Origin of the sequence: Ignatzschineria ureiclastica, from assembly GCF_003121845.1 — a bacterium.
In the GTDB taxonomy this organism is placed as follows: domain Bacteria; phylum Pseudomonadota; class Gammaproteobacteria; order Cardiobacteriales; family Wohlfahrtiimonadaceae; genus Ignatzschineria; species Ignatzschineria ureiclastica.
This window is the reverse complement of record NZ_QEWQ01000006.1, coordinates 1-230,686: the sequence shown is the minus strand read 5'-3', so window position 1 is coordinate 230,686 and position 230,686 is coordinate 1. Positions and strand designations below refer to the sequence as shown.

Sequence of the window (230,686 nt, the reverse complement as noted above, 5' to 3'; positions counted from 1 at the left end):
ATTTAATCAAATTTTTTGAGATAAATTTCCGCACTTCAGGATGACTGACAATAAGGCGGTTATCACAATAAATGGGTGATTTAAGACCCGATGCCCAAGTAAAAGGATCATTAGGCGATAATGAAACGGCATCGATAGAGAGCAGTGCTTCCGCAACCTTATGTTTTACGGTTTCATCATGTTGTAAATTCGCAGTATTATTGGTATTCATTATTCTGTTCTCTCCCATTCTTCTTTCACTGTGTAATATGCTTTTAACGGATCTTTCGCTTGTGTGATTGAACGACCTACAACGATATAGCTTGAACCATTTTTCTTTGCTTCAAAAGGAGTCATAATCCGGCGTTGATCATCTGCAGCATCAGAGGCTAGACGAATCCCCGGTGTGACACAAAGGAAGCTATCGCGCGTGTTCTCTTTGACCATCTTTGCTTCTAGCGCTGAGCAGACAACCCCATCTAATCCAGAATTATTGGTCATCTTGCTGTAGTGAATCACAGATTCAAGTAGACTTGTCTGAATATTTTGCTCTTCTTGCATCTCTTTTTCACTCATACTTGTCAGCTGAGTAACGGCAATAAGACGTGGACGTTTTGAATTGCCACTTCCAATCTCTAAGCCTTCTAACGCCTCTTCCATCATGCGTTTTCCACCGGCGGCATGGACATTCACCATATCAACGCCCATTTTAGCAAGACCGATCATAGCACTTTTTACGGTGTTTGGAATATCGTAGAGTTTGAGATCTAAAAAGACCTCATAACCTCTTGCTTTGAGGGTTTCAACTAGCATAGGTCCTTCGTTATAGAAGAGCTCCATCCCAATTTTGATATAGAGTTCTTCCCCTTTAGGCATCATCTCTAGAAAAGCTTTTGTTTCGAGATAATTGGGGAAGTCGAGGGCAATAATGGGTTTTGTCATAACAATCTACTTTTATTTTATTTTTCCAAAAAAAAACCGACTATTGTCGGCTATTCCTCTTATGAATGATTGATTTGTGAACAACGAGTTTGACGTGTTTGTTTCATCTGCAAATCTCCCTATTTCACTTTCATTCATTTAAATTGGACATATTCTAGCACCGTGGATAGGGAATGAAAAGCATTTAATTGAAGGATATGGCTTGTGGATAACTTTGTGGGTAATACTGTCTATATGTTGATAACAACCTTGAAAAAATCTATTAAGGCTCGCTTAAGGGAACTCTTTTATAGTCATCATTAATGCTCCTCGATAGAGAAATTGGAGAGGGAAGGTGAGGCATTAATAATAAGGTTAGTCCTTGGGAGGCTCAGAGGGAAAGGGAAAAAAGGGGGCAGTATTGGAACAATTTAAAATAATTTTTGAATATGAAAAGATAGTAATCATCAATCATCTCATTGATTTATTAAAAAAATATGAAAATTTTTGATAGAAAGAGTAGACAAGCAGATTATTTTCAATAATAATAAGAATCATTCTCAAAAGAGACAAATAGTCAATTGAGAATAAAAACGTAAACTTTAATGACGTGTTCTGTAACTATGAAGTTTAAATATATCTCGTTGATATATTTCTAAGATAGGCTTGCTAAACCTATCTACCCTATTCGTTGATTAAGGGTGGCTTATTAAAAGCATTTTACTCTTTGAAGAAGACATTCTTTAATAATTAATAAAATATATAAAAATACTCGGCAACCCATGATATTGCTGAATCAAAGGACAAAAATGAAAACTCTGTTAAAACGTAGTGTTTGGATGCTCCCTTTAATGACAGCACTCTCTGTTATCTCCCCTTCTATGGCTGTGGATAAAGGGATTGTCATGGATTTTGGTGCTGTAGATACCCTTAAAGCGCTAGGTAAAGAGGATAGTATCTCTGCGTTGCCAATACAGAATTTACCAACCTATCTTTCAGATTTAGATCTTAAAGATATTCAAAATAGTGGTGGAATGAAATCGCCTGATTTAGCGGTATTTGCAGAGTTAAAACCGCAGTTTATCGTGATCTCTCCTCGCTTAGGCGGTCGTGTTGATGAATTAAGCGAATATGGAAAAGTGCTTAATTTCACAGTAGATTCAGATAATTATGCCCAATCTGTTGCGACAAATATCTTGGCATTAGCTGAATTAGTCGATGCCGAATCAGAAGCAAAAGCGTCATTAGATGCATTGAATGGCAAATTAGATCAAGTGCGGGCTGAAATTGCGCAATCGCCTGAAACAGCGCTTGTGATGATCCATAATGATGGTCACTACATGGCAACGCCCACAAGTGGAACGGCAAAATTTATTCATCAATTTTTAGGGGTGAAGAATGCGGCTCCTGAAGCGGCACAACCCACAGAACAAGATAAAGATGCTCGCCCTGCGCGTCAAGCAGTGGATGAAGCTTATTTGAATAACATTCAACCCGATCTTATTTTTGTAGTAGATCGTAGTGGTGCGATTGGTCAAACGCCGATGGATCAATCTCTATTTGAAAGCAATGTTGTCAGTAAAGCAACGAATAAAGAGGGCAAAGCCATTAAAGTGGTCTATCTTGACCCAACACTTTGGTATCTTTCAGGTAATGGCTTAATCAGTATCGAAAAGCAAGCGAATGAGATTCTTTCAGCATTAAAAGCATCCTCATCTTCTACCCAATAATAGAATATTGAATAGGGAATTAAAAATAATCGACCCTATTTAAATCACTCTAATTTTTAGGATAGTAGCGAGATTTTTTGTAACTGCTATCCCTTGATAAAACTCAGTTTCTGCTCTTGACCCTGATCCTTAGAAATAGAATTTGTTGACTTCCTCCAAAAAACATGCAAATTATATCCTAAGACTTCTAAACGATCAGGGTTCTTTTTTTATCTTGAGATTATGAATGTCACGATAAAAAAGGAACCACTAGTTTCAAGTGAGAAATCCCCCATTTATAAGGAATTTAAAGATGACCTCAACTATTTTAACAACACTTCGCCGTTGGTGGCCTGTGATGAAATATCGCGGGACGTGGTGGCGTGTCAGTTAAAATAAGAGTCACCTAGAGATTTTAAGCCCGCAATATGCGGGCTTTTTTGATGCACTCATATTGTGGAATGAAGTCTTCGGTTTATCCCCGTAACCCTTCAATCAATGATGGATGATGAAAATATCCATATATAAAACAGTAAGTTAACCGCAATAAGAGGAATCAAATCATGCCTTACACTACTTTTAATCGTTCACAAATATTCACGCTTACAGAATCACTGACAAAATCAGCAGATCACTATTTTGATCCTTGCACACTCTTTACAGAGCTTGTGCATCAAAATCCACAAGCGCCTTACCTACTCTTTGAATCTGCTAGTACTGATGATCAACGAGCTCTTAAAAGTTTGATTATTACCCAATCAGCGCTTACGATCAGCGCATTAAAAAGTCATGTTACTGTCCGAGCAATCACAACTTTGGGAGAATATTTACTTGCGTATCTTCAAGAAATTTTTAAAGCTGAATTAATTCATTTTCAGGATCAAGAAGCAATATTTGATCTACCTTTTGAGGCAACCGTTCGCCCACGAGGTGTATTGACTATTTTAGATCCGCTATTAGCGCTTAAAAGTCCCGAATTTTCTCCCTTTATTGGGGGATTACTCGGATATGATCTTGTCGGGGATGTTTATCAAATCACCATTCCTGAGGAGGGTAGAGAACGAGATCTTTCTCTCTATCTTGCAGAAGGCTTGATTACAGTAGATCATCAAACAAAAGAGAGTCGCTATGAAGAACTCTTTTTGAGTGAAATTACGACGCGCCTTGAGAGTTATAAATCTTTTAATCAACATTTAAAGCATTATCAATCTATCCTCGATAGAATGAGTCATCACACTGATTTCCCCATAATATCCCCAGAGTTATCCACAGAAGATCATACGATTCAAGCAGTCCCTACGGACAGAAAAGCGAATCAAAATGGACTAGCTTCTTTATCCAGAGGTTCTACTCAGGGTTATACGCACTCTTATCATCAACAATATTCACAGAGTTATCCACAGGCTGATGGGGATATGCGGAGTGTGATGGACCCCAAAAAAGGTGTTCAAATCCCTGATAGAGAACCTTTTAAAGCTGTAGTCGAGTCTTATATTGAACAGATTCACGCGGGGAAATTAGCGCAAATTGTACCCTCCCGTACTTTTACAGTGCCATGTCCGGATCCTTTAAGTAGTTATCGAGCACTTAAAACAGCTTATCCAAGTCCTTATCTCTTCTATCTTCATGATCCTGAATTTACGCTTTTTGGTGCTTCGCCAGAATCTTCTCTTAAATATGATCCCAAAAGTCGAGAATTAGAGCTCTATCCGATTGCCGGTACTAAGTTACGGGGGATGATTAATGGGGAGATTGATGACGCGCTAGATCAGCTTGCTGAAGAGACCTTGATTAATGATCCTAAAGAGCGTTCAGAACACCTGATGTTAGTGGATCTGGCAGAAGAGGATTTAGCGCTTGTTTCTGATCCTGAGACCATTGCAGTTAAAGCTTTAATGAAAGTCGATCGTTATCGTTATGTGATGCATTTAGTTTCACAAGTTGTGGGTCGCTTGCGAGATGATCTTTCACCGATTGATGCCTATTTAGCGGTGATGAATATGGGGACTTTAACCGGCGCACCCAAGCGTTATGCAATGGAAGAGATCTATCGATATGAACAAGTAGCCCGAGGGAGTTTTGGCGGAGCTATTGGTTATATTCAAGCTACGATGGAAGGGGAATATTTCGATAGTGCAATTGTGATTCGTTCGGCTTATGTGGCTGATGGTATCGCAAAAGTACAAGCGGGTGCCGGTATCGTGGCAGAATCGAACCCCGATCGAGAAGCAGATGAGACAGAGAATAAAGCAAGTAGTGTCATTATGGCCATCTTGCAGACCTCATCTATGGCAAAAGTTGCGTAATAGACTTTATAGAATATGGCTTTTTAACGCGATACTTATACCTATTTATTGTAGAGCGTATTGACTACCGATTTTAATGGGGCGTCAATACGCTTTTTATATTATTTAAGACATTGAATAATCACAGCAATCATTATTGATTTAAATAACTTATAGTATTTCTATTTTACGATTAGAATCTAAATAGCGAGGGCAGTGTTTATGCGGGAAAACGTGGTAATATAGTGACTAGGGATCCATTATGGAATAAAAATTCGATATATTTAAATATAGAATTTGAAGGCATAATGAATAAATAAAAATGGCTATCTATCAACCACGATTGAATAGCGTTACTCATGTTTTTTCTACCATATATTTTCGTAAAAACATTACAAATACGATAATAGACGTTATAATCTGAGAAAATATGTTCTAAAATAGTGGAAGAAGGATATTTCTACTGGGGATTGAAATGGCCCTTATTGTTAGATAAAAAGCTATCCCAAGGATGAATAGGATAGCAAAGTGGCTACTATTTCAATCAGCCAAAAGCGTATTCTAGTCGGTTAATGCTCTATTTTATCGCGCTCTATGATAGAATTCGGCATCAATGAACGATAAACAGTAGAAAAGCATCTTGTTTTGAGGGAAAAGGCATGCATAAAAAAATTAAAGTCGCATGTGGGAACTGTAGTTTACAGCAACTCTGCTTGCCAGTTGGTTTAGAAAATAATGAGTTTGTAAAGTTAGAAAAGATCGTACAGCGCGGTAAACCTTTATCACGTGGGAAACATATCTACTATCCCGGTGATCCTTTCACATCACTCTATGCCGTACGTTCAGGAGCAGTAAAGACCTATAAAGTCGCCAATGATGGAACAGAGTATGTCACGAGTTTCTATCTTCCTGGGGAAATTATCGGTTTAGATGCTTTAAGTTCCGGTGTTCATACTTGTGGTGCTAAGACTTTAGAAACAACGAGCCTTTGCGAAATTCCTTATACTCAGCTTGATACGATTGCGGTGACGATTCCTAATATCTCTCGGCAATTACTCAAGATTATGAGTCATGAAATTAAGTGCGATGAACAGATGATGACCATGATTGGTTCTCAACCAGCAAAAGCACGTCTGATTGCGTTATTCTTAAGTCTTTCTGCGCGTTTAAAACGTCGTGGTTATTCTGCCACTGAATTTTCATTGAGTATGTCTCGTGCCGATATCGGTAGCTATTTAGGCTTAGCGGTGGAAACAGTGAGTCGATTATTGAAAAAGCTACAAGATCAGGGTTTAATCGAAGTAAACCATCGCCAAATTAAACTGCTTGATTTAGAAAAACTACGGGAATTAGTCAATTTAGAGATCCATTAATATTATTGTAATTATTGCAATGATTGTAATGTGACTCTAAAAATATCGTTTGTCTATCTAAATGGTCTAAGCTATTTAAGTGATAGATATATTAGATTGTAGGGATATGATTATAAAAGGGAAGTTCGATTGAACTTCCCTTTTTGTTGTATAGTAAATTTGGTTTAAGCAAGGTTTTAAGTAGCTCGTCTAGGATTTTAAAAGAACATCAAACCGTACTAAATAATACTTGCACGATGCCGGATAGAATGGCTTCCTTACCTCGATCAGCCGATGCGCCGGCATTTCAATGAGCTTATTTTGAACCGATATTACTATATAGAGTCAATGGTCGAAATTAGCCTACGACACTAGGGAGCTTTAAAAGCTCAGGGAATGAACCTACAACAATGATTACACCAGCGCAGATAAGCGCTAAAAGAAGCGCTACATTACCGCCTCGTACCGCTTTTCCTTGTGGATTGCGTTTACGTGCTTTGTAGACTAGCGCTACCGGTAAGATAACGCCGATAAAGGCGAAGATAACGCCGGCAAAGCTAAAGGCGCTTAAGAAGATATTGGGGTAGGTAAAGCCCACAATAATTGGCGGAATAAAGGTTACTGCGCCCACTAAGGTGTTATTCTTACTCATATTAAAGTGAGAGAGAAGATCTTTGACCGCATTCGATAATCCTAAAGAGACACCAATATAAGAAGTCGTTAAGGCAAAAAGCGAGAAGATACGCACCATTTCACTAATAGTTTTACTGCCGGTAGTCACTTCAAAGGCTTGAATTAAACCATTGAGGTTCGGCGTTTCATTGAGGATTGCAATCAATTCGGATTGTTTAAGCACCCCATGCGTTGCCATTTGCCAAATGATGTAGATGATAAAAATACCGGTTGAGCCGAAGAAACAGGCCATTCGTAATTTACGATTATCCCCTTTGAGATACTCATTAATGGTCGGCGTACAGATATGAAAACCAAAGGTCATAAAGAAGATTGGCAGTGCCGAGAAGAAGAGTAGATTATTCGTAGGCTTATATTGCAGATTTGTTACGTTAAATTTGCCAAAGAGAAGATAGAGCAGAATGATAAAGCTGATCACTTTCAAGGTAAAAAAGAGGCGATTAGTGATATCTGATAACGCGATACCGATTGTAACAATGATTCCGAAGAGAATTGCAAAAGAGAGCGAAGCAATTTTCTGTGCTTTTTCGGGAGCTAAATTGAAAGAATCAGGTATAAAGCTAAAGAGTAGATCGCCACTACCGGTAATATACGCGGTTAATACGGCATACATAAAGAAGAGTAGAACAAAGTTGACGATCAATTTACCCGTTAATCCAAAGTACTGCTCTGTAATGCCGGCAATGCCGTAATCATAAGGACTATATTGATGCACTTCGGCATAGAGCAGTGCCGTAAAGGTTAAGAGCACCCAGAGGAAAAAGAGTAGGGCAAAAGTCATTCCAAAGCCCATTTGTGCCGATGTCAGAGGCATGGCCAACATTCCTGCGCCCACCGCTGTTCCGGCGATGATGAGCGTACTTCCAAATACACGGTTTTTCACGTTGTTACTATCCTTATAGTGAAGACATTATGGTGAAGATAAAGACAATCAAAGTTTATGAACTCACGAAGATTGAGGGTCAATATTTGAGATCAATAGTTAATAAAATTTAGGCTACAAAATCAGTATGATCAGAGTTTTGTTTAACGCTCACCACTTATTGAGTCACGATTAAGTGGGTAAGAATATAACGGTTTCTTATCATTGGCATACAAATATTGATTGTTGAGCTCTGATTTTAACTATTTCTTTGATCATAGTAGAGAATCTATAGGTTGTCTAAGAAGATTTTGTAAAAAATAATAATTTTTTCTGACCCTCAATACTTTCGAATACCGAGGTAAATAATTGACAATGAAGAATGATTTTAAAAAGCGTGTTATTTAAGTCGGTGTTACTTTGAAAAAAATCAAAAAGAGTATTGACGATTCTGAAAATTTCTCTATAATGTCAATCCTTGTCGGGTCATTAGCTCAGTGGTAGAGCAGTTGGCTTTTAACCAATTGGTCGAAAGTTCGAATCTTTCATGACCCACCAGACTAAAAAAGCACCTATTAGGTGCTTTTTTCTTATCTCGCTGATTAAGTTCGATCAATATCATTGAATCTGTTTTCAAGATAATCAAGATAATTTTAAAAATAGGGTTGACGAATCGAATAAAAAGATTATAATAATCACTTCATTTGGGTCATTAGCTCAGTGGTAGAGCAGTTGGCTTTTAACCAATTGGTCGAAAGTTCGAATCTTTCATGACCCACCAAATTGAAAAAACCTCCCTTTGGGAGGTTTTTTTATGTCTATCTGTTGATGCCTAGCTCTATCTTTTTTGATTGCTTTTATGGTAATGATGGTAATAAGGTAATGAAGCAGAAGAGCAATGAAATAGAAGAGCGTAAGAAATATGATCCTGTTTTGGCAACAAGCATTGAGTCAATATATTCATCCGTTATCCCGGCAATTGTGGGTGATAGAATGTGCTGATAGTTTTGAAATGCTCGATTTCCCAGCGTTACTCTCCGCCTTTAAAGCCTACTACCCACAAGCGCTCCTCTTTTCAGATCAGCTACAGCTATCAGATGAACAGACGAAGATAACTATAGAGCCCCTCAGAGCGACACGGCACTATCTAGGTGCAACGACAGAGGCGGTACTACTCGATGTTAGGCAAGGGTTTCCCTTAGATTATTTCTTAGCGATTACAGCGACAATTAGGCAAGGGGGATTGCTCATTCTGTTACTCAACAGAGAGGATAAGAATAGGGATAAGGGGATAAACGGTACATTTGGAACGATTGAGAGTCTACGATTTCATTCCGAAGCGATTGCCACCCCTTTTTTTGATCGTTATTTACAGCAACAGCTCTCTTATTACGGGTATCGCTTTGTAGATCATCGGGTGATGATTCCCGACTATCTACAAAATCCACATTTGAATCTCCTCAATCAAACGGAAAAAGAATTAGACAGTGGAGAAGTCATTGAGATAACCCCTGAACAGCAGGTCATTATCCACGATTTTCAAGCACAATCCGCCGGTATTTATACGCTCTTTGCGCCTCGAGGGTGTGGGAAATCGTGGCTCTCCTCCCAGTTAGTAGCCCATAATGTGAGCGACTATATTGTGACTGCCCCGAATCAATCAGCGATTTCTCAATATCAACATATTGATGGATTACAATTTCGTGCCCCCGATGCGCTGTTTCTTGCACAGAAACCTGATCAATATGCTGAAACCTTGATTGTAGAAGAAGCTGGGAAAATGCCGTTGAATCATTTGGTGCGTCTATGTCAGCGTTTTCAGAAAATCCTCTTAATCTCTTCTACCGATAATTACGAAGGGACAGGACAAGGTTTACAGCAGAAATTGCCAGATCTGATTACAATCCATAAAAATTACCAGCTCAGCCAGATTCATCGATTTGATCCGCAAGATCCCCTACAGCAACTCTCTAATGCCTTAATGTTGCAAAATGGAGAGCGCTCTACAGCCTCTTTGACTTACTCAAAAGGGAACGAGGAAAAGGATTATATCTTACCTAAACTTATTTTTCGCTACTTTGATGATCATAATATAGCCGAGTTACGAAGCAATATTCCGGCGATGCGTGCGCTCTATCAATTACTCAATCGCACCCATTATCAAACTCATATTCAAGATCTACGTCGCCTTTTTGATCTGCCAGGTCAATGTTTTCTTCTAGCGTATTTACCTCAAGCTGAAAATGGGGAAGATATGGCGGAGAATCATCGATTGATAGGCGCTATTTGGGGCGTAGAAGAAGGGGGATTATCAGAGGATTTAATTGCCGGCGTGTTTAATGGTTATCGCCGGCCTAAAGGGAACCTTGTGGCGCAAATGCTTACAGGGCAGAGCTATTTCCCAGAAGCAATGAGGCAACATTCTATTCGAATTTCCCGAATCTCAGTTGACGAATCCTATCGGCGTTTAGGTATTGGGCAAGCGATGGTAAAGCAGTTAGAAGAGGCGATCAAAGGTCGACAACGACCTATTGATCGACCTATGGATTTTATCTCGGTCAGTTTTGGTTTAACGCAAAATCTGCGCGATTTTTGGCGTAGTTGCCATTATCAGATGATTCATTTGGGGTATCATTTAGATAAAAGTACCGGATTGTATTCAGCGGTTGTGATTAAAGCGCTCAATGCTGTGTCAAAAGCTTGGATTGCGGAATCGATCGGGAAATTTCAGGCAGATGCCTTTTTACATTTGCAAAATCGTACCTTTTTACCAGAAATTAAGAATATATTGGAAGAGTATGCGAAAAACGGAAAATTTGATCAACGAGATCAAATGGTTATAGAGGCTTGTGAGCAAGAAAAACGAGCTATTTATAGCGTGCAAAATGCCTTAATTCGGCGAGATGTAGAGAAAAGTAATGAAAATATTGATTAAAGATTAGACATCTGTTGACAGAAGTAAAACTCCTCTCTATAATCCTAATTCTGAAATGTAGTTCAGCCGGCGTAGCTCAGTTGGTAGAGCAACTGACTTGTAATCAGTAGGTCCCGCGTTCGATTCGTGGTGCCGGCACCATACAGTAAGAACCCAGTAATGAAAGTTACTGGGTTTTTTGCTTTTTCTCTATTATTAATTATCTATGTAGACGAATCATCTTCCTCAAAAGTAAGAGTGAGAATAAGAGCAATAAGAATGGGGCAATGTTTAAATGCTAAAAGCCCTAAGAAATCTGATCAGTAAGATGGATTTCTTAGGGCTCTGTTGTTATTGCTGAATACTCTCTAAGTAGAGAGTCTGCTCTTGTATAGTAAATTTGGTTTAAGAAAAATGATTTTAAACCACACTTGCAAGATGCCCGATAGAATGGCTTCCTTACCTATTACAGTCGATGCGCCAGCATTTAAATAAGCTTATTTTGAACCGACATTACTATAACTTGTAATTTGAAATTTGATCGGAACTTAGGTTAGGGAATTGAGGTTAATCTTCTAATATATCGGGATTCATCTTTTTAACGAGCGCTTCAATTTCTGGTGTTGGATAGGGTGCGCGATGCATTAAGAGTGAATAGAGCTCAGGATCTTGCATATCAAGCAGAGATAGATAGAGATCTTTCTCTTCAGTGGGTGCTGATTCAAAGTGTTGCTCTAAGTAACGATCGCATAATGCATCAAGTTCTCGCATTCCTCGGCGCGAGCGCCATTTAATTTTTCGAAGATCATATTGTTCGCTCATGGTAAACCTCCTGAAAGGGATAATTCTTTTAGTGATATTTTTAGATAATAGTTCTAGTTTATCGTTTTTATTACAAAATAGGGAATATCTTATAGCGCCTTATGGTATATGTTGAATTGATCTGTCGCACTGCAATATTCTTTTTTGATCTAGCCGGCTCAGGAATCTCTCACTTAAAACAGATGATTATCTGAAATTCGTAAAAAAAATGAGCAAATGATGCGCTATTTTTGATATGATCTATCCCTTGCTAAGAATTGACAGAGCGTGATCAAGATCACTTTTGCTTGATTATCTGCCATTTCTTAGCTAGTATTCTCCCCTTTAATTATTGTGACAGATGGTGTGAACTATGAACAGATGGTTTGAATTGACGCTCAAGGCAGACTCGCGTTTGACCGCAGAATTACTAGATGAAGCTTTGGTAGAATCAGGCGCAGTGGCTGTCACAATGAAAGATGGCGAAGATGAACCTATTTTTGAACCGCTTCCTGGCGAAACACCGCTTTGGCGTGAAACATTAGTGACAGGGCTCTATGAAGAGCCTTGTGATGTGGATGGGATTATTGCTTTCTTGAGTCAATATCTCGATGAACCGCATCTACCGATCGTGGAAACCCACGAATTAGAAGATAAGGATTGGGTGAAAGCGTGGCAAGATCACTATAAGCCTATTAAATTTGGGCCTAATCTTTGGATCTGCCCAACACATTTACCCTCACCAGAACCTGAAATTGCCACCGTACGCTTAGACCCAGGTTTAGCATTTGGTACAGGCACACATCCGACAACGGCGCTTTGTCTTGAGTGGCTTTCAGAAAATCAATCTCTCTTTATTGATCAAATCATCATTGATTATGGTTGCGGTTCAGGGATTTTAGGGATCGCCGGTCAATTATTAGGGGCAAAATCTTGTTATAGCACTGATATAGATCCTCAAGCAATTTACGCGACAGAGCAGAATGCCGAGCGCAATAATGTAGAGATTGTTGCCTCACTACCTGAAGGTTTTTCACCGCCTAAAGCGCGGGTTGTGCTCTCTAATATCCTCTCAGGACCATTAGTCGAATTAGCCCCTATTCTCGGAAATCTAGTAGAGCCGGGGGGCCATTTAGTCTTAGCCGGGCTTTTAGATCACGATGCGGAATTTGTAAAATTGGCCTATCGAGACCAGTTTGTCTTTGAGGCAGATAAGAGTTTAGATGGTTGGACACGACTCTACGGCATCAAAAAACAGTAAGCAATGAATATCGGTCAATATCAACTATCATCGCCTTACGTGTTAGCACCGATGGCGGGGGTAACGGATCTTCCTTTCCGTAAAATTTGTCGCTCAATGGGTGCCGGGCTTGCCGTATGTGAAATGGTCAATGCCAATGCAGAGTTGTGGGAGACAGAGAAGTCGCAATTGCGCTTTACCTATGAAGGAGAAGTCTCGCCGGTGAGTGCTCAGATCGTGGGTTACGATCCGGCAATGATGGCTGATGTGGCGCGTTATAGTGTGGAATGTGGGGCAGAGATTATCGATATTAATATGGGGTGTCCTGCTAAGAAAGTATGTAAAAAAGCGGCGGGATCGGCACTTCTACAAGATGAACCTTTAGTGCAGGCGATTTTAGAAGCCGTAGTTAATGCTGTAGATGTCCCTGTGACACTGAAAATTCGCACCGGTTGGAGTCGAGAGCATAAAAATGCAGTAAGAGTGGCAAAATTTGCTGAAGCTATTGGTATTCAGGCTTTAGCGATTCATGGTCGTACTCGGGAAGATCGCTTCAATGGAGAAGCAGAGTATGACACGATTGCAGAGGTAAAAGCTGCGATCAATATCCCAGTAATGGCAAATGGGGATATTGATTCGGTAGAGAAGGCGATCAAAATAAAGGCCTACACCGGTGTTGATGCCATTATGATTGGTCGCGCAGCGCTTGGAAATCCTTGGCTCTTTCGTTCATTGGTGGAAGGGAAGGTATATCAACCCTCGAATAGAGAGCGGTTAGAGGTCGTAATGACTCATATTCGTGAGTTACATGAATTTTATGGAATTGAAAAGGGCGTCCGTGTTGCGCGGAAGCACCTACTTTGGTATTTGCAAAATCGCACTATTGCGGAGGATTGGCGTAGCGCTATGTTACGGGAATTAGATCCCTCAAGGCAACTTGAATGGGTGACTCGAATCTTTGGTGAATAGTCGATGGATGGAATATCGCATTATTGAGTACTTATTTAAGTAGTTATTTAAGTCTCAATTGTTAGTTTCAGTGATTAGTTTAAATTATTAGTTTAACTTATTAAATTACAATTATTTTAGGAGTAACAACATGATTTCTCGTGAGCGTCTTAAAGATCACATTCCTTTACGTGAATCGGTCAAAGAAGCATTAGATGAAATTTCTAATTTATTAGATGGTAAATATCCACCTAATCTCTATCGTTTAGTGATTAATGAAGTAGAACGTCCACTTTTTGAGAAAGTTTTAGAATATACGGATGGTAATCAGTCAAAAGCCTCGGAAATTTTAGGGATTACCCGTTCAACGCTCAAAAAACGTTTAGATTACTTTGATATTGATCCTCGCGAGCATAAGTCATAAGATAAGCGCTATCTATTCTGCAATAGGGTGGTTATCTATGATTCAATATTGATTCATCCTATTTTGCAGTACCGAGTAGTTTAAATTATTCAATTAGAGGAGAGAATCATGAAAAAAGCAAATGATGTACGTCGTGGAGATGTGATTGCACATAACAATCTCTACTATTTAGTACGGGAAGTGGAAAAGTCAGCACCGACAGCTCGTGGTGGTAATACTACATTTAGAATTCAGATGTTCTCGATTCCTGATAGTCACAAAATTGATCTCTCTCTTCGTGCGGATGATGAACTAGAAGATGTGCAATTAAGTAAGCGTGCGGCGACATTCTCTTATAAAGATGGTGAAAGCTATGTCTTTATGGATAGTGAAGATTATAGTCAATACTATCTTAGCGAGAAATTAGTGGGTATTGATGCCGGTTTTATCATTGAAGGAATTGAAGGATATTATGTTTCTCTGATTGATGAAACACCAGTTGCGCTCTCTCTACCACAAACAGTGGTGTTAGAAGTGATCGATACTGCACCTGAAATGAAAGGGGCAAGTGCAACAAAACGCAATAAACCTGCGAAGCTCTCAACGGGGATTACCGTTTCTGTACCAGAATATATTGAAAATGGTACGAAAATTATCGTCAATACAGATACAAGAGAGTATTCAAGTCGCGCTTAAAGAAGTGGCTTAGTCACTTTTTATATAAGTATACTGAAAAGGTGAGGTTCTTTAGAATCTCACTTTTTTTGTGGGTTGAAATTAGAGAAATAACCCCCATTATGAGATGATGTAAAGAAACGTTAGCGGTTATTGTTGTTGATAATCGTAACGTATATTCATAAAGAATGTTGAATGATATAGAGGAGTAGAGAATGAAAAAATTGATGTTAGCCGGCGCTTTAATGGCAAGTTTAATGACGGGCGTAACGATGGCCGCTGATGAGGTTAAAGCACCGCCTCTCTATGTCGAAATGGATACAAACCTTGGCAATGTCGTCTTTGAATTAGATGAAGCTAAAGCTCCGGTAACCGTAGAAAATTTCAAAAACTATGTGGATGATGGTTTTTATGATGGCTTAATTTTTCATAGAGTGATTGATGGTTTTATGGTGCAAGGGGGCGGTTTTGATGCCGATATGAAGCAGAAGAAAACAGCCGCACCGATCAAGATTGAATCCGATAATGGACTTAAAAATGTTCGTGGATCAATTGCAATGGCGAGAACGATGGATCCTAATTCAGCCACAAGCCAATTCTTCATTAATACTCAAGACAATACGTTCTTAGATTACCCAGGACAAGATGGGTATGGTTATACTGTATTCGGAAAAGTGGTTGAGGGAATGGATGTGATCGACAAGATGGAGAAAGTCAAAACGACTTCAAAAGCGATGCATCAAGATGTCCCCGCTAAACCGATTGTGATTGAAAGTATGAAGTTTGTGGAGAAACCATAAGTTTCCACTGATTTAGAATTTATTCATCAAGTTCATTCAGCCTAGGAGTTTACTATGAAAAAGAAATTAATTTTAGCGCTCAGTGCTACATTATTACTCGCCGCTTGCGGTGATGATAAAGCGAAAGAGATCACACCTGCCGAGGTTGATGCCAATAGCGTTGAGTTTTCATCTGAGCATACCGCACAAAATTCATTAGATTATGCCGGTGTTTATAAAGGACAATATCCTTGCGCAGATTGTAGCGGGATCGATGTGGAATTAACCTTAGATTATAATGGAAATTATGATCTGAAACAGACCTACTTAGATGTGAAAGGAAAAAATGAAACCTTTAATGAATCAGGTCGTTTCACGTGGAACAAAGAAGGACAAGTTGTCACATTAGAAGGAACTGATGGCGGGCCAGATGGTCAACTACGCTTCTTCGTGGGAGAGAATATTCTTTTCCCAGCGAATAAAGAGGGTAAACGCATCGAAAATGAAGGACCATTTGATTACAACTTGCAGAAAGTATTACCGGAGGGTTAATACTATTTGAAGATACTTTTACAGTGCGAGGAATCAACTGCAATCATCAGAATTATTGTAATAATAATTATCTCAATACTGAAGGTGACACTCTTTCTACTGTAGAGTATTTAGTGATTAGTGAGTAGAGGTTTCAAAAGATTTTGGATTCACGTGAAACCTCTCTCTTTTAACCGTTTTGTGACATTCATATGTGACATTCATATGTGACAGTCAATATCGACATATCAATATATCAACATTAATATAGAAGGATATTCCTATGCTTAAGTTTCACACGACAATGGGTGAGTTTGTCATTACTTTAGATCATGAGAAAGCGCCAATTACAGCTGCTAACTTTGTGCAATATGCTAAAGAAGGTTATTTTGAAGGAACGCTTTTTCATCGTATTATCCCTGGATTTATGGTGCAAGGCGGCGGTTTAGAGCCAGGCATGCATAATAAGACGAAAGGTCATCATGAGCCAATTCAAAATGAAGCGGATAATGGTCTTAAAAATGTCCGAGGTTCAGTTGCGATGGCAAGAACGATGGACCCCCATTCTGCAACAAGCCAATTTTTTGTGAACTTAGTGGATAATGATTTCTTAGATCATAAATCACAAACACCACAAGGTTGGGGCTATGCTGTATTTGGTAAAGTTACCGAAGGGATGGATGTGATCGATGCGATGGCAAAAGTGAAAACTTCATCTAAAGCAGGTCATAGAGATGTGCCGGTTGAAGATATTATCATTGAGCGCGTTGAAGTGATTGGCGAGTAGTGAGTCAATTAAACTACGATATTAGTTGAGAGTCATTTGTGATTGATGATGGATTTCTTTGATTCTTAGACAGGAATGACGTGATAAAATAGTGATTCAATTAGATCGTAATCAGATCGCATTAAAATCACAATTAAATCGTAGTAGAGGAGTGAAATATGGAGAGGAGTTATCTCGGCGTGCAATCGGCGCATCATCCTATCTCACTCTTTATCAGTGATATTCATTTAAGTGAGAGTCGTAACGATATCGTTACGGCTTTCTTACAATTTGTGACAGAGGTTGCACCTAAAGCTGATCGTCTCTATATCCTCGGAGATCTTTTTGATTTTTGGGCAGGAGATGATATTGCAACACCTTTAACGGAAAAGGTTGCAGTGTATCTATCAAAGTTAGCGAAATCCGGTGTTGAGATCTTTTTTTTGCCAGGCAATCGAGATTTTGCATTAGGGAAACGCTATGCTCAACAAGCTCACTTTCAGATTCTGCCAACGGAATACCGACTTATAGTCGAGAAGGATAGTGAAGCGAAATCACTGAATTATCTTAATGATATATCGGATGATATAGATAAAAATATTGATGATTCAAGAGAAAGTGCTGACTGCCTTGATATTGATTCTCCTATTTTACTGATTCACGGGGATGAACTCTGTATTGATGATCTCGCTTATCAACGTTATAAAAGATGGATTCGTCAGCCCATGATTTTAGGTTTACTTCGGCGATTACCAAGAACTTATCGTTTGCGACTAGCCGATAAGATCCGGCAGAAAAGTCGAGATTTGCCTAATAAAGCAATCATTGATGTCAATGAAGATTTTACCGAGCGATTTTTTGCACAAAAGTCGGTATCCACTATTATTCATGGGCATACTCATCGTGCCGGTATTCATCGGTATCGCAAGGGACAGATTCGTGTTGTGTTAAGTGATTGGGATCGAACAGGAGATTATTTAGTACTTGAAAAGGGTCGACTCTGTCGCCATACATTTAAAATAACGAATCAGGGAATGGAAGCGATAAGGTAGCGCTTTGGCTGTATCATTTTACTCTAAAATAGCGTAAGATAACCGATGGTTATGTGAAACCTCTTCACCTCAAAGATTCAAAACAATTAAGAATAAAGAGTAAGTATATGAATTCGATTATGCCTTTTATCCAACAAAACTGGATGTTTGTGGCAGCATTTGTTGTTGTTGTCGTTCTTTTAATTGCCAATGAGATTAACGCTGCTCGTGGTAAAAAGTATCGTATGAGTATTACCGATGCTTTGAGGGAATATAATGATGATAATGCTGTATTTATTGATATTCGCCCGAAAAAGGATTTTAAAAAATTGCATATTCCTAATGCGGTTAACATTCCAACAGCCGAGCTTGAGAAACAATTAGAGAGTTTAACGCAATTTGGCGATAAGAAAATTATTGTATATAGCGATACTGATCCACGTGCTAATGAAGCGTGTATTAAATTACGTAAATTGCATCCGAATGCAGCACTTAATGTGCTTGTAGGCGGTATTGTCGGTTGGCAAGAGGCGAATTTACCTCTTTCTAAAGGTTAAAGGAGTAGAAAATGAAAAAAGTAGAAGTCTATTTTAAAACCACTTGTGGTTATTGCCGTCGTGCATTTGAAGTTTTAGCGCGTCACAATGTTGAGCCTGTCAAAATTGACGTGGATAGCGATCCAAAACTTTGGGAAGAGTGCCAAAAACGTTCTGGTCGTAATACTGTTCCTCAAATTTTCATCGGCGATTATCACGTCGGTGGTTGCGATGATCTGATGATGCTTGAGAAGAAAGGTGAGCTTGATGATTACCTTTCAGGTAAGTTACCTCAGTAATTGTCGTAATAGATAAGAGTGTCGATGCACTCTCACTAAGCAATTTTAAAACGAGGATCATCTATGATGATCCTCATTTATTAAGTTAAAAGGGTTAAAATCCATGAGCGAAACAAATCAAACTAACGAAGTAAACCAAGAGAACCAAGCATCATTTGATATCTTAAGAATCTATACTAAAAATGTCTCTCTTGAATCTCCTAGCACACCTGAAATCTTTAAAATGGAAGTGCAACCAGAAATTCAAATTCAATTGAGTAATGAAGAGCGTGAAATCGAGCCAGGTATTCACGAGGTGGCATTAAAAGTCACCGTTACTGCAAAAAGCGAAGATAAAATTATGTTTATCGCCGAAGTTGAGCAAGCGGGTCTTTTCCAATTAGTGAACTTCCCAGCAGAGCAACTACAGGCTATTCGCGGTGGTTATTGCCCTAATATCCTCTATCCTTATGCGCGTCAATCACTTGACAATCTCATCTCTAAAGGTGGGTTCCCGCCAGTGATTCTTTCACCTATCAATTTTGAAGCCGTCTATGCAGAGCGTCAAGCACAAATGCGTGCAGATGCTGAAAATATGGATGCGTAATAGATAATTAGACATTTCTAACATCGGATATTCAGTAGAATACTCTATCGAATATCTATTGAATAAAAAGAGAGCTGAATGACGATTGAATCATTCAGCTCTTTTGTATTATGGTAATGTCGGTTCAAAATAAGCATTATTTAAATGCCGGCGCATCAGCCAATCGAGGCAAGGAAGCCGTTCTATCCGGCATCTTGCAAGTGTTGTTTAGTACGGTTTTATGTTTTTTTAAACCCCACAATAGCTGTTGAAAAAACATTTTTCTTAAACCAAATTGGCTATATAATTATCTTTCTAAGGCTGATAAGTCTGAATTCGGTTTTTCCAGCCGGCAAGCCAGCGAGATTCCCCTTTTGTAGGATCTGCGTTATTCACTCGATTCGTTAATACCTGTACAGCTGAACGGCGAAAATCAGCGAGGATCGCTTGATCTTTCTCTGCTTTAGTCTGCCCATTATGAGTGAGTGCCATATTCTCTAATACCTGCATTAAGCCCCAGCCTTCCCCTTGATAGCGCTCATTGGTATTAATGCCCTCGCCTTTGAAATTAACATAATCAATGAGTGCATAGAGGCCATTTTGGGCATTGGCCACTTCGTAGAATTTAATCTCTATAAAATCAGGATATTGGGAGACTGCTTTCATTTTACCGAGGGCATTTTGTAATCGTTGGAAGATAAAGAGCGCCTGATAATCTTTGGTATTGGCCAAAAATTGGGTTAATTCTTGTAGCTCACCGCGGGCTTTTGCTTGATTAAAAGCTTCTCGATGAGGCCAAGGGGCTGTCGGATACTTTTGTAATATCGCCGGTAATGGCACGCCACTTTGTCGTAAAAATGCCACTAAAGCCGGGAAAGTCTCTTCATATTTATCCCGTTCCCCCGCTTTATACCAGATAAAGTGGCCAATCCCGAGTGATGGGAAATTTTCGCCGACATTCCACGAGACTAGATTTTCTAGCTTTCCCCCAGTCTCATTTTGATAGATCTGTTCCCCAACGCGCGCGAGAGCTTGTTGCGAAATATGGATGGGTTGGGCGGAGGCGGTGGAATTCGAACTTACCCTATTTTGAGCCGTCACCGGCACAAAGAGTAACGCACTGATCCCTACCGTCATACTCAATAATAGCTTCAGTGAAGTTCTTAATCTCAATCGATGATGAGAATTACGAAGCTCTTTACGATCTGAATGTTGCGATCTGAATGAGGATAAAAATCGAGTGTGTTGTGCCATATCCTACCTTGGTCTGTTTAAGATTAATTCGTGGGTTTATGGTCGTTATCTTACTTGATCTTGTTATTGCAATCTAGAAGATCACTCGAGAATGATGTAAGAGATCGTTTAAAAATTTAATCCATTGAACAAATAAAGCTTTCTTTTGGTATAAATGTTTTGTATATTAAACAAAATTAACTAAAACGAGACTAAAAGTTTAATAAGAGACGTAATTATGATGATACCCGTTGAGCATCTTAAGAAAGTAATCAAGGATCGTGGTTTGACGCTACAGCGCGTTGCGGAACAGTGCGATATGACGAAAGGTTACTTGAGCCAATTATTGAATGGCAAGATTCAAAACCCTAGTGCTGTAAAGATGAATGCGCTCTATCAATATCTCAATATTCAACAATCGGATACGCAAAAACAGAAAGTGGGACTTATTTTTGGAGCTTTCTATCCACTTCATACCGGGCATATCTACCTTATTCAGCGGGCGATTAGTCAGTTAGATGAATTGCATATTGTGCTTCGCTACAATGAGGCGAGAGATCTGCAAATCTTCGAAGATAGTGCAATGAGCCGGCAGCCTACACTGAAGGATCGTCTGCGATGGTTACTACAGACTTTCAAGTATCAGAAGAATATTCATATTCACTATATTGATGAAGATAATTTGACAGATTCTGCAAAAGATCAGGCTTTATGGGCTGAAAAGGTTGCTTATTTTCTCAAATCTCACAATATTCAACCGGATTTGATCTATACAAGCGAATTAGCAGATGAAGTTTTTTATCAAAAATATCTCAATATTCCGACCAAAATTATTGACCCGGATCGAGAATTTATGCCGATTCACGGGGAAGATATTCGCCGGTCGCCCCTTGCCCATTGGGAATATATTCCGACAGAAGTTCGCCCCTTTTTCGTGAAAACAATTGCGATTTTAGGCGGAGAATCGAGTGGAAAAAGTATGATGGTCAATAAGTTAGCCAATATGTTTAATACTACAAGTGCTTGGGAATATGGTCGGGAATATGTCTTTGAACATTTAGGGGGCGATGAGCGCGCACTGCAATATTCTGATTACGATCAGATTGCCCTCGGTCACGCGAAATATATCAATTTTGCAGTGAAACACGCCAATAAGATTGCCTTTATCGATACCGATTTTCTCACAACGCAGGCTTTCTGCATTCAATATGAGGGCAAACCGCATCCCTTTGTACAAGCGTTGATTGATAGCTACCGCTTCGATTTAGTGATTCTACTGGATAACAATACCCCTTGGGTGGCCGATGGTTTACGGCATTTAGGGGATAATCAGGTGCGTAAAGAATTTCAATTGCTTCTTAAAAAATTGCTGCGAGAAAATCAGATTGATTATGTGGAAGTCACAAGCGATCAATATGATGAACGATATCTTCAATGTATTGAATTAGTTGAAGAATTACTTAGAAATGCCCGTTAATGTATGAATTAAATTATCCAATGAGGACGTTACAATGACTTACAATACTCAAGAAGCACCGGTTACATTGACCTCTTCCCCGATAAAGATGAGTCCCTTTTCTCGGGCTGTATTGTCGATCGGCCGCCATAAATCTTATCCTTATATCTGTTTTATTTTGGTGGTTGCCGCCTATCTCTATACGGAACCTTTTGCCGAATTTGATTTGCGTTATGGAATCTCATTTTTTGGCGCGATTACCGGGTTAATTTGTGTGATTTTAATGACCCGAAGAAGTCAGATTGCCAATTACTTTGGTCTACTCTCTACATTTGGTGAGAGTATCGGGAATTTCTTAGGGGGGAATATTGGTGCAGGATTACCTCATATCTACAATTTTAGTACCCACGTTTACGGTGTTATTAATTGGCGCAAAAATCACGATGCTGATGATAAAGTGATTACCCGTTCATTAACACTCAAGCAGTATCTCTATGTAGCACTCGCCTTTATCCTGATCTTCCTCTTTAATATCGTGATAACTCGAATGTTAGGCGTGGAGAACACCTTTTGGCAATTGATACTCAATGGCTTTATCTTTGGCCTTGCGATCCCGGCGCAGACGCTCTTAATGATGCGTTATGATTTTAGTTGGTACCTTTGGGTATTGATGAATATCTTTATGGTGATTCTCAACTTCTTTGGTCCTGAACCGAATCCTGTTATTGGGGCGCAATATAGTGTTTACCTCTTCAATTCCCTCTATGGATTAGTGGAATGGCGCACTTTTGCAAGAAGTTATGAAGCTGAAAATAGCGCTGTTTAAGTCGATATTAATCAGACAGGAACTAGGGATGAAGTATCTATTAAGTGGCGAATGAAAAAGATAGATATTCACTGTTATAAGTGCAATAGTGCTATAATCATCTAAGAATATTGAAATAGATAGATAAAACTCAATATAAGATAGTTGTTTGATCCACTTAATGTAGGAGATAAGAAAATGACAAAAACTAAAGGCGATATCGTTAAAGAAAATATCACTCACGCGGCTGAAAAATTAGGCAATGTGGCTGCGAAGCTGACTGATGAAACGATCCTTAAAAGCCACGAAGCGAAAAGAGCATTAGATGATCAGATCGCAACGCTCAAAGAGAAGCGTGATGCGTTAGCGGATAATGCTGATGAAGCGAGAAGTTCTTTGAATGAGCAGATCGAAGCATTAAAAGCGAAAGCAAAAGAGCTATCTCAATTAGCGAATGATAAAATTCAAAAGATGTAATCAATATTATCAATATCATCGATTGCATTGAAACAATTATAAAAGCCCCGATAGAATTGATCCTATCGGGGCTTTTTTATGGTTATAGGTTGATGACCTTTGAATAATCTTGAACTACTCTATCTTCCGGATTAATTAAATCGTGCCATTGTAGCTTGGAATTGTTAATCCCCGTTTTTTCCAGTAGAGAATCAGTAGGAAACCGGCAACTGCACCGCCTAAATGGGCAAAGTGGGCAATGGGGTTCCAAGAGAGATTCATCAAACCTAGAATAATCTCTAAAATGATAATGCCGGGGATAAAGTATTTTGCTTTAATCGGATAAGGAATAAAGATAATCATCAAGCCGGCATTGGGGAAGAACATCCCAAAGGCGATTAATACGCCATAAATCGCGCCAGAGGCACCCATCATCGGCCGGAGATATTCACTGACTAATTCCATTAAAATAGGCACACGATTAATAATCTCACTGCCGGTAATATTGCCTAGCGCATCCATTCTAATTGAACCGGTAATTTGTGCCAATATTTCAGGGGAGATGCCGAGTGTTGTGATCACATTCTCTTCGAGATTATGGATAGAGAAATAACTCTGTGCATTGAAGAGGATAAATGAGCCAAATCCCGCTACAAAATAGAGGATTAAGAAGCGTTTCGTTCCCAAAATTCGCTCAATCATTCCGCCAAACATCAAGAGCGCCAACATATTAAAGAGCAGATGAGAGATACCCGCGTGTATAAAGAGATGAGTAAAAGGTTGCCAGAAATGAAAGAGTGGCGAACCGGGATAATAACTGCCGAGAATATAGCTTAAATCGGTAATCTCAAGGTAAGAGAGGAGCAGAGTGAGGATAAACACCCCGACATTAATGAAAATCAATGAACGGGTCGCTATGGGAAGCTCTTTTAGCATAAAAAATCCTTATATACGCTGAAAATAGGATGGCAAATCAAGTCGTTCAGTAGAGACGTAATTTTAGTGTCATTTTATCATAGAATCCCTTTGGGCAATGATTTGGGAATCGCTGATTCTCTGATAGACTAATGAATCGATTGAGGTCGATCTAGCCTAATCGCTAGGCGATACTATTTTTATAGTAAATTTGGTTTAAGAAAACATAAAACCGTACTAAACAACACTTGCAAGATGCCGGATAGAACAGCTTCCTTACTTGTTACAACTGATGCGCCGGCATTTAAATAAGCTTATTTTGAACCGACATTACTATATAATCTCTTTTCCCACTTTGTCGCAAAAGGTTCTATATTTATGACTCAGATTAAAGATAGCGCAACACAGCTTCCTTGGATTCGTTATGACCGTAATCCTTACGGTGTGCCGTTGTTAGATCTTCGTCCTATTACATTTCAATTGGCAAGTGATGTGGGGGAAATCGCGCTCAAACATTTGGACAGTTATAGTTTAGAAGATGGGGCGACCTTTAGCGGATTATTGCCGGGGGAATCGCCGGAGAATCGTGGCAATGATGAGAATAATGGTGATACTGACAAGAGCAATATGGATAAGCGCGATACAGATCAGGATGACGGGCATTTCGGAAGTCTTATCGAACCGGTATCTGTAGAGACAATTCGACGAGTTCCTTGTGAACTCTCTTATGAGACGGTTGAGAAGCTCTATCCAGGCTCACTCTTTGTGCCACAAACGCCGGAGGATCGTTGGGCGATCTTCTTCGATGGGGGTTATATCTACTTTGTGCGCAGTTGGTCTCGGCAATTAGTGGCAAGGGCAAAGGTGGAATTAACGCCTCATCAGCTCTTGATAACGGAGATTGAGGGGGCGATTTTAGAGGAGTTTGAAACAGAGAATCAGACCATTGCACTAGTAAATTTTCTAATGTTAAGCCACGTGTTAGGCGAGAGTGCGCCGGTGCCGTTGCTCAATGAACTTGAATCGGACCCTAATCGCGCGGCTGTTTGGGCATTTGCCTTTTGTGGCCATAAAGCCAAAGTTGGAGTCTTTGCCGAAGATGCTATTTTCCCGGCGCAAGGGGGCATTATTCGTTCAACAACCGCTTACCATATTGCCATTGCCAATGATGATAAGGAGAGCGTGAAGCTCATTCTCTCTCAAAATTGGGTTGATCCCAATGTGATCGCACAAGATGGCTTTACCCCGATTCATTGGGCACTCTATACCGATCATTTTGAGATGATGGAATTGCTTGCCGATAACGGTGTGGATATCAATGCTTATTCCTTGTCACAAACAACGCCCTTGATGGATGCGGTTGAATTACGTTCAGAGAAAGGGGTCCATACGTTATTAACACTCGGTGCTGATCCCCTATTAGAGGATCAATTGGGCTTTACGGCACTTCATCGTGCGAGCGCTATGGGTGAACTCAATATTGCTAAAGCGCTTCTGTTAGCGGGAAGTGATCCTTATCAAGCGAATAAAGCCGGCATTACCGCTATTGATTTAGCCAAAGAGAAAGGCAATAGTGCAATGGTTGCACTGCTTTCGGAGCAAGCTTAAGGCTTACTTAATCTTAAGTTAGGATCTTAAGATTGATCTAAAGGTCGATCGGATCAATTTCATCAGAAAGTGGTAAAAATAGTGCAAATATATTGCAAATAAATTAGATGAAGTAAAAAAGAGACTTGTCAATAAATTTATGGCTTTATTACCATAAATTTTGTCTTTTTTTGTCAAAATTTCTTGAAAAGTGAAAGTTAGCCCCCATTTTGTGATACGTAAGGGGAATAATCTAATGACTTAAGAAAGTGTGTAGGATAAGAATAGAGTATTAGGTTCCAACAATCCCCAGCTACGATCAATAAACTTATAGGGAGATTTTGGATGAACCAAGATAAATTTACACAAGCATTTTTAAATGCGTTAAGTGGTGCGCAAACATTAGCGTTAACCAATGATAATCAATATATTGAACCAGAACATATTTTAAGCACGATGATCAATCAGCGTGAGGGTTCAATTTTGCCACTTTTCCGGCAATGTCGCGCGAATATTGCGCTTTTAAACCAGAAAGTGAATGAAGAGATTGAAAAATTCCCGAAAATTTCGGGCAGTAATGATATTCATATTAGTCAAAATTTACAGCGTGTTTTAGTCGCCTCTGAAAAAGAGATGCATAAACGCGGTGATGGCTATCTCTCATCTGAGGTATTTGTATTAGGGGTATTAGATGAGAATAAGAAATTAGCCGAAATTCTCAAAGAGTGCGGTGTCAATAAAGAGGTTTTAAATCGTGCAATTGATGCGATTCGCGGAGGTGAAAGCGTGCAAGATCCTAATGCAGAAGAGAAACGTGAAGCATTGAATAAATATACGGTAGATTTAACTGAGCGTGCAGAGCTTGGTAAACTCGATCCTGTGATCGGGCGTGATGATGAGATTCGTCGTGCTATTCAAGTATTATCTCGCCGTACCAAAAATAATCCCGTATTAATCGGGGAACCTGGTGTGGGTAAAACTGCGATCGTGGAAGGGCTTGCCCAACGTATCGTGAATGGCGAAGTACCGGAAGGATTGAAAGGAAAACGTGTTTTATCATTAGATTTAGGCGCGTTAATTGCCGGTGCTAAATTCCGCGGTGAATTTGAAGAGCGCTTAAAAGCGGTTTTAAATGAGTTAGAAAAAGCCGATGGTCAAGTGATTCTCTTTATCGATGAGATTCATATGATGGTCGGAGCAGGTAAAACAGATGGCGCGATGGATGCCGGTAACTTACTCAAACCTGCGCTCTCTCGTGGTGAACTGCACTGTATCGGAGCAACCACACTGAATGAATATCGGGAATATATCGAAAAAGATGCCGCGCTTGAGCGCCGTTTCCAACAGGTATTAGTGGAAGAACCTACGGTGGAAGATACCATTGCGATTCTGCGTGGATTGAAAGAGCGGTATGAGATTCATCACGGTGTTGAGATTACCGACCCTGCGATTGTCGCAGCCGCAACGCTTTCTCATCGTTATATTACCGATCGACAATTGCCAGATAAAGCGATTGACCTGATTGATGAGGCGGGAAGCCAAATTCGTATGGAGATCGATTCTAAACCGGAAGCGATGGATAAACTCGATCGCCGCATTATCCAGCTCAAAATTGAGCGGGAAGCGATTAAGAAAGAGACCGATGATGCGTCTAAAAAACGCCTTGAAACCTTAGAAACAGAGCTCTCTAAATTAGAGAAAGAGTATGCCGACCTTGAAGAGGTTTGGAAAATTGAGAAGAGCTTAATGCAAGGGGCAACCTCTCTGAAAGAGGATCTCGATCAAGCGCGTATTGAGCTTGAAGCGGCGAAACGTAGCGGTGATCTTGCGAAAATGAGTGAGCTGCAATATGGTCGTATTCCTGAGCTTGAGCGTCAATTGAAAGAGTCACAAGCAGCCGAAAATCACGAAGAGCGGGAACATAAACTTGTTCGTACTAAAGTAACGGCGAATGAGATTGCTGACGTCGTTTCTAAATGGACCGGTATTCCTGTGAGTCGAATGATGGAAGGGGAGCGGGAAAAATTGCTTCGGATGGAAGAAGTTCTCGGTGAGAATGTCATCGGTCAGAAAGAGGCTATTACAGCAGTATCCGATGCGGTGCGCCGTTCTCGTGCGGGATTATCAGATCCTAATCGTCCAATCGGTTCATTCCTTTTCTTAGGCCCAACCGGTGTGGGTAAAACAGAATTAACAAAAACATTGGCCACATTCCTCTTTGATGATGAGAATGCAATGCTTCGTTTAGATATGTCTGAGTTTATGGAGAAACACTCGGTTGCGCGCTTAATCGGTGCGCCTCCAGGATATGTGGGTTATGAAGAGGGCGGTTACTTAACAGAAGCGGTTCGTCGTCGCCCTTACTCTGTCATTCTGCTTGATGAAGTGGAGAAAGCGCATCCTGATGTCTTTAATATCTTATTACAGGTATTAGATGATGGTCGCTTAACCGATGGTCAAGGTCGTACGGTAGATTTCAAAAATACCGTTATTATTATGACCTCGAACTTAGGCTCACATCTGATTCAAGAGCAAGCAAGTCGCCTAAGCGATTTGAGTGAAAAAGATCAATATCTAGCAATGCGCGAATCAGTGATGGATGTGGTCGGTCAACATTTCCGCCCAGAGTTTATCAACCGTATTGATGATATTGTCGTCTTCCATCCATTAGGAAAAGAACATATCCGCGCGATTGCTAAATTACAGGTGAATCGTGTTGTTAAACGTTTGCTTGAGCACGATGTGATCTTAACGGTGACAGAGGAAGGCCTCGATAAATTAGGTGAAATTGGTTACGACCCTGTCTTTGGTGCGCGTCCATTGAAACGTGCAATCCAAACGCATCTTGAAAATCCACTTGCGAAAGCATTCTTACGTGGAGAATTTAAAGGTGGCGATACAGTGATTATCGATGGCGATCTGAATATGGATATTATCGATGCCGAAATCATTGTTGAGTAATTGATATTACTTGATCTTGTATCATTTTGTATAATTGATAATCAACCTTGTCTATCTTAGGATAGGCAAGGTTTTTATTTATCATAAACTCGGTGCTAACATAGCATTTATGGGAAAAACCGATCATAATGGTGAATGAGATTCTAGTTTCAGATAAAAATTGAGAAACTTCTATAACCCGTAGTATTTGATGCCTTATTTATAGTGTGCATAATGCAAGGGGGAAGAGAGGTGAACGATGGAGAATAACAATGATGAGACGAAAAAGAGCGGGTATTTATCGCGCTAAATCTGTAATGCAACAGGGCTGTCAGGTAGAGATTACTGCTAGAGACCATACCATTATCGCTGATGAGCCGGCACCGATGGGGAAAGATAGTGGGATGATGCCGATTGAGTTATTACTCGCGGCATTAAGTAGTTGTAAAAGTATTGTCTTACAAGAAACGGCTAAAAATTTACAGATTCCTTTAAGTCATCTATCGGTTGAAGTAGAGGGCGATTTTGATCCTGCGGGGTTTATGGGCGATCCGACTGTTCCGATAGGCTTTAGTGCGCTTCGTACTCTCTATCATATTGAGAGCCCTGCAACATCAGAAGATATTGATACCTTGATTGCTTATGTGGAGAGCCATTGCCCGGTTGCAGCAACGCTTGCGAATACACCGGAATCGACGATTGAAATAGATTACCGCTGTACCAGCGCAAAATCTTAACATAACCATTCACAATGATAACCCTAGAAGCAGATTATAGTAAGATCGGCTTAAAATAAGCATTATTGAAATGCCGGCACATCAGCTGTAATAAGGGAGGATGCTGTTCTATTCGGCATCTTGCAAGGGTTGTTTAGTACAGTTTTATCTACTTTTAAAATTCCACACAAGCGATATAAAACATTTTTATTAAACCAAAGTTATGTTATTTCCAATAAAATCATAACGTTATATTTGACTTGTGTTTAGTTCTAGGCAATAAAATGGATTTGTCAGGAATGGATAGAGGGGTCTTGAATATAGTTTACATATATTTATTTATGATAAGGGGATATTAGCAAGGTGCTCTGTTGAGCGGTGGAGGTAAAATGGAGGTCATCAAGCATATTCTCTATAGCGCAAATGAATTATTGTGGTCCTATCCATTAGTACTGCTTTTAATTTTGGTGGGTGTTTTTTTTACAATCAAAACCGCTTGTATTCAATTACGCTGCTTTAAAGAGATGTGGCGACTATTGCGTGAGCGACCACATAATGGTCAAGGGATTTCCCCTTTTCAATCCTTTAGTTTAAGTTTAGCGAGCCGAATTGGTTCGAGTAATATCTTAGGGGTCGCCTTAGCGATTAGTATCGGCGGGCCGGGTGCTGTTTTTTGGATGTGGTGTGTGGCTTTCTTAGGGATGGCTACATCCTTTGCCGAAAATAGCCTTGGGCAACTCTATAAAGTGAAAGATGGTGATCTCTATCGAGGGGGCGCGGCCTATTATATTCATAACGCCTTGGGCTGGCGCGTATATGCGATTTTATTTGCGCTACTGCTCATTGTCAGTTTTGGAACGCTCTTTACTTTAGTGCAATCGAATATTATCGCTGAATCTTTCAGTATGGTCTTCTCACTTGATGAAGAGTGGGTGGTGATGTTTTTGGTATTAATCACCGGGATCATTATCCTCGGCGGCGTGCGCCGCATTGTCCACGTGACTGAGATTTTAGTACCTTTGATGCTTCTGATCTATCTGGGGATCAGTGGTTATATTCTATTACGGAATATCAATCTATTACCCGATATATTGTCCCTGATTATCAACAATGCACTTGGGGTAAAAGAGTTATTAGGAGGCGGTATTGGCATTGCCCTTGTACAAGGAACACGCCGAGGGATCTTTTCGAATGAAGCAGGTACGGGTTCGATTGCGAGTGCAGGTGCGAGTGCTAATGTTTCACATCCGGCAAAGCAGGGATTTGTTCAGAGTTTAGGGGTATTTGTCGATACGATGGTAGTCAGTACAATGACGGCATTTATCATCTTAATTTCAGGTTTATATGGTCAAGGTGTGCCGAATGGCATTCTACTCACACAAGCCTCAATGGCGATTCATATAGGAAGCCTTGCACCTTATTTAGTCTCTATTTCCCTTTTCCTTTTTGCCTTTACCTCGGTGATTAGTAATTACTATTACGGGGAAAGTAATCTCGTATTTCTGAGTAAAAAACGAGGAATGCTCTTTGGCTATCGCGTTTTATTTCTATTGATGTTGATGTTAGGTCCCTTTATTGAGGCCAGTTTTATTTGGGAATGTATCGACCTGATGATCGGGCTTATGATGTTGATGAATGCGATTGCATTACTTCGTTTAACGCCCACAGTGATGATTCTCTTTAAAGATTATGTGCTACAGCGAAAAGCAGGGCTTGATCCTGTATTCTACGTGGATGACTTCCCCACGATTACCGGCACCGAATGTTGGCAAAATGAAATGCCAGAGAATATCGATGCAGTAGATGATCCTTACTTTAAAGCAATGCCTCAGTAGGAGATTCAAAGCCTTTAGGTGATGAGTGATGATCAATCTCTCGGTATGAGGAAATGCCTCATTTGCCGGCGCACGATTACGGTAAGAACGGGATATTTCGCCCCGGCGATGGAATAGCTCTTCTTAGTTATTCCAAATAAAAGCTGATGCCCGGCGGGAGGGAATGCTTGCAAAGCCAGACAAATTCCGCGCCCGCGGAGGAACGAAGATCAATCTCTCGGTATGAGGAAATGCCACAACTGCCGGCGCACGATTGCGGTAAGAACGGGATCATTTGCCCCGGCGATGCGAGAGATTGTCTGAATGATTTTAAGTAAAAGCGGATGATTAAATCTTCTTAATCACTTCGTGATCAGACACCAAAATTTTCCGATCTTTAAAGAGCGCCCCTAATGCTTTTTTAAAGGCTGATTTACTGACACCGAATGCTTTATGAATCTCTTCAGGGCTACTCTTATCGCCTAAAGGCATCTTACCGCGATATTCGCTCAATTTCCGTAAAATCGCTTCCTCTAAACTCTCTCTTGCTTCAGCCGTTTTGATGATCGGACGTTGGATCACATCGAGCTTATCATCTTCCCGGACAAATTTAATAAAGCCCGGCACTTCATCGCCAATTTCAAGATCGCCAATGACATCGTTATGGTAGATTAAGCCCCAATGCGCGTGATCCACAATCACTTTCACTCCGAGATCGGTTTTCTCTGCCACGATTAATGAGACTTCGTGACCGTCCTGATACATATGCGGTTTTTGATCGAGGAATTTCTCGATTTTCATACTTGCAGTAATCCGTTCAGAGATAGGATCAATATAAGTATATACAAGGGCAAAGTCACCAGCGTGAAGAGTACCGATCTCTTCACTAAAGGGCATCATCAGATCTTTCGGTAAACCCCAATCGAAGAAGATCCCATAATCATTAATCTCGACCACTTGTAGATCGGCAAATTTCCCTACTTCCGTATAGGGACGGGTTGTGGTGGCGATATAATCATTCTTATGATCAAGATAGACAAAAACATCAAGCCATTTTCCTACTTGATGCGGTTGATTGTGGGGAATTTCTTTGGCAGGAAGTAAAACATCCCCCTCGAGGATCAGCCCCATTTTGTTTTTTTCAATAATGGTCAGACGATTCATCTGCCCTAATTTGGGTTCATTGTCGTGATAGTAAGACATACGGCCTTTAAATGTAGATAGAGAACAACAAGTTTGGCACTTAGATGTGCCGAACAATCTCTCTATTATAAGCACTTCCTACAAAAGCGATAGGATAATTGTAGAATTATCAAGCTGAATGGAAAATCTAAAATTTAATGTAACTAGCTATAGTTCGTTATCTTCAATGATTTTCAATGAGATTTAAATTTAAATTAGCAGTTGATGCGCTATTGTAAAGTATCGTTGTTATAGTTCTGTGATAATTTTTGATTACCTTATTTGTAGAGATTGATCTCTATGTGATAGTGAAGAGCTGTAAGAGCAGAAATCGAGAGAATAACTATTTTAATATCTTATTTAATATCAATAAGTTATATTGTGTTCTTCGGTGCTATTGAAAGTGCTGTTAATGACAATGGAAGAGGCGTTTATGAACTTTATCCCTCAGTTGCTACAATTTAAAATACAACAGGAAGAGAGTCTTGTTTGGAAATTATTACGCGCCGATAATGCACCTTATATTTTAGCTTTTATAAGTGCGCTTTTTTCGGAGGATAAAGAGATTCCCTATACGCAAGCGCGTTTAAAGTTAGATCATTATATCAAAGCAGGATTACAGCAAGATCTTTGGAATGCGGGTGAACAGAGTGCTAGCGATTATTTGCGAGCTTGGATCTATGAGGGATGGTTGAGAGAGTCGAATGATCATTTACTGACCACAGATGCGAGTGAAGTTGCGCTTCGTTTCATCTATTCCCTACAAGAACGGCGCCTAGGAACCACCGCTTCCCACTTTCGAATTGTACAAGAGGCTGTTCGGGATTTGACCATTACTTTGACGCAAAATGTCGAGGAACGAATTGCGTTGTTACAGGCGGAACAAATTGCATTGCAGCGAGAAATTGATGATCTACAGCAATATGGTATTGTGCCGTTAAAGGCAGAAGAGAAGCGTGAAAAAATATTAGAAGTCTTCTATCTAGCATCCCAATTAACGGATGATTTTCGAAAAATAGAGGAAGAGATACGTCAATTAGATCAATCTATTCGGATGAAGATGATTGAACAAAATCGCACTAAAGGGGAGATTTTGACGCAAATTTTAGAAGCTGAAGAAACCCTATTTAATGAGACAGAAGCGGGGAGCTCTTTTGAGAGCTTTTATAAGTTACTTTGTGATGCTCATCATTTTAATGAATTTCGATTGCAATTACGCCATTTAGTACAAAGTGAGCTAGGACAATATCTTAAACCCCCACAACAAAAATATCTCTATTCATTAGCGCAAGTATTAAGCCGAGAAGGGGAGAGGGTTCGGGCTATTCGGCGTAAGACGACCGAAAGTTTAAGAACCTTTATTGAACACGATCTCTATGAAGATAATCAAGCCGTAGCGAAGTTAATAATGCGATTAGAACGGCAATTATTGCAGTTGAAGAATGAAGGTATTGATGTTCGAAATTGTACCTTACCGCTCTCCCTGCCTACGGGTGTTCCCATGATAACAAGCCCTATGTCGATGCGTCTACGAGTGCCTGACGAAGAGATAGAAATAAGTCAGATTACGACTCAAAAGAATAGCCGTACGGTCAGCGCCACCATACTCAATTATTTAGAAACAGTGAATATTCTTGAGCTGGCTCAGAAAGTGAAGTCACTCTTAATAGCGCGAAATATGGCATTAAGTATTGGGCAAATTTTAGAATATTTACCGCCCCGCTTTGGTTTAGAAGAGGTCGTGGCGCATATCAGAATAGCAAGACGTATCGGTGCTCCCCAACTACCCTTGCAAGAATCGGTCATGGTTACCGATCAATATGGGGATATTGCCTTAAAGCTTCCTAAAATTGTATTAAGTGCCGCACAATTTCCCGATGACTTTAGTGAATGGATGGTTTAGTAATGACAATTGACGAGCAAAATCTTTTTAGACAATTAGTAGCAGATAAAGAATCTAGGCAGCGCAATGATCGGGAATTAGATGAAGGATCAGGTGAAGGATCAGAGGCCGCTATATTCGATCAAGAAGACTCAGAGATGCCAGATAATGGACAACCATCTCAGCGGCAAGGTTCCGATGAGGGGGACTTAGAGACCGCTGAAGATGATCTTCAATCAATGCTGCTTCCGTTAGAAGTTCGTCGTGCATTGGTCTACTTGATGCGTCATGGCGCCGTGTTTGATCAAGATAAACCTCATATTTACAAGATATTGACCCAATATGAGCAGGAAATACGACAACATTTAGCAAATTTTTGTCTACAGGTTATTCATGACTCTCAGCAGAAGTATCTTTTTCTTGCGGATTATGAAGGAGATACTGAAGAGGAAGAATTTCCCTCTTTGATCAGTAAAAGAACATTATCTCTCTATGACACGATTATTCTACTTATTTTACGTAAACATTATCAGGAACGGGATCGCGCTGGAGAAGCGGTAATTATGATCGATTTTGAGAAGCTCTTAGATGAGTTACAACCTTTTATTGGTCTCATCGCTAATGAAAATCTTGAGCGTAAAAAAGTCTCCGGGCGTTTAGAAGAATTTGCAAAGCGTCGATTGTTACAAAAGGCCAGTGGTACGGAGGGTCGTTATCAAATCACCCCGATTATCTGTTATGTGGTGAATAGCCACTTTTTGACAGAGTTATTATCTGCTTATGAAGCCATTGCTCAGCAAGCAGATCAAAAGCCTGGGGAGTTAGATATCGTAGATGTCGTAGATACCGTAGATACAAGAAATTTAGACAAAAGGCCTATAGCTTTAAAGCAGAGTATTTTTGATATACCAGAAGATATAGACAATGAAGAGGCTCTAATCGAGATTGCGCCCCTTAAAGAGGATTGAAACAGATGCAAAATTATGATCTTTTAGGCACCACTCAAGTATTACTGACTGAATTATCTGTTTGTAATTGGGGATCTTTTACAGGGATACATACTGCACATATCAATCCCGGCGGGACATTAATTACCGGAGATAATGGTGCGGGAAAGTCCACCTTAATTGATGGGTTAATGGCGCTTTTAGTTGCCCCAGGTAAAGCCGCTTTTAATATTGCGGCCGCGCAAGGAGATCGTACCGATCGGTCACTTTTAACTTATATGCGTGGAAGTTTCGGAGCCGATCACGATGGGAGTACAACGCGGACTAAAAATAAACGAAATCGTGGGGTGATCTCCGGTTTACGAGCGCTCTATCGTTTTACAGATGGTGCTGAAGTCACCATGGTGGCACTCTTTTGGACTTCAAGCGCGAGTAATGATATGAGTGATGTGAAGCGACTCTATATTGTCGCTCGGCAAAATATGACGTTAGAGGAGATATTAGCTGAATTTGAGAATGAGAATATTCGCAGATTAAAACAATTTTTAAAAAATCATCCTGCAATTTTATATGCCGATAATAAGTTTGGAGATTATCAAAATATCTACCGAAGCTGCTTGCATCTGGATAATCAAAATGCGCCGGGATTACTTTCTCGGGCCCTAGGGCTGAAGAAGGTGGATGATCTGACAACCTTGATTAGAGATCTTGTATTAGAACCGATTAATCTTCGAGAATCTGGTCAGAAAATTGTGGAGGACTTTGAGAATTTAAAAGCCTTATATGAGACGATTGTAGATATTGAAGCACAAATTAAACATCTTCAGCCATTAGTTGAATATGATCAGCGGTTGCAAACCGGGAAGATACGAAAAGAAGAATTACAACAATCTCTTACGATATTACCTATTGCCTATGCTAAAACTCAAGTGAGTATTTTGCAGACAGATATCGGCCAATTAATTGTTGAAGAGAAGGCCGTAGAGAGGGCTCTAAAGGCATGTATCGATCAGTTAGATCAACAACGTTTAGCCTTAGAATCACTCAATCTGAAATATCATCATGCCGGTGGCGGGCAACTTGCAGCGCTTAAGCAGAAACTAACACAGACCCATGAGACCTTGCAAATGCAGCAAGCTCAGGCAGCCCGTTATCAAAAATGGTGTCAGAGCGTAGGAATTGATGATACCTTAACGTACTCTCAATTTGAACAGCATCAAGCCAAAGCGGCGGAGATGCTTGGTAATATATCGTCAATGATTGAAGTATTGCAAGATGCCGTGACGGAGATTGCAATTGAGTTACAAAATCATCAGCAATCGGCCGAAGCATTACAGCTAGAAATTACTCAGTTAGCAGCATCGCCTGATTCTAATATTGATAGTCGATATCAGACAATGCGTAGAGAGTTAGTGTCGGCATTATCGCTTTCGGTTGAGGATTATCCTTTTATTGGGGAACTGATAGACGTTAAGGAAGAAGAGAAAGAGTGGCAAGGGGCTATTGAGCGTGCTTTAGGTGGACTTCGTACCACACTATTAGTTCCTGAAAAAAATTATCAGCAGATTACTGCCTGGTTAAATCAACATCATTTAGGGTTACATGTTCGGGTGCAAGTAGTGCGTGAAGCGATAGAGCGTGATGATGATCCGATGAATGGATTTAACCCACAAGGATTCTTAGCGAAGTTGATCTGGAAGCAACACGGTTATCGAACTTGGTTACAACAATTTTTACAGCGTTTTGATTTAACATGTGTCGATTCAGTTGAGCAGTTAAACGTGACGATTCATTCAATGACACAACAGGGATTAATCCAACGGCAAAAAGGGCGATTTGAGAAGCAAGATCAACAAAAGGTGATGGATCAACGGTATTGGAATATTGGGTTTAATAATCAAACAAAGTTGACGCTTTTAAAGAAGACCCTTGATGAACAGATCGCCTTTATAAAGCAAGCAGAGACAGAGAAACAATCTCGGCAAAAAGCATTAAAAGAGGCACAAAATAATCATACTATTTGGCAAAAACTCTCGGAAATTCTCTGGGAGCAGATCGATATGGTTAAATCTCAAGCAGAGATCGCAGATTTAACTTCGTTGATTACAAAGTTAGAAAATACGGAAGGAAGCCTTGCGAGCATTCAGCGTGACATTGATAACGTGAAAAAAGAGATCCAAGGGCTAGAGCAGCGTCGAGAATCTTTTAATCGAAAAGGGGGAGAATTAGCACAACAAAAAAATGAGAAACAGAAGCGGTATCAGCTGTATCAGCAAGAGGCTGCAATAGAGATTGATCCTGATACATTGCAATTATTAACCCCCTATATAGAACGGTATTCATTAGAAGATAATATTGCTTTTAAGCAGATAAAATCAGAGCTTGAGCAACAGTTAGCACAGATGAATGAACAGATTCATAGTATGAATCGTAAGGTTGAGGGAATTATCACTAGTTTTATGTCCAAAGATCAATGGCGTTCTTTATCATTAGAGTGGCCAGTGGGATTAGAGGCACTGCCTAATGCCCTAATGTATTTAGAGGCATTAGAAAAGGAGGGATTACCTGCACATAAATTACGTTTTAAGGAGCGATTAAATCAACATACAACGCAATCCTTAGCGGATTTTAATAATATGATGCGAGGCTCTTTAGAAGAGATCGAGGATCGTATACAGGTGATTAATCGAGTATTAGCGAGAACCGAATTTCGGGAAGGAAGTTTTTTACGGTTAGGTTACAAACGGGAGCGAATCGCCTTATTACAAACATTTCAACAAAAAATAGATCGTACACTACATCTTATGTTGACAGCGGGAGAAGATGACCATGAAGCTCGTTTTATCGCACTGAATGATGTTATTACGATTTTAGATCGTGCTTGTAATATTGCGCCTAATACGCAAGAGAGTATTAAATTGCTAGATACCCGTTATCAGCTCTCTTTTTATGCTTCAGAAATTGATCGTGATAGTGGTGAAGAGCGTGATGTGTGGGAATCTTCAAGTGGTAAATCGGGCGGTGAAAAAGAGGCTTTTGCCGGCACGATTATCGCCGCAAGCTTAGCTTATGTCTTAACGCCAGAGGGAAGTGAGTTTCCTGTATATAGTACGGTGTTTCTTGATGAAGCTTTCTCTAATACGGCAGAAACGGTGAGTCGCCGGGTTTTGAAGGTATTTAAAGCATTACAATTGCATATTAATCTGATCACACCTTATAAAAATATTACGATTGCTCGAGAGTCTGCAAGTTCCTTATTGATTGTTGAGCGGGATAATCACCAACATGAGAGTCGTATTTTAGAGTTAACTTGGGAAGAGTTAGATGCACAGCGACGACAATTATTACAACAGAGGGTAAATGATGAGATAGCGGGCAATTAGGAGTATTCCACGAAAAAGGGGATTGTCGTATCTATTCTCTTATTATCCGATCATCAGTATCAATAGAATGATCAATAGAGCTCTCAATAGAAGTAGGAATTAGGTATGCAAAAAGCACGATCATGGGGAATTTTGCCTGAAGTATTAATTAAGCGATTATGGCAACGAGAGTGGCAAAATAGAGGACGCTTAAAATCGCGGTTGTTAGACTCCGGTTTTACACCTATTGAAGTGGGATTAAAGCCACCGACAGAACAGATTATTTTACAGGATATACCGGCATTTCAAGCATTTGTCGAGGCATGGCGGAAGTGGGATGGAAAGATTGAAGTGATTTGGAAAACATTTCATTATCCTCGTATTGGAAAACAATCTATCCCTATTAAAATCCGTATCTCTTCTCTCTTAGCGTTAGCGACTTTTCTCGGTGAGGAAGCGCTACAATTATGGGAAGATTGGCGTACTACGATCGAACGATTTCTCTATGGATTAACCCCGGGAGATCAAACGCCTTCTTTTACGCTTTTTAGTGCTATTGTCAATTCCATAGAAGCACTCACAGCGCTCTCTCCTTTAGATCAAGAGCGCATGTTAACGTTATTACCACAATTATCTTATCGCATGGGAAAAGGTTGTTATCTTCGAGCATTGAATGTGACCGGAATCGATACGAAATTCATTGAAAATAATGGGACATTAGTGGCAGCACTTTTAGCAGGGATCTATCCTTCAGCGCCGTTAGATCGTGAATGCGAAACTGAAATTTCTGGAACTGTGATAGAAGATATTACAAACATAGGGCTCTATCGTTGGTTAGATGTGAAACAGACGCCTAAAGATTGGCTGTTAGTACGTTTGCTCTGCCCACAATTACAACTTCAATATCAAGGATTAGAACTTCTAAGGTTACCGGCAGCGGTATTAATGACACACTCCTTTGAAGTGGAGAATATTTTGATTATTGAAAATGAACAATCGGCCTTCAGTCTTCCTGAATGGCCTAATTTATTAGTGATTGCCGGCACGGGGAAAAATCTGAATTGGTTAAGTGCACCATGGTTACAGGGTAAGCGCATTGCCTATTGGGGGGATATTGATCTTGATGGTTTAAGTATGCTCAGTCAGGCTCGAGCGCTTTTCCCTGAGATTTCCCCTTTAATGATGAATGTATCGACCCTTACTCAATATCGAGATTATATGGTGCAGGGAAGTCAACAATTGATCTATGATCCCCCTTTTTTAACTGCTGAAGAAGGTGCTTTATTTCAACAATTACGCACCCATTATTATGGTGCTTCTCGTTTAGAGCAGGAGCGGATCTCTCAAGATGAGGTTATTGCTACAATTCATGATTGGATGAATGAGCGAGCAAAATAACACTTGCAAAATGCGGGATAGAACGGCCTCCTTACATATTACAACCGATGTACCGGCATCTAAATACGCTTATTTTGAACCCATCCTACTATAAAATGATCGATAGAAACTCATAAATAGACTATTCATTTTCTTAATCTACGTGAAATCATCCTCACGATCCTTGAATATTAGGCCTTCTCAATCTCAATAATCGGCCATTGGCGCGCTTTGGCAATGGCCTCAAGCTCGGCATCCGGCTGAATAATATAGGGGAATTCTACTGCTTCTAAGAGGGCGATGTCATTAATGGAATCGGTATAGAAGTAACAATCTTCAAAAAATTCTGCATCTGATTGTCGATGCTCTTGGAAGAGGGTTAATTTTCCGCCTTGATAAGGGGAGGTGCCGATAACATCGGTAGTATAGAATCCATTGTTTTCCGCCACTGCCACCCCGAAACTTGTATCAATATTAAAACATTGCTTGGCAATGGCGCGTACGAGAAATTGAGGAGAAGAGGAGATAATAATCACTTCTCGATATTGCTGATGTTGCCGAACGCACTCTAACATCTGCGGAATAATAATCGGCGTGATCTGCTCTTCAATATAACGCGTGAGAAGTCGATCAATCTCGGTAATAGGCAGATGAACCACCGGCGATAATGAGAGTTTGATGTAATCTTCCACTTTAAGTTTTTTCTGCCGATAATGATCCATCAGTTCCGCTTCTCTTTTATAAAAGGCCGGTAAATCCTCGACAAAACCTTGATCGGCAATCCAATGACACCAACGAGTGGAGGAATCCCCATTAATGAGTGTTAAATCAAGATCAAATATAGCGGTCATAACGGTTCCTTTTACTGTTTTTAGATTGCAATATGAGTGCAGAATTTATTACCAATTTCTTACTGCAACATCTTATATTGTTTATTTTATATCAAGAGGATATGAAATATTGAGAATCTGAGTAAATACGGCGGAAAAGCGTAATTTGAACTACTCAAAATCCCAATCAGCTAATGCTTTACTAATCAGATTATTGGCGTGATCATCATATGCTTCATAGGTTTTGAGTAGTTCATAGGCTTTGGCTTTATCTACAGGAATCCCCCCTAATCCTTTGTAATAGATCTCGGCCATTTTATATTTTGCTAAAGCGTGATGCCGGCCCTCTTTTACCGATGTTTGTGCAAAATATTCGAGGGCTTTGGGGATATCTTGAGTAATACCGGCTTCTTCAAGATAGAGAATATCGCCGGCTTGATGGGCGCAGTTACTATCATTGAGCTTCGCACCTAAATCGAAATAGAAGAGCGCCTTATGGATATCTTGAGGAACCTTGTTATCCGCTTTGCGGTAGAGATTACCAAGGCGATTGTAGGCAAAAGCCACCCCTTTTGCGCCGGCTTCTTCATAATAAGCAATAGCTTTATCAATATTGGGTAAGACAATTTCGCCATTGATATAAGCATCACCGAGCGCCACCAAAGCCCGATCATTCCCCTCGGCAATACTCTGTTCTAGTTGACGTAGCTTGGGCAGATAATCGCGATAGGCAAAAGAGGCTTGTAGCGCTTGCCCTTTTAAGATTGCATCAAGTGCCTTGTCTGTAGGAAGAATCGCTTGTAACTGAGCAATCTGATCGGTGAAATCAAAGGCAACGCTATAGAGTAGCGCCGAATAATAATCCTGTATTTGTGAGAAATAATTGACTAAATAACTACCGGCAGCAAGAGATTGATAATGGGCTAGCTGTGTTAATGTCTCTAGGCCAAAATTTAGCGCTGCTTGATTATGGGAGAAGCCCTCTTTCCCTTCAATTGCATTGACGCCAATAGGGTAGAAGCGTTCGAAGAGGCTTTCAAAATCAAAGGCGATATCAAAAGAGATTAATTCATTAGCGTGTTCAAATGATAGGGGCAGGCTCTTTTGAAAATGAGCAATGGCTTTGACTTCATTTGCCGTAGATGAATGATCCCCTTTAAGTGAAAGTAGCCCAAGGTAAAACTCGAGATCGCTATCTTCTACATTACTCTTCTCTGCATTAGTCAAATATTGTGAGACTAATTGTTGAAGCTCGGCAAAAGAGATCGTATTTTGACCGAGTACTGCGCGTTGGATCAATTGTATAATGACCTGATCTCTATATTCTTGCTCGATCAATTGCGGGATCAGATTGAGTACGGCCTCATCTCTGCCCTGATACAGAGAATATTGCACAAGATATTTCTGCGTGATGGGCTGTGTAATAGATGATAAAGTTTTGACAATTTCAGCATCAATATCTTCAATATCGGGTGCATATTGATATTTCGTGAGTGTATCTACATAAAGCGTTGCGGCATCAGGATTACCAGCTTTAATCGCGGTTCGAAGTAATGAAATTGCTTGCGCGTAATAATCTTGGAATGCCGGATAATATAGTAGTCGTTCCGCTAAGGTCACATTAGCATCGATGCTACCTGCTCTGATTAGGGCTTTTAGTTCATTATTTCCCTCAAGATAGGAGCGGTTTTGCAACGTATACTCTTTAAAATAGTGGTGCTGCGCTTCAATATCGCCTTGTTCAGCGGCTTGTAGCGCTTCCCACTGTTTTAAAACGCGATCCCCGGCATAGTAATTATTGTGACGACTTATTTGAAACCAATGCGCAGCCAATGCGAGATCTGTATCTGCAAAAAGATAACCTAATTCTGCAGCTGAAGCGCCATCGCCCAGCATTGCTGCTTGTTCATAATAGGTTTGCATAGAGGAGGGATTGATCGGTGTCCCTTTTCCTTTATCGTAGGCGGTTGCCAACGATTTTAAATGGTGAATTTGAGCCTTTTGGTCGAGTAGGTTAAAGCGATCGGGATCATTGACTATGGCTAAGTTTTGTTGAAATTGGGTGATTTCATCGAGGAAATGTTGCGCATTTGGATAGTGGGTTACATTGGCTTTTAGCCACTGTGTGATCTCTATTTCAGTGAGTGGCGATTGGGGATACTGTGTATAGAGTTGATAGAGCTTCTCATCGACTTCCGGTGCTTGTTCTTCACCTGCGCTAAGATAGAGTGATTTGGCTTTTTGCAGATCTTCAGGTCTACCGGATTTGAGTAATCGATCGGCTTGATAGATTATTGCAGCAGTATCGCCCTTTTGTATTGCTGACTCTAGGAGTGCTGTCGCTTTAGTCTCTTCTTGCTGAGCTTCATAGATTTCCGCTAGGGAGATAATGGCTTCGCTATCATTAGCTTGAACGCCTTTCTCTAGAGCGGCGAGTAGCGCTAAACCCTCTTCATTTTGAGTTCGAACCCAAGCATCCTCATCTATCTCTGAGGCTTGTAAAATGGCTTTTGCCGCTTGGAAATCCTGCATTTTGTGGTAATCATCGATCAGATCCCGTTGATAAGCTTCTCTGTTATCCGTTGCTACCGCAATGAGTTGTTTCTCTAATTTGATCCGTTCTTGGCGCGTGTTATCTTCAAAAAAGGAATATTGCGATAACTTCTCACGAATCGCCGGCTCATAATTGTCGGCAACGAGCTTATCGAGCATTTCGTTGGCTTTTTCAGGTTCAATCGATTTAAGAATCTTGGCATAATTGAGTTGTTGCTGTGGGATTTTTGCCTGATCCCCGGCCTCGATTAAGGTAAAAGCCTCGATACTTTCAGGGAGAGATTGGCGCTGATAGATATCATATAGCCACATTTGGACATTCGTGAGGTCAGGGTGTGCAAATAGAGCCGTATGAATGTCGGCATCCTCTTTAAGCATTAGAGAATGGGTGAGGTAAAGCGACCCTTCATTTTGTGACTCTAGTGAATCTTGTGATAGAAGCAGCAACCCAAGCGGTTTTTCGGCTCTACTTCCTGCATTACGATAGAACTCAATTGCTTTATCTAAGTTAATCGCTGTGCCTATTCCATAGTGATATATTTCGGCTAATTCAAACGCAATTTTAGGGACATCTTCATAGCGAGCAGAAAGTTGCAACAGAATTTGTAAGGCAGCGATCGCATTAGCATCATTTTCAAGATCTGCTTGTGGCTGACCGGAGGGTGCAGTATCGGAGAGTGCGGTATCGGAGAGTCTATTATCAGATAGTTTGTTGGAAGCGATAGCGATCTTTTTCAGTAAACGAGCTTTTAAAAATAAGGTGTCGTCATAATCCTCATCTTCAGGGTCTTGCAAGGCTTGATCATAATATTGAAGTGCTTCTGTAAAATTTTGCTTTTCACCCTCTAATTCATAGAAATAGGCCGCCGCTCGTGCTGTTTGTGGTAGAAGTGGTGCAATTTGTAACAGTGTCTGAATGTAATATTCATAGAGATTATAGTTTTGTGTGAGAAGATCATTATCTTGCCATAAACGAATTATCTTGAAATAGGCTTCAGGATTAGATGGATTAAGAGTAATCGAACGCTTGGCCCATTCTAATGCTTTCGGTAGATCTTCTTTGATATTGTAATCATACCCATATTCTATGCCGGCATAGAGATTGATTAATTTGGTGAGTGATGGAAAATCACCTAATGTGGCCGCTTTAATAAGATAATCTTGCGCTTTTGCAAAATCTTCAGGAATCTCTTCGGCATAATATAGATCTCTTGCATAAAATTTCGCTAAAAGTCCAAGGCTCACTGGATCATTCTGCTCGGCAGCGGTCAAAAGATAGGGAATGACCCGTTGTAAGCCCTCGGGATTATAACGATTATGATCGATTAAAGATTGCATTCCGCGGAAATCACCTAATTGTATGGCTTTTTCAAACCACTCATTAGCTTTGTCATCGTCTTTTTTGCCCGTAAAGACCCCATTTTGGAAAATTTGAGCTAGACGATAGCTGGCTTCACCACTCTGATCCGCTGCTTTTCTTAATGTTGTGAGAATATGGGTGATTTTTTCAGGACCTAAGGATTGAAAGATCGGTGCTGGGCTACTTAATAATTCAGACTGATACTCTAACATTTGAAAAAAGAGATCTTCCGGTGAAGGTGACTCAATATCTGCAATCAGAGAGGGATCAAGTCCGATCTGTTTGCTGATATCGGCACTATAAAACTCCGTCAAAGGCATTGCCGCAATTTGATAACCTTGATGATAGAGCGCTACAAGGTCGTTGATACTTTGTGTGATATCTTCGGTTGTGAAGAGTGAATAAGCAATCTCTTCAGGTTCATTAATAAAAGTACCTAAGGTCAAAAATCCCAATAAAAGTTGGTGTTTATCAGAGGGATCGATCGCATAGAGCTCTTTGACCCGCGCAATCACCTCGGGCAATGTTAACATTCTCTGATAGCGCGATTCTAACTGATCGGGATGGGTTAGCTCAATTAGAAAGGCATCGGCATATTGAAGCGATTTCGCGCGATCGAGGGCGGCTTTAAAGTCTGTATAATCTCCCTTAAATGTACCATTTAGATAGTAGAGGGCAAGATTATAAGCCGCTGGCGCACTTCCTTGGTTCATTGCGGTGATTAACCACGATTGGCCGGCCTCGGGGTCGGCTGTACCTAATTCCCCTGTTAATAACATCATCCCGACAATATAAGCGGCATTGGAATCGCCGGCATTCGCCGATTGTAGAAACTCTTGATAACTGGTTTCTAGCCGGTTATCAAGATAAGCATCAAGCCCTTTATTGATATCCGCAAAGGTCAGCGAGGCATTAGTGAAGATCAAGGATAAGGTCAGGGCAAGAGCGTTTTTTTTCATTGGAGAGAACCTATAAGAGAGATTTGAACGATGAAGATGGGGGAAGTTCAATTTAATATGTATTTAATAGTTGTTATTAAAAAGCATCTTGATTAAAAATCAATATCTTACCAAATTAAAATGAGGGTTAATTGATATAATGCAGAAACTAATCTGTAGAAACTCATCTTTCAGAAAACATATTCAGATATGTAGATATATAGTGAAATCGGTAGTGAGATCGGTTCAAAATAAGCTTATTAAAATGCCGGCGCATCAGTTGTAAGAAGTGCGAAAGCTGTTCTATCCTGCATCTTGCAACTGTTGGGGAGTCAGGTTTTATGTTTTTTATATTAGGGAAAAGACCTGATCCTAATGGCTTATTTCGCTAAAATCCCTTTTGCAGCACAAACTGCTGAAGCCCAAGCCCATTGGAAGTTATAACCGCCGAGCCAACCGACCACATCGACCACTTCCCCGATACAGTAGAGATTTGGGCAGTATTGGCTCTCCATTGTTTTGGCATTGAGCTCTTTGGTATTGATACCGCCTCGTGTGGCTTCTGCAGTTTTATAACCATCGGTGCCACAAGGGGTAATGGTCCACTGATTAAGGCTCGTTGCGAGTGCTTGTAATATTTTATTGGGAATCTCAGGGAGGGGTGTCGTTTGATGCTCTGCAAATTCAGGGCGATTGAGCCAAAATTGAATAAGGCGTTTGGGCATTGCCGGAATGAGTTCGGTCAGTGCCCGTTCAAGCTGATATTTGACACTTGTTTTGAGGGCAATTAGTGCCGATTCTAAATCGACTTCAGGGGAGAAGTTGAGCGTAATAGTTTGACCGGGTTGCCAATAACTGGAGATCTGTAAAATAGCAGGTCCCGATAAGCCTTTATGGCGAAAGAGCAGGTCTTCTTGGAATGTGATCGTTTTTTTACCTTTTTGATCTTTTGCGGTTGAGACACTGACAGGCAATGAAATGCCGGCAAGGGCTACAAAATGATCCTGCTCCCAAAAATCAAAATGAAGTGGCACTAATGCCGGACGTGGTGGAATAATAGTATGACCAAAGGATTGGGCGATCTCATAACCAAAATCTGTTGCCCCAATTTTCGGAATGGCTAAGCCACCGGTAGCGATAATGAGATGATCAGCGGTAAAAAATCCCTCTGTTGTCTCGACTCTAAAACGTGGGCTGTGTGGGTTGTCAAGGTGCTCGCTATGAGGTGTTCCATTCTCTGTTGTGATGCTGTGAATGGCGTGAACTTTGCAAGGATAGCGCAGATCTACATTCCCTTTACGGCACTCATTGAGGAGCATTGCTACAATATCTTTAGAAGATGCCTTTTGTTCACGATCACAAAAGAGCTGTCCTCGATGTTTTTCGGTATAAGGAATCTGATATTGTTCGACTAAGGCGATAAAATCTTGCGCGGTAAAATTCGATAAGGCATAACGCACAAATTTAGGATTTTCTGAAACATAGTAATTTGAGGCATCAAAACCATCGATATGGGTATTGGTAAAGTTACAAAATCCCCCGCCGGCGATGCGAATCTTTTCCCCAATTTTAGGCGCTGCATCGAGCAGCAGCACAGAATGACCTGCTTGCCCTAAGCGACTCGCCGCCATTAAACCTGCGGCCCCTGCGCCAATAATGATTGTTTGAAAGTGATGCCCCGTTGTCATAATTATTCCAGTGACCTATAAGGTCGGTTTTATCTCAGTTCTATCTCAACGTTATCCGAATTTTATTCGAATTCTATTTTAACGCTATTTCAAGGTTGTTGAAACGAGGGGCATTATAACCTATAGGGGAATAACAATATTGTAAATCTCGGTGAGAAGCCACTATCAAATGAACGATAGAATCGGTGCTAGGAATCCGTAGATTGAGGGATATGGGATAAGTGGATTGTAAATTTCCGATCTGTCAGTAGTGAGGTTTGCTACACTGATTTCGATGCCCCATAGGGCAATCAAGGGTAGAACGATCAGGGATAGATTTATCAGTGATCACAATAACGATAAATAAAAACAGATAATTAAAAAGATAAGAGTCGAATCAAAAGGAGATAGGATGTCAGGGGAGATTATTGCCATATTAATATTGGTCGCTGTGGTTGCAGGCTTTATCGATGCGATCGCCGGCGGTGGCGGATTGATTACATTGCCGGCATTACTGCTGTCGGGGCTTACGCCGGTACAAGCGCTAGCCACGAATAAATTACAATCCTCAGCGGGTTCTTTTTCGGCGACAGTGGCCTTTTTTCGTAAGGGATTGATTAAATGGCATTTCTCAAAATGGGTCTTCTTTATGGCTTTTGCCGGTGGGACGATTGGTGCGCTATTAGCCACTAAATTACCGGCGACCTTTTTACAGGTGATTGTCCCGATTCTTCTACTCTGCGTTGCGATCTACTTTCTGCTTTCTCCCTCATTAGATGGGAAAGAGAAGCGAGCGAAGATCTCACGTACGCTATTTCTTCTCACTTTTGTCCCCTTGATCGGCTTTTATGATGGAATCTTCGGCCCGGGCACAGGCTCATTCTTTATGGTGGCATTTGTGCTGATGCTTGGCAGCACGCTTATCAATGCCATTGCCGAAACTAAATTGGCCAATTTTGCCTCTAACATTGGCTCACTCTTTATCTTTGCTTTTTCCGGTGAGATGCAGATTCTGCTCGGTTTATTAATGGCTTGCGGTGCTTTTATCGGCGCACAACTCGGCGCGCGTTTTGCTGTGAAATATGGTGGGCGCGTGATTCGGCCGTTACTGATCGTGATGAGTGTCGCAATGGCACTTAAATTACTCTTAGAACCGACCAATCCACTTTCACAATGGTTATTGCAGTTTTTCTGATTGGGCGTTTATTTATCTTAGGAAGGCATCCTGAGTAGGAGTTTTAGGGATAGCTATTCTGTATATAATATTTGATACTTATAAAAAACATGATAAATAACATTAAGTTAAATGATTAATTGAAAATAAATTTATCAAGCAAATCGTTTTTCAATTAAAATTTATTAATTTATCTTATTTATATAACTTATTAAAAGAGTATTAAGAATGTTATTAAAAAGCAGAATTGCCATGGCTCTATTGGCTACTATTTATTGTGTGCCCTCCGTTGCTGCCGAAATTTGGAATGAGCCTGATCCTATTCCTTCTGGACAGGGAAATTTAGAGATTATGGGGGGATTAACGATCAGAGCTGATGTAGAAGGTCAAGATCGTATTCCGCTTTATGGTATCTCTGTTTCATCATTTAATGCTCGAGATTATTATCGAGTAATACCTAATATAGAGAATGGTCAGACGGGTATTACGATCAATTTATCTGCTGCGATAGGAACAATCACAGGGGTCAATGTAAAGGGTTTATATGGTCCTGCTAGTGTTGATTTAGGGAGTGGTTCTACTATTCTGGTGACAAGCAAAGACGAGGGGCCAACGGAGATATATGGAATAAGATTGGCTCAGCAAGGAAATGTTCAAGGGGATAATCTTACTATTAATCTGACAGGAGGGCGCAGGACAAATGTTATTACTGGTATTTCTATTTCAGGTGTCAATGATCAGTCAAGCGTAACTCTAGGAGGAGAATGGAATAAGATTGTTATCGAGGGAAATTCGGGAGATGCAATATATCTAATAGGGCAAAGAGGAAGTACAGCTGAATTAAATGCGAATAATCTTACGATTGAAACTAAAGGATCGGGATCAAATCATGGTTTTAATGTTCAGAATAACTCTGTTGTCAATCTGACTGGTACAACGACGATTGCATCGGAGAGTACCGCCATTTGGACTGTAGGAAATAGCTTAAGCTATGGTCAATCTGCTGGTAAGGTATTCGCAGAGCAAGTGAAGATTACGACCACAGCTTCAACGGGTAATCCCAATATAGATAGTGAACGTGCAGGATTATTGGCAAGCGGGAAAGGGCAGATTAAAGTAGGGGCAGGAAGTGCTATTACCACGGCAAATATGCCCGGCGTGTATGCTATAGAAACTAACTCATTAATTCATTATAAAGGGACTCAAGAGCAGCGTAATACTATCACGGTAAGTGGTCAGACAGGTGCCACAGCAGCTAAACAAGGGAAGATCGTCCTAGAAAATGTAGATGTGATCGCTAAAGCTGAGAATTATGATGTAGTCGGCATTCGTGCAGTGGCTGGAATATTAGAGGCTGCGAATATCAATGTAAGCGTTGAGGATGGATTCAATAAGAAATATCAATCAGTCGCAGCTGTTCGTTCAAGAAATGGGATGATTGAGCTTACAGGCGATAATGTGATTGATGCTTCACGCGCCAAGAATCGGGTTGCATTATTAGCGGATTATGGCGGAGCGATCACTGTAGATGATCAAGCGATGATTACTGGTCATATTCATATTGGTAAGGGTTCTGGCTCCTCGATCCGATTAGATTTAGCGAATGGTTCAGTACTCACAGGTAATACTCATATAGAAGAGAATGGCACCATTAATATGAGGTTCAATGAGGGGAGCCGTTGGATTATGACAGAGGATAAGTCTAGTTTAACATCGGTGACTTTGAAGAGAGGCAGCGCTCTCTATTTACAATCGCCTGAGAACTTTAATAATAACAATACTTTTAAGCCTGTGGAGAGAACAATTACAGGTAACTTTATCGGTGGGGGAACGCTCTACTTTAATACGGTATTAGGGGATGATAATAGTGCAACTGATCGTTTGACCATTAAAGGGGATGTAGAAGGAAAAAGTCTGATTGTGGTGAATAATGTCGGAGGGCAAGGTGCAGAGACGATAGAGGGAATTAGATTGATTACCGTTGAGGGTAAGGTTGCTAAAAAAGATGAGGCTTTTCAGCAATCAGGGCGTATAGGTGCGGGCGCTTATGAATATGAACTGATCTCTAAGGATAATCAATGGTATCTCTCAAGTGCGTTTTGTGGCGATGATTGCCCCGTCGATTTACCACAACCTGAAACTCCCGAAAAACCAAACCCCGAAACACCGGAAGGATCAAACCCCGAGACACCGGAAGGATCAAACCCCGAGACACCAGAAGGATCGAACCCCGAGACACCAGAAGGATCGAACCCCGAGACACCGGAAGGATCAAACCCCGAGACACCGGAAGGATCAAATCCCGAGACACCGGAAGGATCAAATCCCGAGACACCAGAAGGATCAAACCCCGAGACACCAGAAGGATCGAACCCCGAGACACCAGAAGGATCGAACCCCGAGACACCGGAAGGATCAAACCCCGAGACACCAGAAGGATCAAATCCAGAAACACCAGAAGGATCTAGTCCCCCTGTTATGCCGCCGAGCCCAGAAAAAAATAGATTACGAGCAGAAGCTGGAAGCTATCTTCATAATCAGATGCTGGCGAATAATCTTTTTGTGATGAATTTAGCAGACCGAGAGATGGGGGAATTTGCCTATTTAGAAGGTTCGAATGAGCAGAATAATCTACATCAACTGTGGATTCGAATGGCGGGCGGGCATTTAAAGTTCAGGGATCAGAGTCAGCAATTAACCACGACTAGTGATTATTATGCCTTACAATTCGGTGGGCTACTTCAAGAGTGGGTGAATGATCGTAAAAATCATTATCGACTTGGTTTGATGGGTTCTATCGGAAATGCTTATGGTACAACTAATGGAAAATATCATACAAAAGGCGGGGTGAATCGTTCACAATCCCACCTAACAGGACAATCGATAGGGATCTATTTTACCTATTATGCTGATGAAGAGAGTCGACAAGGTGCGTATCTTGATACATGGGTACAACATAACTGGTTCCAAAATAGCGTAGAGCCTGATGGAAAGCCCACTGAGAAATATAACTCTCGAGGTTTTACGGCATCTCTTGAATCAGGGTTTTCACTGCGATTAAATGAGTTAACGGAAGCATTTCCTTATCAATGGTATATGCAACCCCATATTCAATTGACCTATATGGGTGTGAGAATGAAAGGGCACCGTGAAGTGAATGGTACTTATGTAAGATCAGCTAATGATGATAATGCCCAGGTAAAATTAGGTGTTCGATTTGCTTTGAGTCCTTATGCGACAGCACAACCTTATGACATTAAGGGATTCGCTGATCTTAGTTGGATCAGCAATAGTAAAGATTTTGGTGTCAGCCTCGATCAAACGGTAGTGGAATCAAAAGGTGCTAAAAATATTGGAGAGCTGAAGGTTGGTGTCGAAGGAACGGTCAATAATAATATTAATCTTTGGGGGAACATTGCGGTGTTAAAAGGTGGTAATAAATATCGTGATACCCGAGTTGTATTAGGGCTTAAATACTTTTTTAAGTATGATTAATCAATATCGCTTATTTTAAATTCTCTAGGTAGTGCTTAGATCCTTTTAAGATCTAAGCATTTTTATTTTCATTTTCATTTTTATTTAATATCAACATACGACACTAACAGGACTATAACAGCGGAATATCTGCGATTAAAGTATTATCCTACTAATACAATATTTCATAAAATCACATTCGATAGCTTGCATTTTAAATAAAATCAAGGTAATGATAAAAGGGTACAGAGGATTGATTTTCTCAATATCTTTTCGCTGAACGTCAACAATATATTCTATTTTGCCATATCACCCTAACACTCTAATTCATAATAAATAAAGGGAATTGGCAGGTAGGCATTTATTCATTATATAGGAGGAATTATGACGGATCGCTTCATAGGATCAAGGCTTATTGCGCCTTTTAAACGGGCACTATCAGCAGTAGCAATTATCGGTGCATTAACCGTTACAGGTGCGCAAGCGGCGACTTTAGTCTACTGTTCAGAAGCTTCGCCCGAGACATTTAATCCGCAGCTCTCATCTACCGGTACGACTTTTGATGCAAGTGGTATTCCACTTTATAACCGCTTAACAGAATTTAAACTGGGGACTACGGAATTTGAACCGAGTTTAGCAGAATCGTGGGATGTGAGTGAAGATGGGAAAGAGTTTACCTTTCATCTTCGTAAAGGGGTGAAATTCCATAGTAATAAGAGTTTTAAACCCTCTCGTGACTTTAATGCCGATGATGTGGTCTTTACCTTTGAACGGCAGATGAATCCAGATCATCCTTACCATAATGTATCGAGCCGACAATTTGAATATTTTGAAGCGATGGGTTTCCCGGATCTGATCGATTCGGTGGAAAAGATCGATGATTATACGGTTAAAATCAATCTCACTCGTCCTGAATCGCCATTTTTAGCGAACTTAGCGATGGCTTTTGCCTCTATTTTATCAGCAGAATATGGCGAGCAATTATTGGCACAAGGGAAACCTGAAGAGATTGATCTTAAACCGATCGGCACCGGTCCTTTCCAATTTAGAACCTATGAGCAAGATTCTCGGATTCTTTATACCAAGTTTAAAGATTACTTTGGTGAGCCGGCGAAGCTCGATCGTTTGATCTTCTCCATTACCCCTGATGCAGCGGTGCGTTATGCGAAGCTACAAAAAGGGGAGTGTCAGGTAATGCCTTATCCCAATCTTGCGGACCTTGAGCGGATGCGCCAAGATGAAGCGATTGATGTGAAAGAGCTAACGGGGCTGAATATCGGTTATATGGCCTTTAATATGGATAAACCGCCTTTAGATAAGTTAGAGGTGCGTCAAGCGCTCAGTATGGCAGTGAATAAGGGCGATATTATCGAGGCGATCTTCCAAGGTAATGCCGAAGAAGCGAAAAACTTCATTCCGCCAACAATGTGGGGCTATAACGATCAGATCGAAAATGATACGTACGATATCGAGGGTGCAAAAGCGCTCTTAGAGAAAGCAGGTCTTCCGGATGGCTTTGAGTTAACCCTTTGGGCAATGCCAGTGCAACGGCCTTATAACCCTAATGCTCGGCGGATGGCCGAGATGATTCAGGCGGATTGGGCGAAAATTGGGGTGAAAGCGAATATCGTGACTTATGAATGGGGCGAGTATCTGACCCGTATTCGTAATGGTGAGCACGACGCGGTCTTAATGGGCTGGACGGGCGATAATGGGGATCCTGATAACTTCTTCTCATTTCTTTTAAGCTGTGATGCGGTGAAATCGGGTTCGAACTATTCACATTGGTGTAATCCTGAGTTTGATGCGCTCTTAACAGAAGCTCGTTCAACCACAGATCACGACCGTCGTGTAGAGCTCTATCTACAAGCGCAAGAGATCTTAAAAGCAGATCAACCGGTACTCAATATTGCGCACTCAACTGTCTATATGCCTGTGCGTAAAGAGGTGGTGAATTACATTATCGATCCTCTTGGTACGCATAACTTTAATCAAGTAGATGTTGAAGATTAAGGTTAAAGATTAAGGCATTAGGCCATTCGTAGCCTTATCGGTTACGGGGTAGTCATAATGTAGTGTAGTGTCATCAAAAGGAGCGCCGGGGAATCTGGCGCTTCTTGTTGTTCGCTTACCCGGTTTGATCTTTTTCTATTTTTCTCAATATATTCCCAATATATTCAATAGGGTAATGCTCTTATGGTTCAATTCTTTTTTCGACGTTTAGGGATGATTATTCCTACCTTTATTGGAATTACACTCTTAACGTTTCTCTTTATTCATCTTATTCCTGGCGATCCGATCTTAATTCTCGCCGGTGAGCGCGGGATTACCCCCGAGAAATATGCCGAGCTTCGGGCGCAATTTGGCTATGATCAGCCTTTTATTGTGCAATATTGGGATTATCTCAAGGGCGTATTACAAGGGGATTTGGGCAATTCCTTGGTTACACAACGACCGGTTTGGAGCGAGTTTTTGCCGAGATTTAAGGCGACATTAGAGCTTGGAATCTGTGCGATGATCTTTGCGGTGGTTGTGGGTGTTCCTACAGGGGTGATTGCGGCAGTAAAGCGTGGTTCGATCTTTGATCATACGGCGGTTGGGCTCTCCTTAACCGGTTATTCGATGCCGATCTTCTGGTGGGGAATGATGCTCATTATGTTGGTATCGGTTAATCTCGATTTAACGCCGGTATCAGGACGCATTAGCGATATGGTCTTCTTAGATGATAGCGAACCGCTCACCGGATTTATGCTGATCGATACCTATTTTTATGGGGAAGAGGGCGATTTTTGGGATGCACTGCATCACTTGATTCTACCGGCCATTGTTTTAGGCACGATTCCCTTAGCGGTGATTGTTCGAATGACCCGCTCTTCAATGTTAGAAGTGTTGAGTGAAGATTATATTCTAACTGCTAGAGCAAAAGGTTTAGGGCGAGCACGCATTATTTTAATTCACGCTTTAAGAAATGCCTTAATTCCGGTGATTACGGTAATTGGCTTACAAGTGGGAACGATGTTAGGGGGCGCAATCTTAACGGAGACGATCTTCTCTTGGCCGGGGGTAGGTCGTTGGCTTATTGAGGCGCTACAACGGCGGGATTATCCCGTTGTACAAAGTGGCGTACTTTTAGTAGCCTCACTGATTATTATCGTCAACTTTTTAGTGGATCTGCTCTATGGTTTTGTAGATCCCCGTATTCGACATAAATAGGAGCGACAGATGACACATCATAATCGAGACTTAAATGTCCTATTAGAAGATGGGGAGATGCGGTTAGAGGAGAATCGACCGGTAGATCCTGAGCTTCTACTCTTAAAAGCACCGCAAGGTGCGTTTGCCCAATTTTGGCGCTATTTTAGTAAAAATCGGGGTGCCGTTGCAGGTTTGATCTTTATTCTATTCATTATTATCGTTGCACTTGCTGCACAATGGATTGCACCCCATTCGCCGGCAGAACAATTTCGAGGACATCTCTTAATGCCTCCGGTTTGGATGGAGGGCGGTTCGTGGCAATTTATCCTCGGCACCGATGATGTAGGTCGGGATATCTTAAGTCGGCTGATTTATGGCGCGCGTCTATCGCTACTGGTGGGCGTTGTTGTGGTGATTGTTTCTTTAATTTTAGGGATAACCCTTGGGCTATTAGCGGGCTATTTTGGCGGTATTTTAGAGACCATTATTATGCGCGTTGTGGATATTATGCTCGCGCTCCCTAGTCTTCTGCTTGCGTTAGTGTTAGTGGCGATCTTCGGACCCTCTATTGTCAATGCTTCTATTGCGCTCGCCTTTGTGGCGCTTCCTCACTATGTACGCTTAACCCGGGCAACGGTGATGAGCGAGATGGAGAAAGATTATGTGGTTGCCTCAAAAGTAGCCGGTGCGCGCCATACTCGGCAGATGTTTATCAATATTTTGCCCAACTGTTTAGCGCCCTTAATTGTGCAAGCAACATTAGGGTTTTCCAATGCGATTTTAGATATGGCTGCATTAGGATTTCTTGGGATGGGCGCACAACCGCCGACACCGGAGTGGGGCACGATGCTCTCAGATGTCTTGCAATATACTCAATCTGCTTGGTGGGTTGTGGCATTTCCGGGCATTGCGATTTTATTAACGGTATTAGCATTTAACCTGATGGGCGATGGTCTGCGGGATGCGCTTGATCCGAAGTTAAAGGTTTAAGGGGGAGAGAATGACACTATTAAGCGTAGACCAACTGACAGTGGAGTTTGGTGAAAAAGGGGATCGTTTCCGCGCGGTAGATCAGATCAGCTACTCTGTTGATGCCGGTGAAGTGGTCGGTATTGTTGGGGAATCTGGCTCGGGTAAATCGGTGAGCTCTTTAGCGATTATGGGCTTGATTGATTTCCCGGGAACGGTGACGGCAGAAGCACTTCGTTTCAATGATATTGATTTGCAGACCTTATCTCACAAAGCGCGCCGGAAGATTTTAGGGGCGGATGTGGCGATGATTTTCCAAGATCCGATGACGGCATTGAACCCTGCATTTACGGTGGGTTATCAGATTATGGAGACCTTAAAGGTGCATCAAGGCGGCAGTCGCCGAACACGTAAAGCGCGGGCGATTGAGTTGCTCACAGAAGTCGGCATTCCCGACGCCAAGAATCGACTGTCGCTCTACCCACATCAATTATCCGGAGGGATGAGTCAGCGGGTGATGATTGCAATGGCGATCGCTTGCCGGCCGAAATTACTCATTGCTGATGAGCCCACAACAGCGCTTGATGTCACGATTCAAGGACAGATTATGAATCTGTTATTGAAATTACAACAAGAGCAGAATATGGCACTGCTGCTGATTACCCACGATTTAGCGTTAGTGGCGGAAGCGGCGGATAAAATTGTCGTGATGTATGCCGGACAAGTGGTGGAAATTGCGAAAGCGGATGCGATTTTTACACACCCGCTACATCCTTATACTGAAGCCTTGTTGAAATCATTACCGGAATTTTCACAGGGGAAATCCCGTTTAGAATCGTTGCCAGGTGTGGTGCCGGGGAAATATGATCGCCCAAGTGGTTGTCTACTCAATCCTCGCTGCCCTTATTGTCAGCCTCGCTGTGTGGCAGAAGAACCTGCTTTAGTGGCGGTAGAGGATCATTGGGTGAAATGCCATTTTCCATTAATCACAGAAAGAGAGATGCCGGTTCAAAAAGATGATACGGCAAAGGGTGAGGAGGTGAATTATGTATAGAGAACATCAAGCAGATGCCACATTACAGATGGTAGGCGAAGCGCCAAAAACCATTGTAACCGAACCCTTAGAAGCGGCGACAGAAGCGGCGACAGATTCAGTAGAAAAGCCTAAAGCAGAGCGCAACGATACTCAAGCCTTGTTAGTGGCAGAGAATTTAACGAAATATTACACCGTTAATCGTGGGCTCTTTCGGGGAAAGGGGAGCGTAAAAGCACTCAATGGGATCTCATTTACCTTAGAAAAAGGACGAACATTAGCGGTTGTAGGAGAATCCGGCTGTGGTAAATCCACTTTGGCAAAAGTCTTAACGATGATCGAAACGCCAACCGGTGGCGCGCTTTTATATAAAGGGGAATCATTATTGGCGCGATCGGCTGAGGTGGAGTCGATTCGCCGGCAGAAGATTCAGATTATTTTCCAAAATCCATATGGTTCACTCAATCCTCGCAAGAAGATTGGTAAAATTCTTGAAGAGCCCTTATTGATTAATACCGATCTCTCGGCGGATGAGCGTAAAGCGAGAGTCTTAGCGATGATGGAAAAGGTGGGACTTCGTACCGAATTTTATGATCGCTATCCCCATATGTTCTCAGGGGGGCAGCGGCAAAGGATCGCCATTGCTCGAGGGTTAATGCTCAATCCTGATATCGTTATTGCCGATGAGCCAGTCTCAGCGCTCGATGTCTCGGTGCAAGCGCAGGTTCTTAATCTCATGATGGATCTACAGGAGGAGCTTGGGCTTTCGTATCTCTTTATCTCGCACGACTTATCGGTGGTGGAACATATTGCCGATGATGTGATGGTAATGTATCTCGGCAAGGCGGTGGAAAAAGCGAGTAATGAAGCGATTTTTGCTCATCCGATGCATCCTTATACTCAAGCGCTCTTATCAGCGACACCGCGCTTAAATAGCGAGAATAAACGGGAGAAAATTACATTACAAGGGGAGTTACCAAGTCCATTGAACCCGCCAGAGGGCTGCGCTTTTAATACCCGTTGCCCATTTGTGATGACAAAATGCCGGCAAGCGCAACCGGCATTGAAGCCGTATCTTGATCCCAATGGAGAGTCTCACGAAGTAGCGTGTTTTAAGCTAGATGATCTCTCTGAAGCGTAAGCAAATTAGCGCAATCAATGAGAATGATTGAATGAGGATTATTGAATCAGTTCGATCACTTCAATGTTGTAGTGTGACTGTACACGATAGTAATATCGGTTCAAAAGACGCTTATTAAAATGCCGGCGCATCGGCTGATTTAGGCAAGGAAGCTGTTCTATCCGGCATCTTGCAAGTATTGGTGAGTCAGGTTTTATCTTCTTTTAAAACCTCACAATAGCTGTTTAACAGCCATTTTTCTTAAATCAAATTTACTATATTTTATAAAACAAAAAGAAAAGGTGTCACAGCGGACAGTTGTGACACCTTAATACTGTTATCTAGTCAAAGGTATGGAGACATGAAAAGATAACGTGATAAAAGAAATTATAATCTTAATTTGATGTCGACATTATAGACCGAAAGAGGCGTGATTTTAAGGATAAACTAATCTTTTTTGTAGATTTTTTGTAGTATGTTTTTGAAAATGCGCATTCTTATGAGGTTAACGATCTCTTACCAAAAATCGCTTTTTGACAAAAAAGGGTAAGTTTTTCCAAAATAATTTAGAAAATTACACTAATTCATTGAAATAGTATGTAAATAGCTTACAAAAAAGCTATTTATTCGTAATGATATCGATACAAAAAGGGGATGAAATTAATCCCCAAATAAGCAAATCATGCCTATTTGAGGATTGTGCTGTCACGACAGGGTTGATCGTAAATGATGAATTATAAAATGCTACTGATCATGAAAGATATTTTTCAAGAAGTTTTGCGCGCGAGTGCTCGGCGTACCATTGAAGAAAGCCTCTTTAGAGAGATCGTCATAGATCTCACCGCTATCGATAAAGATCACCCGATCGGCCACGCGTTTGGCAAAACCCATTTCATGAGTCACGCACATCATCGTCATCCCCTCTTGTGCGAGTTCTGTCATCACATTTAAGACTTCGTGCACCATTTCAGGATCTAATGCCGAGGTAGGTTCATCAAAGAGCATTACTTTCGGGTCCATCGCTAAAGCGCGGGCAATGGCCACCCGTTGCTGTTGGCCGCCTGAGAGTTGCGTGGGGTATTTACCAAGATGGGCTTTTAAACCTACTCGATCTAATAGCGCAAGGGCTTTACTGTGCGCTTCCTCTTTAGAGCGTTTAAGTACCTTCATTTGCGCGAGCATCAGATTTTGCTCAATGGTCATATTAGGGAAGAGCTCAAAGTGTTGAAACACCATCCCTACTTCTGCGCGCACTTGATTGATATTGACCTTAGGATCCGCTAAAGAGTGACCATTGATAATGATATCCCCTTGCTGAAAAGGCTCAAGCCCATTAGCGCACTGAATTAAGGTGGATTTCCCTGAACCGGAGGGACCGCAGACCACAACCACTTCTTTTTCGGCAATTTGAGTTGAGCAGTTTTTCAAGACCTGAAATTGACCATAAAATTTACTGACATTTTGATAAGTGATCATGCGATTTGTCTCCTTTTTTGCAAATACTGCACAAGACGGGAAAGGGTGAAACAGATAATAAAGTAGGTAAAACCGGCAAAGAGAATCATCTCCATTTTGGCATTATTGTTGTAGCCGATAATATCCGTTGTTCTAAAGAAGTCATTCAGGCTCATAATGTACACCAGCGAAGTATCTTGAAAGAGGATAATTGCTTGCGTCAAAAGAAGCGGGACCATATTGCGAAGCGCTTGCGGTAGAATCACATAGTAGATGGCTTGTGCCCGATTCATTCCTAAGGCGAGGGAAGCACTCATCTGCTGTTTGCGTACGCTTTTAAAGCCGGCCCGAATAATTTCAGAATAGTAAGCCGCTTCAAAGAGAGAAAAGGCGATAATGGCCCACATTAAGCGCACGCTACTGCTATTGCCTAAGCCCAAATATTGCTGAACTGTCGGACCAATGGCGAGATAGAACCACATTAACACCATAATGAGCGGGATTGAGCGAAAGAGATTGACATAAGCGGTGGCTAAAAAAGCGATCGGGCGCGGTGCATAGAGCCGAAGAACTGCAAGAACAATTCCCCAAACCATTCCGACTAAAATCGCGATGATTGTGATCTGTAAACTCACCCCTAAACCTTGGAGTAGAAAATCGCTATTTTCCTGAAGAATATGCCATAGACTGCCAAAAGAGAAATTTCCCATATTAAGCCCCCTTAGCCGTAGGTAGTGCAGTCCAACGTTCAATCATTTTCATAATAAACATTAAGGCCACATTAATGATGATATAAGCGATGGTCACGAGGATAAAAGATTCATAGGCTTTAGCCGTATAATCATTAATTTGTGCCGCTTGTCGAGTAAGCTCCGCAAGACCAATTGTTTGTAGCACCGAAGAGTTTTTGAAGATGTTAAGGAGCTCAGAAGTCATCGGAGGCAGGATAATTCGTAATGCTTGCGGTAAGATGACATAACGATAGGCTTGCAATGTAGTCATCCCGGTAGCAAGGGCCGCACGTAGTTGACCTTTTGCGAGGGACTCGATACTTGAGCGCACCTGTTCAGCGACTCGCGCAGAGGTAAAGAGCCCAAGGCAGAGAATCCCGGCAGTCATAATTTGGACAATGGGATCTTGCATTTTGATCCATTGACTAAAGGGTTCCGGCATCAAATTCGGCCAGACGTAATACCAGAAGAAGAGTTGGACGATAAGCGGCACATTACGCAGACATTCCACATAGGTTGCGCCGAGAAAACGGAGGGTTTTACTAGGAAGTGTGCGCATTGTGCCGACAATAATGCCGAGGATGAGGGCGACAATCCAGCTACTACTTGCGGAGATGATCGTCCATTTTGCACCTTCTAGTAACCAATCAAGATAGGTTTCATTCATAACCGCTTCTTGAGAGAGCATTGAAAAATCTAAACCAAACATAGAAAACCTTTTTTATTGCTGACACAATTTGCTTACATAACAAAAGGGTTGTTGAATCAGATAGATAAGTCAGGATATATGCGCCAAGTAGATATACAGGATAGCTATACAGGTAGGGATACAAGATAGACACAAACTAACTACTGAGAGCATCTCAGTGATTCTCTCAGTAGCCTGTTTCTGTTATTTGTCATCGGCGCTATATTGAATCTGAGCGATTAACTGACCACTAAATAACCAGTAAATGACGACTGGTCATGATCGTGATCAGAGGCTTCTCTGATGACCAACATTCCCTATGATGATTGATTTACTCATAAGGTTGATCGGTAGGCGCGGCAAAAAGCGCTTTCATACTCTCTGAGAGTGGGAATTCAAGATTCACATTACTCGGTGGAATCGGCTGCGTAAACCAGCGATCATAGATTTTTTCTAGTTCGCCACTCGTCGCTAATTCAGCAATCACTTCATCAGCAAGGGCTTTAAATTGCGGATCATCTTTACGCATCATACAGGCATAAGCTTCTTGGCCTTGTGATTCCCCCGTTACAACCCAACGATCAGGTTGTGGGGACTTCGCTCGCTCGCCATAGAGTAGCGAATCATCCATGACAAAAGCCACACCACGATTATCGGCGAGCATCATAAACGCATCACCATGATCTTTCGCCGCTTGAATTCGAATATTAGCACCTTTTTCCGCATTCATATTGCGAAGCACTCGCTCAGAAGTGGTGCCTGCTGTGGTAATGACCACTTTATCTTTCAGATCATCAAAACTATGAATGCCCGATTTAGCATCGGTAATCATTCGAATATTGACGATAAAGATGGTATTTGTGAATCCTGCTTCTTGCGCCCTTGCGGTGTTATGGGTTGTGGAACCACACTCAAGGTCGATCGTGCCATTTTTCATTAAAGGAATACGATTTTGAGAGGTAATGGGCACTAGTTTTACATCGATTTTTTTCCCAAGCTTCTTCTCAATCCCTTCAACGATCTTGAGGCTGACTTCGTGGGAATAACCGATCACATTTTGTTGATTATCATAGTATGAATAAGGAATTGATGACTCTCGGTGTCCTAAAGTGATTGAACCTGAATCATTCACTTTTTTGAGAGTGCCGGTGAGTTCTTCGCCATTTGAGAGCGCAGGGAAAACGAGCAGGCTGCTAAGCGCAAGCCCAAGAAGGGTCTTTTTCATTGTATCTATCCTCTGATGGTTTACGGCTCCATTGTGTGAAACCGCGATTTTTAATATTTTGTTGTTATTGTGGTAATCGATCTTATGAGATTGAGATTACAGGCTGCTGCTTTATGGGGTAACACTACAGAATGTATTGCTACTCTTTTGAGTTGTATTATTGTTAGACAGCCTTACTTAGATATAAACTAGCTATATTTAAAAAGCAATGAAATAGAATAATTATTTTTTTAAATCAAAAACCTATTGTTAGTTTAAAATCCGTTAAAATGGGGTAAAAGTAATGCGTGTATGCGAAATAATACAGGGTAAAATAACCCTCAATTGAATGTTGCAATACGGATAGGATAGAGATCATGAAGAAAAAATTAATCGTGTTAGGTAGTAGTAATGTGGATTACATCTTAAAAGTGCCTCATTTTTTAGCGCCTGGAGAAACTCTTGCCGGCGATCATTACCAAGTAGCATTAGGGGGCAAAGGTGCCAATCAAGCGGTAGCGGCAGGCCGAGCAGGTGCGAACATTCACTTTATCTCTGCTGTCGGAGATGATGAAATGGGGACGGCTGCCATTGCCCAATTTGCCAACGATCAGATTCAAACTGAATTTATTAAAGCGATCCCTAATGAAAAAACCGGCGTTGCTATGATTTTTGTGAATCAAGAGGGGGAGAATATGATCGGCATTTATGCCGGCGCCAATGCCCATGTGAATGTGGATTTTATTACCCCATTAATGCCTCAAATTACCGAGAGTGATGCACTCTTAATGCAGCTAGAGACCCCGATTGAAGCGCTTGAGTTAGCCGCGCAGAAAGCCAAGGAAAAAGGGGTATTAACGGTACTCAATCCTGCACCTGCAAAAATGCTTTCAGATCAATTTTTAGCCAATATTGATCTGATTACGCCGAATGAAACCGAAGCTAAAATTTTGACGGGAATCGACGTCATTGATGATGCGAGTGCCGATAATGCGGCTCGTATTTTGCATCAAAAAGGGATTGAAACTGTCATCATTACTTTAGGAAAACGGGGCGCTTGGGTGAGTCGCAACGATCGAGATGCGCAGAGTATTACAGGGGAATTAGTGCCGGGATTTAAGGTGAAAGCGATTGATACTATTGCAGCCGGCGATACCTTTAATGGTGTGTTAGTAACTGCACTTTTAGAGGGCGAAACGCTCGAAAAAGCAGTGGTGATGGGGCATGCCGCAGCGGCTTTAGCTGTGATGAAAGAGGGGGCACAACCCGCTATTCCTTGGCGTACGGAGATTGATACTTTTCTGAAAGAGATGAGTAAAAATTAATCAGATTTCAGATAACGTATTTGCATCAAGCATTCTTCATCCTGAAAGTTTCATTAAGAAGTTTTTATCAATAGAATAGCTTTATGAAGAAAATATCAGTACTACGATTGGCGAGCATTTTTAATGGAAGATTGTGAGTAAAATGACGATCTTTTTTAATCGTTTCTCTCTTATTTGTGAAATATTTTTTAAAAAAAATCTACAAAGGTAATCTTAGGATTATCAATAGCTAGAGAGAATTTTCCTGATTAGAAATGGATAACCCTTTACAAAAATGTTTGCTTTTTGCAAAAGGCTGTGATTATTATAACGAACGCAAACGAAATGCGTACTTTATCAAGAGTGGTGGAGGGACAGGCCCTGTGAAACCCGGCAACCTGGATACGAAAAAGGTATCTAAGGTGCTAACTCCTACAGTAGAACCGCAAGGATTTACTGAGAGATAAAAGCGATTGGATTCTAACCAACACTGCTTGATAAGACAAAAGTGTTGGTTTTTTTATGCCTGCTCAATTGTCAAAGACTCAAATCTCATAAGGTCAATCAAGACGAGACCAAGGGAGAGTTTGAGGGAAATGAATGATGATGAATGATGATTTTATAGAGAATTTGTCATAGAGAACTCGTCATAGAGAACACGTCACAGAGAACATTTCCCAAATATTTTAAGAAGTTATTGTAATTATTTTCAATTGATAAGCACTCAAAAAAGGAGACAATCATGGCTGTAGCACACATTTTAGGATTCCCTCGTATTGGCGCGAAACGTGAATTAAAATTTGCATTAGAGAAGTATTGGCGCGGGGATATTTCCCAAGAGGCCCTATTAGACGTGGCTCGAACGGTTGAGGAAACTGCTTGGCAAGCACAACAAGGACTCGATCTATTAACCGTTGGCGATTTTACTTTCTATGATCATATTTTAGATACTTCAAGTCTTTTAGGGGTTATCCCTTCGAGATTTAATCATCCTCAAGGGGAAGAAGTAAGCCTTGATACCTATTTTCGAGTAGCGCGGGGTAGGGCGCCCACCGGCGAAGATGCGCCTGCCTCAGAGATGACAAAGTGGTTTGATACCAACTATCACTATATCGTACCGGAAATCAGCAAGAACCAAGCCTTTACCCTCTCTTCTCAAAAACTCTTTGATACCGTAAAACGGGCGACAGCGTATGTGGCGCGAAATGCCAAAGACAACAATGAACCTCAGGCGGTCAAAGCGGTATTAGTGGGTCCTTTAACGTGGCTTAAATTGAGTGCCATTAAAGGAGAGACTTTCTCTAAACTTACTTTAGTACCGGCCTTAATCGAGGCTTATCGTACAATTTTAGTGAAACTTGCCGAGAGTGGAGCGGATTGGATTCAGATCGATGAGCCGATTTTAGCCTTAGATCTCTCTGAGGAGTGGCGAGCGGCATTTACTACCGTTTATGAAGCTTTAGCAGCGGTGAGTGATCGCTTGATTCTCACAACCTATTTTGATGAGATTGGCGATAATCTTAATACGGTCAAAACATTGCCGGTCGCGGGTTTACATATTGATGCGGTACGAGGGGATCTTGATTCGGTAGCATCTGCCTGGCCGAATGATAAAATTTTGTCAGTGGGATTGGTGGATGGTCGTAATATTTGGGCGAATGATTTAGCGAAAAGCTTAACGATTTTAGAGCCCCTTGCAAAACAGTGGGGCGATCAATTATGGGTGGGTTCCTCTTCCTCCCTTCTGCATGTGCCAGTGGATCTCAATGCCGAGGAGAAGCTCGATGCGGAAATTCGCAGTTGGCTTGCATTTGGTATTCAGAAAATTGCCGAAATTGAAGTCTTAACTCAAGGGTTAAATCAAGGGCGAGAAGCGGTGAGTGATGCTCTAGCGAAAGCAAGTGCGATTCAAGTTTCACGTGAAACTTCTACTCGGATTCACAATAGTGCCGTCGCCAAACGAATTGCCGACATTCGCCCAGAAGATGCTAAGCGCAACGATCCTTTTACGGTGCGTGCAGCGCTACAAGCGGCTAAATTCCAATTGCCGCTCTTCCCAACAACGACAATTGGTTCATTCCCGCAAACAGGGGATATCCGCCAAACTCGATTACAGTACCGTTTAGGAGGGATTAGTGAGGCAGAATATAAAACAGCTATTCAAGCACAGATTCAATATGCTATTGAAGAGCAAGAGAAGCTAGGTTTAGATGTTTTAGTGCATGGTGAAGCTGAGCGGAATGACATGGTGGAGTATTTTGGTGAGAACTTAGATGGCTTTGCCTTTACCCAATTTGGTTGGGTACAGAGTTATGGTTCTCGCTGTGTTAAACCCCCGATTATTTATGGAGATGTTGCGCGTCCGAAAGCGATTACTGTTGAGTGGATTCAATATGCACAGAGCTTAACGAATCTTCCAGTAAAAGGAATGCTTACAGGTCCCGTTACCATTCTCTCCTGGTCATTCCCGCGGGATGATGAGTCTGATGAGACAACCGCTTATCAAATTGCTTTAGCCCTTCGTGATGAGGTACAAGATTTAGAAGCAGCCGGCGTTCATATTATTCAGATCGATGAGCCGGCGATTCGGGAGTTATTGCCACTTCGTAAAGCACGACAAGCCGCCTATCTTGAGTGGGCAGAGCGCGCCTTTAGATTGAGTAGTTCCGGCGTTGCGCCTACCACACAGATTCATACGCATATGTGCTATTCCAACTTTAATGAGATTATTCATTCGATTGCCAATCTCGATGCCGATGTGATTACGATTGAAACTTCCCGCTCTCACATGAAACTACTCGATGTTTTCAGGGAGTTCCAATATCCAAATGATATCGGTCCTGGGGTTTATGATATTCACTCCCCGCGTATTCCAACCACTCAAGAGATCGAAACTTTGATCGAACGGGCGACGGAATATCTACCGAAAGAGCGGATTTGGATCAATCCTGATTGCGGTCTTAAAACTCGGGGATGGGATGAGGTACGTGAAGCACTGAATCATCTTGTCGCTGCGACTAAATCGCTACGTCAAAAGTATCAAGCGCAGTAATATCATTGCCTTTATGGCCGTCATCATTCGTGACGACGAATCATTATATTGAATCAACCTCGTTGTGTGACTTATCCCTATCTATTGTTTATTACTAAACAGGATAGGGATTTTTTTGTCTATTCTGATTACAAGCGACAGGTCGGCATTTGGAACAGTCTATTTTGAACTGATCTTGCTTTTATTATCTCAAACTATTTTGCTTCTAAAGAGCGTAGCCATGCGATCTCATCTTTCCAAATTTCTGGCTCAATGGTTTCGAGAATTAATGGCATATTGCGAAAACGATCATCTTGCATAATATAGCGGAATGGTGTTTCTCCAATTTCCCCTTTTCCTAAACTATGATGCCGATCCACACGACTATCGAAAGCCCCTTTAGAGTCATTGAGATGGAGCGCCCGAAGATAATCAAATCCGACAACTTGATCAAATGTTTCAAAAGTTTGATCGCATCCCTCTTCAGTCCGAAGCTCATAGCCAGCCGCAAAGGCGTGGCAAGTATCGATACAAACACCCACACGACTCTTATCTTCTACATCTTCGATGATGCGCGCGAGATGTTCAAAATCAAAACCTAAGTTTGAACCTTGTCCTGCGGTATTTTCAATTACGGCGGTCACGCCTTTTGTTTGATCTAATACCATATTAATGGATTCTGCAATGGTGGCTAAGCAATCATTCACCGGCATCTTATTAAGATGGCTACCTGGATGGAAATTGATGAGTTCAATGCCGAGCTGTTCACAGCGTTGAAATTCATCTAACAGCGCATTACGAGATTTCGCTAATTGTTCAGGATCGTGGTGACCAGGATTAATCAGGTAACTCGCATGGGGCAGAATATGTTTCGGTGAGTATTGATAGACTTGTAAAAAGCGTTGATAGCTCTCAATATCAGCTTTTTTAAGAGGTGGTCCTTCCCAGCGACGATTATTCTTGGTGAAGAGGGCAAAAGCATTCGCGCCAATCTCATGGGCATTTTTTACACTATTTTGTACACCACCTGCGGCGCTCACATGCGCACCAATATAATATGTCATCATTGATCCCTTATTTTGTTCATTATTAGGATCTATTGTACTCAATTTGGCAAAAAAATCCTTTTTAAAGGATTGATCACGACTATTATAGTAAATTTGGTTTAAGAAAAATGGTTTTAAACAATACTTGCAAGATGCCGGATAGAACCGCTTCCTTACTTATTATAATCGATGCGCCGGCATTTGAATGAGCTTATTTTGAACCGATCTTGCTATAATACTGTAAAAAAGAGGCGATTCATTGCAGCCAGTTCAATGATATAAAAAAGGACCGCTTCTTATGAAACGATCCTTTTAGCTATTTTTTGTCTATGGTGAGTAATCTACCATTAATCATTCTACTGAGTATTTAAAGCATCATGATTTATTAGACTCTGTCTTATTAAAATCAGGGTGATTGACTTGACGATATTGTTGAATCGCCTCGGCAATCCCTTCACCGCCCACTTGCGAACGAACATATTGACCTGAGAAGAGCGCTTGTTCTGCTTTTGCCTCTTCAGATTTATCCGTTAAAGAGAAGATCATCGTTACGATAAAGGCAATCGGAATCGAGAAAAGCGCCGGGTTGTTATATGGCAGAATTCCCTCGCCATTCCCTAAGACTTTCCCCCATACTTCAGGGCCGAGAATAATCATAATCACTGCAGAGGCTAAACCGGCCGCACCGCCAATGACAGCACCCCGTGTGGAGAGCTTTTTCCAATACATTGAGAGGAAGAGTAGTGGGAAGTTCGCCGATGCTCCGATAGAGAACGCAAGCCCTACGACAAAGGCGACGTTTTGATTTTCAAACATCATCCCTAACAGAATCGCAATGACGCCCAATGCAATCGTTGTATAACGGGAGATTTTCAGCTCCGTTTGCATGTTCGGTTTTCCTTTCATGATCACATTGGCATAGATATCATGACTAATCGCAGAAGCCCCCGAGAGTGTTAAACCGGCGACAACGGCTACGAGTGTGGCAAAGGTCACCGCTGACATAAAGCCTAAGAAGAGATTACCACCGACAGCATGAGCAAGATGGATCGCCGCCATATTATTCCCACCAATGAGAGATTCACCGCTCATATATTCCGGTACACCCATTACATAGACAATAGCACCAAAGCCGATAATAAACATCAAGAGATAGAAGTAGCCAATAAAACTTGTGGCATAGAGTACAGATTTACGCGCTTCTTTGGCATCTTTAACGGTAAAGAATCGCATGAGAATATGGGGCAATCCTGCGGTTCCAAACATTAAGCCAACGCCAAGAGAGATCGCATCAATAGGATTTGGGAACTGTAAACCCGGTTTCATAATATCAATACCTTTCGGACTCTTCGCAATGGCATTACTAAAGAGCGTTTCCAGGCTAAAGCCAGACCAATAGAGCACAACCACAGACATTAATGTTGCACCAAAGAGAATCAAGACCGCTTTAATCATCTGTACCCAAGTGGTCGCTAACATTCCGCCAAAGAGAACGTAAAGGACCATTAAAACCCCGACAATCATCACTGCTAAACCATAATTGAGGCCAAAGAGTAGCTCAATCAGTTTTCCTGCACCCACCATTTGAGCAATCAAATAGAGCAGTACAATCGCCATTGTGGAGAATGCTGCTAAAATTCGAATAGGGCGCTGTTTTAAGCGATAAGCAGTCACATCGGCGAAGGTAAAACGACCGAGGTTACGGAAACGTTCTGCCATTAGGAAGAGAATCACAGGCCAGCCAATAAAGAAGCCGAAAGAGTAGATTAAACCATCATAGCCAGAGGTAAAGACCATCGCCGAGATCCCCAGGAATGAGGCAGAGGAGAGATAATCTCCGGCAATCGCTAAACCATTTTGAAAGCCGGATAAGCCACCGCCAGCGGTATAGAAATCAGAGGCTGACTTCGTCTTATTTGCCGCCCAGAAGGTGATATAGAGGGTTGCTAAGACAAAGACGAAGAACATCGCAATCGCCGTCCAATTCTTTCCTCCGGATGCATGTTGGGCAAAAGCGGTAGATAGTAGCGGTGAGCTGATAATCAGACCGGCAACGAGTGTTCCAAAGCGCATTCTATGGCTCTCTTGATTTTGCTTTATGGGTAGAGAGTGTGAGGATGCACTATTTAGGTATTGATTATTTGAGTGTTTATTATTTAAGCGTTTCATTAGCGGCCTCCTCAAGTAGCGCTTCATTCATAGGGTCGAAGACACGATTGGTTTTTTGAATGTAGTAAGCGGTTAAGAGAATGGTCCAGATAATCAGAAAGAATCCGGCGATAATTCCCCAAGTTGTAACACCGCCCTCTACAATCGGTTTGGCCACAAGATCAGGTGCAAAGGCTACTGCGAGCATGAGCAGAATATAAAATCCGAGCGTAAGCGCGAGAAGCGTTAAGCTAAAGAACTGTTTCTTTTTAACAATCTCATAAAATCGAGGGGATTGACCGACTGCGGTAATCATCTCATCATAATCGCGCTCTGCGCGTTCCTCCGTAAGATGTGTAGACATCTTGACCTCCTTTGTTGTTATAAAAATAGGTAATTAAAGCTTTAAATATCGTTATTGTTGTTCTTATCTGTTTTTATCTGGCCTTATGTAGATCTTATATAGATCCATATAGGCTTATGTCAGCTTATATCGGATATTGATATAAGGCTTTTTGTTCGCTAGATGAACGTTTGTTCTTATAATGTAATAATTTAAAGCTATCATAGCTATTTTTTTATAGCAATAGAGAGCGGGCTTCTTTATGATCAAATAAAGTGCTAGATGCTCGTTTAATGACTTGAAATTGATTGGAAATATTATCTTGATCGGAAATGGCTGCTTCGATTGACGGTTGTCGGTTATCGATTGAATGAGCGTGAGTTCGGAAGAGATTATAGGCATAAAAAAGCGCTCAAAGGAGATTCCCCATGAGCGCTTTATAGCGATTTTTTGCGTTGATTTTTAACGATTTTTATAGAAGTCGGTTAAGCCGATTCATCAAAGACTCGATATTGTGTAGATTTATATTGTGTAGATCTATTGCGACAAATATTAGATAACGCGAGAGAAGCGATTATCATTTTTTTGCAGATAAGCATCAAATACCATGCCGATATTACGGATTAAAAGCCGACCGGCATCTTGTACATAATATTTATCTTTATCCACAATGATTAAGCCATCATCTTGCATCGCTTCAAGCTCTGGAAGATCCGCTTTAAAATATTCTCGTGCATCGATATTGAAATCTCGGCTCACTTGATCAAGATCGAGTTTAAGATTACACATAATTTCTGTAATCACATGCCGGCGAATCACATCATCCCGCGTGAGTTTAACACCGCGCATAATAGCGAGTTGACCACTATCGATACGCTCTTCATATTGCGGCATCGTTTTGGCGTTTTGTGAGTAGATATCTCCAATTTGCGAGATTGAAGAGACGCCCATTCCCACAACATCACAATCCGCATGCGTACTATAACCTTGGAAATTACGGTAGAGTAAGCCCTCTTGCTGTGCAATCGCAAGTTGATCTGTCGGTTTCGCAAAGTGATCCATCCCAATATAGACATAGCCAGCCTCCGTTAAGCGTTCAATCACTAATTTAAGGATCAAGAGCTTCTCTTGTGGCGATGGCATATCGGCGGCATTCATCTGCTTTTGTGTTTTGAAGAGATGCGGCATATGAGCATAGTTAAAGACCGAGAGGCGATCTGGGGAGAGTGCAATCACTTCATCAAGGGTTTTATCAAAGGTTTCTACTGTTTGGAACGGTAAACCATAGATCAGATCCAGTGAGATAGAGTTAAAACCACAATCGCGTGCTGCAGTTAAGGTTTCAATCGTGATCTCTTTTGGCTGAATACGATTGACCGCTAATTGCACTTTGTCATCAAAATCTTGTACACCCATACTAAGACGATTAAAGCCGATAGAGCGAAGGAAGCGAACGGTATCGGCATTCGCCTCCCGAGGATCAACCTCGATAGAGACTTCCGCTTCATCATTTGGCAGTAGATTAAACTCTTCGCGAGTTTTATCCATTAGGGCTTTCATCTCATCATGCGAGAGAAATGTGGGTGTACCACCGCCCCAATGTAATTGTTTTGCCGGCGCGCGATTACTGAAGAGTGCTCCTTGCATCTCCATCTCTTTAAAGAGGCGCTCAAGATAAGGTTCAGAACGTTTACGATTTTTGGTGATAATTTTGTTACAACCGCAGTAGAAACAGATCGTGGCGCAGAAAGGAATATGAAAATAGAGCGAGAGTGGATTAAGCCTTTCATTAGAGGCTTTCGCCGCTTCGATATACTCTTTGTTGCCAAATTCGTCGGTAAATTGCACTGCCGTAGGGTAGGAAGTGTAGCGTGGGCCTGCTTTATCGTATTTCGCGATGAGGGCTTCATTAAATATTTTATTTGTCATATTACCTATATACTCTAATGATAAGCTTCTGCTCGAAGATTAAAAAATCACTTGAGATCAGTGATTGTCTGAATGATAAAAATCATGAGATTGTTATACTATTTATACTATCTTAAGTGAGACCGGTATAATTTTATTGTAATGATTTGATTGATTTTATGTTTCTCTTAATTATAGCGGAAACAATGATATTGTGACGGTTTTATCCTGATTTGTTAAGCTAAGAATATAAATTAGCGTTATACTTTACACTTATCACGAATCTTTCAATTTTCTAGAAATGATTTTTTAGAGTAGATTGAAATTTTTTTAGAGCAACAGAGGAGATACATTGATGCGTCGTACTAAAATTGTAGCAACATTAGGCCCTGCAACTGATAAACCTGGAGTATTAGAAGGCATTATCAAAGCCGGCGTGAATATCGTCCGTCTCAACTTCTCTCATGGTGAGCATGCTGAACATGAAGCGCGTGCAGCAGCCGTTCGAGAAATTGCTAATAAGTTAGGGGTTAGAGTCGGTATTCTCTCTGATTTACAAGGTCCTAAAATTCGTATTGAAAACTTTATCGATGGACGAGTAGAGTTAGAGGAAGGACAAACTTTCGTGCTCGATTCCGCACTGGATGAAGATGCCGGTACCAAAGAGCGTGTCGGGATTGCTTATAAAGAGCTCGTCAATGATGTAAATATCGGTGATATCCTCCTGCTTGATGATGGTAATATCGTCGCAGAAGTGACCGGTGTCACTGAAACTGAAATTCAAACTAAAGTATTAACCGCTGGTCCATTATCTAACCGTAAAGGTCTTAATCTTAAAGGGGGCGGTCTATCTGCCGCAGCATTAACCGATAAAGATAAAGAAGATCTGATCTGTGCTGCAAACTTTAATACCGATTTTATCGCTGTCTCTTTCCCTAAAACCGCCGCTGATATTGAAGAAGCACGTGAACTTCTCGTCAAAGCGGGTTCAAATGCCGGTATTGTGGCAAAAATTGAGCGTACAGAGGCCTTGGATAATATCGATGAAATTATTGAAGCCTCTGATGCGATTATGATTGCCCGTGGAGATCTCGGTGTTGAGATTGGTGATGCAAAATTAGTGGGTGTACAAAAACGTTTTATTAAACGTGCGCGTCAACTCGATAAAGCCGTTATTACCGCAACACAGATGATGGAATCGATGATTGAACACCAATCCCCAACCCGTGCAGAGGTCATGGACGTTGCGAACTCCGTACTTGATGGGACGGATGCAGTGATGCTTTCAGCAGAAACAGCCGTAGGTAAATATCCTGTGAAAACTGTCCAAGCGATGTCAGCGATCTGTCAAGGTGCGGAGAGTGAAGTGGATTACTCATTAGAAGGCTATTCACTCCGGGAAGAACCTTTCAAATTTGAGCGTACCGATGAAGCGATTGCAATGTCTTCAATCGTGCTTGCAAACCACTTTGATATTAAAGCGGTAGCTTGTTTAACAGAAACCGGAACCACAGCGCTCTTAATGAGCCGCGTGACTTCACAGCTTCCGATTTATGGTATTACGCGTAATGAAGCAACTTGTGGTCGCCTCACAATCTGCCAAGGTGTACAGCCCATTCTTTACGATTTCAAACCATCACCTGATGATGAAATTGTCCGTCAAGTCGTGGGTGTGTTAAAAGCACAAAATGCAGTAGAAACCGGTGATCGTATCTTAGTCACCTTTGGTTCATTTAACTTCCAACAAGGTGGTACAAACTGCCTTAGAATCGTAACAATTGACTAAAATTGACTAATTAGCGATCAAAGTAAGGAAATAGCGAAAAAATAGTTGCAGATGAAGATTTTTTCTCTATAATAACACTTCTTACATGGAGGCGTGGCCGAGTGGTTGAAGGCACCGGTCTTGAAAACCGGCAACGGGTTAAACCGTTCGTGAGTTCGAATCCCACCGCCTCCGCCATATATCAAAACCCTTAGCATTCGCTAAGGGTTTTTTCTTGTCTGGTGTTTTTAAATTATATTTAAATCAATTAGTTACGCTATTCCTAACATAGCGTGTTATCTTTTTTACAGTGTGAACCTATCCGTCAGCCAACTTAATGGTGGTAAGTTTGGTGGTAAATCAAGAGATGGAAAATTTTACCAACAAAATAGTTGAAATGGTAGTAATAATCAGGCTTAACTGCGATTGGTGTAGGATATGTAGTTTAGTATAGGGAATAAAACGTGGCATTAAATTATACGTAACTAAAGAATCTGAAGCCTAAGAATATTTGATTGAAAAAAACTGTTATCACTGCCAATATTGTATTGTTAAGCCATTATATTGTAATGAATAAAAGAGATTATTATCGATTGTTTTTAGCAGTCATAACATAAGGCAATAGAGAGCTATAGATTGTATATATGTCGAAGGCCATAGAAGAAACGTCGACATGGAAGAATGACAAAATCATATTTATTACAAAATTAATCGAAGAAACAGCACAATAATCTAAGAAAAAGAGCCAAAAATTTATAGCTATGAATTAGTAAATGTTTTGTTTGAGAAGCTATATCACCATATTGGTAACTTGGTTGAGAGTAATATGACTAAGCGTCAAACAGCATCGATATATCTACAAAAGCTATGTGGTATTGGTTGAGCACACAGCTGTCCAAGATAAGTTGTTTATTAATGAGGATTTGATTGAATCTCTAATATAACCCCTCCTGAAAATATCTAGATTTGACAAAATAGGTTAGATGCGACATGGAGCAATAATTTAATTAAATAAATTTATATTAGATATGACACAACCATGACACATTACCGGTTAAAATCTACAGAATGATAGTGGGGATAATATTATGGATAAAGAGTTTAATATAGCAATAGTAGCAACCATGAGCGCAGGCAAATCTACTCTAATTAATTGTTTGTTAGGAAAGGAATTATTACATTCAGCAAATGAAGCTACTACAGCAAAAGTTACCTGCATTGAACAGGATAATCATAAAGAATACTTTTCTGGAACAATAAGGAAAACTAGAGATATTAAGACATTTACTGATATTTATTCATGGGGGGGAGAACTATTAAAACCTTACGAAGATATAGCAGTAGATAATATATCTCTAGAAAATTTAAAATTATGGAATCAGGATTCTAATGTCCATTCTATAAACATATCAGGTCCTTTTAGAAATCTTCCCGATATGGGTAGCAAAATTAAAATTTTTGATACCCCAGGACCCAATAATAGTCAAGACCCAACACATGAAAAGTGTTTAATTGATTTTGTAGAGAATCAACAAGTAAACTTAATGATTTACGTTATAAATGCAACGCAAATTGGTACCAATGATGATCGAGTTTTGCTTGGTAGAATTATAAAAAATGTTGGGGATAATATCAAAGATATTCTTATTGTATTGAATAAAATAGATAAATTAGATGAAGAAAAAAATGAAAATTTAGGTGATATTCTTGGAAAAATGAAGGACTATTTAAATGATATTAAACCATCGTTTAAATTTAATATAACACCTGTTTCTTCGTTAAAAATATTATTGGCTTCAAAATACTTACATAATGAAAGTATGACAGCAAAAGAAAGAGCTCAATTGTTAGAAGAAATAGATCAATATGCTCTGGCTAATTTATCAGATATTGATATTCATCAGAAGGATTATATAGCAAAAAAAATGGTTTTTGATCAAGTTACTAAACAAGCAGGTTTGGGTGCTTTAATAGAAGTAATTGAAGGCTATATTGCAACTCGCACATCTTTACATTGAACACAACCCATTATCATTTGAAAACTCTCAAATTTAAAGAGACTTGCTTAGCTTTACCAGAATGATTGATTAATAAGTAAAAATTAAGAGGATAATATGATTAAAGTTGAAATAGAATATAACCCATTTATTGTACATACTACCTTCAAAATTGAAGATGTTGAGATTGCAGAGGATTCGTTCTTATCAAAGTATGCGTCATTAAGATTACAAGATTGGATCGATGATTTTGCAGAAATTCTATATAGTGTTTTCAATAAAAATAAACAATATGATATCACGTTTACAGGCACTAAAGAGGATTGTGATGATGTTGCTGAGGCAGTTGAATATGCAGTTAAAAATAATAGTTTTGATATAAAAATTAACTATAAAGTTATTAAGGGTGCTGAATCTCGATTAACTGAAATAGAAAACTTGGTTAAGGAAGCGGAGAAAAGTAAGCTTTTATCAAAATATATTAATGCTAGTGTTAGTAATAAGACAGCAATAAAAGAAGCTTTTAATAAAGATTTTGATGCCTTTGTTGTAGCAACCATGTCGTCAGGTAAATCTACATTTATTAATAGTTTGTTAGGATATGAATTATTACCTGCAGCTAATGAGGCGACGACTGCAACAATAGCGCAAATCAACAACACGAAGGATCAGCTATCAGGTGTATTTAATCTCCAACTGGCTTCAAGTCAACATGATAAAAGAAATAATTTAGTGGTTGATTTTAATGATAAGGACAATATTTCTAGTAACTTAAAGCAATTATCTGATTGGAATGCTCAAGGTACCTCAAGAATAAGAATAGATGGTAATTTGATCGGTATAGAGAATTATGAAAATTCTCGTTTAGTTTTAACAGATACTCCCGGACCTAATAATAGCCGAACTACTGAGCATAGAACAGTTACGATTGAACACATTCAAGATAGTAATAGAAATCCTTTAATTCTTTATATCATTAATGCAACACAAATTGGTACGGATGATGATATGAGCACATTAAATGATATAGCCAATGCTATGCAGAAAAAAGGTAAGCAAGGGAGAGATAGATTTTTATTTTTGCTCAATAAGGCTGATGAATTTGATTTAGAAAAAGAGAATATGGATAAAATTCTTTTGAATGTTAAAAACTATTTATCAGAGAATGGTATTGCACAGCCAAAAATTTATCCAATATCAGCACAACTAGCACTATTATTACGAAAACAGCAACTGTTAGAAGAATCTTTATCATCAAAAGAAAAAAGATTACTACAAGGTTTAATTGGATTGTTTGAAGATGAAAAAGTTTATGATTTTGTGCAATACATGCCATTAAATCGTTCAGAACTTGCGTTGATGAATCGCAATGTAGCATCAATGAGTCAGAGTGTTAATCCTTTAGTATTAGAGCGTAGTGGCATTCCTGCGATAGAAGCAGTAGTTTCTAATTATATTAATAAGTATAACTTACCAAATCGAGTTTATCGTATATATGGTTTATTAAGCAATATTCTTAAAGATAGCAATGCTGAGGCGCAAATTAATGCGAACCTAAATTTAGAGCAAAGTAAGTTAGACACTTTAAAAAAAGAGCTTGTAGCTTTAGAAAAGAAAAAGAGAGATGGTTTTGATGTTAAGCAATTTATCACAAGATTAGAGGAGCGAGAAGCTGCAATCCCTGACATTATTGTTGGTTTAATGCATGAGGAGCAATCTGATATTGACAACATATTAGAAAAATTAAAAAAACAATTTGTCACAAAAGAGAAAGTAAGTGTGGCATCAGCATATAAATCATTAGAAAAACTCGAAAAAATCTATACTGAATTTTTAGAAAGCTTTCATATCAAGTTAGAGAGCATAGAAAAATCAAGTCAACCTATTATTCAAAAGCAATTAATAGCAGAATATAATCAGTACTTAGAATCATTATTTGGAAGTATGATTGATGATAAAGATATTTTTCCTATTTTAGATGGATTGAAGATAAAGCTTAAGAATTCAATGAATGGTGCTTTTATAGAAACATTACAGAATAATGAAATAAAAATAAGAAACTATAAACAAAAAAGAGAACGCACAGTACAAGAAAGAAATCCTTGGACATTATGGATTACAAAAAGAGATAGAATTGAAGAATATGAAATAGATGTGAAAGAAGAATTTGTAGACTTAGAAAGCTTGTGGGCAGCAAGAGAGCATGATTTATACTCAAAATTTGAGAAGCAAATTAAAATTTTACAAGAAGTAATAGGTGAAAACTCTAAAGAAATGTCATCTATTTTCGCTGAGTATGCTGAAAAACATTTTAATCCAATTTTTGATAACGTGATGTCAGACTTGAATAGCAAGATGGAAAATGTAGCTGATAGAGAGCGAGCAATTCAAGAAGGTAGGAATAATTTGGATGAAATTAAACAATTTCAAGATAAATTATCACAAATAATTTCAATGAATCGATAGGTGACATTATGACGGTATCAAAAGCACAATTCTTAAATAATTTAAAAAATGGCTCTAGGCCTGTTGAATTGGATCAAAAAGACTTTAAATCATTAGATAGTAATTTATTTTCAGACAAATCATTAACGCCGGGTGCAATATTCTCCATTGTAGAAAATGAAGGTATAGAATGGATTAAGCCTAGGTATTTTGATGATTTAATAAGCAGTCTGAATTACGAAGTATTTAATGAAAAACGCTGTTTACATGCTTTAGATGTTAAAAAATATTTGCAAAATCGCAAGAATATTCAAGGATTTATCATTGATAATGATGAGCGTCAGGAGAGTAATTCAGCGGCACAAAAGCCTGAGGATAAAACTGAAGAGAATAACCAGCGAATAAAAGATATAGATGTTAATCAGTTGTTAAATGATAAAAAAAACCTTTTAGACACTTTTTTGGTAACAGATATATTAAGAGAGTCTATAGAAGATGCAAAAAATGGTAATGGTTTAAGTAAGTTAAAGTCATACATAAAATCTTGTGTTAGACATGATGATTTTTCAGTCCAAGATGTTTTATTGACTATCTTGTATAGTTATCAAAAAATCCCTGATTTATTTGAAGATTATTCGGTTTCAAAATTCAGTCCTGCAATTGATTTAAATGAATCATTATGGGATGAGCAATATTTAGGTTCTCAAATGAATTATATTACTGGGAATTTTTCTCTGGAGCGATTAATGCATTTGATTAATGTGCTTAATAAGTTAAATAAAAAAAGTACTGTATCTAAGCTTGTAAAAGAGAAAATATCTTCATCTTCTAATCAAGAGAAGAATTATGGAAAAAGTGATAGTAATACAAGTAACTTGCAATCTGATAGACAAAAGAATTTTATTAAAGTAGCAATTGCAGCAGGTGGAGTTGTGCTAGCAGTAATCATCGCTTTATTCATTATATAATTTAGAGAATTATTATGTCTGATATTGTGGAAATTGAGCGTAGTTTAGATAAAGCAAGTTATGCGCTTGAAAATGCTAGCTATATTATCAATAAAGGTTATTTGAATGATTTGATGCACTATTCTGTAGATACTTTTTTTAAAAAAAATGAATTAAGTTTATCTGCCGATATTAGATTATATAAGTTAGATCGAATTGTCTTTGATAGTAAGCTCTCAATACAAGAAAGTTTATCTGCTATTTACAGTGCAATAGGTACAGCTGGCTATACCGTTTTTATATATATTGATTCCAATGAATCAAAAACGGATCTTTATATCGGTATTCGTGGTCAAGCAAAGAAGGTACAAGGTTTAATAGCTGGAAAATTATTAGAAGAATGCTTCAACGGACATTTTGATGGTAGTTTATTATCGCCTGTAGAAAATGCAGATGTCAGTAATTTATTATCCAAAATTAAAGATGATAAAACAAAAGCGATTACTTCTGTTTCTGGTGTTCCATCTTTGGCATTAGAAAATGGTCATGATTACATGCAAGGTATTGAAAGACTCATTGATGCATCTGAAGGCAAAGATTATCAGGCTTTAATTTTGGCTGAACCTATTTCAAATAATGAATTGGAAGTGGTAAAACTTGGTTATGAATTAGTTGCTAATCAGTTATCTCCATTTTTAAAGCAGACTTTGACTTATGGCCAGAATGATAATGAATCTATTACTCATGCTTTGAGCACTAATATATCTGAATCATTGGGTAAGAGTGTTGCTCTTACAGAAACAACAGGTACTTCGATTACTTCAAGTTCCTCTGTAACAGAGGGTACTAATGAGTCTATAAGTAAAGGTACATTTACTTCTAAACTTGCTTCGGGCGCAGCAACTGCAATTGGTGCGGGAGGAGCTATTGCAGGGGGATTAAAGTTAGTTAATCCTCTTGTCGCTATGGCTATCGGTGCTGGAGCTGGGGCATTTGCGATGGCTTTTCAAGGCAATGAAACCAAAGGAAAAAGTGAATCTACAACTAAAGCAGAAACTACAGGGAGCAATCAGAGTTCTTCTAGAGGTACAACTGATACAAATACTTATACAGTAGGCACAACTACTACAGATACTACAGGAAAAACAACCGGTACAAGTAAAACAATGTCTATCGAAAGCCTTAATAAAGGAATTGATAATTTATTAAAACAAATAGATAAACAATTTGAAAGAATCGAGGAAGCTAGATGTTTTGGTGGATGGCACAGTGCGGCTTATTTTTTTGGTGAACACTTATCTACTTCAGAATCCTTAGCGAGTATGTATCTAGGATTAATACGTGGCCAAAACTCAAACTCAGAGTTTTCAGCTTTAACAACTTGGTCATTAGATCGAGATCAGAGCAAAACTAAAGAGGTGAAAAAATGGTTATGTAATTTCTCACATCCTAGACTGTATGCGGATTTTTTACAAAAAGAGAATATCAACTCTTTAACACCCGCAACTTTAATTTCAGGAAAAGAAATGAGTGTACAACTAGGTTTACCTCGTAAATCTACATCGGGTACTGTTGTGATTGAAGCTCAATCTTTTGGTCGACAAATACAATTACTAGATGGACAGAGAAAGACAAATAATGCTGATGATAAATCTATAGTATTGGGCGATATTTGGCATTTATGGAAAACTAGGAAGCAAAAAGTTGCTTTGAATGTTAATGAATTGACAAAGCATATGTTTATTACAGGATCTACAGGATCAGGAAAAAGTAATACTACATATGAAATTTTAGAGCAATTACAGCAGAATAATGTTCCTTTTTTAGTGATTGAGCCAGCTAAAGGGGAATATAAGCATGTATTTGGAAATTCAGATGATGTTACTGTTTATGGAACTAATCCAAGCTTAAGTAATTTATTGAGAATTAATCCTTTTGCTTTTCCTGAAAGTATTCATGTTCACGAGCATGTTGATCGTTTAGTTGAGATATTTAATGTATGTTGGCCAATGTATGCTGCTATGCCTGCTGTTCTAAAAGAAGCTATTTTAGATGCCTATGAAGACTGTGGTTGGTCATTGCAAACTTCTAAAAATAAATTTACCCCAACTATTTATCCTTCTTTTGTAGATGTTTTGGTTTCACTAGAAAAAGTGGTTAAAAACTCTGATTTTTCAGAGGAAGTAAAAGCTAATTATAATGGTTCATTGGTTACAAGAATAAGATCTTTGACTAATGGATTAAATGGTGAAATCTTCACATCAGATGAAATAAATCCTAAAAAGTTATTTGATAAAAGTTGTATTATTGACTTAAGCAGAGCGGGTGCATCTGATACTAAAGCATTAATTACAGGGATTTTGTTGGTTCGTTTAAATGAGCACAGAATGGATGAAGGTGGCATGAATTTACCTTTGAAGCATGTTACTGTTCTAGAAGAAGCTCACAATATTTTGAAAGCAACAACATCAGCAGGACAAGAAGGAGGGCAAAGTTTGGAGTCTAAGTCTGTTGAAATGCTTAGTAATTCAATTGCTGAAATGAGAACTTATGGGGAAGGATTTATTATTGTAGATCAATCACCAGGAGCTGTAGATATATCTGCGATTCGTAATACAAATACCAAGATTATTATGAGATTACCGGAAGAAAATGATCGAAGAGCTGCAGGAAAATCTATAGGTTTAAAAGATGAACAACTAGATGAATTATCAAAATTACCACCAGGTATTGCTGTGGTTAGTCAAAATGATTGGTTAGAACCGGTATTGTGCAAAATTAAACACTTTACTCAAAGTGAAAATAATATTTATGATCATAATGCAGTGTATTCAGAAATGGTTTCTGAGGCTGGATTTAGAATCACGATTTTGCAGATGTTATTTAATGAAACGCATGGCAATAATTCTTTGGTGATTCCGCAAAACATTAAAATTGGTCTTCAAAAATTAAAATTGAGAGGTTTTACCAGAGGGCATTTGATGAATGCATATATAGATTTTAAAAATGGGAAATCATTGGTGTTATTGGAAGATCGAAATAAACAAGTATTAATAGATGTATTATCTGATATTTTTGATATTAATTTTAATGAATTTGAAAGTAATAAAGAATTGTACTCAGTATTGCAGGAAAGAATTAATCATTCTGTTTATGCTTATAAATTACTAGATCAGATGATGGGATATGTGAAAGCAGAGGTGATTGAGTGTTAGAGAAAACAGTTAGTAATAATATGGAGCGTATTAAAGATCCTGTGAAGGATAAAAGGGATGTACAAGACGTGAAGAATGATGTCACTTGTTCTGCAGTGGAGAGTAATAAAGATGTAGAACAAGAAGAGCAAATATCAGAGGTTGGAGAACAACCAGTTAAAAGACATATTGAGTGTAGAAACTCATCTTTAGAGGGGGATGTTCATCCAGTAACAGGTGTGCCTTTTGAGAGAAAAAGTATAGAGCATGATGGTGAGATTATTGAAGGTGTTTTCCCTCAATTTGAAGTTACTTTTGAACATCAATTAGATACAGAGAAATATGAGGCAAGTAATAAAGAACAATTTAACGATGCAAACCAAGCATTAAAAGAAAAATGCGAAAAAGACCCTGAGTTTAGAAAACAATTTACGGAAGAGCAGTTAGTGCAAATAGCAAATGGTGATAGACCTGATGGCTATGTTTGGCATCATTCTGAAGACCCGGGGAAGCTACAATTAGTGGATAAAGATACGCATGACAAAACAGGACATACAGGTGGCCAGGTAATTTGGGGAGGCGGAAATGACAACAGATAAACAAGCAGTAGTTGGTTGGAAATACATAAAAAATAATGTGGATGTATCAAATATTAAAAATTTCGAGAAACTCACATCTTATATTTTAGATGAAAAACTCATTCCATTTATATTGTCCCATAATAATGGTAGGCCAATAAAAAATGAATTAATGGAGGAGAAATCCGGTAAAGAGTTTATATTTGATAAGTTATTGTCATTTAATGAAGATGATGTAGAAAATGTTTTTACAACATATAAAAGCTTACAGGGATCGATTGATGAGAATTTAATACCTTTAGCTATTGATCCATCAGGTAATTATTTCTGTCTAGCCAGAAATTCGAAAAATGTCATTTTTTATTGGCATGAGACAGGTTTAGAATATGATTTGAATCTACCTTTATTGAGTTTAATTGATAAGTTAGTATGAAATTTATGGGGCTTGTTCAAGGATATATTCTATAAGGTGTCTTATTATGTTTGATTAGGATGAAAGATCCAATTTACATATATTTGTAGATTCAAATACGGAGTGCAACAGATGCGTTTTTAGCTAAAAACTCATAAGGCGTTAAATATCTTAACGCTTTTCTAGGTTGATTACGTTCTTTGAATTAGCCCAATCAATTAATTTCTGACTGATATATTCGGGATCATTATCATATCGAATCGCTGCAGGCTTTCCTCTCCACTCAATAACTCTCTCTAAGGATCGAATCACTTTTTCTGTCGGTAAACTAAAATCAATATCCACACAAAGACCTTCCCGATAAACCCTTAAAACTCGCTTATGATTCCATTGGAACTTTTGAATATTTCTCAAATAATCAAAACATAAACCAAACCCCAACGCTTATGAGCTTAGCAACCAAGTTTCAATGAGTTTGTTTTCTGACGTAGCTTTGGCCTGATAGTGAAAAGCTGTTTTGCTAATTCCAAATATCTCACAAACCAAACGAATGGAGATATCTTGAGTCTTGCATTCTCCGCTTTTAGCTCTTTTAGCCGAGTAATCATCGATGCATCCATGCCACCATATTTTGAACGCCACTTATAAAATGTCGCCGAACTAATCCCATACTCTCGACATAAATCAGTCACTTTCACGCCTGATTCATTCTGCTTTAAGATCGACATGATTTGTGTGTCTGTGAATTTTGATTTTTTCATAGTTAATTTCTCCTAAGATAAATAATATGAGAAAATTCTACTTATAGTCGGTATTATTTTTAGGGGATTACAAGCCAACTTAATGGTGGTAAGTTTGGTGGTAAAGCGAGTTGAGCAGTCTTTCTGAAATTTTTGCATTCTTAATAAAGCAGATTCACGGCGGGAGGGAATGTTTGCAAGTCCAGCACAACCGCGCGCCCGCGGGAGAGCGATTCTCAATCTCTCGGCAATGAATCAGATCCCGGCATTCAAGATATTTCTCGGCACTCAAGATGCCAAACCTGCCGGCGCGGGATAGCTGGAAGAACGAGGTCATTCGCTCCGGCGATGAGATTAATTTTCTTAGTGATTCACCTTTTTATCTAATCGCTAATATTGGCTTGTAATAGATACCTTATCTTAGGGATAGTTCCTTTTAAAATGTGGAAAAATTATCTATTTCTAGAAGCATAATAAGTTTTCTTAGACCTAAATAATACTTAATGTTTCTAGAGATGCGTAGGTAGAAACAGTCATATTAATGTATAATTCGTCTTTTATTTGTTTTTACAAAGATGATACTTAAATGAAAGATGTTTTTTTGAATTTACTGCCAGATTTTTCATCGTTATTCCAGTTGCATGAAGATGGTTTAACAGCGCTTTTTATCTTAATTTTATTCGCTATATGTGTTTATTGTTGTAGCTATATCTTTGTAAAGAAAAGAAGCAGTATTCATAAAATTAATAGTTTAGTACAGTTATTTCAAAAGTATAAGGATCAAGATGTTTATCTACAAAAATATGAGTTTGAGCAAGATATTTCTGCTATTAGAGATCTAAAAACAGGGGAGTTGGCCAAAGATTATAAGGATACTTTAATTTTTAATTCTCAAGATGAAAAAGTCTATAGTAGTATCGATTCAGAATATTATTTTAATACTGAGACGTTAGCCTCTGCAATTACACATAATCGGTTACTATCTTCTATTCCTAGTTTATTGGTGGCTGCCGGTGTATTAGGAACGTTTGTGGGTCTTGTTACAGGGCTTCGCGGGCTAGATATTCATAGTGATGAAATTGAGGTATTAAAAAGTGGTATAGGTCAATTAGTTGCGGGAATCTCTTTTGCTTTTATGACTTCCATTTGGGGCGTTTTATTAAGCTTAATCTTAAATTTCGTTGAAAAATCCGTTGAGCGTAGCATTACGACAAAAATTGATAATCTGAATGGCTTAATACAAGAGATTTTCCCCGCGATTACTTCAGAGCAAAATTTGCAAAAAATTGCGAATAATACCGAAGAGAGTAAAGAGGCGTTGCAAGAGCTTCATGAGAAATTAGGCTCTACCATGCAAGAGGCCGTGAGAGGATTAAGTCAGGGATTAGAGGAAGCAATTACGGTCGCTCTTAACAATGTTATGAAGCCAGCGATTGACTCATTAATAACGACAACGCAAGATCATTCTACTGCAGCTTTAGAGGGACTTATTGATCGATTTACTGACGGCTTACATTCTGCGGGAAAGGCTCAAGAGATGCAATTAAGAGCTGCGGGAGATACTGTAAATCAGGCAGCACTTCAAATGGGAACAGAACTCAAATCATTCCTCGAAGTGCAACAACAACAAGCAACACAAATTTCAGAGCAAGAACAGGCGCGACAAGAGATTGTTAACCAGCAATTAGCGCAGATGCGCGAGCAATATGAATCTTTTTTACAATCGACTTCAGAATCTGAAAAAGCGCAACAAGAAGTTACCGCAAGATTATTATCTCAACATGAGGCTTTATTGACTCAACTTCAGAATGTAACAGAAACCATGCGGATAAATGGTCAACACCTCGATAATAGTAGTAATCAGCTAGGGCTATTATCAAATAATCTGAAACAGTTAGTGGATTCATTTAATGAAACCTTAGTTCATGTGGCCCAAAATGTCGAAAAAGCAAGTGAAAAGAATAATGAAGTTGCTACATTGCTTGATAGTCAGTTTGACGCATTAGCAGAAATCTCTATGTCATTAAAAGAGACCTGTAATGTTCTAGGGCGAAGCGCTGAGCTTGCTAATGATGGCTTTAAAAATTTAGAAGAGCATCAGACTAAATTTTTAGACGATCTTGGTAATGAATTTGCCGGCATAACAGATCTACTTGTGGGTGAAGTGGATAGGCTTAAAGAATCAGTACGCGAATCTTTGATCGACTACAATGAGCAGGTGACTAATCAAATAGCAGATCGATTCAAAGAGTGGAATACCCAGACGATTAGCTTTGCGAACAATATGAGTAAAATTGTCGCTACGATTGGTGATTTGGTGGATGAAATAGAAGTGAAATCTAAATATTCTGGCAAATTTTAAAAGGAAAAATAGGTTATGAGAAGAATTCCTTTTAAAAAAAATAAAAAGCGTGATGAGGAAAATCCTTATTGGATGTCTTTTTCTGACATGATGTCTGCGCTTTTGATGGTTTTTATTTTAGCTTCTATTGTTTTAATACTACAGTTAATGGAGCGACAAAAGGCTTTTGATAAACAGGTGCAAGAGTTTAATGAAGAGATCTTGCTATTAAAGAAAGCAGAAGAGGTTCGGAAAACGATCTTGATAGAGGTGGCTCAAGAATTAAAGCAAGAGGGCATCAATGTTGAGATTAGCGAGAATTATACTGTTTTACGGATTCCCAATGAATTACTAGGTTTTGATACCGGTGCCTATGAAATACTCCCGCGTTATGCCGATACAGCACAAAAAATAGGTGAAACCCTTTATCGAGTCATTAATAAAGAGGATCGTTTAGAGTATCTCGATACTATTTTTATAGAGGGGCATACCGATAAGCGTCCTCTTAGTGGATTGTCAGGTAAGGGGAATTGGGGGCTTTCAACATTTCGCTCAATATCATTATGGCAGTTTTGGAATCAGAAATTACCAGATAATATGGCATTAGATCGGATGCTGAATAAAGAGAATTCCCCATTGTTCTCTGTAAGTGGCTATGGCGAAACAAGACCTGTCATTATGGAGCAAATTACAGAAGAAGATTACAAGAAGAATCGGCGCATTGATATCCGCTTTACAATTAGGCGACCTGATAGTACTGATTATGAAGCGATTAAAGCAAAGCTGGGGGGATAGTATGAATCGACTCCCGAAAATTCGTTTTAATCTGCCAGAGTCTATTAATATTGAGGCATGGCAAAAGCTTAATGATGAATTAGAGACGATTGCTAATACGCTTAATAATACGGGGAAGAGTGTCAAATTAAAAATCGATCTACTGCGTGATTTGATAGATAAAGAGCGTTGGGATGAATTGGATGCAAAAATAGCGCAACGCTCTTTTGTCCGAGCTCTTTTTACCTTGTGGTCTGAATCAGAGGATTATCTGCAAAAAAGCATTACAATAGCGCGTTTAGAGCTGATAAGGGATCAACATCAGCATTTAACGACACTAGCGTTACAAACGTTGATCGGCCTTTATATTTATTATTATGATCGCTTAAATCAATATGTTTCTGAGGAAGAGAGAGGGCAACCTATTAATTTGTTTCAAAATATGATTCGTACTCAATTACGAAAGCGTTTTGAACACAGTAGAGATGATCAGATCAATCAACATCAGGATTTATTTCAGTTATACCGATCTTTTCACTATCTTTTTGATAAAAATGGAGTTGAAAATATTGTCCAAACCTCCGTGAAAGAGAATATTGCCTTACAAATATTACTAGAAGAGACCTCTATTTTTAAAATTGCACCTACCGGCCGTTATTACGATATTTGCTATCAACAATATTATTTGGAACAGTTAAAAGAAATCCCGTTAGGTCAATATCATAAGATTTTAACGGAACTGAGTGATGTAGAAGTCTATTCAACACCTCATTTATCTGGCCATACATTAGGATACGAGGCGATTTGTATTTTATTAGATCGTTCCGAAATGCCACCATCAGAAGAGTGGACAAACTGGATTATTAAGATTGCAGGAGATCCACGTTTAGGTCAAAAAACAGGTGCATCTTACCGCTATTGGAGTGTTTTGGGTGAAGCGCGTCGAGCGAAGGTTTTAGCGGCTTTAGCAGGGTTGGATCTGGGGCTCTTCTTAAAAGCAGTGGAAGCATATGGTGAAGAGCATCGTGATTCTGATTTATTACGAATGTTCCCTGCGCGTAAACGCTTTTTAGAGGGATTAATTCACTTAAAATTAGTGCGTAATGCTCGATTAATGATGGGTTCTACAGCAGAGCTGAGCATTAATAAATTTCTAGGAAAAGAGAGATTTAGCAAAACTCATATAAAGCTTGGTGATTTATCGCAACACTCCATTATCTATCTTGATTGTGGGGATTTCCATTTAATTGAGGGATCTCATAATTTTCGTTTATGGATTTATCTCAAGCGGCCTTCAGAAAGATTGATGAATTTTCATTTTAGAGGCCCATTAAATAGAGGGGATCTATTAGAGGATGGAATAGTTAAAGAGTATCAAAAACAGAACCCCAATCTTCCTTATAAAGGTATCACTCATAACTCCACATGGATTGTAACTACATTAGACTTTTTAGTCGATCAAGGAATTTCTCTGGATGTTACCTGTTTAACGGATGATCCTAATATTATTCATCGATATAAATATATGATGATTGAGAAGTCAGGGAGAGTTCCTGCTAATAAACCCATGATGAATCCTGGCAGATCTTCACTATCTTCAACGAATAGTGTAACAGTCCTTTTCAATGATAAATCTCGATCACTATTAGATCGAGAACGTAAAGTATTATTTTATTTGTATGAGCATTCGGGTGCCTCTATTCAAATGATTGAACAAACATTGGGATTGAAAAATGTGCTGATGCTGATGAGAGGTGCTTTATCCCCTTATTGTGAGAATTGGCATACGGACAGACAATCTTATTGGAGGCTGAATGCCACTGGTAAGGCATTGGTTGAGCAAATGAAAAAAGAGGGATAGTGTATGGCAACATTGTTAGATCGGATCAAAAAAATTTTTACAGGCAAAGATGATCCTCAAATCTTAACCACTTTCACACAGCGGCATTACTTTGAGTCATATCCCGTTAGTGATGGATTCGTTTTTAAACTTCCTCTACCAGAAATAGAGAAGTTACGGAATGGGGAACACTTAGGTGCAAAAACGCTCCAATTCTCTCTTTTAGAGATGCTTGCAGAAGAGGGATTAGCCGAAGTTACTGAAGATGGATTTTTGTTGCCCACTCAGACGGTAGGAATGTTAGTGGATGCGGAGAGATTAGATGTAGATAATGTGACCCATGAACTCTATCCTTATCGAGGATTGACAGACATTTTACAATTGCCCAAGCCTTATTATGGGGAATATGCCGCCAAAATTCGTAGTAATAGTGCTCGCGAAAATTTTCATGTAGAGTTGCAAGCGATAATGAATGGTGGAAGTTACCCTATCCACTATATCTCAGGAAGTGCCGAATTACAGCTCTCTCGGAGGGATCGATTTTCGATTGGTTGTGCTGAGATCGAGGCTTTAGAAGCTTGGACTCGTCATAAGAACCTGCATGAGTCGGAAAGAACAGAGAGTGAAAATCTTCGTCTACTTACTTACCTTCATGAAGCTAAAAATATGGGAATGCCGTTGGATTTAGGGCATTTAACAAACTTCACATTTAAGCGGCCTAAAAAAGTGGGGGTTTCCGTTACCCAGCATTCTCAAGGAGATTTATCGCTGATGCCGAATTGGGGCGATACTCATGATGTTGATGCCATAGAGCGCCGGTTACATCATTTAAGCGGTGTGAAAGATGAGGGCGTGCTTCGAATTGATAACGATGTGGTTCTTTTTGAGGGGAATGCTCTAAAGGCCGTTAGAAATATTATTGAAAATAATCGAATCCCCGCACATCAGGCCACGCAATTTTTTAAAACACCGAGTGCATTTTTAGATGGATCAATCGTTGATTTAGATAATGGCTTTTCAGCTCGTGTAGAAGGGATTGGAGTTTTAAAGCGTTTTGATTTTGGATTTGATGATTCTGAAAAAAATGATTGGTTTAATGTCAAAGGTCTCACTCTATCTTTTGGTGATATCAAGGGGCAGATTAGAGATGAAGAGTCACTAACGCAGGTGATTGATGCAATTGAAAAAGCGCAAAATGAGGGGTTAGACACTATACATTTTAATGACCATACTTATACGATTGATAACCCCGAAGAGATAGATACTACTATTAATCATATTAAAGCTCAGCTTGCTCAGGAAAACGCTGAAGCTCAATCTTTTGAGCAGGGTAAGAGTAGTACTATTTTAGAGGAATACGATACGCAGCAGTATGGTGTAATAGTCAAGGATGTTTATGAACAGAATCAAGCATTGCTACAAAGGGCCGCAGAAGCATTAGGCAAATCTGTAGACATTCATTGGCGAGAATATAAAAGATCCCCTTATCCGCATCAAAAAGAGGGGGTTGAGTGGATAGTTGGCTTATTACAGCAAGCAATAAAAGAAAATCCTGATGATTTAACGCGTGTACGAGGGGCTTTATTAGCGGATGATATGGGACTTGGTAAAACGTATATGTCATTGATTGCTATGGCAGAATATTACCGCATGCAAAAGCAACGAGGCGCGATTGAAAAACCGATATTAGTCGTTGCCCCTTTGAGTTTATTAGAGAATTGGGAAGAAGAGGTTGCGAAAACGTATCATCATTCGATTTTTGAAGATCTTGTTATTTTACAAACTCACCGTGATTTAAATACATTTCGTATTCATGGTTTAGCGCAGGAATCTAAGCAGTTAAAGACATTATCATCAGGTGATTTGATAAATCTTGAGTCAAAGATACGGTATGCGTTAAAAATTGGGAAAGAGCATGGGCGTGCACGCTTAGATAGGGATCGGCGTCTAGTATTAACAACTTATGATACACTTCGAAATTATCAGCTTTCACTCTGTAGTATTGATTGGGGCATGGTTATTTTTGATGAAGCACAGCATATTAAAAATGCTAATTCTTTACAGACTCAAGCCGCTAAAGCACTGAAGAGTGATTTTAATTTACTCGTTACAGGCACGCCGATTGAAAATAACTTAGCAGAATTCTGGTGTTTGATGGATACAGCTCAACCGGGTCTGTTAGGAGACTACCGTTATTTTAAAGAATCTTGGGTTGATCGTCTCAATGCAGAGAATGATGAGGATGCAACATCATTAAGAGAATCAGTCGGGCGGGATCTGCGTAGTGCAACCGGTGCTTTTATGTTGCGTAGAACAAAAGAGGATGAGTTGGAAAATCTTCCCGTGAAGCGAATTTTTAGTGGCACAAAATCTTTTATAGAGGGCGTTGAGTTTCTCCCCTCATTATCAGAAGAGATGGTTGGAGAGCAGTTATCTCTTTATGATGAGACATTAAAGCATTATCATTCATCCAAAAACGCACCGAATAATCAGCATGCACTTGCGACATTATGGCGACTAAGACAGATCTCTTTACATCCAGAACTTGTAAAATCTTCTAATCCTCATGCCATTTTAGAGAAGAGCCGAGGCCAAGAGGATCAATATTTAGAAGCATCGGGTAAGTTAAAAGCATTGACTTCGATCTTGAATAAGATTGCCGAGAAACAGGAGAAAGTGATTATCTTCTGTATTACAAAGAGCTATCAACTGTTTTTAAAACAGTGGTTAGAAGCCATTTCAGGTTTAAACATCGCTATTATTAATGGAGATACTAAGGCTGTGAGTAGTGGTGCGAATACGGAGACGAGAAAGTCTTTAATTAAAGCATTCGAAGCAGTTAATGGATTTAATATTATTATCATGTCACCGGTAGCCGCAGGGACGGGATTAACTGTCGTTGGCGCGAATCATGTTATTCACCTAGAGCGTCACTGGAATCCTGCTAAAGAAGCGCAAGCAACCGACCGAGTTTATCGAATTGGACAAGAGAAACCTGTTTCGGTCTATCTGCCAACCCTTACTCATCCAGATAAAATATCATTTGATGAGCATTTAGATGGATTGCTCCAACGAAAAATGTTAATTAAGGACGCCGTTGTGGTACCTGAGGTAGTGACTGAAACGGAATTTATGAAGAATTTCTTTAATTAAAGGTAAAGGGGATATTATCCATTTTACTGATTGTTGTGGGGAGCGATTCTCAATCTTTCGGCAATGAACCAGATCCCAGCATTCAAGATATTTTTCGGCACTCAAGATGCCACAACTGCCGGCGCGGGATTGATGGAAGAACGAGGTCATTCTACCGGCGGTGGGATAAATCCCCTTATAAAACATCTATAGTTATGAAGAAAATGTCTGTTTTTAGATGTAGTAAAAATATTAAAAAGTTTTATTTTTAATATCGTAAATAATAGTGTACTAACATATTTCTTTGGAATTCGGTTACAATTATCCCAATTTATTTAAAAATATATTATATAGTTTATGGCCGAATCCTATGGGATTAATCTGTGAGGTGCTCAAATGTTTAAGTCGTTTGATAATAAGAATATGTTGGTAGGTGATGATCTACGAGAAGAGTTACGCACGGGATCACGACTTAAGATTGCAGCATCCTGCTTCTCTATCTATGCTTATGAGGCGTTAAAGAAGGAGCTTGCTGATATTGAGGAATTGCAGTTTCTCTTTACCTCTCCAACATTTGTGGCCGAGCGGGATCTTGAAGGGGGCGGGAAGAAGGCGAAGCGGGAATTTTATATCCCGAAACTTGGGCGGGAGCGGAGCCTGTATGGTACGGAATTTGAGATTGCGCTCAAGAATCAATTAAGCCAAAAAGCGATTGCCAAAGAGTGTGCCGATTGGATTCGGAAAAAGGTGAAATTTAAATCGATCACATCCGCGCAGTTTATTCAACCTTTTATCTACCTTGATAATCAGGCTGAATCTTATGCCTATACGCCTGTGTCCGGTTTTACAACTTCCGATTTGGGGTTTCAATATAGTGATGCTATTAGCTTTATTACTCGTGCACAGGGCGCCGGCTTTACCGAGCAGTTTTTAACCACGTTCAGGCAACTCTGGGCAGATCCCGAGAAATCCACCGAGGTGACCGAGACGATCTGCCAACATATTGAATCAGTCTATGAGGAGAACTCACCGGAGCGGATCTACTTTATTATTCTCTATAATATCTTCCATGAATATCTACAAGAGATTGATGAGGGCTTTCTGCCGGATGAGAAGACCGGATTTACCAAAACGGTGATCTGGAGTAAGCTCTACGATTTTCAGCGGGATGCGGTGAAGAGTATTATTAATAAACTCGATACTTATAATGGCTGTATCTTAGCCGATAGCGTGGGGTTGGGGAAAACTTTTACGGCGCTGGCGGTGATTAAATATTACGAACTGCGTAATGCTCGAGTTTTAGTCCTCTGTCCTAAGCGCTTAGCGGCGAACTGGCAGGAATTTAATCAAAATTTAATTACGAATCCCATTAGTGAAGATCGGCTCCACTATACGATTTTAGCCCATACTGATCTTGATCGTACCGGGGGTGAATCTTTTGGGATTCAGTTAGATCGCTTTAATTGGGGGAATTATGATCTTGTTGTGATCGATGAATCTCATAATTTCCGCAATAATGAGGCGAATAGAGAGCGGGAAACCCGTTATCAGAAATTGATGCGCAAAGTGATTCAAGATGGCGTGGATACCAAAGTCTTGATGCTCTCTGCAACGCCGGTGAATAATCGATTTACGGATCTGCGTAATCAGTTAGCGCTCGCTTATGAGGGTAAATCGGAGCAACTTCGAGAGAAGCTCAATATTGATAAAGGGATTGAAACGATCTTCAGTCAAGCGCAAGCCGCCTTTAATCGCTGGAGTCAATTGCCAACGGCAGAGCGAACAGCCGATACCATTCAAGGGATGCTCGATAATGATTTCTTCCTACTACTCGATAGCGTCACTATTGCTCGTTCTCGGAAGCAGATTCAGAAATATTACGATATCTCTAAAATTGGTGCATTCCCAAAACGCCGTAAACCGCTCGCTTTCCGCGCACCTATCTCCACTGAATCTAATTGGCTCAATTTTGAAGAGATCTTCGAGATTCTCTCCTCCTTGCAATTGAGTATCTATCGTCCCTTAGCCTTTGTTTTTCCTAGTCGTTTGAAGAAATATGAAGCGATTTTCGATTCTGCTGTAGATGGTAAAGGAACTCTCAAACAGCTCGATCGTGAGAATGCATTAGTCGGATTGATGACCACAAATCTACTCAAACGGCTAGAGAGTTCGGTGCACTCTTTCCGCTTAACGTTGCAATCTTTAAAAGCGAAACACGATGCCACCTTAGCGACACTTCAGGCTTTTCGGGAGCGCTTTAGTAGCCGTAGTTCTAGCGATGCAACCATCGCAATTGAGGATTTTGCCGGCGTTGAGGAGGATGAGATTCTACCCGGTAGCGAGGAGGTATTCTTAGTAGGGAAAGGGGCGCAGATTAGCCTTGATGATATGGATATCGATAGTTGGGAACAGGAGCTCTCCGGGGATTTGGAGCAGATCCATATTTTGCTCAATTTCCTTAAAGATGTCACGCCGGAGAAAGATGCCAAGTTGCAACATCTCTTAGCGCATATTCGCCATAAAATCGAGAATCCCATTAATCCCGGCAATCACAAAATTCTGATCTTTAGCGCCTTTGCCGATACTGCTGAGTATCTCTATCAGCATATTTCCGAATTAGTACTTCGGGAATTTAATCGTCATTCTGCCTTGATTACCGGCGGAAGTAATAAGCCGGAGACCACGTTAAAACTCAATCGTCAAAAGTTAGGTTTACAAGAGGTACTCACTTTCTTTTCGCCGAAGTCGAAGGGAAAAGCGCTTATCTATCCCGATATTGATGCAGAGATTGACCTTATTGTGGCCACTGATTGTATCTCAGAGGGGCAGAATTTACAGGATTGTGATTATCTGATTAATTACGATATCCATTGGAATCCGGTGCGCATTATTCAGCGTTTTGGCCGAATTGATCGAATTGGTTCGCAAAATAGCGAAATTCAACTGGTTAATTATTGGCCCGATCTTAATTTGGATGAGTATATTAATCTTAAAGATCGCGTGGAAGGGCGGATGGTGATTACCGATATGGCTGCAACCGCCGATGATAATTTGCTGGGAAATAATAAGCATAATGTGGATTACCGGGAGGAGCAGCTCAAGCGAATGCAGGATGAAGTGGTGGATCTAGAGGATGTGAAAGCCGGCGTTTCTATTATGGATCTAGGGCTTAATGAGTATCGAATGGATCTTCATCAGTTGATCGAAAAATATGGTGAGCCGAGTAATACACCGTTAGGGTTACATGCTGTCGTGCCAACCCATTTAGAGATCGGGATTCGCCCAGGTATTATCTTTGCGCTAAAGAATATCAATTCTCCTAGTGATATGGATCGTAAAAATCGAATTCATCCTTATTACCTAGTTTATATCAGCAATGATGGAGAGTTGATTCTCGATCAATTTAAGGTGAAAGAGATCTTTGATATTTTGCGTCTAAGCTGTAATGGTATTGATCAACCCATTCTTGAAGTTTGTGATATCTTCAATCGCAGAACGCAAGATGGGCGAGATATGGAGTACTGCTCTTCGCTGTTAAGTCAAAGTATTCGCAGTATGGTGGAGATTAATGAAGAAGCCGATATCGAGAGCCTCTTCACAATGGGAAGTACCACCGCACTTGAAAACAGAGCGAAAGGTTTAGATGATTTTGAATTATTAGCCTTCATCGTGATTCAAGAAGCGTAGTATTCCCCAGTATTCAAGATACTTCCCGGCGCGAAAGCGCCTCAACTGCCGGCGCGGGATTGTCGGAAGAACGAGATCATTTTACCGGCGGTGGGATAAATCCTCTTATCTCTCGGCACTCAAGATGCCAAGCCTGCTGGCGCGGGATTGCCGGAAGAACGAGATCATTCGCTCCGGCGATGAGATAAATCTTCTTATGAAATATCTATAACTATAAAGATAGTATCTATTTTTTATATGTGGGAAAAAGATTAGAAATTTTTTCATTCTTATCAAAAGCTCATTCACGGCGGGAGGGAATGTTTGCAAGTCCAGCACAATCGCGCGCCCGCGGGAGAGCGATTCTCAATCTCTCGGCAATAAATCAGATCCCGGCATTCAAGATATTTCACAACGCGAGAGCGCCCAATTGCCGGCGCGGGATTGCCGGAAGAACGAGGTCATTCGCTCCGGCGATGCGGTCAATCTTCTTATTTCAGACAATAAAAAAGCCTTCATTATGAAGGCTTTCTTTTTATCTTAATCCCTTTTCAAACATGATCCCGACGTGATAAGTCGAAAGCTGTCAAGGAGAATTGGGAGTCTTAATCCCTTTTCAAACAGGGCATGATCCCGACGATGAGTCCTACTACCAAGAGGTAGAGGATACCTTGTCTTAATCCCTTTTCAAACAGGGCATGATCCCGACAAAACACGTAAAACGTTGCCTATGGGAATATGAGTCTTAATCCCTTTTCAAACAGGGCATGATCCCGACAACTCACGAAAGTAACATTGAAGATGTATCTGTTGTCTTAATCCCTTTTCAAACAGGGCATGATCCCGACACTATAGAAACCCTTGATTATATGAAAGGAGGTCGTCTTAATCCCTTTTCAAACAGGGCATGATCCCGACTATTAACTCTACTCTCAATGTAGTATCTAAGTGTCTTAATCCCTTTTCAAACAGGGCATGATCCCGACCGCTGCTGATACAGTAACTGGCGGTGTTATCACGTCTTAATCCCTTTTCAAACAGGGCATGATCCCGACGGAGGTTCACAATGGCTACATTCAAAACAACAGCGTCTTAATCCCTTTTCAAACAGGGCATGATCCCGACGAATTGGCGCAACAAAGATCACGTAGAGAACAAGTCTTAATCCCTTTTCAAACAGGGCATGATCCCGACTGCCACGTTGGCTCGATACCTGTGTGTGTTCGGTCTTAATCCCTTTTCAAACAGGGCATGATCCCGACCGCACCATTAAAATTTTATCTTTAATATCAACAGGTTACAACACCTGTTTTCAATCTTTACAAATTCACAATAGATGACATTGAATAACATATAATCACCGTTGTTTGTATGGATTTATCAAAAATAACATTTTAGTATCTGATCGTCGAGATTAGGGATCTTTAAAGTGTGTATTATAGCAATATTAACGGAAATTACTAAGGTTTCTGTGGATCTTATCAAAAGCTCATTCCATGCGGGAGGGAATAATCGCGCAACCAGCACAACCGCGCGCCCGCGGGAGAGAGATTCTCAATCTCTCGGCAATGAATCAGATCCCGGCATTTAAGATATTTCCCGGCGCGAAAGCGCCCAACTGCCGGCGCGGGATTGCCGGAAGAACGAGGTCATTTGCTCCGGCGGTGGGATCAATTCTTAAATTAGATGAACGGGTTTAGGTACTCCACGTTATTTATAAATATCTTTTCGATGTCCAATATTAATGACTTCAATTGTAATGGCCTTATCTGAAATATTACAGAGCAAGCGATAATCTCCTACTCTATAGCGCCAATCAGCTAATCCACCTTTGATCTCTTTTCCTTTCATTCTAGGATCGGCACAGCCTATTAAGTTTTTTTCAATCCAATTTAAAATAAATTGCGCCTGAGTTCTATCGATCCTTTTCAAAGATTTCACCGCTTTTGCGGTATAGATAACTTGGTACATTTATATCTTTAAGATTTTTTTAACTTCATCATGGGTATAGGTTTCGGGATGTTTTTCATTGTAAGCCATCGCTTCTTTGAGCAGTTTTAAATCGAGCTCATCTTCCATTTTTTCAATCACGCTACTTTTAAATAAGGATGACAAACTTTGACCATGAAAAGCGGCATATTCTTTAAAAATCCGCTCTTCTTCTTTATTTAATCTAACACTGACTACTGTCATAATGATTCCTCCAATACTAATTGTATTACATTGTAGTGCGATTGAATATTAAAGACAATGGAGAAAAAGAAGTCGGTGCCTAAGGAATTATAAAACCCTCTTAGAACCTCACTATAACCATAAAGATAGCACCCACTTTTGAGATGTGGGAAAAAGATTAGAAATTTTTCATTCTTATCAAAAGCTCATTCACGGCGGGAGGGAATGTTTGCAAGTCCAGCACAACCGCGCGCCCGCGGGGGAGCAGTTTCTCAACTTCTCAAACAACCCCGGCACTCAAGATGCCAAGCCTGCCGGCGCGGGATTGCCGGAAGGACGAGGTCATTCGCTCCGGCGGTGAGATAAATCCTCTTATGAAATATCTATAACTATAAAGGTAGTATCTATTTTTTATATGTGGGAAAAAGATTAGAAATTTTTTCATTCTTATCAAAAGCTCATTCACGGCGGGAGGGAATGTTTGCAAGTCCAGAACAAGCGCATGCCCGCGGGAGAGCAGTTTCTCAACTTCTCAAATAACCCCGGCACTCAAGATGCCAAGCCTGCCGGCGCGGGATTGCCGGAAGAACGAGGTCATTCGCTCCGGCGGTGGGATAAATCCTCTTATTTCAGACAATAAAAAAGCCTTCATATGAAGGCTTTCTCTTTATCTTAATCCCTTTTCAAACAGGGCATGATCCCGACACTGTAAATGCAGGTCTTACAACTATCTCTACCGTCTTAATCCCTTTTCAAACAGGGCATGATCCCGACTAATCTAATGTTAGGGATGACCACAAACAACCCTAAGTCTTAATCCCTTTTCAAACATGATCCCGACTCTTGAAATGAACCCAATAAAAGATTTGATTGGTCTTAATCCCTTTTCAAACAGGGCATGATCCCGACAACTTAAAACAACTCTCTAAAGCAACTATCGCGTCTTAATCCCTTTTCAAACAGGGCGTGACTATGAGTCATTATAGCAATATTAACGGAAATTACTAAGGTTTCTGTGGATCTTATCAAAAGTTCATTCCAGGCGGTGAAATAAACCCTCTTAGAATCTCACTATAACCATAAAGATAGTAGCCACTTTTGAGATGTGGGAAAATTATTTTAAATTCAGTTAAAATTATGACAATTTATTAAAAAATAGATTATATCGCCTATGCCCGAATCTTTGGGGATCAATTTGAGGGGAGTTCAGATGTTTAATCAGAGTAGGGTAAAAGTGGTAGATCATTTTAAATTATTCATGTGCATTGTGATGCCAAAGGAGTAGCAGATGGCCTATTTTCAATATCCTACAGATGCGCTCTATCAGAAGCCTTTAACCAAAGAAGCGTTACTGAAACATCTGACATTAACGCCGGAACTCAAGCGAGCGCTGACTGATGAGATTCAGAAGATTGTTTGGCTCTATAAATTAGCGCCGAGCACAACTCGGTTAGAGGCGGGCGAGCGTGTTCCTGAATTTCAGATATTTCAGATCACGCTTAAAGGCGAAACCCTTAATCCCGAGCTATTAAAAGCGATCGATACAGCGATTCCGCAGATTACAATTTTTGAGATCATCACGCCGAAAGAGTGCTATGTAACTGCCACCCATAAACGGTTAGATGCGACAAAGAAAAAAATTATTCAGGATTCCCCCTATTTCCAGAGTCCCTACTATCCTTTAGATAAGGAACGAAAACCGTTGCCCACCGCCATTACTTTAGAGCATCTTTATGAGGCGATTCTCAAATCCCTAATGCCGGCGGAGATTGTGCCGGAGGCGGAAGTTCCGATTGAGGTGCTTCTCACGCAGGCGGAAGAACGCCGGAAGTTAGAGGCGGAGATTGCCAAGCTCAATAAGCAGATTCGCAATGAGAAACAATTTAAGAAGCGGGTGGCGCTTAATGAACAATTAAAGCAGTTAAAAACGCAATTAAATGAATTAAAATCGGTAAATAAAATTGTTTGATAAGTAAATAAGATTACACAAAAAGTAAATAACCGTTAGACATAAATAATTAATTAACTCATAATATTTGATTTTTAATAATAACTTGAAAATCTATTGATAATTATGAATAAGTTGAAAATGATGTCTGCGGACTTAACGGCGCACAATATCGATAAAATTGCCGAGCTGTTCCCGATGTGTGTCACAGAAGTGAAAGATGCCGAGGGCAATATTACTCGCGCTATTGATTTTGATCTCTTAAAGCAGGAGCTCTCCGCTTCACTCGTAGAAGGTCCCGTAGAACGTTATCAGCTCGATTGGCCCGGCAAACGGGAATCGCTCCTAGCCGCCAATGCGCCCATTGCCAAAACCTTGCGCCCAGCGCCAAAAGAGAGTGTGGACTTTGAGGCCACAGAGAATCTCTTTATCGAAGGCGATAATCTCGAAGCCCTGAAATTACTGCAAGAATCGTATCTCGGTAAGTTTAAGTTGATTTACGCAGATCCGCCCTATAATACTGGCAACGACATTCTTTATAAAAATAACTTCCACGAGACTGCTAAAGAGCACTATCTATCCACCGGGCAGATTGATGCAGAGGGAAATCGCTATGTGACTAATTATAGTAGTAATGGGTTATTTCATAGTAATTGGCTAAATATGATCTACCCTAGATTGCGATTAACGAGAAATTTATTACAGGAAGATGGTTTTCTATGTTTAGCAATCGATCATAACGAATTGGCAAATTTTATTTCCATTATTGATGAAATATATGGAGAGCAAAATAGAGTTGGGATTATTTCTGTTGTGCATAAACCTGAGGGTAGAAATCAGGCGAAGTTCTTTGGGCCGAGCAATGAATTTATGTTGGTCTATGCAAAGAATATTGAACAAGCGAAGTTACGTAAAGTAGTATTAGATGCAGAGCTTGCAAAAGAGTATCAATTTAGTGATGAAAAGGGTCTCTATAAACGAAAGAACTTTATTCGATTGTCCGATGGCAAATACTCCCTAAGGGAGAATAAACCTTCCTTCTTTTATCCTATTTATGTAAATCGAACGAATTTAGTTATCTCAATGGGTGATGGAGAAGGTTTTGAGCCGATATATCCTATTACTCAATCAGGACAAGAACGCACGTGGAAAACAACACCAGAGACGTTCTGGCAACGTTACGAACAAAATGATATTGAGGCTGTAATTGAAGATGGGAAGATTATTATTTATGAAAAATTACGGGAAGATCAAGTAATTAAAACTCATTGGATTGATAAGAAATATCATGGATATCATTATGGCACGAAATTATTAGATCAACTATTAGGTGCAAAAACCTTTGATTTTCCTAAGTCGCTCTATTTGATTAAGGATATTCTTAAGCTGATGACAGATACTAATGATTTCATCCTCGACTTCTTCGCCGGCTCTTCTACAACTGCCCACGCCGTAATGCAACTCAATGCTGAAGATGGCGGGAATCGCAAATTTATTATGGTGCAATTGCCGGAAGCCACCGATGAGAAGTCGGAAGCTTATAAAGCCGGTTATCAAACGATTGCCGAAATCTCCAAAGAGCGCATTCGCCGCGCCGGTAAGCAGATTTTAGAATCGGAGAATATTCACGAGGATTGGAATCGGGATATCGGTTTCCGGGTCTTTAAAGTGGATAGTAGCAATATGAAAGAGGTTTACTATCATCCTGCCGAGTTATCGCAAGCGGATCTCCTTGAACAGGTGGATAATGTGAAGGCAGATCGCACGCCGGAAGATCTCCTCTTCCAAGTGATGCTTGATTGGGGCTTGGAACTCTCACTGCCGATTGCCACTGAAGAGATTGAGGGGAAAAAGGTCTTCTTTGTGGCGGGTGATGCGCTGATTGCTTGCTTTGATGCCGGCATTACCGAAAGCCTTGTGCAAACCTTAGCGGCGAAAGAACCGCTGCGCCTGCTCTTTCGGGATAATCATTACCTTGATAATGATACGAAGATCAATGCCGAACAGTTAGTGAAGCAGATTGCGCCGAATACAGAATTGAAATCGATCTAGGAGGGCATTGTGAAGATTAAATTTAAACAATATCCCTATCAATTAGCCGCTGTGAATGCGGTGGTCGATTGCTTTGAAGGGCAACCTTTTAGTACCGGCGTGCAGTATCGCGTTGATCCCGGCACAACGGCAAAAGGGCAGACACAGACTATTCAGCAAGAGGGCGCGTATGATGCGGGGTTTAGAAATGCGCCGTTACAACTGAAAGGCCAAGAGATATTAGCTAATATTCAAAAAGTACAACAGCAACAATATCTCAAAATCTCTGATAAATTGATCTCAACACCGCAAGCGCCGGTGAATCTCGATATTGAGATGGAGACAGGAACGGGGAAGACCTATGTCTATATTCGGACCATTTTTGAGCTCAATCGGCGTTACGGTTGGAACAAATTTATTATTATGGTGCCGAGCATTGCGATTCGGGAAGGGGTCTATAAATCCTTTCAGATGACGAAAGATCACTTTCTCGAAGCGTACCATAAACAGGCGCGTTTCTTTATCTATAACTCTAGTCGTTTGAATGAAGTGGAGGCCTTTTCAACAGATGCCGGCATCAATGTGATGATTATGAATATCCAAGCCTTTAACTCAAAAGGGAAGGATAATCGCCGGATTTATGATGTGTTAGATAGCTTCCAATCTCGCCGGCCGATTGATGTGATTAAGGCGAATAACCCTATTCTAATCCTCGATGAACCCCAGAAGATGGAAGGAAAGCGCACAATGGAAGCGCTTGAGGAGTTTAATGCGTTAGCGATCCTCCGTTATTCAGCGACTCATAAGACAGAGAATAACCTCATTCATCGCTTAGATGCCGTCGATGCTTATAATCAAAAATTGGTAAAGCGGATCTCTGTGCGGGGCATTACCCTTAATACCAACGAGGGAACGCATGGCTATCTTTATCTTGAGGGCATTGATCTTTCGAGCAAAAAACCGCCGGTGGCGCGTTTGATGATGGAGGTGAAAAGCAGCAGTGGCAACATTTCCCGCGTTGTGCGCAAAGTGGAGAAAGGGGATAATCTCTACGCGCTCTCCGGCGAGATGGAGCAATATAAGAGCGGTTATTTGGTCACCGATATTGAAGTCACCCCTGATTATCAGCGACTCTCTTTTGAAAATGGTGTGCAGTTAAGCGTTGGCGAAGCTACCGGCGATGTTTCTGAAGAGGATATCCGCCGGATTCAGATTCGTGAGACGATTCGTGCCCATTTTGAGAAAGAGCCATATCTCTTCAAAAAAGGTATTAAAACTCTCTCCCTCTTCTTTATTGATGAGGTAGTGAAATATCGGGATTACGAGCGAGAGGATACCAAAGGGCTCTATGCGCGGATGTTTGAAGAGGAGTATCAGCAGATTCGCGATCAATATCTCTCGGAGTTAGCGCTCACTGAGGAGGATGAAGCCTATCACGATTACCTAAAGCAAGCGGTTGTCGAGTCGGTGCATAAAGGCTACTTCTCCATTGATAAGCAGAATCGCTTAGTCGATCCTAGCGGTAAAGGGGAATCGACTGATGCGAATGATTATGACCTGATTTTGAAAGATAAAGAGCGCCTACTCTCCTTTAACGAGCCGACTCGTTTTATCTTCTCCCACTCGGCACTGCGGGAAGGTTGGGATAATCCGAATGTTTTTACCCTCTGTACGCTCAAACATAGCGATAATACGATTTCCCGCCGGCAAGAGATTGGGCGCGGATTACGAATTTCAGTGAATCAGCAAGGGGAGCGTCAAGATGATCCGGCGATGGTTCACGATATTAATGTGCTAGATGTGGTGGCTAATGAATCCTACGAGAGTTTTGCATCGAGCCTACAAAGTGAGCTGTTAGAAGAGTTGAAAGATCGTCCGAGAACGGCGAGCGTCAGTTTCTTCAAAGATCGTAGAATAAAGACAGAAGATGGGACGGAACTACTCATTACCGAAGATTTAGCGGAAGATATTATGGGGTATCTGCGGGAGAATGATTATATTCATCCGGCAGATCGTACGATTAGCGATCACTATCAAGAAGCAAGGAAAAATGACGCGCTTGCACCGATCAGCGGCACGCTTGCCGGTAAGGAAGAGGAGATTGCGAAACTCGTGGATCAAATTTTAGATCCGAATATCGCCAAGAAGTTCTTAGAAGATAGTGCTAAAGCGCGGAAAAACCGGATCAAGCAACATAATCTTGAGCGCAAAGAGTTCCAAGCACTTTGGAATCGGATTAATCGTAAGGCGATCTATCAGGTCAAAATCGATACGGAAAGCTTGATTAACCACAGTGTGACAGCCATAGACCAGGAACTGCGCGTGCGAAAATTGGAATATGTGATTCAGCGGGGAATGCAAAATGCATCGATTTCTGATGACGATATTGCGAAGGGAAGTTTAATCCAGTCAGGAAAGGTGAAGCGGGAATCCTATCAGCACGAATATAGCGCGTCGGTGAAGTATGATCTTTTAGGGAAAATAGCGCAAAATACCTATTTAACCCGAGAGACGATTGCCACGATTCTATCGAGCATTGAGTCGGCGGTATTTGCCCAATTTGCGCAAAACCCTGAGGATTTTATTACGCAAGCCTCGCGGATTATCAATCAGCAAAAAGCGCGGATTATTATCAATCAGGTGACCTATAATCCATTAGAAGCGCGTTATGAAACCGCGCTCTTTACCGATGCACAGGTGAAAATTGATTCTAAAAGCGCCAATGGTCCACTTGAGAAACACGTTCTAGAATATGCGGTCACAGATTCCCAAGTGGAGAAAAATTTTATCGCCGAGCTTGAGAAGAATGAGGAAGTGGTTGTGTATGCTAAATTGCCAAGTGGCTTTAAAATCCCAACACCGGTGGGTGATTACAACCCCGATTGGGCGATCACTTTCAAAGAGGGGAGCGTAAAGTATATCTATTTTGTGGCAGAAACCAAGGGAACCACTTCCACCATGGAGATTCGTGGCGTAGAAGCGGCCAAAATCGAATGCGCCCGCCGTTTCTTCAATACGATCAATCCCGGTGACCCTTCGATCTCTTATGGGGTTGTCAAAGATTATGCCACAATGCTCGATATTCTTCGTAAATAAGCGCCATTGATAAGTCTCTAACATTAGAGGAAGGGATTATCATTCCGTCAATGAAGAACGTTTTATCCACAACAAAATAAACCCACAAATCCCGCCCACCGCGGGATTTTTATTGCCCCGCACAAAGTAAACAACGCCGGCGGGATTGCCGGAAGAACGAGGTTATTTTACCGGCGGTGGGATAAATCCTCTTATCTCGGCACTCAAGATGCCAAACCTGCCGGCGCGGGATTGCGGGAAGAACGGGATCATTCGCTCCGGCGATGAGATAAATCTTCTTAGTGATTTTTAATAAAGCAGACTCACGGCGGGAGGGAATGTTTGCAAGTCCAGAACAACCGCGCGCCCGCGAGTGAGCAGTTTCTCAACTTCTCAAACAACCCCGGCATGCAAGATGCCAAACCTGCCGGCGCGGGATTGCGGGAAGAACGAGGTCATTCGCTCCGGCGGTGGGATAAATCCTCTTATTTCAGACAATAAAAAAGCCTTCATAATGAAGGCTTTCTCTTTATCTTAATCCCTTTTCAAACATGATCCCGACTTCTAAAGTTAAGAAGTCTACTTACAACTCAGTGTCTTAATCCCTTTTCAAACAGGGCATGATCCCGACCATAACTGCTGTAGAAACCACTACAGACTTATCTGTCTTAATCCCTTTTCAAACAGGGCATGATCCCGACCTCGTTGTATAACGCAACACATTGGATTGGGAAGTCTTAATCCCTTTTCAAACAGGGCATGATCCCGACCTCAAATCTTTGGCGAAATCCCGCAAGGATAAAGCGTCTTAATCCCTTTTCAAACAGGGCATGATCCCGACTATATAAAGATCTACCTACATTAGAGAATATTGTCTTAATCCCTTTTCAAACAGGGCATGATCCCGACATCTTCTTCTTTCCTTGAACGTATGAAGAAACGTGTCTTAATCCCTTTTCAAACAGGGCATGATCCCGACACTACGGTTGATCTGCGTTCGTAACCAGATCTCCGTCTTAATCCCTTTTCAAACAGGGCATGATCCCGACGGAAGAGTCTGCGGAAACCCGTAGAAGTAATAAGTCTTAATCCCTTTTCAAACAGGGCATGATCCCGACTTCAGCGGAAGCTGAGAGACGCGTGAAAATCTGTCTTAATCCCTTTTCAAACAGGGCATGATCCCGACCGCAGTGTACAAATCAGGTAAATGGCTTAAAGTCGTCTTAATCCCTTTTCAAACAGGGCATGATCCCGACGTGGCTAGCTCTGCCACTGTGGTAACTAAAGTGTCTTAATCCCTTTTCAAACAGGGCATGATCCCGACGTATACGAAGACTGTGATGATATGGGGTACCTGTCTTAATCCCTTTTCAAACAGGGCATGATCCCGACCGTTGTCTTTGGGAATATGAATTATCCCAAGGCGTCTTAATCCCTTTTCAAACAGGGCATGATCCCGACTTGCTCAGCAGCGTTCACGTAGAGAGCAAAAACTGTCTTAATCCCTTTTCAAACAGGGCATGATCCCGACCTGTTGGAGAAGTGGATGCACGCGTTGATGCGGTCTTAATCCCTTTTCAAACAGGGCATGATCCCGACGAGCAGAAACTTGCCACTGATGCACTTGCCACGTCTTAATCCCTTTTCAAACAGGGCATGATCCCGACCTGCACGCAACAGCAGGGTAGAAGTCGAAGAGGTCTTAATCCCTTTTCAAACAGGGCATGATCCCGACCGCACCACTAAAATTTTATCTTTAATATCAATAGGTTACAACACCTGTTTCCAATCTTTACAAATTCACAATAGATGACATTGGATAACATATAATCACCATTATTTGTATGGATTTATCAAAAATAACATTTCAGTATCTGATTGTCGAGATCAGGGATCTTTGAAGTGTTTATTATAGCAATAATAACGGAAATTACTAAGGTTTCTGTGGATCTTATCAAAAGTTCATCCCCGGCGGGAGGGAATGTTTGCAAGTCCAGAACAAGCGCGCGCCCGCGGGGGAGCAGTTTCTCAACTTCTCAAACAACCTCGGTATTCAAGATGCCAAACTTGCCGGCGCGGGATTGCCGGAAGAACGGGATTATTCGCTCCGGCGATGAGATAAATTCTCTTAGTGATTCTTAATAAAGCAGACTCACGGCGGGAGGGAATGTTTGCAAGTCCAGAACAACCGCTAACCGCGCGCCCGCGGGGGAGCAGTTTCTCAACTTCTCAAACATTTTCCCGGTATTCAAGATATTTCTCAGCGCGAAAGCGCCTCAACTGCCGGCGCGGGATTGATGGAAGAACGAGATCATTCGCTCCGGCGGTGAGATAAATTTTCTTATTTCTTGTGATGATATTTAATCATTCACATCTTATTATCCGCATTAAAAACAGACTCATAATGTCATATTACTGAAACAGAGCTTGTAATACGATCGCTTCTTTAATTCGTATCTAATATTTATCAAATGATAGTTATGATATTAATTTAATTAATTAATAAATTAAAATAAATATCATTGAAATAAAAACAATATAAATATATTATTAAAATAATAAATTTAAGTAATTTGACTTATATTTAGTTTTATCTACCTAATACAAAGTGTTAGAGAGTAATTATATTTCAGAGAAGGGGCGAGTATGAGTCAGCGTGGATTTTCTCGACGAGATTTTTTAAGAACAATGGTGATTGGGGGCGTAACGGTTTATATTGCCCCGCCTTTTAGCTTAGCTCATGCGGCATTATTTGATAATGGGATTTTGCAACCACCTGTGTGGGATAGTAAAACTCATACAGTGCAACATCGACTAGATGCTTTTGCAAAGGCAACGGGTGAGAAAGTATTTGCTTTTGATATTCGTGCGAAAGATATGCCAAATTGGCCTGAAAAGCAGGCATATGCTTTTGTGGTCCGAGTGACTCAAGCAGATAAACTGTATGAAGGATTAGATCTCTCTTTATTGCAAGAGAATGATTTGATGCCAGATAAACTCATAACTGCTGCAACGATGGAAGCAGATCAGGTTAAATTACCCTCCTTTTTCGGTGATGACCTTTTATTGCCGGAGGGGAAAACGCCTGCTTATTTAGGGCAAGCTGTTGCTATGCTGATTTATAATGATTTTGCGAGATATCGGTTTGCGAAAGAGACATTGCAATTTAAAGATGACATTATTCAATATGGCAAATATACAGGGTTTTTAGAGCGTGATCCTTGGTGTACTTATCGAGGAGTACGAATTGGTGCAGATAATCCCCTCTCGCCTGATATCTATTCTGCATTGGAATATTCTACGATTTCCCGTGAAGGATATCGGAAATATATCCCATTTTGGCCTGAAGCGGATAAGGGCGGGAATTTAGATGAAAAGGGGATGTATTATGCAGATCAATTAGCGAAGGAGATGCAAAATCCACCTGAAGATTGGTTGGTACTTGACCGGACATTCTACTCTCAATCTATTGATGCAAGTGCGATGGAACCTTGTAGCTCTAATGGTTGGTATGATGCAGAAACCAAGTCACTACATTTTGTGGTAGCAGATCAATCTGCAATGGATGTCAAAAAGCATATTATCGAGATGGTAAAAGCTTCTAAATATCCCTTAGAAAAACTCTATCTACATCCTTGTACAACCGTAGGTTATGGTACAAAAGGAGGTGCGATCGAACCGATGTTTGGAGTTGTCGCAAGCCTATATAGTGATTTACCCGTGAGATTTGCGAATAATCGTTATGAACAATTCCAAAGTGGTATTAAACGACATGCCTTTACTATGCGCTATCAATTAGCGGTAAATAAGAAAACGGCAAAGATCGAATCATTTATTGGTAATTTTATTGCGAATGGCGGAGGGCGTTGTAATTATACGCCGGGCGTTGTTACTGTAGGGGCAACCGGTGTTCAGGGGATTTACTATATCCCTAAAAGCGATATTATTGCCGAAGGAATCGCATCAAGAGCTGTAGATGCGGGTTCTGTAAGAGGATTTGGGACATTACAATCCATGACAGCATTCGATACGTTGTTAGATGAAACGGCTAAATTATTACAAAAAGATCCTGTGGAATTTAGGCTTAATAATCTGATGCAATCTGGTATGAAAAATACTCAAGGTGCAATTCCTGCAGGCATGATGCGTGGTGGTGAGGCACTTAAAGCCTGTGCAGAGCATCCTCTATGGAAAGAGAGAGAGGCACGAAAAAAAGTTTATGAAGCGAAACATCCGGGTAAAATTTTCACGACAGGTATCTCTTGTACTCAGAAAGACTTTGGAACGGGAAATGAAGCATCCTTTGCAAAAATAGAGATATCACCGGAAGGGGAAATTACTTTTTGGCATAGTGGATTAGAGATCGGTTCTGGAATGGAAACATCGCAAACGGTACTCTGCGCTAAATGGTTTGGTGTTCCGGCTCATCATTCCCATTTTGCATTGACAGAATGGCCTGATCTACCGATGAATACTAAAGATAAGCATCATTTAACACAAGAGAAGCAAGATAAGCTACAAGAGGATCCACTATGGACTCCTGAATTTAGCTCCTCAACGGGTGCGAGTAACTCCGCTTACTATTTCTCCCACGTAACCTCTGAAACGGGGAGAATCCTTTTTGATTATGGTATTTGGCCAGCGGCGCTTTCAATATGGACTGAGGGAATCGGCGGTGGGCAAGCACGACCTTTAACTGTGCGTAGGGAGGATGCAAGATGGACTGATGCAGGGCTTACGGCCGATGGTTTACAGCCTTTAACATTGCAACAATTAGCAAAACGCTTATATGAACTTAATGGATTAGTGGGGGTTGTAGCGCATGGTTATAATCGTTGGCAATGGGCGACTGCAGATTTTAAAATCAAGGATGAGGTCGTCACAGTGCCGCTGGATGGATTGTCATTGAAATGGGCTAATAATGCTCAGTATGAGATTAATAAGCGGTTAAAAGTTAACTATCCTGCTGTACAGCGCAATAATGCAGCCGTTACAAACTATACGGCGGTGGCTGCAGCAGTAGAATTAGCTATTGATCGTGCTTCGGGAGAAATTGAAGTGATTAATCATCACTCTGTACTTGAGTGTGGGAATATGATTGTGCCGGATCTTGTCTCAAGTCAGATGCAAGGCGGTGTAGCGATGGGAATTGGTCATGCGCTCTATGAGTATCTTCCTTTATATGAAGATGGTCCTGGCAATGGGACGTGGAACTTTAATCGTTATCATCTCCCGCTTGCAAGCGAAGTAGCGGTATGGGAACAAACTGCCGAGGTATTACTACCATTATCGGATACAGATCCTCCTAAAGGGATGGCTGAAGTTGCCATGATTCCGATAGTCTCTGCTATCACTAATGCGGTTGCTGCCGGCACAGGTCACTATTTCTATCATCATCCTATTCGCCCAAATGAAGTTTTGGAGGTTCTGAATGAAAATAATCTATAAACCCCTCACGATCACGATTAATGGGGAGAAAGTGGGCCCGATGGATGTCCCTGAAGGGCTTTCGATGCTCGATTTCCTCCATGAATATCTCAATATGACCGGCACTCGTATGGGTTGTAATCAAGGGATTTGCCATGCGTGCGTCATTATTGTCGATCATCCTGATGGTACGAGTGAAGAGATGCGAACCTGTATTACCGGCGCACATTTCTTCGATGGAAAATCGGTGCGCACGATTGAAGGTATTGCGCATAAAGAGGCTGATGGTGAAGCAGTGCCGTCGCCGGTGCAACAAGCCTTTATGGATCATTTTAGTTTCCAGTGTGGGTACTGTACGCCGGGATTTGTCAATGCAACCACCGTTTTTATGGAAGAGCTTGCGCGTAATCCTATTGAACGCGCGGATCTTGAACAAGCGATTATGGATGCACTGAATCCTCATATTTGTCGCTGTACGGGCTATGTTCGTTACTATGAAGCGGTACGGGATTTAGTGGAAAGTACACCGGGATTATTAAAGGGGTAAGCGATGACAGAGAATAAAAAAATCGAAGATCAAACCGTTGATCAAGGAATGAAACCTCATCAAAAGCGGGGGCGATTATTTAAATGGATCGTGACGCTGGTGATTATCATTATCTTGGTGATTCTCGTGATCGTAGGGTTTGATTTTTATGAGCGTTTACGACCCTCGGGTGCAAAACAGGTGCTTAATAGTCCGCCGGAGTTGATCGAAAAAGGGCGTTACTTAGCTGCAGCAGGAGATTGTGCTTCTTGTCATACTACAAAAGAGGGCGCAATGTATGCCGGCGGTTATAAGATCGATACGGCCTTTGGAACGATTTATAGTAGCAATATTACGCCCTCTGCAGATTACGGCATAGGACGTTGGACGGCTGATGATTTCTATCGTTCGATCTCTGAAGGGGTGTCACCGGTTCATCGGAATCTCTATCCGGCAATGCCGTATCCGTATTATGCGAATATTACTCGGGAAGATTCTGATGCCATGTACGCTTACTTTATGTCGGTTCCTGCAGTAGATGAACCGAGCCCGAGTAATGAGCTCTCATTTCCTTATAATCAGCGCGCAATGTTGATGGGATGGAATATGCTCTTCTTTGATAAATCGCCATTACCTGCTGTGTCAAAAGGTGATTCTGAAGCGTGGAAACGGGGGGAATACCTTGTCAATACGTTAGGTCACTGTGCGATGTGCCATACGCCGATGGGAGATTTTGGCGAAGTGGAGCGGGAGAAGATGTTTACCGGCAATGTGATGGGGCGGTTTTTAGCGCCTGATATTACACCGGAAGGCTTAGCCGCTCGTGGATGGACGCAGCAAGATCTTGAGCGCTACTTTGCCGAAGGGATTGCCCCCCAAGGTTCTGCCTTTAGTGATATGTATTTAGTGGTGCACAATAGTACAAGTCAATTAACGCCGAAAGATATCAGTGCGGTGGCGACATTCCTCTTGGGCGATCAAGCGCCGGCGCCGAAAGTGGTAGATGTGAAAACAGACGCACTACAGGGGGCTGGATATGATAGTTACCTCAATATGTGTTCCGGCTGTCATAACCTCGATGGTTCCGGTAAGCCGAATGTCTCTGTGCCACTGGTGGGTAATAGTACGGTGATGAATCCAGATAGTCGTAATTTAATCGTATCGATCCTAGATGGATTACCTTGGCAGAGTTTCCCGAATGACGAGCGTTTCCAATCCATGCCAGCATTTGCCACAGAGATGAGTGATGCTGAGATTGCTACATTAGTCAACTTCTTACGCTCTGCGTGGGGTGATTTACCCAGTGATGTGACGGCAGAGGAAGTGAAGGCCTTGCGGGAGTAATATGCAATAATTTCATCCCACTCATGAGGATACAAGGATCAAGAGATCGCTAGAAAAGGGCGATCTCTTTTTTATTGAGAGACGATAGGTTATATAAATATATTGTTAAATATATTGGTAATATACTCATCTGTAATAATATGGGTTTGAACCTATAGCGCATTGTTCAATATTCTACCGAATCAAGGAGTTACAATTGTTACTATTTTTAGGCAGTTATCTGATTATTATCAATTGCTTGGCCTATCTGCTCTATGGTATTGATAAACGACGTTCAATTAAGCAGCAATACCGTATTTCAGAGAAAACGCTTCTATTCGTTGCATTCTTAGGGGGCGGTGTTGGCGCATGGTTGGGGATGAAGCATTATCGACATAAAACTAAGCATCTTAAATTCACGATTTTAGTACCGCTCTCTATTGTAACAACGATCTTTTTGATTGCTGTTATTCTGTCGTTTAGAACGGTTCACTTGCCGGGGTAAGTCGTAAAAATATAGTGATGTAAGGGTATTGTGTAAAGAACGATGATGGTGAGATTTGTGGCGAAAAACAATTTCTTAATGTTGTCTAATTTATAATCAATTATCGATATTGGATAGAATTTATAGTTAAGTCATTTCTCTAGAGGGAAGTGACTTATTTTTTTATTGTTTTTTCAGAAGTTGAGTATTTTTATTCCGTAGATTCTGTTGAAAAAATAGCCAAATAAAATCAAAGGGATAGTTTGAAGTAAGAGAATATCACAATTTATCAAGATATCCTTTTTAAAATAGATAAAAATTGAAGAATAAAATTAAAAATTGATAACTGTTTGCGCTTCTGATAATTTTCTTATTCGTGAATGATTCCTATTTAGATTTGAGTAGACTATGTTATCGAAAACCACTTTTTCCTCTATTATGCTTTTTTCCGCTGTTTCAACTACTTCACTACTTTGGGCGCAATTGCCGGATGAGTTTGACAAGTCTGATGGAACGGACCCTATCCCTACGATCGATCTCGCGAAGATTGTCGTGCAAGGAACAGCTCTGCCTGCAACGCCTTTTCAATCGGTGCAGAGTAGTGATTTGATGCGGCAAAATATGGTGCAAGATGAGCGTGATCTACTACGTAATGAGGTGGGAGTAGGCGTAACAGAGAGCGGTCGGGCGGGGAGTAATGGTTTTGCTATTCGAGGGGTCGATAAAGATCGTGTGGCGGTATTAGTCGATGGATTACCGCAAGCGGAGAGTTTTATGCCCTCGATCTATAAAGGTTATGGTTATTTTAATGGTTCGATTAATAATACGGAGTATGAAAATATCAGCCAAGTAATGATCAATAAGGGCGCTAATTCCGTTACAGATGGAAGTGGAGCCATAGGCGGATCGGTACGTTTTACCACCAAAAATATCGAAGATTTTGTCCAAGAGGGACGTTCTTTAGGTGGATATTGGAAGAGTGGTTATAGCTCTAAAAACCGGGAATGGCGGCATGTTTTAGGCGCAGGTTTTCGTCATAATGGTCTCTTCGGCTTTGCACAGATCGCTAAGCGCCGGGGACATGAAACGATTAATAATGGGCATGGAGAAAATATCTATGGTTCTGCTCGCGGAAAACCGGATCCTTTGTTGCGTCATTCGACAGCTTGGCTCAGTAAAGTGGGCTATGAATGGGAGGATCATCGTTTAACAGCCTTTTATGAGCGCCGAGATCAGCGGCAAAAGATGGCAGAGAAGAGTTTTGATAGTTGGGGTACTTATCGTTTTGCCGAAGATACTTCCCCCTATCGTCGCTATGGCCTGGAATATGATTATGTGGAAACGGATTCGAATTGGCTCGATACAATCAATGTCATTGGGGCTGTGCAGAAGATCTGGATGCGCTCCGATACCTATAATGTGAAGCAGAGTGATCCCTCTATTGTCGATCAGCACTATTTTCGAGAGTTTCAGCAAAATCAAAAACTATTGAAAGGCGAGCTGTTTACGCAAGCTATTGAGATAGGTGCGCAGAGTCATTCTTTCCAAGCGAAAGCTGAATATCGGCATGGGCGATTACAGAATAGTAATCACGATATTCTCTATCTTGAGGGGGTTGCTCATCCATCTCGTTATAGCATTATGACGCCGGTAAAATCTCGGGTATTCTCGCTTGCTTTACGAGATGAGATTAACTTGAGTGAATCACTACAAGCAGTGGCAGGACTTCGCTATGATGATTATCGTTATGCACCGCAGTTAGATGGGAGTAATAAATTCCCGGTGAGTTTTGATGATCAACAGAAGCATTTCCGCAATCTCTCTTGGCAACTTGGTTTAACGTACCATCTCACGCCGGAGCATCAAGTGAGTTATCAGATCGGCACTGGCTTTCGCGCCCCTCGTATTGAGGAGATGTTCTTTGAGTTTGGCAAAGGCGGGATGAATCATTTTATGTCTAATCCTGATTTGAAGCCTGAAAAGGCGTTGAATCAAGAGGTGAGTTATCAGTTTCAAAATGATATTGCTCTTTTGCGCGTAGGTGCTTTCTATAGTCAATATCGAAATTTTATTGAAGAGCGCGTCAGCGAGGGACGATTGCCGAATCCTTGGTATGATCCGAATAGTTACTGGGGCGGTGAACCCTATCTTTCGATCAATCAGATTCAATTTGTGAATGTGGCAAAAGCCCATATTTCAGGACTTGAAATCTCGGGCAGTTTAAATGGGGAAGCTCTAGGATTATCGAATCAATGGAATTTTCATCTTAAAGGGCAGTATAGTAAAGGACGTAATCAAGATGGAGACCCTCTAAAATCCATTCAGCCTTGGAGTGTCATTGCCGGCATTGATTATCGTGCAGATAACGGGCGGTGGAATGTGTCATTAACAGGGCGCTATAGTGCTGCGAAAAAAGGGAAAGATACCTTAGAAACTTACTACTCTTGGCGCGGTGCGGAGGTGAAAGAGTGGCCCTATTTAAGTAATAGTTATTTTGTGGTGGATCTCACGAGTCAAATTAAGATCGATCGGGATATTACCATGAATATTGGCGTTTTTAATCTCTTCAATCGAAGTTACACCACTTGGGATAGTTTGCGAGATCTTCCCTCTTTTGGGACGACCAACCGCATTGATCGACAAGGAAAAGGCTTAGAGCGTTTTACCGCTCCTAAACGTAATTTTGCCATCTCTTTTGAGGCGAAATTCTAACAACGGTTGATTTTCCTACAATAGTCATTGTGATCGTCATCACTGCATCAGTGATCGATCAAGTTATTCATTTATCAAACCACTAGATCATACAAGATCAGTTGTTTATAGAGTTTATTAAATATATTTTTTGATATATTTAAGTAAATTATTAAAGTGTATTATCATGATGAAGAATAATTAAAACAGATGATATTGATCGTTATAGCGGTAAAGTCCTAGACTTTACCGTTATTGACTAAAGGAGAATCTATGATTGAATTAGGAAAAGCCGTATTTTTAGGTGTTGTATTACTTTTACCGCTTGCTAATCCATTAACGGCAGTGGCAATGTTCTTAGGGCTTGCCGGCAATATGCCAAAATCAGAACGGGATAAAACCGCTTTTCAGAGTGCTTTTTATACGCTTTTGATCCTATTAGCCACTTGGTATGCCGGGAACTATATTATGCATGCCCTGGGTATCTCAATTGCGGGGTTACGAATTTCAGGGGGAATGATTGTCGCCTTTATTGGCTTTACGATGTTATTTCCCTCGGCAAATGAGTCAGATGTGACGCCATCTAAAGCGGCAAGAACGAGCTCTAGTATCAGCTTCGTTCCTCTTGCAATGCCAGCAACAGCGGGGCCCGGAACGATTGCTCTAGTGGTCAGTACCGCTTCTACCTTACATGCCGATAAGCATGTTTCTGAATTTGTCTTTTTGTTAGCTCCCCCTTTAGTTGCCCTCATTATCGCCGGCGCTCTTTGGATGGGCCTCTATTTCTCGAATGCGATTATGCGATTTTTAGGAGAGAAGGGCATTAATGCCATCTCTCGACTGATGGGATTCTTATTAGTCTGTATTGGCGTGCAATTCGTGATCAATGGCGTACTTGAGATTATTCAGCAGTATCATGGGTAGTGTTAAAATATTTTATAATATTATGTTTGGTTATACTATAATTATTGGATTATATTTAAAATCCTATTAAAAATTAGTGGTGGTTATAAAATTATGGCAAATATTTATCAAGTTCAACATCACTCAATGCATACTGTAAAAGAGCATCCTTTTCAATTAGAGAAAGAGATGCAGCGTGTTTTTGAAGAGAATCTCACGTTATTCACAGGATTGACTTTGGTACGTTCAGAATTTTCTTTAAAGCAGTTCCGTTTTGATACAGTTGCTTTTGATAAAGATAGACAAGCATTCGTGATTATTGAATATAAGCGAGATCGTAGTCAGAGCGTTGTTGATCAAGGTGTGGCTTACCTCAATGCCATGCTTGAATATCGAGATAGTTTAATTATTGAATATAATGAGCAAAATCCTGATACACACTTGTTACGCAAAGATATAGATTGGAGTCAAAGTCGTGTGCTATTTGTGGCAAATAGCTTCACTGATTTTCAGAGAAATGCTACTAATTTTAAAAATTTAGGTATTGAATTAGTAGAGTTTAAACGATATGACAACGGTATCTTAACGGTGAATTTCCTAGAGCGATCTAAGAATGCTCCGACATTAGAAGCAAGCACTTTTGCTGAATCGAGCGGATCTTATAGTGGTGCATCTATTAAAACAAAAGTGATACCCGCAATTCCAAAAGAGATTATTGAGTATGACGAGGAGTATCTATTACAGGGAAAACCTGATGCGATTTGTGAATTGTTTCAAAAATTTAAAGATGCTATTTTAAATTTAGACGATAGTTTAGAGCTCAAATTTAATAAGTTATATGCCTCTTTTCGAAAGGATCGTTCTAGTATTGTCGATATTCATTTGCAAAAAAGTGCTCTGAAGCTTTGGATTAATGCTACTTGGGGAACACTTGATGATGCTAGAAATCTCTTTAGAGATGTTAGCCAATTGGGGCATTTTGGAAGTGGGGATTATGAGGCTGTTATTAAAGATACTAAAGATTTAGAGTATATCTTAAGTGTAATTAAGCAGAAGTTGCAATGATTGTGTGATTCATTTAATGTAGTAAACAAATAAAAATGCCTTACTTATCAATGATGAGTAAGGCATTTTCTAGGGGATTAAAAGCATTATGAGTTGAACGATTAGTGTTTGAGCTCTAATTTTTCCTCTACTTCATCTGTAATATCTGCCATATAATAATCATCGACTCTTTGTCGAATATGTGCCGGGATCTCACTTGGATCATCTATGATACGTTCACTAACCGTCTCTCGATATTGAGGTCGACCGAAGAGACCTCGGAAGAATTTACCAATTGATGTGTCATAAAGGGGCTCATAAAGCTTCACAACTTGTTTATAGAGTCCATTTCCTATTTTTTGAATTAAAATGAAGTAGCGTTCTATCTTATTACGAACGCTTGCCGGAAGTTTTTGATAGATCGTTTGGAAGAACTTAACAATCTGTTTCCAAAACTTTGAAATAAAAACACCAGCGGCAAAGGCAGCTGCGCCTACGAGTAAGAGAGGTACCATAGTGATGAATCCTTAGAATCTTGAAGCATTAAATTTTTGATAGGGAATGGAGTTAGCAATGAAGGTTGCCAAATAATGTCTGCTCACTGATCGAAAATGATTATGCAATATTACGCGCTTCATCTTCTTTCATAATGGTTTGTAGCAATGTCGCCGTCTCTTTACAGCATTTGGCAAAATCTTCTAAGGCCTTATCCATCTTGTCAATTTCAGCAGAGAGTTGATCGAACCACTCTTCATTGGTGGCGCTATTGTCGATGTCGAAAGTGGACACTGCGAGATGATTGATATATGGGGTAAAGGGTTTACTATGTTTATGTAGTAGCTGTTGAGCCTCATAGAGAATCGGCATATTGTCATCAATATAACGGCTAAAGGATTCCCGCACGAGATCGGCTTGAACCGCACAATTAGTCCGTTGTACTCGGATGGTGATTGCTTCTCCGGTTGCGGCGATTTTTTCCCAAATGCCGGTATCTAAGGCACCGAGATAGTAGGAGCAAGATGAAGCTTTGAGCAGAATTCGACTAGACTCTAATAATTTACCGCTCACTTCAAAATCGATATCGTCAAGTTGGGCGATGATAGGTTGATAAGCGTATTGCATAAAGGTCTCCTTAGAATGGATAAAATCAAAAGTCTAATGGTCAATGAATACAATGTTGCAGGATGAGACGGTTTAAAAGTACCTACAAGCGACATCTGTGTAAGAAATTATGAGCAGGGATCTTACTCAAACATCACTTGCAGGTGCATTTATGATTGCCTCTAAAAGGGGGCGGTTATTTGATTAATCAACTTGAATCACTTCAGAGATAATATTCATCTGTGCCTGAGGCATAAGCCCTTTATAAAGAACTTTATTCTCATTCAGCTTGATCTCTTGCACTAGCTTCTGTTGAACCATGATATCCATTAATGCTTTTAAAAGATCTTGATCTAATTCCCCTAGCGCCGTTTTTTGAGCGATTTGATCAATAGTCGCCATTCCTAATTTTGCTACTTCCTCGCTACCGGTCTTGGTGACTTTTTTTAACGATTTTCGTTGATCTTTGATCAAGCGTTCAAGGCGTGATTTCATATCAAATTTAATAAGTGCAGAGGAGAGGTAAACACTTGCTCCTACCGCGCCCAATACTGCTAGTGTAATCCACCACCAAGCGCTATCTTCTAAAAACTTATAAGCAAAATAACCAAATAGAGCTGCAATGGTTAGCATGAAAAAAGAGTAAATACCGGGTACTTTGTCAAAGTTTGTACTATCTTTTTCAAGTTCTTTTACAGCGATCCGATATTGCTCAATTTTTTCTTGTTGCTGTGTAACTTTCTCTATTGCTCTTGCAAATTCAGTATTCACAGACCCTCCTATGCTTTAGGGGCAGAAATTGGGTATTTAATAGGAGAGTTTTGTAATAGATCCGCTTTGGCTTCTTTCGTTAAAACTAGAAGTTGAGGAGAAATCGTTTTTTCTCGCAAGATATAGTTTTTCTGTTGATCGATAAAATAGAGCTTAATATCGACTTTAAAATGCCCCATACGCGCATCCTCTTTGATAAGGTAGAGTTCGCCTCCTAAAGCGGTAAGGTTCTGAGCCTTTGCTGTTTTGATCATATCTTGATCGACAGACGGGCTAAGTTTTTGAATCAGTTCATCGAGTGTTAATGATTCTGTTTCGAACTGTTTTGCAAATTGTTCAAACATATTGCCTAGTGCATCAAGCCCTTGTGCCATCTGATCAATCAGAGAAGGTCGTTGCTTCTGATTGCTTGCAGAAGCGTTGTTTTCAGCGGTTCGATTTTCAGCAGTTTCATTTCCTGAGGTTTGATTCCCTGAGGTTTGACTACCAGCATTGTCACTATGTACTCGGTTTTCTTCAGCGGCTTGACTGTCTGCACCTGAAGTTTGAGTGGTCATCTCTTCTTGAAGAGGCTGTTGATTGTTAGGGTTCTGAGTCATAATAGATTCCTTTATGATTTAGTTGGCAAGGGCAAGTTGTTCAGAAGTTTCATCAGAGATATCCACTTCTTGCTGTTTTTTCAGAGCATTTCTAATATGTTCGGGAACATCGTTTGCCTCGACTTTTTTCTCAACAATATGCTCTCTCCATTGATCCTCTTCAGGATTGTAAGAGTAATGTTTGATGATGTTTTTAAGTACCGTCCCCACTTTACGAACTAGTGTGACAGCTCCTTGAATTAAACGTTTATAACGATCGGGTAGTAGGTCATAAGCGCTTTTGAGAAAGCTGACAATTTGTTTCCAAAATTTTGAAACGATAACACCTGCAGCAAATGCAGCTGCGCCAATTAATAAGAGTGGGATCATACTTTTAATTCCTCTGTTTTTTCTGAGCCTAATTGAGAGACAACATACTCTTCGCTAACAACTCGCGAGGTTTCTGTTGTTTGGGATTTTGAATCACCTGCGTGATTCGATGAATGGGTGTGCGCGTTACCGCTATTGGCTTTTTTGCTCTTTTTAATTTCATCAATTGCTTTGATAAAATCATTTTGATCTACTTCAGTCGCGCCTCTGCGAGCTGCTGCCATAGCTGCTTTACGAACACTATTGGAGATATCACTGCCGGTAAGCGTTTCTGACATTTCGGCCAGTTTTTGCAGATCTGCATTGTGTGGTAATTTACGTGGAATATATTGTTGCCACAGCTTTAACCGGCACTCAGCATCGGGGAGGGCAAAATAGATATGTGCGAGGATTCTGCGCATAAATGCTGGATCGTAGTTCTCGATAAAGTTAGTGGTAAAGATAATTAAACCATCATGATTATTCATCTCGGTGAGTAAGACTGAACGAGTCTGATTGACACTGACATCTGTTGCATGAGACATGCCGGTGACGCGGCGACTGAGCATTGCATCGGCTTCATCGAAGAAGATAATGGCATTATGTTCTTTTGCTTGACGGAAGATCGAGGCGATATTTTTGGAGGTTTCACCGACATATTTCGATTCAAGACTTGCATAATCGATCATAATCAGCGGATGACCTAGTTCTTTGGCAATCCCGTAAGCAGCCATCGTTTTCCCGGTTCCGGGAGGCCCGTAGAGATTAATGGCGGTCTGTTTCTGATGTTGGTGAGTTTCATTTAATCCCCAATCTTCATAGAGTAATTCTTCATGGGCTTTATGGGCTAGAAAGTCCTGAATACTGGCTGCCGTATGTTGGGGCACAATCAGGTCATCGAGTGAATATTTAGGGGTAACAATATTGAGCTCAAGCTCTGATTTTTGAGCTTGCGCTTGTTTCTCAGCTTCAGCTTTAGCAGCTTGTGCTGCGATATTCGCTTCTTCTTCAGCGCTAAGACGCGGTCCTATCGGCATAGTGGCTCCATCATTAATACACAGGTTTAATCGGATTTTATAATTCGTTTTGGTTTATATAATCTCTCTAGCGTATTTGAACGCTAGAGAGGAGATAACTCGAGATGTTTCTGGAGATCGCGCTATCTATGTGTGTATCTTAATGGAGGGGTTTGACAGGATGTGTCATATATAAAAATATTTTCAATTATTTTTATCAAGTGATTTTTCTTGATAAGAGAGATGCGCTGAATATCGGTCTTTTTTAAGAGAATAGAAGAGGTAAATCATTCTTAATTAAGAAACAATAGGATACATTATTGATCACTTTGGGGATTACTATTAAGGGCATTATCTAGAGAGTTATTGAGAGAATTATAAAGGCTGTTGTAAGTAGTTATAAGTCGTTATAAGAGATTTTAAAAAGAACATAAAATCTTACTAAACAACACTTGCAAGGTGCCGGATAGAACAGCTTCCTTGTCTCTTACAACCAATGTGCCGGCATTTAAATAAGCTTATTTTGAACTGATTTCACTATAGTGTTCATTTTAATGTTTTATTAATGTTCGCTCTCTATTCTTACTTCTTAATGGTTTGTTACAGAAGTGAGAATTCCTGATGAAATCCTTTTTATTACTCAAAACTTATTTGGCCAAATGGCAGGTACCCTTACCGTTTTGGGGCGTGTTGTTGATCACATCCTTGTTATTTGCGACAGTAGAGAATATCGTTTTCTGGCGAGAGTTTTATTATTTAATGAGCTTTGATGGCTTTGGCAGTTACCTCTTTGCTTTTTCGGTATTCCTCGTACTTTGGTCAGCCAATTTAATCATTGTCTCCTGCTTATTGTGGAAACGTATCGGCGCTGGTATTTTGTTGATACTACTGCTTTTATGTACCATTTTTAATTACTACTCTTATCGTTATCAGATCTATATGGATCGCGATATGCTCATTAACATTATCGAAACCCACAGCGGAGAAGTGGTGAATCTTTTAAGTTTTCAGTTAGTGATTTGGATTTTATTGGGGGTATTAGTACCGTTTGCGCTCTATCTATTGATGAAGGTTAGGCCGATCAGCTGGTGGAAGAGCCTTTTACAGCGAGTATTATTAATAATCGGCGCCCTATTGTTGTCAGGGGCTATAGCGCTGATCTTCTATAAAGATTATGCCTCTTTTTTCCGTAATCATCGACAAGTACAGAAACTGATTATGCCGATTAGTTATGCCACAAGTGCTATCTCTTATCTTAAAAAACAGTATGAGGATCAATTGCCTTTTGAAAAAGTGGGTGAAGATGCGACCTTACAAAAGCCCGTAGGATCAGAGAAAACGCTCTTTGTGATTGTGGTTGGGGAAACGGCAAGAAGCAAGAATTTCTCTTTAAATGGATATCAGAAGGAGACAAATCCACTGTTAGCACAACAAGATGTAATTAGTTTTCGGGAATTCTATTCTTGTGGGACGGCAACCGCCATTTCTGTGCCTTGTATGTTTTCTCGATTAACGCGTGCTAATTTTGATAAGAGCCGAGCTCAGAATCAAGAGAATGCCCTCGATATCTTACAGCGCGTAGGTTACAAAGTATTATGGCGGGAGAATGATAATGGATGTAAAGGTGTGTGTGATCGAGTCCCTACGGAATTTGTGGAGGAGTATGTTAATCAGCCTAAATCGATCACCGGTTTTTATCATGATGAATATCTGCTTGAGAATCTTAAATCCTACATCGAATCCCAAGAGAACCAAGATGAGAATCTTGTGATTGTATTACACATGAATGGCAGTCATGGCCCCACTTATTATCAGCGTTATCCCGATGATTTCCGTCATTTCACGCCGAGTTGCGATACGAATAAGATTGAAAATTGTGATTTAACCGCACTTGAGAATGTGTACGATAATACAATTCGTTATACCGATTATGTATTGAATGAAACCATTGAACTGCTTAAAAGTTTTGACGGGGAATATGAGACATCGATGATCTATCTATCAGATCATGGCGAATCATTGGGTGAAAACCGTTTCTATCTTCATGGTGCACCTTATGCCATTGCACCGAAAGAGCAGAGACATGTGCCGTTTATCTTCTGGGCGAATCAGGATTTTTACCAAAACCGGCAATTAGATCAGAATTGTCTTTCAACAATAGCTAAAGCAGATCCCTTTTCACAGGATAATTTCTTCCATTCACTCTTAGGATTACTCTCCGTTAAGACAAAAGAGTATGATGAATCCTTGGATCTTTTCAAGGCTTGTAGTCGGGTTCCATAATACAGAGGCTGCTCACCTGTGGGATCGTAATCAAGATACTAGCATTTCACATTGGGAATCGCTTTTGGTTTGAACTTAGTAAGAAGTGTTATTGCATCGCCGGAGGGAATAATCTCGTTCTTACAACAAGTGAGCGCCGGCAGTTGTGGCAAATTCGTTGCTGAGAGATTGATGATCACTCACTTGCGGGCGCGGGATCGAGCTGGATTTGCAAGCATTCCGGCCCACCGGGAATCGGCTTTGATGGTAGTATTATCATAATGTTAAATAGATTAATTTTGTCAAGTAAGCTTGCAGAACCATAGGATTACAGAACTATAGGATTGCAGAAAAATAGGGGATAGAATGAAGATATTAGTCGTAGAAGATGATCTCTTATTGCGAAAGGGGTTAGAGAAAGCGCTGATCAAAGAGGGATATGCCGTTGATGTGGCGGAAAATAGAGAGGAAGCCGAGCGTTATCTCGATTCTCAAGAGGCCTTTTACAGTGCGATTTTGTTAGATTTAGGCTTACCTGATGGCCATGGCATCACTTTACTGCAAAAATTGCGTGGCCAAAAGAATCAGGTACCGGTGTTGATTATTACCGCCCGGGATACCCTCGATGATCGAGTGAAAGGATTAGATGCCGGCGCGGATGACTATCTGCTCAAACCTTTTGAATTAGCAGAACTCTACGCAAGATTGCGGGCGATTATCCGCCGGCATTGTGGTGTGGCGAATAATCAGGTGGTTATTGATGATTTTACGCTCGATTTGATGCAAAAAGAGATCCATTACCAAGGAGAGCTTTTAGAATTGACCTTACGAGAATACGCCATTTTATCACGTTTGCTCTTAAAATATGGACAAGTGGTTCCGAGAGAATTTTTGGTGCAAGATCTCTACTCATGGCAGGATTCCTTAGGATCCAATACGCTAGAAGTCTATATTCATCGCTTACGACAAAAACTCGGTAAAGCGCGTATTGAGACCGTACGGGGTTATGGTTATCAATTAGTCTCGGAGTCGAAGGCATGAGCTTAAAACGCCGTTTAATGTTGCTCTTTTCTCTGATTTTATTAGTTTCAGGTGTGATTATTATCGGTCTTGTCGGTTATGAAACGAGTGAGCAGATGGATATTCTGACAGATACGATTTTAACCGATAGTGAAAAGATTCAAGAAATGCAACATGAGATTCAAGAGATATTAGTGGCGATCTCTATCTTTGTCGGGGTTGTGCTATTGGGTGCGCTTTTGATGATTCGCTATGTGACAAATCAATTTTTAACGCCTTTTGTGAATCTTGTTGCGCAGTTATCAGAGCGTGGATCCCTCAATTTAACACCGATTATCATTGAGTCCCGTTCTAAGGAAGTTAATCTGATTGCTGGAAAAATCAATCATTTATTGTCGAACATTAGTCAGCGTATTGATCATGAAAAACAATTTACCGCCGATGTTGCTCACGAATTAAGAACGCCACTAGCGGGGATGCGATTAACGCTCGAGCTTATGGATGATCTACCGGAGAAACCACTACTGATTGCACGAATCGATGAGCTTTTAATTACGATTGAGCGGTTACTACAATTTGCGCGTGCAAGTCATGAGTTGCACTCAGATCAAGTGGCAGAATTATCGTTCTATCAAGAGGTGATTCAACCACTACAAAATGAGTATCGAGATAATTTTCCGCATCCTATTATTTGGAATATCCCGGCTGATCTTAAAGTTCGAGGAGATGCAAGTTTGCTCTACCTACTTCTGAAAAATCTATTAGATAATGTGCAGTTTTATGCAGGGCAAGGTGAGAATACTGAAGTATTGGCGCAAAAGACTGCGACAGGGATAGAACTTATTGTTGAAGATCGAGGGCCGGGCATGAGCGAAGTACAAAGGCTTGCCATGACAGAACGGTTTCAACGGGCTGATGAATCTCGGCAAGGATTTGGTCTAGGGCTGAATATCGTGCAAAAAATTGTCGAAGCCCATCAAGGTTCCTTGCGGTTTGACGCGCGATTAGATGGCCAGCCGGGGCTGCGAGTGGTTGTATTACTGAACGATTAAAGAGCATTGCAGTCATTAAGGGAGCGATATTTACCTTATACTTTTTTCACAAAAAATCTCAACTTTCTTTATGATAAAGCTTTATTATAAATAGATGTATTCATAGATAACGCTATGAATTTTCATAATAAGTATCAAAGGTTTTATGATAGGGAAGAGAGGACATCATGAATAAAAAAGAGGTCGTGGTATTAGGTGGTGGCGTTGCTGGTTTAGAATTTATCTATCGTTTGGCAAAGCAGGATAAAAATCAACGATTTAATCTCACTTTAATTGATCGTAATGCGCTTCATATCTGGAAACCGATGCTTCACACCTTTGCAGCAGGCAGTCAATCGGCCGATGAACAGAGCATTCTATTTTTAGCACAAGCTAAGCGACATGGTTTTCTCTATCAGCCGGGAACGGTAGAAAATATCGATCGAGAGGCAAGACAAATCACGTTAGCCGCTCATTATGATGAAACCAATGAAGAGATTTTACCTGTTAGATCAGTGCATTATGATTACTTAATTGTCGCTATGGGCAGTCAGAGTAATGACTTTGGCATCAAAGGGGTAAAAGAGTATGCGAGTAAAGTGGATGATCTTCGTAGTGCTTTAGAATTTCGTCGAGTCTTTACCGATCAATTAATGCGTTCAGCGCTGTTGAAGCAGAAATATCATCTCATTATTGTCGGTGCCGGCGCTACGGGTGTTGAGTTGAGTGGTGAGTTGATTGATCAGTTAAAAATCAGTTCGAGCTATAGCAATGAAGATTTAATGCAATATATGGATATTACCGTTATTCAGGCAGATGACCGGGTGCTTCCCACATTTAAACCCACCATTAGTGAATCGGTACGCCAATCGATGGAAAAGATTGGTGTAAAAGTATTGCTCTCTACTTCCGTATCAGAAGTCTTTGAAGATCATGTGGAGCTTAAAGATGGCGAAACGCTTCCGGCAGATCGCGTGGTATGGACTGCCGGTATTAAAGCACCGGATGTGCTTAAAACTCTGCAAGATGTAGAATTAACAAGAATCTCGCAGTTAGTGGTTGATCCCTATTTTCGAGTGTTGAATGATAATCGTATTTTTGCCATTGGGGATTGTTCTTATGTGAAAGAAGCACCTTTAGCCCCGACGGCGCAGTCAGCTTCTCAAGAAGCGCTCTATTTGAGCAAATATTTTGTGCAGATTATTGCCGGTAATGAATCAATGATTCCAGACTTTAAATATGTTGATCGAGGTTCGCTAGTGAGTATTGGTCAATATGCTTCTTTCGGAATGTTCGGTCGAAATACGGTATTCAAAGGTTTAGAATTTCGAGGGTTATCGGCAAAAGTGGCGCATATTACACTCTATCGCCGGCATCAGATGCGAATTTTAGGCATTTGGAGCGGTCTTTGTGCTTGGTGCGCCGATCAGTTCCGCCGTTGGGCTAAAACCCGTTAGTACCATACTTTAGGTATATAAAACTAGCTTAAAAGAAGCATCATTTAAAGGCCGGCAGATCGGTTGTAAGAAGTAAGGGACAGGTTCTAGCCGGCCTCTTGCAAGCGGTGTTGAATATGATTTAATGCTTTTTTAAATTCCTAAAAAAGACCCAGTTACATTATGCAACTGGGTAAAATGTGAACGTTTAAAAGGAGGAATAAACGGTTCTCTTTTAATATGGGGATGATTATTCTTTTTCAAAGAGCGGTGTTGAAAGATATTTTTCACCGCTATCAGGAAGAATGACGACGATATTTTTCCCTTTATTCTCTGCCCGTTTCGCCACTTCGACGGCCGCTTTAATGGCAGCACTTGAAGAGATCCCGACGAGTAATCCCTCTGTTGCGGCCACCTCTTTAGCCAATTCAAATGCCTCGCTATCAGAGATGGTAATCACTTCATCGTAGACTTTAGTATCGAGTGTCTCAGGAATGAAGCCTGCACCGATCCCTTGAATCTTATGGGGCCCTGCTGTGCCTTTTGATAGCACCGGAGAAGATTCAGGTTCAACGGCAATCACTTGAATCTTAGGATTTTGAGCTTTGAGATATTCCCCGATCCCGGTAATTGTACCGCCGGTACCGATACCCGCGATGACGATATCCACTTTCCCTTCGGTATCATTCCAAATTTCAGGACCTGTTGTTTCACGATGTGCTTTGGGATTTGCCGGATTAACAAACTGTCCAAGGATCACAGCATTGGGAATTTCCTTTGCTAATTCATCCGCACGACCAATAGCCCCTTTCATCCCTTTAGCCCCTTCCGTAAGGACTAATTCCGCACCGTAGGCTTTCAGGAGATTTCGGCGCTCAATACTCATTGTTTCAGGCATTGTCAGGATAATACGGTAACCTTTCGCTGCTGCAACGGAGGCTAAGCCAATGCCGGTATTACCGCTCGTGGGTTCGATAATCACTGATCCTTTTTTGAGAATGCCAGCTTTTTCTGCGGTATCAATCATCGCAAAGGCAATTCGATCTTTCACACTACCTGCGGGATTGAGGTATTCTAGCTTTCCTAATAATGGCGTAGAAAGGCCTTGCTCTCGGGAGAAGCGATTAAGCTGCAGTAAGGGCGTATTACCAATGAGTTCAGTTAAGCTTGCGTAAATTTTAGCCATAATATGGATTCCTCTCTAAAATGCGATAATCTTCGGATCATTTAAAAATGAGTTGACGGATATTAGTCATACCTATAATATATGTTTTGTGTGTATTAATCTAACAATATCAGGTTATTTCGCTGATTGTCAATGATATTCACAAGCAGTAAGTATCTTTTTACCGATTATCGTTTTTTGAGAATAGATCTTACTTCTTCAAATCTTATCTATTAGGAGATCTTATGAAATTATCTGCCAAATCTCGTTATGCTTTAGCCTCACTTGTGAAGATGGCGCTCGTGCATCAAGCCCAGCCAACGGTGACTGTACTCGAGATTGCTGAAACATTGGAAATCTCTAAGATCTACCTCGAGCGGATCTTCTCCGAATTACGTCGTGGCGAAGTCGTTGGTTCTATTAAAGGATCGCAAGGGGGCTACTATTTAACAAAAGCGCCCAATGAAACCACCTTGTATGAGATTCTCGCAAGCGTGGAACCGGCATTATTTGCCACTAATGATGCAACGGTAGAGACGACTGCGCCGAAAATTGAGCGTGCGCTGACAGCGGTTGTTTATGAACCGATGCACAATACATTAGAAACCTTACTGAAAGGCATTACCCTCTCAGACATCGCATTACAAGCGCAAGGGGAAGAGGGGAATTATATGTATTATCTGTAAGCGCAATCGTTAGTCAATTGTTAGCTGATTGTTAGCAGATTGCTATTCGTCATTGAAGAAAACCCGATATCTGTAGAAGATACCGGGTTTTTGTGTGAAATTGTTTGCGTTGACATTGCTTAACTCAAAATCACGTGGGGATAGAAGCGTGAAAGATCTTGCGTAATTCGAGAATGGTCTTCGCGAACGGAGAGTCCACAGGCGCTATCGCCGACAATCCAGCTACCGAGTACCACGTGGCTCCCATCGAACACTGGCAGTTTCACATATTCTTGGATAATAGAACCTTCTACGCCATAAGGGCCATCGGCACTTTCAAGGATTTCACCATTTTCCACAATCTCTACATTCGCCCCTTCTCGTGAGAAGAGCGGTTTTTTCACATAGTTCGTTAAGGTTTTAGCCTTAGGATCATTCGCAAAATAGGCCGGCAATAGATAATGGTGATTCGGGAACATCTCCCATAAAAGAGGTAACAAGGCTTTATTCGACAAAATTGCTTTCCACGCAGGCTCAAGCCACAGAGTGCGATTCATATCGAGATAATTCGCAAAATCTTCCCCAAGCATAAATTCCCAAGGATAGAGTTTGAAGATCGCTTGAATCACTTCATCTTGCAGATCGGTATATTCAAGTTCGCTATTAATGCCAATCTCTTCGATATAGAGAAACTCTGTCTCAAGGCCTGCTTCAATCGCACAATCTTGGAGATATTCTACCGTACCACGATCCTCTTCTGAATCTTCGCAGCAGCTAAAGAAGAGCTTCGTCACATTATGGTAAGCCCGTAAATCGCCAAAGCGGGAGATCAGTTTTTCTTGAATGCTATTAAACTGATCCGCAACCATCGGCAGCTTTTTCGCTTCGATCTGATCTTCTAGCCAGAGCCATTGAAAGAAAGCGCTCTCATAGAGTGATGTCGGAGTATCGGCGTTATATTCCAACATTTTGAGATGACCGGCACCATCATAAGCAAAATCAAATCGACCATAGAGTGACGGCGCGCCTTGTTCCCAGGTTTCACGAATATAGCGCCAATTTTGTGGAGGAATTTGAAATTGCTCCAATAGTCGCTCACTTTTCACAACACGATCAACCGCAGCCAGCGCCATTTGATGTAACTCTTCTGTAGCATCTTCAATCAGCTCAATCTCTTTGAGACCAAATTGATAGTAATAATCTTCGCACCAATAGCGTTCCCCATACATCGTATGGAAATTAAAACCATACTCCTCGGCTTGTGCTTGCCAATGAGGCCGCTCTTCAATTGCAACGCGTTTCATTGATTAACCACCTGAAGAGAAGCTACGGCGACTATTGCTAGAAGCACTTGAAGATCTACTATTCGTGGTCGATTTTGCTGAAGAAGCTGCCATATTCTGTTTAGACACCATCTGCCCAAAACCACCGCGACGAAGCGTTTGTCCAGGTTTACCTGGTTTAAGGTCATTTTGATTAACCTTCACTTTACTGCCCGGCGTAACATTACCGAAATTCTTACCACTTGCATCATAAAGATTGCCTTTGCCAGCGCCTGCTTGTGGTGCATAGAGCGGTTTATGTGCCCCAAAACCGCTCATCATACGACCAAAGAGGAATCCCGCCATTAATGGCATCCAGATACTACCGCTAGATTGTTGTGCAGTGGCATTTTCAGAATTGACCGGTGCAATTTGGCAGTTATTTTCACCAAATTCCGCAACGCAATCCTCTCTTGAAGTAAAACGAGGTGCAGTTTCTAAAGCTTCCTGTTGGGCTTTTGCAAAAGTGGTTTCACATAGCGCTTTATCATCAGGATTGTAGCGTACGCACTCTTCAACATTGCGATACATTGACACTTCTTCGGTTTTGGCATCGCTATTGTTACAGGCTGCCACAATAAATGCCGTAGCGACGATAGCCGCTAAAGGCTTTAAGCGTAATGATTTTGGCTTTTTACGAAATTTATCAAGATTAATAGTGGTCGTACGTTTACGCATTCTAGAACTCCATGATCAATAGGTTTGATTTACCATATAATGTATCACGTGATTATACAAGATTTACTAGTGATGATGCGGAATTTCAGTGAAATTTATTGAAATAAACAAATAGGTTAAATCAAAAAACCGATAGATAATTAAGTGGATAATGAAGCAGTCATGCGGAAAATAATTTGTAAATTTAGTCATCCGCTGCAAGCAATAAGATTGTCATGGGTAAAAGTGATATTGGAGGATTGGCAGTATTAGCAATCTTATCTGAAATACCCATCATTTGATTGAATGATAATATTGAGTTGTAACAAGCTCATAGGAGGCGATGATGCTACAAAAAGGGGAGCGCTTTAATACTTATACCCATCTTTTCGGGACACTATTAGCGATCGGAGGAATGGCTTTTTTGATTGTCTACTCAAGCTTATATGATGATGCTTGGAAAATTGTGAGTGCGGCGATTTATGGTTCGGCCTTAGTCTTACTCTATCTGACATCGACAATCTATCATCTCTTAAATCAAGGGCGAGCAAAGGCGGTATTTCAGGTATTAGATCACTGTGCCATCTATCTGTTGATCGCGGCTAGTTATACCCCTTATACCCTGGTAACCTTACGCGGCCCTTGGGGTTGGTCGCTCTTTGGTGTCTCTTGGGGGCTCTGTGTCATTGGAATCATCCAAGAGGTTTGGATTGGTCGGCGTACACAGATTTTATCGATGATCATCTATCTTGTAATGGGCTGGCTCATTGTTATTGCTGCAAAACCGCTTTCCATCGAGCTCTCAAATGCTGGCATTTTTTGGCTAACACTCGGCGGTATTATTTATACGCTCGGTGTGATCTTTTTTCTTTTAGATGAAAAGGTGAAACATGCCCATGGAATTTGGCATCTTTTTGTCTTGGGAGGCAGTATCTGTCAATACTTTAGTATTCTGTTTTATGTGCATTAGTGATAAAGCTAGAATGAGAATGTAAAAAAAACGAGGCTTTATCAGTATTGAGTTAATAACAAATCGATAACGAGTCGATGAGAACTCAAACACTTCATAATGCCTCGCTTCTGTTCCTTGTAACGATTAATTAGGGCTTATTCCAAGCTAAAGGTAGATCATAACCGGCAAAATTCTCGGCGATATATTTTTGAAAGCCTGCAGAATTCACAATCTCGGTAAAAAGTGTCGCCCACGGTGCAGTAACTTGATCTTCTCGGACAACAGCCCAATTGATAAAGTGTTTACTCGATTCAATGTAGAGGGCATCGGTGAGCGGAATACCGGCATCAACCGCATAATTACCATTAATAATGGCAAAATCTAGATCGTGACGTGCACGCACCATTTGTGCTCCGGCAATTTCGACGATTTGAAGTTGATAGGGATTACTTGCGATATCACTAGTAATGGCTCGGAAGCGGTTAGGAAGATCGGCACGTAATTGGATCCAGCCTAATTGCTCTAAAATCCAAAGTCCTCGCGCAAGATTAGTGATATTAGAGGGAATACCGATTTTTGCCCCTTTTTTGAGCTGATCGAGAGATGCTATTTTGCCGGAATAGAGTCCATAAGGCGCGGTGGGTACTTGTACAAGCGGCGTTAAAGTAGTTTTATAATTTTCATTAAATTCATCAAGATAGGGCTTATGTTGAAAGATATTAATATCGAGTGTGCCGTCATTTAAACTTACATTTTGAATAGTGCCATCAGAGATCTCGGCAAGGGTAAAAGGATACCCATTTTTAGCTAATTCAGGTCCAATATAATCCCGGACAAAATCGGCAAAATCCCCGGCAGTTGTAGCGATATGAATGGTTTTGCCACTTGGGTTTTGGTGATTTTGAGATTGAACATTAGGATTACTGCCACTATTTGTGGGATCACTACATGCAGACAATATTAGCAGTGTTGAGATAGCTAAGGGTTTATTCAGAGATTGTGCATGCGCGCTATAAAAGCGCAATAATGGTCGGATCAGGTAATTGAATAGGGTTAACATAAAAGGCTCCTTTGGGATTATTGTTATAAGTATCGAGTTTGATCATTTTGATTATTGTGATGATGTTTAATGCTTTTGATAACGCCTTGATACGAAATCGATAAGACGATTTTTGGGATTTAGAGTGGTAATTTAAGCAATATCTTCAATGCGAATATCTTGATAGAAACGTTTTGCAACATCAGGATGCGAACGTAAACGGCCTTTTAGAAAATTTTTACCCACTTCAGTAAAGAGCGGGTTTTTCGGGTCTTGCGTAACAGCAAAAGCCTTTCCTTGCAGCGCTTCGGGCAAGGTCACTAGCGGAACAGTGGTATCGAGTTGGGAGGTGAGGAAGTAAGCAATGGAGAAGCGTGATCGACCCACCGGGGTTGGTGCCACACGATGTAGTGTCGCTTTGAGATAGCCTTGTGTGGCTACTTCTAACAGCTCGCCAATATTGACCACAAACGTGCCTTCAATGGGTTCTGCTACAATCCATTCATCGTTGTAGAGCACCTCTAAACCGGGTGTTTCATCTTGTTGTACAAAGGTAATAAAATCCGAATCCTTGTGAGCACCGACACCTTGTAAGCCGCCAACGCCGGGATAATGAATCACTTTACTCATAGCTGAAGGCTGATGTGCATAAGTTTCGGCAAAGAAATCTTCCGGTTGGCCTAAAGCAAGTGCAAAGGCAGAGAGCATGGATTTGGCAAGTTCTGTTTGTGCTGCTTGTAGTTGTTGAAATACTGCCTTAAAACGAGGAAGAGTGGCCGGCCATTGATTCGGGCCTTGAAGGCGTAACCAGGGTTGATTTGCTGGAATTTTTTCAAGAGGAATAGCCTCATATTCGGCCATAAAATCAAACTGCTCTCGGCTATCGGGTTGCTCGCGCGTGATCTCGTCATGTAGACAAGTATAACCTCTAAAATGAGGAGAATGGATCATCTGAATGGCGCGTTTCTCTTCAATAGGCAATTGGAAGAATGCTTTTCCGAGCGCTTTCGCCTCTTTAATAAGGTCTTGAGAGATACCATGATTTTTGAGGTAGAAAAATCCAATTTCATGCGCGGTATAACGTAACTCATCGATAAATTGCTCTCGCGCTTTACCCCCTGCTTGAAAGAGAGAGTAATCGAGAATAGGTAGCGTAAAATCCGTGGTCGTTGTTGTAGTTGCAGTTATTGTAGTGGCTGCTTGAGTGGAAATCTGTGACATATAGGGCTCCTTCGATGAATAGAATTTGAAATTTGAGATAAATTCTTACGGATCTGAAAATCCATAAACCGATTGAGCATCTAAGGGGGAGGGTTTTTCTCTATTTTTGGAGAGAAAATAAACGCTTTAGCTGTTGTGCCCGCAAGCTGTGATCAAATCGGCAATCTATCAGTAAAATATTGTTACATACGTCTATATAATATTTATCACGATGTAAAACAATACATATATGTATATGTTATTTTTATGTGTCAGGTCAACTTTTAATCGTAAATAGCGGTGTAAATAATTGTAGAAGATTCTGATTTCGGGCAATAAAAAAGCCAAGCGGTTAGGCTTGGCTCTTGAGAATGATGATTTTTCTAGACTTCAAGAAAGGCACTTCTTTGAAGAGAATTTTATCATTTTGGATTCTTTTCCCAACTTGAAGGATAGAGGAACCCAGGGAATTTTTCATAACTGTAGGCTTTAAATTCCGCAGAATCAGCAATTTTCTGCATCAGTTTTACCCAAGGTAGTTCACGATTCTCTTGGTTGATGACAATCCAATTGATAAAATCGCGTCCAGGCTCTTGATAGAGCATCTCTGAAAGGGGAATTTTCGCATCATAAGCATAGGTGCCGGTAATGATTCGATAGTCATAGCTATTGGGTTTATTGGCAATGCGATGAGGACGAATTTTCTTGATGACGAGATCATATGGATTATCAATAATATCTCTGACATCCGCAGAATAAGGATCGGCAAGATCTGTGCGCAATTTAATCCAGCCTAAGTTTTCTAACATTCGTAAACCGCGTGCAAAGTCGATCGGCTCAGAGGGAATCGCAATGGTCGCGCCTTCTTTAATATCTGTTAAGCTCTTTAACTTGCCGGGATAGAGTCCATAAGGTGCGGTTGGAACCTGTGCTAAAGGATAGAGAATACTCTCTTGCTCCTCATTAAATTTTTCCATACTAGGTTTATGCTGCACAATATTGAAATCGAGCGTTTTCTGCTCAACACTCACATTGGCAATCCCTACATCAAGTACGGTTGTAAGATCAAGGCGATAAGTAGGATCTTCCTGTGCTTCAAAAGTCGGAATGAAAATATCGCGCGTCATATCAGCCAAATTACCGGGGGATGTACCGATTTTAAACCAGGTTTTCTCCTCATCTTCAGCTTTTTGTTGATGTGTGCGAGTATCTGCTGCATAAACTTGCGTTGTGAAAAGTAAGGCTGTCGCCGTGACTAAAATTGAACGTAATAGTCGAGGAGATCTTTGAGCATTCGACATAGGATAATCCTTTATAATTTTTGTGAAATATTGCTCAAATTATACGCTTAAGGCGGATTCTAGCAAGCATCTTTGAATAGTTAAACAATTGAAAGAGATAAATTAAAAAGTTTTGAAGAAGATTTGCAGAAAGTGATTATCTTTATACAATTTTCGGTAACTAGCTGGGGGATCTTCTTTAAATGTGACATGAGATACAATCGCCTCTATTCCCCTATAGAATGATTGTCATGCTTCTCATTCCGCAGTATAGTAAAAATCTGTGAATTCTTTACGACTGAGTAGATTCTCTATTCATTCAAAGAATTGTTTCGATTTACAATTCATTAGAGCTAGTAGATTATGACAACCATTACCAATATTGAAGATTTACGAATTTTAGCCAAACGCCGTGTACCGAAGATGTTCTACGATTATGTAGATTCGGGATCTTGGACAGAATCGACTTATCGCTCAAATGAATCGGATTTTCAAAAGATCAAGTTAGTGCAGAAAGTGGCACGCAATATGGAAAATCGTAATCTCAAACGAGAAATGCTCGGCATTGAGATGTCGATGCCATTATCTATTGCACCCACAGGTTTAGTGGGAATGGTGCACCCTGATGGAGAGATTTTAGCGGCACGTGCGGCAGCGGAATTTGGCATTCGCTATACTCTATCGACTATGAGTATTGCTTCCCTAGAAGATATTAAGCGAGAAGTGAATAAGCCGTTTTGGTTTCAGCTCTATGTGATGCGGGATCGTAAATTTATGCGTAGCCTCATTGAGCGTGCTAAAGAGGCCGGTTGTGATGCATTAGTGATTACCCTTGACCTACAGATGATTGGTCAGCGGCATAAAGATATTAAAAATGGCCTCTCAGTGCCGCCAAAGCCCACTTTGCGCAATTGGATTAATCTACTCACCAAACAGCGTTGGTGCTGGAGCATGCTTAAAACAAAACGCCGGCAGTTTGGTAATATCGTGGGTTATGTGGATGGTATTGATGATCCAAGTTCGCTCTCTTCCTGGACATCTCAACAATTTGACCCGTCGCTTAATTGGGAAGATATTGCCTGGATCAAAGAAGCATGGGGTGGCAAGATTATCCTTAAAGGGATTTTAGATGCAGAAGATGCCAAATTAGCCAATAGCGTCGGCGCTGATGCGATTGTCGTCAGTAATCATGGTGGTCGTCAGCTTGATGGCGCGCTCTCATCTATTGCGGTCTTGCCCTCTATTGTGGAAGCACTGAAAGGCACGTCGACAGAGGTCTTTATCGATAGCGGTATTCGTTCAGGCCAAGATCTGCTTAAAGCAGTGGCCTTAGGGGCAAAAGGCGGCATGATTGGTCGTGCTTATCTCTATGGCTTAGGCGCTATGGGGCAAGAGGGCGTGATGAAAGCATTAGAACTTATGCGCAATGAATTTGATGTCAGTATGGCCTTTTGTGGCGAAACAGATGTGAATAATGTCGGTCGCCATATCTTAGTACCCTCTACAATTCCCGATCCTTTTAAATAGCTCAAGACGCTGTAAACTTCTTATCTGCAGGCGCGGGATGTGTTTGGTTCTGTAACTAGTCTATCCGCGCCGGCAAGCTTGTAATCCGTTTTTAGTCTTGAGGTCTTAAGCCAAGCGTGTGACAAATGGCGTAAGTGAGCTCCGATCGGTTTAGGGTATAGAAGTGGAAATCTTTAATGCCCTCATTGCGTAGGACTCGAACCATATCGATAGCGATACTTGCACCGACTAAGTTACGGGTTTCGGGATCTTGCTCTAATCCCTCATAGCGTTTATGAAGCCACGAGGGGATTTTGACATTTAAGGGGCCTGCGAATTTCACTAAGGATTCATAGTTCGACACCGGTAAAATGCCCGGAACGATCTCGGCTTCAATGCCGACAGCGACACAACGATCCCGGAAGCGTAAAAAGGCATCAATATCAAAGAAAAACTGACTAATGGCAAGATTAGCACCAGCATCGATTTTGCGTTTTAGATGTAGAAGATCTGCCTGTGCATTTTTTGCATCAGGATGCACTTCAGGGTACGCGGCGACCGAGATATCAAAGTCGTGACGTTTTTTGAGCAGTGAAACGAGATGATCTGCGTAAATACCGGGATTATCCGCGCCTTTTGGCAGATCGCCACGAAGCGCTAAAATTTGACGAATCCCTAAATCCCAATAGTTATCGGCAATTTCATTAAGTTCTTCTTCCGAGGTATCAATACAGGTGAGATGTGGCACTGCAGTGAGATCTGTTTGGGTCACAATATCTTGAATGACTTTATGGGTACGATCACGAGTCGAAGCATTTGCACCGTAAGTCACTGATACAAATTGTGGTTTAAGGACTTTTAGGCGCTCGATGGAGTTCCATAAAGTCTTGACCATTTGCTCGCTATTCGGGGGGAAAAACTCAAAAGAGACATTCACATCCTTGGGTAATTCTGCCAAATTTTGATTTAATAGTTCTACATATTGTGCGCTCATTGCTAACCTCTTTACTTTTATCGTTGTTATTGTTGATCAAGTATCGATCTGTTTTTATGGGGTTACTGGCACAAAAAAAGCCAGCACTCTTTTCTCATCAAGTGTTGGCTTAGTAACTCAACTTATCTTTCAGTGGGAACTCGTTAAAGCTCAACCACTGAAGGAATTAGCACCTTAATTTTCATCAGGTTGCCGGGCATCATAGGGCCTTTCCCTCCACCGCTCTTGATAAGATATGATATTAAATGTGTTGTTTTATTAATATCAGACTTTAATCACTATAGAGGAAGATGACAGGCAAATGCAAATTTTTTGTTGTAAAGATTGTTGACCCTTTATCCGTTTTTGAATGATATAGTAAAAGTAAGACAGGATCATTATTGATCATTGTTTTAGAAGAAAGTGATTAAAAACTTGAAAGTGAGCCTATTAGCCTCATTATTATAAGTAAGCTCGTTATTGTATTAGTTGTAAATAAGTAATGGTTCAAACTCAATTTTGAAGCGGAAATCTCTAAGATTGAGAAGCAAACAGTTATCAGGAGAGTAGTTTTTCAGACGATTCAATCTGAATGGCAAGACGCTAAACATTCACATTTGTCACAATGAATAAGGAGTAACATTATGAAAAAACAGTTATTAGTGGTAGCACTCGCAGGATTATTCTTGGCCGGTTGTCAAACGACTACCGCATTAGTGCCGGAGAAAGTAGAAGCAACACCACAATTACAAAAAGCGATCCATAACTATACCAAAGATAATAAAACAGATTATAAAGTCGCTTATGCGGATCTCAATAATGATGGTATTCAAGATAGTATTGTTCTGCTTGAAGGGGCTGAATGGTGTGGTTCTGGGGGCTGTACAATGTTAGTGTATGAGGGCTTACCGAGTGGGGATTATAAATTAGCCTCTTCCTCAACGGTTGCAAGCGCACCGATCTATGTATTAGAGCAAACCTCGAATGGTTGGTCTGATCTATCCGTTTATAGTACCGGCAAAGGGCAGGTCGTGATGAAGTGGGGCGGTTCGGGTTACCCTTCTAATCCGTCGTTACAACCCACTTTGATTATCGATAATAAAACAGTCAAACCGGCTATTCCTGATATCAAAATTCCTTAATGGAAATAAGAAGTAATGCAATTAATCTCTAGCTAAGACTTTAGTCGTAATGCCTTTAGTGGTGATTAGTAGTAATAGTTTTAGTATTGATTGATAGTTTGCTCAATACAATAGAGAAAAGATGACAAACGCTACTGAGAGAAATCTTAGTGGCGTTTTTTCCGATTGGGATTCCCATTATTTTTGATAAAAAATGATAGACATTCCTATCGGCTTGCATAATGATAAGAAACAGTGTGGTTTTCACTTGAGTGAAAGAAGTAGAACGGATTTTTATCAACATATTCGCTCTAATAACAAATAGATAGTTTTAGGGAAATCTAGGGGAATTCGGTAAACTGATCGATTAAAATAATGTTCAATGTGATTACAAGATCATCATTATTGTAACGATTGATCAATAGTTCATCCCAATTTTAAATGATCTCATAGATGATCTAAGAGACTGTCTGATAGATAATAGAAGTCATCAATATTACACAATAATAGAAGATGTTAACGCGAGGAGCAGTAATGGATGTAGTAGCACAATTGAGATCTTTAGTCACCCAACGGATTTTAATTTTAGATGGCGCAATGGGAACGATGATCCAAAAGCACCGGTTAGAAGAAGCCGATTTTCGGGGGGAACGATTTGCTGATTGGCCACAAGATCTTAAGGGTAATAATGACCTACTTTCCATTACGCAGCCTGATATTATTCGCAATATTCATCGTGCTTATCTCGAAGCCGGCGCTGATCTATTAGAAACGAATACTTTTAATGCTACCCGAATGTCGATGGCCGATTATGGGATGGAAGCATTGGCCTATGAGCTCAATTTTGCCGGCGCGCAATTGGCCAAAGAGGCTTGCGCCGAATATTCAACGCCAGATAAACCTCGATTTGTGGTCGGGGTTTTAGGCCCAACGAGTAAAACAGCTTCGATCTCGCCTGATGTTAATGATCCTGGGTTTCGTAATACCAGTTTTGACGCATTAGTAGAGGGCTATCTTGAAGCACTCGCCGGCTTAATTGATGGTGGTTCCGATATTTTGATGGTGGAAACGATCTTCGATACACTCAATGCTAAAGCTGCACTCTTTGCGATTGAAACGATCTTTGAAACCCGTAATATTCGTTTGCCGGTAATGATTTCAGGGACGATTACTGATGCTTCAGGCAGAACACTTTCCGGTCAAACGACAGAAGCATTCTACAATGCGCTGCGACATATTCGTCCATTTTCAATAGGGCTGAACTGTGCGCTAGGTCCTGATATGCTACGGAACTATGTGGCTGAACTATCGCGGATATCAGAATTTTATCTCTCGGCACACGCTAATGCCGGCTTACCGAATGCCTTTGGCGAATATGATCTTGGGCCTGCGGAGATGGCGGCTGAAATGGCCGAGTGGGCAAAATCGGGATTTTTAAATATTGTCGGTGGTTGCTGTGGTACCACGCCGGAGCATATTGCCCAAATCGCAGAAAAAGTCGCAGGGATTGTTCCAAGAGTGCCGGAAGAGAAACCTAAATCACTACGTTTATCGGGATTAGAAGCTTGTAACCTGACGATCGGGCAATCGCTCTTTGCCAATGTGGGAGAGCGAACCAATATTACCGGCTCTCTTCGTTTTAAGAGATTGATTAAAGAGAAAAATTATACAGAAGCTTTAGAAGTTGCCCGGGATCAAGTAGAGAATGGTGCGCAAATCATCGATATCAATATGGATGAGGGAATGCTTGACTCTAAAGCGGAGATGGTGACTTTCTTAAATCTGATAGCCTCTGAGCCGGATATCTCAAAAGTACCGATTATGGTGGATTCTTCTAAATGGGAGATTATTGAGGCGGGGCTTAAATGTATTCAGGGTAAAGGGATTGTCAATTCAATCTCGATGAAAGAGGGGATTGAACCTTTTGTCGCCCAAGCGAAGTTAGCCAAAAAATATGGTGCCGCGATTGTTGTGATGGCATTTGATGAGGATGGGCAAGCGGATAATTATGCGCGCCGCGTAGAGATCTGTTCGAAAGCATACAATATTCTGATCAATGAAGTGGGTTTCCCGGCGGAAGATATCATCTTTGACCCCAATGTGTTTGCAGTGGCAACCGGCATTCCGGAGCATAATCGCTATGGCTTAGATTTCTTAGAAGCTACCCAATGGATTCGGCAAAATCTGCCTTATGCCCATATTTCAGGCGGGATATCTAATGTCTCTTTCTCTTTCCGCGGGAATAACTTTGTACGAGAAGCCATTCACGCGGTCTTTCTCTATCACGCCATTGCCCGCGGGCTTTCGATGGGGATTGTCAATGCCGGACAATTAGCGCTCTACGAGGATATCCCACAAGAATTACGAGATGGTATTGAAGATGTCTTATTTGATCGCGATCCTGAAGCGAGTGAGCGATTATTAGAGCTTGCACAAAAATATCAAGGTGAGGGGGCAGAGCGTAAAGAGGAGAATCTAGCTTGGCGAGAATTGCCGGTAGGTGAGCGTTTAACTCACGCCTTAGTGAATGGGATTGATAGTTATATTGAGGAAGATACAGAATTAGCGCGGCAGAGTTTTGCCCGACCGATTGAGGTAATCGAAGGGCCTTTAATGACCGGTATGAACGTGGTCGGCGATCTATTCGGCGATGGTAAGATGTTCTTGCCACAAGTGGTAAAATCGGCGCGCGTTATGAAGCGAGCAGTGGCTTACTTGATTCCTTTTATCGAGGAAGAGAAGAAAAAATTTGGCGATACGAGTCAATCAAATGGCAAAATTTTGATGGCAACGGTGAAGGGCGATGTGCATGATATCGGTAAAAATATTGTCGGTGTTGTGTTGCAATGTAATAACTTTGAAGTGATTGATATGGGCGTTATGGTGCCAACGCCGGCGATTATCGAAAAGGCCTTGGCCGAGAAAGTCGATGTCATCGGGCTTTCGGGGCTTATTACCCCGTCACTAGAAGAGATGGTGGGTTTTGCGAAAGAGATGGAACGTTTAGGGCTCGATATTCCGGTGATGATTGGTGGTGCGACCACTTCTATTGCCCATACGGCAGTGAGAATTGCCCCACAATATAGCCATACAGTGATACATGTCCGCGATGCTTCTCGTTCTGTGGGCGTGGCGCAATCGTTAATTAGTCCAGAATTACGGGATGAATTTAAGCGAAATGTGAAAGAGGATTATGAAAAGCGCCGAAAGGCCTATTTAGAGCGGCAGCGCGATATTAAGTTAATTCCTTTTAATCAGGCGGTTGAGAATAAATTAACACTCACTTTTGATGCTATTGTGAAGCCAAAGCAGTTGGGGATTTTTGAATTTGAAGTACCGCTCTCTGAATTAGTGGATACAATCGATTGGACACCCTTTTTTGCATCGTGGCAATTACGAGGAAAATTCCCTGATCTCTTGCAAGATGAGGTGATCGGTGAGGAGGCAACTAAGGTCTATCACGATGCGCAGAAGATGCTTACTCAAATTTTAGAGGGTAATTGGTTAACGGCAAAAGCGGTGGTTGGACTATTCCCAGCACAAAATGCCGGTGAAAGCACCATTTTATTTACAGATGAAAGTAGAACGGAAGAGCTAGCGCGCTTACATCATCTTCGTCAGCAAACAGAGCGCCCGAATGGGATGCCGAATCGTTCTCTAGCGGATTTTATTGGCGAGGAAGATTATATCGGTGCCTTTGCGTGTACTGCCGGCATTGGGATTGAGCCCTATATCGAAGCTTTTGAAGCAGAACACGATGATTATAGTGCCATTATGCTTAAAGCGCTTGCTGACCGTTTTGCTGAGAGTTTAGCGGAATATCTGCATAAAAAAGTGCGCCGAGAATATTGGGGATATGCAGCGGATGAAACCCTTGATAATGAGGCCTTGATTCGTGAAGAGTATCGTGGGATTCGCCCTGCACCCGGTTATCCCGCTTGCCCTGAACACACCGAAAAAGCTACCTTATGGGAGTTACTAACCCCTACAGAACGGATCGGCCTTGAGATTACCGATAGCTTTGCAATGTATCCACAAGCCGCCGTTTCAGGCTGGTATTTTGCTCACCCTGAAGCCAGCTACTTCGGCGTTGGTAAAATCGGCCGAGATCAAGTGAAAGACTATGCAAACCGCAAAGGCTGGGATCTCAAAGAAGCAGAAAAATGGCTTGCGCCCAATTTAGGGTATGAGCCGGAGGAGTAAGGACGCTTTTATTACGTCAAAATAAAAACCACAATTTATTTGTGGTTTTTTTATATTCATCTCTCTTCTATTTTACAGTAGGGATTATTCATAGCAATCAGTAATAATCCCTTAATTTCGCCTCAATATTCCAACTTATTCCAGATCTAACGCTATTTAATTTGCATAAATATTGATCAATCATCTTTAAAAGAGTCTCAGAGATCAACTTTTAGGACTCTCCAAGAAGATGATGATCGTCTTTTTGAAAAGAGCGAAGGATCGTAAAAATAGAAATTACTGCAACTCTTTAAGTTATAAGGGATTTGCCTGAGTTAAAGAAGGCAAAATGATAGGCATTTGAACACTTCGACTGTAACGAAATCAAATTCTATTTCAAATTAAAACTTTAAATCAGATTCCAATATTGTAGTAAAAATATTAATTACAAATCACAAAGTAGCCTCGCTATCCTATTTTGTAATCAAATGTTTACAAAAAATAGTTTAAATTAAAGTGTAATTAAGCTGAAGAATTATTGAAGCTAGTATTAGTTTTACAAATGATATCAGGGGCTTTTTTAGGGTTTGCGACTGATATTTCCAATAGATAGGTATTTTGATGAACTTCCCTAATGAGGAAGGAATTCCTTAGAAGCAATTCGAGGGTTCATTAAATCCACTTGTCTTACAGGGAGATTTATGACAAACACAAAAGAACATCAACCAATGGAGCTGAGTGATATTACAATCGTAAAAGGAGATCAATTCAAGAAAGCGATTACCGCAGCAGCACTAGGTAATGCGATTGAATGGTTCGACTTTGGGGTTTATGGCTTCTTAGCCTATGTGCTCGGGAAAGTCTTCTTCCCAGAAGCGTCCCCCGGCGTACAGCTCGTTGCATCATTAGCAACATTTTCCGTTCCCTTCTTAGTGAGACCGATCGGCGGGATCTTTTTCGGAATCCTAGGGGATAAATTTGGGCGGAAGAAGATACTGGCAGTGACCATTATCATTATGTCCGTTAGTACCTTTGCTATCGGTTTGATCCCCTCCTATGCCACTATTGGTATCTGGGCTCCGATTCTCTTACTAATTGCCAAGCTAGCACAAGGCTTCTCTGTAGGCGGGGAATATACTGGGGCAGCGATCTTTGTGGCGGAATATGCGCCCGATAGTCGCCGAGGATTTTTAAGTAGTTGGTTAGATTTTGGTTCTATTGCGGGATTCGTTTTAGGTGCCGGCGTAGTGGTTTTAATTACAGCGCTGTTAGGTGATGCTCGTTTTGAATCTTGGGGCTGGAGAATTCCTTTCTTTATCGCAGGACCTTTAGGCATTTTAGGGATGTATCTGCGCCATGCGTTAGATGAAACACCTACTTATCAAAAGCATGCAGATACGCTTGAAGAGCAATCTGAGCCTGTTGAGAAAGAATCGCTTATTACTATTATTCGTAATAATACTAAGAGTGTCTTTCTCTGTATCGGAATCGTGATTCTGACGAATGTTACCTATTATATGCTCTTAACGTATATGCCAAGTTATCTATCGCATAGTTTAGGTTACAATGCAGATCACGGTGTTCTAATCATTATTGCGATTATGATTGGTATCCTCTTTGTTCAGCCTATTGTAGGCTTGTTGAGTGACCGATTTGGGCGTAAAGTCTTTATTAAGATTGGTAGTATCGGGATGTTAATCGGGGCAATTCCAGCCTTTTATCTTATCAATACCGGCAATGTTGCTTTGATCTTCTTAGGACTTGTCTTCTTAGCGTTGATGTTAAGCTGTTTTACTGGGGTCATGGCATCAATTTTACCGGCGATTTTCCCAACAAAAGTACGTTATAGTGCAATGGCAACAGCCTTTAATATCTCCATTTTAATCGCTGGGTTTACACCTACAGTGACTGCGTGGTTAATCGAGTTAACCGGTAATCTCTATGTGCCGGCTTTCTATCTGATGGTTACGGCAGGTGTTGGAATCTTCTTAACCTTTAATATGAAAGAGACAGCTAACCGGCCACTTCGTGGGGAAACACCGATTGCTTCTGACCGTCGTGAAGCAAAAGAGATCTTACAGGCCCATTATGATCATATCGAGAGTCGTATTGAGAGTATTGATGAAGAGATTGCCCGCTTGCAAAAACGCCGGGAACGCTTAATTGATCAACATCCTGAGATTGATGGCTAAAGATTCGACTCTGAGTTTATAGCGTTTGGAGCAATACTTCGGACTCACTTCTATTTTTTAAGAGATGTTAGAAGTGAAGATATAAAACCTATTTATCGACCTGTATCAAGAGGGGGTAAATGGGTTTTTTATTATCTGCAGTAAAAGGGAAATCTAGAAAATAGCGATCGGAAATCGACATTAGTATAGTGAATTTGGTTTAAGAGAAATGGTTTTTCAACAGCTATTGTGGAGCTTTAAAAGAACATAAAACCCTCCTAAACAACACTTGCAAGATGCCGGATAGAACGGCTTTTTTGCCTCGATCAACTGATTCGCCGGCATTTGAATCAACTTATTTTGAATCTATATCACTATATATTAAACAGCTATAGAAAAACCGCCCTTGCGAGCGGTTAATAACGTTATTGTCGTATTATTTAATTCGGTGATAATTGATTATGCACCGAAGACGATAAAGCGTTCATCGGTTGGCATAAAATCTTTAGGTTCTGCCGGTGATTCGATCGAACCGAAAGGCATTTGTGCACGCATTGACCAACTGTCAGGGATATCCCAGCGTGCTTTTACATCCGCTTCAATGAGTTCATTATAATGTTGTACTGTGGCACCGATATTCACTTCTGCGAGCGCCATCCAGATACCATAAAGAGTAATACCATGCGCATGCTCTGACCAACGTGGGAAGTTATGAGCATACGCTGGGAATTGTTCTTGTAGACCTTTTACAACCGCTTCATCTTCATAGTAAAGAATAGAACCAAAGCCGGCGCGGAAAGAGTCGATTTTCGCTTTTGTGGGTGCAAAGTTCTCAGCAGGAACAACCTTGCTTAAGGCATTTTCTACGATATCCCAAAGCGCATTGTGTTCATCGCCAAAAAGAACGACAACACGAGAGCTTTGTGAGTTAAATGCTGAAGGTGCTTGTTTAGAGATTTCGCGGATAATGTCGCTAATCTCAGCGGGTGATTGTGTTACATTTTTGCCGATATGGTAGATCGAACGGCGTTTAGTGGCTAATGGTAATAATGTACTCATAATAAACTCCTTATAAAAGTCGTAATAGATTGATACATCTCTCTTTATTATAAATGAGTGATAAGAAAGTGTTTGAAAATCAATATACTATTGTAACTGGTTGTGATCACTAGTTGTGGTAACTGATGTTTGTGCGGTGACGGTAAAGTTTTTGATTGAATTAGTGAATATTCAATTGAAGCAATTTGTACCGAGCCCTAAATCATTTGAATGATCTCATCATAGCGATTTACGGGAGTGCTTACTACGGAAAAAAAGAAATTCTTTTATGCCTGCAAGGCATAAATAAAGCATCGTCTATTCGTTATATAGTAAATTTGGTTTAAGAAAAATGATTTTAAACAACACTTGCAAGATGCCGGATAGAATGGCTTTCTTACTTATTACAGCCGATGCGCCGGCATTTCAATAAGCTTATTTTGAACCGACATTACTATATTTTAGGGAAACGAGATCATTCTTATTTTAAATTAGACTTTTTAACAACAAATCATCTACAATAATAGTCATTAAAAAATAGCTGTGTTGAATATTTTATTAATGGTAAGGAGTGAGTCATGAAAAAAGTCGATGTAACGCCGGCAGAATGGGAGATTATGCGTGTCCTTTGGGCAAATGGGGAAGCGAGAAGTGCTGATATTATTAGGATCTTTCAAGAGAAACGACATTGGAAGCCTACCACTACTAAAACGTTATTATCTCGTTTAGTTGATAAAAATTGTGTAGGGACGATTCAAGAAGGCAATCGCTATCGTTATCGACCATTAGTGACGGAATTAGATGTTTGGCGCTCGGTGACGAATGAACTTTTCACCTTTGTTTGTGACAAAGATCGAGCATCTCGAATCGCTCAGATGATTGAAGCTTATCCATTATCGGAAGAAGATCTTGCTTTGATTTATCAGAGTCTAGAACGCGCTGAGGGGCGCAAAGTATCTCAAGTGGAATGTCACTGCTTTAAGGGGCAATGTCGTTGTCATTTAGCATAGAGCGAGGCTGAGAAAATGATGACTGGAGAAAAAGTGATGCAAAGAGAGCAAGAGGTAGAGAAAGAGGTAGGAAACGTATCGGTATCTACTGAGGAACAATCTAGGGCTTTTGCACGGTTAGCGATTACAGGCATGACTTGTGCGAACTGTTCGGGCAGAATTGAACGGGTGTTAGGGAAAAAGCCTGGTATCTATCGTGCAAATGTGAATCTAGCAAGTAAAAAAGGACGCTTTGAGTATGATCCTACTCTATTAACTGAGTCGGATATTATTGCGATGGTGGAAAAAGTAGGCTTTGGCGCGATTCCGGATGATGATGCACACCAAGCGGAATTATTAGCTTATGAGGCAAAAAATGCCAACAAGATGCGTCTACAGCTGATCATTAGCATGATATTGAGTCTGCCGATGTTACTAGGCATGATTGCGATGATGCTTGGGTTTCATGGCGGATGGGTGACATTTGTCCATAAACCCTGGGTGCAATTGTTATTGACCGCACCGATTCAATTCATTATCGGTTGGCGCTTCTATAAAGCCGCTTATGCTTCTGTTAAAGCAAAAGCACCGAGTATGGATCTACTAGTGGCACTTGGGACAACGGCGGCCTTTTGTTATAGCTTCTACAATGGCTTTTTAGGAGGCAATCCCGAACATCTCTATTTTGAGAGCAGTGCGGTGATTATTACACTGATTCTTTTAGGGAAATATCTCGAAGAACGGGCAAAAAATCGTACAGGTGCTGCAATTCGTGGATTGATGGCTTTACAGGCGAAAACAGCTTTGCGCCTAGAGCAACATGCTCGATCAAATGGGGAGATTGAAACTCGAATGATCGAAGTGCCCATTGATGCGGTGATGGTGGGTGATCAGTTACTCGTGCATCCCGGGCAGCATATTCCGGTGGATGGTGTTGTAATTTCAGGGAAATCAACTATTGATGAGAGTATGCTGACAGGGGAAAGTCTACCCATTGATAAGGTGGCAGGAGATCCTCTCTATAGTGGTACTGTGAATCAATCAGGATCGTTGACAATGCAAGCGACCAAGATGGATAGTGATAGCACTTTAGCGAAAATCATTGCGCTTGTGCAAGAGGCACAAGGGAGTAAAGCGCCGATTCAGAAAGTAGCAGATCGTATTTCGGCGATTTTTGTACCGGCGGTGTTAGTGATTGCGCTTGTCACACTATTGATGACTTGGTGGGTTACCGGAAGCGGAGAGTCGGCGCTCATTCATAGTGTGGCAGTATTAGTGATTGCGTGTCCTTGTGCATTAGGATTAGCCACACCGACAGCGATTATGGTGGGTACCGGCGTGGGCGCTCGTAATGGGATCTTGATTAAAAATGGGGAATCCCTTGAGCGAGCAGCAAAGATCAATACGATCGTTTTAGATAAAACCGGCACGATTACTGAAGGAATGCCGAAAGTCACCCATTTTGCTACGAAGATGGATTTGAAAGCCGAGATGGGCGGGAATGTAGAAGGATTAGTTGAAACAGAAGGCCGATCGACAGATATTGAGTATAAAACAGCGATCTTAACTCAATTAGTGGCACTAGAAGCGCATTCTGAGCATCCTCTTGCGAAAGCGATCTTACATTATGGGGATCACTGCGGAATTACGGTTCGGCCTGTAGTGGAGCATTTTAAGGCTTTAGTGGGAGCCGGCATTGAGGGAGAAATTGAGGGGAAATCCTATTTTGTAGGTTCGCCTCGATTAATGAAAGCACGAGGAATCGAGGATCGATTATTTGCTGATCTGATTGCTAAGCACGAATCGATGGGGGAAACTGTAGTATTGTTAGCCGGTGCTTCGAAAGGCGCTCTTGCGGGATCTCAAATCAGTCAATCTCAAAGATCTGAATCTGAGGAATCTGAAATTCTCGCGATGATTGCCATTGCTGACCCTGTGAAGCCCAATGCTAAATTAGCCATTGAAACACTACAAAATCGAAATATTGAGGTGTGGATGTTGACCGGCGATAATGCGCGCACTGCCGCGAAAATTGGTGCAGATGTGGGCTTAGATGAAGCCCATATTGTGGCCGAACTGAAGCCTGAAAATAAAGCAGATGTTATCGCACGTCTACAGAGCGAAGGACGAATTGTCGCGATGGTGGGTGATGGGATGAACGATGCACCGGCGCTTGCATTGGCAGATGCCGGAATTGCGATGGGAACCGGGACAGATATCGCCATTGAATCGAGTGATGTGACGATTATGAATGGGGATTTAGAGAGCTTGCCAAAGATGATTGAGCTTTCTGAGCAAACGATGCGTAAGATTAAGCAGAATCTCTTCTGGGCTTTTATCTACAATGCTATCGGGATTCCTTTTGCCGCATTTGGTTTCTTAAGTCCTATTTTGGCAGGTGGTGCGATGGCCTTTAGTTCAGTGAGTGTGTTGCTCAATTCTCTCAGTTTGAATCGTCTTCGATTAGGATCGATGCAGACAAAAAGAGAGGATTAGTAACAGTTGTATTTTAAAAATAAAAATGAATCCTCTCAATTGAGGTATTAAAAAAGCGTTTCAAGGAGACTTTCTTGAAACGCTTTTATTTTTATGATCAACCATTTATGTGATTTCTACATAAAGGAGAAGGCAAATACAATTAGAATCAATGCCGGAATCACATATTTAATATGGTAGAAGAGCAGCGTTGCTACTTTCTGATTGCAAGAGCCATCATTGGTGATCTCTTTGATCGCAAGCTCTTTACGAAGAACAAAACCGATAAAAATAGCGCAAAGTAGACTTGTGGTAATAAAGAGAATATTGGCGCTAATATAGTCAAAGGCATCAAAGATCGACATGCCGAAGATATGGACATCTTGCCATACGCTACTTGAGAGAATGCTCGGCACATTACCGAAGATAAAGACAACGGCTAAGGTCAAAAATGTGGCAACTGCACGTTTCATTTTGGTCTTTTCAATGAGTGTTGTGATGGCCACTTCATAGATGGTTAATGAGGTTGTCAGAGCGGCTAATAAGAGCAGTAAAAAGAAGAGTACCGCAAAGAAAGCGCCTAGAGGAATTGTGGAGAAAACTGCCGGTAATACCTGGAAGACCAAAGAGGGTCCTGATGCTGGTTCAATGCCTGCAGAGAAAAGGGCAGGGAAGATAATAAAGCCGATCGCAAGCGGAATGAGCGTGTTGATGATGCCGGCACTGACACTGATGCTCACGATATTCTCTTTTTTACTAAGATAGGAAGAGAGTGTAATCATGACGCCAAAGCCGATACTTAAGGCGAAGAAAACTTGTCCGAGTGCGAGCAGAATAACTCGTGAAGTGATCTTACTGAAATCAGGAATGATATAGAATTTAACCCCCTCCATAGCATTCGGCAGAAATAGTGCTCGAATCATCAAGGCGATGACGAGTAGTAAAAAGAGCGGCATGACCCAACGGATCACTTTCTCAATACCATCAATAATCCCTTTCACAAGAATATAGTAGTTTACAGCGACGAAGATAAAGGTATAAAGGATCATCTTCCAAGGATTGTGTGTCGAGCTTTCAAAGAAGTTTTTGGCTACTTCTGCGGAGAGTGGAGTTGAAAGATCAATTTCACCAAATGAGATCCCGCCAATATAGCTCATAACCCAACCACCTAACACCATGTAGTAAGCGAGAATACCGAACGCCCCTAAAAGCGCTAAAATCCCAACGCCTTTCCACCATTTTGAAATAGGGTGATCAATCTCTTTATTACTGAAAGAATCAATGACATTGGTATGTAGACGGCGACCAATAAGGTGCTCGGCGACCAACATCGGTACACCTAATACTAACATAGCGATAAAAAAGACGAGCAGATAGGCTCCACCACCATTTTCACCAACAAGGTAGGGGAAGCGCCACGTTGCGCCAAAACCAATCGTTGCGCCCGCAACGGTTGAAATATAAATCAGTTTGCTGCTCCAGCTTTCGCGAGCCATGAATAAGATCCTCCAAAACAGAACCATCTGCTATTACGTCATCTGATTTGAATAGATTATAACGAGCCTTGTTGCAAAGCGTGCTCGATTGCCTCTATTAGTAGAATAAGATTGTGCGTCAGCAGAACAAAATGTTCAAAAATGATAAAAGTTACTTTATTAGTAGCACAATGATCAAACTTGTGAAGTTTTATTTTTGCCTATCGGGTTTAAAGTGACCCTTAAAGAATAAAAAACCGGCACTATGCCGGTTTAATTTTATTCATTTATTTTGATATTACGATATTACAAATACAATTTCTTAATGATTAATTTTTATAATCATCTTTGGGTATCTAATAGATAACGTTTATCATTTGCGTATTGTTACTACATGTTATTACTATTTTTGTGCTTCTGCTTTCACCATATCTTGATCTAATAGCATAGTGCCATTTTTGGCAAGATTAGTATGCCAAGAGAATGCTTCTTCTAACAGATGAGGTGTATTACCACCGCGCTCTTTCTTCGCACGTTCAAAGTAATCGCGCGCTTGTTGCTTATATTTTGGATGCATACAGTTTTCGATAATCTTCTCAGCTGCTTCTACAGGGCAAAGACCGCGAATATCGGCATAACCTTGCTCGGTAACAATGACATCGACTTCATGATTAGTATGATCGACATGGGTCACAAATGGCACGATTGCAGAGATTTTGCCATCTTTTGCGGTTGATTGGGTTACGAAAATTGTGATACGAGCATTACGAGCAAAGTCGGCAGATCCACCAATTCCATTCATGACATGGGTGCCGCTCACGTGGGTTGAGTTGACATTACCGTAGATATCGACTTCAAGCGCAGTGTTGAACGCGATAACCCCTAAACGGCGCACAACTTCAGGGTGGTTTGTGATCTCTTGCGGACGGAATAGAATTTTATCTTTATATTTCGCGAGGTCTGAAGCGAGATTCTCAACACGTTTTTTGGAGAGTGAGAAAGCGGTTGCCACAGCAAAATCTACAACGCCGGCATCAATCAGGTCAAAGATCCCATCTTGTAATACCTCAGAGGAAACAGTGAGATTTTTGAAACGATCTGATTTAGCCATGCCACTCAATACGGCATTTGCAACAGATCCTACCCCGGATTGTAGTGGGGCAAGATTAGGACCGAGTCGACCATCTTCAACCTCTTTACCGAGGAAATGAAGGAGGTTGTCCGCAATGGCTTGCGTCTCTTCATTGGGCTCAAAAAGTGGTGATGGAATATCAGGGCGATCAGAAAGAATCACGCCTTTTACTTTTGCCGGATCCACCTTAATACCAATGGTACCAATACGTTTACTTAGATCATCATAAACAGGAATTGCCTGACGATTGTCCCCTTGATCTTTCGGGATATAGATATCATGAATTCCTTCGTAGCTATCAGGAGTTGAAGTATTGAGTTCAATAATAACGTGTTTCGCACGTTCAACAAAGATAGGAGAGTTACCGACAGATCCTGTGGGAATAATCATACCCTCTTCCGTAATCGCCGCCGCTTCAATGATGGCATAATCAATGTCACCTAGATTTCCTTGACGAAGGGTTTCTGCGGTATGAGAGAGATGTTGGTCGATATATTTGATTTCGCCGGCATTGATCTTTTTACGAAGAACAGGGTTACCTTGATAAGGCACGCGAAGATTGATAATATCTGCTTCTGCCATTGCTTGGTCGGCATCAGGGCCCAGTGAGGCACCCGTATAGAGATTGACTTTGAATTTCTCTTTTTTACCTCGTTCCGCAAGCGCTCTAGGGAAGACTTTAGGTTCCCCAAAGAGGGTAAAACCACTCATACCAAGTGTCATTCCATCTTCAATCCAAGAAGCCGCTTCTTCTGCCGTGACAATTTTATCTAGAAAATCTGCATGACGAATCTTTTTGCTTACATCTACTGTCATAATGTTCATCCTTTAAGGTTTAATATATCTATTATTACTTCAATTCTGAAAAATATACTTGTCATTAGGAGGTCTTCCCTCTATTTTATGACACTATTTTTATTTTTTTAGACGATGAAAAGTTTATTCATTAATATAGGCAGATAATGGGTAATACTTCAAGTATAAAAGTGTTTTTTTAGCGTGATAGCTGGGATAGTAAGAAGAAAGGAATAATGCCACTTCTTTTGCTATCATTATCTATTTACAAAAATTATTTTTGGATTTCGTTAAATATTTTCTTATAATTTAAGTGTTGATTTGTTAATATGTGTTACTAAGAAGATCTATTTTGGTATTATATATATCTAGTTGAATTAAAGAGTATTAAGAATTGAAAGACGCTGTTATATGACGGAGTGACGAAATAATCGTTTGGAATTTATTACAACCAATTAATGAAAGTGTAATTGCTTGAATTCTTTATTTGAGAGAGTCTATGTCAAAATTTTATATAACCTGTGCCCAAGGGCTCGCACCTTTTGTGAAAAGGGAGCTCACAGATCTTGGAATAGATGCCAAGGAAGAAGGGACAGGGGTTTCATTCACAGGGGAACCTAAGGATGCTTATCGGGCATGTTTGTGGGTTCGTTGTGGATCGCGCGTCTTATTAGAGCTTAAAACTGGGAAGTTTGCCTCGCTTGATCAACTGCATGAGGAGCTTTCGCTCTTCTCTTGGTCAACGCACATGAAAGAGACAGATACCTTTGCGACAAAGGTGACAACGCGAAAAGCGGGCAATATCCATACGCATTTTGCGGCACTTCGGGTCAAAGATGCAATTGTTGATTATTTTAATGAGTTAATGGGAACACGTCCAAATGTAGATTTAGACGCACCTGATCATCGTTTCTATCTGCATATTGATGAGAAACAGTATACGTTGTATCTCGATATGAGTGGTGAGCCACTGCATAAGCGCGGCTTTAGAAGTGAACAGGGTACAGCGCCTATTAAAGAGAATTTAGCAGCAGCATTACTCTACCGCTCTAATTGGCCGGAAAAAGCAGCGAACCATGAGCATTTTATCGATCCTTTATGTGGTGCCGGCACAATCTTGATTGAAGCTGCACTCATGGCACGAGATATTGCACCGGGTCTGTATCGTAACGATTTTGGTTTTATGCGTTGGCGCCGATTTAATGCCATAGATTGGGATGCTTGCTATCAAGAAGCTCAACGACGGGCTACCGAAGGGGAAGCACGTTATCAAGGGCAATTAGTGGGTGTTGAGCGTAGTTCGATGATGATCGGGATTACCAAGGCGAACGCCGATAGAGCACGAGTTCTTAAAAATATGTGCTTTAAACACATGCCCTTTCAAGATTATAGCCGTGATCCTGCATTGACTTCGGGGCTTATTGTCACGAATCCACCGTATGGTGAACGGTTAGGAGAGAAAGAGACGCTTGTTGAAACCTATCAAGATTTGGGTGATTTCTTAAAACGTTATGAAGGCTTTACCGCCGGCGTAATTACCTCTTCGCCGGAGCTTGGGCGTGTGATGGGGCTTCGAGCAAAGAAGATCAACAAGTTTTGGAACGGGGCGCTTGATTGTATTTATCTACAATTTGAGATTGCACCGGAATATTTTGTTGACCGAAAAAAGGCTGATGAAAATGATCGCCGTATCGCCTTAGATTCTCTGTTAGAAGGTGGGGGCGATGCTTTTATGAATCGTCTTTCTAAAAATTATAAACATTTAGCCAAATGGGCTACGCGGCAAAATATTGAGGCTTATCGTCTCTATGATGCCGATATTCCAGAATTTAATGTTGCGATTGATCTTTATAAAGATCAGATCGTGATTTATGAATATGAAGCGCCTTCAACAGTAGATAAGAAATTGGCTGAAGCGCGCTTTAATAAAGTTGTACAGCTAATTCCTCATGTGATTGATGGGATGACTCTTAAAGATATTCACATCAAGCAGCGGGCAAAACAACGAGGAAAATCGCAGTATGAGAAGTATTCTGACACAGAAGGAGACCTCTTCTCTGTGAAGGAAGGGGATGCAGAGTTACTTGTGAATCTCACTGATTATCTCGATACAGGACTCTTCCTAGATCATCGGGAAGTTCGAATGATGATTGGTAAGATGGCAAAGAGAAAACGTTTTTTAAATCTCTTCTGTTATACCGCAAGTGCGACTGTGCATGCCGCAAATGGGGGCGCGTCAAATACGCTCTCAGTGGATCTTTCCCGCACCTATTTAGCTTGGGCAGATCAAAACTTGGCACTCAATGGTCATTTCAATGGTCATGAGTTAATCCAAGCAGATGTGCTTAAATGGCTGAAAGAACGTGTAGAAAAGATGCGCGCAAAACCGTTATTGAAACGAAATGAGGATAAGTTTGATTTGATCTTTATGGATCCCCCGACATTCTCTAATTCTAAACGAATGGAGGATATATTGGATATCCAAAGAGATCATATTGCACTAATTAATGATGCAATGCGTCTATTAGCGCATGAAGGAACGCTTCTTTTTTCGACAAATCTACGGCGGTTTAAAATGGATAGTGAATTATTGGAAATATTTGATATTACGGATATTTCTAGTAAAACATTACCAGAGGATTTCAAACGAAATCCCAAAATTAGACAATGTTTTTTAATTAAACATAAAATAAATATTTAATGTTATTAATATAATTTATATAATGGTAATAACTAGTTTTTGCTGGTTATAATTAATAAAGATTATTGGAAATAGTCATTTTATTGAATGGAGACATGTAAGTGATGAAAGATTTAGATTTAGATGGATTAAGTATTGATAAGATGGAGACGCTTATTACTGAATTAAGTCAAGAGATTGAGAGTCGTCGTGCCGCTGAAGCGGAGCAAGTTCGTAAAGAGATCGAGAAGTTATTAGATCATTCAGGACTCTCATTCCACGATGTATTTAGAGATAAAGTGGGTCGTAAAGGACGTAAGGTACCAATGAAATATGGTAATCCTGATAATCCTGAGCAACTCTGGAGCGGTCGTGGCAAGATGCCTCTTTGGATGAAAGAGAAAGTAGAAGCTGGCGCAAGCAAAGAAGATTTTCTACTTGCTACTGAAGAGTAATTTTGTACCATTGCATCAAGCGATGTGTAATAACGTGTTCAATAGCTTAAGGCTAGCTCGAAAGATTGAGCAGCAGGAGTATCGAACAGTTATTAGTGCAAGGAAAGCAATTTTAGTGACTAACTAAAGTGCAGGTGTTTCATTGTGAGGGATTTCCCGCATGATGATCGGCCAAGAATGTGAGGAGAGTGTTGTGCGAATAGGCACAGCATGATCACAAGAGAGATCTGTGATACAGGTGGACTTAATCATTGAAGTAGGAAGGTAGAGAGCAAAAGCACTCTTTGTTTCACTCTTTTGATGCGTTAAAGTCTGAAGTAGAAGCGTTCCTTCTTGTAGATCGCCTTGCATTTTTTGATGCTTAGGATTTAAAAAAAGTGTGCGTAAGGCTTGTAGGCCTCGACCATCAGCTTTGAGATAGGCTTCTTTTGCGGACCACAGAAGAAAGAAACGTTCTATTGCGTCAAGCGATAGAATTAAATCCTTCTGGAGAGGGAGTGCCGGCTGTTCGGTTAACCCTAAAATCCATTGGATTTCGGTGATTGAGAAGGTTTTTTGTAGCAATCCGGCAAAGTTTCGTCGTTGCTTTATTGTTTCAATATCGATACCTAATGGATGATTACCTCTGGTAATCAGAAGTCCTAGAAAATGATCTGTATGGGTCAAGTTAAAGCTGATATTACAGGTTGGGAAGTATGGTTTCCCATGGGTAGAATAGGCGAGCTCGGGCAGCATGTCGAGATCGTAGTAATTTTGCAAAACATGTAGTAATAGTGCACGACTTAGAAGATAACTAATTTGCCGTTTCCCCCTCAATTTTTCATTGAAGAATTGGGGGTAATTTTTTTGTGCCCAATCAATACTGCTATCATCCACATTGAGTAGAAAGACCTGCGGTGTTTCCATTACTTGATGATTAATCATGATCGATGATTGGGTCATATGGCAACTTTAAGGGTTATAACTGGCTATAACTAGTTATAATTCAATTTCAGCATTCCAGAAGATCTCTTCTGTATGGGTGAGCTTTGCAATTGTTCTTGCCATAACAAAGAAATAGTCCGACAAGCGATTGAGTAGCTTGAGTGAGTACTCATTGACTTGTTCATCTTGGCTTTTAAGTGCCCAAAGCGCTCGCTCGCCCTTACGACTAATCGCGCGAATATAGTGCGTTTGTGCAACTAATAGTGAACCGCCTGGAAGAATAAATTCTTTTAGTGGTGCAAGACCATCATTATACTCTGTGAGCGCGATTTCTAATTTGGTCACATGATCTTCTTTGATCAGATCGATGCCGGGCATTGAGAGCTCTCCACCGATGTTAAAAAGCAGATGCTGAATAAAAGACCACTCTTTCTCAATGGTGCGAAGTTGCGTTGCCGATTGTGGCGCATTATTCCCTTCGTAGTGGGCAATTTCTTGATGAAGATGGGCAATACCCACACCGAGTAGAGAGTTGAGTTCATCAATTAAACCAATGGTTTCAATGCGTGGATGATACTTCTCAAGGCGAATATTGCCGGTAATCCCTGTTGTGCCGCTGTCGCCGGTTTTTGTCACAATCTTCGATAAACGATGTCCCATAATGTTCTCTACCCTTTTGTTTTTATTTGTAAAATCCGTACCATTTCGTAGTGCTTATTGAGATAGTTACGGTAAGTAATTGAGAAAAAGTCCAATAAATATCACTAATCCCACGTAATGATTGTGTAAAAAAGCTTGAAAGCAACGTATCTTGTCGTGTGTTTTAATGAGTGTAACTTGATAATAAAACAGAATGATGACAAAGAAAATGGCCCATAGGAAGTAGGTTGTTATTTGTAACTGTAGTGCGATGGTGATTAGGCATAAAACCATCAGTACTTGTAGCGCAATAATCAGATAATAATCTCGTTTACCTAGTAATGCTTCAAATAGCAGGGCGGAGGATTTGATATTGAGCGCTTTATCTTCTTCGCGATCACTCATTGCATATTCAGTATCATAAATCAGTGTCCATAGAATGTTGGTCACAAAAAGGAGATAACCCACCGCCGGAATTCTGCCTTGAATTTCCATAAAGGCCATTAATATCCCAAAGGCAAAGGCCACGCCTAAATGAGCTTGAGGCAGTGAATGAAATCGTTTCATAAAGGGGTAAGAGAGTGCAATTAAAAGCGCCGGAATAGAGAGTAGCAATGTCTTCCAAGAGAGAAAGAGTGCTAGAATGCCGGAGAGCACCACTAATAAAACAAGGAGTGAAATCGCCTCTTTTAAGCTGACTTTCCCGGCAGTTAAAGGACGATTTTTAGTTCGCTCAACATGTTTATCAATATCCCGATCGGCAATATCATTAATGACACATCCTGCAGAACGCATCAGAAATACGCCGAGCATAAAGATCACCACAATGTGTGCTTGTGGCGCTCCTTCACTTGCCATCCAAATGGCCCATAATGTCGGCCACATTAAAAGATAGCTACCAATAGGTTTTTCCACTCGCATGAGTTGTAGATAGTAAGGGATATGTTGAATTTGTAGCATCAGAATACTCAATATCGGTCTATTTATGGATGAATGTATGGATTGATGAAATATCGATCGCTGAAAAGCGGTATTTTAATTTCCCGAAATCTTCTATCAGGATATAGAGGTTGTCTCTAGCGAAATTTCGATCAAGAGAGAGTACCACCTTGTTACCATACCACATTATACAGCTTATAATATGCAGAATAGAATAGGCAGATAGTTAAAAGCGGATGATTAGAGATAGAGGGCTTAGGCAGAGATCTTAAATAGATAGCTCTAAGATATCGATATCTGAGATATAGGGTTGTAATAATCAGCGCTTAAAATGTGATACAGTAAGAGCTTCATTGAGCATCAGATAATATGTAAGGTAATGGCTATGATCGATACAGCACATCTCTCTCTTTCCCCCTCTTTTCAACCCTTTACCTTTAGTAGCGCTTCGTTAGCTCGTTTGGTTGAAAGTTCAGCCTATACTCTAATCGGTAAACGAGTACTCTTTGGGATTCGAGGGGCGACTTTAGTGACGGGAGAGTATGGGCAATTTAGCTCAGAGGTGACCTTAGTGGAATCGATTTTAGATGGCGAGAATCTTCGGTGCTTAATGGGGGTTTGGGATTTAACCAATGGTAAAATTGCACTTTTCCCCGCTTCTACGATCCCTCATCAATATTGGCAGCAAAAGCAGATCGATTCACCGAAAGAAGCAATTGCGAATTGTTTAGGAATGGGTGCATATGATTATCGTATTGGTGCGCATGAACCCCATAATCGACCATTTGAAGAGGGCGCTTTTCGCTTAAGTCGATTGCAACCAGTTTTTGCTTGGCGTTTTTATCAAGCAGATCATCAATATCGGCTTAAAAATGGCAAGGGAACACTCGGCATTGTGAATGATAATATCCATAGCGCACAAACAAGTTCTCAACCACAAGGAATCTCTTTTGCTTCTGCGGGTTGTCAAGTGATTGAAGGCGATCATTGTCCACCGGAGATGCCAAACGGATATTATCAACAATTTCGGATATTATCAGGACAATCTGCCATGCCATCCCCTTTAGAAGTAGGGCAATCGTATCGTTATCTACTGACCTCCGCCCGAAAATTAGAGAGCATCGTTGCTGGCGATAGTGCACCTGAATTATTACAAGGTTCCACCGGATATGCGGTACGTTTACTCCAAGAGGCTCTACTTAAAGAGGGCTTATTAGATGAAGAATATATTGATAAAGGTTATTTTAACGGTCATACCGCTTATGCACTCTACCAATTACAGCAAGCAAAAGGCATATTAGCCAATGGTATTATGACCACAAAATTATGGCGTATGCTGCAGTTGCCGGAAGTCTATTTTCATTAAACTCAAATTAACGCGGCACTTGGTGAACCTGTAAATTGAGCACTCCATCAATCCATCCATTAATTATGGGTTGATGGATCGATGATGAGAGTTCTATCGTCTGTGTCTGATGAGATCCGGTAGTGATAGAAGGATAGTCAATAAGGAGTAGGAGAAAAAGTTTCAATTTCCTCTTTAGTAGTAGATATCTCTTTGTTTATCAGTGGTATATTGGGTTAAGTTAGAGGTTTTGTCTTGGTTTGTAGGAGGGTGAGATGAAAAAAGATTCATTTGCGGCTATTTTTGCAGACATTAAAGCAGATCCGATGAATGCGACTTATGAACAGCAAGGAATTGATCCTTTATATAGTGTGAATAAACAAGCTAAAATTGTGATTGTGGGGCAAGCGCCGGGGAAACGGGCAGAAGAGAGTGGATTATATTGGAATGATCCTAGCGGTGATCATTTGCGGGAATGGCTCAATGTAAGTCGGGAGGATTTTTACCATCGTTCTGAATTTGCTATTTTGCCAATGGATTTCTATTTCCCGGGAAAGGGGAAATCAGGGGATCTTCCACCTCGTAAAGGGTTTGCAGAAAAATGGCATCCCCGTCTATTACAATTAATGCCGAATGTTGAATTAACACTGTTAGTGGGGAATTATGCCGTTCATCGCTATTTACAGCAACCAAGTAAAGTGTCATTAACAGAGATCGTGCAGCATTATCAGGATTATCTACCAGAATATTTTCCGTTGGTGCATCCATCGCCCCGTAATCGTATTTGGGAGCGTAAAAATCCTTGGTTTGAAGCAGAGGTGATTCCGGAATTACAACAGCGGGTAGCGAAGATTTTACAAGGATAGAAATAGGTAGGGTAAGCAAGAATATTTCATAGACATCTAGCGTATTTACTGAATAAGTAGAAACTATAGGGATATATAGTAATATCGGTTCAAAATAAGCTTGTTTAAATGCCGGCGCATCGGCTGTAATAAGTAAGGAAGCCGTTCATCCGGCATCTTGCAAGTGCTGTTTAAAACCATTTTTCTTAAACCCAATTTACTACACTATAAAATAACCCCGAGTCTAAGACTTGGGGTTATTGCTTGCGACTTTTAATAGGTTGTTACCTGACAAAGTCTTTAATGTATAAAGTTGTGACTTTTACAAATACTTTTTTACTTAGAGACCTTTGCAGGTAAAGTCATACCCTTTATCATCTGAAGTACCATCCCAGCCAGTTAAATCTTCTGCAAGAGGAATGCCCCGAGCTTTTTGACGTTTTGCTTGCCAGAAGAAGAGTGCTACCAAGATGACAGTAATAATCGCCGCGCCAATTTGTGAAGTGGTTGAAGGAAGATTAAAACCGATCGGCTGCTCAAGGATATAGGTTGTGGTGACCATCAACATAAAGACCCCAGGTAACAGTGAAACCCAATAGTTACGACCACCGATATAGAGGTAGATAGCACCTACGAAGAGAGCAATAACAGCAGTGGATTGGTTTGCCCAAGAGAAGTAACGCCATAAGATATCGAAGTTTAACTGTAAGAGTACGACGGCAATTAAGAAGAGCGGGATTGCGATGATTAAGCGATGAGACATCTTCTCTTGACCCATTTTAAGATAGTCTGCCACAATCATGCGGGCACTTCTGAAAGCAGTTGCCCCAGAGGTGATCGGTAAAATGATAACGCCGAGGACAACAATTGTACCACCTACGCTACCAAGAAGCATCGTTGCAATTTTGCTGACTACAACTGCTGGATCTTCCCCTGCTTGTGCGAGAATTGCACTTAAGCCAGTGCCATAAGGAGTTCCTGGTTCATAGAACATGGCCATTCCAGCGCCCGCCCAGATCATAGCAATAATTCCTTCAGCAACCATCATTCCGTAGAAAATCAGGCGACCATGACCTTCATTTTGCGCTGTACGAGAGATAATCGGTGATTGCGTTGCATGGAAGCCAGAAAGTGCCCCACAAGAGATTACTAAGAATAGAAGTGGGAAAATTGCGGTACCGCGAGGGTTTAAGTTTTCGAGAGTTAGTTCAGGGATATTGCCCACTTTACCTGAAAATAGAAGGCTTACACCAATTCCGATAGCACTAAGCACTAATAGGATTCCGAAGAATGGATAGAATTTACCGATAATTTTATCGATAGGAAGGAGGGTTGCCAAAATATTGTAGATGAAGATCGCAATGATAATAATTACGATACTGACATGACCGCCCATTAAATCGTAAAGTAATGTGCTCGGTGCAGTAATAAAGACGGTTCCCACTAATACCAGAAGCACTAAGGCAAATGCATTAACAATATGGCGCATGGATTTACCCAAGAATTTTTCGGTGAGCTCTGGTAAGTGCGCCCCGCGATTACGGATAGAGATCATTCCTGTAAGATAGTCATGAACACCGCCGGCAAGGATACAGCCGAAAACGATCCAAATAAAAGCGACAGGCCCATAAAGAGCCCCTAAAATAGGACCGAAAATAGGGCCAACACCGGCAATATTGAGGAGCTGAATAAGCGAGTTTTTGCGGTTAGTCATCGGGACATAATCAACGCCATCGCCTTTAGTGTAAGCCGGCGTTGGGCGTTTACTGACACCAAAAACCCGTTCGACAAATTTACCATAGGTAAAGTAGCCGACAATTAGTAATACAATGCCGCCAAGGAATGTAAACATATGTGTTTCCTCCGAATAATATGGAACAGATCACCTATTTTTAATCTCTTAATAAACTTAAGGGCCAAAAGGATATGATTAAAGGTATATGATTAAAAGCCTATGATTATGTATTGATGTGACTTTTAATGTGACTAAAGGGTGCTAAAATCCTTTCTACTTCATTAACCATTGGTGCAATTTTGCTTATCTCGAGATTAAATCGAACATTAAACTAAAATATATAATTTGTATTAATAGGGTATTTTCAATGAGCTGATTTTTCAATGAAATTTTTCGGGGAAAAGATGCTCAGAGTCAGGTTTTTAGTGCCTTTTAAAATTTCGGTATAAATCATACATTATGGAAAATAAGTAAAATGTACTAAAATAAAGGCTCGACCGGTTACGTGAATGGGTTGGTATTGATCCGTTATCCGTAAACCGACAATAGGCGCTAGCTGTGATGCATCTTGATGAATAGGGTGTTTTTAGCGATAAAGAAACGAATATAGAACGCTAAAGAGAATAGAGGGTAACTTGATTACGCAATAAAGCAGAAATCAAACAGCGAATCTAGTATCAAACTTTGAAGATGACATAGACTATGCGTGATTTATCATAGGAAATATCTATTATGGCTAAGAAAAAAGGTAACACGAATGGGCAGATTGCCGGTAATAAACGTGCTTATCATGATTATTTTATTGAAGAGAAAATCGAAGCAGGGATCTCGCTTCATGGTTGGGAAGTCAAGAGTTTACGTGACGGGCGTGGACAATTATCGGAAGCTTATGTCTATATTCGTGATGGTGAAGTTTATCTGATCGGTTCGCATATTCCGCCACTCAATTCTGCCTCAACGCATGTGTATGCAGATGATACAAGAACGCGTAAATTACTATTGCATCGCAAAGAGATCGATCGCTTAATGGGAGCGGTGGATCAAAAAGGTTATACATTAGTACCTTTGAGTCTCTATTGGAAACGAGGTTTAGTGAAGGTGGAGATCGGTTTAGCGAAGGGTAAGAAAGCTCACGATAAACGAGCAACCCTGAAAGAGCGTGATTGGAATCGTGAAAAACAACGGATTTTGCGTCATGATAATCGTTAATCGATAGAATTATTGACTAGAATGAATAGCAGACCCTCTATATTTAATATAGAGGGTTTTTCTTATTGAGAAAGGAAGCTAGAGCTTCACGTAGTAGAATGATAAGGTAGTGATAAAGTAGATATAAAATGATGAATAGGATAGAAGGAGATCACTATGAGCAAAAGTATTGTTTTTTTAGATCAAGGGACTTTAACGAGAGGGAAGCTACGTTTTAATTTTCCTTATACTTTGACGGAGATTGATAATTGTCCTGCTGATGAGGTTTCAAAAGCATTACAAGGTCATGAAATTGCCATTACTAATAAAATTCCGATTAATCGAGCGGCAATGGAGGCGAATCCTCAATTGAAACTGATCGCGGTTGCAGCGACAGGCTACAATATGATTGATATAGATGCTGCACGAGAATTAGGGGTCACTGTCTGTAATGTAGCAGGTTATAGTCAAGTGGCAGTAGCAGAGCATGCGTTTATGATGATGATTGCTTTGATGCACCGTTTACCACTCTATGAGGCGCAAGTTCGAGAGGGCGCATGGCAAAAGTCGCCTTTCTTTACGATTTTTGGCGCACCTATTTTTGAATTGAAAGGAAAAACATTAGGGATTGCGGGTAAAGGGAGTATCGGACAGCAACTAGCGCAATATGCAGAGAGTTTTGGTATGCAAGTGCTTTTTGCCGAGCATAAAGATGCAAAAGAGGTGCGCGCAGGTTATCAATCCTTTAAATCGGTATTAGCGCATAGTGATGTCTTCTCATTACACTTACCTTTAACAGAGAGTACACGTAATTTAATTGGCTATGAAGAATTAACGCAGATGAAGCCGGGGGCAATTTTACTCAATGTGAGTCGAGGCGGGTTAGTGGATGAAGAGGCGCTTGCAGAAGCTTTGAGAGAGAATAGAATTGGTGGCGCCGGCGTTGATGTACTGACGACAGAACCTCCTACAGCGAATCATCCTTTATTAGCTAAGGATTTAGGAAATTTTATTTTAACGCCACATACAGCCTTTGCGAGTGAAGAAGCATTAGCAACTTTAGTACATTTGTTAGAGAATAACATCAATCAATTTGTCGCAGGGAATCCCGTTAACGTTGTAAGTTAAATTGGGGAAGGCAAATTTTAATCTGATTGATCATAGGTCGAAATTTGTAATCGACCTTGATTGATCTACTTTTACATTTAAAAGGAATGATGATGTTAGCAACTTACTATATGGGCATTAAGCACACGCATATAATGCTTGCCTTTTTTTCGATTATCTTCTTCAACTTTCGTTTTTGGAAATACTTTTTAGTCTCTAGGCCGAAATGGGCGCGTATTATTCCCCATATTATTGATACCTTTTTACTACTGACCGGGGTATTGTTAGCCGTAATATTGCAGATTAATCCTTTTGCACCGGGCGGCGGTTGGTTGGCTCTGAAATTACTCTTTATGGTGCTCTATATTCTCTTTGCTATTTTTGCAATGCGCCAAAAATTAGTGCTATCAACTCGTCTTATTGCTTATTTAATCTCAAATAGTATGGCGATGGGTGTGGTCTATATGGCGATTGAGAAACCTTTTATCTATTAGTTTATTCCTGAATGAGGTTAATTCTCTGTTCGTTTAGATTAAATTATGCTTATTTAGTATGCAAACTAGAAAAAATAGGACTTATTTTTAGTTTTATGATGATATTCGATGCCGTATTTGCAAGCAAAAACAAGATAAATTTACCGTATCTTAAATGCTTTAAAAACAACAATTTGAGGTGATGGTTGCAAAAAGATGTAAAAAATATTGCGCAAAGAGTGATCAAATTGTTGAAGAAGGCAAATTCTGATGTATACTACACATCTTAGTTAAGCGCCCATAGCTCAGCTGGATAGAGTACCTGGCTACGAACCAGGCGGTCGGAGGTTCGACTCCTTCTGGGCGCGCCACATAGATAACCCGTAACAACAGACGTTGTTACGGGTTTTTCTTTATCTGCTTTTTAGAAGGGTATAGAGTGGTATTCATATCTTGGCTACAAGCACTGGGATATGGCTTGGTTTCTTTTATAGTATAGTTAAATCGGTTTTAAATTATTAAGTGAAGATGTTTGCAAGCTTGTAAGAATCTTCATCCTATAATGATTGTGAATTTTCACCAGCTATTGTAGGGTTTTAAAAGAAGATAAACCTGACTCACCAACACTTGCAAGATGCCGGATAGAACAGCTTCCTTTCCTCGATCAGCCGATGTGCCGGCATGTAAATAAGTCTATTTTGAACCGATCTTACTATATAAGGCTATAGCTTGTATTTTTGTGTCTTTATACAAAAAATCCTGCCGAGAAGGCAGGATTTGATAAAAGATTGAATGCTTCCCATAGCTATATTTTAAATATCGGCTACAGTCAATGAAAATGGCGCTTAGTCGCTATTTCTACTTTTCGAGAAGCGTATACTCATAGCGAGGACGATCACCTTCGCGATAGTATAGAAAATCCTTCTGATAGCTATCTAGGAATCGTTGGCGTTCAGCTTCGCTATTAAACCAACGCTCTGCACTAAAGTTTTCGCCAAGCAGGTTTTCACGACGAAAGGTTGCAAGTTGTGGAAGGGTCATTTTGACGCCGTACTGTTTACTCATTTCAGGATCCCTTTTAAAGTTTGTTGATATATCTTTGTTGATATATCCAATAGTACTAAAATTCGGTGTAAAAGCTCAAAAAATGTATGATTTGTACCATAGAACTAATGAGGTTAACCTCCTGTCATGGACATAATCCGTTTAATCTTGGTGGCATCGGTGCGGAACTCATGTTTTTGTGGTTTTAGGTCAATCGCTTTACGAATTGCTTGATGTAGCTCTTCATCGCTACAGCCATCTCGGAGCATTTCCCGAAGTGGATAGGCTTCTTCTTGGCCTAAACACATATAGAGTGTGCCATCAACAGCTAACCGAACACGATTACAAGTATCACAAAAATGTTGGCTCATCGGGGTGATGAGGCCCATTGTGAACTTGCCATCCGGTGATTCATAGTAACGAGCAGGACCTTGGCCTAAGGTTTTAGTTGAATCAATCAAACCATATTTTTGTCGTAAAGTCTCTAACAGCTTGGTGAGATTATCTCCTTGTGTCTGCTGCCCCGTAACTCCCATTGGCATCGCTTCAATAAGGCGGAGAATTAAACCATTATCCATACAAAATTGGATCATAGAGTCAATATCTTGGTCATTGACACCTATCATGGGCACCATATTGATTTTGATTGTTTCAAATCCCGCTTCTTTAGCAGCAAAGATTCCTTTTTGTACTTTTTCAATACAATCATTACCGGTAATTTGGTGCACAGTGAGCGGATTAATAGAGTCTAAGCTAATATTAAGCCTGTTAAGCCCGGCTTCTTTAAGTGCTTTGGCATGACGTTCAAGCTGCGTCGCATTCGTCGTCATAGATAGGTCTTTGATCGTGGGAATAGCCGCCATTCTAGCGATCAGTTCCGTCACATCTTTCCGTAGTAACGGCTCACCGCCGGTAATTCGGTAGTGATCAGTTCCCATTGCGGAAAACGCTGTGACAACTCGCATAATTTCATCAAATGTGAGCCAATTTTTATTGACCTCAAATCCTTTGAAGCCTTTGGGGATACAGTAAGTACATCTCAGGTCACAGCGATCTGTGACCGAGATTCGTACATAATCTATTTTCCGACCAAATTGATCGATTAACATCGAAAGCCTCCTACAACGGGGATGAAAAGGTAAAAATTACAGTTTGAGATCTAAAATACATTTAGCAATCATCTCTATTTTACGCATTTGAGTGAACTCTTTGCGATAAATAAGTGCTACTTTGCGGGTCGGAACTGGTTCTGTAAATGGGATATAGTGCAATAACTCACTTAAATGATCATCCATTAAAGCATATTTAGGTAATACAGAGATCTGATGACCTGCTGCCACGATATTGCGAATGGTTTCAAGCGAGTGATGATGGGAGTTTGTTGCATTGATCTCTTTACAGCTATCTAAGACCTGATCTCTAAAGCAGTGTCCGATATTGAGCAATAGAGGATCATATTCATGAATCTCTTCTGGCGAGATAATCTCTTTTTCTGCTAAAGGATGGCCTTTAGGGGTTACAACATAGAAAGGCTCTTCATAGAGTTCGATCACCTCAAAAGTTGGATCAGAGATTGGCAGCGCTAAAATTGCAGCATCAATCTCACCGGTTTTTAACATCGGAAGAAGGCTATCTGTCATATTTTCATAAATATGGAGCTGGATCTCTGGCGCATTTTTACGTAATACAGGAATCATTCTAGGAAGAAGATAAGGGGCGATTGTGAAGATCACGCCTAAATTAAAACGGCCTTCCATAGAGTTCGACTCATGGCTAAGCGTAAAGAGTTCGTCAACAAGTTCAAAGATTCTTCTGGCTTTAGGGAGTGCTTTTTCCCCCTCCGGCGTGAGTAATACTTCGTTGGTGGTTCTTTCAAAAAGAGAAACCTCCATTGAAGCTTCTAGGTTTTTGATGCCGATAGAAAGTGCGGGTTGGGAGATGAAGCACTTTTGAGCAGCACGTCCAAAATGTCGCTCTTCTGCGACGGCGATAAAGTAACGAAGTTCATTCAATTTCATGCAACAACCTCATAAAGAAAACTAATTGTGTTAATGATTTACATACTACCATATTTAGATTAAGGTAAATTTAAATAAGCAGGGGAATAATAAAAATTGTCTGGTAGGGAAGGTTGTAAAACGTTAGGCGCAAAAGGCTATAAAATGGGCTAAATGATGAAAGATAGGTTATAATAAAAATAATTTCTTTCTTTTTTAGTTCCTGTCAATTTTTTTTAATCCAAGGTAAATGTGAGCGATAATATGAAACTAATAGATAAGTTCAGAGAAACGTCGGCACTCAATGGTGCAAATCAGACCTATGTAGAAGAGTTATTCGAATCCTATCTGGAAGATCCTCAATCTGTGTCAGCAGAATGGCAACAATATTTTGCTGATTTCAAAAATGAGGATGGTCAAGATGTAGCGCAAGGTCCTGTGAAAAGAGCCTTTGAGCAGATGCGTCATCGAGGCGTTGTTGTGCAGGGTGGAAGCGTTGATGAAGCGCATCTTGCAAAACAGGTAGGTGTTTTACGTTTAATTGAAGAATATCGTCGAAGAGGGCATCAAGTTGCAGACTTATGCCCTCTTCATTTGCGTGAAGATAAAGTGGTTCCTGAATTAAATCCTGCATTCTTCGGTTTAACCGAAATGGATATGGATACCGTCTTCCAAACAGGTGGGCTTGCAGGTAAAGATGCTATGCCACTACGTGAGATCCTCGATACTGTAAAACGTACCTATACCGGTCATATCGGTGTTGAGATCGAACATATCACCAATGATGAAGAGCGTATTTGGCTTAGAAAGCGCTTAGAAGAAGTCAAAGATGGTTATCGCTTCTCAAATGAAGAGCGGATTGAAACGCTTAAGGAATTGGTGGCAGCAGATGGCTTAGAGCGCTATTTACATACGCGTTATGTTGGTCAAAAACGTTTCTCACTCGAAGGTGGTGATGCGTTAATTCCTATGCTTCATGAGATGGTTGTCGGTGCTTCAGACTTTGGTGCTGAAGAGATTGTGATCGGTATGGCGCATCGTGGTCGTTTAAATGTATTGATCAATATTTTAGGTAAAGCACCGAAACAACTCTTTGATGAGTTTGAAGGTCGTCCGACTTTCACTAAAGGTTCAGGTGATGTGAAATATCACATGGGTTTCTCTTCTTCTGTGAAAGCAACCCCTAATAACCCACCTGTTCATTTAGCGCTAGCATTTAACCCATCTCATTTAGAGATCGTGAATCCTGTGGTAGAAGGATCTGTTCGTGCTCGTCTTGAGCGCCGGGTTGGACCTGATACCCCAATGGGCCAATTACCATTTAATACGGTTTTACCTGTATTAATCCATGGTGATGCCGCATTTGCAGGGCAAGGAATTGGTTTAGAAACCTTACAATTGTCACAAGTGCGTGGTTATGCAACGGGAGGTACTTTCCATATTGTTGTCAATAACCAAGTTGGCTTTACCACATCAAACCTCTTAGATGCTCGCTCTTCTGAGTACTGTACAGATCCTGCGAAAATTGTCCAAGCTCCTGTTTTACATGTGAATGGGGATGATCCTGAAGCGGTTAAACATGCGACACAATTAGCATTAGGCTATCGTAATACATTCCATAAAGATGTTGTGGTAGATATCGTCTGTTATCGTCGTCTTGGTCATAACGAGGCTGATGAGCCAAGAGCAACACAACCGATGATGTATAAAAAAGTAGGTGCACATCAAACACCTGCGCGTGTTTATGCTGATAAACTCATTGCAGAAGGTGTCATTACGGAAGAAGATTTCAAAAAATTCACCCAAGAGTATAAAGAGAAAATGGATGCGGGTACGCCTGTGGGTTTCCCAACCATTGATTCAATCAATAGCTCTTATATGCAAAAATGGGAAAAAATCGCTAAGGCACATGACAAGTTTGATGAAGAAGGACCTGTCGTTCCTGATACAAGCGTTGTGAAATCGCGTATTACTGAAATTGCGCAGATCATGAATAAATTGCCTGAGAACTTCAAACTTCATAATCGCGTTGAGAAAATTCATGAGAATCGACTCAAAATGGGTGAAGGTGAGATCGAAATGGATTGGGGCTTTGCAGAAGTCATGGCTTATGCAACACTTCTTGAAGAAGGATATCCTGTGCGTATTTCTGGTGAAGATGCTGGCCGCGGTACATTCTTCCATCGTCATGCGGTTTATCATAACCAAGAAGATGGTAATACTTATATTCCGTTGCAACACCTTACTAAGGATCAAGCACGATTCTCAGTGATTGATTCCATTCTGTCAGAAGCGGGTGTTTTAGGTTTTGAATTCGGTTATGCCGCAACTGAACCTAATGCGCTTGTTATTTGGGAAGCGCAATTTGGTGACTTTGCCAATGGTGCGCAAGTCGTGATCGATCAATTTATCGCTGCGGGTGAAACGAAATGGCGCCGGTTCAATGGCCTTGTCATGTTGCTACCACATGGTTATGAAGGCCAAGGTCCTGAGCATTCATCAGCAAGACCTGAGCGTTTCTTACAAATGTGTGCTGAGAACAATATGAGCTTAGTGGTACCAACAACACCGGCACAGACATTCCATATGCTTCGTCGTCAAATGTTACAAGAGTATCGTAAACCGCTCGTGGTGATGACACCTAAGAGCTTGCTCCGCCATAAACAAGCGGTCAACGTATTAGATGATCTTGCAAATGGTAAATTCCAATCGGTATTACCTGAGATTGATGCGATTGATGCAAACAATGTTGAGCGTGTTGTGATCTCTGTGGGTAAAATTTTCTATGATGTAAGAGATCGTCGTGAAGCAGTGAAAGATAGCAAAACTGCGATTATTCGCCTCGAAGAAATCTATCCATTCCCAACAGCAGCTTTGAAAGCGGAATTGGCGAAATATCCAAAAGCAGCAGAAGTGATCTTTATCCAAGATGAGCCTGCAAACCAAGGTTATGCGACATTTGTTCGTCCATACTTAGAGAATGTGGTCACTGATGAGCAAGAATTAGTCTTTATCACAAGACCCGCTGCCGCTGCGCCTGCGGTTGGTTATAACAATGCCCATGTAAGACAAGAGAAAGCATTATTAGATGCAGTTTTCCCGCTTGCAGATGCCGAGTAAATAAAGTTTTATAACTAAAAACGTTGCGATTTTAAGACTCTATGGTGGTTTAAAGATCGCAACGATCTTCACAAATAAATTAAAGTTTTCTTAAGAGGGATATTCATATAGAGTTACATATAAATCACATATGAATTACATATAAATTTAATTATTAAATTAATATATAATGAGTTTATTAATAAAATAATGGTTGTACTGTATATTTATGAATTCTTAAGAAACTAAAAATATTTTTCAGAGTTATGTTTTAAAAATAGGAGAAATTACAATGAGTATTGAGATTAAAGTTCCAACGCTTCCTGAATCTGTTGCGGATGCGCTTCTTTCTACTTGGCACAAACAAGTGGGTGATCACGTTGAAGAGGGCGAAAACCTTGTTGACCTTGAAACTGACAAAGTGATGTTAGAGGTACCTGCAACGGCAAGCGGTACGATCAAAGAGATCAAAGTCACAGAAGGTACGGATGTAACCGCAGGTACTGTACTTGCAATTATTGAAGCAGGTAGTGCACCAGCAGCGAAAGCAGAAGAAGCCCCCAAAGCGGAAGCACAAGCAGCAGCGCCGGCAGCAAATGAAGATGATGAAGTAGGTATGTCACCTACTGTACGTCGTTTAGTGGAAGAGAATAAACTCGATATTACTAAAATTCCTGCAACAGGCAAAAATGGTCGTCATTTAAAAGAAGATATTGAAAACTTCTTGAAAAATGGTGGGGCTAAAGCAGCGCCTGCAGCTAAATCTGCATCAGTTGCAGCAATGCCGGTAGGTGAGCGTGTAGAGAAACGTGTTCCAATGACGCGTTTACGTGCGCGTATCGCTGAGCGTCTTTTAGATGCAACAAACACCACTGCGATGTTGACTACATTTAATGAGATCAACATGGAACCTGTGATCAGCATGCGTAAGAAATACCAAGATCGCTTTACTAAAGTGCATGGTGTGAAATTAGGCTTTATGTCTTTCTTCGTGAAAGCTGCTGTAGAAGCATTGAAAAAATACCCTGCAGTGAATGCCTCAATCGATGGTAATGATATTGTTTATCATGGTTATTTTGATATCGGTATTGCTGTATCATCACCACGTGGTTTAGTGGTACCTATTATCCGTAATGCGGATCAATTAAGTCTTGCAGATATCGAGAAACAAATTATCGAGTATGCAACTAAAGCGAAAGAGGGTACGCTCACAATTGATGAGATGACTGGCGGTACATTCACAATCACCAATGGTGGCGTATTTGGTTCAATGTTATCAACACCTATCATTAACCCACCACAAAGCGGTATCTTAGGAATGCATAACACTTATGAGCGTCCTATCGTCAAAGATGGTCAAATTATTGCAGCACCAATGATGTATGTTGCACATTCTTATGACCATAGAATTATCGATGGTGCAGAAGCGGTTGGTTTCTTAGTTTCTATTAAGAATGCCTTAGAAGATCCAGCAAGTATGATTCTTGAGCTCTAATATTCTCAATTATTTTGAGTCTATTAAATCATCATTAAGATGAGATGATTGCGATCGTTGTAAGCGATATATTAAGGTCATGAATTATAAGTTATTAATGACTTTACGTAATCTCTCAAGCTTGAATTAAAACTGAAGAATCCTTTATTGCATTAGTCGATAAAGGATTCTTTTTAAAGGAGAAATATAATAATGGCACAAAAAGAATTTGATGTAATCGTTATAGGTGGCGGTCCTGCGGGTTATGTCGCGGCGATTCGTGCAGCGCAATTAGGTTTAAAAACAGCTTGTGTTGAGAAGTGGATCGGTAAATCAGGCAAGCCTGCATTAGGTGGTACTTGCTTAAATGTCGGTTGTATCCCATCTAAAGCATTGCTGGAGTCTTCTGCGCTTTTTGAAGAAGCGAAAGATCATTCAGCGGTTCATGGTATTACAGTGGGTGATATCAAAATGGATCCTAAAGCAATGATTGAACGTAAAGATAAGATTGTTGCAGAATTAACCGGCGGTATCGCGATGTTATTCCAAGCGAATAAGGTGGAATGGCTACAAGGTACAGGTAAATTGCTCAAAGAAAATGTTGTTGAAGTGACAAGCCATGAAGGTAAAGCAGAAACTTATAAAGCGAAAGATATCATTCTCGCCACAGGTTCTGTGCCTATGGATATTCCGCCTGCAAAAGTGGATAACAAACGTATTATCGATTCAACCGGCGCACTTGATCTGACAGAAGTGCCAAAACGTTTAGGTGTAATTGGTGCAGGTGTTATCGGTCTTGAGATGGCAAGTGTTTGGTCACGTTTAGGGGCAGAAGTTGTGATTTTTGAAGCAATGGATCAGTTCCTTTCAGCGGCAGATCAAGCTATTGCGAAGGATGCAGCGAAACACTTCAAAAAACAAGGGTTAGATATTCGTTTAGGCGCAAAAGTAACGGGCTCTACAGCAACGGATAAAGATGTCACCGTTCAATATAGTGATAAATCAGGTGAACATGAAGAGACGTTTGATTACTTGCTTGTTGCTGTTGGTCGCCGGGCATTTACGGAAAATATCGTAGATCCTGCTGTTGGTCTTGAAATGGATGGCCGTATGGTGAAAGTAGATGACCAATGTAAAACAAATCTTCCACATGTTTGGGCTATTGGTGATTTAGTACGCGGTCCTATGCTCGCGCATAAAGGTTCTGCAGAAGGGATTGCGGTTGCACAGTGGATTGCTGGGCAATATGGTCGTGTGAATTATGATGTGATTCCTTGGGTCATCTATACGCATCCTGAAATTGCTTGGGCAGGTAAAACTGAAGAGCAGTGTAAAGCAGAAGGCATTGCTGTGATTACAAGCTCATTCCCATTTGCAGCATCAGGTCGCGCAAAAGCGATGGGAGCGACTGAAGGGATGATCAAAATGATCGCCGATGCGAAAACAGATAAGTTACTCGGAGTTCATATCGTAGGGCCTAATGCTTCTGAATTAATCCATGAAGCCGTGATCGTACTTGAATTTGGTGGTACTTCTGAAGATATCGCAAGCACTATTCATGCACATCCAACGTTAGCGGAAGGTGTGATGGAAGCAGCTCATGGTATTCATAAGAGTGCGATTCATATGATGAATCGTAAATAGATAGTGATAATATTGTAATTTTTACGATAGAGACGTTGTCAAGAGTGCTGTAAAGCATGAAGCAATACAAAATAGATGCCATTGATGAAAGTCAGTGGCATTTTTTATGATCATTGATGAGATATAAGCACATTTTTAATGAAATTGGTGAATAGAGCTGATAAAACTTGGTGATAAACTATGAAATAACAATATGATTTTTGAACTTTGGTTTGGCTTTAAAATTGTATTGATACAATATCCTTGCCTTGCTATAATTTTCGCGCCTCTTGATAGATTAAGGAGAGGTTATGTCATATCATATGAATGAAATTGACATACTCAAGCTATTATTTGGAAACTTTTCTGTACAGAATACACAAAGATTGCTTATCGAAATCTTTATATAAAAACAGGTCATTGTTCAAGTTATCCAATTTAAAAATCTCTTTTTATTGTCTGTATTGCCAATCTAAGTATTTTGTAGAAATACCGTGATGATCCCCATTTCACGAAATAATGATCAAGTCGGAACATTCAAGATCTGAATAACTATCTCATGTATCCTAATTTTGTGAATTTTGCCAAATGCACCCTAGAGAATATAGCAGTGACGTTGTTTCAATATCTGTAATATACTTTGCATAAGTCGTTTGAGAGGGATTAACAAATATCCTGATATTTTAATTTAAGGATTTTATATGTCGAATCGAAATACAAGTCAGAGTTTAAATAAAGCTAAAAATGAAAAGAATGATGAATTTTATACTCAATACTCTGATATCGAGAAAGAGATTCAGGCATATTTAGACTTTAATCCTAATGCTTTTAAAGACAAGACAGTTCTTTTACCTTGTGATGATCCTGAATGGAGTAATTTTACACGTTATTTTGTTCAAAATTTTATACATCTAGGTTTGAAAAAGTTAATCAGTACCAGCTATGCCTCTCCCCAAAATGAAGTGCAAATGCCTTATCAGTCAAGGTTATTTGAATTAGATGACCTTGAGTATGATAAACAGAAATTAGCTCAAAAAGGAAAAATTTTCACGCTTACTAGCGAGAGTAATGCTCATAGTAGGATTAACGTAGATGATTTAGAGTGGAAGTATTTACAAGGAGATGGTGATTTTAGAAGCGATGAAATCAAAGTCTTAAGAGACGAAGTGGATATGATTATCACGAATCCCCCTTTTTCTCTATTCCGTGAATTTTTAGCGTGGATTATGGAAGTAGATAAAGAGTTCGCTATTATTGGGAATATGAACGCTATCACTTATAAAGATGTCTTTCCACTTATTCAAGCGAATAAAATGTGGCTAGGAGCAACTATTAGTAGTGGAGATAGAGAATTTAGAGTTCCTGATAACTACCCTTTAAATGCTGTTGGGACAAGAATAGATGAACAAGGGAATAAATATATTCGTGTTAAAGGAGTACGTTGGTTTACCAACATAGAACATGGCCGAAGACATAAACCATTACAACTAATGACAATGTCAGATAATTTTAAATTCAATAAAAGCCTATCAAAAACAAGAGCTTATAAAGAATATGATAATTACAAGGCAATAGAGGTTCCTAGAACAAATGCAATCCCAAGTGATTATCAAGGGATTATGGGAGTCCCTATATCTTTCTTGGATAAATACAACCCTGAACAGTTTGAAATTCTAGGTATGGACTTTTACGTGAAAGATGGTTTTTTGAACAGTGTTATTTCAGAAAATTGGAATGGTAAGCTTGATCGGGCTTATTTGAATGGCGAACGATTATATTCAAGAGTATTGATTTCTCATAAGGGGATTTAAATGGATATTTATTACGTTGATTGCATAAATGGAGAGTTGATCCAAGATTCCAATGGAGAAGCATTATGCCATTCCTTCTCTAACTTACCATTTAGAATTCAAAAAATTGTTTTAACACCTACCAGTCACAGTAGCATTAACATCATTGAACAAGCTAAAAAAAGGTTGGAGTTGATTAGGTTTAATCCTGCTAATTCGTCAGGTGTTATTAGAGATAATACAGAAATTAGATTTAAATCATTTTGTGGTCTTATCATTGAGCAGTTGTGTTTTTCTATGCTCACTTATTACAATAAAAATCCTAACGTGAAAATTGAGCTAGATGATAATAATCATTCAATAAATCAAATTGACTTAAAAATTCAAAAGAGATGGACTGATCATCAATTGATTGAGAGGTCGATTACAAAAACAGTGGAAATTAGATCTTCCTTCCCATTCAAGCCCATAGAAAAAGTGGTTGCACAAGATTTCGATATTTTAGGTGGATATAGAAATGATGTAAAAAAAGGGGAAATTGAAAAGGATTTTTACCTTAGATTTTTATTTTCTTTAAATTACACGCCTGAATCGTATGTAAGAGAAAATCAAAAAATTGACTATAGCAAAACATCTACTAATGTTTTAAAAAATGTTTATTTTGATGAAAACCTAAATCTTAAAACAGATTTAACGATATATTTCATTGGTGGTGCGACAAATTCAATGATGTTAGATGAAAGTATCGCGTACAATGGGAACATGAGATCATCCAATTTTAATCAGTCTAATATAGCCCAATATAAAAAGATCAAAGCCAGAAATGCTCTTGATTGTATTGCGATCATGCAAATGATGTTAAATGTCATCACAACTGAAGCCATTAACGGCAAGTAAATAATAGCTCCAAGACAATTTTACAATAAAACCTCATTTGTAATAGTTTTTATATGTGTATCTTTTTGATATTATTGATATAAATGTAGTTGATCAAAAAACAAACAAAAAAATCTTTAAGAATGTTTGACATAGTAGGGTTCCTATACTATTATAGCCTCCTGTTCACGAGGAACACCTAGTAAACAGCGACGATAAGTCCCTATCGTCTAGTGGTTAGGACACTGCCCTTTCACGGCGGCAACCGGGGTTCGAATCCCCGTAGGGACGCCAAATTAAGAAGCCTACTGTTTCAAACAGTAGGCTTTTTTGCATAATCGACTTTTATTGTACAACCAAAATTTATAGCGGGTAAAAGGAGTATATTATGGCGAAAATCTTGATCTGTTCTATTTCTGATGTTGCGCCGGGCGAGATGCGTAAGTTTGAAACAGAAGTCGGCGATCTCCTGTTATTTAACAGAGAGGGGGAGTTTTATGTCACTGACGATCAATGTACCCATGCAACGGCATCACTCGCAGAAGGGGATTATTTTGATGATACCGTGAGCTGTCCTAAGCATTGGGGAGAGTTTAATATTATCACAGGAGAAGCGACCGCCGCGCCTTGTCGAAAACCCTTGAGAACTTATTTTGTGATGGTTGAAGATGATCAAATCTATGTAGATAGTGAGCGTGAAGCCGCGGGTGCTTTGAAGGCTTAAATGCGCTTATTTTAAATCGATCTTACTAGATATAAACGATATTAGATGCAGATGTTGTAGACTAAAAATCCCCGAAGGATAGAATTCCCTCGGGGATTTTGCTTATTAAGGCTTGGTGGTTTAACGTCACTTAATCGTGAAAGATTGTGTTTTAACGACTATTGAGTGACTTTTTTATTGACCAAATCTCAGAGATTGTTTGAATCATTGGCTTAATGATAATCGATGATCACTTTCATCGCTTTCTCATCCGCTGCATTTTTGAAGACTTTATAAGCATGCTCGAGATCTTCAAATTTGAAATGATGGGTAATCATTTTATCAAGGGGTAATTTACCTGAACAGCACGTTTTAAGGAGCATATCAGTTGTATTAGCATTCACTAAACCGGTAGTAATTTTTAAGTTTTTGATCCACAATTTTTCAAGTGCAAAATCGACAGATTGTCCATGTACACCTACGTTAGCGATGTTACCACCCTCTTTTACAACGTGCTGACAGACATTCCAAGTCGCCGGAATACCCACTGCTTCAATGGCACAATCAACGCCGCGACCATTCGTGAGCTCGCGAATCTTCGCAATGGCATCCTCTTTACCTGAATTCACCACTTTTGTTGCCCCCATTTCAAGCGCCATATTGAGACGGTTTTCATCCATATCAACAACGATAATTTCGCTAGGAGAGTAGAGCTGTGCCGTTAAGAGCGCCGCCATACCGATAGGGCCTGCACCGACAATCGCTACAGTATCACCAGGTTTAACATCACCATACTGTACACCAATCTCGTGAGATGTCGGGAGTGCGTCAGAGAGAAGCACCGCGATATCTTCATTGAGTTCTGTAGGAATATGATAGAGCGAAGTATCCGCAAATGGCGTACGCACATATTCGGCTTGGGTTCCATCAATCATATACCCCATAATCCAGCCGCCCTCATTCATACAATGGGCATTGAGCTGTTTTTGACAGTTTTCGCAAGTACCACAGCGGCTCACACAAGAGATAATGACTTTATCTCCTTTTTTGAATTTTTTAACGGCGCTACCGACTTCCTCAACGATGCCAATCCCTTCATGTCCCAAAATACGGCCATTGAATGTGCCATTTTTCTCGATTTCAGTCGCCTCAATTTCAGGATTTTTGCCCTTCATAATACCAAGGTCAGTACCACAAATAGTCGTTTTAGTCAGCTTGATAATCGCATCAGTGGGTTCGATGATCTTAGGGGTAGGGCGCTCTTCAAAGCGAAGATCATTTTCACCATAATAAACCATTGCTTTCATTGTATCTTTCATAGACAAACTCCTTGCTATCAAGTGGATAAATCAGTGTTGTCTATCTATATTAGTGGATAATATAAAAAATAACAATTTATTAAAATAATTTAAATAAATATATAATTATTGTATATATCTATATTTTTAATCAAATGGTTATTTCGATGGTTTTCAAAGGGTTCTGATGGTTTTGAAAATTTTTATTTCAAAAAAACATTCTAACTCAAAGTGTTATTAAGGCTACTTCAAATGTGCTAGATAAAAAATATCCTCAGTCGCTAATTTATATCAAATAAGATCAGTGCTGAGGATCATTATCGTAACGGTTTTTATTTTTAAAGTGTTTAAGCTTTTTTCATAAATTCTGATTTCAACTGTAGGCTAGTACCATTCACTTTGCAGTCTAGGTTATGATCGCCTTCAGTGATACGAATGCCTTTAATCATCGTGCCTTGTTTGATCACCATAGAAGACCCTCGAACTTTGAGATCTTTAATCACAGTGACCGAATCACCATCTTTAAGGATAGTACCGTGCGCATCACGTGCTGTGAGTCCTTCCTCTTCAACGGCTTCTTCTGAAACAGACCATTCATAGCCACAATCCGGGCAGAAATAGAATTCAGTATCACTATAAGTGTGATCCATTCCACATTGTGGGCAAGTTGGCATATTTGTCATAGTTTTATCTCCAAAAAATTCATAATCGGCTATCGACTAGTGTTTGATTTGATCTTGAGCGATCTTAATATAAAGGGGCTATCCTTAATATGAAAGCGCAATATTAATAATCTCATGAGCGTAAAGCTTAATATTGTTAAATATTGCTTACATTATTCTATTTAATCTTATCTAATCGACTTATGCGGGCAATATACCGAAATAAAATCAAAAAATCGAGGAGTTTTGCCTTTTATCCTCAGAGAATAAGCCTTGAGATTCGGGGGGAGAGTGGATTAAGATGAAGGTAAATATCCTGTTTTCACATTTTCAGAGAGGTTAATATGATGAAGTCAACTGTAAGTAGCGCTCCTCAAACAATGATTAAAGGAATTGCATTTGATCTTGATGGCACGTTGATTAATAGTGCGGCAGGCCTTGCTGAAGCTGTGGATATGATGCTGGCTCGCCTAGGCTACCCTGCGGCCGGTGTTGATAAGGTATCGCTCTGGATTGGTCACGGGGCGATTAGCTTAGTAGAAACTGCGTTGAAATCTGCCGGCGGAGAAGTCGCTATGCAGCAATTCCCGCAAGCATTTTCGCTATTTAATCAATTTTATAAGGCAGTCTTAGAGAAAGGAAGCGAACTCTATCCTGATGTGCGAGAGACACTGTGGACCTTAAAAGAAGCGGGATTACGATTAGGGATCGTGACCAATAAACCGACTCAATTTTTACCTGATCTGCTTGATGAGTTGCATTTAACTACGCTCTTTGATCTTGTGTTAGGGGCAGATGATGTAGTGATGAAAAAACCGCATCCTGCGCCACTTTTTAAAGTTTTAGGGGAATGGGGATTATTGCAATCAGAGTTACTCTTTGTGGGGGATTCTCGCAATGATATCCAAGCGGCAAAAGCTGCCGGCATTGCCTCAGTGGGATTAACGTATGGCTATAATTTTGGCGTTCCGCTTGCAGATTCAAATCCAACCTATCTGATTCGAGATTTTAAATCCTTATTGCAGATTGAGCCACTTAAAGCCTTAGTTGCACCCTTCGTTAAATCAGAATAGAGGTCATATTTAGTATTTAGTAAGTTCAGGAAGATCAGTAACAGTAGCAAAATTGAGTATCGTAATATCGGTGCAAAATAAGCTTTAAAATAATCCTTATTGAAATGCTGGCACATCGCTTGTCAGAAGCAAGGAAACCATTCTATTCGGCATCTTGTTGCTATGGTTTAGATAAAGTTTTATCTTTTTTAAGTCTCATAAAATAGGCAATAAAAAATCCGTAATCGTTGAGGTTTTAAATGATCTCAATATTACGGATTTTTATGCTGTCGATGATTCAATCTACCGCTAAGAGTAGTAGATTACAGCGCTTTATAGCAGATTGATTATGCGCCAATTGCCGGGAAGATAGGAAGCATCAAGAAGACCTTAATGACAATCACATTCACTAAGTCAATAAAGAATGCCCCTACCATCGGGACGACTAAGAAGGCTTTTTTCGAGGGGCCAAAGCGTTCTGTAACAGCCTGCATGTTGGCAATCGCCGTAGGGGTTGCGCCTAAACCAAATCCACAGTGCCCCGCTGCAAATACTGCCCCATCTAAATTACGTCCCATCACATTGTAGGTTACGAAAATCGCATAGAGCGCCATAAAGCAAGCTTGAACTGCGAGAATAATAATCATCGGGATTGCCAGTGATTTGAGTTCCCACAATTTAAGGCTCATTAAAGCAAGCGCAAGGAAAAGGGAGAGACTGACGTTACCCACGAGAGAGACAGATCGTTCAAAGATAATCTGATCACTAATCAGAGAGAGTACATTATTAATAATGACGGCGACAAATAGCACACAAACGAAAGTGGGAAGGGCAAATTTCGTGCCATCTAGTGCATCTGAAATAATAATCCCGAGGGTAATGGAGATCAGAATCATCGTAATAGTTTCAAGCAGGGCACGTGAAGTGATCCGGCGACTTGCTCTAGGCTGTTCAAACGCTGTACTGTCGTCTGAAGCTTCTTCTGGTTTGGGATCATCTAAAATAGAGCTATCAAGTTTCGGTTGACGTTTACGAAGTAGGAATCGAGCAACTGGTCCACCGACAAGTCCGCCTAATACTAATCCGAAGGTTGCACAAGCCATTGCTAATTCAGTGGCATTGGTGAAACCATATTTTTGGGCAAAAGTCGTTCCCCAAGCGGCACCTGTTCCGTGACCACCGGCAAGAGTAATGGATCCTGCTAAAAGCCCCATTAATGGATCTAAGCCTAAAAGCGAAGCCAAGCCAACCCCCACACTATTTTGGATAATAAGGAATACAACAACGACAACGAGAAAGATGACGAGCGAAAGACCGCCGGAAAGAAGGCTTTTGAAGTTTGCATTAAGGCCGATAGTTGCGAAGAACATCAGCATCAATGGCGTTTGTAAAACTGTATCGAATTTAATTTCAAAATCGAAGAAGCTTTTGAGAATCAAAATGGTGAACGCGACAATTAAACCGCCGGCAACGGGGCTCGGGATTGTAAATTTATCAAGGGCAGGGATCTTTGCGACCACTACGCGTCCTAGTAGTAATGTCAGACACGCCATAACCATCGTGCCATAGACATCAAACGAGATCATACTTGAACTGATCATATTGTGACTCCTATGTTTGCAATATTATTAGAATAATTTTTGCCATAAAATCTAGCATACTTCTTGACTAATTTATAACTAAATTTAAATTCACTTACAAATTACGGGAATTATTCTCGCCTTTAACTCATCTATTTTTGAGGTTTTGAAAGGTGTCGCTGGCGGGTAGGGCGATTAATGAAGGGAAAATGCCAAGTAACGTTGGGCAGAGAAAGTATTCCTCGAATGCGATCGGATAGATGATCGAGGAATCTGTTATAATGATTCAATCTTTGCGGATTAAAATATTGGACTATTTCAGCGAGTTATTGATGAGGATAAGTCAGAAATAGGGAGAAAATCCCGAACCGAACTTTTAATCATGGCATTAAAGAAGAGGAATTTAATTGAATTTTTCAGCCACTGAAAAGGTGAGAATCTATGTATAGAAGAATTTCGCAACAAGCTAAGAAGCGCTGTTTATTAGCGCTATCATGCTTGACATTCATGACATTAACTTCGCAGTTGAGCTTGGCTGATGAGCGTTTCATTGTGGATTATTTTAAGAATTTCCAAACGCTCGAGGCGAATTTTACGCAGGAAATTACCACTAAAGAGAAAACCGATAAGACAGCAGGGCATCTTATCATTGAAAAATCAGCAGATAAGAATACCGAAACTGTGACAAAAGCAGCTGATCAACCGCGCTTTATCTTTGACTACACAGAACCTTATCATCAAATTTTAGTGAGCAATGGTCAGAAATTTTGGTTCTATGATGTTGATCTAATGCAGGTGATTATTAAACCGGTGAAGAGTGTCTTAGAGAATCCTGTTTTGCAAATTCTATTAAGCGATCAACCTTTAACGGCGAACTTTAATATTAAAACAGTACGTGATCGCCGGGAATATCTCTTAACGCCGAAGCAGACCTATAATGATCTTCAAATCAATGATATCCAAGTCGTATTTGCCAATCGTAAGATCTATTCTTTTAAAGTAGAAGATGTGACCGGGCAAACGATCTCATTTGTGATGAAAAAAGTGGTTGAGAATAAGCCTGTGGACGCAAGTCTGTTTGATTTTAAAGTTCCACAAGATGTGGATATCATCGATGAGAGCAAGTAATAATGGCGGATCTATTTGATGCGTTACAAGAATCAACGCAACAACAATTTGCACCATTAGCTGATTTAGCGCGCCCCAAAGATCTCTCTGAAGTGGTGGGACAACGGCATCTACTCGCCGAAGGAAAGCCTCTCTTTGAAGCTTTTAAAAGCGATATTCCACATTCAATGATCTTTTGGGGACCACCGGGTGTTGGTAAGACAACGCTTGCGCGTTTGGTGGCCAAGGCTTTCGATGCTGAATTTATCGATCTTTCCGCGGTATTTTCAGGTGTGAAAGAGATTCGAGAAGCGATCAAAGAGGCCGAAGTGTATCGCCTACAAGGTCGGCGCACGATTCTTTTTATCGATGAAATTCATCGGTTTAACAAAGGGCAACAGGATGCGTTGTTACCTTTTGTGGAATCAGGATTAGTGACCTTTATTGGAGCAACCACTGAGAACCCCTCTTTTGAAATTAATCAGGCACTCTTATCTCGGGCTTTTGTTTATGTCTTGCAACCACTTGATGAAACCGCGGTTACCACGCTTTTGAATAGAGCTTTAACGACCTATTATCCCGATTATCAATTGACAGATGAGGCGATGGCGTTGTTAGTGAATTATGCCGGCGGTGATGGTCGGCGGTCACTCAATCTATTGCAACAGCTCTTGATTGTCGCGCAGAGTAATGATTTAACAACCATTGAGAAGTCGCTTGTAGAGCAGATTCTAACGAGTCAGCCGAAGAAGTTTGATAAGGGCGGCGATTACTTCTATGATCAGATTTCGGCATTACATAAATCCATTCGGGGCTCAGATCCTGATGCGGCTCTCTATTGGTTCTGTTTGATGATGGAAGGTGGCGTTGATCCACGCTATCTAGGTCGGCGAATCTTAATGATGGCTTGGGAAGATGTGGGACTGGCTGATCCACGTGGAACACAAATTGCTACCGATGCTTTAACTACTTATGAGCGTCTAGGAAGCCCTGAGGGCGATTTAGCATTAGCACAAGCTGCGATCTATCTCGCTTGTGCCGCGAAATCAAATGCCGGTTATATGGCCTTTAAAAATGCCCGAAAATTTGTCGCTGAAGATCAAACAAGGCCAGTTCCTTTTCATCTACGCAATGCCCCCACGAAGCTTATGGCAGAGATGGGACATGGTAAAAATTACCGTTATGCCCACGATGAACCCGGTGCATACGCTGCCGGCGAATACTATTTCCCTGATGGCATGGAAGAGATGCAGTGGTATCATCCCACCGATCGCGGCATTGAGAAGCAGATTGGCGAAAAGCTAAAGTATCTTAAATCGCTAGATGAAGAGGCTCGGCGGGGAAAATAGCCGTTGTTGATGTTTACAATTCATTTCAATTAAAAGAGTGCTTTGCTATATAAAAACACCCCAAAGTTATATTCAACTTTTGGGGTGCAGTTTGCTTTTCGATGCTTCTTTTATTCTATTAGAAAGATGACTGTTGAGAGTAAAACTTCATTAAGAGAATAAACGATCTCACTAACCCTCAATCATGGCGATGGCTTTACCAAGACGATCAAGCGTTCGCTCTTTGCCCACTAAGAAGAGGGTTTCATCGAGATTAGGGGAGTTGGTACGACCCACGATTGCGGTGCGAAGTGGCATACCCACTTTCCCCATACCTACTTCAAGGACTTGCGTTACTTCCTTCACCGCTGCATCGAGATTCGCTGGCGTCCATTCAGCGACATTCCCGAGGATTTCCACGAGTTTCTCAAGTACAGGTTTTGACACCGGTATGAGCTGTTTTGCTTTCGCTGCTTCATCCATCTCAATGGTATCTGTGAAGAGGTAGAGTACCATTTCGGCTAGCTCAACCAGCGTTTCACAGCGTTTTACATGGGCTTCCACCACTTGAGTGAGATAGTTATCAAACTCAGGGGATGTTTCTGTTTGAACGCCGAGTTTCTCTAAGAAAGGTTTGAGTAACATCGCAAGCTCGGTAGGGTTTTTCTCAATCATATAGTGCTGATTGAGCCAACGAAGCTTAGAAGTATTAAAGGCACTTGCTGATTTATTAACATTATTTAAATCAAAATATTGCACCATCTCTTCAAAGGAGAAGATCTCTTGGTCGCCATGTGACCAGCCGAGGCGAACAAGATAGTTAAGGACTGCTTCAGGTAGATAACCTTGATGATAATACTCCATCACGCCAACTGCGCCATGACGTTTTGAGAGTTTTTGACCATCATCGCCGAGAATCATTGCTAAATGGGCAAATTTAGGAACTGGTTTATTCATCGCTTTGAAGATATTGACTTGGCGATAAGTATTATTGATATGATCATCCCCGCGAATAACGTGGGTAATTTCCATATCGACATCATCGACAACGACACAGAAGTTATAAGTTGGAGAGCCATCTCCACGAGCGATAATCAGATCATCAAGCTCACTATTTTGTACGCTCAAGTTACCATGAACAAGATCCACGAAGGTGGTCGCGCCTACTTGGGGTTGTTTAAAGCGCACCACCGGTTGAATCCCCTCAGGAATCGCCGGCAATGTCTTACCTGGCTCAGGGCGCCAAGTGCCATCGTAACGGGGCTTCTCTTTTTTCGCTTCTGCTTTCGCGCGCATTTCGGCAAGCTCTTCTTGTGTGCAGTAGCAGTAATAGGCATGACCTGATTCGAGGAGTTCCGCAATCACTTCTTTGTAACGGTCAAAACGCTTTGTTTGATAGTAAGGACCCTCATCATAATGTAATCCTAACCATTCAAGACTCTCAATAATCGCCGCAACGGCTTCCGGCGTTGAACGCTCAAGATCCGTATCTTCGATTCGAAGTACCGTTGTCCCTTTATTGTGAAGGGCATAGAGGTGAGAGAAAAGGGCAGTTCTAGCACCGCCGATATGAAGATAGCCCGTTGGAGATGGGGCAAAGCGAGTTTTAACCATCATAATTGTTTTATATTTCCAATAATTAAATAGTAGGTAAAAATAACGAATATGTCTCTAATTGTAACACTGATAGTGACAAATCGCTGATTAATCCCTTGATTCTGCTCTTGATAAGGGGTTGATCGTGTGTTGTTGTAATCGATTATTATTTTAGGGGGGATTCAACGTGTTAAGTCACGAGAATCCCTATTATGCCTTATAGTCGGTTATGACTCTTTTTCTGTCGTTTCCGCCGGAGTATTCGAGTTCCCATTTTCGTTCTCATTCTCGAGCTCTTCCGCTTCTTTTAAGGCACGTTTCTTCTCAATGCGCTTGCCGATATAGAGACCTAATTCAAAGAGTAGAATCGCAGCACTTGCGAAGATAATCATCGAAAATGGATCCGGTGGTGTTGCGATTGCCGATACGGTAAAAATCCCGACAATAATGTAAGGACGTTTACTCATTAGGCTCTCTGTTTTTAAGATTCGTAGAGAAACGAGGATAATGAGAATAATCGGAATCTCAAAGACCACACCGAAGAAGAAGAAAAGGCGAAGAACCGTCGAGAGATATTTATTGATATCGGTGGCAATCTCAACACCAGCAGGAGCTGAGCCTGAGAGGAATTTGAACATCACCGGCATCACTGCATAATAGGCAAAAAACATCCCAAGATAGAAGAGGCAAACACTGGTAAAGATAATCGGGAATGCAACCCGTTTTTCGTGCTGATAAAGCCCCGGTGCGACAAAAGCCCACACTTGATAGAGCACCCAAGGAATGGCGATAAAGAAAGAGACCCAAAGCGTCAATTTAATCGGGGCAAGAAACGGTGCAACCACATCCGTTGCAATCATCTTTCCGCCCTCTGGCATCACTTTTAATAGTGGTGTTGCCACAAAGTTATAGATATCATTCGAGAAGTAAACCAGACAGACAAAGACGAGTAATACGCCAATGCCGGCACGAATGAGACGATCTCGAAGTTCGATCAGATGATGAATAAAGGTCTGTTCTTTTGTGGGGTTCGTGGTCATAGTTGTAATCAATATTCGTAATATAAGATGAATCGAGATAGGGTAACTTGAAACTATCAATTGTATAACAGTCGCAAGGTCACTTTAAGTTATTATCTGCTTTGAATGTGACAAGGATACGATTTTAGAGATTAACTTGTTGATTGTATTGTGCTTGACAGCGCCGATATCTCAATCGTTGTTTCAGGCGTAAAGAGAAACTCTTGAATTAATCTTGTACCTGTAATCCCTAACAGTAAGATGACAGCTGTAATTAAAATATATTTGGCTGCCGCTTGACCCCGTAAGCCAAATTGGTAGCGAGCAAAGAGAATCGCACCGTAAAGTAGCCAAGCAAAGCCAGTGAGAATTGTTTTATGGATAAAGTGCGCTGTAAACCATTGATCAAAAAAGGCAAGGCTCGTGAGTAGGCTAATGGTGAGCATAATAAAGCCGATCAAAAGCAGCTGAAAAAGGAGATGTTCCATTCGCATAATCGGTGGCAATCGATGAGCAATCGAGCGCTTTTGTTTGAGAGAGCGATCTCTAAAGTAGACTAATAGCGCTTGAATCGAGGCTAATAGTAAGATTGCATAGGCGACAATTGAGGTTAGTATATGAATACTGAGCCAAGCAGATGGGGTACCAAAGCTCACATCATTGGTATCAAAGAGCGATAAAACTTGTGTTACCGCCGCAAAGAGGGTGATGATAATCGCCGTGTTTAAATGGCGCTTAAGGTAAGGGAGGACGAGTAATACCATAATTAATGAGGCCAGTGACAGTGCTTCAAAGGCACTAATCTCATCAAAATTACCGAGCGTTAATTGGAAGCTTAAATTATAAGCTTGTAGAATCAATCCGGCGACAATGGTTATACAACCAAGGGGCCAGCACCATTTGGGGCCTTTTCTTAACAGCGTTCCAATGAGAAAGAGCGTTGCGAGAAGATAGAGTCCGATATTGAGTGATATTAACGTCATAGTCTTACAAATCATCCCTTTTTATATCTAGAAGTGAGCCTTTAAAGAACTCCCTATTTCAAGTAAACTATACAGTGATTTTACTAGAAATTTTATAAGAATTATAAATAAAAGCTAAAAAGGGTTTTTATGTTTGAGAATTTAAGCGGTCGTTTACGACAAACGATGCGTTCACTGCGTGGACAAGCAAGATTAACCGAGAGCAATATTCAAGATGCATTGCGTGAAGTGCGGATGGCGCTCTTAGAAGCGGATGTCGCCTTACCGGTTGTACGGGAATTTATTAATCAAGTCAAAGAGCGCGCGGTTGGACGTGAGGTCATTGAGAGCCTCAATCCTGGGCAAGTTTTTGTGAAAGTGGTACACGAAGAGCTTATTAAGATTATGGGGGAGGGCAATGAGTCCCTTGATCTTCGTACCCAGCCACCGGCAATTATCTTGATGGCCGGTCTCCAAGGGGCGGGTAAAACGACGAGTGTTGGTAAATTAGCGCGTTTCTTACACGAAAAAGAGAAGAAGAAAGTGGCGGTGGTGAGTGCGGATGTCTATCGTCCTGCGGCAATTGAGCAGCTTCGTACCGTTGCGAGTAAGGTAGGCGCGGAATTTATCCCCTCAACGGTAGATCAAAAGCCGGCAGATATTGCGCGAGATGCCATTGAGAAAGCAAAATTGATGAATGCCGATGTATTGATTGTCGATACTGCCGGTCGTTTACATATTGATGAAGTCTTGATGGAAGAGATTAAGGAAGTTCATTCGGTGCTCAATCCGATTGAAACACTCTTTGTGGTCGATAGTATGACGGGGCAAGATGCGGCGAATACCGCGAAAGCTTTTAATGATGCCTTGCCTTTGACGGGGGTTATTTTAACGAAGATCGACGGGGATGCCCGTGGTGGTGCGGCGCTGTCAATTCGTCATATTACACAAAAACCGATCAAATTCTTAGGTGTGGGGGAGAAGCTCGAAGCGCTTGAGCCATTCCACCCTGATCGTTTAGCTTCTCGTATTTTGGATATGGGCGATGTATTGTCGCTTGTGGAAGAGATGGAAGCGAAGGTTGACCGAGGAGAGGCGGAGCGTTTAACGAATAAGTTTAAGAAAGGGGAAGGCCTCGATCTCAATGACTTTAAAGCACAGATGGAACAGATGCTCAATATGGGCGGTATTAATACCTTATTGACCAAACTTCCGGGAATGGGCGATATTGCCGAAAAGGCGAAAGGTAAAGTAGATGATAAAATCTTCGTTCAAAAAATTGCGATGATCAACTCAATGACACCGGCGGAGCGCGCAGATCATAAAATTATTAAAGCCCCACGTCGGAAACGGATAGCAGATGGCGCTGGTGTGAATATTCAAGAAGTGCATAAACTGCTGAAAGAGTTTGATCAGATGCAACGGATGATGAAACAATTTAAAGGCGGTGGCGTACGTAAAATGATGCGCTCTCTGAAAGGTAAATTGCCAAAACGATAGAATCTATTATCGTTCCTATATTAACGGCTTAACAACCATTTTTCTTCAATCAAATTGACTATCCCTTTATGAGTGAAAGAGGCGAACGATCACCTTATGAGCGACCAAAATCCCCCACCTTTAGATAGCGGTGCATTGAATCATCAGCGTTCAGCGAATCAAAATAATTCCTCACAAGCGGAATTATCGCAGGCGCTTTTAGCACAAACTTTAGCGGCCGCGCTCAATAGTGCCACTGTTGAAGCGCGCCGGAAGCGTCGTTGGGGGATCTTTTTTAAGCTCCTATTTGGCTTCTTCTTTCTACTCTTTTTAGTGATCTTTATTGGACTTAAATCTTTAAGTAGTAGCGATCTCTACTTGGATAGTAATGGAAATGTGGTGGATCGTTATAGCGCTGTGATTGATGTTAAAGGGGTGATTGCCGATAATAGTGAAGCAAGTGCAACTCGTATTATCAAAGGCTTACAGCGGGCTTATCAAGATCCGAAAGTGGCCGGCATTATTCTTCGGATCAATTCAGGTGGCGGTTCGCCGGTACAGAGTGGTTATGTCTATGATGAGATTCAGCGTTTACAAAAACTCTATCCTGAGAAGAGAGTGATCGCCGTCATAGAAGATATTGGCGCATCCGGTGCTTACTATATTGCCGCTGCAAGTGATGAGATCTATGCGGATAAGGCGAGTTTAGTTGGCTCTATTGGTGTCACGGCGGCAGGCTTTGGCTTTACACAGTTGATAGATAAAGTGGGAATTGAACGCCGGCTCTATACTTCCGGCGAATATAAAGCCTTTTTAGATCCATTCTCTCCTCAAAATGCAGTGGAAACAGAGTTTTGGCAAGGGGTGCTTGATGGGGTACATCAGCAATTTATCAAAGCAGTAGAAACAGGCCGGGGAGATCGTTTACAGCGCAATTATCCTAATCTCTATAGCGGTTTAATTTGGAATGGGGAACAAGCATTATCAATTGGTCTGATTGATGGTTTAGCCTCGCCGCAGTCGATTGCGAGAGAAAAATTCGCCGCGCCTTTTATGGTGGACTTTACCGAGAAAGAGGATCCTTTTGTTAAACTGATGCAAGCAATGGGAATGGGGATTGCAACAGGTGTCAAAACCGCTTTCCCGGATGTGGGTTGGCAGTAGCTGATATTATCGTATTCAAATGCCGGCGCATCGGTTGATCGAGGCAAGGAAGCCGTTCTATCCGGCATCTTGCAACTGTCATTTAGTATGCGGCTTTATGTTTTTTTAATCCTACACGAGCTACTTAAAACCATTTTTCTTAAACCAAATTTACTATATTTTTCTTCATTTATTTTGTGGAATGTGTTGATTTCATATCTTGATCTCGGGTAGTGAGATATTGCCGAAGTCCCTCTTCCAGCTCAATTTGCAGATGTTGGGGAGAAAGAATTTCGACATTGGGAATCCAATAACGCATCAGCGCTAGAATTTCTTGTGCGGCCACATTTTGACTAACCACGATAAGATCTCCCTCATCGTTCTCTTCTTGAATGATTTGATTGGGGAGTAATTTTCGCCGAATAAAATAATTAGCAACCGAAGCATCAACTTTGATAATCACTTCATCGATCTGATTACCATAATAGATGCTATCGTTCTGTTTGATCTCTGCAAGAAGATGGGGATCGATGGTAAAAGTCTCTTTTAACACACTAATTTGACTAATTTTGGCAAAACTAAAGGTTTTCACCTGCCCCGAGTCAATCGCGATTAAATACCAAATGCCAGAGCGGTTGAGGAGTAGGTAAGGGCTGACACGATAGTTTTTAACTTCGCTCTTATTTTTATGATAGGAGAAGTCGAGATATTGATGGGCTTCAATCGCCGCTTTGATGAGTTCAAAATCAGCGCTTTTATGAGAAATATCCTCATAATTATGGCCTTTCACATAGATACTCTGTGTTAATTGCTTTTGGAAAAACTCCCGATCGATTTTAGGGAAGAGATTCTGAATACTCGCAAAATGGGCAAAACGCTCGATATCTTCTTGATAAAGCTGGCCAAGCGTTGACTTTGATAGACTATAATATTTCGGCCCACACTCTTCCCACTGTAGAAAGACAAGTCGATCTTTGAGATCACGCATAATAGTGCGTGGTGTCACATTAAACTCTTCGGCAAGTGCATTCACTTCAAGGCGTTCCCCTTGATTGAGTTTTGCGAGAATATCAGCTAGGCGACAGGCTAAATTAAGATTTTTACTGGACATACAATACCTTAAGAGAAGCGGGGTTAAGAAATAGGCGTGAGTGTTTGTTTAAGATTTGAAGAGATTTTTAATTTTATTGAGTAGGTTATCGGTGCTTGGTTGCCCTGAGTGATCGCCAAAAGGGTTTCCCTTTGCAAAAGAAATTTCTAATGCTTCGCTGCCACATTTAGGGCAGCTGCCGAAAGATTCAATGACATCACTACTTTGTTTGTGTGACCAACCACATTTTTTGCAACGGGTGATCATCGGATTGGGTGGGGCAAAGGCCATAGTAAACTCCTTAGGAAATGTAATATGGGTTGGTCAATAGGGATTGGTTAATAGGGATATCGATCTCTTATCTATAAACGCATCGCATAAATGCGTAGTAATAATGATCGTGTTGATGAATCTACTGTAACTAACTGATATTTATATTCAATGCATTGCTCTGTTAATGTTAGTTGAGGGATGTTTGATTCCTATCATTCGATTACTCGATCATCCGACCATGAGCGGGTAGATAAGCAATTAACCATAACAAATACATTATAAAAAAGTACAACGACAGGTTATGTCATTTGGGTCAACTATTTGATCCCTTTCATCTAATTGTGCTTATGGTTCTCACACATCAGCAGTATCGGGAGCCGTCATTATTCAAATAGAGCCATAGCAACAATAATTAATGATACGGTTATCTTTGTTTTATTTTTGGAATGCTTTTAGTTTATTTTAAATAATTTAATTTTACACTGTTTTGTATTTAAATTTTAAACTTTGCTTGTGAATATACTTAAATATAATGATTTGTAGTTTATATTAGATATATTTTAAATATCTGTTATCTTAAATAAAGATAGATCTATCAAATAGATTTTTTGTATATTTTAGGTTAATGAACATCTTCTTTGATTGATATAAGTAATCATTTTTTAGATGGTTTCTCAATAAAAAATTTTAAAAACAAATTTTAAAACAAATTTTATTTAAATAAACAGAGATTCACCTTCTTGAAATGCAAAGCGTGATCTTCCAAATTCGGCTATTTTCAAAGGGATTAATAAGATAATGGGTTATTTTTTGATTATTTTTAATGATTTGCCAAATATTGATAAAGCATTTTAAGTGAGATTGTTACCCTTTAGCCTATATAGATTTTAAAAGCGAGACAGACTATGAGTAAGCAATTAGTGACAGCAGAAGTAGTTCGTGAATATAAGCAGCAAGGAGAGGTGCAGATTGCCTATGATCCTAAGCTCTGTATTGTAACGCCGGAGGCTCGAGTGGTAGCAGAAGAGCTGGGTATCGAGATTATTCTATTAAGTGATGCGAAACAGGATATGGGAACTTGTAGTGTACCTAATCCTAAGGTTGCTCAAGCACAACGAGTCGAAAGCCAAGCGCAATCTCGTAAAAATATGGCTAACGCGTATAGCCCAAATGCGGATGTTGCAACTCAAAAGAGAGCACAACCTGCCGGGCGAGCGTTATCTGATCGCGATTTTAAATTGATTCGTGAAGCTGTACTACAGAAGATGCCACAAGGGGCTAAAATCAGTGATGAACTATTAGCACAATTAGTGGAGAGAGCAATTAAAGAGGATGCACTCTCAAGCGCTTCGCAATCACATACTTCTCAGCCCCATACAGCTGATGAGAGTAGTCAAACTTTAAAAAGTGGTATCAAGTTAGTGAAAGGAAATTTGGCTAAGACAACACTCTTCGATGGCGCAGGACCAAATAATCGGGTATCGATTGCCGATGTGATTACTGGTGATGATAACAGCAGTATGTCTGCCGGTTATATGAGCTGGGAGAAAGGCGCCTTCCCTTGGACGCTTAATTATGACGAGGTTCAGGTGATTTTAGAGGGTGAACTTCATATTACTTCTCAAGGTGAAACAGTGATCGGTCGTCCTGGCGATATTATCTTTGTGCCGAAATCTTCCGCTATTGAATTTAAAACCCCTACTAAGGTTCGGTTTGTCTATATTGCTTGGCCTGCTAATTGGCAAGCACAGTAGTGAGCGATTTATCACAGTTCTGTAGAGTAGAGTGAGGTTCAATATGGGCTTATTTGTAACAGAAGATTGGCTAAGAGCGAATTATAGTTTGAGTGATGGCACGGAGATTCATCTTCCCGCAGATTGTCGCTTAACACCGGCAGCACGTACGCTGATTTCAGATCATCACCTTGTGATTAAGTATTTAGATGAGCAAGGGCGACTCTTTGTGGAGAAAAGTGCAGAGGAGCGCATTAATGAACCTGATGAATTATTAGTGCAATCTGGAGAAGGGGTGATTTTAAAACCCGTTCATGGTTTAACAAGCCAAGATCACTATGAGGAAGCTTCTTGTCAGCTCTGTCAGCAAGGGGTTCATAAAAAGCCCGACACAATGACCCATTTAAATGCCCATACGCTAGTGTCTAAGGCCGATCCTCGTTTAGCTTTTCGTGCAAAATTAGATAGTACAATTGCCGTTGCGGTTTGGTTGCAAGGAGAGATTTCAACAGAAGCACAAGGTTGGCTCAGTGATATTCGTTCTGTCCTTGGCAATATTATGCGTGCCGATGCAATGGATGAACCTTTACCTCACTTTGTGATTGGGGGGTTAGACGAAAAAGCAATTCATCGACTCTCGCATTCCCCCTTGCCCTATTTAGAACACGATCATATTGTGCCCTCGGTGGAGCATGGACGAGATGTGCGATTATTGAATCTACTACGCACCTCTATTCGAGAATGTGAAATTGCAGCTGCACAGATCTTCATTGATCGGGATTTTCGAGTGATTCGCCCTGATCTGATGCAAGGATTGAATCGGCTTTCAAGTGCAGTGTATGTCTTGATGTTGCTCTGCCTTCGCTTGACTCAAAATAAGCCTTGGTTGACGAAAGAAGCCTTACTGCAAGCATTAACCTTGAAAGATGAGCGTTAAGGGATAGAAGATAATGAAAAAAGAGAAGATGACATTAATCGAACGTTGCCAGGTAAGCGCGAAAGGTGCGCCGGGTTGGGTTGTATTTCCCGATGCGGTTGATGAGCGTGCTATTCGCGCTGCGATTGCAATTCAGGAAGCAGGGTTTGGATACCCTTGGCTATTGGGAGATTTTGCTGAAATTAAGGCATTGTGCCAAAAGAGTAATCTCTCTTTTGACAAACTTAATATCATCGATCCTCAAGCATCCCCTTGGTGTGAAGAGTTTGCACATCGTTTAGAGGGAAAAGTACGCAATAAAAGTTTTGATGAGTTATTAACGATGGTGCAAGATCCGCTCTGGTTTGGCGCTTCAATGTTAGCTACCGGTCGTTGTGACTTCTGTATCGCTGGTAATCTCTCTTCGACAGCGGATGTATTGCGGGCGGGATTACGGGTTTTAGGATTAACGCCGGGAAATAAAACGCTCTCATCATTAATGATTATGATCTCACCGAATGGTGAGGAGATTTATGGATTTTCAGATTGTGGTGTGATTCCTGTTCCTACCACAGAACAATTAGCAGATATCGCGCTCACTTCGGCATATAACTTTGCCGCAATTACGGGGGAAGATCCCTCAGTTGCCATGCTCTCTTTCTCAACAAAAGGCAGTGCAAAGCATGAAGTTGTTACAAAAGTGATGGAAGCAACCGAATTAGTGCGAGCCCGAGATTCATCACTCAAGGTCGATGGTGAATTGCAGTTTGATGCGGCGATTGTGCCGAGTGTCGGTGCAAAAAAAGCCCCAAATAGCGATGTGGCCGGACGGGCGAATGTCTTAATTTTCCCCTCATTAGAGGCAGGCAATATCGGTTATAAAATTGCACAACGGCTTGGAGGATATGAGGCGATTGGTCCTTTAATTCAAGGCTTAAATGGTCAAATGCATGATCTCTCTCGAGGCTGTAGTTGGCAAGATATGGTGCAAGTATTGTTGATTTCCACAAAGATGAAAGCAAGTACAAATTGAATAGTCATAGTTGGAAATTAACAGATTTAAAAATTCAGAGCTTTACCGTTAGGAAATAGTGAGCTCTTAGGTCGGTGATCGCAATCACCATTGTTCAACGTCCCATATCGGGATTTCAATAAGTAGAGGTAGTTATGGAAGCATTAGGAATGATTGAAACGAAAGGGCTTGTTGCTTTGATTGAAGCATCAGATGCAATGGTTAAAGCGGCTCGCGTAACACTCGTAGGCTATAAACAAATTGGTGGTGGTCTTGTCACAGCTATGGTTCGTGGTGATGTGGCTGCGTGTAAAGCGGCAACTGATGCAGGTGCAGCCGCGGCACAGCGCGTGGGTGGTGAAGTGATTGCTGTTCATGTCATCCCACGTCCTCATGGGGATTTAGAGCATCTTTTCCCAATCAAAATGTCTCATGAGAACCAATTAGACTAATTGATCGATAGATGATGTTCGATTAAGGTGCGTGCTGATTGGGGAGTGATAACTTTATCGATCAGCTCACCTTAATCTCTTTTAATGAAGAAAGGATCAACTCATGAAATTAGGAATTGTTGTCGGACAAGTGGTGAGTACAGTGAAGCAACCTGGGTTTGAACAGGAGCGTTTATTAGTGATTGATGTCATTGATAAGGCAGGTTCAGCCTCCGGTGAGCGCATTGTCGCAACAGACTCTTTAGGCGCTGGCAATGGTGAGTGGGTTCTAGTTGCAAGTGGTAGTGCTGCGCGAAAAACAGTGCGTAACGCCAGCAATATTGAAGCACCGGTAGATGCCAGTGTCGTCGGCATTGTCGATGAAGCAGTGGTAGATGGTGAAGTCTTTTACCATAAATGAGTGACCATAAGTGAGGTAGGACGTGGATATTAATTCAAAAGCAATTGAAGAAGTTGTCAAAGCTGTGCTCAGCTCAATGGGACAGCTATCAAATGGGGCAACCAATAATAGTAATGGAACCGCTACTTCAGGTTCATCACAGTCGCTTACCGTGGCGGCAGGTGTTTTTAATGAATTAGATGATGCAGTTACTGCAGCAAGAGTGGCTGCAAAATCATTAAAGCTCGTAGCGATGCGTGATAAAGCCATTGCGGCGATTCGAGAAGCGGGCGAAAAACATGCTAAGGAATTGGCAGAGTTAGCGGTCAAAGAGACCGGTATGGGGCGCGTTGATGATAAAACCGCTAAAAATAAGCTTCAAGCAAAAGGAACGCCGGGTACTGAGTGTCTACGTCCTGAAGTAGTGACTGGTGATACCGGTTTAACCCTGATTGAAAATGCACCTTGGGGCGTGATTGCTTCGGTCACACCCTCTACGAATCCAGCTGCGACCGTGATTAATAATGCCATTAGCATGATCGCCGCCGGTAGTGCCGTAGTTTTTGCGCCTCACCCGGCAGCGAAACAGGTGTCGCAACGAACTATTTCTATCTTAAATGAGGCAATTGTTGCAGCAGGTGGTCCTGCGAACTTATTAGTCACCGTTGCAAATCCCAATATCGAAACGGCACAACGTCTCTTTAAATATCCTGGGATTGGACTATTAGTGGTAACTGGCGGCGATGCCGTTGTGGAATCAGCGCGTAAACATACCGATAAACGTCTGATCGCAGCCGGAGCCGGTAATCCGCCTGTGGTGGTAGATGAGACTGCTAATATTGAGAATGCTGCGAAATCAATCGTTTTTGGCGCCTCATTTGATAACAATATTATCTGTGCAGATGAGAAAGTCTTAATCGTGGTGGATTCTGTGGCGGATCAGTTGATTGCTGCTATGCAACGGCATAAAGCATACTTATTAACGGCAGAGCAAGCAAAAGCCTTAGAACCTGTTCTTTTAACAAAGATTGATGAAACAGGTCATGGGGTTGTGAGTCGTGATTGGGTAGGTAGAGATGCTACGAAGATTGCCGCAAAAATTGGTATCAATACACCGGCAGATACTCGATTACTGATTGTAGAAACAGGGAAAAATCATCCCTTTGCAGTGACTGAATTAATGATGCCGGTTTTACCGATTATTCGAGTGAAAAATGTGGATGAAGCGATAGCGCTGGCGGTGGAATTAGAGGCAGGTTGTCATCATACGGCGGCAATGCACTCTACTAACTTAGATAATCTTGACAAGATGGTACAAGCAATGGATACCAGTATTTTTGTCAAAAATGGCCCTTGTATTGCGGGCTTAGGTTTCGGCGGAGAAGGTTGGACCACAATGACTATTACAACGCCAACAGGGGAAGGTGTGACAAATGCCCGTACCTTTGTGCGGTTGCGTCGTTGTGTTTTAGCAGGGAATTTCCGCATTGTGTAATTGATAGTGTAGTTAAATCTTAAGGTTGAGGGAGAAATGATGAAATTAGGCGATGTGAGTCAAATCATTTATCGAGCAATGGATGTGATGAATGCTCGAAATGTTCGTAAATTTAGCGTTCCCCCTCGTACCTATATGGGACCTGGGTCACTCACCTGTTGCGGTGAAGCAATGGTCGCAGAAGGGCATCATCATGCCTTTGTGATGGTGGATGCACTCATTCACAATATGCATATTGTCGATGGACTCTATCGTTCTTTAGAAGCTGCGGGAATGGGTTATCAGCTTTTTCTCTACGAAGGCGGTGAACCTGCTTCAGATGTGGTAGAAGTAGCTGCGAAAGCCTTAGTAGACGCCGACTGTGATAGCGTCATTGCCATTGGTGGTGGCTCTGTGCTTGATGCGGCTAAAGTGACTGCAATGTTAGCAGTTAATATGCAGCTTCCCCTTGAGCAGCTATTGAGTCCTGAAGTGACGTTACAAAAGCGGTTGCCGTTAGTTGCGATTCCAACGACTTCTGGAACCGGGTCTGAGGCAACGGATATTGCGGTGATTACCAATGTTCAAACGGGTATGAAGCAGGTTCTTATTCATGATCAGTTGATTCCTGATTTGGCGATTATTGATGCTTGTTTGACATTAGCGGTTCCCCCTTATATTACCGCCATAACCGGTTTTGATGCCCTAACGCATGCAGTTGAGACTTATGTGGGACTGAAGGGCACAGCGCTTACTAAAGGTTTTGCCTATCGGGCTATTTCGATGATTGGGGAGTCATTACCGTTAGCGGTAGGACAAGGGCAAAACATTGAAGCAAGAGAAGCCTTAATGCTGGCCTCTTATATGGCAGGAATGGCTTTTTCAAATGCAGGCTTAGGATTATCCCATGCGACAGCGCATCAAATTGGTAGTAAGTACCATATTCCGCATGGGCAGTGTAATGCCATTATGTTGCCGGCAGTGATGCGGTTTAACAGTTTAGTGTGCAAAAAAGAGTATGCCGAAATTGGTCATGCTTTAACCGGACGGCATATTAATGGGGATGAGACGATCGTAGCTGTTGAAGCACTGATCTCTGAACTTGAATTAAATCAACTTAAACCTGAGTGGCAATTGGCAGAGGAAGATATTCCGGAGCTATCTGAAGTTGCGATTCAAGATATCTGTTTAACCACGAATCCTAGAACCACGACGGAGGCACAGATAGCACAAGTTTATCGAGATGCTTTTCAACAATACTCCTAAGAAGTTACCTATAGCGAAAGCATCTATAGAAAATAGCAATAGCAGGGAATCAGAATTTTATTGAGAGATTACAAAAGTGAGTGAGATGTTCACATTAATCAACGCAAAGCGCGGGTTATAAAGCCTGTAGAAGCGGATAGTTAGGTAAGGGGCAGACAATGGGTATTAATGAAATAATAATTTGGTTCATGATGATCTTTATGGTGATCGGGGCATTTGACCGCATCATGACACAGTTTGGTGGCTCAACTAAAATTCTTAGCAAAGTTGGATTGGGTCGCATCGGAAAGGGCATCGATGGGGCGGGACATCAATTTGATGAAGGTTTCCTGGCAATGGGCGCTCTAGGGTTAGCAATGGTGGGTATTACCGCGCTTGCGCCGGTGATTAAAGAGGTCTTAGGGCCTGTGATTATTCCGCTTTATGAGAGTGTAGGCGCGAATCCTGCGATGTTTGCAGGGACTATTCTTGCCATTGATATGGGGGGTTATCCGATTGCTGGTAGCTTAGCAAATGGCGATGTGGCCGCTGAACTCTATTCGGGGATTATTCTAGCCTCTATGATGGGGGCGACAGTGGTTTTCTCCATTCCTGTAGCACTTGGCATCATCAATAAACAAGATACTCGTTTTATGGCATTAGGGATGCTTGCCGGTATTATTGCGATTCCTGTCGGCTGTTTAGTGGGCGGTATTGTCGCAATGTATTCCAATATCGAGGTCAATGGGCAGTTAGTGGTATTTACCTTTAGCATGCTCTTAGTGAATCTGATTCCTGTTATGGTGGTTGCGATCCTCATAATTTTAGGCTTGAAATTAATACCTGAAAAGATGATTTCTGGCTTCCAAATTTTTGCCAAAATTTTAGTGGTGATTATTACGATTGGTTTAGGTGCTGCAGTCTTCGAATATTTGACGGGCTTCCAAATCATTCCGGGAATGGATCCTATTTTTAATACCGGCGATGGTGAGATGCGTGCCATTGAGGTCATTGGTTCGATCTCTTGTGTTCTTTTAGGGGCTTATCCGATGGTTTTCCTATTAACACGTTGGTTTGATAAGGCTTTTATGCGTGTTGGTAATCTCTTAAAAATGAATGATATGGCTGCCGGTGGCATGATTGCGACATTGGCGAATAATATTCCGATGTTCAGTATGATGAGCAAAATGGATAATCGCGGTAAGGTAATTAACTGTGCATTTGCTGTCTGTGCCTCATTTACGCTTGGGGATCATTTAGGTTATACCGCCGGTGTGATGAATCAGATGATCTTCCCGATGATTGCCGGAAAATTAGCCGGGGGCATCGTAGGTGTGGCCATTGCAATGCTCATTATGCCGAAAAATATCAATGAGATTATCAGTGAACCTGCGCTTGAGAGTGCGGGGGATGAGATCGAAGCGACTGATCCTGTAATGACATCTGAGAATGTACAAGAGAAGTCTTAATCAATAATCGTTAATAAGGCAAGGTCAATATGGCGGCAACAGTACTTCATAGTGTTGGTATTGATGTGGGAACTACCACAACACAAGTGATCTTTTCACGATTAGAGTTAGTGAATCGTGCAGCAGTATCGCAGGTGCCTCATTATGAATTTACCAAGCGGGAGATTCTCTATGAGAGTCCGGTGATCTTTACACCGATCAATTTTGAAGGACAGATTCGTGAAGAGGAGTTACTGAGCTTTATTTTGAGTCAATACCAAGCAGCCGGTGTTGCACTTGAGTCATTAGAATCTGGGGCAATTATCATTACGGGTGAGACTTCTAAAGCCCGTAACGCTCGGCCGACGATTATGAATCTCTCTGAAAAATTGGGTAACTTTGTGGTAGCAACGGCAGGCCCTTATTTGGAATCCATTATTGCGGGGCAAGGGGCGGGAGCTGCTGAAATTTCTCAGGATTTGAAAGGACGAGTGCTCAATATTGATATCGGTGGGGGAACTGCGAATTACGCCATATTTGATCATGGAGAACCTCAAGAGGCCGCTTGCTTAAATATTGGTGGGCGTCTGTTGGAGCTTGATGAAAATGGAGGTGTATTGCGAGCACATCAACCGGCACGGCTTATTTGCGCAGCATTATTTGGCGCGGATTTTGATCCTTTAATGCTCTCTATGGATCAAGTGCGGGAAGTGGCAAATACTATGGCGCAATTGGTCTATGAAGTCGCCATAGGAGAACCCTCAGATTTAGCCAAGCAATTGATGATGACCGATGATCTTCCCGCAAAGGGGAGATTTCAAGCGGTGACGATCTCAGGGGGAGTGGGGACTTGTCTTTATGAACCGGTTGCTAGTGAAGCGCTTTTTCAATATGGCGATATCGGTCCTTTATTGGCAGAAGCCCTGCGCAATAACAGCGGAATGAAAAGATTAGCATTGGTGCAACCGAAGCAGACAATTCGAGCAACAGTGATCGGTGCAGGTGCTCATACGCTCTCTCTTTCGGGAAGTACGATCTGGTTAAAAGAGGTGGCATTGCCATTGCGCAATATTCCGGTCATTCAGACACGATTATCCGGTATTGATCTACAACCTGAACAGTTAGTGGATGATTGGGAATTTGCAATTAAGCAGCATGACCTTGACCCGGCTTTAGATCTCTATGCAGTGAATCTGCCTAAGGATCTACCGGTGCTTTATAAGGATATTCAACAATGTGTAGAAGCCCTAATTCTCTTTGTAGAGCGGTATCAGAGTCAATTGCCGCTTATTTTAGTGGCAAAGCAGGATTTAGGGAAAGTTTTAGGAATGCTTTTACAGCCTTATATCGGGGCGAGAAAGCTAGCGGTAATAGATGAAGTTGTGACTCGAGAGGGTGATTATATTGATGTAGGCAAGCCACTTTTTGAGGGTGAGATTGTCCCTGTAACCATTAAATCACTAGCATTTCCGGCATAGTTAAGGAGTAGAAATAATGAAATTAAAAACGCAGTTATTTGGCCAAACGTACCAATTTAGGGATGTGAAAGAGGTTTTGGCAAAAGCCAATGAACTTCGTTCCGGCGATGTGTTAGCAGGCGTAGCCGCGCAAACCTCTCAAGAGCGAGTGGCCGCGAAACAAGTGCTATCTGAATTGACCGTTGCGGATATTCGTAACAACCCTGTCGTTCCTTATGAAGAGGATTGTGTTACTCGTTTAATTCAAGATAATCTCAATGAAACGGCTTACAACCGAGTCAAAAATTGGACGATCGGACAGCTTCGGGAATATATCCTCTCAGATGATACAACACTGACAGATTGGAATTTTATTAGTAAAGGGCTCACTTCAGAAGTGATCGCCGGTGTGGCGAAAATCTGTTCAAATGCAGACCTTATCTATGGGGCGAAAAAAGTTCCTGTTGTAAAACGCGCGAATAATACGATCGGTTTACCCGGGCACTTTGCTTGCCGTCTACAACCGAATGATACTCGCGATAATGTGAAAAGTATCGAGGCGCAAATTTATGAAGGTTTATCTTATGGCGCAGGAGATGCGGTCATTGGGGTAAATCCTGTGACAGATGATGTGGAAAATTTACGTCGGGTATTAGATACGATCTATGAAGTGATCGATAAATATCAGATTCCCACACAAGGTTGTGTATTAGGCCATGTTTCTACACAGATGGAAGCTATTCGTAAAGGTGCGCCAGGAGGACTTATTTTCCAAAGTATCTGTGGTAGTGAAAAAGGGCTTAAAGAGTTCGGTATCTCTCTTGAGATGCTCGATGAAGCGCAAGCGGTAGGACGCGAGTATAACCGTATTGCCGGCGAGAACTTCTTCTACTTTGAAACAGGACAAGGCTCAGCGCTTTCAGCAAATGCGCACAATGGTTCAGATCAGGTGACCTTAGAGGCGAGAAACTATGGGTTAGCGCGTCATTATGATCCTTTTATGGTGAATACCGTTGTGGGCTTTATTGGTCCTGAGTATCTCTACGATGACCGTCAAATTATGCGTGCAGGGTTAGAAGATCACTTTATGGGGAAATTACATGGTGTGGCAATGGGCGTTGATTGCTGTTATACCAACCATGCGAATGCGGATCAGAATGTGAATGAAACGCTCTCTATTTTATTAGCAACGGCAGGCTGTAACTTCATTATCGGGATGCCATTAGGGGATGACATTATGCTTAATTATCAAACCTCTGCATTCCACGATACTGCGACCATTCGTCAATTATTGAATTTACGTCCGTCACCTGAGTTTGATGCATGGCTTGAGAAAATGGGGATTATGCAAAATGGTCGCTTAACGAGCATTGCCGGTGATGCCTCACTATTTTTCTAAGGGGAGAATGAACAATGGATCAGAAACAAATTGAAGCGCTTGTACAGCAAGTGATTAGTAAATTAGCGGTGCAATCAAATGGTAATGGCCAACATTTTACACAAGGTCATTCTGTGGATAATGGCGGGTACAATGCCGGTCATTCTCAAGGGAGCGGCACTCATCATCAGGTGGAATCCTGCAGTCTTGATCTAGGCTCGGCCGAAGCTAAAGCTTGGATCGGTGTTGAACATCCACATAAGCCTGATGTTTTACAAGGGTTTAAAAATAATACAGCCGCACGGGTCGGTTCAGGTCGCGCCGGTGTTCGTCCTCGAACACTCTCCTTAATTCGTTTTTTAGCAGATCATTCTCGCTCAAAAGATACGGTTCTTAAAGAGATTCCGGTGGAATGGGTAGAACAACAAGGCTTATTAGAGGTGCAATCTGAGGTTAAAGATAAAGATCAATATCTGACCCGTCCTGATATGGGCCGTGTGTTAAATGCTGAATCGATCGCACTGATCAAAGAGAAGTGTGTACAACAACCTGATGTACAGGTCATTATTTCAGATGGTCTATCTACAGATGCGGTATTAGCAAACTATGAAGAGATTTTACCGCCATTGATGGCAGGCCTTAAAAATACCGGCCTTAAAGTGGGAACGCCTATTTTTGCCCGCTATGGTCGTGTGAAATTAGAAGATCATATTGGTGAAATCTTAGGGGCAAAAGCGGTAGTTATGTTAGTCGGTGAGCGTCCGGGATTAGGACAATCTGAATCGCTCTCTTGTTATGCGGTTTACAGCCCTACGATTCAAGATACGGTAGAAGCGGATCGTACTTGTATCTCTAATATTCACCGTGCAGGAACGCCACCAGTTGAAGCCGCTGCGGTGATCGTTGATTTGGTCAAACGTATGCTTGAGAAGAAAGCATCCGGTATTAATTTATTAAGATAGGAGGCAATCATTATGCCAGCATTAGATTTAATTCGCCCAAGTGTGAAAGCAGTGCGATTGATCGCTTCACTACATGAGGATTTTCGTAAAGAACTCAATTTACCTGATGATATTCGCAGTTTAGGTCTATTGACGGCCGACTCTGACGATGTTGCCTATATTGCAGCCGATGAAGCGACGAAACAATCGGTTGTTCAAGTCGTATATGGTCGTTCACTGTATGCCGGGGCTGCTCATTCACCCTCACCTACTTCAGGAGAGGTCTTGATTATGTTAGGGGGACCTAATCCTGCAGAAGTTCGAGCAGGGCTTAATGCTATGATTAGCGTGATTGAAGAGGGACCTGCATTCCAATGGGCTAATGATCAAGAAGATACTGCCTTTTTAGCGCACGTTGTATCGCGTACAGGTTCATATCTCTCGGAAATGGCGAATATTCGCCACGGGGATTCTATTGCCTATCTAGTTGCCCCCCCATTAGAAGCCACTTTTGGCATTGATGCTGCTTTAAAGGCGGCGGATGTTGAGATGGTCTCTTATACGCCACCTCCTTCAGAAACCAACTATTCAGCGGCCTTTTTACGGGGTAGTCAAGCTGCGTGTAAAGCTGCATGTGATGCGTTTACTGAGGCGGTCTTAGAAATTGGTCGGAATCCGATTCAATCAGCTTAAATAGCAAGCGATTCAAGATCCTCTTTTAAGATTGATTGAGGATCAGTTTCGCATCTATTGAAAACTGAAATTGGGGATATCTACGGTAGATTATCCCCCTATTATTCATGAAGTGTAGAAAGGAGTTACAGGATGATTAATACACTAGGGTTATTAGAAGTGTATGGCTTTGTAGCCGGCGTAGAGGCGATGGATGCAATGTTGAAATCAGCAAACGTACGATTATTGAGTCATTCTGTAACACCCTCTGCATTAGTTACGATTGTGATTGAGGGCGATCTTGCCGCTTGCCGAGCCGCGCTTGATGCAGGTTGTGCCGCAACGGAGTATATCGGTGGCAAAGTGCTCTGTCAGAAAGTATTAGGTCGACCGGAACGAGATACAGAACGAATGGTATTAAGTTTTTGTGGTAATGATTCCGAGTTACACCAGGAGATTTTACAATCTTACGGCGTTGCCTCAAAAGCGGTAGAAGTATCGGTGGATAGCGCACCCCAATTGACCGAAGTATTTGAGGAAGAACCCCCATTTGAAGCCGATAATGAGCCGGTCGAGAATGAGACAGTCGATCGCTATAATAGTCAAATGGATGAAGACGAAAATGAGCGCATATCTCAGCAACCGGAGTTAGAAATAGAGGTTTTAGACCTTGAAGAATCCACATTAGAAGCATTAACAGAAGAAGTAATTTATCATGATGAGGTAGAAGCTGTAGAAAGAGGCGATGTTTCACGTGAATCGTCTGAGCTTCCCGATGATGAGGAAGATTTATCGCAAGAGGAAGTAGCAGAGGCAATGATTGAGGCCGCTATCGCCGAAGCGAATTTAACAAATGAAGAATCATCGATTGCGCAAGAAGTGGCAGAGACTCGTAATAAATTAGCGATTACTGAACTTGAGCGAATGGCACATGCCTCTATCGAACACGAGCATAAAAATGCAACAGATGAGCTGGATCTCACCGATGAGTTACTTGCGGAGGACTCTGTTGTAGATGATGATACAGCAGATGATGAAATAGCAGAAGTGATGGGTGAGTTAGAGGTTGAAGAAGTTGTAGAAGAAGCTGAGGAGGCTGAGGCGCATGCCGAGCTTTCAGAAGTAATCATCGAAGAAGCGACTATTTGGCAAGCAGAACGCGATGAGCAAGCTAATGCTGTGAGCGAACACTCTGATGGGGTTGGTCAAGATGAGACTGAAGAACAGAATGAAGAACAGAATAACGAGTCAAATAAAGAACAAAATAAAGAACCAAATGAAGAGCTGAATATCGAAGAGAATCTTGAATCATTGGATCTAGATGAGACGAATTTAGAGACGTTAGATTTAGAGGAATTGTTAGAAGATATTGATATCGAGTTTGATCCTGAAATGGAAGAGATCTTCAAATTAGTGGCTTCTTTCCTACGAGATAAAGGGGAAAAGGGCTCTAATTTATTAGAGATGAGTAACCGGCTTGGTATCGATTTAGCAAATCTTAAACGTGTGTTGCACCGCAGTGTTCGCCAGAAATTATTGCGGAAAAATAGCAATCGCTATTTTATCAATCTATAGGATTCAACGGATAGAGCTCAACTTATAAAGCTTAAGATGTGAGACTCAATTTTTAAGGCTCAATTGATCGGGTACGCAGGTACTTTAAGAAAGGGAATGTAGGATGAACATTGATCGTGAAACTATTAGAGCGCGAGTACAACAAGCTGGAATCGTCGGAGCGGGCGGTGCCGGTTTTCCCACTTATGTCAAGTTTGGTGCAGAAGCTGAAATCTTTCTAGTGAATGGGGCTGAGTGTGAACCCTTGTTGAAAGTAGATCAACAATTAGCAGAATTCAATGCCGAGCTATTAGTGAAAGGGATTGAGTATGGAATGATCGCCACTGGTGCAAAAGAGGGGATTATTGCTCTGAAAGGGAAGTATAAAACTGCGATCAGTGCCTTAGAGGCGCAGTTGCAGGGTCATCCACATATTCGTATCCATATTTTAGACGATATCTATCCCGCAGGCGATGAAGTTATTACCATTTGGATGGCTACCGGTCGTCGTGTACCTCCGGCGGCTCTTCCGCTCTCTGTGGGGGTTGTGGTGAATAATGTACAAACATTAATTAATGTGGCAAAAGCGGTGGAGCATGAAGCACCTGTAATCGATAAAACCTTAACGATTAATGGAATGGTACAAAATCCTATTACAGTCACAGTCCCTATTGGTACAACTTATCGTCAAGTATTGGAGATGGCTGGTGGTGTAACAACACCGAATCCGGCTTATATCAATGGTGGTCCGATGATGGGTACTTTGGTGACAGATCTTGATGCGCCGATCACGAAGACCACCGGGGGCTTATTAGTACTACCACAGGATCATCTCTTGATTCGCCGGCGAACACAAAATATGGAGAGTATTATTGCGATGGCGCGTACCGTCTGTGAGCAATGTTGTCTCTGTACAGAGCTCTGTCCACGTCACCTAATCGGTCATGAATTACCGCCGCATCTGATTGTTCGAGCCGTGAATTATCGGAAAGCAGATCAAACGGAATCTTCCACGGTATTGTCAGCTTTAACCTGTTCAGAATGTGGGATCTGTGAGGCTTATGCCTGCCCTGTAGAGATTTCTCCCATGCGCCTGAATCAAGCCCTTAAAAAAGAGTTCCGCAGTGCCGGGGCTAAATATGAGGGTGCGCTACGACCTCTTAATCCCATGGCAGAGTTCCGTCTATTGCCGATTAACCGACTCTTAACGCGGATCAATCTCGATAAGATGAATCATAAAGCACCCTTGATTGATATTGATTGGCAACCTGATCGTGTTACTTTACCTTTTTCTCAACATATTGGTGCACCTGCCAGACCGATTGTGAATGTGGGGGATCGGGTAAATCGAGGAGATCTGATTGCAGTAATGGAACCCGGACAATTAGGTGTTCCCTTACATGCTTCGATCTCAGGGGTTGTGGAACAAATTAATGCAGATAATATAGTGATGACAAAGGAGTGATAGATGTTACATGCAATTGGATTAGTGGAATTAAATAGTATTGCCAAAGGTATTGAAGTCACCGATGTAATGTTGAAAACGGCGGATGTAACGCTTCTTACTTCTAAAACGATCTGTCCCGGAAAATATATCGTGATGGTTGGTGGGGAGATCGCTGCGGTTACGCAATCAGTGCAATCGGGTGCGGAAGCAGGTGGATTTCTGCTAGTGGATCAATTTATTCTTCCTAATATTCACCCAAGTATTTTGCCGGCTATTAGCGGCGTGACAGCCGTTGAACAACGACAAGCAATCGGTGTTGTGGAAACTTATAGCGTCGCTGCTTGTATTGAAGCGGCTGATGCTGCAGTGAAAGCTGCTAATGTGACATTAATTCGAGTACATATGGCCTTTGGTATTGGTGGCAAATGTTATTTTGTGGCCGCAGGCGATGTGGCTGATGTGCAAGCAGCGGTAAATGTTGGGCAGGAGAGTGCCGGTCAGAAAGGGCTATTAGTCTATAGTATGGTCGTTCCTCGTCCACATCCTGATCTTTGGGAACAATTGATTTAGGGGGATACACAAGAGGGAAAGGATCGAGAATTATCGTCAATTATTTCCGACATCATTCCAATATCACTCCAACATCAAAAGCGATCATAGAAGACTTCATCACATAATTGAGAGAAGTCGCTATGATCGCTTTTGATATGTGCAGAGTTACTATTGGGGCAGATATTATAGTAATATCGGTTCAAAAGAAGCTCATTTAAATGCCGGCGCATCGGTTGTAAGAGACAAGGAAGCTATTCTATCCGGCATCTTGCAACTGTTGGTAAGTCAGGTTTTATCTTCTTTTAAAACCCCACAATAGCTGTTTAAAAACCATTTTTCTTAAACCAAATTTATTAATATTTACTCCATTACTCCGTCATTCAATGACAGCCCCTAAAGATTCTAAATAGCTACGAAAGCGCGCGATATCCTCGGGGTTTTGTGTGTTCATCTCAAAATAAGGTTCCGGTAAGCCACATTCCCGTAGAATTTGTCGCACTTTAGGGAGATCAATGTTGGGAAGATCTACCTTTGTGATCACCGTAATAATCGTTTTATGATTATAGATCTCTAAAATGCCACGAGGAAGCCGGCAAACCTCATCATCTGCGGCGTGAACATAGATAATAATCTCAGCCTCAGTTGTCGTGCTTATCATCGCTTTATAGAGATGTGGATGGCTAAAGAATTCCCCGGGGGTATCGATACCCCCGGCGAGATTATAATCCACTGCTTGTGTCTTGCGAGCAAGTTCAAAATCGCCTTTGAGCGCATTAAAAATGGACGTTTTGCCGGCATCAACCGCACCGACAAAGACATATTTTTTAGTTTTAGGTATCGCCATAATGATGATTTATTTCCTTTTGTGCTTTCAGCTTCTGCAAAAACTTAAAACAATCATGCATAACAGTCTGTTTTCGGAATTTAACTTAGCTTCGGGTGAGCGGACAAACTGTATACCCTAAGGTATTTTCTAAATTACGAATCGTCTGTATGAGTGCTTCTTCAATAGCGCCTACAGATCCATAAAGTACTAATGCACCGGTGAAACGATCTAGAAAACCGATATTCACATCCGCAGCTTTAGTGGCATAATCGCCGGCAATCATGGCAGTTTCACTCGGTGTTAAGGTCATAATACCGATTGCTTCAGCGCCGGGAACGCCAATTTTAGTAGCAAGATCCGCGCCAGGATGCGCAATCAAATGGGCCAGTGTGACCTGTTTACCAGGCACAAACTCTTGAATAATGCGGGTAGGAACTTTTTCAAAATCCATAAAAATATCTCCTGATCTCAATGATTACTATGGGTTTAAGCCTGATAAGCGGCAATAGCATAGGGGGTAAAGAAAATCGCGTGCTCAGGTAGAATTACCGTAAGCTCAGGGAATTCTTTCTGAAAGAGTGGTTGAACGCCGGGAAGCATACAGCTACCGCCCGATAGATAGAGCCGATCTACAGGATAATGCTGTAAATGTTGTCGGGTGATATCTGCCATTTTTTCAAATACAGGACGAACAATAGGCCAAATCTCTTTGCCCTTGGTAATTTTCTCTGTTTCGGCATCTTCATAGCTTTTACGCAGACTACCTGCAATAGTTAAGGTCACGTGTCGGCCGCCTGTTGCCTCATCGCCGGAATAGATCACCTCACCGTCTTTAAGAATCGCAATTCCCGTTGTTCCGCCGCCGATATCTACGACAGCAGCTTGATTGAGTTTTAAGAGATTCGCTACTGCAGAGGGTTCATCAATCACAGCAGCCACATCTAACCCCGCAGCCTCAATGACATTTACCGAGATTTTGGGATCTGTTCCAGGAGGATAAGAGGTATTGGCCGCGGTGAATTCTGTTTTTAATAAGGCTTCTAGTTCGCTAATCTGCTTTTTAACAATGGTCATCGCTTCATAGAAATTGACGACCACACCGTCACGCACCACATCCGCCCAACTAAGACGAGCGGCAATGGGGTTATTATCAGCATCTAATACCACTGAGACGATGTCACTCGTTCCTAAATCGATTCCGAGTTTAAGGGGCAGTTTAGGATTGACGACTTTGTAGTCGCTATTCACAATTTTGGCTAATTGTTGCAGATTATCGCTAACCCAGCTTGGGAGAAGTTCTGTGGATTGTGTCATAACATGTCCTTAAGAGAGATCTATTGGGGAAGATAACGATTTAAAATCGGTTCAATGAGCGCCCGTAAGGTGGATTCATCCGTTTGATGATTGGGATATTGTTGCCGAAGTCGCTCGATGACGCGAAAGTAGATCAGTTCTCGATCAGAAATCGCAAAGTTAGGGCGAATCCCACAAAATTGAGGCTTGATTGTGGAGTGAGGACTTGATTGAGAGGGAGTATCCTCTGTTTTTGTGCGCGTGATGGTTTCTAAAGTGATGCCATATTCTTGCAAGAGATCCCTTGCTTCAGGTGTAATAAGATCACGGGTTTCACAGTAAGATAGCCTCTTATCCCCTTGGCGGATTAAAGTACGAACCGTATCGGCTGTAATGATTTTTTTCATATTATCTCGCTTATTCAATTCGGGATTATCGCTACATTAACAAAACACAGTAGCAATCAAAATGATCTCTTAATATCAATATTTGGCAAATTATGAAAAAAGCGTATAAATATTGATTCAAGTAGGAAAGACTGTTTATGAAGTGGCAGACGAATTGCAGATGCTATATAAATAATCCTTACTAAACGCATACCATAGACTTTTTAGGGATTTTTAGCATTATTGTAAGTTTTATCAGTTCTTTATTGTGATATATAAAATTCATTGACCAAATGTGTAATGAGTCATGTATTAATTATTGTATAGGGTAATATAGATAAAACAATTAAATAATATTTATTGATATTTTAGTTTGGATTTTAATTGAATTTTTAAAAAATAGTTAATCAAGAATAGTCATTTCCGAGTAGCCATTCAGAAAGAGCCATTCAAAAAAATGATTCAAGAATAATCGCTATGCAAAATGATCATCTAAATGATCTCTATTTTAAGATGTGTTTGTCCGATTAAATCAAACTTGCTTCGATCAAATCTGATCAAAGTAGAGTTTGAGTTGATAGTCCCTTTATTTCAGTAAGAATAGGGGAAGGTGAGGAATGTGATGGGTTACAAAGATAAAATTGATCTTCATCGATTTCATAAATACTCTACAAATCTTGTTGATTCAGCAGATAACTTGCGTCCTATCGCAACACTGAATCAGATTCAACTACGTCAATCGAATGATGTCTATGAACATGCGTGTAATATCACCGGTTGGCAACAGCTCTATAATCAGATTCAACCTGGGGAATTTTCTGGGTATGTTAAAGAGGGATGGATTGAGGGCATTCAATTCTTTAAAGAGTACACTAGTAAATTGGTTCAGCAAAAGTGTATGGTTTGGCCGGGTGCGATTTGGATCGGGATTCCTGTACCGAATAATAGCGAACATGGGATGATCGGTCATAATGAGCTTGCGGATAACTTGGTTGGTATTCAAATTGGTGGGCAGGAATTTGGTCTCAATACTCCGGATGACTATACGATCTTAGGATTAGTGGTCGATCTCTCACTATTAGAGAGTTATTTTGAAGTATTTCTACAGCGTCCATTACCGCTGAAACATTTAGCCAGTCAAATGACTATTGCAATGCAGCCAACAGATAAATTACGTCTCTGTAATACGATTGAGGTGTTGCTTGAGATGGCGCAACATACGCCGCATATTCTCAATAATGAAGCCACACTTAAAACATTGCGTTATGACTTGTTAGATTTGCTTGATCTGCTTTTTCATAATATCGATCAATCTCCCCGTATTGTACTTCCTAAATCCCGGCTGAATCATATCAATATTGTGCAAAAAGCCCATGAATTTATTCTTGATAATGCCCGATGCCGCGATGAGATGACGATTTTAGATATTTGTGAATATCTCCATATAAGCCGACGAACGTTACAAACGGCCTTTAATAATATTTGGCACGTTTCACCGGTTACTTACCTGAAAGCGATTAAACTCAATGCTGTGCGTAGGGAATTAAAAAGTCCCTATTCTGAATTTATAACCGTTCAAGATGCCGCAATGGCTTGGGGATTTTGGCATATGGGTCAATTCTCCCAAGATTATCAATCCCTCTTTAAAGAACGCCCCTCTCAAACACTGAATCAGCGGTTACGGTTTCATTAAAATTGATTCTTTCAATATAAGAAAGGGATCAGTGTGGATTGATCCCTTATAGAGTGATGCATGTTAACTTGATGTAAGCAATCCTTTATTATCTGCGTTGGCATGAAACAAAGCTCAGATCTCCATCATTGATCGTGAGCTTACCTTTATTGAGATGATAGCTTGTTTCTCTTTTGCCATAGGTTTGGGAATAATCCGGTGCAAATTGGAAAAACTCTGCTATTCCACCAAAGGCCTCAGGGGTATTAAAGTCTTCATTATCGCCAGCATTTAATCCAGGAAAGCTCTCGGTATAGGTGAACATCCAACCATTTAAACGAACAGTATCCCCAGAAATTGTGAGAATATATTGGCTATCATCTAAAATCTCCGGATTACTACAAAGAGATTTATCTGTCACCCAGGTACCGATAAAATTCCGATGAATGAGATCTGCTCCGGGAGCTGTTTTAATCGTCATTCGTGGTAATTTAGGATTGTCTACAGAAAAGAGGTAGAGCGGTAATTGCAACCAACGACCATCGGGTTGCCTCTCTTGAGCATCCACGATCTCAAATTCATGTAGTGCATCAATACATTCTGTTTCTAATAAGCCAAAAGTTGTACTTGTAGCATTAGAATCTCCAAAGCCCTCGATCTCTAGTTTTTGCTGATCAATAATTTGACCGAACATATCTTTCGCATTGAGTGAAAGTTTTAAATTCTTAAATTCCGAACCTGAACCACCATTATCGACTTTAAATAGATAAGAGCAGTAACCTTGACCAATATAGTCTGAAGTTATCGGCATAATACGCGCACTTCTCTCAGTTTGCCCAAATGCCAATGACATTGAAGAAGCCAACAAAGTGAGCGTAGCTATTTTGAGTAGTTGTTTCATTTTTCTCTCCGGTGGATGTTTAATAGGTTATTGATTTATAAATATAGTAGCATTGTTTTATGACAGGTTGTGTCTATAGAGTCATAATAAATTAATCTTATTATATAATTATAATAAGATATTGCTTTGTATCTTATAAGCTATTTAACATAATTTTTAAAACAATCGGTTATTGATTTATCTGTTATTTATCTAAAACCAGAAAACCCGCTTGCGCGGGTTTCTCTCTTCTTTCTTCTATCTCAAGCACTGTTTCTTACAATAGTTCCTACTCAGGCAGAATGGCTTCTCCTAAATTGAGCATTAAGCGATTTGCCCAGCCGAAGATTGAGACTGCTTGGATGAGGTCGAGGATTTCTAATTCATCAAGACCTGTGGCTTTGAGGTTTTCGATATATTGCGGGTTGAGTGTGCCGGGTTGTTCGGTTAGGGCAATGGCAAGGTCAATAATCGCAGCATCGCGAGCTGTTTCTGCGGCAGTCCTTGGATTCTCAAAGATCGGTTGCACCAGTTCCGGGCGTTTTGAGGCCATTACAAAACGTTGAGAATGAACAGAAGCACAGTAGACACAGCCATTAATTTGCGAGACAGTTAACGCGCCGAGCTCCCGTTCGGCTCTGCTTAATCCTTCGGGGGCATACATAATCTCATTATAGGTTTGCGAGCGATGATGTAGAATTTCAGGTTGATGTGCGAGTAGCAGATAGTAATCCATCGTTTTAGCTTTAGGGTGGCTCTCTTCTAAAACCGCGATCTGCTCCGACGTTGCTTGTTTGAGGTCGAGGACTTTGAGCCAAGCTTTCCAGCCGAGCACTTCATTGGTAAAGCCATTGGCTCTAATTGGGTTTTTCATTGGGTATCCTCCAAGGCTTGCATTGCTTTCAGACCGGTAACTAACCGAATTTGATAAGAGAGAAAGGCGATCAACTGTGCCAAAGCGATACAATCTGCCGTTGCAACACCGGCGCTTTCAAGGTCGAGTAGGGCGCTTTGATCCCCTTCAATCGGCTTGAGGGTTAAAGTGCGGGTAAAGTGTAAAATAGCGCGTAAAGTAGGCTCAGAAATGAGATCAAGATCATCCTGCAAAACCGCTTGTAAAGCCTCTTCAGTAACACCTGCATCCTCTGCTTCATTGAGATAATGACGGGTTAATTCGTGCGATTGTGTCAGTTGAGCGGCATAGAGTGCAACAAGCCAACGGGTTTGTAGGGGGAGATGTAGTTTGTTGCTAAAGAGCGCATCATAGCTGGCTTGTGTGCTGTGACAGATATTATCTCGAAAATGGCGCGCGCGATAGGTGCTTCCTGCGGGATTGAGTTTTAATAGCGTATCGATGAGATCCAATTGATGCGTCTGATTTTCGGCTTGATGCTCGGCGGGATTGTCCGCACCGATCTGCATCGTGGGATTCAATTGTGTCATAGAGATTCCTTGAGTAGATCTGTTAAAAAGGTTTGTACTGCCTGCCAACTCGCTTCATTTGCCTTGGCATTGGCTTGAGGGCAACCTCCATTACTATTAATGCGCCCTGAAACCGGATGCGTATGGGTAATTTGCGTTGTGGGTAGATAAGGGAAGAGAATGTTATGTCCGGCATTAGGCGTATCACACCAGCGGACAGCATAGGGAAAATCATATTGCGCCAATCGATCAATAATCATTCGGCAATAGCGGCTTGAGGGCCAAGCCCCATCATCAGTGCCGGAGATTAAGAGAATCGGCGATCGGATCTTCTCCACAGGAATCATCGCACGTTCAACGGCTTCCGGGTCATCAAGGGCTGTTAAGATTGCCCATTCGTGCCGATGAGGATTAGGACCTTCATCAAAAGGGGCCCAGCTCGCAGTGCGATTATTCTCCCAAAGGTGGGGGAGCGCTTTCCCTTGATAGTACCAAGTAGGCGCTTCTCGCCCAATTTTTGGATCGGCCGCATTTTGTCCGGAATGAATTACAGCGCCCGGAACATAGGCGATTACAGCGGAAACATCATCAGGAAAGAGGCTTGCTAATAGTAATACAAGTTCGCCCCCTCGAGATTGCCCGTTGAGTGCCACAAAGTTATGGAGAGGTGTATAACGGTGACGTAACCAATCGAGCCCAGTTTTAAAATATTCTAGATTCGTATTGGAAATATAGTCTGATAGTCCCGGTGCTTTGAAGTAGGCCAAGGCAAAGGCGATATATCCTCGACTTACATAGAGCGCTGCGCGGGGTTCATTCATTCCGCCGCCAGAACCATTGAGAATCATTATTGCCGGATGAGGCCCTTCTGTTTTCGGTTGATATATTACACCGACTAATCCCTTTTCTCGCACTTCAATACGGCGAATCCCTTGATCTGCAAGTTGTTGCCAGAGGGTTGCCTCTATAGTGCCTTGTACCCCAGTAACCCTTACTTGGGTCGCAATAGTTTCGAAGAGATCTTGAGAGAAAATCGGTGTATCTGTCGCGTGATCTTGTGCGATCTGATCCGGTGTTTGAGACCAGATCAGTCCCATAGGATCGATCGTTTGATAATCTTGATCTCTATCGGGCAAGGGGGCTTGTTGAGTGAGATCGACCATTCCCGTTACATCGGCTTTAAATCGTGCGTGACTGCGCCAAGGAATGCCCGCGCGGAGTGTTTCTGTGGATATTTCGATCGTTTCAAATGGTTGTAAACCACTGACTCGAATCTCTCGAGGAGTATCAATGGTCGCTTTAGTGGGCGTAATGATCAGTTCCATTAGATGAATGCTCCTTTTGGCTGTTTTGAAATTGTTTAAGATTTTGCAATCTTTGAGATTCGATGACAGTGATCTATTTACGACAATGGGATACTTGCCGTATTGTTTCTAGGGATGATTGCTATGAATTACTTTTGTGGCGTAACCATTTGCGGTACAGTTCGATCTGAACGAAGGGGTTTTACGATTAATCCTTTTTTTGCTGCCCAGATATTTTTGTAATGAAATAGCGGAATAATACCCACTTCCTCACTCACAGTAACCGCTGCCTCTTGCATTAAGGCTTCTCGTTTTGCACTATCAAATTCAGTAGTGACCGCTTTCAGGCTATTATCGAGTTTTTCACTACTATAGTGTCCCCAGTTAGATGCCCCTAAACCCGCTTCAGGATTCACCGTTGCGAGAATATTAACCATTGCATAAGAAGCCTCGCCGGTACCATTTCCCCAAGCAATGACAGATACGGCATACTCATTTTGACGAGCTGCAGAGGAGTAGACCGCCCAAGGCACCACTTCTACCTGTGTTTTAACACCAATGCGCGTCCAAAATTGTGCAACGGCTTGGACTGTTTCCGGCGCTAAAGGATAGCGATCGGTCGGCACGTGAATGGTAATTTGGAACCCATCAGGGTAACCCGCTTCCGCTAAGAGGGTTTTTGCCCTTGCCGCATCGAAGGGAATCGGTGCGATATCCGGGTTATAACCTGTACTATCTTTCGGCATCCACTGATTAGCAACGGTTACGCCATTTTGTAAAATACGATCGGCAATGGCTTCCCGATTAATAGCGATTGATAATGCTTCTCGCACTCTTTGATCGAGGAGGGGATTGGTTGGTAGAGGCTTCCCGTTATTATCGGTAATATATTGATTCACCGCAGAATTGAAGCTCGGTTGCAGTAGGAATACCCGTAAACCATCATAGGGGAAGACTTCTACTTTTGACTCTTTCTGTAAGCGGGCAAGATCTGAAACCGACACTTTATCGATTACATCAACACCGCCGGATAGGAGTGCCGCGGTACGGGAAGCGGCATTTGGCATATAGAGATATTCTACCGTATCCCAAACCGGTGCTTCTCCCCAATATTGCGGATTCTTCTCGGCTACGACTTTTTCCCCCGGTGTATAGCTCACCAGCTTATAAGCCCCTGTACTCACTAACGCTTTCCCCGAGTTAAAATCTTCGCTACTCGCTTGCTCAGTAACCGCTTTATTGACAATGTAGACGGAAGTGAGATTGAGCGGTAAGTCAGGATTGGGCACATTCGTTTTAATTTCGAGCGTTGTAGGATCTAGAATCGTCACCGTATCAATGGTGCGAACATAGCCGGTAAAGGGTGCAACAGAGCCGGGAACATTGCGAATACGTTCAATGGAATAGACCACATCTTCGGCAGTGACAGGCGTACCATTATTCCAAAGAATATCGCTGCGAAGCTTAATTTCCCAGGTCAAAGGATCGATATTGCGCCAACTTTCAGCGAGTGCGGGATAAAGTTGTCCGCCATTTTTATCTTCTACTAAAGTGTCAAAGAAGAAGATGCTTGCAGAGCGATCGCCGGCAAAATTATTGAGCTGTGGATCAAGTGATGAGAGGTTATCGGCAAATGCGATTTTGAGATGATTTTCTTGCGCTAGTGCCCCGGTGCCGAGTAGCCCTGAAAGTAGGGCGATAGTCAGTAATTTTTTCATAATATCTCCTTGGTGTTTATAGTTTGGTGTTATCTGGGGGTGATGTATTGTTGTTATCTTGTTCTTATTGCTACGAGTGATAATGATTTGAGTAGATGATCGGCATTAAGCATTGGGGTTTTACGCCTGATCATTGAGATGACAAGCGCTGAAATGTTGGGGGCTTACCTCTTTTAACAAGGGCGCGTCTACTCGGCACTGCTCTGTGGCAAGCGGACAACGTGGGTGGAAATGGCAACCTGCCGGGGGATTGAGGGGGCTTGGAATCTCTCCTTTAATGGCAACAAATTGTTTTTTACGATCGGTAATACGGGGAATTTCAGCTAATAGTGCTTGGGTGTAAGGATGATTAGGATGCGCATAGATCTCTTCGGTGGTAGCGGTTTCCACTATGCGGCCTAAATACATAATTGCCACGCGATCAGAGAAATGCTCAACAACGCCTAAATCGTGACTAATAAAGAGATAAGTGAGATCTAATTCATCTCGCAAATCCATAAAGAGATTTACGATCTGTGCTTGAATCGAAACATCGAGCGCCGCCACTGCTTCATCGCAGACCAACATATCCGGTTGTACGGCTAAAGCACGGGCAATACCAATTCTTTGTCGCTGTCCGCCACTAAATTGGTGCGGAAACCGCTGCCGGTAGCTTGCATTTAAGCCGGCGCGTTCAAGTTGTTCACTGACATAATGATCTACAGATTGGGTAGAGACTAAATGATGAATGAGCGGTGCTTCCCCGATACTATTCGCAACACGTTGCCGAGGATTAAGACTTGCATAAGGATCTTGAAAGATCATCTGAATGCGTAGTTGCGTCTCCTTCCATTCTTGACGATTCATCCCATCAATGGCTTTCCCCTCGACACGCATTGTGCCGGCAGTCGGTGGAAGAATTCCGGCGACAACACGACCTAAGGTGGATTTGCCACAACCTGATTCGCCCACTAATCCCACAACCTCACCTTTTTGAATCGTGAGATTGACATCATTGACGGCTGCCGTAATGGTAGGGGATTTCTGTAAACCTAAGTGGGTTAAATAGTGCCCAATCCAGCCCTGTTTTTTTGCACCAAAATATTTAGAGATGCCTTCTAATTGTACTAATGGAGAGTTCATAGTGTCGGCTCCTCTGCTATTGCGGTCGATGAAGTGGTCGATGATGTGATAGATTGCCTGATTTGTCTCTTTTCAACAGAATGACTTGGGAAGAAACAACTGACTTGATGAGGAATGTCGGAGTTATCCTCTGAAATGGGGGTTAGATGCGGTTGAGTGTGACACTGTTCGGTGGCGCGTTCACAGCGAGGGGCAAAGGCACAACCTGACGGGAGATCGGCTAAATTAGGGGTAATGCCATTAATCTGTGTTAAACGTTCTCCCCGAATATTATGGCTCGGTAAACTGTTGATTAAGCCCTGTGTATAAGGATGTTGTGGATGCGTTAAAACGGCTTCGCTGCTGCCTGATTCCACAATTTTACCGGCATACATTACGGCAATACGATCGGCTAACCCCGCAACAACAGAGAGATCGTGGGTAATCCAAATCAGCGCAGTACCATAATTATGCGCAAGCTTCTGTACTTCCGATAAGATCTGCGCTTGTATCGTGACATCGAGTGCTGTCGTCGGCTCATCGGCGATAATCAGATCCGGTTGCAGTAATAGAGCAATGGCAATGGCAACCCGCTGACGCATACCGCCGGAGAGCTGATAAGGATATGATTGCAGTCGCTCTTTAGGGCTAGGAACTCCCATTAGGGCTAAGGCCTCTTCGGCGCGTGCTCGAGCGGCTTTATAGCTGATCTTTTTGTGAGCTTGTAATGTCTCTATCATCTGCACATCAATGCGTAATACTGGATTGAGCGTCATCATTGGATCTTGAAAGATCATTGCAATTCGATTACCCCGAAGAGAACGCATTGCTTTTTCGGGTAGTGTTAGCAGATCTTGTCCTTTAAAATAGACGTTCCCATTCACCACTTTTCCCGGCTTATCAATGAGATTCATCAAGGAAAAACCAGTCACCGACTTCCCTGAACCTGATTCGCCGACAAGTCCTAAAATCTCCCCAGGTTGTAACTGTAAACTGACATCATTGACCGCAAATAGCTCCCCCTCTTTACTTGGGAAAGCGGTTTTGAGATGTTGCACATCTAAGAGTAATGATCGATCCATTAGCGTAACCTCGGATTAAACAGTGTCCGGCAACGATCGCCGATTAAGTTTAGAGAGACAATCGTTAAGAGCAATGCAATGCCGGGAAAGAGGCTAATCCAATATTGTCCTGATAGTAGATATTGATAGCCATTTGAAATTAAAAGACCTAATGAGGGCTCAGTAATCGGAACGCCAAGCCCTAAGAAACTCATCGTTGCCTCAAGGGTAATCGCTCTTGCAATTTGTAAGGCACCAATGACAATGAGTGCAGGTAAACAGTTGATGAGAATATGTTTGAGCATAATGCGGTATTTAGGAATCACAAGATTTTGCGCAGCTTCCACATACTCTTTTTGTCGCTCGATTAAGGCTTGACCGCGCGCAGTTCGAGCGTAGTAAGCCCATTCAAGGATCACCAAGGTTAAAATGACATTACTCACCCCTTTTCCGAGATAGGCGAGAATCATCATCGCAATTAAAATAGAGGGGAAAGAGAGCATCAAATCTACGGTTCGCATTAAAATTGCATCGATCCGGCCACCAAAGTAGGCAGAAGTGATGCCGATTGTGGTACCTAAAATACTCGCGATAATCGCCGAGCCAATGCCGACAATAAGACTAATACGAAGTCCATAGACAATTGCCGAGTAGAGATCCCGACCTTGTCCATCGGTGCCCAACCAATAGGTGTAACTGCCTAAACCATTTTCACTGCCGGGCGGTAAGCGGGAGTCGAGAATATCGAGTTGCAACAGATCGTAAGGATTTTGTGGCGTAATCCAAGGCGCTAAAATGGCAGCCAATAAGAGAATCAGCGCCATTACAAATCCGATAAGTGCGAGTTTTGAGGCAAAGAAAGCTTGCAAGTTTTCTCGAAAAAGAGAAGGTGCGCGTTGAGGGGACGGATGATTGGCAATATTTTGTGGGGTCATACTGTCGTCTCCTTACGGGCACGAGGATCAACAATGCGATAAGTGACATCGACAAGGAAGTTAATCGTGACAAAGAGACAGACAATAATAATGAGATAGGCCAAAATCACGGGGCGATCGAGTTGATTGATGCTATCTAAGATCAATTTACCCGCTCCCGGCCAAGCAAAAATACTCTCAGTCACTACAGCACCGGCAATCGTCGCGCCGAGCTCTAATCCCACAACGGTCACAAGAGGAATCAGCAGATTCCGAAAAATATGAACACGGATAATGCGTGCTGGCGATAAGCCTTTTGCCCTGGCAAATTTAATATAATCTTGTGGCACAATCTCTTGCACGCCGGCAAATGTGAGCCGAATGACCAGAGACATCTTGAAGAGTGCTAAATTAAAAGCCGGTAAAATAAGATGATAGAGGCCATCGCCGGTTAAAAAAGACCACTCTAAACCAAAGATAGTCACTGTATCGCCCCGACCGCCCGCAGGAAGCCAGCCGAGTGAAACACTAAAGGCCATAATGAGCATTAATCCAATCCAAAATGTAGGAAGCGAAAAGCCCAAGATGCTGCCGGTCATCACAATCTTCGAGAAGAGTGATTCAGGGTAGAGTCCGGCAATAAGCCCAAGTGGAATCCCGATCACAAGCGCAATAATCAAGGCAGCAAAAGCTAGCTCAATGGTAGCCGGCAGTCGTTGTAATACGAGTTCTAAGGCAGGTTGATTATAGACGAAGCTATTGCCAAGATCTCCGTGAAGTGCGCTCACTAAAAATCGCCAATATTGCTGCCAAATAGGGAGATCTAAACCAAGTTGAGAGATCAGCATTTCTCGATCTCGTTGATCCGTATCGGGACCGATTAAGATATCCGCCGGGTTGCCAATGAGATGCAATCCAATAAATACAATAATAGTCATTAACAGGACAATAATGCCCGCCTGTATTAAACGCCTTAATCCCCAGCCAATCATCGATTTCTCCACTCAATCCTTGTGTGATGAGAAATCGCAGCGTGATGAACTCAGTAGCACCCCATCATTCTCGGCGCATAAGTTTCCCCATCCTTGGTATTCCCATTACATACTTTGATAGTATTCTTTAACATACTTTTTTTATATGAATTATATGTATTGAAAGTACAAACTATTTGCCACAGTGTCAATATGTTTTTTGTGAAATGGGGAAATAGTGATTAAAAATAATCAGTTATGGTTTTTAAGAGGCGGTAATCTTGAGGAAGGGGATAGATAAAGAATAGAGATCAAATAAAAGTGATGAGAGGCTTGCTAAATGGGCAATATTAAAATAGAGGATCTCCTGCAATGAAAAATATCATTCTTTCTTCTATCATTCAGCTTTGCTCCTATTACTTAATTATTTATTTTCAGTAAATTGATCTAAGTAATAAATTTCTTATATTTTAATATATGACTTACTTTTTATATTAAAACTAATATATAGTTTATATATGTTTTATTAAGAATTATTTTGTTACAACAGATACAAAATTCTATGTAAGGTCATTATGAAATTTTATCGCGCTAAACTAATGTTCATCTCTTTCCTGACCTATATGATTATGGCGGGGCTCTTAACGCAAGTCGGGATTATTATCGATCCCATGGCGAAATATCTTGGAATTCCTATTACTGAGGCTGCCTCAATTTTCTCCTATTTAACAGGAGGGACATTGTTAGGAACCATTATTTCGATGTTTGCCTATTCTAGGTTAGAGATTCGAAAAGTTTTACGGCTCAATTATCTGCTTTTTTTAGTGATACTGGCATTGATCATCTTCTTCAATTTTCAAAGTGCGGTAATGGTTTCTCTCTATTTATTGGTCATAGGCGCTTGTTGTGGTATCGGTTTATCGGGTGGGGCGGTGATTATCTCTAAGATCTTCAATGAAGAGAAACGGGCTTCCGCCTTTATTGCGACGGATTGTGCTTTTAGTGCGGCAGGCTTTATCTTTCCTAGTTTAACTACACTCTTAATTGCTTCCGGTGTTACTTGGACTGGCGGATATGCCGTTGTAGGAGTCATCGTCCTCTTTGTCTTTTTAAGTACTTTTATCTTTCAATATCCAGAAGAAGCACCCACCGAGAAGATAGATGCTCCGACTCGACCGGCTCTCTATGCAAATTTCAAAAGTATTATCAATATTCGTGTGATTTTAGCCGGTATTGCTTTAGGTCTATATCTGCTAGCGCAAATAACCTTTTTAACTTGGGCACCTAATTATCTACAAGAAGTGTTTCAATTATCTTCTCAAGAATCGAGTTTAGCCGTTAGTAATTATTGGGGGCCTTCTATTTTTGGTCTGATTACTGCTGCTATTTTAGTGAATAAGTTTTCAGCGCGTTATATGCTAGTTATTATTCTTTTTGTTGCGATTTTTATTACCACATTTTTAAATCTTACAACGAGTGCAACCGCTTTTCTCTATGCAACAGTCATATTTGGTTTCTTCACCTCAGCGATCTACAAGATTGGTATTTCAATTGGCTCGCAACAAATTCAAAATGCACCGGCTATTCTGGTGACCTTTCTACTGACTTGTGGTGGCATCGGTAGTACTGCAGCACCGGCATTTTCTGCTTTTTTTGTGGGCAATTTTGGTATTCATAGTGCGATGATTATCACAACGACAGCATTTGTTGTAGTATGTGTACTCTTTATCATTTGTTTAATATTAGAAAAACAAGCGACAAAAAAGCTTTAACATCTATAAAGGTAAAATAACGATGACAGATATTAGAAAAAAAGTGATTTTTGATACCGATCCCGGCATTGATGACGCAATGGCGATTCTTTTTGCCGAAGCACATGAGTCGATTGATTTAATCGGTATTACAACAGTATTTGGCAATGCTACTATCGAGAATGGTACACGTAATGCGCTGTTTTTGAAGAAAAAGTTTGGTCTAAAAGCCGATGTGGCGCAAGGAGCGGATATTCCGCTTACAATTGAACCGGGTGAACCAACCACTTTTGTTCATGGTAATAATGGCCTTGGCGATATTGATATTCCCGATGAAGATTTTGGGGAAGTTGATCCACGCCCGGCGCATGATTATATTATCGATCAGGTGAAAGCAAATCCTCATGAGATCACGATTATTGCGGTTGGTCGTTTAACTAATCTTGCTTTGGCAATGCAGAAAGATCCGTCTATTATCCCATTAGTGAAAGAGATCGTTGTAATGGGCGGTGCTTTTGGTTTCCACGGTCATACAGGTAATGTAACACCCTTTGCAGAGGCTAATATCTTAGGTGATCCGCATGCTGCTGATATCGTTTTCACAGCCGCTTGGCCGGTTGTCGTAGTAGGTCTAGATGTTACTCAGCAGAGTATTATGGATCCTCAATATTTAGAAACATTGCGTGATTCTTCAGAGAAATATGGTGATTTTATCTATCAAATTACCCGTTTCTATGCTGATTTCCATAAGAAATCAGTTAATCTAGATGGCTTCTTTGTCCATGATGCTTCAGCGGTTGCTTATGCCATTGATCCAAGCCTCTTTACCACTAAAAAGGGTAATATCCGCGTAGTGACTGAAGGCCCTGCCATCGGGCATACTATGTTCAAAGGAAATCCTCGCATTTTCCCTGTAGATGAGTGGAGTAATAAACCGCTTCAACATATCTGTGTCGATGTGAATAATGACGCATTTTTAGAGCTCTATATGAAAACATTAGTCGGTTAATATAGAACAGCATTGATAGGTCATAATTTGTAATAATAGATACAGATAGAAGCACCGCTAGAAGGGATTTTAGTGGTGTTTTTGTAATTGACGTTGGTAAAGTGGGCACTAGATTTAGTTGAATCCCGCCCAAATTCCCGCACAAATTTATTTTAAAAATCAAAAAGCCCGCTAAATAGCGGGCTTTCACAATCATGATTGGTGGAGGCGGCGGGATTTGAACCCGCGTCCGAAAACTATCCATTCTTGGTACTACATGTTTAGCCGTATCTTTAATTTAACTTCACATCGTCCGACCGGCAGGAGATGCAAAGCTGTTCTAAGTTAAGTTTCGCAAAATACCCCTTAGAAATGATATTTCACTATTTCGTTTAAGTTGACTGATGATAATACCGAACGAACACAGTATCATGATCAGTTAGCAGACTAAGCTGCTAAAGCGTAGTTGTTATCGTTTGCAACTATACAAATTGCCGCGTTTTTACAAGACTCTCGACCATCTTGACATGCACCTCAAACTTCAACATCCCCGTCGAATCCAAGAACGCCCCCGTTTAAGTTGATAGAGAATTATACCTCTTCTACAGGATTTACGCAATGTTTCCCTGATTTTGTAGGTTGATATTCAGGATAACGTTCATAGAGTTTCTGCAATTGAATCCGTGCAGGCGTGAAATCAGCTTCGGCAGCTTCTTTCAATAATGCGTAAGCTCGTGGGATATCTTTGGTAACGCCGGGGCGAGATTGCATTAAGAGTTTGGCAAGTTCCATCTTGGCATAAGGATGACCCTCATTCGCGGCTAACTCGTAAAATTGTAGCGCCTTAGGAACATTAAGACCCACAACAACATCATTGGCATACATATAGCCCACCTTGAACAATAGCTCTTGTTGCGCCTCACTAGCTGGCAAGGCAAGAATTCTCTCTTCTAGTTCGCGAATCTGCTGAAGTGCTTCAGGGCTCTCTTGCCGAGAAAGCAGAAAGTAACGCAAGGCAAGGGAGAGATCAATGAGCTTTTTCTCAGTTTTGAGTTCAATTAATCCAAGGTAAAAGAGCGCTTTGTAGTATTTCTTATTTGCGGCTTTCTGTAGATAGGCTTTTGCTTTTGCAAAATCTTGCGGAACATATTTCCCTTCATAATAAAACGTTCCCATCCGATAGAGATCGACTTTATTATTCAATGCTGCCGAGATACGTGTGAAGAGATATTCTAGAGAGAATGTCATGATTAATCCTGTGGTGATGTTAAAAATAGCTACTCAGCAGTATAACTTCTAAGATTAAGCTCGTAACGCTTACCTTTTTCATAATAAGCGATTAAGGCCGGAAGGTAGTAATCTTCTGGTGCAAGTCCAAGTTCCACACGATCATCGCCTTCACCACTAACATAGAGTTTAATTGTGGTATTTTTGCCATTAATTCTAGCTACTTGCGTGCCGGCTCCGGTAAAAGTGGGGCGCTCATAGATCTTCTTACCATTAGTTGTTTGAATTTTTTCGGTGAGAGGACCTTTATTGAGTGCTGATTGCCAAGCAGTTGTAAAGAAGTCTTGCGCTAATTTGGTCATTTCTGCGGAGAGTTGTTCGCTGGCGCGGCCATAAGTGATAGTTCTGTTTTGAGTATCAAAATCGGCATAAGCATAAGGTTTATTACTACGAATATCCCGGAATTTTTGCGTAATGAGGCGATTACCTTGCATCGTTCCCTCGCTCTCAAACACCATTTTTTTGAAAGGAATGTTGACGATCGTTTTAAGTTGATATTTGCCATTGCCATATTGGAAGTCCATTGTCGCCGGTACTTGAAAAGGGCCGACAAAATTAAGACGCATTTTATGGGGCATTTCTTGGGCTATGGCGATCATCGAACAAAAAATAAGTGAAAAAATGAAAATAAATCGTTGCATGAATTGTAGAAACCTCTAAAAATGTAGGAAGGGTTCTATAACCCTGATATGATGAAAATCCCATTTTAACATGGGGGATAAGTGGATAAAACTGAAGCTTTTGCATCTGAAGTCAAAGGTTAAGTGATCATCAATACCACGTTCTATATTATAACCATAACACAGCAAAGAGGAGCTGCGCATGCAACCTAATTTACGTCAAAGACATTTTTTAAAGTTACTTGATTTCTCAAAAGAGGAGATTCTCTATTTAGTAGGACTCGCTGAAGAGCTTAAAAGAGCGAAGAGAGCGGGGATCGAGCAACGACGACTAGCAGGGAAAAATATTGCGCTCATCTTTGAAAAATCTTCAACTAGAACCCGTTGTGCATCAGAGGTGGCGGCGGCAGATCAAGGTGCAACCACAAGTTACTTAGGGAGTGAAGGGACTCAAATTGGCCATAAAGAGTCAATGAAAGATACCGCTCGTGTTTTAGGAGATATGTACGATGCGATTCTCTATCGCGGATTTAGCCAAAAAGTGCTGGAAGAAGAGCTTGCGGCTTATGCAGGTGTACCGGTTTATAATGGTTTGACGGATGAATTTCATCCCACACAAATGCTCGCGGATCTTTTAACGATGAAAGAGAATAGTGATAAACCTATCACGGATTTGAGTTATGCCTATGTGGGAGATGCCCGAAATAATATGGGGAATTCCCATCTTGTGATGGCAGCGAAATTAGGAGTGGATTTCCGCGTTGCTGCACCGAAACATCTTTGGCCGGAAGAGGCTTTGATGAAACAATGTGAAGCCTTGGCGGCGGTGAGCGGCGCAAGATTAACCTTTACTGAAAGTGCAGAAGAAGCCGTCAAAGGTGTTGATTTTATCCATACAGATGTGTGGGTATCGATGGGAGAAACAGAAGAAGCATGGCGTGAAAGAATTGCCCTTTTGCAACCGTACCAGGTTAATGCCGCTTTAATGCGTGCGACAGGCAATAAGAATACGAAATTTATGCACTGCTTGCCGGCATTTCATAATCGTGAAACAACGGTCGGTGAATGGATCTATGACACATTTGGGTTAGATGGTGTTGAAGTGACAGAAGAGGTTTTTGAAAGCGCTCAAGGAGTCCAATTCCAACAGGCGGGTAATAGAATGCATACGATCAAAGCGGTGATGGTCGCAACCTTAGGATAAAGGATAAACTATAGATAGAATCTGACAATGATATGTTATATCCGATTGTTAAGTATGTTTATATAACACCTCTATCTCTTATTTATAAGTACAACCATTAGATTGAAAAAGCCACTTTTCTATATAAAAGTGGCTTTTTTGTTGCTGCTGATCTGTCTTAAATACCATTATTGAGGCGTTTTAATAATTCAATCGCTTGCTCTTGCGGGTAGTTTGTCATGATATTTAAGGCTCTAGGCGCAAAACGATCGCCTTTCATTGCTGCTTGTTGAAATAAGTTGTAGGCTTTAGCGTAATCGGCGGGGAAGTCCGGAGTATTTTGTGTGTAGAGTAATCCTAGACGATAAGCCGCATGCGGTTGTTCGTTAGCTGCGAGTTGATAGAACTGTGCAGCAACAGGAATATTAGCAACGGTGCCTTGTCCTGTTTCAAACATATTGCCGGCATTAAGTGCTGCACGAGTATTGCCTGCATTCGCCGCTTGTTGGAAGTAGGAGAGTGCTGTTTCTGGATTTTTTGCGCTACCTTGGCCACTGTAATAAGTCATACCAAGATTGTAGAGCGCATTGGCATTACCTTGCTTCGCTGCTAATTCCCAATAGCGTTTTGCTTGATTCATATCTTGAGGGACTTCGGCACCTTGAGCATATTTATTTCCAAGATAATATTGTGCGTATTGATCGCCTTTTTGTGCAAGCTCACTTAATTGGCTAGTGCCTAATGTCCGAACCATTTCGATATGTTCAGGGGAAATAACTGTAGGTTGTTGTGGCGTTGTTGATGTTGTTGCTAGACAACCTGTAAGAATGAGGGCGAGCGATGTTGCAAGAAATGTATGTTTTAACATAGTAAGAGCCTTTAGTATTTAATATTGATGTAAACCTTAGTTGTACCAGATATCTATAAAAAGGTTTAAAAATAGTGAGATAACTAGAAATAGGGTAAATGATGAGCTTCATTGTAGAAGATGAGTCTATATTTCCCAAATATTTAACCTGCACAAAGATGAATATAATTATAAATCAAATAGTTGTAAATGATTCAAGGCATGTTTAAGGGGAATATATTCGAACCTTAACCGAAAACGTCTAAAACTTTAGCAATAAAACCCCTTGCAAGATCTCAAAAAGAGTGTAGAATTCTCCTTCTTGATTCAGACGACACCTTTCGAGGTGACAGAGAAGAGAGTGGTTTTGGGAGTTGTGATCAACTTTTAAAACGGTCAGATTTAGAAGTGTTTAGTCTCAGTGTTGGTTTTAATGAGCTTTAAAAATCCATTTAGAACTAATTTCAAAAAGATTAAAAAACTTCAAAAATAAATTTGACAATAAGCATCTCGATCTGTAGTATAGTTCGTCTGCTTAGGGCGGTGAAAAACAAGTAAACGGGCCTTTAGGTGATGAATACTTTCACTAGTTTCTAAGCGTTCTTTAACAAATTAATCTTAAGTAAGTTTGTATGGGGGCTTGTATCGCTTTGCGAGAGCAAAAAGATAGAAGTCTAACCAAACAATTCCAGCACTATTTTTAATAATGGGAATAGTAGCAGTAATTGAGTAAATGGGTTAGATCGAGAGATTTAAAACATTATTAAGGATTTAAACTGAAGAGTTTGATCCTGGCTCAGATTGAACGCTGGCGGTATGCTTAACACATGCAAGTCGAACGGCAGCACGGAGAGTTTACTCTTTGGTGGCGAGTGGCGGACGGGTGAGTAATGCATAGGAATCTACCTTTTAGTCTAGGATAACTACCCGAAAGGGTAGCTAATACTGGATGTGGACTACGGTTTAAAG

177 protein-coding genes, 6 tRNA genes, 1 rRNA gene, 1 other RNA gene, 3 pseudogenes, 2 CRISPR repeat arrays and 2 riboswitches (1 of these 192 cut by a window edge) are annotated in these 230,686 nt (G+C 40.9%); of the genes and pseudogenes, 119 read left to right on the top strand and 69 right to left on the bottom strand.

Annotated features, from left to right (window positions below; all coding sequences use genetic code 11):
* Positions 1-211, bottom strand: partial view of an orotate phosphoribosyltransferase gene (gene pyrE / locus DC083_RS09295; RefSeq protein WP_109189925.1) — the 5' end (the start) only. The gene continues 455 nt to the left of window position 1, outside the view; only the first 211 of its 666 coding nucleotides appear in the window; it begins with the start codon at positions 209-211; its stop codon lies beyond the left edge, outside the window.
* Positions 211-921 carry an orotidine-5'-phosphate decarboxylase gene (gene pyrF, locus DC083_RS09290; RefSeq protein ID WP_109189924.1) on the bottom strand — a complete coding sequence of 237 codons (711 nt, stop codon included), beginning with the start codon at positions 919-921 and terminating at the stop codon, positions 211-213. Before pyrF ends, pyrE begins: the two co-directional genes overlap by 1 nt.
* Positions 922-1,709: 788 nt before the next feature.
* On the opposite strand from pyrF, the gene DC083_RS09285 reads away from it, so the two are divergent.
* The 3 genes from DC083_RS09285 to fnr all read left to right on the top strand — a co-directional run bounded on the left by DC083_RS09285 (position 1,710) and on the right by fnr (position 6,267).
* Positions 1,710-2,630, top strand: coding sequence for an ABC transporter substrate-binding protein (locus tag DC083_RS09285; RefSeq protein WP_157954923.1), 921 nt, complete (start codon positions 1,710-1,712; stop codon positions 2,628-2,630).
* Between the two features lie 542 nt (positions 2,631-3,172).
* Positions 3,173-4,915, top strand: coding sequence for a chorismate-binding protein (locus DC083_RS09280; protein WP_109189922.1), 1,743 nt, complete (start codon positions 3,173-3,175; stop codon positions 4,913-4,915).
* A 638-nt stretch (positions 4,916-5,553) separates the two neighbouring features.
* The gene (gene fnr / locus DC083_RS09275; RefSeq protein ID WP_109189921.1) at positions 5,554-6,267 is read left to right on the top strand and encodes a fumarate/nitrate reduction transcriptional regulator Fnr; all 714 of its coding nucleotides are present in this window, start codon (positions 5,554-5,556) and stop codon (positions 6,265-6,267) included.
* A 337-nt stretch (positions 6,268-6,604) separates the two neighbouring features.
* Here the strand turns inward: fnr and DC083_RS09270 are convergent, their stop codons facing one another.
* Positions 6,605-7,822, bottom strand: a complete 1,218-nt coding sequence (locus DC083_RS09270; RefSeq protein WP_109189920.1) for an aromatic amino acid transport family protein — start codon at positions 7,820-7,822, stop codon at positions 6,605-6,607.
* A gap of 462 nt (positions 7,823-8,284) precedes the next feature.
* Between DC083_RS09270 and DC083_RS09265 the strand changes: the two genes are divergently transcribed.
* The 4 genes from DC083_RS09265 to DC083_RS09250 all read left to right on the top strand — a co-directional run bounded on the left by DC083_RS09265 (position 8,285) and on the right by DC083_RS09250 (position 10,877).
* Positions 8,285-8,359 (top strand) — tRNA-Lys (locus tag DC083_RS09265).
* Between the two features lie 148 nt (positions 8,360-8,507).
* Positions 8,508-8,582 (top strand) — tRNA-Lys (locus DC083_RS09260).
* A gap of 141 nt (positions 8,583-8,723) precedes the next feature.
* Positions 8,724-10,736 carry a GNAT family N-acetyltransferase gene (locus DC083_RS09255; RefSeq protein ID WP_109189919.1) on the top strand — a complete coding sequence of 671 codons (2,013 nt, stop codon included), beginning with the start codon at positions 8,724-8,726 and terminating at the stop codon, positions 10,734-10,736.
* Positions 10,737-10,801: 65 nt separating this feature from the next.
* Positions 10,802-10,877, top strand: a tRNA-Thr gene (locus tag DC083_RS09250).
* Between the two features lie 405 nt (positions 10,878-11,282).
* Here the strand turns inward: DC083_RS09250 and DC083_RS09245 are convergent.
* Positions 11,283-11,537: an FAD assembly factor SdhE gene (locus DC083_RS09245; protein WP_109189918.1), complete on the bottom strand. Its 255-nt coding sequence runs from the start codon at positions 11,535-11,537 to the stop codon at positions 11,283-11,285.
* Positions 11,538-11,889: 352 nt separating this feature from the next.
* On the opposite strand from DC083_RS09245, the gene prmA reads away from it, so the two are divergent.
* The 11 genes from prmA (at position 11,890) to secB (ending at position 19,310) form a co-directional block, all read left to right on the top strand.
* Positions 11,890-12,777 (top strand): 50S ribosomal protein L11 methyltransferase, encoded by an 888-nt coding sequence (gene prmA / locus DC083_RS09240; RefSeq protein ID WP_109189917.1) that lies wholly within the window; start codon positions 11,890-11,892, stop codon positions 12,775-12,777.
* A gap of 3 nt (positions 12,778-12,780) precedes the next feature.
* Positions 12,781-13,725: a tRNA dihydrouridine synthase DusB gene (gene dusB / locus DC083_RS09235; RefSeq protein ID WP_109189916.1), complete on the top strand. Its 945-nt coding sequence runs from the start codon at positions 12,781-12,783 to the stop codon at positions 13,723-13,725.
* A 130-nt stretch (positions 13,726-13,855) separates the two neighbouring features.
* A complete protein-coding gene (locus DC083_RS09230; RefSeq protein ID WP_026879591.1) occupies positions 13,856-14,128 on the top strand; it encodes a helix-turn-helix domain-containing protein in 273 nt (90 codons plus the stop codon).
* Between the two features lie 108 nt (positions 14,129-14,236).
* Complete coding sequence (gene efpL, locus DC083_RS09225; RefSeq protein WP_109189915.1) at positions 14,237-14,803, top strand: elongation factor P-like protein EfpL; 567 nt, start codon at positions 14,237-14,239, stop codon at positions 14,801-14,803.
* A 194-nt stretch (positions 14,804-14,997) separates the two neighbouring features.
* Positions 14,998-15,582, top strand: a complete 585-nt coding sequence (locus DC083_RS09220) for a peptidylprolyl isomerase (protein ID WP_109189914.1) — start codon at positions 14,998-15,000, stop codon at positions 15,580-15,582.
* Between the two features lie 54 nt (positions 15,583-15,636).
* The gene (locus DC083_RS09215; protein ID WP_109189913.1) at positions 15,637-16,113 is read left to right on the top strand and encodes a copper resistance protein NlpE; all 477 of its coding nucleotides are present in this window, start codon (positions 15,637-15,639) and stop codon (positions 16,111-16,113) included.
* 262 nt (positions 16,114-16,375) lie between these two features.
* A complete protein-coding gene (locus DC083_RS09210) occupies positions 16,376-16,879 on the top strand; it encodes a peptidylprolyl isomerase (protein ID WP_026879595.1) in 504 nt (167 codons plus the stop codon).
* 158 nt (positions 16,880-17,037) lie between these two features.
* A complete protein-coding gene (lpxH, locus tag DC083_RS09205; protein WP_109189912.1) occupies positions 17,038-17,910 on the top strand; it encodes a UDP-2,3-diacylglucosamine diphosphatase in 873 nt (290 codons plus the stop codon).
* 107 nt (positions 17,911-18,017) lie between these two features.
* Entirely contained in the window at positions 18,018-18,446 is a 429-nt protein-coding gene (locus DC083_RS09200) for a rhodanese-like domain-containing protein (protein ID WP_109189911.1), read from the top strand.
* An 11-nt stretch (positions 18,447-18,457) separates the two neighbouring features.
* Entirely contained in the window at positions 18,458-18,724 is a 267-nt protein-coding gene (gene grxC / locus DC083_RS09195) for a glutaredoxin 3 (RefSeq protein WP_026879598.1), read from the top strand.
* 103 nt (positions 18,725-18,827) lie between these two features.
* On the top strand, positions 18,828-19,310 hold the full coding sequence (secB, locus tag DC083_RS09190; protein ID WP_026879599.1) for a protein-export chaperone SecB: 483 nt from the start codon (positions 18,828-18,830) through the stop codon (positions 19,308-19,310).
* 294 nt (positions 19,311-19,604) lie between these two features.
* Here secB and DC083_RS09185 read toward each other — a convergent pair whose 3' ends face one another.
* Positions 19,605-20,543: a hypothetical protein gene (locus DC083_RS09185; RefSeq protein ID WP_229822542.1), complete on the bottom strand. Its 939-nt coding sequence runs from the start codon at positions 20,541-20,543 to the stop codon at positions 19,605-19,607.
* Positions 20,544-20,763: 220 nt separating this feature from the next.
* On the opposite strand from DC083_RS09185, the gene nadR reads away from it, so the two are divergent.
* From nadR to DC083_RS09170, 3 genes are all read left to right on the top strand, one after another.
* Positions 20,764-21,999 (top strand): multifunctional transcriptional regulator/nicotinamide-nucleotide adenylyltransferase/ribosylnicotinamide kinase NadR, encoded by a 1,236-nt coding sequence (gene nadR, locus DC083_RS09180; protein ID WP_109189985.1) that lies wholly within the window; start codon positions 20,764-20,766, stop codon positions 21,997-21,999.
* Between the two features lie 34 nt (positions 22,000-22,033).
* Positions 22,034-22,804, top strand: a complete 771-nt coding sequence (gene pnuC, locus DC083_RS09175; RefSeq protein ID WP_229822549.1) for a nicotinamide riboside transporter PnuC — start codon at positions 22,034-22,036, stop codon at positions 22,802-22,804.
* Between the two features lie 177 nt (positions 22,805-22,981).
* The gene (locus DC083_RS09170) at positions 22,982-23,260 is read left to right on the top strand and encodes a hypothetical protein (RefSeq protein ID WP_026879603.1); all 279 of its coding nucleotides are present in this window, start codon (positions 22,982-22,984) and stop codon (positions 23,258-23,260) included.
* A gap of 135 nt (positions 23,261-23,395) precedes the next feature.
* Here DC083_RS09170 and DC083_RS09165 read toward each other — a convergent pair whose 3' ends face one another.
* A complete protein-coding gene (locus DC083_RS09165) occupies positions 23,396-24,175 on the bottom strand; it encodes a rhomboid family intramembrane serine protease (RefSeq protein ID WP_109189910.1) in 780 nt (259 codons plus the stop codon).
* 357 nt (positions 24,176-24,532) lie between these two features.
* Here DC083_RS09165 and DC083_RS09160 point away from each other — a divergent pair, with 357 nt between their 5' ends.
* The 4 genes from DC083_RS09160 (at position 24,533) to DC083_RS09145 (ending at position 31,232) form a co-directional block, all read left to right on the top strand.
* Complete coding sequence (locus DC083_RS09160) at positions 24,533-25,762, top strand: ankyrin repeat domain-containing protein (RefSeq protein ID WP_109189909.1); 1,230 nt, start codon at positions 24,533-24,535, stop codon at positions 25,760-25,762.
* 324 nt (positions 25,763-26,086) lie between these two features.
* Positions 26,087-28,702 carry an ATP-dependent chaperone ClpB gene (gene clpB, locus DC083_RS09155; RefSeq protein WP_109189908.1) on the top strand — a complete coding sequence of 872 codons (2,616 nt, stop codon included), beginning with the start codon at positions 26,087-26,089 and terminating at the stop codon, positions 28,700-28,702.
* Positions 28,703-28,953: 251 nt separating this feature from the next.
* Complete coding sequence (locus DC083_RS09150; RefSeq protein WP_229822554.1) at positions 28,954-29,418, top strand: OsmC family protein; 465 nt, start codon at positions 28,954-28,956, stop codon at positions 29,416-29,418.
* Between the two features lie 368 nt (positions 29,419-29,786).
* Positions 29,787-31,232 carry an alanine/glycine:cation symporter family protein gene (locus DC083_RS09145; protein ID WP_109189907.1) on the top strand — a complete coding sequence of 482 codons (1,446 nt, stop codon included), beginning with the start codon at positions 29,787-29,789 and terminating at the stop codon, positions 31,230-31,232.
* Positions 31,233-31,559: 327 nt separating this feature from the next.
* Here the strand turns inward: DC083_RS09145 and DC083_RS09140 are convergent, their stop codons facing one another.
* Positions 31,560-32,414, bottom strand: coding sequence for a CvfB family protein (locus DC083_RS09140; protein WP_109189906.1), 855 nt, complete (start codon positions 32,412-32,414; stop codon positions 31,560-31,562).
* A 412-nt stretch (positions 32,415-32,826) separates the two neighbouring features.
* Between DC083_RS09140 and DC083_RS09135 the strand changes: the two genes are divergently transcribed.
* From DC083_RS09135 to DC083_RS09120, 4 genes are all read left to right on the top strand, one after another.
* A complete protein-coding gene (locus DC083_RS09135) occupies positions 32,827-34,296 on the top strand; it encodes a DUF3375 domain-containing protein (RefSeq protein WP_157954922.1) in 1,470 nt (489 codons plus the stop codon).
* A 2-nt stretch (positions 34,297-34,298) separates the two neighbouring features.
* Positions 34,299-35,243 (top strand): DUF4194 domain-containing protein, encoded by a 945-nt coding sequence (locus DC083_RS09130; protein ID WP_157954921.1) that lies wholly within the window; start codon positions 34,299-34,301, stop codon positions 35,241-35,243.
* 5 nt (positions 35,244-35,248) lie between these two features.
* A complete protein-coding gene (locus DC083_RS09125) occupies positions 35,249-38,605 on the top strand; it encodes an ATP-binding protein (protein WP_109189903.1) in 3,357 nt (1,118 codons plus the stop codon).
* 105 nt (positions 38,606-38,710) lie between these two features.
* The gene (locus DC083_RS09120) at positions 38,711-39,982 is read left to right on the top strand and encodes a Wadjet anti-phage system protein JetD domain-containing protein (protein ID WP_109189902.1); all 1,272 of its coding nucleotides are present in this window, start codon (positions 38,711-38,713) and stop codon (positions 39,980-39,982) included.
* 170 nt (positions 39,983-40,152) lie between these two features.
* Here the strand turns inward: DC083_RS09120 and DC083_RS09115 are convergent, their stop codons facing one another.
* The 3 genes from DC083_RS09115 to DC083_RS09105 form a co-directional block, all read right to left on the bottom strand.
* Entirely contained in the window at positions 40,153-40,812 is a 660-nt protein-coding gene (locus tag DC083_RS09115) for an HAD family hydrolase (protein ID WP_109189901.1), read from the bottom strand.
* Positions 40,813-40,962: 150 nt separating this feature from the next.
* Positions 40,963-45,663: an SEL1-like repeat protein gene (locus DC083_RS09110; RefSeq protein WP_109189900.1), complete on the bottom strand. Its 4,701-nt coding sequence runs from the start codon at positions 45,661-45,663 to the stop codon at positions 40,963-40,965.
* 359 nt (positions 45,664-46,022) lie between these two features.
* Positions 46,023-47,330, bottom strand: a complete 1,308-nt coding sequence (locus DC083_RS09105; protein ID WP_109189899.1) for a BaiN/RdsA family NAD(P)/FAD-dependent oxidoreductase — start codon at positions 47,328-47,330, stop codon at positions 46,023-46,025.
* A 391-nt stretch (positions 47,331-47,721) separates the two neighbouring features.
* Between DC083_RS09105 and DC083_RS09100 the strand changes: the two genes are divergently transcribed.
* The 7 genes from DC083_RS09100 (at position 47,722) to DC083_RS09070 (ending at position 58,295) form a co-directional block, all read left to right on the top strand.
* The gene (locus DC083_RS09100) at positions 47,722-48,504 is read left to right on the top strand and encodes a TSUP family transporter (RefSeq protein WP_109189898.1); all 783 of its coding nucleotides are present in this window, start codon (positions 47,722-47,724) and stop codon (positions 48,502-48,504) included.
* A gap of 207 nt (positions 48,505-48,711) precedes the next feature.
* A complete protein-coding gene (locus DC083_RS10335; RefSeq protein ID WP_109189897.1) occupies positions 48,712-51,978 on the top strand; it encodes an autotransporter outer membrane beta-barrel domain-containing protein in 3,267 nt (1,088 codons plus the stop codon).
* A 363-nt stretch (positions 51,979-52,341) separates the two neighbouring features.
* On the top strand, positions 52,342-53,970 hold the full coding sequence (locus tag DC083_RS09090; RefSeq protein WP_109189896.1) for an ABC transporter substrate-binding protein: 1,629 nt from the start codon (positions 52,342-52,344) through the stop codon (positions 53,968-53,970).
* A 183-nt stretch (positions 53,971-54,153) separates the two neighbouring features.
* Entirely contained in the window at positions 54,154-55,170 is a 1,017-nt protein-coding gene (gene dppB / locus DC083_RS09085) for a dipeptide ABC transporter permease DppB (RefSeq protein WP_109189895.1), read from the top strand.
* A gap of 57 nt (positions 55,171-55,227) precedes the next feature.
* A complete protein-coding gene (gene dppC, locus DC083_RS09080) occupies positions 55,228-56,142 on the top strand; it encodes a dipeptide ABC transporter permease DppC (RefSeq protein ID WP_109189982.1) in 915 nt (304 codons plus the stop codon).
* A gap of 10 nt (positions 56,143-56,152) precedes the next feature.
* On the top strand, positions 56,153-57,175 hold the full coding sequence (gene dppD / locus DC083_RS09075; RefSeq protein ID WP_109189894.1) for a dipeptide ABC transporter ATP-binding protein: 1,023 nt from the start codon (positions 56,153-56,155) through the stop codon (positions 57,173-57,175).
* Positions 57,168-58,295 carry a peptide ABC transporter ATP-binding protein gene (locus DC083_RS09070; RefSeq protein ID WP_229822563.1) on the top strand — a complete coding sequence of 376 codons (1,128 nt, stop codon included), beginning with the start codon at positions 57,168-57,170 and terminating at the stop codon, positions 58,293-58,295. The genes dppD and DC083_RS09070 overlap by 8 nt, the downstream gene beginning before the upstream one ends.
* 723 nt (positions 58,296-59,018) lie before the next feature.
* On the opposite strand, the gene DC083_RS09065 is transcribed toward DC083_RS09070, so the two are convergent.
* From DC083_RS09065 to DC083_RS09050, 4 genes are all read right to left on the bottom strand, one after another.
* Positions 59,019-59,750, bottom strand: coding sequence for an amino acid ABC transporter ATP-binding protein (locus DC083_RS09065; protein ID WP_109189893.1), 732 nt, complete (start codon positions 59,748-59,750; stop codon positions 59,019-59,021).
* Positions 59,747-60,439: an ABC transporter permease subunit gene (locus DC083_RS09060; RefSeq protein WP_109189892.1), complete on the bottom strand. Its 693-nt coding sequence runs from the start codon at positions 60,437-60,439 to the stop codon at positions 59,747-59,749. Before DC083_RS09060 ends, DC083_RS09065 begins: the two co-directional genes overlap by 4 nt.
* A 1-nt stretch (position 60,440) precedes the next feature.
* Entirely contained in the window at positions 60,441-61,169 is a 729-nt protein-coding gene (locus tag DC083_RS09055; protein WP_109189891.1) for an amino acid ABC transporter permease, read from the bottom strand.
* Between the two features lie 310 nt (positions 61,170-61,479).
* Positions 61,480-62,373, bottom strand: a complete 894-nt coding sequence (locus DC083_RS09050) for a glutamate/aspartate ABC transporter substrate-binding protein (RefSeq protein ID WP_109189890.1) — start codon at positions 62,371-62,373, stop codon at positions 61,480-61,482.
* Between the two features lie 356 nt (positions 62,374-62,729).
* Between DC083_RS09050 and rbsK the strand changes: the two genes are divergently transcribed.
* Together rbsK and metE are read left to right on the top strand one after the other, a co-directional pair.
* The gene (rbsK, locus tag DC083_RS09045; RefSeq protein ID WP_275667399.1) at positions 62,730-63,677 is read left to right on the top strand and encodes a ribokinase; all 948 of its coding nucleotides are present in this window, start codon (positions 62,730-62,732) and stop codon (positions 63,675-63,677) included.
* Between the two features lie 330 nt (positions 63,678-64,007).
* A riboswitch (SAM riboswitch) is annotated at positions 64,008-64,126 on the top strand.
* A 272-nt stretch (positions 64,127-64,398) separates the two neighbouring features.
* Positions 64,399-66,708: a 5-methyltetrahydropteroyltriglutamate--homocysteine S-methyltransferase gene (gene metE, locus DC083_RS09040; protein ID WP_189364609.1), complete on the top strand. Its 2,310-nt coding sequence runs from the start codon at positions 64,399-64,401 to the stop codon at positions 66,706-66,708.
* A gap of 194 nt (positions 66,709-66,902) precedes the next feature.
* On the opposite strand, the gene nfo is transcribed toward metE, so the two are convergent.
* The 4 genes from nfo to hemN all read right to left on the bottom strand — a co-directional run bounded on the left by nfo (position 66,903) and on the right by hemN (position 72,153).
* The gene (nfo, locus tag DC083_RS09035; protein WP_109189887.1) at positions 66,903-67,751 is read right to left on the bottom strand and encodes a deoxyribonuclease IV; all 849 of its coding nucleotides are present in this window, start codon (positions 67,749-67,751) and stop codon (positions 66,903-66,905) included.
* 357 nt (positions 67,752-68,108) lie between these two features.
* Positions 68,109-69,806, bottom strand: coding sequence for a cation acetate symporter (locus DC083_RS09030; RefSeq protein WP_109189980.1), 1,698 nt, complete (start codon positions 69,804-69,806; stop codon positions 68,109-68,111).
* Between the two features lie 79 nt (positions 69,807-69,885).
* Positions 69,886-70,245: a DUF485 domain-containing protein gene (locus DC083_RS09025; RefSeq protein ID WP_034856201.1), complete on the bottom strand. Its 360-nt coding sequence runs from the start codon at positions 70,243-70,245 to the stop codon at positions 69,886-69,888.
* 531 nt (positions 70,246-70,776) lie between these two features.
* Entirely contained in the window at positions 70,777-72,153 is a 1,377-nt protein-coding gene (gene hemN / locus DC083_RS09020; protein ID WP_109189886.1) for an oxygen-independent coproporphyrinogen III oxidase, read from the bottom strand.
* 334 nt (positions 72,154-72,487) lie between these two features.
* On the opposite strand from hemN, the gene pyk reads away from it, so the two are divergent.
* From pyk to DC083_RS08980, 9 genes are all read left to right on the top strand, one after another.
* A complete protein-coding gene (pyk, locus tag DC083_RS09015) occupies positions 72,488-73,918 on the top strand; it encodes a pyruvate kinase (protein WP_189364611.1) in 1,431 nt (476 codons plus the stop codon).
* A gap of 87 nt (positions 73,919-74,005) precedes the next feature.
* Positions 74,006-74,095: transfer RNA gene (locus DC083_RS09010), tRNA-Ser, on the top strand.
* A 580-nt stretch (positions 74,096-74,675) separates the two neighbouring features.
* Positions 74,676-74,780: a hypothetical protein gene (locus DC083_RS10385; protein WP_373296752.1), complete on the top strand. Its 105-nt coding sequence runs from the start codon at positions 74,676-74,678 to the stop codon at positions 74,778-74,780.
* Positions 74,781-74,985: 205 nt separating this feature from the next.
* Complete coding sequence (locus DC083_RS09005; RefSeq protein ID WP_109189884.1) at positions 74,986-75,915, top strand: dynamin family protein; 930 nt, start codon at positions 74,986-74,988, stop codon at positions 75,913-75,915.
* A 96-nt stretch (positions 75,916-76,011) separates the two neighbouring features.
* A complete protein-coding gene (locus DC083_RS09000; RefSeq protein WP_109189883.1) occupies positions 76,012-78,360 on the top strand; it encodes a dynamin family protein in 2,349 nt (782 codons plus the stop codon).
* An 8-nt stretch (positions 78,361-78,368) separates the two neighbouring features.
* On the top strand, positions 78,369-79,307 hold the full coding sequence (locus tag DC083_RS08995; RefSeq protein ID WP_109189882.1) for a hypothetical protein: 939 nt from the start codon (positions 78,369-78,371) through the stop codon (positions 79,305-79,307).
* Between the two features lie 14 nt (positions 79,308-79,321).
* Positions 79,322-82,501 carry an ATP-binding protein gene (locus DC083_RS08990; protein WP_109189881.1) on the top strand — a complete coding sequence of 1,060 codons (3,180 nt, stop codon included), beginning with the start codon at positions 79,322-79,324 and terminating at the stop codon, positions 82,499-82,501.
* Positions 82,495-83,079 carry an HNH endonuclease gene (locus DC083_RS08985; RefSeq protein ID WP_229822583.1) on the top strand — a complete coding sequence of 195 codons (585 nt, stop codon included), beginning with the start codon at positions 82,495-82,497 and terminating at the stop codon, positions 83,077-83,079. Before DC083_RS08990 ends, DC083_RS08985 begins: the two co-directional genes overlap by 7 nt.
* Positions 83,066-83,491, top strand: coding sequence for an SMI1/KNR4 family protein (locus DC083_RS08980; protein ID WP_109189880.1), 426 nt, complete (start codon positions 83,066-83,068; stop codon positions 83,489-83,491). Before DC083_RS08985 ends, DC083_RS08980 begins: the two co-directional genes overlap by 14 nt.
* A gap of 171 nt (positions 83,492-83,662) precedes the next feature.
* Here the strand turns inward: DC083_RS08980 and DC083_RS10275 are convergent.
* Positions 83,663-84,231: pseudogene (locus DC083_RS10275) on the bottom strand (transposase); the annotation flags it as partial.
* Between the two features lie 169 nt (positions 84,232-84,400).
* On the opposite strand from DC083_RS10275, the gene DC083_RS10330 reads away from it, so the two are divergent.
* The 7 genes from DC083_RS10330 (at position 84,401) to DC083_RS08945 (ending at position 97,663) form a co-directional block, all read left to right on the top strand.
* A complete protein-coding gene (locus DC083_RS10330) occupies positions 84,401-84,529 on the top strand; it encodes a hypothetical protein (protein WP_268248492.1) in 129 nt (42 codons plus the stop codon).
* Between the two features lie 267 nt (positions 84,530-84,796).
* On the top strand, positions 84,797-86,572 hold the full coding sequence (gene zorA / locus DC083_RS08970; RefSeq protein ID WP_109189878.1) for an anti-phage ZorAB system protein ZorA: 1,776 nt from the start codon (positions 84,797-84,799) through the stop codon (positions 86,570-86,572).
* 15 nt (positions 86,573-86,587) lie between these two features.
* Positions 86,588-87,346 carry an OmpA/MotB family protein gene (locus DC083_RS08965; RefSeq protein WP_109189877.1) on the top strand — a complete coding sequence of 253 codons (759 nt, stop codon included), beginning with the start codon at positions 86,588-86,590 and terminating at the stop codon, positions 87,344-87,346.
* Complete coding sequence (locus tag DC083_RS10270) at positions 87,315-89,186, top strand: EH signature domain-containing protein (protein WP_109189876.1); 1,872 nt, start codon at positions 87,315-87,317, stop codon at positions 89,184-89,186. The genes DC083_RS08965 and DC083_RS10270 overlap by 32 nt, the downstream gene beginning before the upstream one ends.
* Before the next feature lie 3 nt (positions 89,187-89,189).
* Positions 89,190-92,318: a DEAD/DEAH box helicase gene (locus DC083_RS08955; protein ID WP_109189875.1), complete on the top strand. Its 3,129-nt coding sequence runs from the start codon at positions 89,190-89,192 to the stop codon at positions 92,316-92,318.
* A 375-nt stretch (positions 92,319-92,693) separates the two neighbouring features.
* Entirely contained in the window at positions 92,694-95,984 is a 3,291-nt protein-coding gene (locus tag DC083_RS08950; RefSeq protein ID WP_109189874.1) for a helicase-related protein, read from the top strand.
* Between the two features lie 581 nt (positions 95,985-96,565).
* Positions 96,566-97,225: a CRISPR direct-repeat array (repeat unit 36 nt; unit sequence GTCTTAATCCCTTTTCAAACAGGGCATGATCCCGAC).
* 234 nt (positions 97,226-97,459) lie between these two features.
* Positions 97,460-97,663 carry a hypothetical protein gene (locus tag DC083_RS08945; protein WP_109189873.1) on the top strand — a complete coding sequence of 68 codons (204 nt, stop codon included), beginning with the start codon at positions 97,460-97,462 and terminating at the stop codon, positions 97,661-97,663.
* Positions 97,664-97,673: 10 nt separating this feature from the next.
* Here DC083_RS08945 and DC083_RS08940 read toward each other — a convergent pair whose 3' ends face one another.
* Complete coding sequence (locus DC083_RS08940) at positions 97,674-97,934, bottom strand: type II toxin-antitoxin system RelE family toxin (protein WP_109189872.1); 261 nt, start codon at positions 97,932-97,934, stop codon at positions 97,674-97,676.
* A complete protein-coding gene (gene relB / locus DC083_RS08935; RefSeq protein ID WP_109189871.1) occupies positions 97,935-98,156 on the bottom strand; it encodes a type II toxin-antitoxin system RelB family antitoxin in 222 nt (73 codons plus the stop codon).
* 460 nt (positions 98,157-98,616) lie between these two features.
* Between relB and DC083_RS10205 the strand changes: the two genes are divergently transcribed.
* The 13 genes from DC083_RS10205 to DC083_RS08885 all read left to right on the top strand — a co-directional run bounded on the left by DC083_RS10205 (position 98,617) and on the right by DC083_RS08885 (position 117,608).
* On the top strand, positions 98,617-98,775 hold the full coding sequence (locus tag DC083_RS10205; RefSeq protein WP_157954919.1) for a hypothetical protein: 159 nt from the start codon (positions 98,617-98,619) through the stop codon (positions 98,773-98,775).
* A gap of 648 nt (positions 98,776-99,423) precedes the next feature.
* The gene (locus DC083_RS08930) at positions 99,424-100,104 is read left to right on the top strand and encodes a DUF4391 domain-containing protein (RefSeq protein WP_109189870.1); all 681 of its coding nucleotides are present in this window, start codon (positions 99,424-99,426) and stop codon (positions 100,102-100,104) included.
* A gap of 105 nt (positions 100,105-100,209) precedes the next feature.
* Positions 100,210-102,135, top strand: a complete 1,926-nt coding sequence (locus DC083_RS08925; RefSeq protein ID WP_109189869.1) for a site-specific DNA-methyltransferase — start codon at positions 100,210-100,212, stop codon at positions 102,133-102,135.
* A gap of 9 nt (positions 102,136-102,144) precedes the next feature.
* Positions 102,145-105,210: a type III restriction-modification system endonuclease gene (locus tag DC083_RS08920; protein WP_109189868.1), complete on the top strand. Its 3,066-nt coding sequence runs from the start codon at positions 102,145-102,147 to the stop codon at positions 105,208-105,210.
* A 321-nt stretch (positions 105,211-105,531) separates the two neighbouring features.
* The gene (locus DC083_RS10200; protein ID WP_157954918.1) at positions 105,532-105,690 is read left to right on the top strand and encodes a hypothetical protein; all 159 of its coding nucleotides are present in this window, start codon (positions 105,532-105,534) and stop codon (positions 105,688-105,690) included.
* A 94-nt stretch (positions 105,691-105,784) separates the two neighbouring features.
* A CRISPR array of direct repeats spans positions 105,785-106,924; the repeat unit is 36 nt; unit sequence GTCTTAATCCCTTTTCAAACAGGGCATGATCCCGAC.
* A 250-nt stretch (positions 106,925-107,174) separates the two neighbouring features.
* Complete coding sequence (locus DC083_RS10325; RefSeq protein WP_268248493.1) at positions 107,175-107,306, top strand: hypothetical protein; 132 nt, start codon at positions 107,175-107,177, stop codon at positions 107,304-107,306.
* Positions 107,307-107,835: 529 nt separating this feature from the next.
* Positions 107,836-110,637 carry a xanthine dehydrogenase family protein molybdopterin-binding subunit gene (locus DC083_RS08915; protein WP_109189867.1) on the top strand — a complete coding sequence of 934 codons (2,802 nt, stop codon included), beginning with the start codon at positions 107,836-107,838 and terminating at the stop codon, positions 110,635-110,637.
* Positions 110,621-111,163, top strand: coding sequence for a (2Fe-2S)-binding protein (locus DC083_RS08910; RefSeq protein WP_109189866.1), 543 nt, complete (start codon positions 110,621-110,623; stop codon positions 111,161-111,163). Before DC083_RS08915 ends, DC083_RS08910 begins: the two co-directional genes overlap by 17 nt.
* 48 nt (positions 111,164-111,211) lie before the next feature.
* Entirely contained in the window at positions 111,212-112,486 is a 1,275-nt protein-coding gene (locus DC083_RS08905) for a c-type cytochrome (RefSeq protein ID WP_109189978.1), read from the top strand.
* Positions 112,487-112,682: 196 nt separating this feature from the next.
* A complete protein-coding gene (locus tag DC083_RS08900; protein WP_109189865.1) occupies positions 112,683-112,970 on the top strand; it encodes a DUF1294 domain-containing protein in 288 nt (95 codons plus the stop codon).
* Positions 112,971-113,357: 387 nt separating this feature from the next.
* Complete coding sequence (locus DC083_RS08895; protein WP_229822591.1) at positions 113,358-115,661, top strand: TonB-dependent hemoglobin/transferrin/lactoferrin family receptor; 2,304 nt, start codon at positions 113,358-113,360, stop codon at positions 115,659-115,661.
* Between the two features lie 252 nt (positions 115,662-115,913).
* Positions 115,914-116,564, top strand: a complete 651-nt coding sequence (locus DC083_RS08890; RefSeq protein WP_109189864.1) for a MarC family NAAT transporter — start codon at positions 115,914-115,916, stop codon at positions 116,562-116,564.
* 93 nt (positions 116,565-116,657) lie between these two features.
* Entirely contained in the window at positions 116,658-117,608 is a 951-nt protein-coding gene (locus DC083_RS08885; protein ID WP_229822599.1) for a DUF5655 domain-containing protein, read from the top strand.
* Between the two features lie 101 nt (positions 117,609-117,709).
* Here DC083_RS08885 and DC083_RS08880 read toward each other — a convergent pair whose 3' ends face one another.
* The 6 genes from DC083_RS08880 to DC083_RS08855 form a co-directional block, all read right to left on the bottom strand.
* A complete protein-coding gene (locus DC083_RS08880) occupies positions 117,710-118,102 on the bottom strand; it encodes a hypothetical protein (protein WP_109189863.1) in 393 nt (130 codons plus the stop codon).
* Positions 118,103-118,202: 100 nt separating this feature from the next.
* The gene (locus tag DC083_RS08875; RefSeq protein WP_109189862.1) at positions 118,203-118,709 is read right to left on the bottom strand and encodes a hypothetical protein; all 507 of its coding nucleotides are present in this window, start codon (positions 118,707-118,709) and stop codon (positions 118,203-118,205) included.
* A gap of 183 nt (positions 118,710-118,892) precedes the next feature.
* Entirely contained in the window at positions 118,893-119,459 is a 567-nt protein-coding gene (locus DC083_RS08870) for a hypothetical protein (RefSeq protein ID WP_109189861.1), read from the bottom strand.
* Positions 119,460-119,467: 8 nt separating this feature from the next.
* The gene (locus tag DC083_RS08865; protein WP_109189860.1) at positions 119,468-120,058 is read right to left on the bottom strand and encodes a hypothetical protein; all 591 of its coding nucleotides are present in this window, start codon (positions 120,056-120,058) and stop codon (positions 119,468-119,470) included.
* A gap of 18 nt (positions 120,059-120,076) precedes the next feature.
* Positions 120,077-120,427, bottom strand: a complete 351-nt coding sequence (locus tag DC083_RS08860; protein ID WP_109189859.1) for a hypothetical protein — start codon at positions 120,425-120,427, stop codon at positions 120,077-120,079.
* A complete protein-coding gene (locus tag DC083_RS08855; protein WP_109189858.1) occupies positions 120,424-121,443 on the bottom strand; it encodes an ATP-binding protein in 1,020 nt (339 codons plus the stop codon). Before DC083_RS08855 ends, DC083_RS08860 begins: the two co-directional genes overlap by 4 nt.
* Positions 121,444-122,043: 600 nt before the next feature.
* Here DC083_RS08855 and DC083_RS08850 point away from each other — a divergent pair.
* The 4 genes from DC083_RS08850 to DC083_RS08835 all read left to right on the top strand — a co-directional run bounded on the left by DC083_RS08850 (position 122,044) and on the right by DC083_RS08835 (position 127,192).
* Positions 122,044-123,705, top strand: coding sequence for a phosphoethanolamine transferase (locus DC083_RS08850; protein ID WP_109189857.1), 1,662 nt, complete (start codon positions 122,044-122,046; stop codon positions 123,703-123,705).
* A gap of 345 nt (positions 123,706-124,050) precedes the next feature.
* A complete protein-coding gene (locus DC083_RS08845) occupies positions 124,051-124,725 on the top strand; it encodes a response regulator (protein WP_109189856.1) in 675 nt (224 codons plus the stop codon).
* Complete coding sequence (locus tag DC083_RS08840) at positions 124,722-125,756, top strand: ATP-binding protein (RefSeq protein ID WP_109189855.1); 1,035 nt, start codon at positions 124,722-124,724, stop codon at positions 125,754-125,756. The genes DC083_RS08845 and DC083_RS08840 overlap by 4 nt, the downstream gene beginning before the upstream one ends.
* 167 nt (positions 125,757-125,923) lie before the next feature.
* Positions 125,924-127,192, top strand: coding sequence for an NAD(P)/FAD-dependent oxidoreductase (locus DC083_RS08835; RefSeq protein ID WP_109189854.1), 1,269 nt, complete (start codon positions 125,924-125,926; stop codon positions 127,190-127,192).
* 229 nt (positions 127,193-127,421) lie between these two features.
* Here the strand turns inward: DC083_RS08835 and cysK are convergent, their stop codons facing one another.
* A complete protein-coding gene (gene cysK, locus DC083_RS08830) occupies positions 127,422-128,357 on the bottom strand; it encodes a cysteine synthase A (protein ID WP_026878898.1) in 936 nt (311 codons plus the stop codon).
* Between the two features lie 224 nt (positions 128,358-128,581).
* Here cysK and DC083_RS08825 point away from each other — a divergent pair, with 224 nt between their 5' ends.
* Positions 128,582-129,022 (top strand): RrF2 family transcriptional regulator, encoded by a 441-nt coding sequence (locus DC083_RS08825; protein ID WP_109189853.1) that lies wholly within the window; start codon positions 128,582-128,584, stop codon positions 129,020-129,022.
* Positions 129,023-129,141: 119 nt separating this feature from the next.
* On the opposite strand, the gene DC083_RS08820 is transcribed toward DC083_RS08825, so the two are convergent.
* Both DC083_RS08820 and DC083_RS08815 read right to left on the bottom strand, forming a co-directional pair.
* The gene (locus DC083_RS08820) at positions 129,142-130,305 is read right to left on the bottom strand and encodes a glutathionylspermidine synthase family protein (protein WP_109189852.1); all 1,164 of its coding nucleotides are present in this window, start codon (positions 130,303-130,305) and stop codon (positions 129,142-129,144) included.
* 3 nt (positions 130,306-130,308) lie between these two features.
* Positions 130,309-131,001 (bottom strand): DUF1190 domain-containing protein, encoded by a 693-nt coding sequence (locus DC083_RS08815; protein WP_109189851.1) that lies wholly within the window; start codon positions 130,999-131,001, stop codon positions 130,309-130,311.
* A gap of 322 nt (positions 131,002-131,323) precedes the next feature.
* Between DC083_RS08815 and trhA the strand changes: the two genes are divergently transcribed.
* A complete protein-coding gene (gene trhA / locus DC083_RS08810; RefSeq protein ID WP_109189850.1) occupies positions 131,324-131,950 on the top strand; it encodes a PAQR family membrane homeostasis protein TrhA in 627 nt (208 codons plus the stop codon).
* Between the two features lie 130 nt (positions 131,951-132,080).
* Here the strand turns inward: trhA and DC083_RS08805 are convergent, their stop codons facing one another.
* From DC083_RS08805 to DC083_RS08795, 3 genes are all read right to left on the bottom strand, one after another.
* On the bottom strand, positions 132,081-132,992 hold the full coding sequence (locus tag DC083_RS08805; protein WP_109189849.1) for a MetQ/NlpA family ABC transporter substrate-binding protein: 912 nt from the start codon (positions 132,990-132,992) through the stop codon (positions 132,081-132,083).
* Between the two features lie 132 nt (positions 132,993-133,124).
* On the bottom strand, positions 133,125-134,192 hold the full coding sequence (locus DC083_RS08800; RefSeq protein ID WP_109189848.1) for an isopenicillin N synthase family dioxygenase: 1,068 nt from the start codon (positions 134,190-134,192) through the stop codon (positions 133,125-133,127).
* A 401-nt stretch (positions 134,193-134,593) separates the two neighbouring features.
* Positions 134,594-135,472 (bottom strand): MetQ/NlpA family ABC transporter substrate-binding protein, encoded by an 879-nt coding sequence (locus tag DC083_RS08795; RefSeq protein WP_109189847.1) that lies wholly within the window; start codon positions 135,470-135,472, stop codon positions 134,594-134,596.
* 342 nt (positions 135,473-135,814) lie between these two features.
* Here DC083_RS08795 and DC083_RS08790 point away from each other — a divergent pair, with 342 nt between their 5' ends.
* Positions 135,815-136,978, top strand: a complete 1,164-nt coding sequence (locus DC083_RS08790) for an alpha-hydroxy acid oxidase (RefSeq protein ID WP_109189846.1) — start codon at positions 135,815-135,817, stop codon at positions 136,976-136,978.
* 91 nt (positions 136,979-137,069) lie between these two features.
* Here the strand turns inward: DC083_RS08790 and metF are convergent, their stop codons facing one another.
* The gene (metF, locus tag DC083_RS08785) at positions 137,070-137,951 is read right to left on the bottom strand and encodes a methylenetetrahydrofolate reductase (protein WP_109189845.1); all 882 of its coding nucleotides are present in this window, start codon (positions 137,949-137,951) and stop codon (positions 137,070-137,072) included.
* 119 nt (positions 137,952-138,070) lie between these two features.
* Positions 138,071-138,186, bottom strand: a riboswitch (SAM riboswitch).
* Between the two features lie 388 nt (positions 138,187-138,574).
* On the opposite strand from metF, the gene DC083_RS08780 reads away from it, so the two are divergent.
* The 3 genes from DC083_RS08780 to proP all read left to right on the top strand — a co-directional run bounded on the left by DC083_RS08780 (position 138,575) and on the right by proP (position 145,425).
* Positions 138,575-139,072 (top strand): hypothetical protein, encoded by a 498-nt coding sequence (locus DC083_RS08780; RefSeq protein WP_109189844.1) that lies wholly within the window; start codon positions 138,575-138,577, stop codon positions 139,070-139,072.
* Between the two features lie 513 nt (positions 139,073-139,585).
* Positions 139,586-143,254, top strand: coding sequence for a methionine synthase (gene metH, locus DC083_RS08775; protein WP_109189843.1), 3,669 nt, complete (start codon positions 139,586-139,588; stop codon positions 143,252-143,254).
* Between the two features lie 680 nt (positions 143,255-143,934).
* A complete protein-coding gene (gene proP / locus DC083_RS08770; protein ID WP_109189842.1) occupies positions 143,935-145,425 on the top strand; it encodes a glycine betaine/L-proline transporter ProP in 1,491 nt (496 codons plus the stop codon).
* A gap of 438 nt (positions 145,426-145,863) precedes the next feature.
* On the opposite strand, the gene DC083_RS08765 is transcribed toward proP, so the two are convergent.
* Entirely contained in the window at positions 145,864-146,463 is a 600-nt protein-coding gene (locus DC083_RS08765; protein ID WP_109189841.1) for a nitroreductase family protein, read from the bottom strand.
* 557 nt (positions 146,464-147,020) lie between these two features.
* Here DC083_RS08765 and DC083_RS08760 point away from each other — a divergent pair.
* Positions 147,021-147,452, top strand: a complete 432-nt coding sequence (locus DC083_RS08760) for a CopY/TcrY family copper transport repressor (RefSeq protein ID WP_109189840.1) — start codon at positions 147,021-147,023, stop codon at positions 147,450-147,452.
* 15 nt (positions 147,453-147,467) lie between these two features.
* On the top strand, positions 147,468-149,927 hold the full coding sequence (locus DC083_RS08755) for a heavy metal translocating P-type ATPase (RefSeq protein WP_268248494.1): 2,460 nt from the start codon (positions 147,468-147,470) through the stop codon (positions 149,925-149,927).
* A 116-nt stretch (positions 149,928-150,043) separates the two neighbouring features.
* On the opposite strand, the gene DC083_RS08750 is transcribed toward DC083_RS08755, so the two are convergent.
* Positions 150,044-151,402, bottom strand: a complete 1,359-nt coding sequence (locus DC083_RS08750) for a sodium-dependent transporter (RefSeq protein WP_109189839.1) — start codon at positions 151,400-151,402, stop codon at positions 150,044-150,046.
* Between the two features lie 382 nt (positions 151,403-151,784).
* A complete protein-coding gene (locus DC083_RS08745) occupies positions 151,785-153,329 on the bottom strand; it encodes a succinate CoA transferase (protein WP_109189838.1) in 1,545 nt (514 codons plus the stop codon).
* 478 nt (positions 153,330-153,807) lie between these two features.
* Between DC083_RS08745 and rlmKL the strand changes: the two genes are divergently transcribed.
* Positions 153,808-156,009: a bifunctional 23S rRNA (guanine(2069)-N(7))-methyltransferase RlmK/23S rRNA (guanine(2445)-N(2))-methyltransferase RlmL gene (gene rlmKL, locus DC083_RS08740; protein WP_109189837.1), complete on the top strand. Its 2,202-nt coding sequence runs from the start codon at positions 153,808-153,810 to the stop codon at positions 156,007-156,009.
* 104 nt (positions 156,010-156,113) lie between these two features.
* Positions 156,114-156,443, top strand: coding sequence for an H-NS histone family protein (locus tag DC083_RS08735; RefSeq protein WP_026879516.1), 330 nt, complete (start codon positions 156,114-156,116; stop codon positions 156,441-156,443).
* Positions 156,444-156,566: 123 nt separating this feature from the next.
* On the opposite strand, the gene DC083_RS08730 is transcribed toward DC083_RS08735, so the two are convergent.
* From DC083_RS08730 to ubiA, 3 genes are all read right to left on the bottom strand, one after another.
* Positions 156,567-157,385 carry a 4'-phosphopantetheinyl transferase family protein gene (locus DC083_RS08730; RefSeq protein WP_109189836.1) on the bottom strand — a complete coding sequence of 273 codons (819 nt, stop codon included), beginning with the start codon at positions 157,383-157,385 and terminating at the stop codon, positions 156,567-156,569.
* A gap of 36 nt (positions 157,386-157,421) precedes the next feature.
* The gene (locus DC083_RS08725; RefSeq protein WP_109189835.1) at positions 157,422-158,027 is read right to left on the bottom strand and encodes a cob(I)yrinic acid a,c-diamide adenosyltransferase; all 606 of its coding nucleotides are present in this window, start codon (positions 158,025-158,027) and stop codon (positions 157,422-157,424) included.
* 66 nt (positions 158,028-158,093) lie between these two features.
* Positions 158,094-158,966, bottom strand: a complete 873-nt coding sequence (gene ubiA / locus DC083_RS08720; RefSeq protein WP_109189834.1) for a 4-hydroxybenzoate octaprenyltransferase — start codon at positions 158,964-158,966, stop codon at positions 158,094-158,096.
* 364 nt (positions 158,967-159,330) lie between these two features.
* On the opposite strand from ubiA, the gene DC083_RS08715 reads away from it, so the two are divergent.
* Both DC083_RS08715 and DC083_RS08710 read left to right on the top strand, forming a co-directional pair.
* Positions 159,331-160,311 carry a peptidoglycan-binding domain-containing protein gene (locus DC083_RS08715; protein ID WP_157954917.1) on the top strand — a complete coding sequence of 327 codons (981 nt, stop codon included), beginning with the start codon at positions 159,331-159,333 and terminating at the stop codon, positions 160,309-160,311.
* Positions 160,312-160,565: 254 nt separating this feature from the next.
* On the top strand, positions 160,566-161,156 hold the full coding sequence (locus DC083_RS08710) for a uracil-DNA glycosylase family protein (protein WP_109189832.1): 591 nt from the start codon (positions 160,566-160,568) through the stop codon (positions 161,154-161,156).
* A gap of 319 nt (positions 161,157-161,475) precedes the next feature.
* Here DC083_RS08710 and DC083_RS08705 read toward each other — a convergent pair whose 3' ends face one another.
* Positions 161,476-162,987 carry a carbon starvation CstA family protein gene (locus tag DC083_RS08705; RefSeq protein WP_109189831.1) on the bottom strand — a complete coding sequence of 504 codons (1,512 nt, stop codon included), beginning with the start codon at positions 162,985-162,987 and terminating at the stop codon, positions 161,476-161,478.
* Between the two features lie 615 nt (positions 162,988-163,602).
* Here DC083_RS08705 and smpB point away from each other — a divergent pair.
* The 4 genes from smpB to DC083_RS08685 all read left to right on the top strand — a co-directional run bounded on the left by smpB (position 163,603) and on the right by DC083_RS08685 (position 166,009).
* Positions 163,603-164,079, top strand: a complete 477-nt coding sequence (gene smpB, locus DC083_RS08700) for an SsrA-binding protein SmpB (RefSeq protein WP_109189830.1) — start codon at positions 163,603-163,605, stop codon at positions 164,077-164,079.
* A 156-nt stretch (positions 164,080-164,235) separates the two neighbouring features.
* Positions 164,236-165,186, top strand: a complete 951-nt coding sequence (locus DC083_RS08695) for a D-2-hydroxyacid dehydrogenase (protein ID WP_109189829.1) — start codon at positions 164,236-164,238, stop codon at positions 165,184-165,186.
* 92 nt (positions 165,187-165,278) lie between these two features.
* Entirely contained in the window at positions 165,279-165,659 is a 381-nt protein-coding gene (locus DC083_RS08690; protein ID WP_157954916.1) for a SirB2 family protein, read from the top strand.
* 273 nt (positions 165,660-165,932) lie between these two features.
* Positions 165,933-166,009, top strand: a tRNA-Arg gene (locus tag DC083_RS08685).
* A gap of 487 nt (positions 166,010-166,496) precedes the next feature.
* Here DC083_RS08685 and DC083_RS08680 read toward each other — a convergent pair.
* The 3 genes from DC083_RS08680 to DC083_RS08670 form a co-directional block, all read right to left on the bottom strand.
* A complete protein-coding gene (locus tag DC083_RS08680; protein ID WP_109189827.1) occupies positions 166,497-166,703 on the bottom strand; it encodes a hypothetical protein in 207 nt (68 codons plus the stop codon).
* Between the two features lie 113 nt (positions 166,704-166,816).
* Positions 166,817-167,791, bottom strand: a complete 975-nt coding sequence (gene moaA / locus DC083_RS08675; RefSeq protein ID WP_109189826.1) for a GTP 3',8-cyclase MoaA — start codon at positions 167,789-167,791, stop codon at positions 166,817-166,819.
* Positions 167,792-167,827: 36 nt separating this feature from the next.
* The gene (locus DC083_RS08670) at positions 167,828-168,700 is read right to left on the bottom strand and encodes a LysR substrate-binding domain-containing protein (RefSeq protein WP_109189825.1); all 873 of its coding nucleotides are present in this window, start codon (positions 168,698-168,700) and stop codon (positions 167,828-167,830) included.
* 243 nt (positions 168,701-168,943) lie between these two features.
* On the opposite strand from DC083_RS08670, the gene DC083_RS08665 reads away from it, so the two are divergent.
* The 7 genes from DC083_RS08665 to DC083_RS08635 all read left to right on the top strand — a co-directional run bounded on the left by DC083_RS08665 (position 168,944) and on the right by DC083_RS08635 (position 178,265).
* On the top strand, positions 168,944-171,799 hold the full coding sequence (locus DC083_RS08665) for a 2-oxoglutarate dehydrogenase E1 component (protein ID WP_109189824.1): 2,856 nt from the start codon (positions 168,944-168,946) through the stop codon (positions 171,797-171,799).
* 271 nt (positions 171,800-172,070) lie between these two features.
* Positions 172,071-173,273, top strand: a complete 1,203-nt coding sequence (gene odhB / locus DC083_RS08660; protein ID WP_109189823.1) for a 2-oxoglutarate dehydrogenase complex dihydrolipoyllysine-residue succinyltransferase — start codon at positions 172,071-172,073, stop codon at positions 173,271-173,273.
* Positions 173,274-173,465: 192 nt separating this feature from the next.
* On the top strand, positions 173,466-174,896 hold the full coding sequence (gene lpdA, locus DC083_RS08655; RefSeq protein WP_109189822.1) for a dihydrolipoyl dehydrogenase: 1,431 nt from the start codon (positions 173,466-173,468) through the stop codon (positions 174,894-174,896).
* A 680-nt stretch (positions 174,897-175,576) separates the two neighbouring features.
* Positions 175,577-176,686: an adenine-specific methyltransferase EcoRI family protein gene (locus DC083_RS08650; RefSeq protein WP_109189821.1), complete on the top strand. Its 1,110-nt coding sequence runs from the start codon at positions 175,577-175,579 to the stop codon at positions 176,684-176,686.
* Positions 176,687-177,562 (top strand): hypothetical protein, encoded by an 876-nt coding sequence (locus DC083_RS08645; RefSeq protein WP_109189820.1) that lies wholly within the window; start codon positions 176,687-176,689, stop codon positions 177,560-177,562.
* Between the two features lie 198 nt (positions 177,563-177,760).
* Positions 177,761-177,835: transfer RNA gene (locus DC083_RS08640), tRNA-Glu, on the top strand.
* 94 nt (positions 177,836-177,929) lie between these two features.
* Positions 177,930-178,265, top strand: a complete 336-nt coding sequence (locus DC083_RS08635; RefSeq protein ID WP_109189819.1) for a non-heme iron oxygenase ferredoxin subunit — start codon at positions 177,930-177,932, stop codon at positions 178,263-178,265.
* A 212-nt stretch (positions 178,266-178,477) separates the two neighbouring features.
* Here DC083_RS08635 and DC083_RS08630 read toward each other — a convergent pair whose 3' ends face one another.
* Both DC083_RS08630 and DC083_RS08625 read right to left on the bottom strand, forming a co-directional pair.
* Positions 178,478-179,551, bottom strand: coding sequence for a zinc-dependent alcohol dehydrogenase family protein (locus tag DC083_RS08630; protein WP_373296765.1), 1,074 nt, complete (start codon positions 179,549-179,551; stop codon positions 178,478-178,480).
* Positions 179,552-179,889: 338 nt separating this feature from the next.
* Complete coding sequence (locus DC083_RS08625) at positions 179,890-180,225, bottom strand: zinc ribbon domain-containing protein YjdM (protein ID WP_109189817.1); 336 nt, start codon at positions 180,223-180,225, stop codon at positions 179,890-179,892.
* 326 nt (positions 180,226-180,551) lie between these two features.
* On the opposite strand from DC083_RS08625, the gene DC083_RS08620 reads away from it, so the two are divergent.
* The gene (locus DC083_RS08620; RefSeq protein ID WP_109189974.1) at positions 180,552-181,277 is read left to right on the top strand and encodes a phosphoglycolate phosphatase; all 726 of its coding nucleotides are present in this window, start codon (positions 180,552-180,554) and stop codon (positions 181,275-181,277) included.
* A gap of 326 nt (positions 181,278-181,603) precedes the next feature.
* Here the strand turns inward: DC083_RS08620 and gltS are convergent, their stop codons facing one another.
* Positions 181,604-182,842 carry a sodium/glutamate symporter gene (gltS, locus tag DC083_RS08615; RefSeq protein WP_109189973.1) on the bottom strand — a complete coding sequence of 413 codons (1,239 nt, stop codon included), beginning with the start codon at positions 182,840-182,842 and terminating at the stop codon, positions 181,604-181,606.
* A gap of 435 nt (positions 182,843-183,277) precedes the next feature.
* Between gltS and lolA the strand changes: the two genes are divergently transcribed.
* Positions 183,278-183,964, top strand: a complete 687-nt coding sequence (gene lolA, locus DC083_RS08610; protein ID WP_109189816.1) for an outer membrane lipoprotein periplasmic chaperone LolA — start codon at positions 183,278-183,280, stop codon at positions 183,962-183,964.
* Positions 183,965-183,966: 2 nt separating this feature from the next.
* Positions 183,967-185,292, top strand: a complete 1,326-nt coding sequence (locus DC083_RS08605; RefSeq protein ID WP_109189815.1) for a replication-associated recombination protein A — start codon at positions 183,967-183,969, stop codon at positions 185,290-185,292.
* Between the two features lie 171 nt (positions 185,293-185,463).
* Here DC083_RS08605 and gltX read toward each other — a convergent pair whose 3' ends face one another.
* From gltX to DC083_RS08590, 3 genes are all read right to left on the bottom strand, one after another.
* Complete coding sequence (gene gltX, locus DC083_RS08600; RefSeq protein ID WP_109189814.1) at positions 185,464-186,888, bottom strand: glutamate--tRNA ligase; 1,425 nt, start codon at positions 186,886-186,888, stop codon at positions 185,464-185,466.
* Positions 186,889-187,094: 206 nt separating this feature from the next.
* Positions 187,095-187,907 (bottom strand): twin-arginine translocase subunit TatC, encoded by an 813-nt coding sequence (tatC, locus tag DC083_RS08595; RefSeq protein WP_109189813.1) that lies wholly within the window; start codon positions 187,905-187,907, stop codon positions 187,095-187,097.
* 131 nt (positions 187,908-188,038) lie between these two features.
* A complete protein-coding gene (locus DC083_RS08590; RefSeq protein ID WP_157954915.1) occupies positions 188,039-188,869 on the bottom strand; it encodes a cytochrome C assembly family protein in 831 nt (276 codons plus the stop codon).
* Positions 188,870-188,998: 129 nt separating this feature from the next.
* Between DC083_RS08590 and ffh the strand changes: the two genes are divergently transcribed.
* The gene (gene ffh, locus DC083_RS08585; protein WP_109189811.1) at positions 188,999-190,348 is read left to right on the top strand and encodes a signal recognition particle protein; all 1,350 of its coding nucleotides are present in this window, start codon (positions 188,999-189,001) and stop codon (positions 190,346-190,348) included.
* A 96-nt stretch (positions 190,349-190,444) separates the two neighbouring features.
* Positions 190,445-191,491, top strand: a complete 1,047-nt coding sequence (locus tag DC083_RS08580; protein WP_109189810.1) for a S49 family peptidase — start codon at positions 190,445-190,447, stop codon at positions 191,489-191,491.
* Between the two features lie 169 nt (positions 191,492-191,660).
* On the opposite strand, the gene DC083_RS08575 is transcribed toward DC083_RS08580, so the two are convergent.
* Positions 191,661-192,581, bottom strand: coding sequence for a helix-turn-helix transcriptional regulator (locus tag DC083_RS08575; protein ID WP_109189809.1), 921 nt, complete (start codon positions 192,579-192,581; stop codon positions 191,661-191,663).
* A gap of 48 nt (positions 192,582-192,629) precedes the next feature.
* On the bottom strand, positions 192,630-192,851 hold the full coding sequence (locus tag DC083_RS08570; protein WP_109189808.1) for a hypothetical protein: 222 nt from the start codon (positions 192,849-192,851) through the stop codon (positions 192,630-192,632).
* Positions 192,852-193,738: 887 nt separating this feature from the next.
* Here DC083_RS08570 and eutQ point away from each other — a divergent pair.
* From eutQ to DC083_RS08495, 15 genes and pseudogenes are all read left to right on the top strand, one after another.
* Positions 193,739-194,587, top strand: a complete 849-nt coding sequence (gene eutQ, locus DC083_RS08565) for an ethanolamine utilization acetate kinase EutQ (protein WP_109189807.1) — start codon at positions 193,739-193,741, stop codon at positions 194,585-194,587.
* 43 nt (positions 194,588-194,630) lie between these two features.
* The gene (gene eutT, locus DC083_RS08560; protein WP_109189806.1) at positions 194,631-195,503 is read left to right on the top strand and encodes an ethanolamine utilization cob(I)yrinic acid a,c-diamide adenosyltransferase EutT; all 873 of its coding nucleotides are present in this window, start codon (positions 194,631-194,633) and stop codon (positions 195,501-195,503) included.
* A 13-nt stretch (positions 195,504-195,516) separates the two neighbouring features.
* A complete protein-coding gene (gene pta / locus DC083_RS08555; RefSeq protein ID WP_229822603.1) occupies positions 195,517-196,515 on the top strand; it encodes a phosphate acetyltransferase in 999 nt (332 codons plus the stop codon).
* Positions 196,516-196,649: 134 nt separating this feature from the next.
* The gene (eutM, locus tag DC083_RS08550; RefSeq protein ID WP_109189805.1) at positions 196,650-196,946 is read left to right on the top strand and encodes an ethanolamine utilization microcompartment protein EutM; all 297 of its coding nucleotides are present in this window, start codon (positions 196,650-196,652) and stop codon (positions 196,944-196,946) included.
* Positions 196,947-197,049: 103 nt separating this feature from the next.
* Positions 197,050-197,346, top strand: coding sequence for a EutN/CcmL family microcompartment protein (locus DC083_RS08545; protein ID WP_109189804.1), 297 nt, complete (start codon positions 197,050-197,052; stop codon positions 197,344-197,346).
* A gap of 28 nt (positions 197,347-197,374) precedes the next feature.
* Positions 197,375-198,820: an aldehyde dehydrogenase family protein gene (locus DC083_RS08540; RefSeq protein WP_109189971.1), complete on the top strand. Its 1,446-nt coding sequence runs from the start codon at positions 197,375-197,377 to the stop codon at positions 198,818-198,820.
* A gap of 39 nt (positions 198,821-198,859) precedes the next feature.
* Positions 198,860-200,065, top strand: a complete 1,206-nt coding sequence (locus DC083_RS08535) for an iron-containing alcohol dehydrogenase family protein (RefSeq protein WP_109189803.1) — start codon at positions 198,860-198,862, stop codon at positions 200,063-200,065.
* Between the two features lie 158 nt (positions 200,066-200,223).
* Entirely contained in the window at positions 200,224-201,513 is a 1,290-nt protein-coding gene (gene eutH, locus DC083_RS08530; RefSeq protein WP_109189802.1) for an ethanolamine utilization protein EutH, read from the top strand.
* 29 nt (positions 201,514-201,542) lie between these two features.
* Positions 201,543-202,970: an ethanolamine ammonia-lyase reactivating factor EutA gene (locus DC083_RS08525; protein ID WP_109189801.1), complete on the top strand. Its 1,428-nt coding sequence runs from the start codon at positions 201,543-201,545 to the stop codon at positions 202,968-202,970.
* Between the two features lie 16 nt (positions 202,971-202,986).
* A complete protein-coding gene (locus DC083_RS08520) occupies positions 202,987-204,348 on the top strand; it encodes an ethanolamine ammonia-lyase subunit EutB (protein ID WP_109189800.1) in 1,362 nt (453 codons plus the stop codon).
* Positions 204,349-204,518: 170 nt separating this feature from the next.
* Positions 204,519-205,289 (top strand): annotated as a pseudogene (eutC, locus tag DC083_RS08515) (ethanolamine ammonia-lyase subunit EutC); the annotation flags it as partial.
* A gap of 12 nt (positions 205,290-205,301) precedes the next feature.
* Positions 205,302-205,961, top strand: a complete 660-nt coding sequence (gene eutL / locus DC083_RS08510) for an ethanolamine utilization microcompartment protein EutL (protein WP_109189798.1) — start codon at positions 205,302-205,304, stop codon at positions 205,959-205,961.
* Between the two features lie 132 nt (positions 205,962-206,093).
* Positions 206,094-206,366 (top strand): annotated as a pseudogene (locus DC083_RS10380) (BMC domain-containing protein); the annotation flags it as partial.
* A 1,252-nt stretch (positions 206,367-207,618) separates the two neighbouring features.
* Positions 207,619-208,959, top strand: a complete 1,341-nt coding sequence (locus DC083_RS08500; RefSeq protein WP_109189796.1) for a 4Fe-4S dicluster domain-containing protein — start codon at positions 207,619-207,621, stop codon at positions 208,957-208,959.
* Positions 208,960-208,962: 3 nt separating this feature from the next.
* Positions 208,963-209,511, top strand: coding sequence for a BMC domain-containing protein (locus DC083_RS08495; protein ID WP_109189795.1), 549 nt, complete (start codon positions 208,963-208,965; stop codon positions 209,509-209,511).
* A 358-nt stretch (positions 209,512-209,869) separates the two neighbouring features.
* On the opposite strand, the gene DC083_RS08490 is transcribed toward DC083_RS08495, so the two are convergent.
* The 4 genes from DC083_RS08490 to DC083_RS08475 all read right to left on the bottom strand — a co-directional run bounded on the left by DC083_RS08490 (position 209,870) and on the right by DC083_RS08475 (position 212,019).
* Positions 209,870-210,337, bottom strand: a complete 468-nt coding sequence (locus tag DC083_RS08490; protein ID WP_109189794.1) for a EutP/PduV family microcompartment system protein — start codon at positions 210,335-210,337, stop codon at positions 209,870-209,872.
* Positions 210,338-210,422: 85 nt separating this feature from the next.
* Positions 210,423-210,770: an ethanolamine utilization microcompartment protein EutS gene (eutS, locus tag DC083_RS08485; RefSeq protein WP_109189793.1), complete on the bottom strand. Its 348-nt coding sequence runs from the start codon at positions 210,768-210,770 to the stop codon at positions 210,423-210,425.
* Positions 210,771-210,805: 35 nt separating this feature from the next.
* Positions 210,806-211,633 carry an ethanolamine utilization protein EutJ gene (gene eutJ, locus DC083_RS08480; RefSeq protein WP_109189792.1) on the bottom strand — a complete coding sequence of 276 codons (828 nt, stop codon included), beginning with the start codon at positions 211,631-211,633 and terminating at the stop codon, positions 210,806-210,808.
* Positions 211,634-211,653: 20 nt separating this feature from the next.
* Entirely contained in the window at positions 211,654-212,019 is a 366-nt protein-coding gene (locus DC083_RS08475; protein ID WP_109189791.1) for a cupin domain-containing protein, read from the bottom strand.
* Between the two features lie 601 nt (positions 212,020-212,620).
* Here DC083_RS08475 and DC083_RS08470 point away from each other — a divergent pair.
* Positions 212,621-213,691 (top strand): helix-turn-helix domain-containing protein, encoded by a 1,071-nt coding sequence (locus DC083_RS08470; protein ID WP_109189790.1) that lies wholly within the window; start codon positions 212,621-212,623, stop codon positions 213,689-213,691.
* 88 nt (positions 213,692-213,779) lie between these two features.
* On the opposite strand, the gene DC083_RS08465 is transcribed toward DC083_RS08470, so the two are convergent.
* The 9 genes from DC083_RS08465 to DC083_RS08425 form a co-directional block, all read right to left on the bottom strand.
* Positions 213,780-214,571 carry an IrmA family protein gene (locus DC083_RS08465; RefSeq protein WP_109189789.1) on the bottom strand — a complete coding sequence of 264 codons (792 nt, stop codon included), beginning with the start codon at positions 214,569-214,571 and terminating at the stop codon, positions 213,780-213,782.
* A 268-nt stretch (positions 214,572-214,839) separates the two neighbouring features.
* On the bottom strand, positions 214,840-215,424 hold the full coding sequence (locus DC083_RS08460) for a peroxidase-related enzyme (RefSeq protein ID WP_109189788.1): 585 nt from the start codon (positions 215,422-215,424) through the stop codon (positions 214,840-214,842).
* Positions 215,421-215,993, bottom strand: a complete 573-nt coding sequence (locus DC083_RS08455; RefSeq protein ID WP_229822618.1) for a CMD domain-containing protein — start codon at positions 215,991-215,993, stop codon at positions 215,421-215,423. Before DC083_RS08455 ends, DC083_RS08460 begins: the two co-directional genes overlap by 4 nt.
* Positions 215,990-217,297, bottom strand: coding sequence for an acyl-CoA thioesterase/bile acid-CoA:amino acid N-acyltransferase family protein (locus DC083_RS08450; RefSeq protein ID WP_109189787.1), 1,308 nt, complete (start codon positions 217,295-217,297; stop codon positions 215,990-215,992). Before DC083_RS08450 ends, DC083_RS08455 begins: the two co-directional genes overlap by 4 nt.
* Before the next feature lie 128 nt (positions 217,298-217,425).
* Positions 217,426-218,994, bottom strand: coding sequence for an ABC transporter substrate-binding protein (locus DC083_RS08445; RefSeq protein ID WP_109189786.1), 1,569 nt, complete (start codon positions 218,992-218,994; stop codon positions 217,426-217,428).
* A 120-nt stretch (positions 218,995-219,114) separates the two neighbouring features.
* The gene (locus DC083_RS08440) at positions 219,115-220,116 is read right to left on the bottom strand and encodes an ABC transporter ATP-binding protein (protein ID WP_109189785.1); all 1,002 of its coding nucleotides are present in this window, start codon (positions 220,114-220,116) and stop codon (positions 219,115-219,117) included.
* Positions 220,113-221,177: an ABC transporter ATP-binding protein gene (locus DC083_RS08435; RefSeq protein WP_109189784.1), complete on the bottom strand. Its 1,065-nt coding sequence runs from the start codon at positions 221,175-221,177 to the stop codon at positions 220,113-220,115. The genes DC083_RS08440 and DC083_RS08435 overlap by 4 nt, the downstream gene beginning before the upstream one ends.
* Complete coding sequence (locus DC083_RS08430) at positions 221,177-222,091, bottom strand: ABC transporter permease (RefSeq protein ID WP_109189783.1); 915 nt, start codon at positions 222,089-222,091, stop codon at positions 221,177-221,179. Before DC083_RS08430 ends, DC083_RS08435 begins: the two co-directional genes overlap by 1 nt.
* Entirely contained in the window at positions 222,088-223,062 is a 975-nt protein-coding gene (locus DC083_RS08425; RefSeq protein WP_026878182.1) for an ABC transporter permease, read from the bottom strand. Before DC083_RS08425 ends, DC083_RS08430 begins: the two co-directional genes overlap by 4 nt.
* A 554-nt stretch (positions 223,063-223,616) precedes the next feature.
* On the opposite strand from DC083_RS08425, the gene tsgA reads away from it, so the two are divergent.
* Positions 223,617-224,813, top strand: coding sequence for an MFS transporter TsgA (gene tsgA, locus DC083_RS08420; RefSeq protein WP_109189782.1), 1,197 nt, complete (start codon positions 223,617-223,619; stop codon positions 224,811-224,813).
* 31 nt (positions 224,814-224,844) lie between these two features.
* Positions 224,845-225,801, top strand: coding sequence for a nucleoside hydrolase (locus DC083_RS08415; RefSeq protein ID WP_109189969.1), 957 nt, complete (start codon positions 224,845-224,847; stop codon positions 225,799-225,801).
* Between the two features lie 199 nt (positions 225,802-226,000).
* Here the strand turns inward: DC083_RS08415 and ssrA are convergent.
* From ssrA to DC083_RS08400, 3 genes are all read right to left on the bottom strand, one after another.
* Positions 226,001-226,353: a transfer-messenger RNA gene (gene ssrA / locus DC083_RS08410) on the bottom strand.
* Positions 226,354-226,371: 18 nt separating this feature from the next.
* Positions 226,372-227,028, bottom strand: a complete 657-nt coding sequence (locus DC083_RS08405) for a tetratricopeptide repeat protein (RefSeq protein WP_109189781.1) — start codon at positions 227,026-227,028, stop codon at positions 226,372-226,374.
* Positions 227,029-227,057: 29 nt separating this feature from the next.
* Positions 227,058-227,708 carry a hypothetical protein gene (locus DC083_RS08400; protein ID WP_109189780.1) on the bottom strand — a complete coding sequence of 217 codons (651 nt, stop codon included), beginning with the start codon at positions 227,706-227,708 and terminating at the stop codon, positions 227,058-227,060.
* Positions 227,709-227,889: 181 nt separating this feature from the next.
* Here DC083_RS08400 and argF point away from each other — a divergent pair, with 181 nt between their 5' ends.
* Positions 227,890-228,891 (top strand): ornithine carbamoyltransferase, encoded by a 1,002-nt coding sequence (gene argF, locus DC083_RS08395; protein ID WP_109189779.1) that lies wholly within the window; start codon positions 227,890-227,892, stop codon positions 228,889-228,891.
* A gap of 157 nt (positions 228,892-229,048) precedes the next feature.
* Here the strand turns inward: argF and DC083_RS08390 are convergent, their stop codons facing one another.
* Positions 229,049-229,738, bottom strand: coding sequence for a tetratricopeptide repeat protein (locus tag DC083_RS08390; RefSeq protein WP_109189778.1), 690 nt, complete (start codon positions 229,736-229,738; stop codon positions 229,049-229,051).
* Positions 229,739-230,490: 752 nt separating this feature from the next.
* Here DC083_RS08390 and DC083_RS08385 point away from each other — a divergent pair.
* Positions 230,491-230,686 (top strand): 16S ribosomal RNA (locus DC083_RS08385); the annotation flags it as partial.

Coding starts and splice junctions, on each gene's coding strand:
- DC083_RS08765 (WP_109189841.1), bottom strand. CDS start 146,463: ATGAGTACATTATTACCATTAGCCACTAAACGCCGTTCGATCTACCAT.
- DC083_RS08980 (WP_109189880.1), top strand. CDS start 83,066: ATGACAACAGATAAACAAGCAGTAGTTGGTTGGAAATACATAAAAAAT.
- DC083_RS08755 (WP_268248494.1), top strand. CDS start 147,468: ATGATGACTGGAGAAAAAGTGATGCAAAGAGAGCAAGAGGTAGAGAAA.
- DC083_RS08895 (WP_229822591.1), top strand. CDS start 113,358: ATGTTATCGAAAACCACTTTTTCCTCTATTATGCTTTTTTCCGCTGTT.
- DC083_RS08845 (WP_109189856.1), top strand. CDS start 124,051: ATGAAGATATTAGTCGTAGAAGATGATCTCTTATTGCGAAAGGGGTTA.
- DC083_RS09065 (WP_109189893.1), bottom strand. CDS start 59,750: ATGATCACTTATCAAAATGTCAGTAAATTTTATGGTCAATTTCAGGTC.
- DC083_RS09115 (WP_109189901.1), bottom strand. CDS start 40,812: ATGACCGCTATATTTGATCTTGATTTAACACTCATTAATGGGGATTCC.
- prmA (WP_109189917.1), top strand. CDS start 11,890: ATGAACAGATGGTTTGAATTGACGCTCAAGGCAGACTCGCGTTTGACC.
- DC083_RS09285 (WP_157954923.1), top strand. CDS start 1,710: ATGAAAACTCTGTTAAAACGTAGTGTTTGGATGCTCCCTTTAATGACA.
- DC083_RS08490 (WP_109189794.1), bottom strand. CDS start 210,337: ATGGCGATACCTAAAACTAAAAAATATGTCTTTGTCGGTGCGGTTGAT.
- DC083_RS08525 (WP_109189801.1), top strand. CDS start 201,543: ATGGCGGCAACAGTACTTCATAGTGTTGGTATTGATGTGGGAACTACC.
- pnuC (WP_229822549.1), top strand. CDS start 22,034: ATGACTTACAATACTCAAGAAGCACCGGTTACATTGACCTCTTCCCCG.
- DC083_RS08885 (WP_229822599.1), top strand. CDS start 116,658: ATGGCAAATATTTATCAAGTTCAACATCACTCAATGCATACTGTAAAA.
- DC083_RS08495 (WP_109189795.1), top strand. CDS start 208,963: ATGTTACATGCAATTGGATTAGTGGAATTAAATAGTATTGCCAAAGGT.
- DC083_RS08535 (WP_109189803.1), top strand. CDS start 198,860: ATGAAATTAGGCGATGTGAGTCAAATCATTTATCGAGCAATGGATGTG.
- tsgA (WP_109189782.1), top strand. CDS start 223,617: ATGAAATTTTATCGCGCTAAACTAATGTTCATCTCTTTCCTGACCTAT.
- DC083_RS08575 (WP_109189809.1), bottom strand. CDS start 192,581: ATGTCCAGTAAAAATCTTAATTTAGCCTGTCGCCTAGCTGATATTCTC.
- DC083_RS08835 (WP_109189854.1), top strand. CDS start 125,924: ATGAATAAAAAAGAGGTCGTGGTATTAGGTGGTGGCGTTGCTGGTTTA.
- zorA (WP_109189878.1), top strand. CDS start 84,797: ATGAAAGATGTTTTTTTGAATTTACTGCCAGATTTTTCATCGTTATTC.
- DC083_RS08590 (WP_157954915.1), bottom strand. CDS start 188,869: ATGACGTTAATATCACTCAATATCGGACTCTATCTTCTCGCAACGCTC.
- DC083_RS08965 (WP_109189877.1), top strand. CDS start 86,588: ATGAGAAGAATTCCTTTTAAAAAAAATAAAAAGCGTGATGAGGAAAAT.
- DC083_RS09005 (WP_109189884.1), top strand. CDS start 74,986: ATGGATAAAGAGTTTAATATAGCAATAGTAGCAACCATGAGCGCAGGC.
- DC083_RS08670 (WP_109189825.1), bottom strand. CDS start 168,700: ATGAAATTGAATGAACTTCGTTACTTTATCGCCGTCGCAGAAGAGCGA.
- DC083_RS08710 (WP_109189832.1), top strand. CDS start 160,566: ATGAAAAAAGATTCATTTGCGGCTATTTTTGCAGACATTAAAGCAGAT.
- DC083_RS09150 (WP_229822554.1), top strand. CDS start 28,954: ATGATGAGACGAAAAAGAGCGGGTATTTATCGCGCTAAATCTGTAATG.
- DC083_RS09165 (WP_109189910.1), bottom strand. CDS start 24,175: ATGCTAAAAGAGCTTCCCATAGCGACCCGTTCATTGATTTTCATTAAT.
- cysK (WP_026878898.1), bottom strand. CDS start 128,357: ATGGCTAAAATTTACGCAAGCTTAACTGAACTCATTGGTAATACGCCC.
- DC083_RS09125 (WP_109189903.1), top strand. CDS start 35,249: ATGCAAAATTATGATCTTTTAGGCACCACTCAAGTATTACTGACTGAA.
- lpxH (WP_109189912.1), top strand. CDS start 17,038: ATGGAGAGGAGTTATCTCGGCGTGCAATCGGCGCATCATCCTATCTCA.
- DC083_RS08400 (WP_109189780.1), bottom strand. CDS start 227,708: ATGCAACGATTTATTTTCATTTTTTCACTTATTTTTTGTTCGATGATC.
- eutQ (WP_109189807.1), top strand. CDS start 193,739: ATGAGTAAGCAATTAGTGACAGCAGAAGTAGTTCGTGAATATAAGCAG.
- DC083_RS08620 (WP_109189974.1), top strand. CDS start 180,552: ATGAAGTCAACTGTAAGTAGCGCTCCTCAAACAATGATTAAAGGAATT.
- DC083_RS09000 (WP_109189883.1), top strand. CDS start 76,012: ATGATTAAAGTTGAAATAGAATATAACCCATTTATTGTACATACTACC.
- DC083_RS09185 (WP_229822542.1), bottom strand. CDS start 20,543: ATGGCACAACACACTCGATTTTTATCCTCATTCAGATCGCAACATTCA.
- lpdA (WP_109189822.1), top strand. CDS start 173,466: ATGGCACAAAAAGAATTTGATGTAATCGTTATAGGTGGCGGTCCTGCG.
- fnr (WP_109189921.1), top strand. CDS start 5,554: ATGCATAAAAAAATTAAAGTCGCATGTGGGAACTGTAGTTTACAGCAA.
- DC083_RS08450 (WP_109189787.1), bottom strand. CDS start 217,297: ATGGAACTGATCATTACGCCCACTAAAGCGACCATTGATACTCCTCGA.
- DC083_RS08860 (WP_109189859.1), bottom strand. CDS start 120,427: ATGATCCCACTCTTATTAATTGGCGCAGCTGCATTTGCTGCAGGTGTT.
- grxC (WP_026879598.1), top strand. CDS start 18,458: ATGAAAAAAGTAGAAGTCTATTTTAAAACCACTTGTGGTTATTGCCGT.
- DC083_RS09215 (WP_109189913.1), top strand. CDS start 15,637: ATGAAAAAGAAATTAATTTTAGCGCTCAGTGCTACATTATTACTCGCC.
- dusB (WP_109189916.1), top strand. CDS start 12,781: ATGAATATCGGTCAATATCAACTATCATCGCCTTACGTGTTAGCACCG.
- DC083_RS08580 (WP_109189810.1), top strand. CDS start 190,445: ATGAGCGACCAAAATCCCCCACCTTTAGATAGCGGTGCATTGAATCAT.
- DC083_RS08930 (WP_109189870.1), top strand. CDS start 99,424: ATGGCCTATTTTCAATATCCTACAGATGCGCTCTATCAGAAGCCTTTA.
- DC083_RS08635 (WP_109189819.1), top strand. CDS start 177,930: ATGGCGAAAATCTTGATCTGTTCTATTTCTGATGTTGCGCCGGGCGAG.
- DC083_RS08905 (WP_109189978.1), top strand. CDS start 111,212: ATGAAACCTCATCAAAAGCGGGGGCGATTATTTAAATGGATCGTGACG.
- eutM (WP_109189805.1), top strand. CDS start 196,650: ATGGAAGCATTAGGAATGATTGAAACGAAAGGGCTTGTTGCTTTGATT.
- DC083_RS08470 (WP_109189790.1), top strand. CDS start 212,621: ATGGGTTACAAAGATAAAATTGATCTTCATCGATTTCATAAATACTCT.
- ffh (WP_109189811.1), top strand. CDS start 188,999: ATGTTTGAGAATTTAAGCGGTCGTTTACGACAAACGATGCGTTCACTG.
- DC083_RS08840 (WP_109189855.1), top strand. CDS start 124,722: ATGAGCTTAAAACGCCGTTTAATGTTGCTCTTTTCTCTGATTTTATTA.
- DC083_RS08995 (WP_109189882.1), top strand. CDS start 78,369: ATGACGGTATCAAAAGCACAATTCTTAAATAATTTAAAAAATGGCTCT.
- efpL (WP_109189915.1), top strand. CDS start 14,237: ATGAAAAAAGCAAATGATGTACGTCGTGGAGATGTGATTGCACATAAC.
- DC083_RS10270 (WP_109189876.1), top strand. CDS start 87,315: ATGAAGCGATTAAAGCAAAGCTGGGGGGATAGTATGAATCGACTCCCG.
- DC083_RS08460 (WP_109189788.1), bottom strand. CDS start 215,424: ATGAAAAACCCAATTAGAGCCAATGGCTTTACCAATGAAGTGCTCGGC.
- dppC (WP_109189982.1), top strand. CDS start 55,228: ATGCGGTTAGAGGAGAATCGACCGGTAGATCCTGAGCTTCTACTCTTA.
- DC083_RS08790 (WP_109189846.1), top strand. CDS start 135,815: ATGACAACCATTACCAATATTGAAGATTTACGAATTTTAGCCAAACGC.
- metF (WP_109189845.1), bottom strand. CDS start 137,951: ATGAGCGCACAATATGTAGAACTATTAAATCAAAATTTGGCAGAATTA.
- DC083_RS09105 (WP_109189899.1), bottom strand. CDS start 47,330: ATGACAACGGGGCATCACTTTCAAACAATCATTATTGGCGCAGGGGCC.
- hemN (WP_109189886.1), bottom strand. CDS start 72,153: ATGACAAATAAAATATTTAATGAAGCCCTCATCGCGAAATACGATAAA.
- DC083_RS08680 (WP_109189827.1), bottom strand. CDS start 166,703: ATGAGTAAACAGTACGGCGTCAAAATGACCCTTCCACAACTTGCAACC.
- DC083_RS08440 (WP_109189785.1), bottom strand. CDS start 220,116: ATGAACTCTCCATTAGTACAATTAGAAGGCATCTCTAAATATTTTGGT.
- DC083_RS08630 (WP_373296765.1), bottom strand. CDS start 179,551: ATGAAAGCAATGGTTTATTATGGTGAAAATGATCTTCGCTTTGAAGAG.
- metE (WP_189364609.1), top strand. CDS start 64,399: ATGGCTGTAGCACACATTTTAGGATTCCCTCGTATTGGCGCGAAACGT.
- dppB (WP_109189895.1), top strand. CDS start 54,154: ATGGTTCAATTCTTTTTTCGACGTTTAGGGATGATTATTCCTACCTTT.
- DC083_RS08750 (WP_109189839.1), bottom strand. CDS start 151,402: ATGGCTCGCGAAAGCTGGAGCAGCAAACTGATTTATATTTCAACCGTT.
- gltX (WP_109189814.1), bottom strand. CDS start 186,888: ATGATGGTTAAAACTCGCTTTGCCCCATCTCCAACGGGCTATCTTCAT.
- DC083_RS08405 (WP_109189781.1), bottom strand. CDS start 227,028: ATGACATTCTCTCTAGAATATCTCTTCACACGTATCTCGGCAGCATTG.
- DC083_RS08825 (WP_109189853.1), top strand. CDS start 128,582: ATGAAATTATCTGCCAAATCTCGTTATGCTTTAGCCTCACTTGTGAAG.
- DC083_RS08690 (WP_157954916.1), top strand. CDS start 165,279: ATGTTAGCAACTTACTATATGGGCATTAAGCACACGCATATAATGCTT.
- DC083_RS08865 (WP_109189860.1), bottom strand. CDS start 120,058: ATGACTCAGAACCCTAACAATCAACAGCCTCTTCAAGAAGAGATGACC.
- DC083_RS08705 (WP_109189831.1), bottom strand. CDS start 162,987: ATGTTTACATTCCTTGGCGGCATTGTATTACTAATTGTCGGCTACTTT.
- pyrF (WP_109189924.1), bottom strand. CDS start 921: ATGACAAAACCCATTATTGCCCTCGACTTCCCCAATTATCTCGAAACA.
- DC083_RS09170 (WP_026879603.1), top strand. CDS start 22,982: ATGACAAAAACTAAAGGCGATATCGTTAAAGAAAATATCACTCACGCG.
- DC083_RS08730 (WP_109189836.1), bottom strand. CDS start 157,385: ATGACCCAATCATCGATCATGATTAATCATCAAGTAATGGAAACACCG.
- DC083_RS08955 (WP_109189875.1), top strand. CDS start 89,190: ATGGCAACATTGTTAGATCGGATCAAAAAAATTTTTACAGGCAAAGAT.
- DC083_RS08915 (WP_109189867.1), top strand. CDS start 107,836: ATGAGTCAGCGTGGATTTTCTCGACGAGATTTTTTAAGAACAATGGTG.
- rlmKL (WP_109189837.1), top strand. CDS start 153,808: ATGTCAAAATTTTATATAACCTGTGCCCAAGGGCTCGCACCTTTTGTG.
- DC083_RS08780 (WP_109189844.1), top strand. CDS start 138,575: ATGAAAAAACAGTTATTAGTGGTAGCACTCGCAGGATTATTCTTGGCC.
- DC083_RS08735 (WP_026879516.1), top strand. CDS start 156,114: ATGAAAGATTTAGATTTAGATGGATTAAGTATTGATAAGATGGAGACG.
- DC083_RS09280 (WP_109189922.1), top strand. CDS start 3,173: ATGCCTTACACTACTTTTAATCGTTCACAAATATTCACGCTTACAGAA.
- DC083_RS08760 (WP_109189840.1), top strand. CDS start 147,021: ATGAAAAAAGTCGATGTAACGCCGGCAGAATGGGAGATTATGCGTGTC.
- DC083_RS09200 (WP_109189911.1), top strand. CDS start 18,018: ATGAATTCGATTATGCCTTTTATCCAACAAAACTGGATGTTTGTGGCA.
- DC083_RS08545 (WP_109189804.1), top strand. CDS start 197,050: ATGAAATTAGGAATTGTTGTCGGACAAGTGGTGAGTACAGTGAAGCAA.
- tatC (WP_109189813.1), bottom strand. CDS start 187,907: ATGACCACGAACCCCACAAAAGAACAGACCTTTATTCATCATCTGATC.
- pyk (WP_189364611.1), top strand. CDS start 72,488: ATGCGTCGTACTAAAATTGTAGCAACATTAGGCCCTGCAACTGATAAA.
- DC083_RS08455 (WP_229822618.1), bottom strand. CDS start 215,993: ATGACACAATTGAATCCCACGATGCAGATCGGTGCGGACAATCCCGCC.
- DC083_RS09210 (WP_026879595.1), top strand. CDS start 16,376: ATGCTTAAGTTTCACACGACAATGGGTGAGTTTGTCATTACTTTAGAT.
- DC083_RS09160 (WP_109189909.1), top strand. CDS start 24,533: ATGACTCAGATTAAAGATAGCGCAACACAGCTTCCTTGGATTCGTTAT.
- DC083_RS08435 (WP_109189784.1), bottom strand. CDS start 221,177: ATGGATCGATCATTACTCTTAGATGTGCAACATCTCAAAACCGCTTTC.
- eutJ (WP_109189792.1), bottom strand. CDS start 211,633: ATGACACAATCCACAGAACTTCTCCCAAGCTGGGTTAGCGATAATCTG.
- ubiA (WP_109189834.1), bottom strand. CDS start 158,966: ATGCTACAAATTCAACATATCCCTTACTATCTACAACTCATGCGAGTG.
- DC083_RS08925 (WP_109189869.1), top strand. CDS start 100,210: ATGAATAAGTTGAAAATGATGTCTGCGGACTTAACGGCGCACAATATC.
- odhB (WP_109189823.1), top strand. CDS start 172,071: ATGAGTATTGAGATTAAAGTTCCAACGCTTCCTGAATCTGTTGCGGAT.
- dppD (WP_109189894.1), top strand. CDS start 56,153: ATGACACTATTAAGCGTAGACCAACTGACAGTGGAGTTTGGTGAAAAA.
- rbsK (WP_275667399.1), top strand. CDS start 62,730: ATGAAGAAAAAATTAATCGTGTTAGGTAGTAGTAATGTGGATTACATC.
- DC083_RS08445 (WP_109189786.1), bottom strand. CDS start 218,994: ATGAAAAAATTACTGACTATCGCCCTACTTTCAGGGCTACTCGGCACC.
- DC083_RS08425 (WP_026878182.1), bottom strand. CDS start 223,062: ATGATTGGCTGGGGATTAAGGCGTTTAATACAGGCGGGCATTATTGTC.
- eutL (WP_109189798.1), top strand. CDS start 205,302: ATGCCAGCATTAGATTTAATTCGCCCAAGTGTGAAAGCAGTGCGATTG.
- DC083_RS08465 (WP_109189789.1), bottom strand. CDS start 214,571: ATGAAACAACTACTCAAAATAGCTACGCTCACTTTGTTGGCTTCTTCA.
- DC083_RS10330 (WP_268248492.1), top strand. CDS start 84,401: ATGTTTGCAAGTCCAGCACAACCGCGCGCCCGCGGGAGAGCGATTCTC.
- DC083_RS09055 (WP_109189891.1), bottom strand. CDS start 61,169: ATGTTTGGTTTAGATTTTTCAATGCTCTCTCAAGAAGCGGTTATGAAT.
- DC083_RS08500 (WP_109189796.1), top strand. CDS start 207,619: ATGAACATTGATCGTGAAACTATTAGAGCGCGAGTACAACAAGCTGGA.
- DC083_RS08990 (WP_109189881.1), top strand. CDS start 79,322: ATGTCTGATATTGTGGAAATTGAGCGTAGTTTAGATAAAGCAAGTTAT.
- DC083_RS08805 (WP_109189849.1), bottom strand. CDS start 132,992: ATGTTAACCCTATTCAATTACCTGATCCGACCATTATTGCGCTTTTAT.
- DC083_RS08605 (WP_109189815.1), top strand. CDS start 183,967: ATGGCGGATCTATTTGATGCGTTACAAGAATCAACGCAACAACAATTT.
- DC083_RS09120 (WP_109189902.1), top strand. CDS start 38,711: ATGCAAAAAGCACGATCATGGGGAATTTTGCCTGAAGTATTAATTAAG.
- DC083_RS08645 (WP_109189820.1), top strand. CDS start 176,687: ATGGATATTTATTACGTTGATTGCATAAATGGAGAGTTGATCCAAGAT.
- DC083_RS09050 (WP_109189890.1), bottom strand. CDS start 62,373: ATGAAAAAGACCCTTCTTGGGCTTGCGCTTAGCAGCCTGCTCGTTTTC.
- gltS (WP_109189973.1), bottom strand. CDS start 182,842: ATGATCTCGTTTGATGTCTATGGCACGATGGTTATGGCGTGTCTGACA.
- DC083_RS08695 (WP_109189829.1), top strand. CDS start 164,236: ATGAGCAAAAGTATTGTTTTTTTAGATCAAGGGACTTTAACGAGAGGG.
- DC083_RS09060 (WP_109189892.1), bottom strand. CDS start 60,439: ATGGGAAATTTCTCTTTTGGCAGTCTATGGCATATTCTTCAGGAAAAT.
- DC083_RS09070 (WP_229822563.1), top strand. CDS start 57,168: ATGTATAGAGAACATCAAGCAGATGCCACATTACAGATGGTAGGCGAA.
- DC083_RS08475 (WP_109189791.1), bottom strand. CDS start 212,019: ATGAAAAAAATCATTACAGCCGATACGGTTCGTACTTTAATCCGCCAA.
- nadR (WP_109189985.1), top strand. CDS start 20,764: ATGATACCCGTTGAGCATCTTAAGAAAGTAATCAAGGATCGTGGTTTG.
- DC083_RS08430 (WP_109189783.1), bottom strand. CDS start 222,091: ATGACCCCACAAAATATTGCCAATCATCCGTCCCCTCAACGCGCACCT.
- eutH (WP_109189802.1), top strand. CDS start 200,224: ATGGGTATTAATGAAATAATAATTTGGTTCATGATGATCTTTATGGTG.
- smpB (WP_109189830.1), top strand. CDS start 163,603: ATGGCTAAGAAAAAAGGTAACACGAATGGGCAGATTGCCGGTAATAAA.
- DC083_RS08745 (WP_109189838.1), bottom strand. CDS start 153,329: ATGACAGTAGATGTAAGCAAAAAGATTCGTCATGCAGATTTTCTAGAT.
- clpB (WP_109189908.1), top strand. CDS start 26,087: ATGAACCAAGATAAATTTACACAAGCATTTTTAAATGCGTTAAGTGGT.
- DC083_RS08520 (WP_109189800.1), top strand. CDS start 202,987: ATGAAATTAAAAACGCAGTTATTTGGCCAAACGTACCAATTTAGGGAT.
- metH (WP_109189843.1), top strand. CDS start 139,586: ATGGATGTAGTAGCACAATTGAGATCTTTAGTCACCCAACGGATTTTA.
- DC083_RS09245 (WP_109189918.1), bottom strand. CDS start 11,537: ATGAGCGAACAATATGATCTTCGAAAAATTAAATGGCGCTCGCGCCGA.
- DC083_RS08650 (WP_109189821.1), top strand. CDS start 175,577: ATGTCGAATCGAAATACAAGTCAGAGTTTAAATAAAGCTAAAAATGAA.
- DC083_RS09025 (WP_034856201.1), bottom strand. CDS start 70,245: ATGTCTACACATCTTACGGAGGAACGCGCAGAGCGCGATTATGATGAG.
- DC083_RS08820 (WP_109189852.1), bottom strand. CDS start 130,305: ATGAAACGCGTTGCAATTGAAGAGCGGCCTCATTGGCAAGCACAAGCC.
- DC083_RS09140 (WP_109189906.1), bottom strand. CDS start 32,414: ATGTCTTACTATCACGACAATGAACCCAAATTAGGGCAGATGAATCGT.
- DC083_RS09135 (WP_157954922.1), top strand. CDS start 32,827: ATGAACTTTATCCCTCAGTTGCTACAATTTAAAATACAACAGGAAGAG.
- DC083_RS09110 (WP_109189900.1), bottom strand. CDS start 45,663: ATGAAAAAAAACGCTCTTGCCCTGACCTTATCCTTGATCTTCACTAAT.
- DC083_RS08940 (WP_109189872.1), bottom strand. CDS start 97,934: ATGTACCAAGTTATCTATACCGCAAAAGCGGTGAAATCTTTGAAAAGG.
- secB (WP_026879599.1), top strand. CDS start 18,828: ATGAGCGAAACAAATCAAACTAACGAAGTAAACCAAGAGAACCAAGCA.
- DC083_RS08570 (WP_109189808.1), bottom strand. CDS start 192,851: ATGGCCTTTGCCCCACCCAATCCGATGATCACCCGTTGCAAAAAATGT.
- pta (WP_229822603.1), top strand. CDS start 195,517: ATGAAAAAAGAGAAGATGACATTAATCGAACGTTGCCAGGTAAGCGCG.
- DC083_RS09090 (WP_109189896.1), top strand. CDS start 52,342: ATGACGGATCGCTTCATAGGATCAAGGCTTATTGCGCCTTTTAAACGG.
- DC083_RS09030 (WP_109189980.1), bottom strand. CDS start 69,806: ATGCGCTTTGGAACACTCGTTGCCGGTCTGATTATCAGCTCACCGCTA.
- trhA (WP_109189850.1), top strand. CDS start 131,324: ATGATGCTACAAAAAGGGGAGCGCTTTAATACTTATACCCATCTTTTC.
- DC083_RS08815 (WP_109189851.1), bottom strand. CDS start 131,001: ATGCGTAAACGTACGACCACTATTAATCTTGATAAATTTCGTAAAAAG.
- DC083_RS08665 (WP_109189824.1), top strand. CDS start 168,944: ATGAAACTAATAGATAAGTTCAGAGAAACGTCGGCACTCAATGGTGCA.
- DC083_RS09130 (WP_157954921.1), top strand. CDS start 34,299: ATGACAATTGACGAGCAAAATCTTTTTAGACAATTAGTAGCAGATAAA.
- proP (WP_109189842.1), top strand. CDS start 143,935: ATGACAAACACAAAAGAACATCAACCAATGGAGCTGAGTGATATTACA.
- relB (WP_109189871.1), bottom strand. CDS start 98,156: ATGACAGTAGTCAGTGTTAGATTAAATAAAGAAGAAGAGCGGATTTTT.
- moaA (WP_109189826.1), bottom strand. CDS start 167,791: ATGTTAATCGATCAATTTGGTCGGAAAATAGATTATGTACGAATCTCG.
- DC083_RS08625 (WP_109189817.1), bottom strand. CDS start 180,225: ATGACAAATATGCCAACTTGCCCACAATGTGGAATGGATCACACTTAT.
- DC083_RS09230 (WP_026879591.1), top strand. CDS start 13,856: ATGATTTCTCGTGAGCGTCTTAAAGATCACATTCCTTTACGTGAATCG.
- eutT (WP_109189806.1), top strand. CDS start 194,631: ATGGGCTTATTTGTAACAGAAGATTGGCTAAGAGCGAATTATAGTTTG.
- DC083_RS10335 (WP_109189897.1), top strand. CDS start 48,712: ATGTTATTAAAAAGCAGAATTGCCATGGCTCTATTGGCTACTATTTAT.
- eutS (WP_109189793.1), bottom strand. CDS start 210,770: ATGGATTTTGAAAAAGTTCCTACCCGCATTATTCAAGAGTTTGTGCCT.
- DC083_RS08795 (WP_109189847.1), bottom strand. CDS start 135,472: ATGTCGAATGCTCAAAGATCTCCTCGACTATTACGTTCAATTTTAGTC.
- DC083_RS08715 (WP_157954917.1), top strand. CDS start 159,331: ATGATCGATACAGCACATCTCTCTCTTTCCCCCTCTTTTCAACCCTTT.
- DC083_RS08950 (WP_109189874.1), top strand. CDS start 92,694: ATGTTTAAGTCGTTTGATAATAAGAATATGTTGGTAGGTGATGATCTA.
- lolA (WP_109189816.1), top strand. CDS start 183,278: ATGTATAGAAGAATTTCGCAACAAGCTAAGAAGCGCTGTTTATTAGCG.
- nfo (WP_109189887.1), bottom strand. CDS start 67,751: ATGACATATTATATTGGTGCGCATGTGAGCGCCGCAGGTGGTGTACAA.
- DC083_RS09255 (WP_109189919.1), top strand. CDS start 8,724: ATGATCCTGTTTTGGCAACAAGCATTGAGTCAATATATTCATCCGTTA.
- DC083_RS08725 (WP_109189835.1), bottom strand. CDS start 158,027: ATGGGACATCGTTTATCGAAGATTGTGACAAAAACCGGCGACAGCGGC.
- DC083_RS08390 (WP_109189778.1), bottom strand. CDS start 229,738: ATGTTAAAACATACATTTCTTGCAACATCGCTCGCCCTCATTCTTACA.
- DC083_RS08850 (WP_109189857.1), top strand. CDS start 122,044: ATGAAATCCTTTTTATTACTCAAAACTTATTTGGCCAAATGGCAGGTA.
- DC083_RS08875 (WP_109189862.1), bottom strand. CDS start 118,709: ATGCAATACGCTTATCAACCTATCATCGCCCAACTTGACGATATCGAT.
- DC083_RS09220 (WP_109189914.1), top strand. CDS start 14,998: ATGAAAAAATTGATGTTAGCCGGCGCTTTAATGGCAAGTTTAATGACG.
- DC083_RS08880 (WP_109189863.1), bottom strand. CDS start 118,102: ATGGTACCTCTCTTACTCGTAGGCGCAGCTGCCTTTGCCGCTGGTGTT.
- DC083_RS08800 (WP_109189848.1), bottom strand. CDS start 134,192: ATGTCACAGATTTCCACTCAAGCAGCCACTACAATAACTGCAACTACA.
- argF (WP_109189779.1), top strand. CDS start 227,890: ATGCAACCTAATTTACGTCAAAGACATTTTTTAAAGTTACTTGATTTC.
- DC083_RS09100 (WP_109189898.1), top strand. CDS start 47,722: ATGTCAGGGGAGATTATTGCCATATTAATATTGGTCGCTGTGGTTGCA.
- DC083_RS08910 (WP_109189866.1), top strand. CDS start 110,621: ATGAAAATAATCTATAAACCCCTCACGATCACGATTAATGGGGAGAAA.
- DC083_RS08945 (WP_109189873.1), top strand. CDS start 97,460: ATGCGGGAGGGAATAATCGCGCAACCAGCACAACCGCGCGCCCGCGGG.
- DC083_RS08855 (WP_109189858.1), bottom strand. CDS start 121,443: ATGCCGATAGGACCGCGTCTTAGCGCTGAAGAAGAAGCGAATATCGCA.
- DC083_RS09145 (WP_109189907.1), top strand. CDS start 29,787: ATGGAGGTCATCAAGCATATTCTCTATAGCGCAAATGAATTATTGTGG.
- DC083_RS08890 (WP_109189864.1), top strand. CDS start 115,914: ATGATTGAATTAGGAAAAGCCGTATTTTTAGGTGTTGTATTACTTTTA.